At 62.9% G+C, this 226,894-nt stretch carries 214 protein-coding genes, 2 tRNA genes and 2 pseudogenes; 113 read left to right on the top strand and 105 right to left on the bottom strand.

Annotation, left to right across the window (positions count from 1 at the left end; genetic code table 11):
- Window positions 1-120: 120 nt before the first annotated feature.
- From secY to LDB26_RS15755, 5 genes are all read left to right on the top strand, one after another.
- Window positions 121-1,485, top strand: coding sequence for a preprotein translocase subunit SecY (gene secY / locus LDB26_RS15770; RefSeq protein WP_062061145.1), 1,365 nt, complete (start codon window positions 121-123; stop codon window positions 1,483-1,485).
- Between the two features lie 44 nt (window positions 1,486-1,529).
- Window positions 1,530-2,186 (top strand): adenylate kinase, encoded by a 657-nt coding sequence (locus tag LDB26_RS15765; protein WP_062061143.1) that lies wholly within the window; start codon window positions 1,530-1,532, stop codon window positions 2,184-2,186.
- A 37-nt stretch (window positions 2,187-2,223) separates the two neighbouring features.
- Window positions 2,224-2,379 (top strand): hypothetical protein, encoded by a 156-nt coding sequence (locus tag LDB26_RS21565; protein WP_306812039.1) that lies wholly within the window; start codon window positions 2,224-2,226, stop codon window positions 2,377-2,379.
- A gap of 133 nt (window positions 2,380-2,512) precedes the next feature.
- A complete protein-coding gene (locus LDB26_RS21560; RefSeq protein WP_306812038.1) occupies window positions 2,513-2,788 on the top strand; it encodes a hypothetical protein in 276 nt (91 codons plus the stop codon).
- An 85-nt stretch (window positions 2,789-2,873) separates the two neighbouring features.
- Window positions 2,874-3,911 carry an acyltransferase gene (locus LDB26_RS15755; protein WP_062061140.1) on the top strand — a complete coding sequence of 346 codons (1,038 nt, stop codon included), beginning with the start codon at window positions 2,874-2,876 and terminating at the stop codon, window positions 3,909-3,911.
- 54 nt (window positions 3,912-3,965) lie between these two features.
- Here the strand turns inward: LDB26_RS15755 and LDB26_RS15750 are convergent, their stop codons facing one another.
- On the bottom strand, window positions 3,966-4,736 hold the full coding sequence (locus tag LDB26_RS15750; RefSeq protein ID WP_062068264.1) for a CsgG/HfaB family protein: 771 nt from the start codon (window positions 4,734-4,736) through the stop codon (window positions 3,966-3,968).
- Window positions 4,737-4,915: 179 nt separating this feature from the next.
- Between LDB26_RS15750 and lepA the strand changes: the two genes are divergently transcribed.
- The gene (gene lepA, locus LDB26_RS15745) at window positions 4,916-6,721 is read left to right on the top strand and encodes a translation elongation factor 4 (RefSeq protein ID WP_257539129.1); all 1,806 of its coding nucleotides are present in this window, start codon (window positions 4,916-4,918) and stop codon (window positions 6,719-6,721) included.
- Window positions 6,722-6,730: 9 nt separating this feature from the next.
- Here the strand turns inward: lepA and LDB26_RS15740 are convergent, their stop codons facing one another.
- Complete coding sequence (locus LDB26_RS15740; RefSeq protein WP_257539127.1) at window positions 6,731-7,297, bottom strand: nuclease; 567 nt, start codon at window positions 7,295-7,297, stop codon at window positions 6,731-6,733.
- A 125-nt stretch (window positions 7,298-7,422) separates the two neighbouring features.
- Between LDB26_RS15740 and LDB26_RS15735 the strand changes: the two genes are divergently transcribed.
- Together LDB26_RS15735 and LDB26_RS15730 are read left to right on the top strand one after the other, a co-directional pair.
- A complete protein-coding gene (locus tag LDB26_RS15735) occupies window positions 7,423-7,809 on the top strand; it encodes a PH domain-containing protein (RefSeq protein WP_062061135.1) in 387 nt (128 codons plus the stop codon).
- Between the two features lie 161 nt (window positions 7,810-7,970).
- Window positions 7,971-8,654: a hypothetical protein gene (locus LDB26_RS15730; protein ID WP_062068260.1), complete on the top strand. Its 684-nt coding sequence runs from the start codon at window positions 7,971-7,973 to the stop codon at window positions 8,652-8,654.
- A 51-nt stretch (window positions 8,655-8,705) separates the two neighbouring features.
- Here the strand turns inward: LDB26_RS15730 and LDB26_RS15725 are convergent, their stop codons facing one another.
- Together LDB26_RS15725 and rnd are read right to left on the bottom strand one after the other, a co-directional pair.
- Window positions 8,706-9,002, bottom strand: a complete 297-nt coding sequence (locus tag LDB26_RS15725; RefSeq protein ID WP_257539125.1) for an I78 family peptidase inhibitor — start codon at window positions 9,000-9,002, stop codon at window positions 8,706-8,708.
- Between the two features lies 1 nt (window position 9,003).
- On the bottom strand, window positions 9,004-10,179 hold the full coding sequence (gene rnd, locus LDB26_RS15720) for a ribonuclease D (protein ID WP_062061131.1): 1,176 nt from the start codon (window positions 10,177-10,179) through the stop codon (window positions 9,004-9,006).
- A gap of 128 nt (window positions 10,180-10,307) precedes the next feature.
- Here rnd and aspS point away from each other — a divergent pair, with 128 nt between their 5' ends.
- The 3 genes from aspS to LDB26_RS15705 all read left to right on the top strand — a co-directional run bounded on the left by aspS (window position 10,308) and on the right by LDB26_RS15705 (window position 14,367).
- The gene (gene aspS / locus LDB26_RS15715; protein WP_062061127.1) at window positions 10,308-12,092 is read left to right on the top strand and encodes an aspartate--tRNA ligase; all 1,785 of its coding nucleotides are present in this window, start codon (window positions 10,308-10,310) and stop codon (window positions 12,090-12,092) included.
- 93 nt (window positions 12,093-12,185) lie between these two features.
- Window positions 12,186-12,980, top strand: a complete 795-nt coding sequence (locus LDB26_RS15710; RefSeq protein ID WP_062061124.1) for a polyphosphate kinase 2 family protein — start codon at window positions 12,186-12,188, stop codon at window positions 12,978-12,980.
- A 73-nt stretch (window positions 12,981-13,053) separates the two neighbouring features.
- Window positions 13,054-14,367 (top strand): methyl-accepting chemotaxis protein, encoded by a 1,314-nt coding sequence (locus tag LDB26_RS15705; RefSeq protein WP_257539123.1) that lies wholly within the window; start codon window positions 13,054-13,056, stop codon window positions 14,365-14,367.
- Window positions 14,368-14,378: 11 nt separating this feature from the next.
- Here the strand turns inward: LDB26_RS15705 and LDB26_RS15700 are convergent, their stop codons facing one another.
- The 5 genes from LDB26_RS15700 to LDB26_RS15680 form a co-directional block, all read right to left on the bottom strand.
- The gene (locus tag LDB26_RS15700) at window positions 14,379-14,936 is read right to left on the bottom strand and encodes an OmpA family protein (protein ID WP_269465288.1); all 558 of its coding nucleotides are present in this window, start codon (window positions 14,934-14,936) and stop codon (window positions 14,379-14,381) included.
- A complete protein-coding gene (locus LDB26_RS15695) occupies window positions 14,929-16,149 on the bottom strand; it encodes a diguanylate cyclase domain-containing protein (protein WP_062061119.1) in 1,221 nt (406 codons plus the stop codon). Before LDB26_RS15695 ends, LDB26_RS15700 begins: the two co-directional genes overlap by 8 nt.
- 3 nt (window positions 16,150-16,152) lie before the next feature.
- Complete coding sequence (locus LDB26_RS15690) at window positions 16,153-16,695, bottom strand: YfiR family protein (protein WP_231746353.1); 543 nt, start codon at window positions 16,693-16,695, stop codon at window positions 16,153-16,155.
- Between the two features lie 135 nt (window positions 16,696-16,830).
- Window positions 16,831-17,313 carry a transcription elongation factor GreB gene (gene greB, locus LDB26_RS15685; RefSeq protein WP_062061115.1) on the bottom strand — a complete coding sequence of 161 codons (483 nt, stop codon included), beginning with the start codon at window positions 17,311-17,313 and terminating at the stop codon, window positions 16,831-16,833.
- A 20-nt stretch (window positions 17,314-17,333) separates the two neighbouring features.
- Window positions 17,334-19,382, bottom strand: a complete 2,049-nt coding sequence (locus tag LDB26_RS15680) for a lytic transglycosylase domain-containing protein (RefSeq protein ID WP_257539121.1) — start codon at window positions 19,380-19,382, stop codon at window positions 17,334-17,336.
- A gap of 148 nt (window positions 19,383-19,530) precedes the next feature.
- On the opposite strand from LDB26_RS15680, the gene dapA reads away from it, so the two are divergent.
- The 17 genes from dapA to LDB26_RS15600 all read left to right on the top strand — a co-directional run bounded on the left by dapA (window position 19,531) and on the right by LDB26_RS15600 (window position 40,433).
- Entirely contained in the window at window positions 19,531-20,409 is an 879-nt protein-coding gene (gene dapA, locus LDB26_RS15675) for a 4-hydroxy-tetrahydrodipicolinate synthase (protein ID WP_062061110.1), read from the top strand.
- A 48-nt stretch (window positions 20,410-20,457) separates the two neighbouring features.
- Window positions 20,458-20,940: an SsrA-binding protein SmpB gene (smpB, locus tag LDB26_RS15670; RefSeq protein ID WP_062061107.1), complete on the top strand. Its 483-nt coding sequence runs from the start codon at window positions 20,458-20,460 to the stop codon at window positions 20,938-20,940.
- Window positions 20,940-21,548 (top strand): DUF2062 domain-containing protein, encoded by a 609-nt coding sequence (locus tag LDB26_RS15665; RefSeq protein ID WP_231746352.1) that lies wholly within the window; start codon window positions 20,940-20,942, stop codon window positions 21,546-21,548. Before smpB ends, LDB26_RS15665 begins: the two co-directional genes overlap by 1 nt.
- A gap of 49 nt (window positions 21,549-21,597) precedes the next feature.
- Window positions 21,598-24,021: a PAS domain-containing sensor histidine kinase gene (locus LDB26_RS15660; RefSeq protein WP_257539119.1), complete on the top strand. Its 2,424-nt coding sequence runs from the start codon at window positions 21,598-21,600 to the stop codon at window positions 24,019-24,021.
- Between the two features lie 82 nt (window positions 24,022-24,103).
- Window positions 24,104-24,463, top strand: coding sequence for a response regulator (locus LDB26_RS15655; protein ID WP_062060957.1), 360 nt, complete (start codon window positions 24,104-24,106; stop codon window positions 24,461-24,463).
- Between the two features lie 99 nt (window positions 24,464-24,562).
- Window positions 24,563-25,636 (top strand): recombinase RecA, encoded by a 1,074-nt coding sequence (gene recA / locus LDB26_RS15650; protein ID WP_062060953.1) that lies wholly within the window; start codon window positions 24,563-24,565, stop codon window positions 25,634-25,636.
- 534 nt (window positions 25,637-26,170) lie between these two features.
- On the top strand, window positions 26,171-26,950 hold the full coding sequence (locus tag LDB26_RS15645) for a transglutaminase family protein (protein ID WP_257539117.1): 780 nt from the start codon (window positions 26,171-26,173) through the stop codon (window positions 26,948-26,950).
- Window positions 26,951-27,032: 82 nt separating this feature from the next.
- Complete coding sequence (locus LDB26_RS15640) at window positions 27,033-27,848, top strand: ImuA family protein (RefSeq protein WP_306812069.1); 816 nt, start codon at window positions 27,033-27,035, stop codon at window positions 27,846-27,848.
- Window positions 27,736-29,340, top strand: a complete 1,605-nt coding sequence (locus tag LDB26_RS15635) for a DNA polymerase Y family protein (RefSeq protein WP_257539115.1) — start codon at window positions 27,736-27,738, stop codon at window positions 29,338-29,340. The genes LDB26_RS15640 and LDB26_RS15635 overlap by 113 nt, the downstream gene beginning before the upstream one ends.
- The gene (locus LDB26_RS15630) at window positions 29,337-32,810 is read left to right on the top strand and encodes an error-prone DNA polymerase (RefSeq protein WP_257539114.1); all 3,474 of its coding nucleotides are present in this window, start codon (window positions 29,337-29,339) and stop codon (window positions 32,808-32,810) included. Before LDB26_RS15635 ends, LDB26_RS15630 begins: the two co-directional genes overlap by 4 nt.
- Before the next feature lie 172 nt (window positions 32,811-32,982).
- Complete coding sequence (gene clpS, locus LDB26_RS15625) at window positions 32,983-33,363, top strand: ATP-dependent Clp protease adapter ClpS (protein WP_062060940.1); 381 nt, start codon at window positions 32,983-32,985, stop codon at window positions 33,361-33,363.
- Window positions 33,364-33,514: 151 nt separating this feature from the next.
- Window positions 33,515-35,023: a glycerol-3-phosphate dehydrogenase gene (locus LDB26_RS15620; RefSeq protein ID WP_257539113.1), complete on the top strand. Its 1,509-nt coding sequence runs from the start codon at window positions 33,515-33,517 to the stop codon at window positions 35,021-35,023.
- Window positions 35,020-36,486 (top strand): glycerol kinase GlpK, encoded by a 1,467-nt coding sequence (locus tag LDB26_RS15615; protein ID WP_257539112.1) that lies wholly within the window; start codon window positions 35,020-35,022, stop codon window positions 36,484-36,486. The genes LDB26_RS15620 and LDB26_RS15615 overlap by 4 nt, the downstream gene beginning before the upstream one ends.
- A gap of 99 nt (window positions 36,487-36,585) precedes the next feature.
- The gene (locus LDB26_RS15610; protein ID WP_257539111.1) at window positions 36,586-38,085 is read left to right on the top strand and encodes a catalase; all 1,500 of its coding nucleotides are present in this window, start codon (window positions 36,586-36,588) and stop codon (window positions 38,083-38,085) included.
- A gap of 116 nt (window positions 38,086-38,201) precedes the next feature.
- The gene (locus LDB26_RS21555; RefSeq protein WP_306812037.1) at window positions 38,202-39,059 is read left to right on the top strand and encodes an MASE1 domain-containing protein; all 858 of its coding nucleotides are present in this window, start codon (window positions 38,202-38,204) and stop codon (window positions 39,057-39,059) included.
- 23 nt (window positions 39,060-39,082) lie between these two features.
- Window positions 39,083-39,967: a GGDEF domain-containing protein gene (locus tag LDB26_RS21550; protein ID WP_306812068.1), complete on the top strand. Its 885-nt coding sequence runs from the start codon at window positions 39,083-39,085 to the stop codon at window positions 39,965-39,967.
- A gap of 88 nt (window positions 39,968-40,055) precedes the next feature.
- A complete protein-coding gene (locus LDB26_RS15600; RefSeq protein ID WP_062060925.1) occupies window positions 40,056-40,433 on the top strand; it encodes a MerC domain-containing protein in 378 nt (125 codons plus the stop codon).
- A gap of 142 nt (window positions 40,434-40,575) precedes the next feature.
- Here LDB26_RS15600 and glpX read toward each other — a convergent pair whose 3' ends face one another.
- The 3 genes from glpX to LDB26_RS15585 all read right to left on the bottom strand — a co-directional run bounded on the left by glpX (window position 40,576) and on the right by LDB26_RS15585 (window position 44,182).
- Window positions 40,576-41,559: a class II fructose-bisphosphatase gene (glpX, locus tag LDB26_RS15595; RefSeq protein ID WP_062068232.1), complete on the bottom strand. Its 984-nt coding sequence runs from the start codon at window positions 41,557-41,559 to the stop codon at window positions 40,576-40,578.
- A 344-nt stretch (window positions 41,560-41,903) separates the two neighbouring features.
- Complete coding sequence (locus LDB26_RS15590; protein WP_257539110.1) at window positions 41,904-43,208, bottom strand: homoserine dehydrogenase; 1,305 nt, start codon at window positions 43,206-43,208, stop codon at window positions 41,904-41,906.
- Between the two features lie 80 nt (window positions 43,209-43,288).
- A complete protein-coding gene (locus LDB26_RS15585) occupies window positions 43,289-44,182 on the bottom strand; it encodes a hypothetical protein (protein WP_257542164.1) in 894 nt (297 codons plus the stop codon).
- 255 nt (window positions 44,183-44,437) lie between these two features.
- Here LDB26_RS15585 and LDB26_RS15580 point away from each other — a divergent pair, with 255 nt between their 5' ends.
- The 5 genes from LDB26_RS15580 (at window position 44,438) to LDB26_RS15560 (ending at window position 47,486) form a co-directional block, all read left to right on the top strand.
- Window positions 44,438-45,091, top strand: a complete 654-nt coding sequence (locus LDB26_RS15580; protein ID WP_062060919.1) for an energy transducer TonB — start codon at window positions 44,438-44,440, stop codon at window positions 45,089-45,091.
- Between the two features lie 74 nt (window positions 45,092-45,165).
- A complete protein-coding gene (locus LDB26_RS15575; RefSeq protein ID WP_062060915.1) occupies window positions 45,166-45,924 on the top strand; it encodes a MotA/TolQ/ExbB proton channel family protein in 759 nt (252 codons plus the stop codon).
- Window positions 45,925-46,037: 113 nt separating this feature from the next.
- A complete protein-coding gene (locus tag LDB26_RS15570; RefSeq protein WP_062060912.1) occupies window positions 46,038-46,526 on the top strand; it encodes a biopolymer transporter ExbD in 489 nt (162 codons plus the stop codon).
- Window positions 46,527-46,547: 21 nt separating this feature from the next.
- Complete coding sequence (locus LDB26_RS15565) at window positions 46,548-46,970, top strand: biopolymer transporter ExbD (RefSeq protein WP_062060909.1); 423 nt, start codon at window positions 46,548-46,550, stop codon at window positions 46,968-46,970.
- 186 nt (window positions 46,971-47,156) lie between these two features.
- A complete protein-coding gene (locus LDB26_RS15560) occupies window positions 47,157-47,486 on the top strand; it encodes a PilZ domain-containing protein (protein WP_062068228.1) in 330 nt (109 codons plus the stop codon).
- Between the two features lie 38 nt (window positions 47,487-47,524).
- Here the strand turns inward: LDB26_RS15560 and LDB26_RS15555 are convergent, their stop codons facing one another.
- From LDB26_RS15555 to LDB26_RS15545, 3 genes are all read right to left on the bottom strand, one after another.
- Window positions 47,525-49,312, bottom strand: coding sequence for an ABC transporter transmembrane domain-containing protein (locus tag LDB26_RS15555; protein WP_062060906.1), 1,788 nt, complete (start codon window positions 49,310-49,312; stop codon window positions 47,525-47,527).
- Window positions 49,313-49,457: 145 nt separating this feature from the next.
- Entirely contained in the window at window positions 49,458-53,651 is a 4,194-nt protein-coding gene (locus LDB26_RS15550) for a translocation/assembly module TamB domain-containing protein (RefSeq protein WP_257539109.1), read from the bottom strand.
- Window positions 53,651-55,723, bottom strand: coding sequence for a BamA/TamA family outer membrane protein (locus LDB26_RS15545; protein WP_373886121.1), 2,073 nt, complete (start codon window positions 55,721-55,723; stop codon window positions 53,651-53,653). The genes LDB26_RS15550 and LDB26_RS15545 overlap by 1 nt, the downstream gene beginning before the upstream one ends.
- A 181-nt stretch (window positions 55,724-55,904) precedes the next feature.
- Here LDB26_RS15545 and recJ point away from each other — a divergent pair, with 181 nt between their 5' ends.
- Entirely contained in the window at window positions 55,905-57,671 is a 1,767-nt protein-coding gene (gene recJ, locus LDB26_RS15540) for a single-stranded-DNA-specific exonuclease RecJ (protein WP_257539108.1), read from the top strand.
- 99 nt (window positions 57,672-57,770) lie between these two features.
- Window positions 57,771-57,846: transfer RNA gene (locus LDB26_RS15535), tRNA-Glu, on the top strand.
- A gap of 225 nt (window positions 57,847-58,071) precedes the next feature.
- Here LDB26_RS15535 and LDB26_RS15530 read toward each other — a convergent pair.
- The 5 genes from LDB26_RS15530 to paoA all read right to left on the bottom strand — a co-directional run bounded on the left by LDB26_RS15530 (window position 58,072) and on the right by paoA (window position 63,156).
- Entirely contained in the window at window positions 58,072-58,656 is a 585-nt protein-coding gene (locus tag LDB26_RS15530) for an RES family NAD+ phosphorylase (protein ID WP_257539107.1), read from the bottom strand.
- A 110-nt stretch (window positions 58,657-58,766) separates the two neighbouring features.
- Window positions 58,767-59,288, bottom strand: coding sequence for an MbcA/ParS/Xre antitoxin family protein (locus tag LDB26_RS15525; protein WP_257539105.1), 522 nt, complete (start codon window positions 59,286-59,288; stop codon window positions 58,767-58,769).
- 83 nt (window positions 59,289-59,371) lie between these two features.
- Entirely contained in the window at window positions 59,372-61,570 is a 2,199-nt protein-coding gene (gene paoC / locus LDB26_RS15520) for an aldehyde oxidoreductase molybdenum-binding subunit PaoC (protein WP_257539103.1), read from the bottom strand.
- A 3-nt stretch (window positions 61,571-61,573) separates the two neighbouring features.
- A complete protein-coding gene (locus LDB26_RS15515; protein WP_062060860.1) occupies window positions 61,574-62,524 on the bottom strand; it encodes a xanthine dehydrogenase family protein subunit M in 951 nt (316 codons plus the stop codon).
- Window positions 62,521-63,156: an aldehyde dehydrogenase iron-sulfur subunit PaoA gene (gene paoA, locus LDB26_RS15510; protein ID WP_257539102.1), complete on the bottom strand. Its 636-nt coding sequence runs from the start codon at window positions 63,154-63,156 to the stop codon at window positions 62,521-62,523. The genes LDB26_RS15515 and paoA overlap by 4 nt, the downstream gene beginning before the upstream one ends.
- A 323-nt stretch (window positions 63,157-63,479) precedes the next feature.
- Here paoA and LDB26_RS15505 point away from each other — a divergent pair, with 323 nt between their 5' ends.
- Together LDB26_RS15505 and LDB26_RS15500 are read left to right on the top strand one after the other, a co-directional pair.
- Entirely contained in the window at window positions 63,480-63,782 is a 303-nt protein-coding gene (locus LDB26_RS15505; RefSeq protein WP_062068220.1) for a hypothetical protein, read from the top strand.
- On the top strand, window positions 63,782-65,371 hold the full coding sequence (locus LDB26_RS15500) for a PepSY domain-containing protein (protein ID WP_062060854.1): 1,590 nt from the start codon (window positions 63,782-63,784) through the stop codon (window positions 65,369-65,371). Before LDB26_RS15505 ends, LDB26_RS15500 begins: the two co-directional genes overlap by 1 nt.
- Before the next feature lie 286 nt (window positions 65,372-65,657).
- On the opposite strand, the gene LDB26_RS15495 is transcribed toward LDB26_RS15500, so the two are convergent.
- Window positions 65,658-66,608 (bottom strand): LysR family transcriptional regulator, encoded by a 951-nt coding sequence (locus LDB26_RS15495; RefSeq protein WP_257539101.1) that lies wholly within the window; start codon window positions 66,606-66,608, stop codon window positions 65,658-65,660.
- A 125-nt stretch (window positions 66,609-66,733) separates the two neighbouring features.
- On the opposite strand from LDB26_RS15495, the gene LDB26_RS15490 reads away from it, so the two are divergent.
- From LDB26_RS15490 to LDB26_RS15480, 3 genes are read left to right on the top strand one after another with little or no spacing between them, the layout of a single operon-like run.
- Complete coding sequence (locus tag LDB26_RS15490; RefSeq protein WP_257542161.1) at window positions 66,734-67,840, top strand: HlyD family secretion protein; 1,107 nt, start codon at window positions 66,734-66,736, stop codon at window positions 67,838-67,840.
- A complete protein-coding gene (locus tag LDB26_RS15485; protein ID WP_062060842.1) occupies window positions 67,837-69,369 on the top strand; it encodes a DHA2 family efflux MFS transporter permease subunit in 1,533 nt (510 codons plus the stop codon). The genes LDB26_RS15490 and LDB26_RS15485 overlap by 4 nt, the downstream gene beginning before the upstream one ends.
- A 3-nt stretch (window positions 69,370-69,372) precedes the next feature.
- The gene (locus LDB26_RS15480; RefSeq protein WP_062060839.1) at window positions 69,373-70,821 is read left to right on the top strand and encodes an efflux transporter outer membrane subunit; all 1,449 of its coding nucleotides are present in this window, start codon (window positions 69,373-69,375) and stop codon (window positions 70,819-70,821) included.
- A gap of 6 nt (window positions 70,822-70,827) precedes the next feature.
- Here LDB26_RS15480 and LDB26_RS15475 read toward each other — a convergent pair whose 3' ends face one another.
- Window positions 70,828-71,121: a hypothetical protein gene (locus tag LDB26_RS15475; protein WP_257539100.1), complete on the bottom strand. Its 294-nt coding sequence runs from the start codon at window positions 71,119-71,121 to the stop codon at window positions 70,828-70,830.
- Window positions 71,122-71,258: 137 nt separating this feature from the next.
- On the opposite strand from LDB26_RS15475, the gene LDB26_RS15470 reads away from it, so the two are divergent.
- From LDB26_RS15470 to LDB26_RS15455, 4 genes are all read left to right on the top strand, one after another.
- Complete coding sequence (locus tag LDB26_RS15470) at window positions 71,259-71,639, top strand: RidA family protein (RefSeq protein ID WP_257539099.1); 381 nt, start codon at window positions 71,259-71,261, stop codon at window positions 71,637-71,639.
- A gap of 6 nt (window positions 71,640-71,645) precedes the next feature.
- Window positions 71,646-72,002: an ArsC family reductase gene (locus LDB26_RS15465; protein ID WP_257539098.1), complete on the top strand. Its 357-nt coding sequence runs from the start codon at window positions 71,646-71,648 to the stop codon at window positions 72,000-72,002.
- A gap of 116 nt (window positions 72,003-72,118) precedes the next feature.
- The gene (locus LDB26_RS15460; RefSeq protein ID WP_062060827.1) at window positions 72,119-72,553 is read left to right on the top strand and encodes an Rrf2 family transcriptional regulator; all 435 of its coding nucleotides are present in this window, start codon (window positions 72,119-72,121) and stop codon (window positions 72,551-72,553) included.
- A gap of 62 nt (window positions 72,554-72,615) precedes the next feature.
- Window positions 72,616-73,272 (top strand): MBL fold metallo-hydrolase, encoded by a 657-nt coding sequence (locus LDB26_RS15455; RefSeq protein WP_257539097.1) that lies wholly within the window; start codon window positions 72,616-72,618, stop codon window positions 73,270-73,272.
- Here LDB26_RS15455 and LDB26_RS15450 read toward each other — a convergent pair.
- Complete coding sequence (locus tag LDB26_RS15450; protein WP_257539096.1) at window positions 73,269-73,700, bottom strand: MAPEG family protein; 432 nt, start codon at window positions 73,698-73,700, stop codon at window positions 73,269-73,271. The genes LDB26_RS15455 and LDB26_RS15450 overlap by 4 nt on opposite strands.
- A gap of 216 nt (window positions 73,701-73,916) precedes the next feature.
- Between LDB26_RS15450 and rpmF the strand changes: the two genes are divergently transcribed.
- The 5 genes from rpmF (at window position 73,917) to LDB26_RS15425 (ending at window position 76,987) form a co-directional block, all read left to right on the top strand.
- A complete protein-coding gene (gene rpmF, locus LDB26_RS15445; protein ID WP_031291030.1) occupies window positions 73,917-74,096 on the top strand; it encodes a 50S ribosomal protein L32 in 180 nt (59 codons plus the stop codon).
- 65 nt (window positions 74,097-74,161) lie between these two features.
- Window positions 74,162-75,184: a phosphate acyltransferase PlsX gene (gene plsX, locus LDB26_RS15440; protein ID WP_257542158.1), complete on the top strand. Its 1,023-nt coding sequence runs from the start codon at window positions 74,162-74,164 to the stop codon at window positions 75,182-75,184.
- Window positions 75,181-76,149, top strand: coding sequence for a beta-ketoacyl-ACP synthase III (locus tag LDB26_RS15435; protein WP_257539095.1), 969 nt, complete (start codon window positions 75,181-75,183; stop codon window positions 76,147-76,149). Before plsX ends, LDB26_RS15435 begins: the two co-directional genes overlap by 4 nt.
- Window positions 76,150-76,265: 116 nt before the next feature.
- Window positions 76,266-76,562, top strand: coding sequence for an integration host factor subunit alpha (gene ihfA, locus LDB26_RS15430; protein ID WP_062060817.1), 297 nt, complete (start codon window positions 76,266-76,268; stop codon window positions 76,560-76,562).
- 83 nt (window positions 76,563-76,645) lie between these two features.
- On the top strand, window positions 76,646-76,987 hold the full coding sequence (locus tag LDB26_RS15425; protein ID WP_062060814.1) for a MerR family transcriptional regulator: 342 nt from the start codon (window positions 76,646-76,648) through the stop codon (window positions 76,985-76,987).
- Window positions 76,988-76,995: 8 nt separating this feature from the next.
- Here LDB26_RS15425 and LDB26_RS15420 read toward each other — a convergent pair whose 3' ends face one another.
- From LDB26_RS15420 to LDB26_RS15400, 5 genes are all read right to left on the bottom strand, one after another.
- The gene (locus LDB26_RS15420) at window positions 76,996-77,358 is read right to left on the bottom strand and encodes a GNAT family N-acetyltransferase (RefSeq protein ID WP_257539093.1); all 363 of its coding nucleotides are present in this window, start codon (window positions 77,356-77,358) and stop codon (window positions 76,996-76,998) included.
- 169 nt (window positions 77,359-77,527) lie between these two features.
- Window positions 77,528-78,070 (bottom strand): histidine phosphatase family protein, encoded by a 543-nt coding sequence (locus LDB26_RS15415; protein WP_062060808.1) that lies wholly within the window; start codon window positions 78,068-78,070, stop codon window positions 77,528-77,530.
- A complete protein-coding gene (locus tag LDB26_RS15410; protein WP_257539091.1) occupies window positions 78,067-80,823 on the bottom strand; it encodes an ATP-dependent DNA helicase in 2,757 nt (918 codons plus the stop codon). The genes LDB26_RS15415 and LDB26_RS15410 overlap by 4 nt, the downstream gene beginning before the upstream one ends.
- Window positions 80,824-80,893: 70 nt before the next feature.
- A complete protein-coding gene (locus LDB26_RS15405; protein WP_197413635.1) occupies window positions 80,894-81,877 on the bottom strand; it encodes a phosphatase PAP2 family protein in 984 nt (327 codons plus the stop codon).
- Between the two features lie 116 nt (window positions 81,878-81,993).
- Window positions 81,994-82,377 (bottom strand): PilZ domain-containing protein, encoded by a 384-nt coding sequence (locus LDB26_RS15400; protein ID WP_062060798.1) that lies wholly within the window; start codon window positions 82,375-82,377, stop codon window positions 81,994-81,996.
- Between the two features lie 127 nt (window positions 82,378-82,504).
- Here LDB26_RS15400 and LDB26_RS15395 point away from each other — a divergent pair, with 127 nt between their 5' ends.
- On the top strand, window positions 82,505-84,085 hold the full coding sequence (locus tag LDB26_RS15395) for a lysine--tRNA ligase (RefSeq protein ID WP_257539089.1): 1,581 nt from the start codon (window positions 82,505-82,507) through the stop codon (window positions 84,083-84,085).
- A 210-nt stretch (window positions 84,086-84,295) separates the two neighbouring features.
- On the opposite strand, the gene LDB26_RS15390 is transcribed toward LDB26_RS15395, so the two are convergent.
- The 3 genes from LDB26_RS15390 to LDB26_RS15380 all read right to left on the bottom strand — a co-directional run bounded on the left by LDB26_RS15390 (window position 84,296) and on the right by LDB26_RS15380 (window position 86,662).
- Window positions 84,296-84,766 (bottom strand): RcnB family protein, encoded by a 471-nt coding sequence (locus LDB26_RS15390; protein WP_257539087.1) that lies wholly within the window; start codon window positions 84,764-84,766, stop codon window positions 84,296-84,298.
- Window positions 84,767-84,936: 170 nt separating this feature from the next.
- A complete protein-coding gene (locus LDB26_RS15385; protein ID WP_257539085.1) occupies window positions 84,937-85,614 on the bottom strand; it encodes a 2OG-Fe(II) oxygenase in 678 nt (225 codons plus the stop codon).
- A gap of 115 nt (window positions 85,615-85,729) precedes the next feature.
- The gene (locus LDB26_RS15380) at window positions 85,730-86,662 is read right to left on the bottom strand and encodes an RcnB family protein (protein ID WP_062060783.1); all 933 of its coding nucleotides are present in this window, start codon (window positions 86,660-86,662) and stop codon (window positions 85,730-85,732) included.
- A gap of 291 nt (window positions 86,663-86,953) precedes the next feature.
- Between LDB26_RS15380 and dgcA the strand changes: the two genes are divergently transcribed.
- Entirely contained in the window at window positions 86,954-87,931 is a 978-nt protein-coding gene (gene dgcA, locus LDB26_RS15375; RefSeq protein WP_062060779.1) for an N-acetyl-D-Glu racemase DgcA, read from the top strand.
- Here dgcA and LDB26_RS15370 read toward each other — a convergent pair.
- The 3 genes from LDB26_RS15370 to LDB26_RS15360 all read right to left on the bottom strand — a co-directional run bounded on the left by LDB26_RS15370 (window position 87,925) and on the right by LDB26_RS15360 (window position 90,635).
- Entirely contained in the window at window positions 87,925-88,323 is a 399-nt protein-coding gene (locus LDB26_RS15370) for a hypothetical protein (RefSeq protein WP_257539083.1), read from the bottom strand. The genes dgcA and LDB26_RS15370 overlap by 7 nt on opposite strands.
- A 110-nt stretch (window positions 88,324-88,433) precedes the next feature.
- Window positions 88,434-89,597 carry a mechanosensitive ion channel family protein gene (locus LDB26_RS15365; protein ID WP_062060773.1) on the bottom strand — a complete coding sequence of 388 codons (1,164 nt, stop codon included), beginning with the start codon at window positions 89,595-89,597 and terminating at the stop codon, window positions 88,434-88,436.
- 30 nt (window positions 89,598-89,627) lie between these two features.
- Window positions 89,628-90,635, bottom strand: coding sequence for a DNA topoisomerase IB (locus LDB26_RS15360; protein WP_257539082.1), 1,008 nt, complete (start codon window positions 90,633-90,635; stop codon window positions 89,628-89,630).
- Between the two features lie 117 nt (window positions 90,636-90,752).
- Between LDB26_RS15360 and LDB26_RS15355 the strand changes: the two genes are divergently transcribed.
- Window positions 90,753-91,307, top strand: coding sequence for a type 1 glutamine amidotransferase domain-containing protein (locus LDB26_RS15355; protein ID WP_062060767.1), 555 nt, complete (start codon window positions 90,753-90,755; stop codon window positions 91,305-91,307).
- A gap of 16 nt (window positions 91,308-91,323) precedes the next feature.
- Here LDB26_RS15355 and LDB26_RS15350 read toward each other — a convergent pair whose 3' ends face one another.
- Genes LDB26_RS15350 through LDB26_RS15340 form a run of 3 tightly spaced genes read right to left on the bottom strand, consistent with a single transcriptional unit; the run spans window position 91,324 to window position 93,864 of the window.
- Window positions 91,324-92,406, bottom strand: a complete 1,083-nt coding sequence (locus LDB26_RS15350; RefSeq protein ID WP_062060756.1) for an acyltransferase — start codon at window positions 92,404-92,406, stop codon at window positions 91,324-91,326.
- Window positions 92,403-93,749 carry a putative O-glycosylation ligase, exosortase A system-associated gene (locus LDB26_RS15345; protein WP_062060753.1) on the bottom strand — a complete coding sequence of 449 codons (1,347 nt, stop codon included), beginning with the start codon at window positions 93,747-93,749 and terminating at the stop codon, window positions 92,403-92,405. The genes LDB26_RS15350 and LDB26_RS15345 overlap by 4 nt, the downstream gene beginning before the upstream one ends.
- Window positions 93,742-93,864 carry a hypothetical protein gene (locus LDB26_RS15340; protein WP_257539081.1) on the bottom strand — a complete coding sequence of 41 codons (123 nt, stop codon included), beginning with the start codon at window positions 93,862-93,864 and terminating at the stop codon, window positions 93,742-93,744. The genes LDB26_RS15345 and LDB26_RS15340 overlap by 8 nt, the downstream gene beginning before the upstream one ends.
- An 88-nt stretch (window positions 93,865-93,952) precedes the next feature.
- Between LDB26_RS15340 and LDB26_RS15335 the strand changes: the two genes are divergently transcribed.
- Together LDB26_RS15335 and LDB26_RS15330 are read left to right on the top strand one after the other, a co-directional pair.
- On the top strand, window positions 93,953-95,185 hold the full coding sequence (locus LDB26_RS15335) for a TIGR04063 family PEP-CTERM/XrtA system glycosyltransferase (RefSeq protein WP_062068214.1): 1,233 nt from the start codon (window positions 93,953-93,955) through the stop codon (window positions 95,183-95,185).
- A 52-nt stretch (window positions 95,186-95,237) separates the two neighbouring features.
- Window positions 95,238-96,176: a hypothetical protein gene (locus tag LDB26_RS15330; protein ID WP_257542156.1), complete on the top strand. Its 939-nt coding sequence runs from the start codon at window positions 95,238-95,240 to the stop codon at window positions 96,174-96,176.
- A 109-nt stretch (window positions 96,177-96,285) separates the two neighbouring features.
- On the opposite strand, the gene LDB26_RS15325 is transcribed toward LDB26_RS15330, so the two are convergent.
- Entirely contained in the window at window positions 96,286-96,567 is a 282-nt protein-coding gene (locus tag LDB26_RS15325) for a hypothetical protein (protein ID WP_306812036.1), read from the bottom strand.
- Between the two features lie 86 nt (window positions 96,568-96,653).
- The gene (locus tag LDB26_RS15320) at window positions 96,654-96,839 is read right to left on the bottom strand and encodes a hypothetical protein (protein ID WP_062060747.1); all 186 of its coding nucleotides are present in this window, start codon (window positions 96,837-96,839) and stop codon (window positions 96,654-96,656) included.
- A gap of 115 nt (window positions 96,840-96,954) precedes the next feature.
- Here LDB26_RS15320 and LDB26_RS15315 point away from each other — a divergent pair, with 115 nt between their 5' ends.
- Complete coding sequence (locus tag LDB26_RS15315) at window positions 96,955-97,629, top strand: S24 family peptidase (protein ID WP_062060744.1); 675 nt, start codon at window positions 96,955-96,957, stop codon at window positions 97,627-97,629.
- A 46-nt stretch (window positions 97,630-97,675) separates the two neighbouring features.
- Window positions 97,676-98,593, top strand: a complete 918-nt coding sequence (locus LDB26_RS15310; protein ID WP_062060742.1) for an XdhC family protein — start codon at window positions 97,676-97,678, stop codon at window positions 98,591-98,593.
- Between the two features lie 69 nt (window positions 98,594-98,662).
- Here LDB26_RS15310 and LDB26_RS15305 read toward each other — a convergent pair whose 3' ends face one another.
- Both LDB26_RS15305 and LDB26_RS15300 read right to left on the bottom strand, forming a co-directional pair.
- Entirely contained in the window at window positions 98,663-98,848 is a 186-nt protein-coding gene (locus LDB26_RS15305) for a YbdD/YjiX family protein (RefSeq protein ID WP_062060739.1), read from the bottom strand.
- Window positions 98,845-100,893 carry a carbon starvation CstA family protein gene (locus tag LDB26_RS15300; RefSeq protein WP_257539080.1) on the bottom strand — a complete coding sequence of 683 codons (2,049 nt, stop codon included), beginning with the start codon at window positions 100,891-100,893 and terminating at the stop codon, window positions 98,845-98,847. The genes LDB26_RS15305 and LDB26_RS15300 overlap by 4 nt, the downstream gene beginning before the upstream one ends.
- Window positions 100,894-101,047: 154 nt before the next feature.
- On the opposite strand from LDB26_RS15300, the gene LDB26_RS15295 reads away from it, so the two are divergent.
- Together LDB26_RS15295 and LDB26_RS15290 are read left to right on the top strand one after the other, a co-directional pair.
- Window positions 101,048-101,335, top strand: a complete 288-nt coding sequence (locus LDB26_RS15295; RefSeq protein WP_257539079.1) for a DUF3175 domain-containing protein — start codon at window positions 101,048-101,050, stop codon at window positions 101,333-101,335.
- Between the two features lie 96 nt (window positions 101,336-101,431).
- Window positions 101,432-101,989, top strand: a complete 558-nt coding sequence (locus tag LDB26_RS15290; RefSeq protein WP_257539078.1) for a 2'-5' RNA ligase family protein — start codon at window positions 101,432-101,434, stop codon at window positions 101,987-101,989.
- A gap of 7 nt (window positions 101,990-101,996) precedes the next feature.
- Here LDB26_RS15290 and LDB26_RS15285 read toward each other — a convergent pair whose 3' ends face one another.
- The 9 genes from LDB26_RS15285 to LDB26_RS15245 all read right to left on the bottom strand — a co-directional run bounded on the left by LDB26_RS15285 (window position 101,997) and on the right by LDB26_RS15245 (window position 110,668).
- Window positions 101,997-102,299 (bottom strand): alkylphosphonate utilization protein, encoded by a 303-nt coding sequence (locus LDB26_RS15285; RefSeq protein WP_257539077.1) that lies wholly within the window; start codon window positions 102,297-102,299, stop codon window positions 101,997-101,999.
- 12 nt (window positions 102,300-102,311) lie between these two features.
- The gene (gene yihA / locus LDB26_RS15280; RefSeq protein WP_257539076.1) at window positions 102,312-102,959 is read right to left on the bottom strand and encodes a ribosome biogenesis GTP-binding protein YihA/YsxC; all 648 of its coding nucleotides are present in this window, start codon (window positions 102,957-102,959) and stop codon (window positions 102,312-102,314) included.
- A 21-nt stretch (window positions 102,960-102,980) separates the two neighbouring features.
- Entirely contained in the window at window positions 102,981-104,684 is a 1,704-nt protein-coding gene (gene yidC, locus LDB26_RS15275) for a membrane protein insertase YidC (protein WP_062060724.1), read from the bottom strand.
- Between the two features lie 36 nt (window positions 104,685-104,720).
- Window positions 104,721-104,933 (bottom strand): membrane protein insertion efficiency factor YidD, encoded by a 213-nt coding sequence (yidD, locus tag LDB26_RS15270; RefSeq protein ID WP_062060722.1) that lies wholly within the window; start codon window positions 104,931-104,933, stop codon window positions 104,721-104,723.
- A complete protein-coding gene (gene rnpA / locus LDB26_RS15265; protein WP_062068208.1) occupies window positions 104,930-105,337 on the bottom strand; it encodes a ribonuclease P protein component in 408 nt (135 codons plus the stop codon). The genes yidD and rnpA overlap by 4 nt, the downstream gene beginning before the upstream one ends.
- Before the next feature lie 44 nt (window positions 105,338-105,381).
- Complete coding sequence (rpmH, locus tag LDB26_RS15260) at window positions 105,382-105,516, bottom strand: 50S ribosomal protein L34 (protein ID WP_021317369.1); 135 nt, start codon at window positions 105,514-105,516, stop codon at window positions 105,382-105,384.
- Between the two features lie 186 nt (window positions 105,517-105,702).
- The gene (locus LDB26_RS15255; RefSeq protein WP_257539075.1) at window positions 105,703-106,470 is read right to left on the bottom strand and encodes a DsbA family protein; all 768 of its coding nucleotides are present in this window, start codon (window positions 106,468-106,470) and stop codon (window positions 105,703-105,705) included.
- Window positions 106,467-107,819 carry a M48 family metalloprotease gene (locus tag LDB26_RS15250; RefSeq protein WP_257542154.1) on the bottom strand — a complete coding sequence of 451 codons (1,353 nt, stop codon included), beginning with the start codon at window positions 107,817-107,819 and terminating at the stop codon, window positions 106,467-106,469. The genes LDB26_RS15255 and LDB26_RS15250 overlap by 4 nt, the downstream gene beginning before the upstream one ends.
- Window positions 107,820-107,980: 161 nt before the next feature.
- On the bottom strand, window positions 107,981-110,668 hold the full coding sequence (locus tag LDB26_RS15245; RefSeq protein WP_257539074.1) for a ribonuclease E/G: 2,688 nt from the start codon (window positions 110,666-110,668) through the stop codon (window positions 107,981-107,983).
- Window positions 110,669-111,205: 537 nt separating this feature from the next.
- On the opposite strand from LDB26_RS15245, the gene LDB26_RS15240 reads away from it, so the two are divergent.
- The 4 genes from LDB26_RS15240 to LDB26_RS15225 all read left to right on the top strand — a co-directional run bounded on the left by LDB26_RS15240 (window position 111,206) and on the right by LDB26_RS15225 (window position 117,019).
- On the top strand, window positions 111,206-112,489 hold the full coding sequence (locus tag LDB26_RS15240) for an N-acetylmuramoyl-L-alanine amidase (protein WP_257542152.1): 1,284 nt from the start codon (window positions 111,206-111,208) through the stop codon (window positions 112,487-112,489).
- 67 nt (window positions 112,490-112,556) lie between these two features.
- Entirely contained in the window at window positions 112,557-115,097 is a 2,541-nt protein-coding gene (locus tag LDB26_RS15235) for a penicillin-binding protein 1A (protein ID WP_062060706.1), read from the top strand.
- A gap of 66 nt (window positions 115,098-115,163) precedes the next feature.
- Window positions 115,164-116,291 (top strand): peptide chain release factor 2, encoded by a 1,128-nt coding sequence (gene prfB / locus LDB26_RS15230; protein WP_257539072.1) that lies wholly within the window; start codon window positions 115,164-115,166, stop codon window positions 116,289-116,291.
- Window positions 116,291-117,019 carry a class I SAM-dependent methyltransferase gene (locus LDB26_RS15225; RefSeq protein ID WP_373886120.1) on the top strand — a complete coding sequence of 243 codons (729 nt, stop codon included), beginning with the start codon at window positions 116,291-116,293 and terminating at the stop codon, window positions 117,017-117,019. The genes prfB and LDB26_RS15225 overlap by 1 nt, the downstream gene beginning before the upstream one ends.
- Before the next feature lie 12 nt (window positions 117,020-117,031).
- On the opposite strand, the gene LDB26_RS15220 is transcribed toward LDB26_RS15225, so the two are convergent.
- From LDB26_RS15220 to LDB26_RS15210, 3 genes are all read right to left on the bottom strand, one after another.
- On the bottom strand, window positions 117,032-117,187 hold the full coding sequence (locus LDB26_RS15220) for a hypothetical protein (protein ID WP_197413634.1): 156 nt from the start codon (window positions 117,185-117,187) through the stop codon (window positions 117,032-117,034).
- A 20-nt stretch (window positions 117,188-117,207) separates the two neighbouring features.
- The gene (locus LDB26_RS15215; RefSeq protein ID WP_257539070.1) at window positions 117,208-117,918 is read right to left on the bottom strand and encodes a hypothetical protein; all 711 of its coding nucleotides are present in this window, start codon (window positions 117,916-117,918) and stop codon (window positions 117,208-117,210) included.
- Between the two features lie 97 nt (window positions 117,919-118,015).
- Window positions 118,016-119,233, bottom strand: coding sequence for a toxic anion resistance protein (locus LDB26_RS15210; protein ID WP_257539068.1), 1,218 nt, complete (start codon window positions 119,231-119,233; stop codon window positions 118,016-118,018).
- 217 nt (window positions 119,234-119,450) lie between these two features.
- On the opposite strand from LDB26_RS15210, the gene typA reads away from it, so the two are divergent.
- Entirely contained in the window at window positions 119,451-121,268 is a 1,818-nt protein-coding gene (typA, locus tag LDB26_RS15205) for a translational GTPase TypA (RefSeq protein WP_021244917.1), read from the top strand.
- 147 nt (window positions 121,269-121,415) lie between these two features.
- On the top strand, window positions 121,416-122,471 hold the full coding sequence (locus tag LDB26_RS15200; RefSeq protein WP_257539066.1) for a DUF1176 domain-containing protein: 1,056 nt from the start codon (window positions 121,416-121,418) through the stop codon (window positions 122,469-122,471).
- 6 nt (window positions 122,472-122,477) lie between these two features.
- Here the strand turns inward: LDB26_RS15200 and LDB26_RS15195 are convergent, their stop codons facing one another.
- The 3 genes from LDB26_RS15195 to gluQRS are packed head-to-tail and all read right to left on the bottom strand — an operon-like array spanning window position 122,478 to window position 124,221.
- Window positions 122,478-123,059: a cob(I)yrinic acid a,c-diamide adenosyltransferase gene (locus LDB26_RS15195; protein ID WP_062060688.1), complete on the bottom strand. Its 582-nt coding sequence runs from the start codon at window positions 123,057-123,059 to the stop codon at window positions 122,478-122,480.
- Between the two features lie 4 nt (window positions 123,060-123,063).
- Entirely contained in the window at window positions 123,064-123,297 is a 234-nt protein-coding gene (locus tag LDB26_RS15190) for a twin transmembrane helix small protein (protein ID WP_257539065.1), read from the bottom strand.
- 9 nt (window positions 123,298-123,306) lie between these two features.
- Window positions 123,307-124,221 (bottom strand): tRNA glutamyl-Q(34) synthetase GluQRS, encoded by a 915-nt coding sequence (gluQRS, locus tag LDB26_RS15185; protein ID WP_257539064.1) that lies wholly within the window; start codon window positions 124,219-124,221, stop codon window positions 123,307-123,309.
- Window positions 124,222-124,328: 107 nt separating this feature from the next.
- Between gluQRS and LDB26_RS15180 the strand changes: the two genes are divergently transcribed.
- A complete protein-coding gene (locus LDB26_RS15180) occupies window positions 124,329-124,895 on the top strand; it encodes an HNH endonuclease (protein ID WP_062060680.1) in 567 nt (188 codons plus the stop codon).
- Window positions 124,896-124,913: 18 nt separating this feature from the next.
- On the opposite strand, the pseudogene LDB26_RS15175 reads toward LDB26_RS15180, so the two are convergent.
- Window positions 124,914-125,639, bottom strand: a pseudogene (locus tag LDB26_RS15175) (Crp/Fnr family transcriptional regulator); the annotation flags it as partial.
- 211 nt (window positions 125,640-125,850) lie between these two features.
- Here LDB26_RS15175 and murA point away from each other — a divergent pair.
- Complete coding sequence (gene murA, locus LDB26_RS15170; protein ID WP_062068202.1) at window positions 125,851-127,134, top strand: UDP-N-acetylglucosamine 1-carboxyvinyltransferase; 1,284 nt, start codon at window positions 125,851-125,853, stop codon at window positions 127,132-127,134.
- The gene (locus LDB26_RS15165; protein WP_257539063.1) at window positions 127,127-128,647 is read left to right on the top strand and encodes a sensor histidine kinase; all 1,521 of its coding nucleotides are present in this window, start codon (window positions 127,127-127,129) and stop codon (window positions 128,645-128,647) included. The genes murA and LDB26_RS15165 overlap by 8 nt, the downstream gene beginning before the upstream one ends.
- On the opposite strand, the gene LDB26_RS15160 is transcribed toward LDB26_RS15165, so the two are convergent.
- The 3 genes from LDB26_RS15160 to LDB26_RS15150 all read right to left on the bottom strand — a co-directional run bounded on the left by LDB26_RS15160 (window position 128,592) and on the right by LDB26_RS15150 (window position 129,954).
- Entirely contained in the window at window positions 128,592-129,029 is a 438-nt protein-coding gene (locus LDB26_RS15160; RefSeq protein WP_257539062.1) for a response regulator, read from the bottom strand. The genes LDB26_RS15165 and LDB26_RS15160 overlap by 56 nt on opposite strands.
- Window positions 129,030-129,100: 71 nt before the next feature.
- Window positions 129,101-129,331, bottom strand: a complete 231-nt coding sequence (locus LDB26_RS15155; protein WP_062060671.1) for a DUF2188 domain-containing protein — start codon at window positions 129,329-129,331, stop codon at window positions 129,101-129,103.
- A gap of 5 nt (window positions 129,332-129,336) precedes the next feature.
- Window positions 129,337-129,954, bottom strand: a complete 618-nt coding sequence (locus LDB26_RS15150; protein ID WP_062060668.1) for a DNA-3-methyladenine glycosylase — start codon at window positions 129,952-129,954, stop codon at window positions 129,337-129,339.
- Between the two features lie 77 nt (window positions 129,955-130,031).
- On the opposite strand from LDB26_RS15150, the gene LDB26_RS15145 reads away from it, so the two are divergent.
- Window positions 130,032-130,349, top strand: a complete 318-nt coding sequence (locus tag LDB26_RS15145) for a 2Fe-2S iron-sulfur cluster-binding protein (RefSeq protein ID WP_062060665.1) — start codon at window positions 130,032-130,034, stop codon at window positions 130,347-130,349.
- A 54-nt stretch (window positions 130,350-130,403) separates the two neighbouring features.
- Here LDB26_RS15145 and LDB26_RS15140 read toward each other — a convergent pair whose 3' ends face one another.
- Complete coding sequence (locus LDB26_RS15140) at window positions 130,404-131,159, bottom strand: hypothetical protein (RefSeq protein ID WP_062060662.1); 756 nt, start codon at window positions 131,157-131,159, stop codon at window positions 130,404-130,406.
- A gap of 28 nt (window positions 131,160-131,187) precedes the next feature.
- The gene (locus LDB26_RS15135; RefSeq protein ID WP_062060659.1) at window positions 131,188-131,931 is read right to left on the bottom strand and encodes an RNA methyltransferase; all 744 of its coding nucleotides are present in this window, start codon (window positions 131,929-131,931) and stop codon (window positions 131,188-131,190) included.
- Window positions 131,932-132,029: 98 nt separating this feature from the next.
- On the opposite strand from LDB26_RS15135, the gene LDB26_RS15130 reads away from it, so the two are divergent.
- The 4 genes from LDB26_RS15130 (at window position 132,030) to LDB26_RS15115 (ending at window position 136,967) form a co-directional block, all read left to right on the top strand.
- Window positions 132,030-132,116: transfer RNA gene (locus tag LDB26_RS15130), tRNA-Tyr, on the top strand.
- Window positions 132,117-132,207: 91 nt separating this feature from the next.
- Window positions 132,208-132,528: a multidrug efflux SMR transporter gene (locus LDB26_RS15125; RefSeq protein WP_062068200.1), complete on the top strand. Its 321-nt coding sequence runs from the start codon at window positions 132,208-132,210 to the stop codon at window positions 132,526-132,528.
- Window positions 132,529-132,602: 74 nt separating this feature from the next.
- The gene (locus tag LDB26_RS15120) at window positions 132,603-134,900 is read left to right on the top strand and encodes a glycoside hydrolase family 3 N-terminal domain-containing protein (RefSeq protein WP_257539061.1); all 2,298 of its coding nucleotides are present in this window, start codon (window positions 132,603-132,605) and stop codon (window positions 134,898-134,900) included.
- 198 nt (window positions 134,901-135,098) lie between these two features.
- Window positions 135,099-136,967, top strand: a complete 1,869-nt coding sequence (locus LDB26_RS15115) for an ABC-F family ATP-binding cassette domain-containing protein (RefSeq protein ID WP_257539060.1) — start codon at window positions 135,099-135,101, stop codon at window positions 136,965-136,967.
- A gap of 148 nt (window positions 136,968-137,115) precedes the next feature.
- Here LDB26_RS15115 and LDB26_RS15110 read toward each other — a convergent pair whose 3' ends face one another.
- Together LDB26_RS15110 and LDB26_RS15105 are read right to left on the bottom strand one after the other, a co-directional pair.
- A complete protein-coding gene (locus tag LDB26_RS15110) occupies window positions 137,116-138,216 on the bottom strand; it encodes an AI-2E family transporter (protein ID WP_257539059.1) in 1,101 nt (366 codons plus the stop codon).
- A 64-nt stretch (window positions 138,217-138,280) separates the two neighbouring features.
- Window positions 138,281-139,528 (bottom strand): YceI family protein, encoded by a 1,248-nt coding sequence (locus tag LDB26_RS15105; RefSeq protein WP_257539057.1) that lies wholly within the window; start codon window positions 139,526-139,528, stop codon window positions 138,281-138,283.
- A gap of 192 nt (window positions 139,529-139,720) precedes the next feature.
- Here LDB26_RS15105 and LDB26_RS15100 point away from each other — a divergent pair, with 192 nt between their 5' ends.
- The gene (locus LDB26_RS15100) at window positions 139,721-140,158 is read left to right on the top strand and encodes a thioesterase family protein (protein WP_062060645.1); all 438 of its coding nucleotides are present in this window, start codon (window positions 139,721-139,723) and stop codon (window positions 140,156-140,158) included.
- Window positions 140,159-140,168: 10 nt separating this feature from the next.
- Here LDB26_RS15100 and LDB26_RS15095 read toward each other — a convergent pair whose 3' ends face one another.
- On the bottom strand, window positions 140,169-140,552 hold the full coding sequence (locus LDB26_RS15095; RefSeq protein WP_062060643.1) for a DUF983 domain-containing protein: 384 nt from the start codon (window positions 140,550-140,552) through the stop codon (window positions 140,169-140,171).
- Window positions 140,553-140,659: 107 nt separating this feature from the next.
- Between LDB26_RS15095 and pabB the strand changes: the two genes are divergently transcribed.
- The 5 genes from pabB (at window position 140,660) to msrA (ending at window position 144,853) form a co-directional block, all read left to right on the top strand.
- Complete coding sequence (gene pabB / locus LDB26_RS15090) at window positions 140,660-141,841, top strand: aminodeoxychorismate synthase component I (protein WP_257539055.1); 1,182 nt, start codon at window positions 140,660-140,662, stop codon at window positions 141,839-141,841.
- Between the two features lie 34 nt (window positions 141,842-141,875).
- Window positions 141,876-142,499, top strand: coding sequence for an aminotransferase class IV (locus tag LDB26_RS15085; protein ID WP_257542148.1), 624 nt, complete (start codon window positions 141,876-141,878; stop codon window positions 142,497-142,499).
- Window positions 142,500-142,609: 110 nt separating this feature from the next.
- On the top strand, window positions 142,610-143,812 hold the full coding sequence (locus LDB26_RS15080; protein WP_062060636.1) for a pyridoxal phosphate-dependent aminotransferase: 1,203 nt from the start codon (window positions 142,610-142,612) through the stop codon (window positions 143,810-143,812).
- A gap of 230 nt (window positions 143,813-144,042) precedes the next feature.
- On the top strand, window positions 144,043-144,195 hold the full coding sequence (locus LDB26_RS15075) for a hypothetical protein (protein WP_257539053.1): 153 nt from the start codon (window positions 144,043-144,045) through the stop codon (window positions 144,193-144,195).
- Complete coding sequence (msrA, locus tag LDB26_RS15070) at window positions 144,182-144,853, top strand: peptide-methionine (S)-S-oxide reductase MsrA (RefSeq protein ID WP_257539052.1); 672 nt, start codon at window positions 144,182-144,184, stop codon at window positions 144,851-144,853. Before LDB26_RS15075 ends, msrA begins: the two co-directional genes overlap by 14 nt.
- Before the next feature lie 102 nt (window positions 144,854-144,955).
- Here the strand turns inward: msrA and infC are convergent, their stop codons facing one another.
- The 8 genes from infC to LDB26_RS15030 form a co-directional block, all read right to left on the bottom strand.
- The gene (gene infC, locus LDB26_RS15065; RefSeq protein WP_062060627.1) at window positions 144,956-145,489 is read right to left on the bottom strand and encodes a translation initiation factor IF-3; all 534 of its coding nucleotides are present in this window, start codon (window positions 145,487-145,489) and stop codon (window positions 144,956-144,958) included.
- A gap of 127 nt (window positions 145,490-145,616) precedes the next feature.
- A complete protein-coding gene (thrS, locus tag LDB26_RS15060; RefSeq protein WP_257542145.1) occupies window positions 145,617-147,608 on the bottom strand; it encodes a threonine--tRNA ligase in 1,992 nt (663 codons plus the stop codon).
- A 101-nt stretch (window positions 147,609-147,709) separates the two neighbouring features.
- Window positions 147,710-148,075 (bottom strand): DsrE family protein, encoded by a 366-nt coding sequence (locus LDB26_RS15055; protein ID WP_257539051.1) that lies wholly within the window; start codon window positions 148,073-148,075, stop codon window positions 147,710-147,712.
- Window positions 148,063-148,830: a HesA/MoeB/ThiF family protein gene (locus LDB26_RS15050; RefSeq protein WP_257539050.1), complete on the bottom strand. Its 768-nt coding sequence runs from the start codon at window positions 148,828-148,830 to the stop codon at window positions 148,063-148,065. The genes LDB26_RS15055 and LDB26_RS15050 overlap by 13 nt, the downstream gene beginning before the upstream one ends.
- Window positions 148,827-149,291, bottom strand: coding sequence for a dUTP diphosphatase (gene dut, locus LDB26_RS15045; protein WP_257539049.1), 465 nt, complete (start codon window positions 149,289-149,291; stop codon window positions 148,827-148,829). The genes LDB26_RS15050 and dut overlap by 4 nt, the downstream gene beginning before the upstream one ends.
- A complete protein-coding gene (gene coaBC, locus LDB26_RS15040) occupies window positions 149,266-150,525 on the bottom strand; it encodes a bifunctional phosphopantothenoylcysteine decarboxylase/phosphopantothenate--cysteine ligase CoaBC (RefSeq protein ID WP_257539048.1) in 1,260 nt (419 codons plus the stop codon). The genes dut and coaBC overlap by 26 nt, the downstream gene beginning before the upstream one ends.
- Window positions 150,522-152,063, bottom strand: a complete 1,542-nt coding sequence (gene ubiB / locus LDB26_RS15035; RefSeq protein WP_257539047.1) for a 2-polyprenylphenol 6-hydroxylase — start codon at window positions 152,061-152,063, stop codon at window positions 150,522-150,524. Before ubiB ends, coaBC begins: the two co-directional genes overlap by 4 nt.
- A gap of 6 nt (window positions 152,064-152,069) precedes the next feature.
- On the bottom strand, window positions 152,070-152,801 hold the full coding sequence (locus tag LDB26_RS15030; RefSeq protein ID WP_257539046.1) for a class I SAM-dependent methyltransferase: 732 nt from the start codon (window positions 152,799-152,801) through the stop codon (window positions 152,070-152,072).
- A gap of 83 nt (window positions 152,802-152,884) precedes the next feature.
- Here LDB26_RS15030 and mutM point away from each other — a divergent pair, with 83 nt between their 5' ends.
- The 3 genes from mutM to dnaA all read left to right on the top strand — a co-directional run bounded on the left by mutM (window position 152,885) and on the right by dnaA (window position 155,910).
- Entirely contained in the window at window positions 152,885-153,697 is an 813-nt protein-coding gene (gene mutM / locus LDB26_RS15025; protein ID WP_062060606.1) for a bifunctional DNA-formamidopyrimidine glycosylase/DNA-(apurinic or apyrimidinic site) lyase, read from the top strand.
- 113 nt (window positions 153,698-153,810) lie between these two features.
- Entirely contained in the window at window positions 153,811-154,074 is a 264-nt protein-coding gene (gene rpsT, locus LDB26_RS15020) for a 30S ribosomal protein S20 (RefSeq protein WP_062060604.1), read from the top strand.
- Between the two features lie 420 nt (window positions 154,075-154,494).
- Window positions 154,495-155,910 carry a chromosomal replication initiator protein DnaA gene (gene dnaA / locus LDB26_RS15015; protein WP_257542135.1) on the top strand — a complete coding sequence of 472 codons (1,416 nt, stop codon included), beginning with the start codon at window positions 154,495-154,497 and terminating at the stop codon, window positions 155,908-155,910.
- 91 nt (window positions 155,911-156,001) lie between these two features.
- On the opposite strand, the gene LDB26_RS15010 is transcribed toward dnaA, so the two are convergent.
- Window positions 156,002-157,306 (bottom strand): HD-GYP domain-containing protein, encoded by a 1,305-nt coding sequence (locus LDB26_RS15010; RefSeq protein ID WP_257539045.1) that lies wholly within the window; start codon window positions 157,304-157,306, stop codon window positions 156,002-156,004.
- A 115-nt stretch (window positions 157,307-157,421) separates the two neighbouring features.
- Here LDB26_RS15010 and LDB26_RS15005 point away from each other — a divergent pair, with 115 nt between their 5' ends.
- Both LDB26_RS15005 and LDB26_RS15000 read left to right on the top strand, forming a co-directional pair.
- Window positions 157,422-158,027, top strand: coding sequence for a peptidylprolyl isomerase (locus LDB26_RS15005; protein WP_257539044.1), 606 nt, complete (start codon window positions 157,422-157,424; stop codon window positions 158,025-158,027).
- Between the two features lie 17 nt (window positions 158,028-158,044).
- Entirely contained in the window at window positions 158,045-158,347 is a 303-nt protein-coding gene (locus LDB26_RS15000) for a hypothetical protein (RefSeq protein WP_062069046.1), read from the top strand.
- Between the two features lie 161 nt (window positions 158,348-158,508).
- Here LDB26_RS15000 and guaA read toward each other — a convergent pair whose 3' ends face one another.
- The 4 genes from guaA to LDB26_RS14980 are packed head-to-tail and all read right to left on the bottom strand — an operon-like array spanning window position 158,509 to window position 162,701.
- Window positions 158,509-160,068 carry a glutamine-hydrolyzing GMP synthase gene (guaA, locus tag LDB26_RS14995; RefSeq protein ID WP_062068194.1) on the bottom strand — a complete coding sequence of 520 codons (1,560 nt, stop codon included), beginning with the start codon at window positions 160,066-160,068 and terminating at the stop codon, window positions 158,509-158,511.
- 43 nt (window positions 160,069-160,111) lie between these two features.
- Window positions 160,112-161,365, bottom strand: coding sequence for a TCR/Tet family MFS transporter (locus LDB26_RS14990; RefSeq protein ID WP_257539043.1), 1,254 nt, complete (start codon window positions 161,363-161,365; stop codon window positions 160,112-160,114).
- A 29-nt stretch (window positions 161,366-161,394) separates the two neighbouring features.
- The gene (locus tag LDB26_RS14985) at window positions 161,395-162,054 is read right to left on the bottom strand and encodes a YoaK family protein (RefSeq protein ID WP_257539042.1); all 660 of its coding nucleotides are present in this window, start codon (window positions 162,052-162,054) and stop codon (window positions 161,395-161,397) included.
- A 44-nt stretch (window positions 162,055-162,098) separates the two neighbouring features.
- The gene (locus tag LDB26_RS14980; RefSeq protein WP_373886119.1) at window positions 162,099-162,701 is read right to left on the bottom strand and encodes a hypothetical protein; all 603 of its coding nucleotides are present in this window, start codon (window positions 162,699-162,701) and stop codon (window positions 162,099-162,101) included.
- Window positions 162,702-163,004: 303 nt separating this feature from the next.
- Here LDB26_RS14980 and rpsM point away from each other — a divergent pair, with 303 nt between their 5' ends.
- The 5 genes from rpsM to LDB26_RS14955 all read left to right on the top strand — a co-directional run bounded on the left by rpsM (window position 163,005) and on the right by LDB26_RS14955 (window position 167,872).
- Window positions 163,005-163,373: a 30S ribosomal protein S13 gene (gene rpsM / locus LDB26_RS14975; RefSeq protein ID WP_020818664.1), complete on the top strand. Its 369-nt coding sequence runs from the start codon at window positions 163,005-163,007 to the stop codon at window positions 163,371-163,373.
- A gap of 73 nt (window positions 163,374-163,446) precedes the next feature.
- A complete protein-coding gene (rpsK, locus tag LDB26_RS14970) occupies window positions 163,447-163,836 on the top strand; it encodes a 30S ribosomal protein S11 (RefSeq protein WP_004208752.1) in 390 nt (129 codons plus the stop codon).
- A 121-nt stretch (window positions 163,837-163,957) separates the two neighbouring features.
- Window positions 163,958-165,019, top strand: a complete 1,062-nt coding sequence (locus LDB26_RS14965) for a DNA-directed RNA polymerase subunit alpha (protein WP_062068188.1) — start codon at window positions 163,958-163,960, stop codon at window positions 165,017-165,019.
- 139 nt (window positions 165,020-165,158) lie between these two features.
- The gene (gene rplQ / locus LDB26_RS14960; RefSeq protein ID WP_062068186.1) at window positions 165,159-165,584 is read left to right on the top strand and encodes a 50S ribosomal protein L17; all 426 of its coding nucleotides are present in this window, start codon (window positions 165,159-165,161) and stop codon (window positions 165,582-165,584) included.
- Between the two features lie 98 nt (window positions 165,585-165,682).
- The gene (locus tag LDB26_RS14955) at window positions 165,683-167,872 is read left to right on the top strand and encodes a prolyl oligopeptidase family protein (RefSeq protein WP_257539041.1); all 2,190 of its coding nucleotides are present in this window, start codon (window positions 165,683-165,685) and stop codon (window positions 167,870-167,872) included.
- Window positions 167,873-167,976: 104 nt separating this feature from the next.
- Here LDB26_RS14955 and LDB26_RS14950 read toward each other — a convergent pair whose 3' ends face one another.
- Complete coding sequence (locus LDB26_RS14950) at window positions 167,977-169,326, bottom strand: S41 family peptidase (RefSeq protein ID WP_257539040.1); 1,350 nt, start codon at window positions 169,324-169,326, stop codon at window positions 167,977-167,979.
- A gap of 186 nt (window positions 169,327-169,512) precedes the next feature.
- Here LDB26_RS14950 and LDB26_RS14945 point away from each other — a divergent pair, with 186 nt between their 5' ends.
- Window positions 169,513-170,049: a hypothetical protein gene (locus LDB26_RS14945; RefSeq protein WP_257539039.1), complete on the top strand. Its 537-nt coding sequence runs from the start codon at window positions 169,513-169,515 to the stop codon at window positions 170,047-170,049.
- Between the two features lie 613 nt (window positions 170,050-170,662).
- Here LDB26_RS14945 and LDB26_RS14940 read toward each other — a convergent pair.
- Together LDB26_RS14940 and LDB26_RS14935 are read right to left on the bottom strand one after the other, a co-directional pair.
- On the bottom strand, window positions 170,663-171,940 hold the full coding sequence (locus tag LDB26_RS14940) for a dipeptidase (protein WP_257539038.1): 1,278 nt from the start codon (window positions 171,938-171,940) through the stop codon (window positions 170,663-170,665).
- Between the two features lie 33 nt (window positions 171,941-171,973).
- A complete protein-coding gene (locus LDB26_RS14935; RefSeq protein ID WP_257539037.1) occupies window positions 171,974-172,387 on the bottom strand; it encodes a hypothetical protein in 414 nt (137 codons plus the stop codon).
- 395 nt (window positions 172,388-172,782) lie between these two features.
- Here LDB26_RS14935 and aat point away from each other — a divergent pair, with 395 nt between their 5' ends.
- Window positions 172,783-173,535: a leucyl/phenylalanyl-tRNA--protein transferase gene (gene aat, locus LDB26_RS14930; protein WP_306812035.1), complete on the top strand. Its 753-nt coding sequence runs from the start codon at window positions 172,783-172,785 to the stop codon at window positions 173,533-173,535.
- Window positions 173,536-173,570: 35 nt separating this feature from the next.
- On the opposite strand, the pseudogene LDB26_RS21545 reads toward aat, so the two are convergent.
- The 4 genes and pseudogenes from LDB26_RS21545 to LDB26_RS14910 form a co-directional block, all read right to left on the bottom strand.
- Window positions 173,571-173,741 (bottom strand): annotated as a pseudogene (locus LDB26_RS21545) (DUF2155 domain-containing protein); the annotation flags it as partial.
- 245 nt (window positions 173,742-173,986) lie between these two features.
- The gene (locus LDB26_RS14920) at window positions 173,987-174,385 is read right to left on the bottom strand and encodes an NADH:ubiquinone oxidoreductase subunit NDUFA12 (protein WP_062068174.1); all 399 of its coding nucleotides are present in this window, start codon (window positions 174,383-174,385) and stop codon (window positions 173,987-173,989) included.
- Window positions 174,386-174,442: 57 nt separating this feature from the next.
- Window positions 174,443-174,979 carry a DUF192 domain-containing protein gene (locus tag LDB26_RS14915; protein ID WP_257539035.1) on the bottom strand — a complete coding sequence of 179 codons (537 nt, stop codon included), beginning with the start codon at window positions 174,977-174,979 and terminating at the stop codon, window positions 174,443-174,445.
- A gap of 40 nt (window positions 174,980-175,019) precedes the next feature.
- Complete coding sequence (locus LDB26_RS14910; protein WP_062068171.1) at window positions 175,020-175,544, bottom strand: regulatory protein RecX; 525 nt, start codon at window positions 175,542-175,544, stop codon at window positions 175,020-175,022.
- Between the two features lie 150 nt (window positions 175,545-175,694).
- Between LDB26_RS14910 and LDB26_RS14905 the strand changes: the two genes are divergently transcribed.
- Window positions 175,695-177,455, top strand: coding sequence for a fatty acyl-AMP ligase (locus LDB26_RS14905; protein WP_062068169.1), 1,761 nt, complete (start codon window positions 175,695-175,697; stop codon window positions 177,453-177,455).
- A 34-nt stretch (window positions 177,456-177,489) separates the two neighbouring features.
- Here LDB26_RS14905 and LDB26_RS14900 read toward each other — a convergent pair whose 3' ends face one another.
- Window positions 177,490-178,239, bottom strand: a complete 750-nt coding sequence (locus tag LDB26_RS14900; RefSeq protein ID WP_257539034.1) for a ParA family protein — start codon at window positions 178,237-178,239, stop codon at window positions 177,490-177,492.
- Between the two features lie 206 nt (window positions 178,240-178,445).
- Here LDB26_RS14900 and LDB26_RS14895 point away from each other — a divergent pair, with 206 nt between their 5' ends.
- A complete protein-coding gene (locus tag LDB26_RS14895) occupies window positions 178,446-179,765 on the top strand; it encodes a UDP-glucose/GDP-mannose dehydrogenase family protein (protein WP_062068165.1) in 1,320 nt (439 codons plus the stop codon).
- A gap of 538 nt (window positions 179,766-180,303) precedes the next feature.
- On the opposite strand, the gene LDB26_RS14890 is transcribed toward LDB26_RS14895, so the two are convergent.
- Window positions 180,304-180,927, bottom strand: coding sequence for a cytochrome c family protein (locus tag LDB26_RS14890; RefSeq protein ID WP_257539032.1), 624 nt, complete (start codon window positions 180,925-180,927; stop codon window positions 180,304-180,306).
- A gap of 184 nt (window positions 180,928-181,111) precedes the next feature.
- On the opposite strand from LDB26_RS14890, the gene LDB26_RS14885 reads away from it, so the two are divergent.
- The 5 genes from LDB26_RS14885 to LDB26_RS14865 all read left to right on the top strand — a co-directional run bounded on the left by LDB26_RS14885 (window position 181,112) and on the right by LDB26_RS14865 (window position 184,884).
- Complete coding sequence (locus LDB26_RS14885) at window positions 181,112-182,002, top strand: prephenate dehydratase (protein ID WP_257539030.1); 891 nt, start codon at window positions 181,112-181,114, stop codon at window positions 182,000-182,002.
- Window positions 182,003-182,234: 232 nt separating this feature from the next.
- The gene (locus LDB26_RS14880) at window positions 182,235-183,080 is read left to right on the top strand and encodes a MipA/OmpV family protein (protein ID WP_257539028.1); all 846 of its coding nucleotides are present in this window, start codon (window positions 182,235-182,237) and stop codon (window positions 183,078-183,080) included.
- Window positions 183,081-183,174: 94 nt separating this feature from the next.
- On the top strand, window positions 183,175-184,086 hold the full coding sequence (locus tag LDB26_RS14875) for a tetratricopeptide repeat protein (RefSeq protein WP_257539026.1): 912 nt from the start codon (window positions 183,175-183,177) through the stop codon (window positions 184,084-184,086).
- Window positions 184,087-184,096: 10 nt separating this feature from the next.
- The gene (locus tag LDB26_RS14870; RefSeq protein WP_062068155.1) at window positions 184,097-184,711 is read left to right on the top strand and encodes an LON peptidase substrate-binding domain-containing protein; all 615 of its coding nucleotides are present in this window, start codon (window positions 184,097-184,099) and stop codon (window positions 184,709-184,711) included.
- The gene (locus LDB26_RS14865; protein ID WP_373886118.1) at window positions 184,708-184,884 is read left to right on the top strand and encodes a Trm112 family protein; all 177 of its coding nucleotides are present in this window, start codon (window positions 184,708-184,710) and stop codon (window positions 184,882-184,884) included. Before LDB26_RS14870 ends, LDB26_RS14865 begins: the two co-directional genes overlap by 4 nt.
- A 21-nt stretch (window positions 184,885-184,905) precedes the next feature.
- On the opposite strand, the gene LDB26_RS14860 is transcribed toward LDB26_RS14865, so the two are convergent.
- Together LDB26_RS14860 and LDB26_RS14855 are read right to left on the bottom strand one after the other, a co-directional pair.
- Window positions 184,906-185,517, bottom strand: a complete 612-nt coding sequence (locus LDB26_RS14860; RefSeq protein WP_062068153.1) for a hypothetical protein — start codon at window positions 185,515-185,517, stop codon at window positions 184,906-184,908.
- Between the two features lie 67 nt (window positions 185,518-185,584).
- Window positions 185,585-186,574, bottom strand: a complete 990-nt coding sequence (locus tag LDB26_RS14855) for a sterol desaturase family protein (protein WP_257539024.1) — start codon at window positions 186,572-186,574, stop codon at window positions 185,585-185,587.
- Between the two features lie 400 nt (window positions 186,575-186,974).
- Between LDB26_RS14855 and LDB26_RS14850 the strand changes: the two genes are divergently transcribed.
- From LDB26_RS14850 to LDB26_RS14840, 3 genes are all read left to right on the top strand, one after another.
- Window positions 186,975-187,307 carry a UrcA family protein gene (locus tag LDB26_RS14850; RefSeq protein ID WP_257539022.1) on the top strand — a complete coding sequence of 111 codons (333 nt, stop codon included), beginning with the start codon at window positions 186,975-186,977 and terminating at the stop codon, window positions 187,305-187,307.
- Window positions 187,308-187,896: 589 nt separating this feature from the next.
- On the top strand, window positions 187,897-188,127 hold the full coding sequence (locus LDB26_RS14845) for a hypothetical protein (protein WP_257539021.1): 231 nt from the start codon (window positions 187,897-187,899) through the stop codon (window positions 188,125-188,127).
- 59 nt (window positions 188,128-188,186) lie between these two features.
- On the top strand, window positions 188,187-190,583 hold the full coding sequence (locus tag LDB26_RS14840; protein WP_062068144.1) for a TonB-dependent receptor: 2,397 nt from the start codon (window positions 188,187-188,189) through the stop codon (window positions 190,581-190,583).
- A gap of 24 nt (window positions 190,584-190,607) precedes the next feature.
- Here LDB26_RS14840 and LDB26_RS14835 read toward each other — a convergent pair whose 3' ends face one another.
- The 5 genes from LDB26_RS14835 to LDB26_RS14815 form a co-directional block, all read right to left on the bottom strand.
- Complete coding sequence (locus LDB26_RS14835; RefSeq protein ID WP_082635271.1) at window positions 190,608-192,239, bottom strand: Na+/H+ antiporter; 1,632 nt, start codon at window positions 192,237-192,239, stop codon at window positions 190,608-190,610.
- A gap of 171 nt (window positions 192,240-192,410) precedes the next feature.
- A complete protein-coding gene (locus tag LDB26_RS14830; protein ID WP_257539020.1) occupies window positions 192,411-194,768 on the bottom strand; it encodes a TonB-dependent receptor in 2,358 nt (785 codons plus the stop codon).
- Window positions 194,769-195,005: 237 nt separating this feature from the next.
- The gene (locus tag LDB26_RS14825) at window positions 195,006-197,189 is read right to left on the bottom strand and encodes a TonB-dependent receptor (protein WP_257539019.1); all 2,184 of its coding nucleotides are present in this window, start codon (window positions 197,187-197,189) and stop codon (window positions 195,006-195,008) included.
- Window positions 197,190-197,348: 159 nt separating this feature from the next.
- Window positions 197,349-198,068: a TetR/AcrR family transcriptional regulator gene (locus LDB26_RS14820; protein ID WP_257539018.1), complete on the bottom strand. Its 720-nt coding sequence runs from the start codon at window positions 198,066-198,068 to the stop codon at window positions 197,349-197,351.
- Between the two features lie 70 nt (window positions 198,069-198,138).
- Window positions 198,139-199,377, bottom strand: coding sequence for a cytochrome P450 (locus LDB26_RS14815; protein ID WP_257539017.1), 1,239 nt, complete (start codon window positions 199,375-199,377; stop codon window positions 198,139-198,141).
- A gap of 294 nt (window positions 199,378-199,671) precedes the next feature.
- Between LDB26_RS14815 and LDB26_RS14810 the strand changes: the two genes are divergently transcribed.
- The gene (locus LDB26_RS14810; RefSeq protein ID WP_062068134.1) at window positions 199,672-200,508 is read left to right on the top strand and encodes a CoA ester lyase; all 837 of its coding nucleotides are present in this window, start codon (window positions 199,672-199,674) and stop codon (window positions 200,506-200,508) included.
- Window positions 200,509-200,581: 73 nt separating this feature from the next.
- Window positions 200,582-201,979 (top strand): RNB domain-containing ribonuclease, encoded by a 1,398-nt coding sequence (locus LDB26_RS14805; protein ID WP_257539016.1) that lies wholly within the window; start codon window positions 200,582-200,584, stop codon window positions 201,977-201,979.
- A 329-nt stretch (window positions 201,980-202,308) separates the two neighbouring features.
- On the opposite strand, the gene LDB26_RS14800 is transcribed toward LDB26_RS14805, so the two are convergent.
- A complete protein-coding gene (locus LDB26_RS14800) occupies window positions 202,309-203,724 on the bottom strand; it encodes a short-chain fatty acyl-CoA regulator family protein (protein WP_257539015.1) in 1,416 nt (471 codons plus the stop codon).
- A gap of 128 nt (window positions 203,725-203,852) precedes the next feature.
- Here LDB26_RS14800 and LDB26_RS14795 point away from each other — a divergent pair, with 128 nt between their 5' ends.
- A complete protein-coding gene (locus LDB26_RS14795) occupies window positions 203,853-204,023 on the top strand; it encodes a hypothetical protein (protein WP_257539014.1) in 171 nt (56 codons plus the stop codon).
- Between the two features lie 58 nt (window positions 204,024-204,081).
- Here the strand turns inward: LDB26_RS14795 and LDB26_RS14790 are convergent, their stop codons facing one another.
- The 8 genes from LDB26_RS14790 to LDB26_RS14755 all read right to left on the bottom strand — a co-directional run bounded on the left by LDB26_RS14790 (window position 204,082) and on the right by LDB26_RS14755 (window position 211,464).
- Window positions 204,082-205,083, bottom strand: coding sequence for an inorganic phosphate transporter (locus LDB26_RS14790; protein ID WP_257539013.1), 1,002 nt, complete (start codon window positions 205,081-205,083; stop codon window positions 204,082-204,084).
- 27 nt (window positions 205,084-205,110) lie between these two features.
- Complete coding sequence (locus tag LDB26_RS14785) at window positions 205,111-206,226, bottom strand: DUF47 family protein (protein WP_257539012.1); 1,116 nt, start codon at window positions 206,224-206,226, stop codon at window positions 205,111-205,113.
- A 116-nt stretch (window positions 206,227-206,342) separates the two neighbouring features.
- Window positions 206,343-208,460, bottom strand: coding sequence for a TonB-dependent receptor (locus LDB26_RS14780; RefSeq protein WP_257539010.1), 2,118 nt, complete (start codon window positions 208,458-208,460; stop codon window positions 206,343-206,345).
- A gap of 124 nt (window positions 208,461-208,584) precedes the next feature.
- Window positions 208,585-208,773 carry a hypothetical protein gene (locus LDB26_RS14775; protein ID WP_257539007.1) on the bottom strand — a complete coding sequence of 63 codons (189 nt, stop codon included), beginning with the start codon at window positions 208,771-208,773 and terminating at the stop codon, window positions 208,585-208,587.
- A gap of 275 nt (window positions 208,774-209,048) precedes the next feature.
- Window positions 209,049-209,354 carry a hypothetical protein gene (locus LDB26_RS14770; RefSeq protein WP_257539006.1) on the bottom strand — a complete coding sequence of 102 codons (306 nt, stop codon included), beginning with the start codon at window positions 209,352-209,354 and terminating at the stop codon, window positions 209,049-209,051.
- A 257-nt stretch (window positions 209,355-209,611) separates the two neighbouring features.
- Window positions 209,612-209,932, bottom strand: a complete 321-nt coding sequence (locus LDB26_RS14765) for a hypothetical protein (protein ID WP_257539005.1) — start codon at window positions 209,930-209,932, stop codon at window positions 209,612-209,614.
- Window position 209,933: 1 nt separating this feature from the next.
- The gene (locus tag LDB26_RS14760; protein ID WP_257539004.1) at window positions 209,934-210,785 is read right to left on the bottom strand and encodes a nucleotidyl transferase AbiEii/AbiGii toxin family protein; all 852 of its coding nucleotides are present in this window, start codon (window positions 210,783-210,785) and stop codon (window positions 209,934-209,936) included.
- Window positions 210,778-211,464, bottom strand: a complete 687-nt coding sequence (locus tag LDB26_RS14755) for a hypothetical protein (protein WP_257539003.1) — start codon at window positions 211,462-211,464, stop codon at window positions 210,778-210,780. Before LDB26_RS14755 ends, LDB26_RS14760 begins: the two co-directional genes overlap by 8 nt.
- Before the next feature lie 699 nt (window positions 211,465-212,163).
- On the opposite strand from LDB26_RS14755, the gene LDB26_RS14750 reads away from it, so the two are divergent.
- The 8 genes from LDB26_RS14750 (at window position 212,164) to LDB26_RS14710 (ending at window position 221,896) form a co-directional block, all read left to right on the top strand.
- A complete protein-coding gene (locus LDB26_RS14750) occupies window positions 212,164-213,285 on the top strand; it encodes a UDP-galactopyranose mutase (protein WP_306812034.1) in 1,122 nt (373 codons plus the stop codon).
- A gap of 3 nt (window positions 213,286-213,288) precedes the next feature.
- Window positions 213,289-213,495 carry a hypothetical protein gene (locus tag LDB26_RS14745; protein WP_257539002.1) on the top strand — a complete coding sequence of 69 codons (207 nt, stop codon included), beginning with the start codon at window positions 213,289-213,291 and terminating at the stop codon, window positions 213,493-213,495.
- 45 nt (window positions 213,496-213,540) lie between these two features.
- The gene (locus LDB26_RS14740) at window positions 213,541-214,899 is read left to right on the top strand and encodes a transposase (protein ID WP_257539001.1); all 1,359 of its coding nucleotides are present in this window, start codon (window positions 213,541-213,543) and stop codon (window positions 214,897-214,899) included.
- A 75-nt stretch (window positions 214,900-214,974) separates the two neighbouring features.
- Window positions 214,975-216,696 (top strand): glycosyltransferase family 2 protein, encoded by a 1,722-nt coding sequence (locus tag LDB26_RS14735; protein ID WP_257539000.1) that lies wholly within the window; start codon window positions 214,975-214,977, stop codon window positions 216,694-216,696.
- A 158-nt stretch (window positions 216,697-216,854) separates the two neighbouring features.
- Window positions 216,855-217,946 carry a hypothetical protein gene (locus LDB26_RS14730; RefSeq protein ID WP_257538999.1) on the top strand — a complete coding sequence of 364 codons (1,092 nt, stop codon included), beginning with the start codon at window positions 216,855-216,857 and terminating at the stop codon, window positions 217,944-217,946.
- A gap of 2 nt (window positions 217,947-217,948) precedes the next feature.
- Window positions 217,949-218,740 carry an ABC transporter permease gene (locus tag LDB26_RS14725; protein WP_257538998.1) on the top strand — a complete coding sequence of 264 codons (792 nt, stop codon included), beginning with the start codon at window positions 217,949-217,951 and terminating at the stop codon, window positions 218,738-218,740.
- On the top strand, window positions 218,737-220,263 hold the full coding sequence (locus LDB26_RS21540) for an alpha/beta hydrolase-fold protein (protein ID WP_306812033.1): 1,527 nt from the start codon (window positions 218,737-218,739) through the stop codon (window positions 220,261-220,263). Before LDB26_RS14725 ends, LDB26_RS21540 begins: the two co-directional genes overlap by 4 nt.
- Window positions 220,264-220,309: 46 nt before the next feature.
- Window positions 220,310-221,896, top strand: a complete 1,587-nt coding sequence (locus LDB26_RS14710; protein WP_257538997.1) for an HAD-IIIC family phosphatase — start codon at window positions 220,310-220,312, stop codon at window positions 221,894-221,896.
- Here the strand turns inward: LDB26_RS14710 and LDB26_RS14705 are convergent.
- Entirely contained in the window at window positions 221,865-223,223 is a 1,359-nt protein-coding gene (locus LDB26_RS14705; protein WP_197672717.1) for a transposase, read from the bottom strand. The genes LDB26_RS14710 and LDB26_RS14705 overlap by 32 nt on opposite strands.
- A gap of 86 nt (window positions 223,224-223,309) precedes the next feature.
- Between LDB26_RS14705 and LDB26_RS14700 the strand changes: the two genes are divergently transcribed.
- On the top strand, window positions 223,310-223,624 hold the full coding sequence (locus LDB26_RS14700; RefSeq protein WP_257538996.1) for a hypothetical protein: 315 nt from the start codon (window positions 223,310-223,312) through the stop codon (window positions 223,622-223,624).
- A gap of 87 nt (window positions 223,625-223,711) precedes the next feature.
- Window positions 223,712-224,917 carry a polysaccharide biosynthesis/export family protein gene (locus tag LDB26_RS14695; protein ID WP_257538995.1) on the top strand — a complete coding sequence of 402 codons (1,206 nt, stop codon included), beginning with the start codon at window positions 223,712-223,714 and terminating at the stop codon, window positions 224,915-224,917.
- Between the two features lie 43 nt (window positions 224,918-224,960).
- On the opposite strand, the gene LDB26_RS14690 is transcribed toward LDB26_RS14695, so the two are convergent.
- A complete protein-coding gene (locus LDB26_RS14690; RefSeq protein WP_257538994.1) occupies window positions 224,961-226,796 on the bottom strand; it encodes a glycosyltransferase in 1,836 nt (611 codons plus the stop codon).
- Window positions 226,797-226,894: the final 98 nt, after the last annotated feature.

Genomic DNA, 226,894 nt, shown 5'->3' with positions numbered 1-226,894 from the left:
GGCCATTCGTCGCGGATGGACAACTCCCCGTTCGACAGGGCGCTTCCCTCCCGCTAAGGGGTTAGCGATTCCGGCCCGAATTTTCCGTTTCGGGCAAGAATGATTTGAAGGGCAGCCACGATGGCATCGAGAGCCGACCAGCTCGCATCCAATCTCAGCCTGGCGAAGTTCAGCCAGGCAACCGACCTCAAGAAGCGCCTGTGGTTCACGCTGGGCGCGCTGATCGTCTTCCGTTTTCTGAGCTTTGTGCCGTTGCCGGGTGTGGATCCGACTGCGCTGTCGCAGCTTTACAGCCAGACGAGCGGCGGCATTCTCGACATCTTCAACACCTTTTCGGGTGGCAGCCTCTCGCGCATGAGCCTCATTGCGCTCGGCGTCATGCCTTATATCACCGCGTCCATCGTGGTGCAGCTCGGCGCGTCCCTCTCGCCCAAACTGGCGGCGATCAAGAAGGAAGGCGAAAGCGGTCGCAAGAAGCTCAACCAATATACCCGTTACGGCACGGTCGGCCTGACCGCCGTGCAGGGCTATTTCATCGCCGTTGGCCTTGAAAGCTTCGGCGCGCAATCGGGCGTGCAGGCGGTGGTCGATCCAGGGATGCTGTTCCGCGTCGCGGCGGTGGTCTCGCTGATCGGCGGCACCATGTTCCTGATGTGGCTGGGCGAGCAGATCACGTCGCGCGGCATCGGCAACGGCGTATCGCTCATCATCATGGCGGGCATCGTCGCCCAGCTTCCGGTGACGCTGGGCAATCTCTTCAAGTCCGGCCGCGAAGGGTCGATTTCCGGCCTGCTCATCATGCTCATCATCGTGCTGGCGCTGGGTCTGGTCCTGTTGATCTGCTACATGGAACGCGCGCAGCGCCGGGTGTTGATCCAATATCCCAAGCGTCAGACGCGGCAGGGCATCATGCAGGCGGATCGCAGCCATTTGCCGCTCAAGGTCAATACCGCGGGCGTCATTCCGCCGATCTTCGCGTCCTCGCTGTTGCTGCTCCCGCTCACCATCTCGCAGTTCGCGGGGCAGACGGTGGCCGGCGAAAGCAGGCTGGGTGATTTCGTGCTGACGCTGAACCAGTATCTGGCGCATGGCAGCCCGGTCTATATGGCGCTCTATGGCCTGGGCATCGTCTTTTTCTGTTTCTTCTACACCGCCGTGGTGTTCAATCCGGAAGAGACGGCGGACAATCTCAAGCGCAATGGCGGTTTCATTCCCGGCATTCGTCCGGGCAAGAATACCGAAAATTATCTGGATTATGTGCTGACGCGGATCACCGTGATCGGCGCGGCCTATCTGGCCTTCATCTGCCTGGTGCCGGAATTCGCGATCGCGCGGGCGGGCATCCCCTTCTATCTGGGGGGCACGAGCCTGCTGATCGTGGTCAATGTGACAGTCGACACGGTCACCCAGATCCAAAGCCATCTGCTCGCCCATCAATATGGTGACCTCATCAAGAAGGCGAAGCTGAAAGGCCGGATGCGCTGAGGGGCGCGCAGGCATAAGCGCAAGACAAGGGGAGAATGCGCGCAATGAATATCATTCTGCTCGGCCCTCCGGGCGCCGGTAAGGGCACGCAGGCCAGCCGTCTGGTGGAAGATCGGGGCATGGTCCAGCTCTCCACGGGCGACATGCTGCGCGCTGCGGTCAAGGCGGGTACGCCCGTCGGCCTCAAGGCGAAGGCCGTGATGGAAGCGGGTGAACTGGTGTCCGATGAAATCGTGTCGGGCATCATCGGCGAAGCGCTCGATGCGTTGCCTGCGGAAACCGGTGTGATCTTCGACGGCTATCCCCGTACGGAGGCGCAGGCCCATTCGCTCGACACCATCCTGGCCGAGCGTAATCGCATGCTCGACCATGTGATCGAACTGGACGTGGACGAAGATGCGCTGGTGGAGCGTATCACCGGCCGTTTCACCTGCGCCACCTGCGGCGCGGGCTATCATGACAGCTTCAAGAAGCCGAAGATCGAAGGCGAGTGCGACAAGTGCCACGGCCATGAGTTCAAGCGCCGGCCGGACGACAATGAAGAAACCGTCCGCACCCGCATGGCCGAATATCGCGCCAAGACCGCGCCGATCCTGCCGATCTATGAAGCGCGCGGCATTGTGTCGCGCGTTGACGGCATGGCGGACATGGACGATGTGACGGCTGCCATCGCTGCTATCTTGGACGGCAGCGCCGCCTGAATTATCTTGCCCTCTCCTTACGCAGGGGAGGGGTTCCATGCCCAAATGGCTCACGCTCTTGCTGGCGGGTTGTTCCTTTGCCGCCGGGCCCGCGCGATCCGAAGTGGCTGCTGCCAGCGACATTGGCTTTACCACGCGCAGCAGTGTGGACATCGCCGCGGATGCGGACAGCGCCTATGCGGTTTTGTTATAGCCCGCCCGCCGGTGGAGCAGCGAGCACTGTTATAGCGGCGATGCCGCGCACATGCAGCTTGGACCTCGCGCGGACGGCTGCTTCTGCGAAACGATGCCGGGCCGCGACGGCAGGCCCGCAGGCAGCGTCAAACATGCCCGCATCCTCTATATTGCGCCGGGGCGGCAATTGCGGCTTCCCGGCGCGCTGGGCCGCTCCAGTCCGAGGCGGTGACGGCTATTCTGGATTCACGATCGCGCCTGCGGAACGCGGCGTGCATGTCACGCTATCCTATCATGTCGGCGGTTATTGGCAGGGTGGACCTCGCACCATTGCACCCATGGTCGCCAAAGTGCTGGCCGAACAACTCGCAGCGTTCAAACAAGCGGCGGAACGGCCTGCGCCCGCAGGATCAGCCATCGTTCGTTGAAACTGGTTAATGGAAAAGAAGGTTAAGGCGCGCCGTTAACCTCGATATTAACGGATTCGTTGCTGTTATATTGCTATGGGCGGACATGGCTCGGCCTTCCTCCCCGCGCACTCGGCTTACGGAGCTGGACGCCCTGCGCGGGATCGGGGCGCTGTGCGTGCTCATTTTCCATTATTCCACGCGCTTTCAGGAATTGTTCCCGCAGGCGCAGCATGTGCCGTTCAGCTTCCCCGGCGGCAACTATCGTGTGCTGCTGTTTTTCTGCATTTCGGGGTTTGCGATCTTCTTCACGCTCGATCGGATACGCAATGTGCCCGATTTCGTGATCAATCGCGTGGCGCGGCTATATCCGGCCTATCTGGTGGCCATGATGTTGACGCTGTCGATCGAATATCTGGCGCAGGCGACGCAGCTTCTGATCGGGCCTGCCGCGATTCTCGCCAATTTCACGATGCTCCAGGGCTTCGCTTTCCTGCCGGAAGTGGACGGCGCCTACTGGACGCTGACGGTGGAGATTGCCTTCTACTTCTGCATGATCTCGATCTGGAAATGGATCGGCATCCGGCGGCTGGAGCCGGTGCTGGCCGCATGGCTGGTCCTGCGCTGGCTGTTCCATGTCTGGCCCGACATGCCCGAACGGATCATTATGCTGTTCGTATTGCGCTATACACCCTTCTTCGTGATCGGGATGCTGGCCTATCGCATATGGGCGGGGCAACGGACGTGGAAGCAGCAGACGCCCTATGCCGCCCTTGCCCTGTTGTCGGTGGCGACGATGGAGACATGGGACGTGACGCTGGTGGCGATCGTTCTCCTTCTTGCCTTCTCCGCACTGATCGTCGGGCGGCTGCGCTTCATCGCGCTGCGCCCGCTCGTCTGGATGGGGGGGATCAGCTATTCCTTCTACCTCATCCACCAGCATGTCGGCTTCGTCGTGATGCTCCGCATGGCGGATGCGGGTTATAGTCCGTGGATCGGGTTTGCCACGGCCTTTCTGGTGGCGCTGTTTCTAGGCACGGCGATCAATCGTCTGGTGGAAAGGCCTGCCGGGGAAGCGATTCTTCGCTGGTGGCGCCGCCGCTCTCGCGCCGCCATCCCCGAAGCCGCAGCCAGCCAGGCATAGAAAAAGGGCGCCGCCGGGTGTCCGGCCGCGCCCTTTCCATGCCATGCGCTGTGCTTACTGCGCCTGCGGAGCCGCTGCCGCCGCGTTCGCGGGCAGGCCGCCAAGCTGCGTTACCAGCTTGGTATAGGCGTCCAGATAGGCGAGCACGATCACCTGGCCGATTTCGGTGTTCTGGTAACCGCCACCGCCAGCCGCGGCGAGACCACCCATCCAGCCGACGCCGCCACCGCCGCCGAAGCTGAGGTCCGACTTGCGGAAATAGCCTTCTGTCATCGCCTCTTCCTCGGTCGTGCGGGCGTTCACGATCGACAGCGTGACATTGGCTTCTTTCTTCTTGATGGAAATGCCGCCAGCCAGCGCGCCCAGCGTCCGGCCGCCCAGGAAACCGCCGACCAGGCCGCCCAGCGCATTGCCGCCGCTGTTGCTGTTGGTGGTGACGATGTCGGGCTGCAGGAAATAGTCCGCCGCCTTCACCTGACCCTTGCCGAGGTTGGAACCTGCCTGCAATTCACCCGAATCCGCCATGGCGCGTTCCATGTTGCGGCTGGCCATCGAACGGCCGCGATTGACCAGGCCGAAACAGCCCGATTGCTGCACGAACAGCTTGATGATCGCTTCCGGGCTGCCCAGGCTCAGTTCACGCCACCACTGGTTGTCCGGCTCGACGATGGCCACCGTGCCCAGCCGCTTGGTGCAGCGGGGGATTTCCATCTGCTTCTTGGCCTGTGCCTGACGGGCCGACGAACCCTTGTCGGCGGCCATCGCGGGCGAAGCCGCCATCGCCAGACCGGCGGCGGCCGCCAGGAATTTCGTGAAACGCTGCATTGTCGAAAACCCCCAAAAAAGTTGCAGAATATCCCATGTGATGACGCGCAACCCGATCTTTACATGGCGTTCTATCACAACCATTTGCCGGTTCAAGCGGACGGCGCTGTCCCGATTGCGATTATGCCATGCCCAAGACTGGCTGACAGCCCATGAAATGGCTGCTATCGGCCCGCTCCATGACCGATCTTTCGCATATCCGCAACTTCTCGATCATCGCCCATATCGACCATGGCAAGTCGACGCTGGCCGATCGCCTGATTCAGCGCACCGGGGGGCTGACCGACCGGGAAATGTCGGCGCAGGTGCTCGACAATATGGATATCGAGAAGGAGCGCGGCATCACCATCAAGGCGCAGACCGTGCGCCTCGATTACACCGCGCGCAATGGCGAGAAATATGAGCTCAATCTCATGGACACGCCGGGTCATGTCGACTTCGCCTATGAAGTGAGCCGCTCGCTCGCCGCCTGCGAAGGGGCGCTGCTGGTGGTGGACGCCGCGCAGGGCGTGGAGGCGCAGACGCTCGCCAACGTCTATCAGTCGATCGAGCATGACCATGAAATCGTGCCTGTCATCAACAAGATCGACCTGCCCGCAGCCGAGCCGGAAAAGGTGAAGGCGGAGATCGAGGAAGTGATCGGCCTCGACGCGTCCGAAGCCGTCCTCGCCTCCGCCAAGTCCGGCATCGGCATCGACGACATCCTCGAAGCCGTGGTCGCGAAGATCCCCGCGCCCAAGGGCGACCGTGATGCGCCGTTGGAAGCGATGCTGGTCGATAGCTGGTATGATCCTTATCTGGGCGTCGTCATCCTCGTGCGCGTGATGAACGGGGTCATCAAAAAGGGGCAGCAGATCAAGTTCATGATCGGCGAAACCGAACATCTGATCGACCGTGTCGGCTGTTTCCGCCCCAAGATCGAACAGCTTGCGGAGCTGGGGCCGGGCGAAATCGGCTTCATCACCGCCCAGATCAAGGACATCAGCCAGACCCGCGTCGGCGACACCATCACCACGGTGAAGAACCCCGCGAAGGAACCGTTGCCGGGCTTCAAGGAAGTGCAGCCGGTGGTGTTCTGCGGCCTCTTCCCGGTCGATGCGAACGACTTCGAAAAGCTGCGCGATTCGATCAGCAAGCTGCGCCTCAACGATGCCAGCTTCTCCTTCGAGATGGAAACGTCCGCCGCACTGGGCTTCGGCTTCCGCTGCGGTTTTCTGGGCCTTCTGCACCTGGAGATCATTCAGGAGCGCCTGACCCGCGAATATGACCTCGACCTCATCACCACTGCGCCTTCGGTGGTCTATGACATCCATATGAACGACGGCACGACCCGGCATTTGCACAACCCCGCCGACATGCCGGACGCCAATCATATCGACTTTATCGAGGAGCCGTGGATCGAGGCGGTGATCTACTGCCCCGACGAATATCTGGGGTCGATCCTCAAGCTCTGTCAGGACCGGCGGGGCATCCAGAAGAACCTCACCTATGTCGGCGGCCGCGCGCAGGTGACCTATGAACTGCCGCTCAACGAAGTCGTATTCGACTTTTACGACCGCCTGAAGTCGATCAGCCGCGGCTATGCGAGCTTCGACTATCACCAGATCGGCACGCGGGAGGGCGATCTCGTCAAGATGGGCATCCTCGTCAACAACGAGCCGGTCGATGCGCTCAGCATGATCGTGCACCGGGGCACTGCCGAGTCGCGCGGGCGCGGCATGTGCGAACGGCTGAAGGATTTCATCCCCCGCCATCTGTTCAAGATCCCGATTCAGGCGGCGATCGGCGGCAAGGTGATCGCGCGCGAGACGATCGCGGCGATGCGTAAGGACGTGACCGCCAAATGCTATGGCGGCGACATCACCCGCAAGAAAAAGCTGTTGGAGAAGCAGAAGGAGGGCAAGAAGCGGATGCGCGAATATGGCTCCGTCCAGATTCCGCAGGAAGCCTTTATCGCCGCGCTCCGCATGGGCGACGAAAGCTAGAGACCGGCCCTACACATTGGCGTGCGCGCACCAGTTATAGGGTTGGGGCGCCCATGGCTGGGCTACGCCCTTGGCGATCATGATCTGTCCGATGGACACGCCGTCGCGCATCAGGATGCGCGCGGTCGGGTTGGAATCGGTGGGATCGGGCAGCGATTCGAACGCCCCGCCGTTAAGGATGCCGATAAAGGTGCGCGTCGCCTTGCCCGCCAGTTGCGCCTCCACGTCGCAGGCGGGAAACTCGCCGTCGGGCGTGCGGATATCGGACAGGTGGTAGGTCGTGTTGCCATAGGAAAACTCCCGCGGCGACACCACGCAGGCGGCCGCGCGCGCCGCGCCGCTGCAGGCATTGAATGTCGAGTTGATGACGATTCCGCCAAGGTTCCCGCCATGCTTCGATTCGGGCTGCGACCACAGCAATTGCGGTCCGATCGCGAGGATCGCGGCCGCGCCGCCCAGCAGCGCCAGAATCAGCGCCGTCAGTGGAAATCCGCTCTGCCGCTTTTCCTGGCCCGCTTCATGCAGGTTGAAGTGGCCAGCCTTGCGGTCGTCTATGTCGTACAAGCCGTATGCCATGATCCTTGCCTTTCACGCGGACAGTTTAGAATCAGGATGAAAAAATCCGGTTAACGCGCCGGTCGCGCCTGCTTGACGCCGGGGCGCCCCCCATGCGAAGTCGGCGCGGACCCGAGGAGCGAGCGATGAGCGAAACATGGCTGTATGACGAACATCCCGCGATGTTCCGGGCGCATCCCTTCCTCTTCCTGCTGCTGCTGATTTCGGTGGTTGGCATCCTCGCCATCGGCGTGTGGTGGGTGATGAACAAGGGCGAGCGACTGGCGCTCAGCGAACGTGAAGTGCTGATGGAACGCGGCCTGCTGGCCAAGCAACGTACCGAAATCGCGCTGTCCAGCATCCGCAGCGTGCGGATTACCCAAAGCTTCGGCCAGCGCCTCTTCGATGTTGGCAATGTCGAATTGTTCAGCGCGGGCGACGTAGCGGAAATCGCGATCAAGTCCATGCCGCGCCCCGGCCGCATCCGCGCCATCGCGGCCTCGCGCAATCTCGATCTGCTGCCCCAGCGTTAAGGGGCGCGCGCAAACCGCTTGACTTGCGGCTATTTATTACAACGATAAGGCATCAAGGGGCCACAAGAGTTCTCACAGGCAGGAGGACGCTGCGAAGGAACCGCCGCTCCGCATCAGGCGGACGGCGTTGCCAGGGAGCGTCGTGCATGGCCTTGCGTGTGATGCCTTCACTACCGGATCTGACGGCGGAGGAACGCGCCGTCGTCCGTCAGGCCTGCGGTTTCGCCTGCGTCCGCTGCGGCGTTACCATCTATCGCTATCTGGGATTACCGGAAGGGCGCGGCGCGACGCTGATGTGCCCGACCTGCCACGGCCTGGTGGAAGAAGGGCGGCTGACACCCGCGCAGGTCCAGAATTTCCACGCCAATCCGGTGGTGCGGCAGCGCCATTTCGCCCGCGACCGCCTGCCTTTTTCCAGCGATCTGCCGCATCTCGTCATCGGCGGGTCGCGCTTGCTCCGGGATACGCCCATTCCAATCACGGTGGAAGGGGAGCCGATCCTGATCTTCGCGCCGCCGCGCCGCAGCAATGGCGCCACCCGGATCAGCGTGCGGATGGGCGCGCCCGATGGCGCGCCGGTGCAGGTGGTGGACGGCAATGAATGGCTACCGACCGACGGCAGCTGGCACTTCATCCTGCGCGGCGACCGATACAGCATCATGGCGGCGCGTGGCGACGGCCTTGCGATCCTGCGTATCATCTCCCGCAATCGCATCGCGGTGGAGCATCTACGCACCACCATTCGCGGTCGCCGTCTGGAAGTGACGCCGGACTGGCTCGAAATCGACGGCCAACGCCATGTCGGCCGTGTATCCAGCAGCACGCTGATTGGGCTGGAATGCTGATTCGAGCACCCAGATGTCCAGACCGGACCGCGTCTACGTGCTCGCCCCGCTTCAGCCGCAGCGGGCCGAACCGATCACCATCTTCTCGTCATAGATCACGGTCAGCCGGTCGGGCCGGAAGTCCATCGTCATCGCCGTATTGGGCCCACCCCAACGCAGCGTTTTCGCGCCCGACGCCGCCAGCATCTGCGCGCCGAGGTCCGCCGTCGCGGTCTGACCCACGAAACCGGCGACGGGATCGTTACGGCACGGTCCTTCGGCCACGGGGGGCGGATTCGCCGGTCCTTCGCCGCCCGCGCCCGCACAGGCCGCCAACGGCAGCAGCATCGCCATCATCGCTAAACGCATCCTATCTCTCCTCTTCCGTGCGCGTCATCTTGAGCCGGCCATTATTCACCGCGAAGGCCAGCCGCCCTTCGACCAGATCGACCGCGTCCCGCCCGAACTGATCGTAACGCCAGCCTTCCAGGATCGACAGCCCGTCGCGCACGCCCGCCGCCAGCGCGTCGATATCGTCGGATCGTGCGATCAGGCGGGAGGCGACATTGATATCCCGCGACCGGATCTTGAGCAGCAGCTTGAGCAGATCGGCAACCAGCGCCCCGTCCTTGCCCAGTCCCGGACGGCGCGGCTCGCGATCGGGCATCTCGTCACGCGGCAGAGGTTGCGAAGCCGCCAGCGCCGCCATCAGCCGTCCGCCAATATCATTGCTCTTCCACGTCGCGGACAGCCCGCGCACCTTGCCCAGGTCCTCCTGGCTACGGGGCGGATGGCTGGCGATGTCGGCCAGCGTCTCGTCCTTGACGATGCGGCCGCGCGGCAGGTTCTTGTCCTGCGCCTCCAGTTCGCGCCATGCCGCCAGCGCCTTCAGCCGCCCCAGAACATCGGCCTTGCGGCTGGCGATGCGGACGCGCTGCCACGCTTCCTGCGGATCGTTGCGGTAGTTTTCAGGGTCGCACACCCGCTCCATCTCCTGATCCAGCCAGCCGCCGCGCCCGGTCTTGCGTAGTTCCTCCAGCATCATGGGGAAAATCTGGATCAGATAGGTGACGTCGCCAATGGCATAGTCGATCTGCCGCTTGTCCAGCGGCCGCCGCGCCCAGTCGGTGAAGCGCGCGCCCTTGTCGAGCTGCACCCCCAGCCATGCGTCGACCAGATTGCCATAACCGATCTGTTCGCCAAGGCCGAGCGCCATCGCCGCGATCTGCGTGTCGAACAGCGGATGGGGCGTCTTGCCGGTCAGGTTGTAGATGATCTCCAGATCCTGCCCGCCCGCGTGGAAGACCTTCAGCACATCCTCATTGTCGACCATCAGGTCGAGCAAGGGGGACAGGTCCAGTCCCGGCGCCTTCGGGTCGATGGCGGCGGCTTCATGCGGGTCGGCCACCTGCACCAGGCACAGGTCCGGCCAATAGCTGTTTTCCCGCATGAACTCGGTATCTATCGCGATATAGGGGGATTTGGCGATGCGGGCGCAAAATTCGGCGAGTGTCTTGCTGTCGGTAATCAGCGGATGGATTTGCATATGGTCTTCGATCTTATTATGGGCAGGCCCGCGCCCCGGCGGGCTGGTCGTTGTTCGACAATCCTGCTCTTAGCGGGGCCGCAACAATTTGTCATTTCCGTAAAACGCAGTGGGAAGAAACAGACGCCATGCACGCCTATCGCACTCATAAATGCGGCGAACTGACTGCCGCCAACGTCGGTGAGACGGTCCGCGTCTCCGGCTGGGTGCATCGCAAGCGCGATCATGGCGATCTCGTGTTCATCGACCTGCGCGACCATTATGGCATGGTGCAGATCGTCACCGAGGTGGACGGCCCCGTCTTTCAGGTAATCGAGAGCTTGCGCGCCGAAAGCGTCGTGACGGTGACGGGCCGCGTCGTCGCCCGCGCCGCCGAAGCGGTGAATCCGAACCTGCCGACCGGCGCGATCGAAATCCGCGCCGACGATGCCCTGGTCCTCTCCGCCGCCGCCGACCTGCCGCTTCCGGTTGCGGGCGAGCAGGAATATCCCGAAGATATTCGCCTGCGCTACCGCTTCCTCGACCTGAGGCGTGAGACGCTGCATGCGAACATCGTCAAGCGCACGAAGATCATCTCCGACATGCGCCGCCGCATGGAGGATGCGGGTTTCACCGAATATTCGACGCCGATCCTGACCGCGTCCAGCCCCGAAGGCGCGCGCGATTTCCTCGTCCCCAGCCGCATCCATGCAGGCAAATTCTATGCCCTGCCGCAGGCGCCGCAGCAATATAAGCAGCTTTTGATGGTCGCGGGCTTCGACCGTTATTTCCAGATCGCGCCCTGCTTCCGCGACGAAGACCCGCGCGCTGACCGTCTGCCGGGCGAATTCTACCAGCTCGACCTGGAAATGAGCTTCGTCACGCAGGAAGATGTGTGGAACACCATGGAGCCGGTGATCGCGCAAGTGTTTGAGCGTTTCGCCGATGGCAAGCCCGTGACCCCGGCGGGCAGCTTCCCGCGCATCCCCCATGCCGAAGCCATGCTGAAATATGGCAGCGACAAGCCGGACCTGCGTAATCCCATCCTCATCACCGACGTCACCGAGCATTTCCACGGTTCGGGTTTCGGCATCTTCGCCAGCCTCGTGGAAAGCGGCAGCGTGATCCGCGCGATCCCGGCCCCCGGCGCGGGCGCGGGTAGCCGCAAATTCTTCGACGACATGAACAACTGGGCGCGGGGCGAGGGCTATTCGGGCCTTGGCTATATCAACATCAAGGACGGCGTCCCCGGCGGCCCCATCGCCAAGAATCATGGCGAGGAAGCGACTGCGAAGCTCATCGCCGCGCTGGGCCTTGGCCCCAATGACGGCGTGTTCTTCGCGGCGGGCAAGGAATCGCAGGCGGCGAAGCTCGCGGGTCTTGCGCGCATCCGCGTGGGGGAACAGCTCGACCTCATCGACAAGGATCGCTTTGAGCTGTGCTGGATCGTCGACTTCCCCTTCTACGAATATGACGAGGACGAGAAGAAGATCGACTTCGCCCACAACCCCTTCTCCATGCCGCAAGGCGGGCTGGATGCGCTGAACGGGCAGGATCCGCTCACCATCAACGCCTATCAATATGACATGGTCTGCAACGGGTTCGAGATCGCGTCCGGTTCGATCCGCAACCAGTCGCCCGAAGCGATGGTGAAGGCGTTCGAACTGGTCGGCCTGTCCCAGCAGGATGTGGAGGATCGCTTCGGCGGCCTCTACCGCGCCTTCCAATATGGCGCGCCGCCCCATGGCGGCATGGCGGCGGGCGTGGATCGCATCGTGATGCTGCTCTGCGGCGCGCAGAACCTGCGGGAGATCACGCTGTTCCCGATGAACCAGCGCGCCGAAGACCTGCTCATGAGTGCGCCCAGCCCGGCGGAACTCAAGCAGCTTCGCGAACTTCACATCCGCGTCGTGGAGCCGCAGGCCAAGGCCTGACCAGACGCCTTCCGCGCAGGCTTGTCGAAGCCCTGTTCTTCTCTACAAGAAGGACAGGGCTTTGTTTTTGCAGGCTCGAAGGGAGGATGACGCATGGCCATCGACCTCAAGGACTATGAGAATAGTCCGAAGTTCACCGGCGATTATGACGCGGCGCTGGCCGACCTTCAGCATCGCCTCGCGAAGATTCAGGTCGCCCATGTCATCCACGACCGACGCAGCGTCATCCTGCTGGAAGGATGGGATGCGGCGGGCAAGGGCGGCATCATCAAGCGCATGGCCGCTGATTGGGATCCCCGCTATTATCAGGTCCACCCGATCGCTGCGCCCAATGAAGAGGAGCGCGATCATCATTTCCTCTGGCGTTTCTGGACGCGCCTGCCCGCCGGACGCAACATCGCGATTTTCGACCGAAGCTGGTATGGCCGGGTGCTGGTGGAGCGGGTGGAAGGCTTCTGTTCGAAAAAGGAGTGGAAGCGCGCTTATGACGACATCAACGCCTTCGAACGGCAGCAGACCGACGCCGGCAGCCACATCCTGAAACTGTTCGTCCACATCACCCAGGAAACGCAGGACAAGCAGCTCGCCGAACGGCTCGACACGCCATGGAAACGGTGGAAAACCGGCGCGGACGATTATCGTAACCGCGCCCGCCGCGCCGATTATCTTGACGCCATGCACGACATGTTCGCTAGGACCGACACGAAACATGCGCCTTGGCAAGTCATCGACAATAACCACCGCAAGACCGGCCGCATCGCTGCGCTCACCTATATCGCGGAGACGCTGGAAAAGCTGGTGCCGATGGATTTCCCGGAAGCCGACCCCGCCGTGGTCAAGCTTGCGCGCGAGGCTTTCGGCTATAAACCGTCGAATAAAATAACATGAAAACAGTATCTTGTAACAAAACTGTCATCAAATCCTAACGCCTCATTTACCACTGCGCCGCTAAAAGGCGCGCATGTTCGCGCCCTCACTTTCCGATGCCCTGCCGGCGCACGCGCCCTCATCGCTTCCTGTCGAGCATGGCGTGGCGATCCGGCTTGGCCGCCCGCTCAGCGAAGCGGTTGATCGCTTTCAGGACAATCCCGCGCTTCGCCTGCTTCCCGTGCTGGATGGGCAGGATCGTCCGGCGGGCGCCATTTATGAGCGGGACATGCGCCGCATCCTGTTCAATCCTTTCGGCCATGCGTTGCTTCGCAATCCCAGTTTCGGTGGGCGGCTGGACGATCATGTCCAGCCCTGCGCCTGCATCGACCGCGCCGCCAGCGTGGAGGCGCTGGTCGATCTCTATGCCGCGCAGGGACAAGGGTGCGAAGGGCTGATCCTGACGGAAGGCGGGCGCTATGCCGGGACGCTCGGCGGTCCGCTGCTGCTGCGTCTCGCGGCGGAGCGGGATGCGCGGCTTGCCCTGGCGCGGGTGGAACGGCTGGAGCGGGTGACACGCGAAAGCGCCACGTTCCGCGCCGATATCGAACAGTTGATCGCCGATATGGTCGGCATGGCGGACAAGCTTTCCGCGCTCGCGACCGAAGCGGCGGAGCGGGCCGCCCATAATGGGCAGTCTTCCGCCGGCATGGCCGTCGCGGCGGCGCAGACCGCCGACAATCTTGCGGGCATCGCCGCTTCCGGCAGGGATCTGGCCCAGCTTTTCCAGTCCATGGAGGATGAAGTGCGCCGGGCGGGCGCCGCCATCCGCATGGCGGTGGAGCAAGCGCGTCTTGGTTCGGCCCAGAGCCGGATGCTCAGCGCGCAGGCGGACGGCATTGGCGAAGTCACCGCCCTGATCGACAGCATCGCGCGGGCCATCGGCATGTTGGCGCTGAACGCGTCGATAGAAGCCGCGCGGGCGGGGGAGGCGGGGCACGGCTTTGCCGTCGTCGCGCGCGAAGTGAAACTGCTGGCCGGGCAAACCCGCGACGCGGCGGCGGAGATTGCCGGGCGGATCGGCGCAATCCGCGGGACCGCCGCGCAAGTGGCGGAAGGTCACGCTCATATGGACGCGGCGATCGCGACGGCGGACCGCATTTCCGCCTCCGTCTTTCAGGCCGTCGCCCGCCACGGAGCGTTCAGCCGCGACATGGCCGCCAGCGTCGAGGAAGCAGGCGGCTCCAGCGATCATATCCGTCAGAGCGCCCGCCACATCAGCGACAATGCAGCAGCAGCGGTTGATGGCGCCGACACCATGCGCCGCACCGCCCATCAACTGGCGGACGAGGCCCACCGCCTCGACGCCCGCGCCAACGCCTTCCTTACCGCCATCCGCGCGGCGTAAGGGGCAAGGCGTTACGGCAGGCTGGCATTTGCGGGAGGAACAGGGTCACTCGCATCGGCGGGGGACACGATGATCACGACGCGGCGATTTTCCCGGCGGCCGCTAGCCAGATGATTGCTCTCCACGGGGACGCGTGCGCCCATGCCGACGACGCGCATGGCCTGCCGCGCCATGCCGCCGACCACCAGCGCGTCAGCGACGGCCTGCGCGCGCCGTGCCGACAGCGCCTCGTTATAGCTGGCCGATCCGGTCGAATCGGTATGTCCCTCCACTCTCGCGCCGTGAATGTCGACCGCGACCAACACTCGGGAAATGCGGCTTATGGCCGCTTGCTGTTCCGGGATCAGCGTGCTTTCGTCGGTCCCGAACAACAGGCGGTCGGCCATGCCGAATTGCCAGTCGTCACCGGCCGGTTCGAACCCCTGCTGCTGGAGCGTGGCGACCTGCTGCGGCGTGAAGCCGGCCTGCTGCGGTTGCGGCTGAACGGTCTGGCAGGCCGCCAGCGCAAACAGCGGCAGCAGGAGGGAGAGGGGATGGCGCATCATGCTTGTCTCGCGTCTGTCAGTCATGGGTTCCGGTCCGGCTGGCCTTGGCTGCATACATCGCCGCATCGGCGTGCCGCAGCAGATCGCGGGCGTCGGCGCTGTCGTCGGGATAGAGGGCGCTGCCGACGCTCAGCGATACGACGATGCTCTCGCCGCTGGGCAGCATGATCGGCTGCTCCATGCCCGCAAGCAGGCGGTGGGTAAGGATGGCCACATCCTCCCGCTTGATGTCCGGCGCCAGGATCAGCGCGAATTCGTCGCCGCCCAGCCGGAAAGCCTGATCGCCCGGCCGCAACACGGCGCGCAGCCGCGCGGCGATCACGATCAGCATCGCGTCGCCCGCATCGTGGCCGTGCCGGTCGTTGACCTGCTTGAAGCGGTTCACGTCGATATAGACGGCGGCAAAGGCGCCGCCATCGGCATCGGCCCGCGCCATGATGCCGGGCAGGACCTGCTCGAACATCACGCGGTTGCCCAGGCCCGTCAGCGCGTCGCGGGTAGCCTGCTTCTCCAGCATCCGGTTTTCGGACAGCAGGCCCGCATGCCAGTCATCCAGCTCATCCAGCAATGCGTTGAAGTCGCGGCCTAGTCGATCGATCTCCAATATGTCGGATGGGGGCACGCGCCGGTCGAACTGGCGGTCGGCGCGCACGGCATGGGCGACCTCCGCGATGCGCGCCAGCGGTGCAGTGACATCCTGCTGCAACCGCCGCGCCAGCATCTGCGTGGCTAAGACGGTCAGGATGAGGCAGGTGAGCCCCGCCAGCAGCGCCGCAAGAATATAGCGGCCCAGCCCTCCGGCGTCGCCGGACACGCGGACATGGGCGATGACATCCTGGCCCCGCCGGATGGTGGCCAGCGCGGGCGATGGCGCGAGCAGGCCGCCGCCCCTCGCGATCGCTGCCATCATGCCGCCATCGGGTCGTCGCCAGTCCACCAGCAGGCGGCCCCGGACGTCGCGGACTTCGACGGCGCGCACGCTTTCCGATGCGGCGACCGTAGCGATTCCGTCGCGCGCGGCCTGCATGTCATCAAAGACGAGCGCCGGTTCGACCGTATAGGCGACCGTCTGCGCGATCAGGGACAGGTTGCGCTCGGCATAGCCGCGAATGACCACGACCCCGGTGATGAGCAATGTCGCGCCAGCCATCAGCACGGCAAAGAGGATCAGGCGCATATGCACGCGCGCGAGCACTGTGCGAAGCGTCGGCATGGCGGGATCAGACGGAGCGGTCATGGCTCAATATCTCCCTTTCGACATGCGTAGCACGCGCGGGTCGATCCGCACCGCGGAACGCGAAACCGCATCGATGTTGAGCCGGAAGGAAAGGGTTTGCGGCGCGAAGATCAGGCAGAACATCGCACCGCTCCGGCAATCGGGATCGTCCTCAGCGATGGTCACGACGGGCTTGCCGCGCATGTCGCCGATCAGGCGGCCCAGCGGAACGGGAGCGAGTTGCCCGATATAGAGCGCGTCGCAGAGATTTCGCGCCGGATCGGCCGGACCGGACAGGGTGGACAGGTCGATTTTCGCTTCATTGGGCAGGTGGACCTCGTTCAGCCGGCCGGCATGGCGGGGGGCGCCTGCGACGCACAATCGGATGACGGGGTGTTCGGTCGGCCAGCGCGTATATTCCAATATGGCGCTGACCACGCGCGCCGCGCCCGAAGTCATGGAGTCCGTTCCACTGCCGACCGGCATCGCCACGGGCTGGAATGCCGAAACCGCCGAGACGGCGGCTGACGGCATCAGCAACAGGCAGAAGAACGACAGATGACGCAAAGCTGTTTACCCTCGGCTGTCCGCGGGCGTCCTCATAGTTGCCCTGCATGAAAAATACAGCATAAATGCTTGATACAGGATAAGTCAGGAAACGCGGCTATCTGCCCGGGCAGGCGATCGCAGGCGTCGCGCCTCCTATTCGGGATAGGCAATCGCCATCACCTCATATTCCTTCTCACCGGCGGGCAGCATCACCCGGCGCAGGTCGCCCACCGCCGCCCCGCGCAGCGCCCGCGCGATAGGCGTGCCCCAGCCGATTCGTCCCGCGCTCGCATCCGCTTCGTCATTGCCGACGATGGTGACGGTGCGGCGCTTGTCATCCTCGTCCGCGATGGTGACGGTCGCGCCGAAATAGACGCGGCCCTTGTCCGGTTGCGTCTTGGGGTCGACGACCTTGGCATCCTTCATCTTCCGCGACAGGCGGCGAAGCTGCCCGTCGATTTCCCGCATCCGCTTGCGGCCATAAAGATAGTCGCCATTTTCGCTGCGGTCGCCATTGCCCGCGGCCCAGCTGACCACTTCCACCACCTGCGGCCGCTCGACGCCCAGCAAATGGTCATATTCCGCCCGCAGCTTGGCAAAGCCTTCGGGCGAGATGTAGTTGGGATGCGCGGTCATGCCCGCCTCTTACCGCAGCTTCAGCCCGGTGTCTGCTTCCCCAGATAGCGGCTCAGCACCGCCGGACTTCCCCGGAAGCGCGCCCGTTCCGGGTTCATCGCTTCATAGACGACGGCATTTTCCAGCACCCGCTGGACGTAATTCTTCGTCTCGTAGATCGGGATATTCTCGATCCAGCGCAGCCAATCGCCGCCCGGCAGACGCGGATCGCCATTGGCCGCCAGCCATTTGTTCACATTGCCCGGCCCGGCATTGTAAGCCGCCACCGCCAGCGGATAGCTGCCGCCATAATAGCTCATCATCCGCTCGAAATAAGAAGAGCCCAGCATGATGTTATAGCTGGTGTCGGTGGTCAGCGATCCGGGATTGTAACCCATCCCCAGCTTTCCCGCCTGCTCCCGCGCGGTGCCGGGCATGAGCTGCATCAGCCCGCGCGCTCCGGCATGGCTGATGGCGGCGCGGTCGAACTGGCTTTCCTGCCGCGCTATGGCGTGCACCATGGTCCAGTTGGACTGGGCCGATGGCGGCACCGGCACGCGGGGGAAAGCGCTCTCGCCATAGCCGGTCAGGCCGCTGGATACCGCGCGGCGCCCCACCATCACGCCCATGTCCGGGCGGCCGATGCTCTTGGCGAGTTCGGCAGCCAGATAATGATCGCTGTCGCTATCGGCATTATTGGCGATGGCGCGGGCGAATTTGCTCTGATCCTCCCAATAGCCCATCGCGCCCAGCGCCCGCACGGCGCGCACGACCGAACGGTTGTTGAACGCGGCCCGGTCGGCGGCGGAGATCTCCACCGGCCTTTCATAGGCGGCAGGCGCCGGGATAGGACGGCTCAGCCGCTCCAGCGAAAGCTGCCCGTAAAACTGGTCGGGGAAGACTGCTGCCTGCTGGAAATAGCTGTTGGCCGCTGCCGTGTCTCCCGCTGCCAGCGCGGCCCGCCCGGCCCAATAATAGCCCTTGGACTGGGTCTGCGGCGATTTGGCGGCGGTGGCGTAGCGGCGGAACATGCCCACCGCATCGGTGGGCCGGTTGAGCTTATAGAAAGCCGTGGTCCCCGCCAGCCAGGCAAGGCTGGTATAATCGTCCCGCTCGCCGATCGGACGGCCGCTGACGTCCGTGCCCGGCGCATAGGCGTCGTCGATCTTGCTGGCGATGCCCCATGCGAAGCTCCACTGGCTGTCATTCGCCGAAGCGCGGGCCTGGTTCAGCAGCACCTCGTAAAATTTCTCGGCATTGCCGGGCCGGAAGGACAGGGTGGCGCGATTGGCCAGATATTGCCGCGCCGCGACCCAGTTGCCGGTGTCGCGCAGCCACATCGCCTTGTCCGCGACGAAGCCCGCATCGGTCGCGCCCAGCGCTTCGGCCGCCTGCATCTTCATCGCCGCGTCGGGCGCTTTCTGGCGGAAGGCGATCCGCGCCGCATAGACTGGACGGCGGGCGGGCGAGACATAGGCCAGCATCCGCGTCGCGCCCATCACGTCATTGCCCCACAGCAGGACGTCTGCGCGCTGGTCGTGATCGGCGGCGGTGAAGCCCGACCCGAACAGCGACAGGAGCCGCATTTCGTCCGTCGGCGCCAGCGATCCGCCGGTCCATGCGTTATGCGCGGCCGCCCGCGCTTCGTCCATGCGGCCAAGCTGCATCAGCGCCAGCGCGTTGCGCGCGTGGCCGACCGCCGTGCGCGCCGGAAAGCGGGCGAAGAAGGCCGTTACCTGCCGGGGATCATAGCTGTCGGGATTGATCCCGGTTTCCGCCAGCCGCCGCATCCGGTCCTCCCCCGGCCAGCCGGGATTGGCCATGATGAAGCTGGCATAGGTGGAAAAGCCCAGGCCGTCGCTCTGCTGCAGGGCGCGCCACTGGCTGATGGCGCCATTGACCGAGGAATCGGACGAAACGCCCACCCGGCTGCTGACCTGATTCCACTGGCTTGCGCTGCTGGGCGTGCTGCCCTGGCCCGGAATGGGCTGAACGACCGCGCTGGGCGGAAAGTTGGGATTGGACGAAGCCGGGGCATCCACCTGCGCGCTGGCGCTGGCGGTGACGAGCAAAAGGGCAATCAAAGGCATAGGAACCATTAAACCATCTGGGCAAAGGGGCGAACGCATTATGGACATAATCGCAATTGCATCCTTATCAGGCCCTGAATGACGCGCTATAGCGCGCGGTTCAAGCAAACAATGCCCCGGAAGCCCGGAGAATTGAAGGAGTAAAAACATGTTTTCCGGGTCCATACCGGCTCTTGTGACGCCCTTTCGCGACGGGGCGATTGACGAGACGGCCTTCCGCGCCCTCGTCGATTGGCAGATCGCGGAGGGCAGCGGCGGTCTTGTCCCCTGCGGCACCACCGGGGAAAGCTCGACCATGACGGTGGCGGAACATAATCGCGTGATCGCGATCTGCGTCGATCAGGTGGCGGGCCGGGTGCCGGTGATCGCGGGCTGCGGATCGAACGACACGCGCATCGCCCTTGAACATATGTTCGCCGCGCAGGCGGCGGGCGCCGACGCCGCGCTGGTCGTCGCCCCATATTACAACAAGCCGAATCAGGAAGGCGTCTATCGCCATTTCGCGTATCTGGCGGAACGCTGCGACCTACCGATCGTGCTTTACAATGTGCCCGGTCGTACCATCACCGATATCGGCGTGCCGGTGATCCACCGGCTGGCGCAGGATTATCGCACCATAGTGGGGATCAAGGACGCTACCGGGAATCTGGGGCGTGTCACCGCGCAGCGCCTCGCCTGCGGGCCGGACTTCTGCCAGCTATCGGGTAATGACGAAACTGCGCTTGCCTTCAATGCATCGGGTGGACGGGGATGCATCTCCGTCACCGCGAATGTCGCGCCGCGCCTGTGCGCTGAATTTCAGGCGGCCTGCGCGCGCGCGGACTGGACCGGCGCGCTGGCGCTGCATGACCGGCTTTATCCGCTGCACGACGCGCTGTTCAGCGATTCTTCACCTGGGCCTGTCAAATATGCGCTCACGCGTGTCCGGCCCGACATGCCCGGCGACGTCCGCCTGCCGATCACCTGGCCGTCGGAATCGAGCCGTGCAGCCGTCGACCGGGCGCTGGAGATCGCCGGTCTGGTTTAATGGGCCTGCGACCCCATATGTGGACCCTCTTGGTTAGTTCTGGAAATTATGGCCCGTCCCCGTCCTGAAACATTCGACAAGAAGAAGATCGTCGCGGAAAACCGGCGCGCGCGCTTCGAATATTTCATCGACGACGTGTTCGAGGCCGGGATCGCGCTTCAGGGCACGGAGGTGAAGTCGCTGCGCTTTGGCGAGGGCCATATCGCCGAAAGCTATGCCGAGGTGAAGGGCGAGCAGGTGTGGCTGGTCAACAGCAACATCCCCGAATTCAGCCATGGCAATCGCTATAATCACGAACCCAAGCGCCCCCGCAAGCTGCTGCTGCACGAACGGGAGATCGCCCGGATGCACGGAGCGGTCGAGCGCAAGGGGATGACGCTGGTGCCGCTGTCCATCTATTTCAACAGCCGGGGCAAGGCGAAGGTGGAACTGGCCTTGGCGCGCGGCAAGAAGACCCATGACAAGCGTGAGACGATCAAGGAACGCGACTGGAAGCGCGATCAGCAGCGCATCATGAAGGCGCACGGCTGATGGGGCCTAAAGCGAGCATGGGGCGCTTCACCCGCTGGTGGCATGCCAATGCCCCGACCCGCGAATCGCTGGAGAATAACCGCTTCCTTGCTCCGGTCGCGCATCGGGTGCTGGAACCCTCGCTGTGGCGCTTCACCCGCCGCTCGGTGCCGCGCGGCGTGGCGCTGGGGCTGCTGGTCGGCATTTTCCTGCTGATCCCCGGCGTGCAGATCGCGGGCGCGGCGCTGCTGGCGCTGCCTTTCCGCGCGAATATCCCCGTCGCTGCTGCGATGACTTTCCTCTCCAATCCCGCAACGACGCCGTTCATCCTCTGGGCTTCGGTCTATATCGGCAACTGGATGCTGGGCCGGACCGCCGATGCGTCGGGTTTCATGGCGCTCGTCAATGACCATGCGACGATCGGGCAATGGTGCGCCTGGCTCTTTTCGGAAGCCGCGCCCGCCCTGCTATTTGGTCTGGCGCTGATTTCCTTTGCCGCCGCGGCCATCGGCTATTTCCTCGCCGACTGGTTCTGGCGCCACCGGATGGGACGGAAATGGCATGCGCGCAAATTGAGGATTGGCAAGCGGCCTGAAAGCAGCGCATTGGAGGAAATCGCGCCTGTCTGATTGCTAAGGCAGGGCGCGGGTCCAGGGCGGGTGCAGGGGGAACGCGGGCATGGCCACGCGGTTGAAAAGTAGGGATGATGCGTGGTTGGCACGGCCACCCTCGCGCCTTGCCTTGCCGCTGCTGATCGTCGCCGCGCTGATCTCCGCTGGCCTTGTCCTCTATGCGGCGGGCGACTGGGCGCTGGGGGCCGGTTTTGGCGCTGCCGTTCTGGTGATCGCGGCGCTGCTGTCCTGGTTCCGCCATCTCTATCCCCCTGCCGCCGCCGATAGCGAGGCGATACCGGACTGGACGGTGGCGCGCGCGGCCGCCGATGCCTCGAATATGGCGATTGCCGTGACGGACCGGACCGGGCGGCTGGTCTGCGCCAGCGACCTCTTCGGGGAATGGTTTGCCGGTTATCCGACGCCGCCTGCCCTCATCACCGATGCCACCGCGACCGAAAAGCTTGCCGATGCCGCGCGAAAGGCATGGAAGGATGGCGAAGCGGCGGTGCGCGGCATGGCGCATGGCGCGCTGCGGCTGGATGTCGAAATCTGCCGCACCGGCCGCGCGGAGGATTATCTGCTCTGGCGCTTCACGCCGGTCCGGCAGCCGAGCGCGCTGGACGACGTGCATCGTCTGTTGACGGGGGAAGCGGGGCGGCAGCTTGGCGAAGCGGGCGTCATGGCCGTGCTGATCGGCGGGGAAGGGCGCATCCGCGCCGCCAATGGCGCTTTCCTGCTGCGCGCCGTCGGTCGGATCGACGCCAATGCCAATGGTCGCGATTTCGCATCCCATATGCGGGTGGACGACAAGGGGCGCCTTTTCCTTGCCCGCGAACAGACCGGCGGCCTGCCCCTGCGCTTGCTTCAGGTGCCGCTGCGCCGCGCGACCCAGACGGGCGGAGGGCGGGGCAGCGGACAGGATGGCCCCATGCTCCTCCTCCTCATCGACGAACCGGGCGGCGGTGGCGGGACATCGGCGCTTTCCTACATCGAAACCCTGCTGTCGCTGCTGCCCTTCGGCCTTGCCATGGCGGACCGGGACGGGCGCGTGCTCTTCCTCAACAATGCCTTTGGCCGCGCGGTCGGGCTGAAGCCCGGCGACAAGCCCAGCTATCCCGGCGATCTCGTCGTGCGGGAGGATCAGGCCGCCGTGGCCGACGCTGTGCGCCGTTTTGCGGTCGGCCCGCAAATGTCGGGCGACATTGCCGTGCGGATGCGCGGCCAGCCCGACGATCCGACCGCGCTCAGCCTGGCGGGCGTGCGCGGCCTTGGCGAAGCGGCGGTGCTCCTCAGCCTCAAGGACAATAGCGAGGAAAGCAAGCTCAAGCGGCAGGTGGCGCAGGCGACCAAGATGCAGGCCATCGGCCAGCTCGCGGGCGGCGTGGCGCATGACTTCAACAATATCCTGACCGCCATCATCGGCCATTGCGACCTGATGCTGATGCGTCATACGCCGGGCGACAGCGATTATGACGATATTCAGCAGGTCAAGTCCAACAGCAACCGCGCGGCCGGGCTGACCCGCCAGCTCCTCGCCTTTTCCCGCCAGCAGACGTTGCGGCCGCAGATTCTCCAGCTTCCCGACATCGTGGCCGATGTTTCCAACCTGCTCAAACGCCTGCTGGGCGAAAGCGTGAAGCTGGAGGTAAGCCACGGCCGCAATCTGGGCGCGGTGCGCGCCGATCCCGGCCAGCTTGAGCAGGTGATCGTGAACCTGGCCGTCAACGCCCGCGACGCCATGCCGCAAGGCGGCACGCTCAACATCCAGACCTACGCCGTGCCCGCCGCGCGCGTGCGCGAAATGCGCCATCAGATATTGCCGGCGGGAGACTACACCGCCCTGCGCGTATCCGACACCGGCCTTGGCATATCCCCGGACGTGCTTGCCAAGATCTTCGAACCCTTCTTCACCACGAAGGAGCTGGGCAAGGGCACCGGCCTTGGCCTTTCGACCGTTTATGGCATCGTCAAGCAGTCGGGCGGCTATATCTTCGCCGAATCCGATCCGGGACAGGGCGCGAGTTTCGTCATCTACCTGCCCGTCTATCAGGGCGCGGACGTCGATCAGGCCGCAAAGCCGCAGGCCCCCGTCCGCCGCAGCGAGACTTGGGGCACCGGCACCGTCCTGCTGGTGGAGGATGAGGACATGGTCCGCGCCGTCGCCGAACGCGCGCTCGTGCGGCAGGGCTATAAGGTGCTGACCGCCAGCGACGGCGAACAGGGGCTGGAGGTTCTGGCCGGGGAGGAGAGGATCGACCTGCTCATATCGGACGTGGTCATGCCCAATATGGACGGCCCGTCGATGGTCGCGCGCGCGCGCCAGATGTATCCGGATCTGCCGGTGCTTTTCATGTCGGGCTATGCCGAGGAACAGCTCCGCAAGTCGATCGACATCGCCCATGTCGCCTTCCTGCCCAAACCCTTCTCCGTCAGCCAGTTGGCCGAAGCCGCGCGGGATGCGCTGGCCCTGGGTCCGGGGGTGGAATGACCTTGCGCTCGATCAAGGCATTAGGGCTGGGCAAGCCGTATCCGATACGATAGCGAAGCGTTTTCTAACAGGGAAGGCTGGCATGTCGGACGGCAAATCCATCCTGATCGTCGAAGATGAAGCGATGATCGGCATGATGCTGGAGGATTATCTCGATACGTTGGGCTACCGGCTGCACGGGCTGGCGACCTCGGTGGAGGAAGCTTGCGCGTTTGCGCGGCAGGGCGGCTTCGATGCCGCGTTGCTGGACTGCAATCTTCAGGGGGAGAAAAGCTGGGCGGTCGCCGACATTCTCGTCGAAAATGCCATTCCCTTCGTGTTCGCGACGGGCGGGATGGCCGATGACCTGCCGACCAGCCACGCGGACCGGCCCACTTTGGCCAAACCTTTCACCATTGGGGCGGTGGAACGCGCGCTGGGCAAGGCGCTGGAGAGGAAATAGGAAAATTCCGTTCCCCTCTTGTTCTTATGGAACAAACGGGATACATGATGGCCAGGCGCCGGAAGAATCGGCGCGTTCCGCTTGACAGGGGACAGGGCCATGAACGCAACGCTCTCACTCATCGATTCCAAAAAGACAGGGACAATGGACAGACAGAAAGCATTGGAAGCGGCCCTTTCCCAGATCGACCGCGCTTTTGGCAAAGGTTCGGCCATGAAGCTGGGCAGCCGCGAAAAGATAGAGATAGAGTCGATTTCGACCGGCTCGCTGGGTCTCGACATCGCGCTCGGCATCGGCGGCCTGCCCCGTGGGCGCGTCATAGAGATTTACGGGCCGGAAAGCTCGGGCAAGACCACATTGGCGCTGCACGTCATCGCCGAAGCGCAGAAAAGTGGTGGCGTCGCGGCTTTCGTCGATGCGGAACATGCGCTCGATCCGGGCTATGCGAAGAAACTGGGCGTGGACATCGACGAACTGATCGTGTCGCAGCCCGACACCGGCGAGCAGGCGCTGGAGATCGTCGACACGCTGGTCCGCTCCAATGCGATCGACGTGCTGGTGGTGGACTCGGTCGCGGCGCTGGTCCCTCGCGCGGAAATCGAAGGCGAAATGGGCGACAGCCATGTCGGCCTCCAGGCCCGCCTGATGAGCCAGGCGCTCCGCAAGCTGACCGGGTCGATCAGCCGTTCGCGCTGCATCGTGATCTTCATCAACCAGGTTCGCATGAAGATCGGCGTCATGTACGGCAATCCGGAAACGACGACCGGTGGCAATGCGCTCAAATTCTATGCATCCGTTCGCCTGGACATCCGCCGCACCGGCCAGATCAAGGATCGCGACGACATCGTCGGCAACGCGACCCGCGTGAAGGTGGTCAAGAACAAGGTCGCCCCGCCCTTCAAGCAGGTCGAATTCGACATCATGTATGGCGAGGGCATCTCCAAGATCGGCGAGATCCTCGACCTTGGCGTCAAGGCCGGCGTGGTCGAGAAATCGGGAGCATGGTTCTCCTATGACTCGGTCCGCATCGGTCAGGGCCGGGAAAATGCGAAAACCTTCCTCAAGGAAAATCCCGAAATGGCGGATCGTCTGGAACGAGCGATCCGGGGCAAGACCGAAGAGGTCGCTGAAGGGATGATGGCCGGACCCGAAGCGGATGACGATGGCGAATAGGGGCTGACTGCAACCTCCGGTCGGATCAACCGGAGGCTGGTCGGCGCAAGACTGCCCGTCTCATGCTTCACGCACTGAAAAGGCCCGCCGCGCAAAAGCGCGTGGCGGGCCTTTTACATGGACAATCATGTCGTTTGTAAACCGGAGTGACTGAAGGGCCGCTTTCGGCCAGACCTTGCCGTTAAGCGGAACGTGCAAATGATAGAACCGCCTTTGTTTTGGGGACGGAAATGGCGGGTTCCGGCCATATAGCCGCCACCTCACCTCCGTTCGGGCTGAGCGAAGTCGAAGCCTGTCCTGAGCGCCGCCGCAGGCGGCGTCGAAGGGCCTCCCTTACGCCCTTCGACTTCGCTCGGAGCGAACGAAGATGGGAATGGCGGACAGCCCACCTTCCACCCAAAACCGCCATTCGGAATTGCAAGCGACATAATCGCCTTTCCTTTCGTCTCGGCCATATAAATGGCTGGAGCATCGCGGGGGAGGAACGGACACAGGACTGACCGGTTGTGTTGCGGGACAAGGGAAAGGGCAGGCATGCGCCTCGGAATCGAAACCGTGCTGGATTATGATTTTGCCGAGCCCGCCGATGTCCTGCTGGCGCTGGAACCGGCGGAAATGCCGGATCAGCATGTGGTGGAACAGTCCTTGACCATCCAAGGAGCGGGGCCTGTCTCCACTCTGGGCGGAGGCAGCGCCGTGGGCCGTCGGGCATGGACCCATGCGGGCGTGGGCCGGATGACGCTGCGTTACCATGCGACGGTGGAGGTGGAGCGGATCGCGCCCGATCTTTCGGGACTGCGTAAGTCGCCCTTGCCCGATTTGCCCGAACTGGTGCTCCCCTTCATCTGGCCCAGCCGCTATTGCGAGGCGGACCGTTTCGCCAGCTTCGTCGAAGGGCATTTCCCCGGACTGGAGGGCGGCGCGCTGGTGCAGGCGCTGGTTCAATGGGTGCGGGACAATCTGCGCTATGTGCCGGGCAGTTCGGACGTGACGACCAGCGCGGTCGACAGCTTCGTCACCCAACAGGGCGTCTGCCGCGACTATGCCCATCTGACCGCCGCGCTCATCCGCGCCTGCGACATTCCGGCCCGGCTCGTCTCCGTCTATGCGTTGGACCTCGATCCGCCCGACTTCCATGCCGTGGTCGAAGTCTGGCTGGATGGGGCATGGCATCTGGTCGATGCCACGGATCTGGCGCCCATCGAAACCATGGTCCGCATCGCCGTGGGCCGCGATGCGACGGATATCGCTTTCATGACGGTTTTCGGGGCCGCCTCCCTTCATCGCCAGTCCATCCGCGTGCAGCGGCTTTAGGCTTTTACCTTCCCATTAGCGCAAACCGGCGATTGACAGGGAAGGTCGCAGGCTCGAAAAGAACAAATAGAGAACATTTATGATGATCGAGTCGGCCCGAAACCTTGATGCCCTCAAGCGGCGCCTCGCCTCGCTGGATCGCGTGGTCAGGACGCGCCATGCCCATTTCCCCTTTGGTCATGCGCCCCTTGACCGGATGCTGGGCGGCGGATTGGCGCGGGGGCGGGTGCATGAATTTTTTGCCTGCGAAGGCGGGGAGGCGGCGGCCACGGGACTTTCGCTGATCCTTGCGCGCCTTGCGGGACCGCAGGCCACGACCCTGTGGCTGCGTCCTTCCGCCGCCGCGCGTCAGGGCGTGCCTTATGGGCCGGGGCTGACGGCTTTGGGCGTAGACCCGGCGCATCTGCTGATCGGCGTGATGCAGGATGAAGCGATGTTGCTGCGCGCCGCCGTGGAAGCCTTGCGATCTCCTGCTCTGGGTGCGCTGCTGCTCGAAATCCGGGGGCGGGCGCCGCAACTGGACCTCACCGCCAGCCGTCGCCTGACGCTGGCGGCGGAGCAATCGGGCGTCACTGCGCTGCTTTTGCGCCTGGATGCCGATCCAACGGCCAGCGCCGCCGACACGCGCTGGCGAGTGGGGGCCGCGCCTTCCGTGCCCTTGCCCGGAAACGCGCCGGGCATGAGCGCTTTCGATCTCACCCTGCTGCGCCATCGCGGCGGGCGGGACGGCGTGGCGTGGCGATTGATCTGGGACAATGAGCGAGGCCTATTTGGAGACGGGCGCGATGAACGCGATGACCATGGACGGCAGGGAGAGGGACGAGAGGGCGGCGCGCCGCTATCTCGCGCTTCACTTTCCTTTCCTGCCGTTCGACCGGCTGCGGATCGCGCGGCCTGACCTGTGGGCCGCACGGCCGGATGGCGCGCCTGCGGCCATGGTGGAGCCGGTACGCGGCGCGATGCGTCTGGCCGCGCTGGATTGCGCCGCGCTGGAACTGGGTCTTGCCCCCGGCATGACGCTGGCCGATGCGCGGGCGCGGGAGCCGGATCTGGCCGTGTTCGAAGCGGCCCCTCATGCCGATCAGGACTGGCTGGAGCGCCTGTGCGACGGCTGCGCCCGCTACACCCCCATCGCCGCGCTCGATCCCCCCGCCGGGTTGATGCTCGACATTACCGGCTGCGCGCATCTCTGGAACGGGGAAGCCGGATTGGTGCAGGAGGCCGCGGACCGACTGGAGCGGCATGGCATGACGGTGCGTCATGCGCTCGCGTCCACGCCGGAAGCCGCTCATGCGCTCGTCCGCTTCCCCATCGCTTCCGCGCCCAATGAGGAATCTGCCCTGCGCCGCCTGCCCGTCGAGGCGCTGTGTCTGGAGGAGGAAAGCGCGGTGGCCCTGCGCCGCGCGGGGCTGCGGACCGTGGGCGATCTGGCCGCGCGTCCTGCCGCCACGCTGGCCGCGCGCTTCGGAGAGGCGGCGGTGGATGCGCTCCATCGCCTGCTGGGTCTGGGGCAGCGCCCCCTCGCGCCCCGCCGCGCCCGTCCCGCCATCCGCGTGGAGCGCCGCTTCGTCGAACCCATGGCCCGTACCGTCCATGCCCTTGCCGTCCTGTCGGACATGATCGACGAAGCCAGCGCGCGCCTTGCCGAACGGGGGCAAGGCGGCCGCCGCTTCGAAGCGGTCTTCTTCCGCAGCGACGGCCTGGCTTTCCCCCTGCGCGTTGAAACCAGCCTGCCTGTCCGCGACGCGCCCGCGATCCTGCGCCTGATCGAGGAGAAGATTGACGGCCTGTCCGATCCGCTCGATCCCGGTTTCGGCTTCGACATGCTGCGCCTCACCGTGCCGCGCGCCGAGCCGATGGCCCCTACCCAGCTCGCGCTGGAAGGCGGCGAGGCGCGCCGGGAAGAAGGGATCGCCGCGCTGATCGACCGGCTTTCGATCCGGGCGGGCCGGATGCAGATCCAGCGCCTTCACCCGCGCGACAGCCATATTCCCGAACAGGCCCAGTTGGCGCTTCCCGCCATCGAAAGCCCCACGCCTGCCCCATGGGCGCGACAGGAGGCGGCTGGCGATCCGCCGCTGCGGCCGCTCCATCTGTTCGACCCGCCCCAGCCGATCGACGTTCTGGCAGAGGTGCCGGACGGCCCCCCCCATCGCTTCCGCTGGCGGCGGATGCTCCATGAAGTCACGCGTTACGAAGGGCCCGAACGCATCGCCCCTGAATGGTGGACGGCCCATAGCGGCATGGTGAAGGGCGAGGATATAGGGCGCACCCGCGACTATTATCGGGTGGAGGATGCGCGCGGCCGCCGCTACTGGATTTTCCGCCACGGCCTTTACGGGACGGAGGCGGCGCATCCCGGCTGGTATCTGCACGGCCTGTTCGCATGAGCGCCCGCCCTGCCGATCCGCCGCCCTTCGCGGAACTGGTCGCCGCCACGCATTTTTCCTTCCTGCGCGGCGCATCCCATGGCGAGCATATGGTGCGGCAGGCGATCCTGCTGGGCCTCAAGGGGCTGGGCATAGCCGATCGCAACACGGTCGCTGGCGTGGTCCGCGCCTGGTCGGCCCGCAAACGCATCATCGCCGACGCGCAGGAAGCCATGCTGGTGGACAAGCGGGCGCGGGAAGGCGCGAGCGCGGAACTCACCGGCCCTGAAAAGGCCGCCTGCGTGCCCGACATGAAGCTGCTGACGGGCGCGCGGCTGGTCTTTGCCGACGGTACGCCCGACATCGTCGCCTATCCCGCGACGCGGCGGGGATGGGGGGAACTCACCAAATTGCTGACGCGGGGCAATCTGCGCTCCATCAAGGGCGACTGCATCCTCGAATATGCGGACCTGACCGCCCATCTCGACGATCTGCTGCTGATCGTCCTGCCCTGTTCCACCGCGACGGAGCAGACCGCGCACAGCAATCCGGTGGACTATGAACAGGATGAGCGCCCTTCCCCGGAAGCCGTCACCCAGGGTCATCTCAGCCTCCTCCCGCCGCCGCCGCCCGCCGATCTGGAGGCTTTGCTCGCCCGCCTTTCCCGCCTCGCACCGGGACGGGTCTGGCTGGGCGCTGCGCTGCGCCGCGACGGACGCGATGCGCGCAGGCTGGCGCAATATCAGGCGCTATCCGCCCGAACCGGCGCGCCGCTCATCGCGACCATGGATGCGCTCTACGCCACGCCGGAGCAGCGCCCGCTTCAGGATGTGCTCAGCTGCATCCGCGAAGGCGTCACCATCGCGCAGGCCGGTCGCCTGCTGGAGGCCAATGCCGAACGCCATCTCCACGCGCCCGCCGCCATAGCCCGCCTGTTCCGCGCCTGCCCGCAAGCGGTGGCGGAAACCGTCCGCTTCCTTGCCCGTGTCGGCTTCACGCTCGACCAGCTCCGCTACGAATATCCGCATGAGCCGGTGCCCGAAGGCTGGACCGCCCAGCAATGGTTGGAGGAACTCACCCTCACCGCCGCCCATGCCTATTACGGCCCCCGCATCCCGCCCAAGGTCCGCAAGCTGCTGGATGAGGAATTCGGCCTCATCGCCAGCCGCAACTATGCTTATTATTTCCTGACCGTTCACGACATCGTCGCCTTCGCCCGGATGCAGGGCATATTGTGCCAGGGGCGCGGATCGGCCGCCAATTCCATAGTCTGCTTCCTGCTCGGCGTCACCTCCATTGACCCGGCCAGGCACGATCTGCTCTTTTCCCGTTTCGTGTCGGAGGAGCGGGGAGAGCCGCCCGACATAGACGTCGATTTCGAGCACGAACGGCGCGAGGAGGTCATGCAATATATCTATGAGCGTTATGGCCGCCACCGCGCCGGGATCGCCGCGACCGTCATCCATTACCGCTCGCGCAGCGCCGTGCGCGAAGTGGCGAAGGTGCTGGGGCTCAGCGAAGATATTGCCGCCCGCCTCGCCGGCACCGTCTGGGGCAGCTATTCCAGCGACATGGACGAAGCGCGCTTCACGGAGGCCGGTTTCGCGCTCGATAATCCCCGCATCGTGCAGTTGCGGGCGATTGTCGACCAGTTGCTTATGGCGCCTTTTCCCCGGCATTTGTCCCAGCATGTCGGCGGTTTCGTCCTGACGCAGAATCGGCTCGATGAAACCGTGCCGCTTCACCATGCCGCGATGAAGGACCGCACCTTCATCGAATGGGACAAGGATGACATCGACGCCCTTGGCCTGATGAAAGTCGATGTGCTGGCGCTGGGGATGCTGACCTGCATACGCAAGGCGTTCGACCTGATCCGGCAGCAGGGGCTGGGCGACCCGAAGCTGACGGTCGACATCGATTCCAGCGATCCCAGGGTCTACGACATGCTGTGCAAGGGCGACAGCATCGGCGTGTTCCAGGTGGAAAGCCGCGCCCAGATTAACATGCTTCCCCGTTTGAAGCCGCGCGATCTCTACGACCTCACGATTCAGGTCGCGATCGTGCGCCCCGGTCCGATCGAAGGCGACATGGTCCATCCCTATCTACGCCGCCGCTGCGGGGAGGAGAAGGTCGTGTTTCCGTCACCCGCGCCGGAATGCGGCCCTTCCGATGAACTCAGGGCGCTGCTGGGCAAGACCTGCGGCGTGCCGCTCTTTCAGGAACAGGCGATGAAGCTCGCCATCACCGCCGCGAGCTTCAAACCAGCGGAAGCCAACCAGCTCCGCCGCGCCATGGCGACCTTCCGCAATGCCGGCACCATCCACCATTTCCGCGACAAGATGATAAATGGCATGACGGCGCGTGGCTATGACCGCGATTTCGCGCAGCGTTGCTTCAAGCAGATCGAGGGGTTCGGCAGCTATGGCTTCCCCGAAAGCCACGCTTTGTCCTTCGCCCGCCTCGTCTATGTCTCCGCCTGGATCAAATGCCATCACCCGGCCATCTTCGCCTGCGCGCTGCTTAATTCGCAGCCCATGGGTTTCTATGCCCCCGCCCAGATCGTCCGCGACGCGCGCGAGCATGGCGTCACCGTGCATGACGTGGATGTGAATATGAGCGCATGGGACAATGCGCTCGAACCGCTGTTGCGATCCCGCGACATGGTGCGGGGAGAGGGTGAGGGGAGGGCGCTTGCCCTGCGGCTGGGCCTGCGTCAGGTCGATGGCTTCCGTGAGGATTGGGCCGCCGGACTGGCGCAGGCCCGCGCAGAGGGCGGCCTGTTCACCAGCATGGAGGATCTGGCCCGCCGCGCGAGTCTCCCCGCCCGCGCCCTGCGCCTGCTGGCCGATGCGGATGCCTGCCGTTCGCTGGGGCAGGACCGCCGCGCCGCTCTTTGGGAAGCGCGGCGCACGCCGTCCGACGAACTGCCCCTGTTCGCCGCCGCCCGCAGCCGTGATCCCGCTGCCCGCGAACTGGGCGAGGAGTCGGACGCCAGGCTCCCCGCCATGCCGCTGTCGGAGCATGTCGCGACCGATTATCAGGTGACGCGCCTGTCCCTCAAAGGCCATCCCATGCAGTTTCTGCGCCCGGTTTTCGCCGGGGAGGGCGCTCTGACCTGCGCCGGGGTGGGGGCCGCGAAGAACGGCGCGCGCGTTCAGGTCGCCGGTGTCGTGCTGGTCCGCCAGCGTCCCGGCAAGGGCAATGCCGTTTTCATCACCATCGAGGATGAAACCGGCATCGCCAATATCCTGCTTTGGGCGCGCCTCTTCGAAATGCAGCGCCGTCCGGTCATGGCGTCCCGCCTGATGCTGGTGGAAGGCGAGGTTCAGCGCAGCAAGGAAGGCATCGTGCATCTGATGGCGACCCGCGTGCACGACCGCACGGCTGAGCTTGACCGCCTGACCGATGGCCACAGCGCCCATCCCCGCGCCCGCGCTTCCAGCCACCCGCGTAACGTCCGCATCCTTCCCGGCTCGCGCGATTTTCATTGAAGGGCGGGTGAAAGCGCCGCTACGCCGCCGGACGGAGGAGGGGATGGCGCCCGCTTCCTCCCATCCAAAAGGGGGCAAATGCCCGCTGTCCCACAGGCCCGGTTGTCCGTGCGATGGCCTGACGCGCGGCCCTCTTGTCATCAGGGCCCAAATCGCCATATTCTCGTCCATCATGGACAGCATCATCACTTCGGCGTCGGCACGGCCTTTCCTCATGGCGGGCAATGATCAGGACGATCATGGCGAGGGCGCCGGTGGGCCGAATGTCGGCATCGCCACCCGGACGCGCACGCGCACCAAAAAGCCGTCGCTTTACAAGGTTCTGATGCTGAACGACGATTATACGCCGATGGAATTCGTCGTTCACGTCCTCCAGCATTTCTTCCGCATGGACATGGAGGAAGCGACCCGCGTGATGCTCCATGTCCATCAGCGCGGTGTCGGCATATGCGGCATTTTCAGCTATGAAGTGGCCGAAACCAAGGTCAATCAGGTGATGGACTTCGCCCGGCAGAACCAGCACCCCCTGCAATGCACGCTGGAAAAGGCCTGAGCCTGCCTCGCTCACCGGAATATCTCATAATAGATTGAAAATATTGAATAATATAGCGGATTCCGCCGATCTGCGGCATCCGTCCAGAACGCTTTCCTTCTTCACCTCACTCTTGGTTTCACTATCGCCCCATCCGGTCTAGACTGCCCCGGTGAGCAGCCAGGTCGTCGATCCCATTCATGATCTTGCCGTCATAGGCGGCGGCATCAACGGCTGCGGCATCGCCCGCGACGCCGCCGGGCGCGGCGCTTCCGTTCTGCTGCTGGAAAAGGGCGATCTGGCCCAGGGCACATCCTCCGCCTCGACCAAGCTGATCCACGGCGGCCTGCGCTATCTGGAACATTATGAATTCGCACTGGTCCGCGAATCTCTGTCCGAACGCGAACGGCTCTGGAGCATGGCGCCCCACATCATCCACCCGATGCGCTTCGTCCTGCCATGGGTGCCGGGATTGCGCCCGCGTTGGTTGTTGCGCCTGGGCCTGTTTCTCTACGACCATATGGGCGGTCGCCGCGCGCTGCCGCCCACGCAGTCCATCGACCTGCGCCGCCACCCGGCCGGAGCGCCGTTGCAGCCGGGCTTCGGGCCAGGCTATGTCTATTCGGACGGATGGGTGGATGACGCTCGTCTCGTCATCCTCAATGCGCGCGACGCAGCGGACCGGGGCGCCAGCATCCACACGCGCACCGAAGTCGTGAAGCTCGACCGGGAAGGGGAACATTGGACCATCCACGCCTGTCTCTCGTCTGGCGAAACAAGTCGTTTCAGGGCGCGGGTCGTCGTGAATGCCACCGGCCCATCGGTCCTTGCCCTGCTCGCCCGCGCGAATCAGTCCACGGATCGACATATGCGCCTTGTCCGTGGATCGCACATCGTCGTGCCGCGTCTGTTCGATCATGACTTCGCTTATTTCTTCCAGCTTCCCGATGACCGCATATTCTTCGCCATTCCCTATGAACGGGACTTCACGCTGATCGGCACCACCGACAGCGACCATCATGGTGCTCTCGACCATGTCACCGCCAGCGCGGAGGAAGTAGCTTATCTCTGCGAAGGCGCAAATCGCTACTTCGCGCGCCAGATTACTCCGGCCGATGTGATCTGGAGCTACGCCGGCGTGCGTCCTCTGGTGGATGACGGCTCCGGCAAGCCCGAGGCGGCCACGCGGGGCTATCGCCTCGAACTGGAGGGAAAGGAGGGCGAAGCGCGGATGCTCAGCATTTTTGGAGGTAAGATCACCACCTATCGCCATCTTGCCGCCGAAGCGGTGGACATGATGAAACCGTTGCTGCCCACATTGGCGGGGAAGGAATGGACTGCCTCCGCTCCCCTTCCAGGCGGCGATTTCCCGATGACCGGCCTTGCCGACCTTCTGGCCGGATTGTCGCGTGACTATCCCTTCCTCGATCCGAACTGGATTGACCGCATCGGCCGCGCCTATGGCACCGCTACCCGCCGCTGGCTTGGCGAGGCTAGGCGGCTGGACGATCTGGGCGTTCATTTCGGTCATGGCCTCACCGAAGCCGAAGTGGATTATCTGACTGCACAGGAATGGGCACAAACCACAGATGATATTCTTTGGCGGCGCACAAAACTGGGCCTGCGGTTCGATGCGGTTCAAACCTCGCCTCTTTCGCGCTGGCTGGAGGAAAGGTCATGACGGATCGCTTCATTCTCGTGCTCGACGCGGGCACCACGTCCACGCGGGCGATGCTCTATTTGCCGGACGGCAGGCGGATCGCGACAGCGCAAGCCGACCTTACCCAATATTACCCGCGTTCTGGCTGGGTCGAACAGGATGCGGAAGAAATCTGGCAACATAGCCTCGCTTGCGCCCGCCAGATGGTGGAGCGTGCGGGCGGCGTGGACGGCATCACGGCCATCGGCATCACCAATCAGCGTGAGACAGTCGTCGCCTGGGACCGCAGCAGTGGAGAGCCGCTGCACCGCGCTATCGTCTGGCAGGACCGGCGCACAGCGGCGGAGTGCGAGGCCTTGCGCGAAGCGGGGCACGAACCGATGCTCCAGCGACGCACGGGCCTTGTCGTCGATCCCTATTTCTCCGCCACCAAGATGCGCTGGCTGCTCGACCATGCGTCGGCGGTGGGGCAAACGGGTGAGCGATTGGCGCTGGGCACGGTGGAAAGCTGGCTGGTGTGGAAGCTGACCGGCGGGCTGCACATTACCGATGCCAGCAATGCCAGCCGTACCCAACTGATGGCGCTGGACGGCGACGGCTGGGATAGTGATCTGTGTGCGCTGTTCGGCGTCCCCAGTGCCGCTCTGCCGGAAATCGTCGATAATGCCGGTGTTTTCGGAGAGGCGCGCGCCGATGTCCTAGGCGGACCGGTGCCGATTTGCGGGCTGGCGGGCGACCAGCAGGCTGCGACCATCGGGCAGGCTTGCCTGCGTCCTGGTGATGCCAAGGCGACGCTGGGCACCGGCGCGTTCATCCTCGCGAATATGGGGGAGGCGATGCCTACGTCCCGTCATCGGCTGCTCGGCACGCTGCTTTATCGAATCGGGGAGCGCCGTGCCTATGCGCTGGAGGGATCGATCTTCGTGGCGGGGAGTCTGATCCAGTGGCTGCGCGATCGACTGGGGTTGATAGAGGCGGCGGAGGATAGCGAGGCCCTCGCCCGTTCCGTGCCAGACAATGGCGGCCTATTCATGTTGCCCGCGCTGGTGGGGTTGGGCGCGCCGCATTGGAGGCCGCAGGCGAGGGGCGCGATCACCGGCTTGACGCAAGGGAGCACACGCGCCCACATCGTTCGCGCGGCGCTGGAATCGCTGTCGCATCAGATCCACGATCTCGCCGATGCCTTCGCGGCGGACGGCGCGCCTTGGCGCCTCCTGCGAGTGGATGGAGGCATGAGCGCGAACGATTGGATCGTGCAGGATATGGCGAATATGCTGAACCTGCGCGTCGACAGGCCATCGGATGTCGAAACCACTGCATTGGGCGCGGCCATGCTGGCGGGGCTGGGAGCGGGGCTGTTCGGTTCGCTGGAGGAAGCCTCCTCCATGGCGTCGCAAGCGACGCGTTTCGTTCCGGATATGGGCGTCAAGGAACGCGCGGCGCGTCTGCGCGGATGGCACGATATGTTAGCGGCTCATGCCTGATATGCGCGGTCAAATCGATCAGTGAGGCAAATTTAATCAATTTCCCCCAAAATAGATTGAGGCTTAGTCTAGCTGCATCAACAGCCCAGGAGGATGACGATGGCCGATAAACCGACCATGACGACGAGCGCCGGTGCGCCGATTGCCGACAATCAGAACAGCTTGAGCGCGGGGCCGCGCGGACCGTTGCTGTTGCAGGATTATCAGCTGATCGAAAAGCTCGCCCATCAGAATCGCGAGCGTATTCCCGAACGCGTTGTCCATGCGAAGGGCTGGGGCGCCCATGGCGTGCTGCGTATTACCGGGGATATCAGCAAATTTACCAAGGCCAAGGTGCTTCAGCCAGGTGCGGAAACGCCGATGATCGCGCGCTTTTCCACCGTCGCGGGCGAACTGGGCGCAGCGGATGCCGAGCGGGACGTGCGCGGTTTCGCGCTCAAATTCTATACGCCTGAAGGCAATTGGGATCTGGTGGGCAACAACACGCCGGTTTTCTTCGTGCGCGATCCGCTGAAGTTCCCCGACTTCATCCACACGCAAAAGCGTCATCCGCGCACCAATCTGCGTTCGCCGACGGCTATGTGGGATTTCTGGTCGCTCTCACCTGAATCGCTGCATCAGGTGACGATCCTTATGTCCGACCGTGGATTGCCGACCGACGTGCGCCACATCAACGGCTATGGCAGCCACACCTATTCTTTCCTCAACGAAGCTGGCGAGCGCTTCTGGGTCAAGTTCCACTTTAAGACGATGCAGGGACACAGGCACTGGACCAATGAGGAGGCGGCCAATGTCGTAGGCCGCACGCGGGAATCGACGCAGGAGGATTTGTTCGAGGCCATCGAAACCGGCCATTTCCCGCAGTGGAAAGTGCAGGTCCAGATCATGCCGGAGCTGGATGCGGAAAAGACGCCCTATAATCCTTTCGACCTGACCAAGGTTTGGCCGCATGCCGACTATCCGCCGATCGATATCGGCGTGATGGAATTGAACCGCAATGCCGACAATTATTTCGCGGAGATCGAGCAGGCGGCTTTCTCTCCCTCCAACATCGTGCCGGGGATTGGCTTTTCGCCCGACAAGATGCTGCAGGGGCGCATATTCAGCTATGCCGACGCCCATCGCTACAGGCTGGGCACGCATTATGAGGCATTGCCGATCAACGCGCCGAAATGCCCGGTCCATCACTATCATAAGGACGGAGCGATGCGCTTCTTCCCCAACAATTCGAATCCGGCCGCCTATTATGAGCCTAACAGCTTTAACGGTCCGGTGCAGGACGAACGGTTGCGGGAGCCGCCGCTCAGGATTTCGGGCGATGCGGATCATTATGACCATCGCGAGGGGAATGACGACTTCAGCCAGCCGCGCGCCTTGTTCAATCTGTTCGATGATGCACAGAAACAGCGCCTGTTCGCGAACATAGCGGCCGCGATGGGGGACATTCCCGCCGAAATCGAAGAGCGGCAGTGCAAACTCTTCGATCAGGTCCATCCCGATTATGGCGCGGGTGTCCGGGTGGCGCGGACCACGATCAGGAACCGCAATCCCGCCATATCCGCGCCTACCGATCAGACGTTGGCGGACGCCTCGAACTGAAGAAGCGCCAGGGAAATCGACGCTCCCCTCCTTTGCGGGTTGGGGGGGCGTCCGCATAGATTGCGTTCCCTGTCGTGAGCATATTTTAACCAAGGGCGATTAGCAGGGTACGCGACATGCGTTCCTCTCTTCGCCTTTCTTCTCTGCTTGCGCCGGCGTTGACCGGAGGCATCTATTTTCTGGTCGCCTCCCTCTCTCTCATGACGTCGTGCTTTGAAGGTGGCATTGCTTTCATCTGGGCTGCCAATGCTTTTTTGATGGCGGAATTGCTAACATCGCAACGCGCTAACTGGCTGCGCGCGATCACGGCATGTGCCTTGGCCAGCGCCATTTCCACGGCCCTGTTCGGCATGGGGCCGGTTGCGGCGATCCCGATGATGCTGATGAACGTAGCCGAATCGCTTACGGTAGCGGTGATCTGCCGATATTGCGTTTCCGGCCGGAACATCATGGTGTCATTGGTTCCATTGGCGGTTTTCGTGGTTGCCCTATGTGGCGTGAATGTCGTCGTGGGCCTGGGTTCCGCTCTGGTCGCCTCGAATCTGACGCCAGCGTCCTTTGGCGACAGTTGGTTGCAATGGTGTTCTGGGCATGTGTTGGGGGGGCTGGTCTGCACGCCGGTGCTTGTCATGCTCATGCAGGGCGAATGGGCGCGATGGTTCCGGACCACGTCCCGGCTGCTCCGGCTGGAGTTGTTTGGCCTGCTCCTCCTGTTGGGGGGAACGACATGGTATGTGTTTCATCAAAATCATTACCCGCTGCTGTTCGTGCCGCTTTTGCCGCTGGTCATCATTTCCTTTCGCGCGGGTCATTATGGGGCTGCGGCGTCCATCGTCGTTCTCGCGCTCATGGGGGGCGCATCGTCCCTGTTCAATCATGGCTATTTGTCGACAATCGCGGCGTCAGCGGGCACGAAAACCCAATTCTTTCAGATCTATCTGGTTTTCAGCTTTCTCCCGTGGCGGCCGAGCTGAACGGACGGCGCAAGCTGTTCCAGATGTTGCGCGAAAGCGAAGCGCGATACCGAATCATCGCTGAACATTGCGGTGACATGGTTCTGAACCTGGGCATTGACGGCCGTATTCATTACGCGTCGCCCTCCGTTCTGGAACAGATCGGCTGTGCGCCGGCTTTGTTGATGGGGCAGCCGGCGGCCGACCTCATCCATCCCAAGGACAGGGGTCTCGTAGTCGCCACCTATCGCCGTGCGCTGGAACAGCCAGGCGACATCCATCGGGTCGAGTTCCGTCTTCTTCGCGCCATCGACGATCTCGATTGGTATGAGATGGTGGCGCGCGCCGTGATGGATGAGGAGAACGGGGCTACTGGCGTCGTTTGCACCGTTCGGGACATGTCCCGTCACAAGGCGCGGCAGCAGGCATTGCAGCAGGTGGCATCTCATGATTCGCTGACAGGAGCGACGAGCCGCCGTGCATTCTTGGAAAAGCTCGAAACGGAAATCGACCGGGTCGGAAATAATGTCCGTTCCTGCCTGCTGCTTTTGGACCTCGATCATTTCAAGGCGGTCAATGACTGTCATGGTCATGCCGCCGGCGATAAGGTTCTGGGCGTCTTCGTGGAGCGTTTGAAGCCCGGCCTGCGCGGCGAGGACTGTATCGGACGTCTGGGAGGTGAGGAGTTTGCGATCCTGCTGGCGGATCCGGATATCCGCCAGGCCAGTACTGTTTGCGAACGATTGCGCCATATGATGGCGGATGAACCCGTCTATCTCGACACCGGTCTGAGCGTGACCGTGACGTTCAGCGCTGGCTTGGTGGAACTTGATGGCGCTTTAAACGCGGCGGCGCTGCTGGAAGCTGCGGACAAGGCGCTTTATCGTGCCAAGAACAGCGGCCGCAACTGCTTGCATCTGGCTGCCTGACGCGCGGCGATCTATCGTCGTTTCACCAGCGAAAAAATCGCAATGATATATTGTAACCTATGCGGCTATCGCCTATGTAGCGGTCGTCATGCAGTTCAGCCTTCGCCAAGCCCTGTCAACAGGCCGGATCGACCGGATCGCCATGGGCCTGTCCGGGCTGTGTGTTGCCCATTGCTTTGCAACGGCTGTGATCCTGGGCCTGCTCGCTTCGGCAGGAGGTTTCTTCGCCAGTCCGTTATTTCATGAGACGGGGCTGGTGTTGGCGATCTTACTTGGGGCTGTGGCGCTCGGGCATGGAGCGGTGGTGCATGGTTTCATGATGCCCGCCGCTATCGGTTCGTTAGGTCTTGGCATCATGGCAGGCGCCCTGACGATGGATCATGGGTTGCAGGAAAGCGCCTATACCTTGTTGGGCGTAGCGATTTTGGCGCTCGGTCACGATCTTAATCATCGTGCGGGTCGCTAAAGCCGGCCATTCGCAGAACGCGGAAAACAAAAGAAATCAGGCGGTGAACGATTCATTCCAGTCGTTCACTGCCCTAGCCAGTATGAAGAAGGGGCCCAAGTGGCCCCTCCCCATAATCGGATATATTTCGTCAGGGACGCCTTTAACTGTCCTTGCGTTCCAACCGGTGTTCGCCCTTGACCCAGCGAACCGTGCCTGTGCTGGCACGCATAACCACGCTTTCCGTCGTGAGGTGGCCACCCGGCAGCCGCTTGACACCGTCCAGCAGTGAACCGTCGGTCACGCCGGTGGCCGCGAAAATGCAGTCGCCCTTGGCCAGTTCTTTAAGGTCGTAAATCTTGTCGAGATCAGTGATGCCCCATTTACGAGCGCGTGCGCGCTCATCATCGTTGCGGAACAGCAGCTTGCCCTTGAACTGTCCGCCCACGCAGCGCAACGCGGCGCAGGCCAGCACGCCTTCGGGCGCACCGCCCGAACCCATATACATGTCAATGGTCGTTTCGGGATTGGTCGTGGCGATCACGCCAGCCACGTCACCATCGGGAATCAGCATGATGCCGCAGCCAATGGCGCGCAGTTCCGTGATGAGCTTTTCATGACGTGGACGGTCCAGCACGCAGACGATGATGTCGCCTGGTTCCACGCCCTTGGCCTTGGCAACTGCTTCGACATTTGCCCTCACGGATTTGTTGAGGTCGATAATGTCTTTCGGATAGCCGGGGCCAACCGCCAGCTTCTCCATATAGACATCGGGCGCGTTGAGCAGGCCGCCTTCTTCTGAAATCGCGAGCACTGCCAGCGCATTCGGGCCAGCCTTCGCGGTGATCGTGGTGCCTTCCAGCGGATCGAGAGCGATGTCGATCTTGGGGCCCTTGCCGATGGCGTTACCGACTTTTTCTCCGATGTAGAGCATCGGCGCTTCGTCGCGTTCACCCTCGCCGATGACGACGGTGCCATCCATATAGAGATCGTTGAACGCCAGACGCATGGCTTCCACGGCGGCTGCGTCTGCCGCTTTTTCATCGCCGCGACCGATCAGCTTCGACGCCGCGATGGCAGCGGCCTCGGTCACGCGCACCATTTCCAGCACCAGAACGCGATCGAGAATCGAGCTAGCCTGCACCATGTCCATTCCTCTTTTGAGCGGTATTGGGGAGGGCGATACGGGGTCGGCTTTGCCTTGTCGAGCCATGTGTCGCGTATGCGACTCCTTTTGACGGTATGATGCAACAGATGGGCGTTTCCGGCGTTAGCAAATGCGGAAAAGAAGCAGGGTTGCCAGGATTGGTCGTTCCGCTGATCGTCGCCAGTTTTGCTGCTGGAGCACCGGCGTCAGCCCATCCTGTGCGCTTGCCGTCGTCGGCAATCTCGATTGTCCCAAACGCGCCAATCGCACCTTGCTGCGGTTGGGGGAGCCAGTTGAGGATATTTTGTTGCACAGCTTCTGGTTGCGCTGAATCCCAACTGGCATCAGTCGAGGATATGCATGACCATCGGAGTCTGGAGCAGGCTGTCCGATCCGGCAAGGCGATCCAGCGTTTCGCTTACGCGGCGCTCTTCCCCAGCATGGGTGACGATCGCCATCAGAACGCCGTCCTGCTGATTCGCGCCACGCTGGATCATGCTTTCAATGGATACGCCCGCATCCCGGGTCGCGGCAGCGATTTCCGCCAATACGCCGGGCCGGTCCTGAACCTTGAAGCGCAAATAGCTGCGTCCGATGCGATGGCCGGCGTCGGCCGGCGGCTGCGGACTGAGTGCGGCCACCGGCATGGCGAAGGCATCGCCATACTCATCGCGCGCGACGTCGATCAGGTCAGCGACGACCGCCGATGCCGTGGGGCCTTCGCCAGCTCCCCGCCCCTCAAAGAACAGGCGACCGACGAAATTGCCTTCCACTACCACGGCGTTGAGTGATCCGTCGACATGGGCAAGGGGGTGATCGGTCGGGACTAGCATCGGATGAACGCGCTGGAACAGGCCATCAGGACCATTCTCGGCCATGCCGACGAGGCGAATGCGATAGCCCAGTGCCGCGGCTTCGGCGATATCGGCCGCGATCACATGACGAATGCCGGTGATGGCGACATTGTCGAAATCCAGCTCAGTGCCGAAGGCGAGGCTGGCGAGGATAGTCAGCTTGTGCGCCGCATCCACGCCGTCAATGTCGAAGCTGGGGTCGGCTTCCGCAAAGCCGAGTTCCTGGGCCTCCTTCAACACATCGTCGAATCCGCGTCCTTCCTTCTCCATGGTGGTCAGGATGTAGTTGCAGGTTCCGTTGAGAATGCCGTAGACTCGGCTGATCTCATTGGCGGCGGCGCCTTCGCGCATGCCCTTGATGACGGGAATGCCTCCGGCGACGGCCGCTTCATATTTGAGCGCAATGCCTGCCTTTTCAGCGAGTGCTGCCAGGTCTAGCCCATGATGCGCCAGCATCGCCTTGTTTGCCGTGACAAAGGGCTTGCCCGCAGTCAGGCATTGCCGCGCCAGCGTCAGCGCAGGGCCATCAGCGCCGCCGATCAGTTCGACCACCACATCGATATCATCGCGCGCCGCCAACGTGGTCATGTCGTCCACCCATTCATAAGGGGATATGTCGACACCTCGGTCTTTGTTGCGGTCCCGCGCCGAAATCGCGACGATCTGGATCGGGCAGCCCGCGCGCCTGGCAATCAGGTCGCCGTTGGTCTGGAGCAGCCGGATGACGCCGCCGCCCACTGTCCCCAGACCAACGAGCGCGACGCGCAGCGGGGCATGGCGGTGGAGATTTGTCATGGCCTATCCTTATTCTTCCAGCAGGTCAGGGCCGCGCTGATAGCGGCCCTAACGCCATAGTCCAAGGAAAAGCAGGGAGCCTAGCGAACCTGCCTTGTCCTGTCGCATTGGCCCAGCGCTTGCATCACAAGCCGATAGTCCGCCTGTGCCGCTTCGGCATCGGGCACTGACAATGCCCGGATCGATCGGGGAGGAAGCGTGGGAGGAAGGGCGCAGGCAAGCCGGTACCAGAGCAGGCTGCCGGGCTGCGGCGGGCGCGCCGCTTCATCGACGATCTCGCCCAAGGCCACGGCCCATCGCGGTTCCTGACCGGGTCGCCTTATGATTGAGAGAGAGACAGGGTCTCCATTTTCCGTTCGAAGGAAAATCTGTGTCTCTCCTTCACCCGCTATGGTGCCCGACACATGGAAGGCATCGCCGGGTCCTATGATGCGGGGCGGAGCACCCGGCGCTACAAGCGCCGAAACAATATTCTTCACCTGTTCCATATCCGCGGAGGTGGCGGGAATCTGTGCATCCCGCGCGACCAGTTGGATGTCGCCCGGCCGCGTGCCTTGTCTCGCAAACAGTAGCATTTGGACCTTTTTCAGCTTGGCCGTTTTTCCCCGGGTGTCGATCGGCGCATCATATAGGTAGCTGACGGAGGGGCTGACGCCGCCCTCTCCGCGAATCAGGGCCATTACATCCGCTTCGATATAGAGGCGTCGATAGCCAGGCGGCACAACTCCGGCATGTTTTTCGGACAGGGGGATGCTGTTGCGGATAAGCACATGCGCGATGATGGGCGCCTCATCGGCAAGGTCGGCAATGTCCGCATAGGAGGGCCCGGAAGATACGATGGAGTGGGGGGACTCCGAGTATTGTGGAGCGGCTTGAGCAATCGGACTTGCCCAAATCAAAGGGTTTGAGGCGGAAATGAGGCATGCCCAAAGGATATTTTTCGACATGCCGGTAGATTTCTCTGTCTTCTTCATCATATGCTGGCAATCCGTTGCATCAATGTCACATGCAAGCCATTCCATGGCGAGATGCTAAGATTGTTTGTAAACGCAAACGGGTGAAGCGATAAAGCGTTTGCGTGGCGGAAGATGCCGCGATAGGAATTTGAAGGGTAGCAAATGGGAAGGATATAGGCCAAGGATGTCCGGGAGAGCCCGGCCGTCTTGGGTCGTTTTTGGCTCATTTGTGCATAACAACTAGTAAGCTGAGTTAAGGAGTGTCGTTGCCGAATGGCCTATGCTGACCACTCGCAAGGATCGAGTCGCACGATCTCGATCATTATCGTCGCCCTGATTCACGCTGTTCTCGGCTATGCCTTCGTCACCGGTCTTGGCATGAAATATGTCAAAAAGGCGGCGGAACAGCTGAATGTGATCGACGTGAAAGAGGAGCCGCCGCCACCTGATGAGGAGCCGCCGCCGCCGCCGCCAGACCAGCCGGTCGAGCCGCCGCCGGTCGTTGCTCCTCCGCCGATCGTGCAGACGCCGGCCCCTGCGCCGCCGATCCAGACCGTGCGTACACCTCCGCCGGTTTTCAATCCGGTTCCGGTAGCGGCCCCACCGCCGCCGCCGCCTCCGCCCCCGGTCGCGGCAAGCCGTGCAACGCCGCGCTCGGCGCCTGGTAGCTGGCTCAGCGATGCCGACTATCCAAGCCGCGCCCAGCGTGAAGAACGTTCGGGTACCGCTGGCTTCAGACTGGAAATCGGACCGGATGGTCGCGTGACCAGCTGCACCATCACCTCTTCGACCGGCCATTCCGATCTCGACGAGGCGACATGCCGCCTGCTGCCGAAACGCGCCAGGTTCAAGCCCGCCAAGGGTTCGGACGGCCAGGAGATGGCGGATACATATAATGGCCGCATCACTTGGCGACTGCCGGAGTAATTCAGTGACGGGAAGGCTGGCGACCCACGCCGCCTTCCCTTTCTTACGATCTATTTGAGAGGGAAGTCTTGAACATGTTGATGTCTATCGCAGCGGCCGCTGCCCCAAAGGCGGCCAATCCCTACGGTCTGATGGAAGCCCTCGAGCAGGGCGGCGTCATTGCCTGGACCGTCTTCATCATCCTTTGCGCCATGTCGGTCGGCACTTTCTACATCCTGTTCACCAAGCTGATCGAGCAGCAGAAGGTCATCAACCAGGGCAAGAAGGTCCGCGCGAGCTTCTGGCGTGCGCCCAGCCTGAAGGAAGGCGCGGCGAAGCTTGAAAAGAATTCGGCCTACAAGCAGATCGTCGATGACGGCATCAAGGCTCAGGAAGAACACACCAAGCTGACCGATCCGGTCGAAGCGCATGATTGGCTGCACGGCTCGCTTGCGCGTTCGGAAGCGCAGATCAACTCCAGCCTGGGTGGCGGCCTTGCCTTCCTCGCGACCGTTGGCGCGACCTCGCCGTTCATCGGTCTGTTCGGTACGGTTATCGGCATCTATCGCGCGCTCATCAAGATCGGCGCGGCTGGTCAGGCATCGATTGACGCTGTTGCAGGCCCGGTCGGTGAAGCGCTCATCATGACCGCCTTGGGTCTGGCCGTGGCCGTTCCTGCGGTGCTTGCCTATAACTTCCTGCAGCGCCGCAACAAGTCGATCGCGGAACAGCTCAACAGCTTCACCGTTGATCTGCTGGCTTATCTGGTTTCGAACGGTGCGGTTCGTCCGTCCGTGGCTGCCGCTCCGGCTGCTTCGGCTGCCAAGCCGGCCGCTGCGCCGAACAAGGCCTGATCGCTTGAAAAGTCGGTTCGGGAACCGGCGGGCGGCTGCGATCGCCTGGTTCCCAACCGGCCATGGGCCTCGCTTGGCGGGGCGCCATAGAGACGTATGTTAGGATATTATCAATGGCAATGAGTGTTGGCTCCGACGGCGGTGATGACGCCCCGATGTCCGACATCAACACGACGCCGCTCGTCGACGTTATGCTGGTGTTGCTCATCATCTTCCTCATCGCGGTCCCGGTCGTCGTCCAGACGGTTCAGCTGCAGCTCCCCAAGGTGGCGTTCGAGCCGACGACGACGAAGCCGGAAAATGTTTCCCTGTCGGTCACGACTGGTTCGGACGGTAGCTGCGCGGTGTATTGGAACCTGACCCGGGTTTCGTCCGATGAGCTGCTTAATCGTGCGGTGGCGAAGCTGGAAGCGGATATCAAGAAAGCGGGTGGCGTCGAAAATCTGACGCCGGAGGATTTGCCTGAAGTGCACATCCGCGGCGATATCAATACCCCGTATCGGTGCATCGGCGGCACCATCTACACGATGCAGCGCGCTGGTTTCCCGAAGGTCGGCTTCATCTCCGAACCTGAACCGGGCACCACCACGCAGCGGCTGTAAAAGTTCTAGGAGTATCGCCCCATGGCTATGAGTGCCGGAAAAGATGACGGCGAACCAATGATGGAAATGAACACGACGCCGCTTATCGACGTCATGCTCGTTCTCCTCATCATGTTCATCATCACGATCCCGATCCAGACCCACGCGGTCAAGATCGACCTGCCGCAGAATGCGCCGCCGACGGACAGCGTGATCGATCCCGTCAAGAACAAGGTCGCAATCGATCCCAGCGGTGTCATCACTTGGAACGGTTCCTCGATCGACCTGCTGACCCTGCGTCAGTATCTGCAGCAATCGCTGCGTCTGCCAGTTGAGCCGGAACTGCAGTTCCAGCCCAATGCCCAGACCCGCTATGTTGTGGTCGATCAGGTGTTGGCGGAAATTAAACGCGCTGGCGTCACGAAGCTGGGCTTCGTTGGCAATGAGCAATATGGGAACTTCTGATACCGCCGCCGCGCTGGGGAGAGGATAATCCTGCTTTCTGGCGTGTTGGAAGAGAAGTTTCTACCTGCCCAAAGGGCCGCTTCGGCGGCCCTTTTTTTGTCATGCATATACGCTGGGGGCTGCTCGTTAACTTTTTTGTTACGATGAAGGCCCATGTAAAAATGTGACATGACGCGACATCGGACCATCGATGCCGAACGGCAGCCAGGGCCGGATCGGAGAGGACGGGGGGCGGAACGGCGGTCCGTGTCGATCGATGTCAGGATTCGGCGGCCAGGCGAAAATTGGTTCACAAGCCGGATCACAAATCTGTCTCTCGCGGGCTTTCGCCTTCAAAGTTTCGCGAAGCTGACCCCTGGCAAGGAATTGTGGATCGCTTTACCAGGTTTCGAAGGGCGCCGGGCTATCGTGCTGTGGACGCGGGCGCATGAATCGGGATGTGCTTTCGACAGACCCCTACACCCCGCAATTTTCGATCATGTCATCGGACTGGCGCGTCAAGATCTCCTGAATTGAGCGAATTATTTTTGGGTCGGCGCAATGCGCCGGAATGTTCAGGCGGGCACGCCGTCTTGGAACTGCAACCGCGCCAATCGGGCATAAAGGCCGCCTTCAGCCACCAACGTGGCGTGATCGCCCTGTTCAACCACCTGGCCTTCATCCAGCACGACAATATGGTCGGCCGCGCGAACGGTTGCCAGGCGGTGGGCGATGACGATCGTCGTTCGGTTCCGCATCAGCCGCTCAAGCGCGTCCTTGACCAGCTCTTCCGATTCGGCATCCAGAGCGGAAGTGGCTTCATCCAGCAGCAATATGGGCGCATCGCGTAGCAAGGCGCGGGCAATCGAAATGCGCTGACGCTGACCGCCCGACAGACGCGAGCCACCTTCGCCCAGATGGCTGTCCAGCCCATCGGGCAAGGCTCGCAGAAAAGCTTCGGCATTGGCGGCCCGTGCGGCAACCCAGATCTCTTCATCCGAAGCGTCCCATCGGCCGTATCGCAGATTGTCACGCGCTGATCCTGCAAAGATGATGCTTTCCTGCGGAACCAGAGCGATCATAGAACGCAGGGTAGCCGGATCTGCCTGTGTCAGGGGAATACCGTTCAGGCGTATTTCGCCCGCATCCGGATCATAAAAGCGCAGGGCTAACTGGATCAGGGTCGACTTGCCTGCACCCGAAGGGCCGACAATCGCCATGGTCTGTCCAGGCGCGATATCCAGTGACACACCCTTGAGCGCTGCTTGGTCCGGGCGGGTGGGATAATGGAAATGAACCTTGTCGAACTCCAGTCGGGCACCGTCAGGAAGGTACGGAAGTGCTTTGGGCTGCGCTGGAGGGAGGATCTGAGGTTCAGCGGCCATCAATTCATGTAAACGGCTGGCCGCGCCGGCGCCGCGCAGAAGATCTCCCCACGTTTCCGACAGGGCGCCAAAAGCCCCGGCAACCAGGCCGCCGGTCAGCACGAAAGCGGCGATGCTTCCGCCCGAAAGCCGTCCTGCGGACACATCGACTGCGCCCTGCCACATCACGGCGGTGATCGATCCGAAAACCAAGGCGATCACCACTGCGGTCATAGCAGCGCGCAGCAAAATCCGGCGACGCGCGGTATCGAAACCTGCCTCGACCGTGCTGTCGAATCGCGCCGCTTCACGCTTTTCCTGTCCGAAGGCCTGAACAACTTTCATTGCGCCCAGCACTTCGGATGTCACGCTGCCAACATCGGCCAACCTGTCCTGACTGGTGCGGGACAGTTTACGGACGCGGCGGCCAAGGCTCACCATGGCCAGCACGATCGCTGGAATGCCCAGAAGGAGCAAAGCGGCCAGCTTGGGAGCCAGGGCGAACAGATAGACCAATCCGCCAATCCCCGTGACGATATTGCGGAGTGCCACCGATACGGTGGAGCCGACGACCTGGTCGATGATGGCCGTGTCGGACGTCATGCGTGATGCTATTTCGGAAGGACGGTTTTCCTCGAAGAAACGGGGGGCTTGCCGCAGCAGATTGGCCTGCGTGGCGGATCGTATGTCGGCGACCACCCGTTCGCCCAGCCATGCCACGAAATAAAAACGCAGTGCAGTGGCGATGGCCAGAATGGTGACGATCAGGAACAGATATTCGAACCAGCGGCCAATATCGCCGCCGCCAATGAAGCCCCGGTCGATGACCAGCCGGAAACCGGCCGGAATGGCAAGCGTGGCGGCGGAAGATACCAGCAAGGCTATGAGCGCTCCGCCGATACGGGAGGGATAACGCCGCGCGAAACCCCACACCATCCCGAGGCTGCCGAGGGACGGACGCTCGGCGGCGCGGGGCGATGACTGTGTCATATCATCCATGATGGCCGCGCTTAGCAGTCCAGCCCGCAAGCCTCAATGGCCGTCCCGACCGGACAGCCATTTAGGAGCGGACGTGTCGAAGGCAGGTGGGACCTTGGCTGCCGTGGGAGCCGTAAATCCCATCCACGACAGCCCTCCGTCGTCCTCAATAATCCTTCGAATAGCGCAGGTTTGCAGAGGACCCCGTATTAGTGCCGGTTTTCGACAGCAGGCTTAACGTCTTGGACAGTGCAATTTCGAGTTGGGTTGCCGTGAAGCCCTTGGGGTCGGTAATCACCTCCACATAGACATTGTTGGAGATATGCTGCCCGACCGCCAGCGACGTGCCGCGCCCGGTCGCCTCGTCCCCACCGACAATGCCGATGCGGTCGAGGCCGGAAGCGCCCTGCAACTTGCCCAGCGGATTGAGGCCCCCGCTGCCGCCGCGCAGGCCGTTCAGCGCCACCGCCAGTTGCACCGCCTGCGTCGCCGACAGGTTCGCCACATTGCTGCCGAACAGGATGCGCGCCAATATCTCGTCCTGCGGCAAGGTCGGGTTGGATATGAAGCTGATGTCGGGCCGCTGCGCCGAGCCGTTGACCGCGATTCCCGCTGTGACGGCGTCGATCTTCGTTTCCGCGCGGATCGCCAGCGTCGGGTTCATCATCTCCCCTTCAAAGGTGATGACGCCCTGTTCCAGCTCGAACTGATGGCCCGAGAAGCTGTAGCGGCCCCGTATCACCTCGATCTTGCCGACCACGCGCGGATTGGCGGTGGTGCCGGTGACGCGCATGTTGGTTTTCCATTCGGAATCGAGGCCCATGCCGGTCACATAGATTTCATTGTCCGCCCGCACCCGGATATCGAGCTTCCAGTCGGCGGGCTTGGCCGCCGCCTGCCGCGCCGCAATGCGCTGGTCCAGGATATCCGTGCCCTCGCCCTTGCGCCGCACGCCTTGCAGTTGGCGGATGTCGGTGCCGCCCTGCCACGCCACGCGGTAGCGGGTTTCGGGCAGCGACAGGTCGCCCTTGATAAGCCCGCCATCGGCCGCGCTGTTGGTGATGGCGAGCGTGCCGCTGACGACGCTGGTGATGGCTTCGCTGCGGGCGAGGCGGGCGCGGTCCATCTTCACCGCGATGTTCATCGGAAAGCCGCTGTCCGCCGCGAGGCCTACGGTCCCGCTCGCCTGCACGGTGCCGTCGCCCGCCCGGCCGGAAAAGTCCCTGATCTCCAGCCGGTCGTTGGTGAAGCGCCCGTCCAGCCGCATTTGCGTGACCCGCGTGCCGAACGTCTCATTTTCATAGGTCAGCGCATTGGCGCGGACGAGGCCGTTGATGCGCGGATCGTTCACCCGGCCGCCAAAGTCCGCCGCCACCGCGATCGGTCCCGTCAGCCGCTGATCGGCCAGCCCCGCGAAGGAGAAGAGCACATCGGCAGGCCCGGCATAGCGGATGCCTCCGCCCAGCGGCGCGGCCATCAGTTGCTCGGACCAGCTTGCACCCGGTCCGGGCGGCGCCAGCGTTGCGATGAAGCGGCCCAGCGACGCATTGCCGCGGCGGATGACGCCGCGCAGGTCGCCGCCCGCCGCCGTCAGCTTGCCTTCGACATTCATCGCCACCGGATCGGACACGGCGGTCAGGCTGGAGCGGCGGAAGTCGCTGATCGCCAGCCGCGTCGTCGCGATGGGGAAGGCGTTTCCTTCCTGCGCGAAGTCCAGCGTCCCCGTCGCCCGCCCGCCAATGCCGATGCCGGGGCTGAACATGTTGACGATGGCGAGGTCGAAATCCTTGAACCGCGCCTGCAACGCCGTGCGGTCGCCGAAACGGCCGGCCAGATCGACTTTCCCCTGCGGCAGCACCAGCGTCGCCGGTTCCAGCCTGTATCCACCCTGCTCGATGCGGATGATCGCGGGCTTGGCGAGGCGGAAGTCGACATTGCTCGCCTTGCCCTGCACCGCCACGGCATAGAGCGTGGGCCGCAGCGCCGCATTGACCGCTATGGAAAAGGGCACGCCGCTCGACCCGTCGGCGACAAGCTGCGCGCGGCCCCGCCCGCCCTGATAGTCGATCCTGGCCCGCGCCTTGCGCACGATATAGTCGCCATAAGCCGCGTTCGCCATCTGCACATCGGCCACTATGCGCGGCTGGTCCGTCAGCACCATGGAGGCGCTGACGAGCGCGCGCCCGATCACCACATCGGCCTCGCCCGGCAGCTTCGCATTGCTGGCGGCGGCGTTCACGTCGACGCCCTGCGCCTCGCCGACCGCCGCCAGACGAACGGCGCCGTTGATGCCCGATCCGTTCAGGGAAAGTTGGCCCGCGAACGGCCCTGCCTGCGTCTGGCGCAGTGTCCCCGCCATATCCACGCCCGCAAAGCGCGCCCTGGTCACGTCGATGGTGAGCGGTCCCTGCGCCGTGCGGATCAGCACATTGGCGAAGAAGGGGCCATAGTCAGACCCGCCCGTCGCCTCCAGCCGGTATCCCGCCGCCTCGCCGTTCAGCTTTGCTACCACATCGCGCAACTGCACGCCGACATTGGGCCGCGCCGCGCGCAGCACCGCCTGCGGCCGCTCCATCGTGCCGCGCACGGCCAGCGTCAGCGGCCCATATTGCTTCGACGCCGCCGCCGCGTCGAAGGTGATCGCGCCGTCCGTGTCATAGCTGCTGGAGCCGGACAGAATTCGGAAATTGGGCGCGGCGCCTTTGAGGCCCGCCAGCGTGAACTTGCCCTCCGGCGTCATGCCGATCCGCCCGCTCGCGACGGCGTTGCCGCCCAGGAAATCGCGCACCGACGCATTGTCCCATCGCGCGGTCCGCACGCCGAACTTGCCCGACAGGCCAAAGCCGCCCTTCGGCCCCGGCACCAGCTCCATGTCCGTGGTCAGGTTCACGATGCCGACGCCGTCGACCTTGTAATCATTGACCCGCCCCTTGAGCGCGCCGCGATAGATGGCGTTGTCGAGGTCGGCGAGGACAATGGCCGTCGCGTCGATCCGGTTGCTGTTGATCTTGAGGTTGTCGCTGATGAGCTTTCCGCCTGCATAAGCGAAGTCGCCCTTCACGCGCAGATTTTCGAGCAGGCCCCCAGCGGCGGCGTTAAGGCCCGTCACCCGCCGCGCCGTGGCGCTCACCGGGATGCGGATGCGATCCGCGTCGATCACCGCCCGCCCGCTGGCCTTCAATCCTTCGATACCGGTTGCGTCGAAGGCGAGCATGGCCGCCGTGATGTCATAGTCGACAAAGGGCGTCGCCATCGGCCCGTCGAGAATGACGGAGGCGCGCACGTCCCGGCCCTTCACCTTTTCCATGATCGCGCCGGGCGTCAGCAGCGCCGCGTCGATCTTGAGCGCGCTGAACCGGCTCTTGCCCAAGTCGATGAGGCCCTGCGCGTTCGCCGCCAGCGCAGGCGAACGCAATGTGCCTTTGAGGTTCACGCGCCGCTCGTTGAGGCCCGCGAACAGGTCCACGTCGAAGGCGGGAGTCGTCAGTCGGTCCACCGTCCCGGCAAAGACGAGGCCGGGCCGCAGCGGACCTTTGGCGGTGAAATTCCCATCCCGCGCCGCCAGTGCGATATTCGCAAGCTCGCCCTTGGGCGATGTCGCGACCAGCCGCCCGTCCCATGCCTGCCATGTGCCCTTGCCGTCGAGCGTCGCGGTGACGCCGTCGGTCAATCCCGTCATCGCCGCGATCACGCCGCCCTTGGGTGCGGTGAGCGTCCCCTTCATGGCGAGGCGGTTCTGCGCGGGCACGGCGTCCAGGCTCGCGGCCAGACGGTCGCCGCTGTCCACCACGGCATTGGCGGAAAGCTGCGCGCGCCCGTCCGCGATATGGGTCACGCCGTCGATGGCGATTTCCCGCTTCTGCCCGATGACGGGCTTGGCAAGGATGAACCGCGCCAGCTTCATCCGGTCCACGTCGATGTCGAGGTCCGGCAGGATCGGCGCGTTGGGATCGGTCGGCGTCTGGTTGAACTGCGGACTGCGCGCCAGCACCACCAGCGGACTCTCCAGCAACTGCACGGAAATATGATTGTTGATGTAGCGGAACGGGCGCCACACCACATGCACTTGCGGACTGACGGCGAACACGCCCTTGGGATCGCGCAGGACGAGGTCATGGATCACCATGTCGCTGTAGATCGACCCGTCGATCCGCCCGACCTCGATCGCCATGCCGGATTCCATCTTGAGCGCGGCGATCTGGCGGATCAGGAATGTCTTGCCCGGCTGGGTATTGAGGAACAGCAAAAGTCCTACAGCCAGCACGGCCAGCGCCACGACCAGGCCCGCCGCGCCGATGGCGATCTTCGCCCAGAGCGGACGTCCCGGACGGGCTGGGGGAGGGGGAGTATCGTCCGCCATCAGAATGCCTGCCCTATGCCGATATAGAGGGCGAATTTGGATTCGCCCGGCTGCCGGTTGATCGGCATGGCGATATCCGCGCGGAACGGTCCGAAATTGGTGTAGAAGCGCCCGCCTATGCCGACGCCGTACCGAATGTCGGAGAATTTGGGCATGGCGCTTTCATAGACCTGCCCCGCGTCGACAAAGGCGACGATGCCGTAATTGCCGAACCGATAGCGCCCCTCGACCGCGAACTCGTTCACGGACCGGCCGCCGACCGGATCGTTGTTCGCGTCCTTTGGCCCCAACTCCTGATAGCCATAGCCGCGCACCGATCCGCCCCCGCCCGCATAGATGCGCCGTGACGGGGCGATGTCGTCGCGCGCCGCCCCGGTGATCGTGCCCACCCGCGTGCGCGCCGCGACCACCAGACTGTCGGACACCGGGTAATAGCCCGCCAGATCGAAGGTCGCCCGGACATAGGGCGACACATTGCCCTGCAAGGAGGCTTCGGGCGACACGCGCAGATTGGCGCGGAATCCCTTGGTGGGATCGAGCAGGTCGTTCGACCGGTCATAGCCAAGCTGCATCGGCAATGCGCCGATGAAATAGGTCAGCCGCTTGGCGTCGCCCGTACTTTCGTCGACCGTGGTCTTTTCGTTCGAAAGCAGCACTTCGACGCCATAAGTATAAGTCCATCGCTTCTGGAAGATCGGCGTCGACTGGCGGGAGATGCTGGCGTTGAGGCCCAGGGTGAAGGCTTCATAGGCGTCATATTTCTGGTGATTGACGTTGACGCCCGCCTGGAACGTCCGGTCGCGCTTGCCTGCGTTGGACCGGCGGAAGGTGCCCGATACGCCCTGTTCCTGCGTCCCCGCGATCACCCCGCCGATCAGCGCGCCTTCGGGCGGGAAGAGATTGCGGTGCGTCCATGTCCCTTCGGCCCGGAACCCCTGCCCGGTGCCATAGCCCAGCTCGCCCGCCAGCGTGCGCGGCGGCCCGGCTTCCTGCTCGACATGCAGGTCGACATATTCCGTGCCGTCCGGTCCCGGCGCGCCGGTCTGCACCGGATCGACGGCGACGCTGGAAAACAGCCCCGTCGCCACCAGCGCGCGGCGCAGGTCGTCCACCTTGCGGCTGTCGTAAAGCTCGTCCGGCTTGAAGCGGCTGATGACTTTCATATGATCCGCGCCGAACGCCTGCTTCTTTCCGCTGGTGGCGATGCCCCGGAAGGAGCCGCGCGGTCCTGTTTCGACCGGCAGCGTATAGTCGCCCGTCACGGTGGCGGGATCGAGCAAGATATCGCGGTCCCCGACCTTCACGAAGGGATAGCCGTTCTCCGGCAGCTTGAGCGCGACATTGGCCTCCGCGCCCTCCACCTGCGCCGCCACGATATAATCGCCGGTCTTGAGCGGCAGGCTGTCGCGGATCAGGCCCGGCGGCACGGTCGGCCCCGCATTGATGACGATGTCGCCGATCCGGTATCTTTTCCCCGGCGTCACCGAAACCACTGCCTTCAGCGCGCCGTCGCCCGACTGTTCCAGCGAGGACAGCGCCGTTCCGTCATAATAGCCCTCCGAATAGAGCAGCCGCACCGCGAGCGCCTCATCCTCCTGCGCGCGGGCCTGCACCATGGCGGCGGTGTCCGCCTTGCCTTTGCCGTCGACCAGGGCGGAGGCTTCCCGGAATTCGTCTTCCAGTCCGGTGCCGTCGAAACCCTCCACCGAAACCGCATAATGCACGGCGGGCAGTTTTTCGTCGGGAACATCTTCAGCGACCTGCGCGGGCACCGTCACGCTGTCGAGCGCGGGCAGGGGCTGGGCCAGTTCTGCGTCGGCGGCCGGCTCGGTGGTGGGCGGCAATTCCCCGGGCGTTGCGGCGGTCTGCGGCATCTGCTGATCCAGCCAGCTGTCGACGGACGGCAGCGGCGATGCGGCGTCCGATGGCGCGTCGCCCAGAGGGGGCAGGCGCTGTTCGAACTGGTCGTCTGACAGGATCGGCTTTTCAGGCTCGGGCGCGGGCTGGTCTACATTGGCGGGAGGTGGTGTCTGGGCCATCAGAGTGGGTGGGCACGCCGCGATCATAGCCATGCCGATGGCATGCCCCATCCCGGTTCTGCGCCTGTCGCCCGTCAATCTTTTGCCCCTTTCATGCCCGCTCTTTCACAGGAGCGTGGAATTGACAATACGCTCAATGTCTTGTGCAGGTTCCAAACCCGCTACGATCGACGGCGCGCTTCCCTCGGCGGCGGGACGGGTCTACAGCCGTGCCATGACGATCTCGCTGAACATCTCCCGCTCCATATCGGGCCAACCCTGGCGCTGGCGCGGGCAGGGGGCGGATGCCCGCGATCCCGGTTATCGCCCCGACGATCTGGTGACGCAATTGCTGCTGGCACGCGGCTGTCCGCGTGAGGCGGTGGAGGCGCACCGCAATCCCACCATCCGCCATTTCATGCCCGACCCCAGCCTGTTCCGCGACATGGACGCCGCCGCCGACCGGCTCGCTGACGCCGTGCAGCGTCAGGAGGATGTCCGCATCTTTGGCGATTATGACGTGGACGGCGCGACCAGCGCGGCGCTGCTGATCCGGCTATTGCGCGATCTGGGACTGAACGCGAAACCCTATATCCCTGATCGCCTGATGGAAGGCTATGGTCCATCGGGCGAGGCGCTGGTGCGGCTGGCGGGAGAGGGCGCGAGCCTGATCGTCACCGTCGATTGCGGCGCGCAGGCTTTCGACGCGTTGCTGCAAGCGAAGCAGGCCGGCGTCGATGTGGTCGTGGTCGATCATCACAAATGCGCCGCCGCGCTTCCCGAAGCCTTCGCGCTGGTCAACCCCAACCGCCTCGATGAAGCGGATGAAGCCGCCGCGCATGGCCATCTGGCGGCGGTGGGCGTGGCCTTCCTGCTGGGCGCAGCGCTGGTGCGGACATTGCGTGCGCGCGGATGGTTCGCGGCGCGATCCGAACCGCCGCTCATGGAATTGCTCGACATCGTGGCGCTGGGCACCGTCGCCGATGTGGCGCAGCTCAAGGGGCTGAACCGGGCCTTTGTGGCGCAGGGACTGAAGGTCATGGCGAAGCGGCGCAATATCGGCCTGGCCGCGCTGATGGACGCCAGCCGCCTTAGCCGCGCGCCGCTGTGCCATGATCTCGGCTTCGCGCTGGGGCCGCGCATCAATGCGGGCGGGCGCGTGGGCAAGGCGGATCTGGGCGTGCGCCTGCTGACGACCGAGGATCCGCTGGAAGCCGCCCGCATCGCGGCCGCACTCGACCGTCTCAACGAAGAGCGGCGCGCCATCGAATCGCTGGTGCAGGAACAGGCGGAGGCGTTGCTGGAGGCGCAGGGCAATCGTGCTGTTGCACTGGTCTCCGGTGCGGGCTGGCATCCCGGCGTCATCGGCATCGTGGCGGGCCGCCTTAAGGAGAAAGCGGGGCGTCCCGCCATCGTCATCGCCCTCGACGAAGACGGCATCGGCAAGGGGTCGGGCCGGTCCATATCCGGCGTCGACCTGGGTGCCGCCGTCCTCGCCGCCAAGGATGGCGGTCTGCTGGTCGCCGGCGGGGGTCATGCCATGGCGGCGGGCCTGACCGTTGCGGCGGAAAAGCTGGATGCGCTGATCGATTTCCTCGACGATCGCCTTTCCGCCGCCGTGGCCCGTTCCCGCGACGACCGCGCCCTGATGATAGACGCCGTGCTCGCGCCTGCCGGGGTCAATCCCGATTTCGTCGCGGCGATGGAAGCCGGCGGTCCCTATGGGGCGGGCTGGCCCGCGCCGCTCATCGCGTCCGGGCCCATGCGCGTCATCAAGGCGGATGTGGTCGGCAACGGCCATTTGCGCGCCATCATGGCGGGCGACGATGGCCGGTCGATCAAGACCATCGCCTTCCGCAAGGCCGAAACGGAACTGGGGCAGGCCATTCTCGCAGCGCCCAGGGATCGGCGGCTTTGGGTGGCTGGCCGGGCGAAGATCGACGATTGGGGCCCGCGCCCCGCTGCCGAACTCCATCTGGAAGACGCCGCCTGGGCCGATTGAAACAAAGCTGCATTTTGATGACCTAAGGGGGTTGACCGGCGCGAAGCCAACCCCTAATGCCCGCCTCGCTTCGCAGCATCGCTCAGGCGGACTGCATGTGGCCCCTTCGTCTAGCGGTCTAGGACGCGGCCCTTTCACGGCTGAAACACGGGTTCGATTCCCGTAGGGGTCACCACCTTGCTTTTGCAGGGTTTTAACTCTCCAAAGAGAGCCTCACCCCTTGAGGGAAGAGTTGCCAGCCAGATTTTACATACAGATTTCCGGTGGGGAGTGCTGGTCTGTGGTCCAATGATGAACGATCCTGTCCTTGGCGATCTTCCGGGCGTTTGCGCCGTCATGTGAGAAACTGATGCCAAATGAGCAGGCCTGTGCCCTTTAACGGACTGGACGCCCAATCCGATTACTGCTTGAGATGTCGGATATTGATGGCATCCAGGCGCCGCACGTAGATCGCGCGCGCTCCGGCTTCGACGCTGATTTCGAAATGATCGGTTTGCATTACGTCGATGATGTTAGTCGGGATGTAAGAAACAATATTCGTTCCGCCTTTGCGACGGAGGCTGTCAAATATGATGCCGGCCTTTTCTTCAGTCCGAATGACTTCTCCAAATTGCTGGGCAGCATCATAGCTGTCGGATCGATAAATATCTTTGAGACTGCTCTGTAGCGCACGAAGGTCGTGATAATCATCGCCAAGCAGCCTGGCTGAATAAGTCCGGTAGGTTCGGTTCATGCTCGGCACGTTGCGGGCGATCGCTTCGCGGCGCAGATGGTGTCCGACCTCCGCAGCCGCTGTCTCGATCTCGCTGGATGCATACCAGGCACCGAGATCCGGGCCGTTGAAGCGCATGCCCCGGGGGGCCGTATGCAGGAACGTGGCCATGATGACCCCGGAATTGGCGCGGCCATAGACCCATTGGGACTTGGGTAGCCGGGCCAGGCGATCGGCCACCAGACGGTCGTTGGTCCAGCCGGCAAGTTCCATGACGGCCTCCGCATCGGCTGCCGTGGCGACTGTGTCGAAGAGCCCGATCGGAGGAAAGCGGGATGGGATGAGGCGAAAGCTTGGATGCGGCGCGCTTGAAAGTGTGCCTGTCACTGGAATATGATCTCGCTATCCTCACAGGGCACGAAATCCGCTTCTGTGGCTGTTGGAGGCATGTAGAGACCTCCCCGCGCCGCATCGAGGAAACGACGGATGGTCATCAGGCCGTCCTGCGTCCCGTTGGTGGCTAGGTCGAGCGGCGGATTCCCGCCGAACGGGCGTGCATTATGTGGTTGGCGCAACCAGGCGACGCCTTCACGTTCTTCGGTGAAGAGTACGCGCAAAGCCTGATGGATGCCCAGTATTGCGGAGATGCGTGTCAGCACGTCGACATCTAGGGTGATCGAGCCATGCTCACGCGCCTGCTTGCACCAGTTGTGGAAGGTGGAGCGGGATGGATAGCCGAGGATCAAGCGGCGCTGCTGCTCCGTCAGGCCCCACAGATCGGCGATAACCAGGAAGGTACGCAAGGCTGGCGCGCTCAGGCGACGGCGGTTGACCGGCTCGAAACGGGAAAGATCGAGCACGGCAGGGCCGGCATTTATCGCTGCATCATTGGGCTGTTCGATCATCTTGCGCCTCCAGATCAAGGCATAGTCCATATTTGGACATGCAACAAGGGAAAGCAGCGATGCATTTTTGTAGCGGGCAATGCTCACACGGGCTGCGGCAGCCGGTCGAGATGCTTGTCCAGCGTGATCGGATAGTCGCGCACCCGCACGCCTGTGGCATTGTAGATCGCATTGGCGACAGCAGCGCCGACACCGCACAGGCCCAGTTCGCCCACGCCCTTCGCTTTCATTGGCGAGGATATGGGATCGACCTCGTCCAGGAAGATCACCTCCTGATGCGGAATGTCGGCGTGGACCGGCACTTCATAGCTCGCAAGGTCGTGGTTGACGAAGAACCCGAAGCGTTTGTCGACCGCCAGTTCCTCCATCAACGCGGCGCCGACACCCATGGTCATTGCGCCGATCACCTGGCTGCGCGCTGCCTTGGGATTGAGGATGCGTCCAGCCGCGCAGACCGCCAACATCCTGCGGATACGGGTTTCTCCGGTGAAGCCGTCGACTGCCACCTCCACGAAATGGCCGGCAAAGGTCGACTGCTGATATTGTTTGTCGAGATTGCCATATTCGATGAAGTCCTCGGCCACCAGTTCGCCGTTGCGGGCTGCATCGGCCAGTTGTGCGGTGCGATTGCCCGAACGGACCTGTCCATTGCTGAACTGCGCGTCGGTGGCGTTGAAGCCAAGCTGTTGCGCCACGGCTTCGCGCAACTTGACGCAAGCGGCATAGACGCCCGCAGTGGCGTTGTTCGCGCCCCACTGGCCACCTGATCCGGCCGAGGCCGGAAAATCGGAATCGCCCAGTTTCACGACGACCTGATCGAGGGTGATGCCCATCATTTCCGCTGCCGTCTGGGCAATGATCGTATAGCTGCCGGTGCCGATGTCGGTCATGTCGGTTTCCACCGTCACGATGCCCTGTGCGTCCAACCGGACCCGGGCGGCAGACCGGGTGAGCAGATTGTTACGGAATCCCGCCGCCACGCCCATGCCGACCAGCCAGCGCCCGTCCCGCACCGCGGCTGGCTTGGCGTTGCGGCGATCCCAGCCGAATTTCTCCGCGCCGGTGCCTAAGCATTCAACCAGTTGGCGCTGTGAAAAGCGACGCTGGGGATTGGCCGGATCGACCTGCGTGTCGTTGAGGATGCGAAATTGCACCGGGTCCATGCCCAGCTTTTCCGCCATTTCGTCGATGGCGATTTCCAGCGCCATCAGGCCCGGCGCTTCGCCCGGAGCGCGCATCGCATGGCCTTCCGGCAGGTCAAGCGTGGCAAGGTTCAATGCAGTCAGCCGATTCTCGCCCGCATAAAGCAGTTCGGTCTGTTGTGTGGCTGGTTCGGGCGATCCGCCCGGCAGATTGCCCGACAGGCTTTCATGCGCGATCGCCGTGATCTTCCCTTCGGGCGAGCAGCCGATGCGGATGCGTTGCCGCGTTGCAGGCCGATGCGTGGTGTTGTTGGCCATGAGGGGCCGGCTCAGCGCTACTTTGACTGGGCGGGCTACCGCTTTTGCGGCCAGTGCCGCCAGAACCGCGTCTGAACGGATAAACAGCTTTCCGCCGAAACCGCCGCCGATATAGGGAGAATCGAGGCGGACATTCTCTGGAGCGAGATTGAGCATCTTCGCGATCGCTCCCTTGCTCCACGCGATCATCTGGTTGGATGTCCATAAAGTCAGCTTGTCGCCTGCCCACGACGCGATGCTGGCATGGGGTTCCATCATCGCATGGGTTTCGTCCGGCGTGGTATAATGGGCGTCGATCTTCACCGGCGCGGCGGCAAAGGCGCTTTCGAAGTCGCCGACTCGTTTGATGCCGCTGCGCTCGTCCGCAGGTTTCGCATTGGAAGCCTCCGCCGCCAGATCGAACCGGCCGTCGCTACGCACATAGTCGACCTTGACCAATGCCGCCGCTGCGCGCGCCTGCTCGAAGCTCTCCGCAACGACGATCGCGATCGCCTGGTGATAATGCTGGATGTCGGGCCCGCCAAAGAGGTTGGCGAAGTTCATCGGGCCCAGCGGCAGCGGTGGCATGTCAAGCGTCGAGAGGATGTCGACCACGCCAGGCGCGGCGCGCGCATCCTTGAGGTCGATGGTGTCGACGCGGCCCTTGGCGATGGCTGATCCGACGATGAAGCCATAGGCCTGGCCGGGGGCCACATCGTGCCGTTCATAGGCATAGGGTGCTGTGCCGGTCGTCTTGAACTTCCCGTCGATGCGATCGGTCGGCTGGCCGATGACCTTGAGCTTGTCGATGGGATTGGCGATGGCGGGCGTGTCGAATTTCATCGTCTATTCCCTTGCCTGCGCGATCGCGGCCGCCAGCGTCCGTTCGACCAGAGTGAGCTTGAAGGCGTTATGTTCGGTCGGTCTTGCGCCTGCCAGAAGCTGTGCCGTCACGGCCTTTGCACCGTTGGGCATCTGGGCTTCGGCCGCCTCCACGCGCCATGGCTTCGGCGCGACGCCGCCCAGCGCGACGCGGCCGGTCCCATCCTTGTGGATGACCGCACCGACTGAAATCAGCGCAAAGGCATAGGAGGCTCGGTCGCGCGCCTTATAATAGATATGCGTCCCGCCGATCGGCTTGGGCAGCGTGACGGCAGTGATCAATTCGCCCTTCTCCAGCGCATTTTCCACATGGGGCGTGTCGCCGGGCAAGCGGTGGAAATCGGCGATGGGAATATCGCGGGTCGAACCGTCCGCCCGGATCGTTTCCACCGTGGCGTCGAGCGCACGCATGGCGATCGCCATGTCGCTGGGATGGGTGGCGATGCAGGCATCGCTGGTGCCGATGACGCCAAGCTGGCGGCTGAATCCGCCGATGGCGGCGCATCCGGCGCCTGGCTTGCGTTTGTTGCAGGGCAGGTTGGTATCGTAGAAATAGGGGCATCGCGTGCGCTGGAGCAGGTTGCCTGCCGTCGTCGCCTTGTTACGCAACTGGCCCGAAGCGCCTGCTACCGTCGCGCGGGTCAGAAGACCATAGTCGCGGCGGATGCGCGGATCGCTTGCCATGTCGCTGTTGGTCACCAGCGCACCGATACGCAGGCCGCCATCCTTCGTTTCCTCGATCCTGTCGAAGCCCAGGCCATTGACGTCGATCAGATGGGCAGGAGCCTCGATCTCCAGCTTCATGAGGTCGAGCAGGTTGGTGCCGCCCGCGATGAATTTCGCGTTTGGCGTATATGCGGCCTTGGCGGCGGCATCGCGCGGCGCGGTCGCGCGTTCGTAGGTGAAGGGCTTCATGCCTTCCCTCCTGCAACTTCGGTCATCGCTTCGAGGATATTGGAATAGGCGCCGCAGCGGCAGATATTGCCGCTCATCCTTTCGCGCATCTCTTCGTTGGTGAAGCCGGGTGCGTCCGTCAGGCTGGCGCTGGCATGGCTGGGGACGCCCGCCTTGATCTCCTCTAACACGGCAACGGCCGAGCAGATCTGTCCTGGCGTGCAATAACCGCATTGATAGCCGTCATGCTTGATGAAGGCCGCCTGCATCGGATGGAGCTTGTCGGGCGTGCCCAGCCCCTCGATGGTCGTGACTTCATGCCCTTCATGCATGACGGCGAGAGAGAGGCAGCTGTTGATCCGCTTGCCGTTGACGAGCACGGTGCAGGCGCCGCACTGGCCATGATCGCAGCCTTTTTTGGTGCCGGTGAACTTCAGATGTTCGCGCAAAGCATCGAGCAAGGTGGTGCGCGTGTCGATTTCCAGCGTTTCACGCTTTCCATTGACCGTGAACGAAAGCTGCGAGGTCATTGGCTTGCTCCGAGGCAGTGCGGCGTGCGCGGATGTTTCCGGCAAGGCGCTTGCCGCGACCGAAGCGCCGCTGGCGGCCAATAGCGTTCGTCGTGAAAGTTCAACCTCGCTGGTGCCTTCCATGCCTCATAGCCCTTCCCTGTCGGCGGGACGGCGCTATGCGCTTCGTCACCTACGGAGAAGCGATGTAATATCATGGGAACATGATAACCAACACTTCAATTGGGCATAAGTCATGCAAAATTTTCATGAAAGTGCCGGAAACCTACCCATCCATCGTTGGAGCAGCTTCTGATTGCGGATCGCTGACAGACGGTTCCGGCAGGGGTGGAGTATCGGCAGGCGGATTCTAATATGCGAAAGATTATCAATAGCATTTCTCTTGCCTCTATTCAGCAGGGTCGCTAACGGTCGCAACGGCCCGGAACGAAAGTATGGAGAAAGCCGTGTCGCTGGCTTGGCGTAAGTGGATTCGTATCCTGTTTGCGGGACCAGGTGCAGTCATCGTGACGCTTGTCGTCATGGCCGGAATGCCCCTCTGGCTTCCCGGCGGGGCTGCGGGTGTCGACAATCTGGTCTTGCCCCTGGTCCTGGCGCCCTTGATCTGGGCCGCGCTCTTCTTCCATGCCTGCCTTGACCGCAAGCTGGCGCGTGTGGGCATTGCCGCAATCGCCCTGCTGGTCCTGCATGGCGGACTGGTAGCATTCAAGTTACTCGGCCCGGTCCCCGTCGTGCAGGAGAGCCATTGATGATTCACCTGGAAAAGGACCAGACCAAGCTGATGGTCGCCGTCCACGGCTGGTCGGGCATCGTGCTGGGTTTGCTGCTCTATGCGGTTGTATTCACGGGCATGGCGGCGGTCTTTGCGGAAGAGATCGGCATCTGGTCGGCGGGGCACGTGGAAAGCCGGTCCGCGTTTGAACGGCCGATTGACGGCGCGATCCGGAGTTTGAGCGCCCGGACGCCGGAAAAATATCATGAAGGGGTCGATCTGTTCGAGATCGGCGACCATAATCTGGGGGCCTTCTTTCACCGGCATGAGACCGACCCGGACGGAACGTTCGTCAGCCGAGGCATATATTATCAGCTCGATAGCAAAGGAAATGTCGCCGCAACGCTGCACGGAACCGGGGAGGAAGTATTCGGCCCGCGCAACGATGACGCGCTCAGCAGCTTCCTTGTTGACACGCATGTTCGCTTGCATGTTCCCGATCCCTGGGGCCTGCTGCTGACCGGGATATTGGGTCTTGCCATGCTGGTCGCGGCCATTTCCGGATTGCTGATCCACCGGCATCTGCTCAAGGACATTTTTACCCTGCGCCGCCGGGCCAATCCCGTTCTGGTCGATCGCGATCGGCACAGCGTGGCCGGATCGTGGAGCCTGCCCTTTGCTTTCATCCTCGCATTCACGGGCAGCTTCTTTTCCTTTTTCGGCACGATCGGCGTGCCGGTCGTCGCCATGGCGGCCTTTGGCGGCAATGTTCAGGCGCTCAGCGACGCGGTTTTCGGCAATCCGGGGCCGCCCGATCCCAGGCCCGTCGTCATGGGCAATCTCGACCGGATCACGGCGGACGCCATACGCCGCACCGGAGAAATACCGACCTTCGTTTCGATAGAGAATTTCGGGCGCGCCGATGCAAAGGTGACCAGCTTCCACTCGCCCAAGGCTGGCGATATCGAGCCGGTGACACTGCTCTACGATGGCGCCAAGGCGCAATTCCTGCGGACCAAGCCCTCCATCGGCACCCGACCGTCGGCGGGCGGAACCCTGGCTGCCACCATGGCGCCCCTTCACTTCGGGAATTTCGCGGGTGTCCTTTCCAAGGCGGTCTGGTTCGGGTTGGGCTTTGCGATGTGCTACGTCACGATCACGGGCCTGCGCCTATGGCTTGTGCGCCGGCGTGAAACCATGCGCTCGCTTGAATGGCTGGACCGGACGGTGACGGTCGTGGGCTTTGGTTTGCCGCTGGCGCTGGTGGCGTCCGCTGCCGGGTTCCTCATCACCATGCCGCTGGGATCGGCGACGTTCTGGACGCCTGCGTCTTTCCTGATCGCATCGGGTACCGTGATCGCCGGCGGCTTACTATTCGGATCAGCAACGCTCGTGCGCGCCCTCCAGTTTGTGACCGGCCTCATCATGATGGCGCTTCCGCCCCTGCGCCTTGTTGCCGGGGGGCCGGGCTGGCCGGAAACGATCGCCGTCGGACAGGTCATCATTCCGGCCCTTGATCTTGCCTTTTTTCTCGCGGGCATGTGGACTGTCTGGCAGGCCACCAGGCAACGCGGGCGTCGCGGCGGAGCGGCGTCGTCTGCCTCTTCCACAATGGCCGTTGCATAATGATCTGGGCCTTTCTGGCGAGTGCATTCTCCGCGATCTGCATCCTTATCTTGTGTCTGGGCGATCCTAAGCGAATCCGCGTCGGGCGCGTGCCGAGGCGTGAATGGCGCCGGAGGTCGCGTCAGGCACTGAGCGTTGCGGCCGGTATTCCTGGCCTTCTTCTGGCGCTCAGCGGAGATGCCGCCGCTTTTCTGGTCTGGCTCGGGGCCTGCGCGCTCTGTGGGTGGGTTGTGGCTGTCTGGTTCAGTGCAGGCCGGCAGAAGATGGACTGACCTCTCCGCCGTGATCAGTCCTGCCTGGCCGGATCAAGACAGGAAAGAATCAATCCCTGGAGCCAGCGGAGGCCAGCGTCGCCCGCCATCCGGGTGTGCCAGAGCATGGTCATGTCCATATGACCGTTCGGTTCCCCGGCCTGAACGATAGCGATCTGGCCCGCCTGCGCGCTTTTGCGGGCAAGCTGGCGCGGCACCAGCGCGACAAGGTCCGTGATGGAGACGATGGCGATGGCTGTGAGCGCGTCATGGACATTGCTCGCTTCCCTGGTCACTTCGGAACCTCTGGGTAGGTCGCCGACCGATGTGGCGACGACAAGACGCTCCAGCCCGTTCTCCCAACTGAAAGCGCCATGTCCCGGAAAGGGGCGGCCGGTCGCGACTTGCAGCAGGCCGGAAGCCGGTACGGCTGCGAGCAGCGCGGGGTCGCGCACGACGGCATGGTCGGGCTTTGCGATCCAGACCATCTCCTCACGAAAGAGGTGCTGGCGCAACAGTCGCTTCGGCGCGCTGCCGAACACGCCAAGCGCGATGTCCGTCGCGCCATTGTCGAGCGAGGCAAGGAGATCGGAACCCAGCGCGTGGATGGAGAGCGAGACTTGAGGCGCCAGGGTGCGAACGCGCGCGATCAGATCCGGGATGAGCAGGGTGCAGAAATAGACGCCGGCGCCGATGCGGAATCGGCGGCTGGCGGTAGCAGGATCGAACGGCGCGGTCTCCAGAGCGCCGTGCAACTGGTTCAGCCCGTCCCGAATGCCAGGCGCGATTTCGATAGCGCGCGCGGTCGGCTGCAACCCACCGGCACGCCGCACGAACAGGGGATCGCCGATAGCCTGGCGCAGGCGGGCCAACGCGTGGCTGATCGCGGATTGGGTAAGGCCCAGCCGTTCCGCTGCGCGAGTGACGCTTTGCGTATCATAGAGAGTTTCGAACACGCGAAGAAGATTGAGGTCGATAGTTTGCATGAATATGATTCATAATAAAGCTGGCCAATAATCACTAGGCAGGGAATGTTGCTGCTCTATAGGCACGGGCGGATGCCGTTCAGGCCATGCTTTTATCCAATTTACAGGAACTCATCGTGCTCGATATGTCGCCGGATTCTCAAGCAGACGGAGCCTTTGATACGCCGCAACCCGAGCGTCCCTCGCTCAAAGCACGACTCCGTCGGCCACTGCTGATCGCCGCGCCGGTAGTGCTGATCGTCGGCGGGTTGATCGCCTATCTTTCCGGTGGGCGTTATCAGGAAACGGACAATGCCTATGTCCAGGCCGGGCTGGTCGCGATCACGCCCAATGTGAGCGGCCATGTCATCGCTGTCATGGTCCATGAGAATGAGGTGGTGAAGGCCGGACAGGTTCTGTTCCGGATCGATCCCGACCATTATCAGGCGGCGTTGCACGCAGCCCATGCCCAGTTGGCCGATGCCCGCAGCCAGGTTGCGGCGCGGCGGGCCGACTATGCCTCGGCCGATGCGAAGATAGAAGCGGCACAGGCCCAGCTCGATTATGCAACGCGCGAGGCCGCGCGGCAGAAGGATCTGCTGGGGCAGGGCATCAGCTCCCAGGATCAGTATGAACAGGCGGCCCTGGCCGTAAAGACCGCACGTCAGGCGATCGCCGGGGCGCGTCAGGACGCGGCGGGGATCAAGGCTGCGCTCTCTGGCCAGGTCGACGCGCCCGTCACCGATCAGCCAAGCGTGCGTTATGCCGCCGCGAACGTCAACGATGCACAGCTCAATCTGGACTATACCACGGTCAAGGCGCCGCAGGACGGCATCGTCACCAAGGTGAGCCAGCTTCAGGTCGGCGATTATGTAGCCGCCGGCCGCCCGGTCTTCACGCTGGTTGGCAGACATCTGTGGATCGAAGCCAATTTCAAGGAAAGCCAGTTGCGTTACATGCGGCTGGGCCAAGGGGCGACGGTGAAGCTCGACGCTTATCCCGACTATGAGCTTAAGGCGCGAATCAGCAGTTTCAGCCCTGGCACCGGCAATGCCTTCTCCTTGCTTCCGCCTGAAAATGCGACCGGCAACTGGGTGAAGGTCGTGCAGCGCTTACCGGTCGAACTGGAACTGGCGAACGCGCCGGCGGATCTTCCGCTTCACGCTGGGCTAAGCGCGCTGGTCACGGTCGACACCGGACACCGTCGGCATCTCTTCGGTTCGGCGCGAGCGACGGCCGCACCCTCGAAATGAGCGACGTCACCTATCCCGACGCCACGACACGCCGGTTCCTCACCTTTTCGGTGATGACCGCCACGATCATGAATGCGCTGGATAGCACTATCGCGAATGTGGCGCTGCCGCATATTCAGGGCAGCGTTTCAGCTTCCCAGGACGAAATCACCTGGGTTCTGACCTCTTATATCGTCTCCGCCGCCATCTTCACGCCGCTCACCGGCTGGCTGGCCGGGCGGTTCGGCCGCAAGCGGCTGATGCAGGTCTCGATCATTGGCTTCACCATCGCCTCGGCGCTTTGCGGCATTGCAACGAATATCGGCGAACTGGTCGCCTTCCGCATGTTGCAGGGTATGTTTGGCGCGGCGCTCGTGCCTATGAGCCAAGCCATCTTGCTCGACATCAATCCGCCGGAGCGGCACGGGTCCGCCATGGCGATCTGGGGCATGGGTGCCGTTCTCGGGCCTATCGTCGGTCCTGCCCTGGGTGGCTGGCTTACTGATAATCTGACCTGGCGCTGGGTCTTCTACATCAACCTGCCGGTCGGCATCGTGACCTTCATGGGCATTTCAGCCTTTCTCTCGGAAACGGAGGACGAGGAAAAGCGGAGCCTCGATTTCTTTGGTTTTGCGCTGTTGGCGCTGGGCATCGGCGCGCTTCAGTTGATGCTCGACCGGGGCCAGCAGCAGGACTGGTTCAGCTCCACGGAGATTTGGATCGAAGCGTTGGCGGCGGCCTTTTTCCTCTATCTCTTCCTCGTTCACATCATGACGGCGAAGAAGCCGTTCATCGAACTGGGACTGTTTGCCGATCGTAATTTCGTGCTCGGTTCGATTTTCGGTTTCTTCATAGGCGTGGTGGTGTTCTCGGTTCTGGCGCTTCTCCCGCCGATGCTTGAGCAACTCATGGGTTATCCGGTCGTGCTGACCGGGCTCGTAACCGCGCCGCGTGGTGTCGGCACTATGGTGTCCATGATGCTGGTCGGCCAGTTGATCCGGCGTTACGACACGCGCCTTTTGATCTTGTCGGGACTCATCCTGTGCGCGGTCTCGATGCATACCATGTCCGGTTTTTCGCTCGGCATGGACGAACGACCCATCATTATGTCGGGCTTCATTCAGGGATTGGGCACCGGTCTTGTTTTCGTGCCGCTCTCCACCCTTGCCTTTGCGACGCTGGATCAGCGTTTGCGTAATGAGGGCGCAGCCATGTTCACGTTGATCCGCAATCTGGGTTCGGCGATCGGCATTTCTGTGGTTCAGGCCATGACAATCCGCAACACCGCCACGGTCCATTCGCGTCTGGTGGAAGGCATCAGGCCTGATAATCCGCTGCTCAGCTGGCAAATGCCGGATTTCGACTTCAACCTGCCCTCGGCGGTCGCGCGGCTGAATGCCGAAATTACACGTCAGGCGGCGATGGTCGCCTATATCGATACCTATTGGGCGCTATTCATCGTGACGCTGTTGATGATGCCGATGCTCCTCTTCATGCGGTCGGCGCGCCACAAGCCGACCGAGGACGATTTCGCCTTCCATATGGAATGATATATGCGACATTCGCTTTTTCTTGCTCTTACTTCGGGGCTGATGCTGGCCGGTTGTTCCGCCGGTCCCGATTTCGTGCGCCCTGCCTCGCCCCCGACGCACGATTATATCGCGCCGGGCGCCACCTTGCAGACATCGCCCGGTGGCCCGGTCGCGCAACCCGGCGAGGGACCGGCATTGCGCTGGTGGGAATCCTTCGGTTCGCCCGAACTCAACGCGCTGGTTGATCGAGCCATGACCAATAACCAGAGCCTTGCGGCCAGCAATGCCACATTGTTGCAGGCGCAGGCGCGCATCGCCGCGGTCGCAGGCGCGCGCCTGCCGCAGGTGGACGCTCATGCACGCGCCGAACGGGAGGAGGTGAACCTTGCCGGTTTCGGCTTCGACCCGGCGGGCATAGGGTCCACAGGCGGTAATCCGATCTTCAATCTCTATTCCGTGGGCGGCGGCATCAGCTACGACCTCGATCTGTTCGGCGGCAAGAAGCGCGCTGTTGAACAGGCAGTCGCCAAGGCCGAGGCGCAGGCCCGTGAGACGGAGGCCGCGCATCTCGTCATTGCTGGACGGGTGGTCAATCAGGTACTCGCCATAGCCGCCACCCGCGCCCGCATCGAGACGACGACGGCCTTGCTTGCCGAGGATCAGCGCACGGTGGACCTCACCGACGCACGTCGCAGGGCGGGCAAGGGAACGATGGTCGAACTGTTGAGCGTGCAGAGCCAGCTTGCCAATGATCGCGGCGAACTGCCCCAACTGGACCAGCAACTAGCGGAGGCGCGCAATATGCTCGCAGTGCTGGTAGGTGTGGCTCCATCCGATCTAGGGTCGACCGATTTCACGCTTGCAAGCTTCACCCTGCCGGCAAGCGTGCCCGTAACGTTGCCGTCGGAACTGGTGCACAAACGGCCCGATATCCTCCAGGCGGAGGCGGAACTTCACGCGGCTACCGCTGGCGTGGGTGTCGCGACGGCGCGGCTTTATCCGAGCATCACCCTAGGCGCCACGATCGAACAGGGCGCGCCCAATGTCGGCCATATTCTTGACAGCGGTTTCCGTGCTTTCGACATTTTCGGCGGTATCACCGCGCCGATCTTCCATGGCGGCACGCTCAAGGCTGAACGGCGCGGGGCGCAGGCGGGTATGCAGGTGGCCGCCGCGACCTACAGGCAGACCGTTATCGAGGCTTTCGGGCAGGTGGCCGACCTGCTCCATTCCCTGAACAACGACGCCCGCACGGTCGACAATCAGCGCGAGGCGCTCGACGTCGCGGAACGGTCGCTCAATCTTTCCCGCAAGAGTTTCCAGGTCGGCAATAGCGGCATCCTGCAAGTGCTCGATTCCAACCGCCTGTATCAGCGCGCCACTTCATCACTGGTCGAAGCGCGGGCGCGCCAGCTTCGCAATGTCGCGCGCCTCTATGTGGCGACGGCAGGGGGCTGGGCGGCGCAATAGCTCCGGTCAATCCTCGTCTTCGGTTGGTCCCAGTTCGTCTTCCTCGTCATCCATTTGCGGCTCTCCCGCAAAGGCGTCGGTGTCGATCCGGCCAGACCGCACCATTTCCGTCATCCGGTCGACCAGGTCGGGCGCATCCTCGGGCGTGATCAGTGCGGGATTGGGCCGACCGCCATGTTCGCTGTCCTCGGCCAGGTCGGTGGAATTGGTCCGCGCAGATTCCGCCACATCCTGCGCCTGCGTTCCTGCTTCGGCCTGTTCGCTATTCTCTTCCGGTTCCTCTGGGGGAAGCTGACTCATGGCTTGATCCTTTCCGTTCTCGATCCTGCCGTTCCAACGGATCGCGCCGCCCACTGTTCCCGAAAGCGCTGGACAGCGGGTCGCCAACGGGGCAAGAGCCGCGCGATCCCTTTCCGCGCAGCATCGAAGGAATCCTCATGTCCCGCAGGCTGATATCTTCCGGTTCGCCGTTTGAGGCGCATGTCGGCTATTCGCGCGCTCTGGTTCAGGGCGACTGGTGCTTTGTGTCAGGCACTACCGGCTATGACCCCGACACCCGAGCCATGCCGGAACGCGTTGCCGATCAGGCCGCCAATGCGCTCAAGGTCATAGGCGCCGCGCTGGCGGAGCGCGGCTTTTCCTTCGGCGATGTCGTGCGCGTCAATTATTACATCACCGACCCTGCATATTGGGACGAAATCGCAGCGCCCCTGCGCGCGGTTTTCGGGGACATCCGCCCCGCTGCCACCTGCACCGTCACCGGCCTCATCGAGCCGTTGATGAAGATCGAAATCGACCTCACCGCTTTCAAAGGATAATCCGCCATGATCACCATGTATGGCATCAAGAATTGCGACACGATCAAGAAGGCGCGCAATTTCCTCGACAACAGCCGCGTTCCATACAGCTTCCACGACTATAAGGTGTCGGGCGTCGACGAAGCGGCGTTGCGCGGATGGGTGGACGAGCATAGCTGGGAAACCATCCTCAACCGTTCGGGCACGACGTTCCGCGCTTTGCCGGAAGGGGACCGCGCGCATATCGACGCGGACAAGGCGGTGCTGCTGATGATGGCGAACCCGTCGATGATAAAGCGCCCGATCCTGGACGTGGGGGGGCGCACCATCGTCGGCTTCAAGGCATCGACCTATGAAACCGCGCTGGAGGGTGCGGCGGCGTGAAGTGCGGCGCGCGGCTTCCCACGGAACCGCGCGCGCCATTATCGCCGTGCAGGGCGATGCCCGGATTTCTGCGCCCCGATCTTGTCAAATCGCGGACATGAGCGAATAACGGACCCATGCTTTCGCAGAAGACCCGCTATGCCATCCGCGCACTTCAGCATCTGGCCGATCGCTACCGTCAGGGCCCGGTTCCGCTTACCGAAATTTCGTCGCAGCAGAATATTCCCTCCAAGTTCCTGACGGTGATCCTGTCCGAATTGGCGCGCGAAGGGCTGGTGGAAACGCAGCGCGGGCGGGATGGCGGTTATTGGCTGGCCCTTGCGCCAGTCGACATCAGCTATGGCGATATCGTGCGGCTGACGCGTGGGTCGCTCGCGCTCACGCCCTGCGCCAGCCGTTTCGCGCACGAAACCTGCAATAATTGCCTGCCCGAATCGGAGTGTCGCCTGCATCGGGTGATGCTGCGTCTGCGTGACGAAACGGCCAAGGTGCTTGACGGCATCAGCCTGGCCGAGAGGTTCGACATGGAGGAAGCGGAGCAGGAACGATGATAGGACGATAGTTCTGGGGCAGGGCCTTGCGCCCGACCCGCCTCTTCGCCACATCGGGGAGCATGACCATGCCTCCGCTCAAAGCCACTATTATCCCTGTCACGCCCTTGCAGCAGAATTGCACGCTGCTCTGGTGCACGGCCACCAATAAGGGCGCCTTCGTCGATCCGGGCGGTGATCTCGACCGGCTCAAGGCGGCCGCCGAACAACAGGGCGTGACCATCGAAAAGCTGCTCGTCACCCATGGGCATATCGATCATTGCGGGCAGACGGGCATATTGGCGGAAGAACTGGGCGTGCCGATCGAAGGGCCGCATGAAGCGGACCGGTTCTGGATCGACCGGCTTGCCGAGGATGGCAGCCGTTACGGCATAAAAGGCCAAATTTTCGAACCGGACCGCTGGCTCCACGATGGAGATCAGGTGACGGTGGGTAATCTGGTACTGGATGTGCTGCATTGCCCCGGCCACACGCCCGGCCATGTCATATTCCACCATGCCCCCAGCAAGCTCGCCATCGTCGGCGATGTGCTGTTTCAAGGGTCTATCGGCCGTACCGACTTCCCCATGGGCAATCATCAGGATTTGATCGACGCCATCACCGGCAAGCTCTGGCCGCTTGGCGGGGACACGGCCTTCGTTCCCGGCCATGGCCCCATGAGCAATTTCGCACATGAACGACGGAGTAACCCCTTCGTTGCCGATGCAGTGCTGGCCTAGACGACGGCGGCCAGTGCGGGCGGCGCGGGGATTTCCCGCATACCGTAATAAGCGGCATAGAGCGCGGCGCCAGCCAGCGCGATCATGATGATCCATGTGGCAAGCGCCCCCATGGCGCGCAGACCGCCGCCGCTTTCCGCATCCATGCCCAGCCCATGGGCGATTCGCGCGATGGCATAAGCAAGCGCGCCGATCCACAACCACAGCGATGCGCCCAGCGCCATCTCAATGAGCGCAAACAGGATCAGGACGATCGGCGTATATTCGATGAAATTGGCATGGGCGCGCATCCGCCGCGCCAGCAGGGCGTTGCCGCCATCGCCGTGTATGGCCTTGTCGGCCATCCGGATTCGCACGCAGCGGCTCGCCAGCCACAGGTTAATGAGCGCGCAGGCGGCAGCCAGCGTCAGCGTGATCGGCAGTAGCATGATGTCCTCTCCCCCAGGGACGTGACGGGATGCCGCAGCATAAGACAGGAGCGAGCAGGGGCAAGGAAGGACTTGCGCCCCGGCTAAAAAGCGGTATAGGCGCAGGGCTTCGCGATCACCCGGGCCGCATGGGTCTGCGGCGCCTGTGGCGTCCGCATCCATCGGATTACGGCCAGTCGCACAACCAGATTTTTATTTACGGAATAAGGTGCCGACATGGCTGTCCCAAAGAGGAAAACGTCTCCCTCCCGCCGCGGTATGCGCCGCAGCCACGATTCGCTGCGCGTCGAAGCGTTCCAGGAATGCTCGAACTGTGGCGAATTGAAGCGTCCGCATAATCTGTGCGATGCTTGCGGCCATTATAATGGTCGTGAAGTCGTTGCCGTCGGAGCCTGACGACATTCTTTCCGCCGCAAAGGTGATCTGACGTGCCGAACCATCCGCGAATCGCAATCGACGCGATGGGCGGGGATGAAGGCGTTCGCGTTATGATGGCGGGCGTGGCTTTGGCCCGTCGCCGTCATGACGGCCTGCGTTTCATCCTGTTCGGTGACGAAACGCAGATCAAGGCGGCGCTCGACAACCACCCCAATCTGCGCGCGGCTTCCGAAGTCGTCCATAGCGATTCGGTGGTCGATGGCAGCGACAAGCCCAGTGCCGCCGTTCGCAAGAAGGGCAGTTCGATGAGCATGGCAATCGCTGCCGTGAAATCGGGCGATGCCGGGGCGGCCGTGTCGGCGGGCAATACCGGTGCGTTGATGGCGATGGCGAAGGTTGCGCTTCGCACCATGCCGGGCATTGACCGGCCCGCGCTAGCTGCGATGCTGCCAACGCTGGGCGATAACGATGTCGTCATGCTGGACCTTGGCGCGAACACGGAATGCGATGCGCGCAACCTCGTCCAGTTCGCGGTGATGGGTGCGGCCTATGCCCGCATCGCCTGCGACCTCGACCGCCCGCGCGTGCGCCTGATGAACATCGGCACCGAGGAACTCAAGGGCACCGACGAAATCCGCGACGCCGCCGCGATCCTGCGCGCCGCCGATGCGCTGCCGCTGTCCTTCGAAGGCTTTACCGAGGGCGACAAGATTGGCCGGGGCGATGTCGACGTGATCGTGTGCGACGGCTTTTCGGGCAATGTCGCGCTCAAGACCGCGGAGGGCACCGCCCGTTTCGTCACCGACCTGCTACGCAGGGCGTTCACCAGTTCGCTGCGCTCCAAGATCGGCTTCCTGATCTCCAAGCCTGCGATGCATCTGCTCAAACATCATCTCGATCCCAATAATCACAATGGTGCGGTTTTTCTGGGCCTCAACGGCGTGGTCATAAAAAGCCATGGAGGCGCCACCGACAAGGGCGTGGCCAACGCCGTCCACGTCGCCGCGCGCCTGCTGGAGGAAGACATCACCCGGCGCATCGCCGCCGACATGGCGGGGATCGAAGCCTTGTCCGCACCCTCCAAGCAGGAGCTGTCCGCAAAGTGATCCGCCGTTCGATACTTCTGGGCACGGGTTCGGCTCTGCCGGCGCGCAAGGTCACCAATGCGGAACTGGCGCAGACGGTTGACACCAGCGATGAATGGATTGTGGAGCGCACCGGCATCCGCGCGCGCTATATCGCGGGCGAAGGAGAAACTACCGCCTCGCTGGCGACCGATGCGGCCCGCGCCGCGCTGGATGCCGCGAAGCTGACACCACAGGACATCGATCTCATTATCCTGGCGACCGCCACGCCCGATCAGACTTTCCCGGCCAGCGCCACGCTGGTACAGGCGGCGCTCGGCATCGACGATTGCGTCGCCTTCGATGTGGCGGCTGTCTGTTCCGGTTTCCTCTATGCGGTGACGGTCGCCGACAGCATGATCCGCTCGGGCGCGGCCCGGCGCGCGCTGGTGATCGGGTCCGAAACCTTCAGCCGCATTCTCGACTGGGAAGACCGAGGCACCTGCGTTCTGTTCGGCGATGGCGCGGGCGCGATCGTGCTTGGCGCGGAGGAAAGCGCGGAGGGCACCCGCGGCATCCTCGCATCGAAACTCCATGCCGATGGCCGCCATAACCAGCTGCTCTATGTAGACGGCGGGCCTTCTACCACGCAGACCGTTGGCAAGTTGCGGATGAGGGGGCAGGAAGTCTTTCGCCACGCGGTCGTCAATCTCGCTTCCGTCCTGACCGAAGTGCTCGCGCTGGCGGACCTCACCCCCGCCGATATCGACTGGCTGATCCCGCATCAGGCCAACGCCCGCATCCTCGACGCGACAGCGCGCAAGCTGAAGCTGCCGCCCGAAAAGGTCGTCATGACGGTGGATCAGCATGCCAATACTTCCGCCGCGTCGGTGCCGCTGGCGCTCGATCTGGCGGTGCGCGACGGCCGGATCAAGACAGGTGACTTGCTCGTGCTGGAAGCCATGGGCGGCGGCTTCACCTGGGGCGCTTGCGCCTTGCGCGTCTAGCTCTTTCTCCTCCTTGTAAAGTCTAGTTTTGAAACGCTTTCTTGTCCTTATGCCACCTTGCAAAAATTGCGCTTCTGGGGCACCTTCATCAAAGGGGTACTAAACGGGGAAGTCATATGACGGGCAATGGAACCTTGACGCGGGCCGACCTTGCAGAAAGCGTCAATCGTCACATTGGCCTTTCGCGCGCCGAAGCGGCGGCGCTGGTGGAATCCATCCTCGAACATATGGCTGACGCGCTGGAGAGGGGAGAAAATGTGAAAATCTCCAGCTTCGGCACCTTCGTCCTGCGCGACAAGAATCAGCGTATGGGCCGCAACCCGAAAACGGGTGTGGAAGTGCCGATCGAACCGCGTCGCGTGCTGACCTTCCGCGCCAGTCAGGCCATGCGGGACCGCGTGGCCGGCGGCTGAACGCCGGTTTGCGTCTTTTTTAGCACATATCATGCATTTACCATGGTTGACCTTGGCTCAACTATGGGTGCAACATCTGCTTCATGGAAAAGGCAGAGGGTGCGTTTCTGACCATCAGTGAGTTGGCGGGTGAGCTGGATCTTCCGCAACATATACTGCGCTATTGGGAAACGCGCTTCCCACAGCTTCGTCCGCTGCAACGGGCGGGTAACCGACGCTATTACCGCCCGGCCGATGTCGCGCTGGTTCGCCGGATCAACCAGCTTCTCAATGTCGAAGGCTTCACCGTGCGCGGCGCGCAAAAGGCGCTGGCCGACGGCAATGGCGCATCTTCGCCAAAGTCGCAGCCGAGCCAGCCCGGAACTGATCTGCTCAGGCGTCTGGAGTCGATCCGCACCACATTGGCGCAGGCGCTGGGCGAGTAAGGGTCTATTTACAGCGAACGAGCATAGATCAGGTCGCGGAACGGCACGTCCCCGACCATGAAGACGGTTTCACCGATTTCCGCAAAGCCATGCCGCCCATAGAAACGGCGCGCTTTTTCATTCGCGAAATAGACGGCCAGCAGCAGGCGCTGCGCCTTTCGCGCCCGCGCTTCGGCCACTACCAGCTCCATCAGCGCGTCGCCATTGCCCCGCCCTTGCCAGCCGCTCAGCAGGTAAAAGCGCTTCAATTCTGCGTCCAGTCCTTTGACTACCGGAACTGGAAGGTCTGGCGGCGTCAGCAGCGCATAACCCACCGGTGCGCCTAGCGGCGTTTCGCCGATCAGCGCCGTCTGGTCGAGATCGCCCAGCACGGCGCGATAAAAGGCTTCATCATGAGCGCCAAGGATGTGGTCGATCAGCGCCTGGCCCGGATGATCATGGGCAAAGCTTGCCAGAAATGTCGCGCCGCCCTATATCGACAGAGCAGGCGCATCGCGCATTTCGGCTCTGCGCCAAAGGATCGGTGTCATCGAGTAAGCCTCAGCGCGTGCCCGGTCCCAAGGCGGGGTCCAGATCGCGGGGCCGGATGAAGCTCACCAGCGTCGCGCTATTTTCTGCCGCATCGGCCCAGCGGTCGATGGCCAGGTCCATGACGGCAAGGCTGGCGGTGGGGAATTTCACTTCCACATCCTCTCGTATCGGGCTGGCGCCATCGTCCGGCACCAGTTCCAGGATCAGTTCTTCAAAACCCGGATTATGCCCTGCCATCAGCGCGCTCCCCGTCTCCTCGGGCAGATCGCGCACCACGTCCAGCAGGGTCGCCGCCGACGCCAGATAGATGCGCCGGTCCCAATGCGCGTCCAGCGCTTCGCCATAACCCGCAAAGAAGGTTTCCAGCGTCTGTACGACCCGCACGGCGGGGGACGCCACGAGCCGGTCGAAGCGCATCTTCTTCGTCTGCGCGAATTGCCCCATCAACAGCGCCGCCTTTTCTCCCCGGCGATTGAGCGGCCGGTCAAAGTCGCGGGCGACCGGATCGTCCCAGTCGGACTTGGCATGGCGCAGCAGGGTCAGGCGCTTCATTCTCTCTCCGGGGCGGGCGGATCATGGATGATTCCCTGATCCCCTAGCCTCATGCCGCCGCCAAGGCCATCGCTATATTGCCCGCCGACGCTGACGGCGATGATCGCTTCGTCCAGCGTCAGACGGCGGATCGGCGTGCCGGGCGGAAAGGCGGACAGCAACCGGCTCGGCATAGCGGCGGACAGGATGACGAAGCTGCCCTTGTCCCCCGCGCGCCGGATGAGCCGCCCGAACGCCTGCGCCAGCCGCGCGCGGATCAGCCGGTCGTCATAGGCGCTCCCGCCCTCCGCCAGCTTGCGCGCGGCGTGCAGCACCGTGGGCTTGGACCAGGGCACCCCCTCCATCACCACCAGCCGCAGCGAATGACCCGGCACGTCCACTCCGTCGCGCAGGGCATCGGTCCCCAGCAGCGACGCGCGCGGATCGTCGCGGAAGATATCGACCAGCGTGCCCGTATCCATCGGATCGACATGCTGCGCGTAAAGCGGCAGCCCTGCCCGCGCCAGTCGATCCGCAATCCGCGCATGGACCGCCCGAAGCCGCCGGATCGCGGTGAACAGCCCCAGCGTGCCCCCGCCCGCCGCCTCGATCAGGCGCGCATAAGCCCCCGACAGCCCGGCAATGTCGCCCCGCTTTATGTCGGTGACGATCAGCACCTCGGACCGCGCCGCATAGTCGAAGGGGCTGGACGCTTCGAACCGATCCGCCCCGCGCGGCAGATGGGCCGCGCCGCAGCGCCGCTCCGCATTGTCCCAATCGCCGCCGCCCTTCAGCGTCGCGGACGTGACGACCACGCCCTGCGCGGGCTTCAGCACCGTCTCCGCCAGCGGCCGCGTCGGATCGAGCCAGTGGCGGTGGATGCCGATGTCGAACTCGCGTCCCTCGATCCGGTCGACCGCCAGCCAGTCCACGAAGTCCGCGTCCACCGGTCCCCCGATCCGCGCCAGCAGCGCCAGCCAGGCCGAAACCAGATCGCACCGCCAGTCCAGCGAAGCGATGGCCCCTTCGACCCGCGCCCGCGCCGAGCCGTCCAGCCAGTCGGGCGCATCCTCGATCACCGCTTCCAGCCGCTTGGCGAGCCGGGTGAGGGGCCGCAGCAGCGCATCCAGCGCCAGCGCCGCTTCCTGCGCGGCCTCTACCAGCGCGCCGTCGGGTTCGGCCAGTTCCGTCTCCAGCCCGTATCCGGCATCCGTCTCGCCATTGTCGCCCGCGCGGGTGTAGACCGTCCCGCGCACCGCCGAGAGCAGCGCCTCGACCGGCCCGAAAGGCTCGCCCGCGACGATCCGCTTGAGCCACTCGTCGGCGGGGAGCGCGCGCGCCGCGTCCGCCGCCATGCGGATCGCCTCGCCGCCCGCCTCGTCATAGCTCGCAAGATCCGAAAGCCGCGCCGCCAGCCCCCGCCGTCGTCCGCGCGAACCGCTTTCCGGTCCCATGATCCAGCGGCGCAGTTCGATGGTCTCCTGCCCCGACATCGCGACCGAGAAAGTCGAATCCGCCGCATCGAACAGGTGGTGGCCTTCGTCGAAGACGATGCGTTGCGGCTGTTGCCCGGTTTCCCGCCCGCGCGCGGCGTTGATCATCACCAGCGCATGATTGGCGATGACGATGTCCGCCTCCGCCGAAGCCCGCACTGACCGCTCGATGAAGCATTTCCGGTAATGTGGACAGCCCGCATAGATGCACTCGCCCCGCCGGTCGGTCAGCGCCGTGGAGCCGTTGCGCCGGAACAAGATCGGCAGCCATCCGGGCAGATCGCCGCCGATCATGTCGCCATCCTTGGTGAAGGCCGCCCAGCGCGCCACCAGTTGCGCCAATATCGCCGCGCGCCCCGAAAAGCCGCCTTGCAGCGCATCCTCAAGGTTCAGCAGGCAGAGATAATTCTCCCGCCCCTTCCGCACCACGACCCGCTTGGCCGCCATCACGGGATCGGGGAAGAGGCGCGGGCTTTCCCGGTCCAGTTGCCGTTGCAACGCCTTGGTATAGGTCGATACCCACACCGTCCCCTGTGCCTGCGCCGCCCAGAGCGAGGCGGGCGCGAGGTAGCCCAGCGTTTTGCCGATCCCGGTCCCGGCCTCAGCCAGCAGCATGTTGGGCTGATCGCGATGCGCGCGCGGGCGGAAGGCGGAGATGGCAGCGGCCGCATAGGCCTGCTGGCCGGGGCGCGGCTCCGCATCCATGCCGGTCAGGTGCGCCAGCCGGCCGAGCACCTGATCCTCCTCCAGCGCGATCACGCGGGCCGCGGGGCGCGGCGGTGTTTCCTCCCACTCGGGCAATTTGGAAAAGAGCCAGCGTTCCGCTTCTTTCGGCTGTGCGATCCGGCGCGCCACCAGCGGCGCCCATGGCCAGCGCAGCCGGTGCAGCGCCTGCGCCGCCGTCCACGCGCCCTCGCGTTCCTTCCATGTAGGCGATCCGATCCGGTCGAGCAGCCGCGCCGTCGCCATCTGCAACAGCGCGGGAATATCCGCTTCGCTGGCGATGGCGGGCAGGTCCAGCGCCTCGGCCAGCCCCTTGGGCGTGGGCACCAGGAAATGCGCGGGATAGACGAATGCCCACAACTCCAGCAGGTCGAGGCCATTCAGATCGGGATAGCCCAGCCTCTGTCCGGTGAGCGGCGCATTCAGGATCAGGGTCGGGGTCTCCGCCGCGCGGCTGATCGCCTGCCCCTTGGCGATGCCCTGGGTGTGATCCCCCTCCCGATGCCAGATGCCGCCATGGCTGGCATGGAGTGCGGGCAGGGCGGACGGGTCGATCACCCGTCCGGCTTAGGCGAGCCGGAACAAAAGGGAAACCCGAAAAGCGGTGATCGGGAGTCCGCGCGGCGTTTCAGGCTGCTTGCAGGGATGATCTTGCGATGAGTCGAACACCCTCGAAATTGTCGATCCGGCGATGGATGTGATTGGCGCCCTGGATCGACAAAGCAGCCAACGCCATGCCCGCGAAAATGTCGATCAGATAATGACCGCCTATGGGTAGCGCAGAGATGATCATGATGACGTTCAATAAAAGAAAAGGCCAGCGCATCCATGTCAGCGACCAGTAACCCCATGTCAGCAATACGGCTGAAGCCGCATGGAAGCTAGGCATGGTTATGATGCCCTTCAGATGATCAAGACCCAAAACGGCGTCCGTTCCGTTCCTTAATCCGTCCATGATTTCCCGCAGTTTCCAGTCATATTCCATGATGGGGCCAGGCATGTCCGCAACATTGATTCGATAAAAATCGAACGCGGCCACGGCAGGAAAAAAGGGAAAGAGCGCGACGGTCATGAGCAGGCAGAGGGCCCATGCCGTCAGGAAACGATAAACCATAGGCGTGGATCGGAAAATGCAGAGCAGCAGAAGCAGAAGTTGAGGTTGCCAGTTCAGCGTCATATACACTCTTGCAAGGAATTCGGACGCGATGGGATGCGCCTGATACAAGTGAATCATTGCCATCCAGTCAAAGCCCAGCATCTGATCCGCTTGGCTCAATGCTTCATCCGCATAAGGCAGGGCTGTCCGGGCCAATACTGCACAGGCCAGCGGCACGATCAGGGCGATCAGATAAAAGGTGCCGCTGGCCCAGACTAAGTGGCCTATCATCGGCATCTTTAGGCAGCTCAGGCGAAGTCCACATGCCACTATCACCGAAATCGCCAGGAAAATTGGGCCGAGTGCAGCGATATCCATGGAAAACAGGCCCGTGCCCACGCCGATTGCCGGGATGATAGAAAACACCGACATGACCAGCAACGGCGGGCAAGCGTGGAGAATGGGCGAACGAGGCTCTTCCTTATCGTGATTGGATAGGGAAAGGTCGAACGCCACAGACAGTCCTTCAATGCGCGGGCTTTTGGCGCGGAAGCCTGTCACCGGCATAGGACAACAGGGTTAATCCAGCGTAAACGGGCAAGCGTCTAGTTGGTTCGTGACACGGACCGACGTTAGCGGATGCGCCGTCCAAAGCCGCTTTGTATCAGCGGGGCATAAGGCGTCGTGGGCAGACGTTCATAGGCGGGTTGATAGGCCGCCATCGGTGCTCGCCGTGCGGCCCGCGCCATATGTAGCCGCTCCAGCAATGGCCCTTCGGTCAATTCATAGGGGAATCGGATTCCCATTCGGTCCTCTTCGGACCAACGGACCGTGCCGAACACGACATGGCCATCCAGATCGAGCTGGCACTGCGTTTTCGCGGGCAGGGAACACCCAACTACCTGTGCGCCGCCTTCGCTCAGATCGACGATCGTTCCCTCCAGACTGTCAAGCACAGTGGTGATGACAATCGGAATTTCGACTGCGATGCGGACACGGGCGCGCTGAATCTGCATGGCTCCTCCTTAATGCTCATATGAACTTATGAGGTTAATGAAGTCTGAAAACCGCTCGGATGCTTGATACAGATTTACCCCGAAAGGGCGTTTTCTTTCGGCCTGTTCGCCGCTACTGGCTTGGCTCATGACCGTTTCCGATATTCTCCGCGCCGCCGCGAGCGCATCCAAGGCCTGGCCCTATGAGGAAGCCCGCAAGCTGCTCAAGCGCTATCAGCAGGGCGCGCCTGAAAAAGGCCATATCCTGTTCGAAACCGGCTATGGTCCGTCGGGCCTGCCGCATATCGGCACCTTCAACGAAGTGCTGCGGACAACCATGGTCCGCAACGCCTATCATGCGCTGTCGGACATCCCCACGCGCCTGATCGCGTTCAGCGACGACATGGACGGCCTGCGCAAGGTGCCGGACAATGTGCCCAACCAGGCGATGCTGGCGGAACATCTGGGCAAGCCGCTGACGCAGGTGCCTGATCCTTTCGGCAAATATGAAAGCTTCGCGCATCACAACAACGCAATGCTGCGCGAGTTTCTCGACCGCTTCGGCTTCGACTACGAGTTCGTCTCCGCGACCGAACGCTATCAGTCAGGCGCGTTCGACGAAACATTGAAGCTGGTGCTGCGCCGCTATCAGGCGATCATGGACATCATGCTGCCGACGCTTCGCAAGGAACGGCAAGCGACCTATTCGCCTGTCCTCCCCATCAGTCCGAAAAGCGGCATCGTCCTTCAGGTGCCGGTCGAGGTGGTGGATGCCGATGCGGGCCTCATCCGATTCGAGGATGAGGGTGAAGTCATCGAGCAGTCGATCCTGTCTGGCGGCGCGAAGTTGCAGTGGAAGGTCGACTGGGCAATGCGCTGGGTTGCGCTGGGCGTCGATTATGAGATGGCGGGCAAGGATCTGATCGATTCGGTCACGCAAAGCTCAAAGATCTGCCGTGCGCTCGGCGGCCGTCCGCCCGAAGGCTTCAATTACGAAATGTTCCTGGACGAAAAGGGAGAGAAGATCTCCAAATCCAAGGGCAACGGCCTCAGCCTCGAGCAATGGCTGACCTATGGGCCGGAGGAAAGCCTTGCCTTCTACGCCTATCGCGAACCGAAGAAGGCGAAGCAGCTCCACATGGGCGTCATTCCTCGCGCGGTGGATGAATATTGGCAGTTCCGGGGCAATTACCCCAGCCAGCCGGTCGAACAGCAACTGGGCAATCCGGTCCACCACGTCCATGACGGTAAACTTCCGCAAGGATCGCTGCCAGTGACGTTCGGTCTGCTGCTCAACCTTGTCGGGGTGATGGGCGATGCGACCCGCGATCAGGTATGGAGCTATCTCCGCAACTATGTCGCGGACGCCAGCCCGGAAACCTATCCCGATCTCGACCGCCTGATCGGCCATGCGCTCGCTTACCATCGCGATTTCGTGGCCCCCACGCTCAAAAAGCGCGCGCCCGAAACCCATGAAGCGGCGGCACTGCGAAAACTGGATGAGGAATTGGCCGCGCTCCCTGCTGACGCCTCGGCGGAGGACATACAGAATATCGTCTATGCCATCGGCAAGGATGAGGCGTTCGGCTTCGCGGAGCTACGCAACTGGTTCAAGGCGCTCTATCAGACGCTGCTGGGTGCGGATCAGGGACCGCGCATGGGCAGTTTCATCGCGCTTTATGGCATCGACAACAGCCGGAAACTGATCGCCCAGGCGCTCTCCGCCTGAGGCGAGCGAGGGAACTTTTCGCGCTGCGGATCGTTTCGCGCTCGGTCCACCCCCTTTCGGACTGATGGCGTTTACGCGCCATCGGCCGCGCTCGCCTGGAAATGGGCGGCGCGGCCAAGGGCGGTGGCTTTGTTGTCGGGCAAAAAACAAACGGCTCCGGGGAAAGGGAACCCGGAGCCGTTCTTGCGTCAGCCCTTTGCGGAGCCGCGCTTACCAGAAAAAGCCGCGATGGACCTGCACAACGCGACCAGTGCGGCCATTCACCAGCAACACGTCATTATAATGCCGCACCCAGCGCAAATTGGCGCCCGGACGGGGGAGCCGATAGCGATAGGGATCGGCGATATAATAGCGCGAGCTGTAATAGGCCGGCCTCATCTGCGCGCCGACGTTCCAGCGCGAATAGCGGAAGGGCGCACGCCAGTTGCCGCCCCGATAAACATCGCGGTGCGTCCGGCGATAGTCGCGCCAGTCCTCGCGATATTCCTGCCGGGAATCGCGCACGTCGCGGCGCGCATCGCGCACGTCATGACGGTCGCCATGGCGCTGGGCCTGACGCAGGTCGCGCTGGTCCTGCCGGATTTCGCGCCGATCGTGGCGCAATTCGGAGGCCGACTGGGCCGTAGCGATTCCCGGTGCGGCGGTCGCTGCGATCAGGCCCAATATGATCAACTTACGCATAATCTGTCTCCATCGTCCGATTCGGAAAGGTGGGGGGATCAACCCTGCGGGCTGGTCGCCGGTTCCTTTGCCGGTGCCCCGCATATGCGCTCCGCCGTCTGAACCGAGCGGTAATGAAATAGTCAGGAATCAGTTATTTATGTCGCAGGATGTAACGGCCCGCAGAGATTTCAGGGCGCCCATTTGCGCTCGCGAAACCATTTTGTGACGACATATTTAGTGCCGCGCACGACTGGCCGCGCCGCATGCAGGCTATATTCGTTGGGCGCGCCGTCGAGATCCATATTGTTCCAGACCAGGACCATGCCTTCGACTGGTGGCACCATAAATTCGCATTTCGGGAAATGCGTTTCTCCGCCTTCCTCCACCCCGGACAGGTAGATCATTGCTGTCCAGCACCGCTGCCCGCCGCTTTTGAGCATGCGCGGCCAATAGCTGGCAGTGACCGGGAAGAAGTCGCAATGGACCTTATATTCCTGCCCAGGCGTATAGCGCTGTCCCTGCAGCGTCTCTCCTGTTTCGGGCGCGATGCCGGTGAGGGCGCAGATGCGCTGCGTGATCGTTTCGACCAGCGGACTCCATGGGCTGAGATGGCAGCTGTGGCTGGTGCGATACTCGGCATTGGCGCTGCCCGAAAAAAGCGTGGATGGCTGCGCGCCCGCATCGATCAGTTCGCGCAAGCCCGCACATTCCTGCGCGCTCAGGAAGTCTTGCCGCCCATAGATTTCCAGATGCGGAGTGTCGATCCGGTGCACCATGGGATTGCGGTCCAGCCGCGCCCGAATGGTGTCGCCGATGTGGGCGCGGGCAGCGGATGCGACGCCGCCATCGTCGATAATCTCGCTCATCGCGCCCTCCTGCCACCGGGGCCGCGCCCGGCGCAAATGAAAATGGCCCGAAGCGCGCGGCTTCGGGCCAAGTGGTTCCTGAAGGCCAGTTCAGGAAGTTCGCATCATCCGGCGCTTACCAGAAGAAATTGTGGATCACGTCGACCACATAGCCGTCGCGGACATCGACCAGCAGCGCGTCGTCATAGTAACGGACCCAGCGCAGCGTGCCGTAAGCGGGCGGCAGGCGGTAGGACCAGGGATCGTCCAGCCAGTAATTATTGGCATAGAGCGGGGCGCCCAGGAAAATCCCGATGGAAAAGCGCCGATAGCCATAGTCCCATCCGCGTGGCGCATAATAGCGGCCTGCCCGATAGCGATCGCCATAACGGGCGCGATAGTTGTGCCAATCATAGCGCCTGTCGTTGCGCCAGCCATTGTCCCAGCGCCGCTGGTTGCTCCAACGCGTCCGATCATCGAAGCGGTTGTTGGCGGAACCGCGATTCCAGTTGCGGTCGTCCCGGCCGTTGCGGCGGTTGTCGTTCCAGCGCCGGTCGTTGCCGTTGCGGCGATTATCATCCCAGCGGCGGTCGTCGGCGGCGCTGCGGCCATCGTTCTGGCGGTCGCGCCATTCCTGCCGCTGCGGCACATTGGAAGCGGCGCCGCGATCATTGTCGCGCCGGTCCCGGTCGTTCCGCGCGGTTCCCCCCTGCCAGCCGGGGCGCGCACCCTGCCGAACCTCACCGCGATTGCGGTCATTCCCGTTCCAGCGCGATTCGGCGCGTGGTTGCGGTGATGGCCTCACATCGGGCGCCGGACGATCCTGCCGTGCGCGCTGCTGCCAGTTCTGCGCGGGCCGTTCCGCGCGCGGTGTCGCGGGCCTGTCAGCGCGCACGCGTCCCGCGCTTCGCCCCGCATCGCCGCCGGGCCGGGCCTGGCCCTGCGCGTGACCGGATGGCTGCTCCATGCGGCCGCGCATCCGTTCGCCCCAGTTCTGGGCGTAGGCGGGTGCGATCCCGCCCAGCGTCGTCGCGGCCATCAGGCCCGCCAGCATGACTTTCCTCAGCATCGTCGTTGCTTTCCTTGCACGGGGCATAGCGCCCCTCGTGCCACCCTTATGCGGGCAAGGCGATGTCGCGGTGCTGAACCGGGCTGTCAGCGATTTGAAAGAATCGGCGGCAAGGAAAAGCGCTGCCCGCCCATTCATTTTTGGGGCTTCCGTCATTTCTGCGGAGGCAGGGATTGCAGGCATGATGAAACCGACAGATCAAGCGTGATTGGACAAGAGCGGAGGGGCCATTATGAACGTGGTAAGGACACCATTCGCGCGTCCGTTCATCTCGCATCGCAGGAACACCGCATGACCCGCATCCTTTCCGCAACCGTCGAACGTTGGCCGGTGGCGGGAGCCTTCATCATCAGCCGGGGTGCAAAGACGGTGGTGGATGTCATAGTCTGCGTGGTGGAGGGAGATGGGCTGGTCGGGCGCGGGGAGGGGACTGCGATTTATTATGAGGGCGAGAGCGCGGAAGGCTGCGCCGCCGCCATCAACGCCTATGACGGGCCACTCGACCGGCTCGCGTTGCTGGAAACCATGCCGCGGGGTGCTGCCCGCAATGCGCTGGATTGCGCGCTTTGGGATCTGGAGGCGAAACGGGCGGGGACGCCTGTGTGGAAGCTGGCGGGACTGTCGGAACCCGCGCCGTTCCCCACGGCCTTTACGATCAGCCTGCATGATCCAGAGCGGATGGAGGCCGATGCCCGCGCCGCCGTGGCAAGGGGGTTCTCCCTGCTCAAATGCAAGCTGACGGGCGAGGACGACCGTGCTCGCATTGCCGCCGTGCGGATGGGGGCGCCGACTGCTCGCCTGATCGTGGACGCCAATGAAAGCTGGCACGCGCTGGATATAGCGGTCGAGGCGCAGGCCTTGGCTGAGCTGGGTGTCGAAATGGTCGAGCAGCCAGTGCTGCATGGACAGGAAGGCCGCTTGTCCGGCGTCCGCGCGTCCCTGCCGCTATGCGCCGACGAGAGTTGTCATACGAGGGCCGATCTCGACCGGCTCGGCGATTTCGATGCGGTCAACATCAAGCTCGATAAGGCGGGTGGATTGACCGAGGCGCTGGCGCTTGCAGGGGAAGCCCGGGCGCGGGGTTTCCGGATCATGGTGGGCTGTATGCTGGGAACGTCGCTGGGCATCGCGCCCGCCGCGCTGGTGGCGCAGGGGGCGGACTGGATTGATCTGGACGGCGCCTTGCTGCTGGCAAGCGATCGGGATGGTGGCCTTTGCGTTCAGGACGGCCTGCTGCGCCCCGGAACGCTGTGGGGTCTTGGTCAGTAACCCAGCGTCAGACCGACCGCATAATATTTGGGACCGACATTGCCCTTCACCCGCAGCTTGGGGATCAGCGGCATGGCAAATGTTGCATAGGGACGGATATTGTCGCTGCTGAAACGCGCGCCGATCCCGATGGTGGCGGAAGCGGGCAGCGTATAGGCCGCCTCGATCCGGCCATAGAGCCGCTCGTCGCCATTGCGGAAATAGACGCCAGCGCCCGGCGTCAGGCTGAAACCGCCAAAACCCATGGCATAGCCCGCGCCGATTTCCGCACCCCAATGACCGTCCGCGCGCCCGTAATTCACTTCCGCGCCCAGCCCTTCGGCATGGGCGGCGGGCGCGATGGCGGCGATGACCAGCGCCGCTGCGCCGGTCAGGATTTTCGTGAAGTTCATATCCGGCTTCCCGCTTGTCATGCTTTCGGGGAGCAGTAGGGGCGACCGCCGCTGCCGCGCAACGCCTTGGGGATGAGGCGAGTCCCGTTCACGGCAGGCCGAATCCTGGATCAGGAGTGGCCGTCAACACGGATCACCGGCTGAACATCAGGATAGGGCATCACCGCTCTTCCATCCGGCGCGGCGGTGAAGCTGGTCTGCGTGGGATAGGCGAACTCGATCCCCTCGGCATTGAAACGCTTCCAGATGGCGAGGCCGACCTTGTGCCGCGACTGGAAATAATCGTGCCTGTCCGGGTCCGGCACATCGAAATTCAGCTCGAAATCCAGGGAACTCGCGCCAAAGCTGACCAGCCCCGCATTGACGAATATATGCCCTTCCTTCTCCACGATGTCCTTCAGCATGGCGGGAACGGCTTCGGCCTTGTCTTCCGGCGTCTGGTAAATGAGGCCGATCAGGAACTGGACCCGCCGCTGCGTCAGGGTTTGGAGGCTGGTGATTTCCTTTTGCAGCAGGTTCGCGTTGGAAATGACCTTTCGCTCGCCCGACACCGCTCGCAATCTCGTGCTTTTAAGGCCGATGCGCTCCACCCTTGCGGTCGTCTGGTCATAGGTGATGATCTCGCCCCGGCGGAACGGCTTGTCGAAGATGATGGAAAGCGCGGCGAACAGGTCGGAAAAAATGCCCTGCGCGGCCAGACCGATGGCGATGCCGCCAATGCCGAGGCCCGCGACCAGGCCAGTGACGTTGACGCCCAGATTGTCGAGCACGACCACCGTTGCGATGGCGAACAGGGCCACCGTCACCAGCACCCGGATCAGGGCCATCGCGTTGCTGAGCGTGTCGGCCTGACCGTCCTCTGTGGCTTTTCGCTCGATCAGGCCCAGGATGACTTCGCGCAGCCAGATCGCCACCTGGAATACGGCGGCGATAGTGAAAAGAAAGGTCACGGTCTTGTAAAATGCGGGCGGCGGATCGGCATAGCCGGCCACCAGCCGGGCGGAGACCATCACCATGAAGAACTGCGTTGTGCGGGCAAAGGTCCGGCCCAGCACATTGGATACCCCCAGATGATCGCCGGGCTTGCCTTTTATCCGGGTGCCGAAGGATCGCATCGCCGTCAGCAGCAGATAGATGACAATGGCCGCGCCCGCCGCGATCATGATCTGGACGGCGTGATCGGAAACCCATCCCGTCATCAAATCCCAGTCGTTACGCAGGTTCAGCGGCTTTCCGTCCAACCCGGTTATCGTCACATCCTTCTGGTCCGCCATGCTTGTCCTTCGCTCATGCCGTAAAGGAGGTCAGGCCGCCGCAGGCAGCGGCTCCTTATCCGCCAGCATTTCCAGCAGCGCGATCAACCCGCGCTCATGCCGCGACAGATAGCGCGTCCGGCGCGGCAAGCGAAGCCCTTCACGCCATTTGTCCTGGCCGTTCCTGCACAAGTCGATAAGCGCGGGATGGATATAGCTTTTCCGGCTGATGGCAGGGGTATTGCCCAGTGCTTCGGCGACTGGCGCGATCATCTGCTTGAGCGAGACCGGCCCTTCGCACAGCGCTGCGAAGGCGATGGTGGAAGCGCCCCAAGTGCGGAAATGCTTGGCGGTGAACGCATCGCCCATCGTTTCGGCGATATAGGCGTTGACGTCGCCGGAGGTGATCGGCCGCGCTTCCCCCGCTTCGTCCAGATATTGGAACAGATGTTGGCCCGGCAGGTCATGCAGCTTCCGCACGAAACGCGACAGCCGCCGGTCTGTCACCGTCATTTCGCGTAGCAGCCCAGACTTAGCGCGATAGCGCAGCATCAGCGAATGCCCCGCCATGTCCACATGGCGGCGGCGCAGGGTGGTCGCCCCGAAGCTCTTGTTGGTGGTGGCGTAATGTTCATTCCCCACGCGCAACTTGGCAAGGTCGAGCAGGCGCACCACGGCGGCGATGGTCCTTTCCTTCCGCATCCCGCGGCAGGACAAATCGGTGTCCAGCCGGGCGCGCAGGCGCGGCAGAGCAAGGCCGAAGGCGAGGCATCCGGCATATTTCTCCGCTTCCCGCTCGGCCCGGAAATCGGGGTGATAGCGATATTGCTTGCGGCCCCGGGCATCCTGCCCCGTCGCCTGGATATGGCCATAGGGGGAGGGGCAGAACCAGCAGTTCGTATAGGCAGGCGGCATGGCGATGGCGTTCAGCCGGTCGATCTCCTCCCTGTCGGTGATGCGCGTCCCGTCAACGCCGAAATAAGCCCAACCTCGCTTCAATGCCCGGCGGGTGATGCCCGGCTGGCTATCGTCGGAATGGATAATGGCATGTGCGGGCATAGAAGGGGCGGCCTTCCTTATCATCCCTGCAAACCCGCCGTTCATCGCTTCGTTCCGCAACACATGCTCGCCAGCATTGTTGTCGCTTCATTCTCACAGGCAAAAAAGGATCGTCCCATGCCCGCCATCGATCAGACACGTATCCTCATCATCGCGACAGACGGTTTCGAGCAATCGGAATTGTTCGACCCGCGCGACCAACTCATCGGCGCGCGCGCTACCGTGAAGCTCGCCTCGCCCGAAAAGAAGCCCATTCAGGGCATGAAACATGATGAAAAAGGCGCCACCATCACGCCCGATCTGACGCTCGATGATGTGCGGGTCGAGGATTATGACGGCCTTATCCTTCCCGGCGGCGTCGCCAATCCCGATAGGCTGCGTACCAACGGAAAGGCGGTCGATCTGGTGCGGGCTTTTGTCCATTCGGGAAAACCGGTCGCTGCAATCTGCCACGGACCTTGGCTGCTGGTGGAGGCGGACATCGTGTCCGGCCGGACAGTGACATCCTGGCCTTCGGTCCGCACCGACCTCGCCAACGCCGGGGCGAAGGTGGTGGATCAGGAAGTCGCGATCGACGGCAACCTCATCACCAGCCGCAAACCCGCCGACATCCCCGCCTTCGTCTTCGCATTCAGAAAGGCCGTGATCGAAGGCGTAACCGCCGCCGCCTGATGCCTTGCCCGGATGGTTACCGATCGCTCGCCATGATGCGCCGCCAGTTCGGAAAGGGATGTGTCAACCATCGCCGGCCGGGCTTCTCGACGCCATGGTGGAGCAGCATGGAGAGGAGGAACAGGAGCGACAGAAAGGCTGCTAACAGAACTGGCGATATGGCCGCGGCGTCTTCCACGAACATGATCTTGAAGACGATCCACGCCATGAAATGGGCGAGATAGGTCGCATAGCTGATCTCGCCCAGATAGACGAGTGGGCGCCAGTGGAGCGGATTTTTCCGCAAGTTGGATGCGTGGGCAAGCATCAGGATCAGGCAGGCGGCGCCCGCCGGGAACGCCCAGATCTCGCTGCCCACGCCCGTCAGCAGCCATAGGCCCCAGAACAGCGCCACGCCCCCCAGCGAAAGCAGCAGCGCCCGCCTGTCGCAATCCCGCCCGCGCAACCAGAAAGCGCAGAGCAGCGCGCCGCAGCCGAATTCGGTCAGACAGCGGATGAGGCCGTGGCGCGGAATGTCCATGCCCAATGTCGTCTGTCCATCCCATCGCAGCCAGAGGAAGAGGATGGCGATCAGCAGGATCATGCCCGCCAGCAGATTGGGTCGGCGCGCACGGCTGACAGGTGTCCACAGCATCAGCGCCGGGAAAAGCAGATAGGCGGCGAACTCCGCGCTGATCGACCAGGCGGGGTGATTCCAACTGAGGGATGAAGTCAGCCCCCAATTCTGCATCATCGCGACATGCAGCGGTAATTCAGCCCAGGGGAAGCCCGCTGTGTCGCGGCCGGTCAGCGTCAGGAGCAGGGCGAAGGCGACAGTGCCGGACAGGATCACGGCATAGAGCGGATAGATCCGGGCGAAGCGGCGGGCGAGGAATGCGGGAACGGCCGCCGCGCCCTCACGCAGCAGCCCGCGATGGGCCGACAGATAGATGACGAATCCCGACAGCAGGAAAAAAAAGTCGACGGCAAGATAACCCTTGCGCGCGACGGCCATCAACGGTTCTGGCAGCCAGGGCAAGCCGATCCGGATATGATAGAAGACCACCAGCCAGGCCGCGAGGCCGCGTGCGGTGGTCAGGCTACGCAACTCGCCCTTCATGCCACCACTCCCGCCAGCATTGGTTGCCGCGCCTGATTCTTGCGGAGGCGGGAAAGATAGGTGTCCAGACCGATTTGCAGCGACAGCAGCATGAAAATGAAGGGTTGGTAGGCGATGCCGATGAACAATGCGCCCAACAGGTAGACGAGATGTCCCTGTTGCAGCGCTAACGCCAGTGGCGCGATCCAGCCGTTTCCAGCTTCTGTATCGCGCAAATAGCGGCGGCGGATCGTTTCCGTGCGGACCAGGGTGACGATATGGATCAACGCCCAGAGCGCGAATCCGAAATAGCCCTGTTCGCCCAGCATTTCGAAATAGGCGCTGTGATAGGCGCGGCCCCGGTCGGTCACGATACGCGTTTCGACTCGCTTTCCGCCGCTGTCGGACACAATGCCGCTCGACAGATAGGTGAAGCTGTTCGCCAGATAATTGTCGAAGCCGCCGCCGCCTGGATGATCCTTCACATAGTCGATGGTCCACATCCATACGGCAACGCGAGTCGATGCGCTTTCGTCGCTTTGGTGATTTTCGATCGTCGACATGCGTTCGGTAAAGCTGGCAGGCAGGAAGGGGATGGCCATCAGCCCCGCGAGCATCAGCAGCGGGCCATAGACCATCTTTTTCCTGGAGCGCATCAGCGCCATTCCGCCCAGCAACAGGATGCAGAGCAGGCCCGTGCGCGTTTCGGTGCCAATGGGAATCAAAAGGCAAGCCAGGGTGAGGGCGAGCGCGAACAGCTTGACGCGCCGATCGGGCGGAAAGATCGTGCCGTGGTGCGCCAGCCACCAGATCAGCGGGATGATCGCGATCGCCACCGTGGAGATCGTGCTGCCTTCATACAGGCCGCTATTATTGTCGACCATCAGGTTGAGCACGCCATAGCCGCCGCCCGACAGCGCGGTTTTCATGCCCCCGTTTATGATGATCGTGCTGGCGCAGAGCACCATGAACAGAGCCAGCGCCTCGATTCGCAGCTTCGTGCGTAGCGTCACCGGCAGGAAAACCGCGAAGATCAGCGCCTTCCACACCCAGGACCATTTTTGGGACGCTTCAATGGGGAAATCCGCCGTCGCGGTCGTATAGGCGCACCAGCCAAGCAGGATCAGCAACAGCACCTGCCGGAAAGAGAATCGGCAATCCTTCTTGTCGTCCACCAGCAGCCACGCGCCGGTCGCCAATAGAAAGGCGATGGCTGAAATCGGGATGCTGTTGAGCAGGAAATAGCAAAGACGCTGGGGCGAAACGATGTCGATATAGGCATAGACCGCGATCAGCAGGAACGGCCGCCGGAAGCCCAGCAGGAAAAAAAGTCCCAGAAAAGCAATGAAGAACAGGTCACGCATCGCCGGACGGCCCCTTTGCTTCGGGATCGCGGTCCAGATCCGGGCGCGACAGCAGCCGGAAGGCGGAGAGCAGGATCACGCCATGGCTGATCAGCAGGGATAGGGTGTCGATCATCGTGGGTTGAAGGCTCCGCTACGCACGGGATTGTCCTAGCGCGGCAGAGTTGACGGGCCGTTAAACAATTTCTGGCAGAGAAATGGCCATGACGACGCGTATTCTTCATGTGCTCGACCACAGCTTGCCGTTGCAAAGCGGTTATACGTTCCGCACCCGCGCCATTTTGCGGGCGCAGATGGGCAAGGGCTGGGACGTGCGGGGAATCACCGGCCACCGCCATGGCGCGCCGGGGCCATTACAGGAAATCGTGGATGGGCTGCATTTTCACCGGACGCCCGGTGAGGCCGCGACCGGTAATGCCCTGCTGCGCGAATGGCGGGACATTGCCGCCCATGCCGATGCGATCGATGCGTTGGTCAGGCAATGGCGCCCGGACATCATTCACGCCCATTCGCCCGTGCTCAACGCCATCGCGGCCCAGCGAATCGCACGGCGGCACGGCATCCCTTTCGTTTACGAGATTCGCGCCTTCTGGGAGGATGCCGCGGTCGGCAATGGCACCGGCACCGAAGGCAGCCCCCGCTATTGGCTGACCCGCCAACTCGAAACCCATGCAGTGCGAAACGCCGACGCGGTCGCCGTGATCTGCGAAGGGCTGCGGTCGGACCTGATCGCGCGCGGGATCGATGCACGAAAGATCATCGTTTCGCCCAATGGCGTCGACATGGACCAGTTTGGCGCGCCCGTTGCCCGCGATCCCGCCCTGACCGGGAAGCTGGGTCTGGAGGGCGCGGATGTCGTTGGCTTCATCGGCAGCTTCTATGATTATGAAGGGCTGGACGACCTGATCGCCGCCATGCCCCGTCTCGTGCGGGCGCGGCCCAGGGCGAAACTGCTGCTTGTAGGGGGAGGGCCTTGCGAACAGGCGCTGCGGGACCGGGCAATGGCATCGCCCTTTGCCGATCACATCCTGTTCGTGGGCCGTGTGCCGCATGCACAGGTCGAGGATTACTATGCACAGATCGATGTTCTTGCCTATCCGCGAAAGGCGATGCGGCTTACCGATCTGGTGACCCCCCTCAAGCCGCTGGAAGCCATGGCACAGGGCAGGCTTGTCGCCGCGTCCAGCGTCGGCGGTCATCGCGAATTGATCGAGGATGGCGTCACCGGCACCCTGTTCGCGCCCGACGATCCGGCAGCTATCGCCACCGCGCTGGCCGGCATGTTTGCCGACCGGCAGTTCTGGGATGAACGGCGTGCGACCGCGCGTGCCTTTGTGGAGGGCGAACGCAACTGGGCGTCAAACATCCTGCGCTATGAACCTGTCTATCGGGGCCTGCTGGCATCCGCCGCATCCGATGCGCGGGCGGCGGCATGAACGGAAGGTGCTGAAAATGGGACGGCGCAGGAATCGGAATAAAGCCGTGGCGATGGTGTTGCTGGCCGGTGCCGGCGCGGCGCTTGCCATGCTGTCGATGCCGGTTGGGCTGGTGGAAACGCTGATCGCGTCTACCGGCGTTTCGGAAATTCTGCCTGCCGCCGCGCCGCCTCTGGGCATGAAGGCGCGGCTGGCGCTGACGCTGTTCGCGGCGTTGATGGCGATGGGAATCATGGGAGCTATGCGCCGCGAAGGGCGGCTTTTGGCTTTGGAACATGGAGGGCGCCACGATGGCGTCCGGGGAGCAGGTAAAATGGGTTTTGCATTGTCCAGGCTGACAGCTTTCGCGCGGAGGCGGGAGCATCCTTCGGATCGATTCGGCCAGCCGGCGCTGCGCCGCGCGGACGCGCATCCGGATGCGCCCGCCCGCGCGCCGATCTTTGCCAGCCGCGACTTTGATGGTCTCGACATTTTCGGGCGGACCGGACTTGCGCGGTACTCCGAAACGGAAGGTGAAGCCGAAGCATTCGCCGAGGAAGCGGCTTCGCCGGTCGGCCTGACATTGCCAAACGCGCCGGAACCCCTGTCGGACGAGGAATTGCTCCAGTCGAGTGTTGGCTTGCCTCTTTCCGGCGTAGTCCTGAAAGAGGAACCGGACTTCGCCGAAGAAGCGGTTGAAGCCGCCATTTGTAGAGAGGTCGATCCCATCATCTCCGATGCGGGGGATGAACCAGCGACTTTCTATCCGGCGGAGGCCAGCGTGGTTTCTTCCGCAGAGCGGCTTTCGATCGCGGAACTGACGGCGCGGCTGGAGCGTGGACTGGCGGGACGCGCGCGCGTCAGGCAGGCGAGCGCCGGATCGCATCAGGTCATCGCAGACATGCCCGTCGCTGCCGCCGTGCCTGTGCGCGATGCCGTGGTGGAAGATGTCGACGCGGCGCTGCGCGACGCGCTTGGCACATTGCGGATGATGGCCGGGCGGGCGCGCTGAACATTCTGCAATCGACTCGAGCCGACCGCTTGCGGAAAGCGAAAGATCCTTGATGCGGTGACCGATCCAATCCGATCGTTCACCGCATCGAGCGACCCGCCACTCCCTTTTACCAATCCTCGATCGTTAGGGCGGCTAGTTCTATCTGGACGCCGTTATCCGTTGGCCGTTGATCGTCTATGGTGATGTCCGCGACGAAATGCCGATTGAGATTCCATTGCGCTTCTTCGATGCCATCTGCGAAGCGGTCGGCTCGGGTGGAAGCATCCACCCCTTCCAGCGCAAGAACGATGATATGCCGTCGTCCCTGAAACAGGGCGCTTGCCCAGGGGCGGCTGGTCGCGTGCAGGACGGTCGAGCCCGTTCCCGCCCGTTCCAACAATTGCGTCAACAGGCGCGGTAGAGGATCGCCTGAGCGATTTCCTATTGCTTGATTTCGGACCAAGTTCCGGCTTGTGAAGCCATGATCCACACTTGTCACAGGCCGACACTCCTGCGATATGTGTTCATGAAATGTTCTATTCTTTGCGTCACCCGCTGGCCCGGTTCGCGGCCCCTCCGCAGGTCGAAGACCAACCGAGGATCGCGCGCGCATTCACGCCCGAAACGGGTTGGCGCAATGTCATGTTCACGCAGGAATTTTTCGATCGCGCGCAGAATCATCGGTTTTCATTCTCCTCTCGGGGCCGACTCGCCCACTGCAAGTCGATAGGGTTATTCCTATCTCTAAAACGATTTCCTACTTGTCTAGGAAAATTCCTTTCATTATGGATGCAACATGATCGGTAATGGAGAAGATCCCAGGATTGTGCTGGATCGGCTGATTGCCGAGCGGGGAGAGAATTATGCCGACCTGTCGCGCCTGCTCAAACGCAACCCGGCCTATATCCAGCAGTTCATAAAGCGCGGAACGCCGCGCAAGCTGGATGAGGAGGACCGCCATATTCTGGCGCGTTATTTCGGCATTTCGGAGGAGATGCTGGGTGGTCGGGTCTCGCCTTCTCCCGGGCCATCGGCGCGTTCCCGTTCCATCCCGGCCATTGTCACCGTGCCGCGTCTGGCGCTGGGGGCCTCAGCGGGTGCAGGGACGTTGGACGAGGATGAAAGGGCGGCAGGCGTCATGGCGTTCGACGCCAACTGGCTACGCCATATCGGCGTCCGGCCGCAGCGCGTTTCCATTATTCGCGTCGATGGCGAATCGATGGCGCCCACGCTCAGCGATGGGGATGAGATCATGGTCGATCATGATGACGGCGTTGAGAGGCTGCGCGACGGTGTCTATGTGCTGCGGCTCGACGGCGTGCTGATGGTGAAGCGGGTGGCGCTGGGGCCGCGCCGGGGCGCGATCAGCGTGCTCAGCGACAATGTACATTATCCCGACTGGATCGATATCGATCCGGCGCTGGTCGATATAGTGGGCCGTGTGGTGTGGACCGGGCGCAGGCTGGTCTGATCGCCCGATCTTCCCTATCTGATGCCATCAGAGGTAATTTCGAACGATGATCGATAATGAAGCGGTGATCCGCAAGGCGATGGAATGGGGGGGGGCACCGCTGGCGCTGGCGACGGTGGTGTCGACCTGGGGCTCGGCGCCGCGCCCGCGCGGCAGCCATATGATCGTGCATGGGGACGGCCGCTTTGAAGGCAGCGTTTCGGGCGGCTGCGTGGAGGCCGATGTGCTCCAGCGCGCGGCGGAGGTACTGGCCGGGCGTCCGGGGCATTTGCAAAGCTATGGCGTGACGGACGGCGACGCCTGGTCGGCTGGCCTGCCCTGCGGTGGAGAAATCGGCGTGCTGGTGCAGCCTGTCTCGGTGGAGGGTTTCCCGCCCGGCCTGTTCGACCGGATCGCGGCCGCCAGTGCGCTGGGCCGGCCGCTCATCCTATCGACCGATTTGCAAAGCGGGCTCACGGTGGAAGGGACAGTCGAAGGGCAGTTCATCAACCGCTACGATCCGCCCCGGCGCTTGTTGATCGTCGGGGCGGTGCAGATCGCCCAGTCCCTGAGCGCGTTGGCGCAGGCCATCGGGGTGACGCCGATCGTTATCGACCCGCGTGGCCGTTTCCTGATGGAGGAGCGTTTTCCAGGCGTTGCGCTCGACGATCGCTGGCCTGACGATGCCGTCGCGGCTCATCATCCGGGTCAATCCACCGCTGTGGTGACGCTCAGCCATGACATCAAGATCGACGATCCCGCCCTGACCGCCGCTCTGCGCGCGCCGACTGGCTATATCGCGGCGCTGGGGTCGCGCAAAAGCCACGCCGCCCGGCTGAAGCGCCTTTCCGCCATGGGCTTTGCGGAAGAGGATCTGGCGCGAATAGATGGTCCCGCCGGTATGGACATCGGCGCGGTCGGCGCGGCGGAGATCGCTCTTTCCATCGCGGCGGGCATGATCGCTGGATTTAACGCCAACCGCTGAACCGCTTTTTGATTGCGGCTTTTAGCTGCGCTGGCCCATGGTTCAGCGCCATTGATCGTCTGAAAAATGCTAACAGCATTTCCCGCCATTTTTACCGCCATAGCGCGCCTCCTGCCGTTCGCGGAACAATTGCGTCTCGCTCAGCGGCGATGTGCCGGGATGATGTTCGCGCATATGGCGCAGATAGGCGTCGTAATCCGGTGCGCCGACCATGGCGCGCGCGATCTGCCGCAGGCGGGTGAGGAAGGCGCTCATTCCGCCGCCGCCATTGCCGCCGGGATTTCCTGCGCCGTGGGGCGATCCGTCCGCCGCGCGGCGAGGCAGGTGCGGATGGTGAAGAACAGGAGGGAGAGCACCACCGCCAGGAAGATCGCGCACAGTGCGGCGTCGATCCGGTCGTTGAAGACGATCTTCTCCATTTCCGCCATCGATGTGGCGGGCGCCAGCACTTCGCCCCGCCCGGCGGCTTCGGAAAATTTCGCGGCATGAGCGAGGAAGCCGACCTTGGCGTCAGCAGAAAACAGTTTCAGCCACCCCGCGCTCACGGTGCAGATCAGCAGCCACGCCGTCGGCGCCATCGTCACCCAAGCATAGCGGTCCCGCTTCATGCGGAACAGCACCGCCGTCGCCAGCATCAGCGCGATGGCCGCCAGCATCTGGTTGGAAATGCCGAACACCGGCCAGAGCGTATTCACCCCGCCCAGCGGATCGGTGACGCCCTGATGCAGGAAAAAGCCCCACGCGGCGACGCACAGCCCGGTAGCGACGAAACCGGGGATGGGACTGGTCGTATCCTTGAAACCTGGCACCGCCAGCGCGATCAGATCCTGCAGCATGAAGCGTCCCGCGCGCGTCCCCGCATCCACGGCGGTCAGGATGAACAGCGCTTCGAACAGGATCGCGAAATGATACCAGAAGGCCTTCATCGCGGGACCGCCGACGACATGGGAAAAGATTTCCGCCATCGCCACCGCCAGCGTCGGTGCGCCGCCCGCGCGGGATATGATGCTATGTTCGCCCACATCCTTCGCGGTCTGGAGAATAAGGTCCGATGAGATCGGGAAGCCCATGCTCGTTACGGCCGCCGCCGCGCTCGCAGCATCCGTGCCGATGACGGCGGCGGGGCTGTTCATCGTGAAATAGATGCCCGGATCGAGGATCGACGCACCCACCAGCGCCATGATCGCGACAAACGCCTCCATCAGCATCGCGCCATAGCCGATGATCCGCGCGTCGCCTTCGCTGGCGATCAGCTTTGGCGTCGTGCCGCTGGCGATCAGCGCATGAAAGCCCGACACCGCTCCGCAGGCGATGGTGATGAACAGGAAAGGAAACAGCCCGCCCGACCAGACCGGTCCCCCGCCGTCCACGAACTGCGTGACCGCATGCATTTTGAGCGGCGGCGCCATGATGACGATGCCGATGGCCAGCGCGGCGATCGCTCCGATCTTGAGGAAGGTCGACAGATAGTCGCGCGGCGCCAGCAATAGCCAGACCGGCAGCACGGACGCCACCGCGCCATAGCCGATCAATATCCAGCACAATTGCACCGGTGTGAAGGTGAAGGCCGGACCCCAGAAAGGCGACTGGGCAATGCTCTGGCCATAGACAATGGCCGTCAGCAGCCCGACCAGCCCCAACACCGACACTTCGCCGATGCGTCCCGGCCTGATCCAGCGGGTATAGACGCCCATGAAGATCGCGAGCGGCACCGTCGCCGCGACCGTGAACATGCCCCAGGGGCTTTCCGCCAGCGCCTTGACCACAATCAGCGCCAGCACGGCCAGAATGATGACCATGATCATGAACGCGCCGAACAGGGCGATGGTCCCCGCGACCTGCCCCATTTCCATGCGGATGAGTTCGCCCAGCGACCTGCCGTCGCGACGCATGGAGATGAAGAGGACCATGAAGTCCTGTACCGCACCTGCCAGCACGACGCCCGCGATGATCCACAGCGTTCCGGGCAAATAGCCCATCTGCGCCGCCAGCACCGGTCCCACCAACGGCCCCGCGCCCGCGATGGCCGCGAAATGATGTCCGAAGAGCACGGTGCGGTCGGTCGCGACATAATCCATGCCGTCGGCCCGGCGGATTGCCGGCGTCGGCTGCGCCGGATCGAGCCGCATCACATGCCGCGCGATGTAGAGCGCATAATAGCGATAGGCGACGAGGAAACTGCTGACCGCCGCCACCACGATCCACAGCGCGTTCACCGCCTCGCCCCGCGATACTGCGACCACGGCCAGCGCCACGGCCCCCACAATCGCGATCAGGATCCATGGAATGTGCCGCGCCATCGCTCTCTCTTGCTCGTTTATTACTTGGGTTGGCCGTACAGTAAGGGCGCGCGACCGAAAGACAATCGCCTCCTGCCCCTGGCGGGCGAACCTTTTGCCGTAAGCGCCGTTATCATCTGATCTTCAACCACCATGCAGACCGGAGGATGGACAGATGGCGAAAACCCGCAAATGGTCGCAGAAAGTGACTGAAGAGAGCGATGCGCTCGATCTGGAGCCTGATGTTTTCACCTTGCATGATCCTCATGAGATCGCAGCCTCCCTCAAACGCTCGGCGGAGGCCAGCCGCCACCGCAAGAGCGGACCGTTCCGTTCGGCCATGTCCATGCTGACTTTCTACATTAACCGCGCGGGGGAGGAGCTGGACGCGCACCAGCGCCGGATATTGGAGCAGGCCAAGGACGAATTGCGTGTAGCTTTCGGAAAGCCGCGTAAGGCCTGAATCTCATTTGTTTTCGATACGTGACCAAACCGCTCTCGCCACGGAAATGCAAAGAACATATCATAAACATTTACGATGTGAGTCGGAGTGACAACGGTGCAGCGTCAAGTTGGCAGAGCCTCGCTTTATCGGCTGTTCTTTGCACTCAAGCCGCCGCTCATGCTTGCACGTCAGGTCGATCGTTTCGCGGAAGGTCTGGCGGGGGAGGCTTCCCGCATTCATGTCGAGCATCAACATATGACGCTTGTCATCACGGAGGATTATGAGGCCTATCCTGATTGGGTGTCTGGCCGCTTGTTGCAGGTGGGCGCGACCGTCATGGCGGACCCGTTCGACTTGCGGCTCGATCATCTGAGCTTCGCCAACCGGTCGGTGGCGCTGCGCCCGTCCTGCGCCGTACAGCCCTTGAAGGCCCTGCAACGCGACCTCATGCGCGCCACGCGCGATGCCGGCGTGGCTCTGCGTGGCGAATGGAGCTTCAGTCCGCACCAAACGCTCTTCTATCGCGACGGGGCGGCGGGACAGCGCCGCATCGAAGGCTTTGGCTGGCGCGTGGAGGATTTCGTGCTGATTTGCAGCCATGTCGGCCGCACGCATCATGAGGAACTGGGGCGTTGGCCGCTCAGGGGCGGAGCGCAGCTCAGCCTGTTTTGACCTATGCCTAACGCTTGCGGACGAACTCCGCGCGCAGCACCAGTCCCTTTATGCCTTCATAGCGGCAATCGATTTCCTGGGAGTCACCGGTCAGCCGGATTGACTTGATGAGCGTGCCGCGTTTCAGCGTCTGGCCCGCGCCCTTGACCGTCAGATCCTTGATGAGCGTCACCTGATCCCCATCGGCCAGTAGATTGCCGACCGCATCGCGCACTTCCACGACATCGCTTGCACCCTGTTGCGCCGCCGCGTCTGTCGCGCTGATCCATTCACCGCTAGCTTCGTCATAGATATAATCATCATCGCTCATGCGACCGGCTCCTTATCCCTGGGTGACGCTTTCCAGCACCGCCGCGCGCAGTTCGGGCAGTCCCATGCCCTTTTCGCTCGACGTGGCGATGATTTCGGGATGGGCGGCGGGGCGCCTGCGGATGGCCTGCGCGGTCTTTTCCATCACCTCGGCCAGATGGCTGGCCTTCACCTTGTCCGCCTTGGTGAGAACGATGCGATAGCTGACCGCGGCCGCGTCCAGCATGTCCAATATGTCGGTATCTACCTCCTTGACGCCATGGCGGCTGTCGATCAGCACCAGCGTGCGCTTCAGCTTCGCCCGCCCGCGCAGGTAGTCGTTCACCAGGAACCGCCACTTTCGCACCATGTCCTTGGGCGCGCGCGCATAGCCATAGCCTGGCATATCGACGAGCCGGAAGCGCAGCGGCTCTCCCACGTCGAAGAAATTGAGTTCCTGCGTCCGCCCCGGCGTATTGGACGTCCGGGCGAGGCTGTTGCGCCCGGTCAGCGCATTAAGCAGCGACGACTTGCCGACATTGGACCGACCCGCGAAAGCCACCTCGTTCACCGCCATGTCGGGCAGGAATTTAAGGTCCGGCGCGGATTTGAGGAAGGCGATCGGCCCGGCAAAGACCTTGCGGGCTTCCTCGATCAGTTCGCTTTGTTCCTGTTCGGTCACGGGTTGGTTCACAAGGGCGGCCTATTTCGCTTCCGCCGTGCTCAGCTGTGGGTGACGTTTGTAGAGCCACCATTGCTGCGCCATCGACAGGCAGTTGTTGGTGATCCAGTAGACCAGCAGACCCGCCGCGAAAGGCGCCATGATGAACATCATCACCCATGGCATGATCGCGAATATCTGCTGCTGCATCGGGTCCATCTGCGCCGGGTTCAGCTTGAACTGGAAGAACATGCTGATGCCCAGCAGCAACGCCAGAACGCCGATTCCCAGGAAAGCCGGAGGCGTGAAGGGCAGCAGGCCGAACAGATTGAGGATATGCAGCGGGTCGGGCGCGGACAGATCCTTGATCCACAGGACGAAGGGCTGGTGCCGCATTTCGATGGTGAGCTGCAACACCTTGTAGAGCGCGAAGAAGATCGGAATCTGGATGAAGATCGGCAGACAGCCGGCCAGCGGATTGACCTTCTCGCGCTTGTAAAGCTCCATCATCTCCTGCTGGAGCTTGGGCTTGTCGTCCTTGTAGCGTTCCTGCAACGCCTTCATCTTGGGCTGCACGGCGCGCATCGCGGCCATGCTGGCGAACTGGCGCTGGGCGACGGGGAACATCAGCGCCCGGACCACGAAGGTCAGGCAGATGATCGCCACGCCGAAATTGCCGATATGCTGGAACAGCCAGTGGAGCAGGGCGAAGATCGGCTTTTCGAACCAGTAGAACCAGCCCCAGTCGATCGCCCGGTCGAACAGCGGAATCCCCGCGTCCTGATAGGCTTCCAGCGTCTTCACTTCCTTGGCGCCCACGAACAGGCGTGCGGTCTGGGTGATCGCCTTGCCCGGGGCGAGCATCACAGGGGGCAAGCTGTAGTCGGCCTGATATTGCGTGCCCGCGCCTTTGCGGAACTGGCCTGCAAAGGCTTCCTTCTGGTCGGGAACGAGCGCGGAGAGCCAATATTTGTCGGTAAAGCCCAGCCAGCCGCCGGTCGACTGGAAGCTCTGGGTCGACGGACCCTTGTCCAGATCCTTGTAGTTCACGTCATAATTGGCCGCGCCGTTGAACACGCCCATCGGGCCGATATGGATGGTCCAGGTGTCGGGATCATGAGGAATACCGGTTCGGCTGACATAGCCATAGCTTTTGACGCCAATGGCGCCCGCGCCGCTGTTCGATACTTTCTGCTGCGCGGTAATCATGTAATTCTGATCGACCGAATAGCGGATTTCGAATGTCTGGCCCGCACCATTGTTCCAGCGCAGGGTGACCGGGCTGGTCGGCGTCAATTCCGTATCGTCCGCCGTCCAGAGCGTGTTGTTATCCGGCGTCTTGACGCCTTCGCCCTGCCAGCCGAAGCCCGCGAAGAAGGCGTCCTGCGTGCCGCTGGGCGAAAACAGTCGGATGGCGGGTGAATCCCTGGAGATCGTCTCGCTGTAGGTCGGCAGCACGATATCGTCGATGCGCGCGCCCTTGAGGTTGATGGAGCCGGTCAGCTTGGGGGTTCGGATTGCAATGCGCGGGCCTTCCTTCAGCACCAGCGCGCGGTCGCGGATCGCGCTCGGCGAATCCGCCGCTGGATCGGCGCCCGGTTGCGGTGCGGGGACTTGCTTGCCGCTTTCCACTTTGGTTGCGGGCGGGTTGGCCGCCGGGAAGAAATGATTGGCGATATAGGGCCAGCCGAACAGGATCAGCGCGGTCAGGATAACCGCCAGCACAATGTTCTTCTTGTCGTCCACTTATCTCGGCTCCGCCGTAATCGTTATTCTGATGAGTCAGGGAACCGGGTCATAGCCCGATCCACCCCACGGGTGGCACCGCATTAGCCGCTTCGCCGCCAGCCAGCTACCCTTGATCGGGCCATATTTGCCGATAGCTTGAATCGCATATTCCGAACAGGAAGGCGCATAGCGGCAGGAAGGTGGCAAAACCCGCGAAGGGCCAAGCTGCCAGCCGCGCGCGATCAGGATGAGGATGCGGGAGATCACCGGCCTGCCTTGCGCTGTTCGGGAGCAGAGGGCTTGCTCTTGCTGTCGCGCCGATGTCGGGAAGGTGGCGCGCCTGCCTGCGAATCCGCGCGACGGATTTTCTGCAGGGCCTTTTCCAGTTCCTGCCGCAGTTTCATGAAATCGCGCTCCACGCCGTCCGCGCGGCCGATCAGCACATGGTCGGCCCCCGACACGCCATGAACGGGCAGGAGTTCCCGCGCGAGAACGCGAAAACGGCGCTTCATCCGGTTCCGGACGACAGCGCCGCCAATCTTCTTGGTGACCGTGATGCCATAGCGCATCGCCGGATTGCCATCACCGCGTTCGCGCACCAACAGGACGAAGCCTGGCATGGGCGCGCGCTTGCCGCGATTCGCTGCCAGAAAATCCGCGCGCCTGCCTATTACGGCAGGCCCTCGGTCCGGCACAGATTCGCGCGTCGCTTGGCTCAGGCGCTCAGGCTCTTGCGGCCGCGCGAACGGCGCGCGCGGATCACGTTGCGGCCGCCGGGAGTCGCCATGCGGGCGCGGAAACCGTGACGGCGCTTCCGAACCAGATTGCTCGGCTGAAAGGTGCGCTTCATCGTTCATTCCTCAAAAACAAATAGAGAATCGGGCGTGACAAAAAAGGGCCGCCGGTTGGCGACCGCATGTCAGGGGGGTGCCGATAGGCAAAAGGCCCGGTGAAGTCAATGGCGGAAGGTGCCTGGTTTCGCTTTGCGCGCGTCAGGAAATGGCGGATGTTTCGCGATGAAAAACCGTATCGCGCTTCACTTCCCCCGCGCCGCGCTCACCGCTTCCTTGAGCGCCTCATGTCCCACCGCGCCGTTCAGCACCTGATTGCCGATCACGAAGGTCGGTGTGCCGCTGGCCTGCAATTTCTGGGCGAGCGCGATGTTGGAGGCGATTTCGGCATCATATTTTTTCGACGCGATGGCGGCTTCGGCGTCGGCCTTGCCGATCCCGACCTTGGCGGCGGAGGCCAGAATTGTATCTCGCGTTACCCGGCCTGCATCGTAAAGCGCGCGGTGAAAGGGCATATATTGTCCGCGTTCCGCCGCCAACAGCGATACCTTGGCCGCATCGCTGCTCTCCTCAGAGAGAATCGGCAGTTCGCGATAGACGACCTTCAGATTCCGGTCCTGGCTGACCAGCTTGGCGAGATCGGGCAGGGAAGCCCGGCAATAGCCGCAGGCATAGTCGAAAAATTCGACGATCGTGACATCGCCCTTGGCCGCGCCTTCCCATGCGCCCGCATAGGGCGTTTCGAGAGCGCTGCGGCTTGATTCGATGGTGCTTTCCATCCGCTTCGACTGCAATTTCTCGATCGCCTGCGGGATGATTTCGGGATGTTCGAGAATATAGTCATGCACGATCTGCTCGATCGCGGTCTTATCGCCTGCATTCACGCTGTTTCCTGCCTGCATGGCAAGCGCGGTGCCTGCGGCGGCGGCAATAAAGGCGAAAGCGCCAAGAGTCATCTGCATGGTCCTGTTGGAAAGGGCCGCGCGGAAACCCGGCCGGTTGGAGTCCGTCATTTTTTCTTCCGTTGTTGCTCCACCGCGGCGCGCGATACCATGGCGATATCCTGTGCGCGCAGATAGTCAACAGTGCCGGGCTTTAATCCCTGCAGGGCGGCGTCGGCGCTTCGCATCGCCATCGCGTCCTGCCCCATCATCGAATAGCGTTCCGCCGTCGCCAGCGCCGCGCGCGCGGTATCCCCGCGTCGCTCATAGACGACGCCCAACTGATACCAGGCGAAGGGGTTTTCGCGGTCGCGCGCCACGGCATTGCGTAGCACCTGCTCGGCCTCGGCGAAATTGGCGTCATCTTCCGTCGCGATCAATGCATGGCCCAGCAGCGTGGAGATGAGGGGCTGGTTGGTCAGCTTCACTGCCTCGCGCAGGGGCGCGATGGCATCGGCGGGCTTGCCGCTTTCGAGCAGGATCTGGCCTTTGAGTTCCAGAAAATAGGGATCGTGCGGCATGGCGGCGAGCAGCGCATCCGCTTCCGCCAGCGCCTTTTGCGGATAGGCACTTTTGTGCCAGGCATAGGCCCGTGCATAATGGGCGGGGATAGTCTGGTCGCTTTCGGGATATTTTCGGAGCGTCTGGGTGGGTTCGGATACGAAGCCGATCAGCTTTGCCTTGATCCGTTCGAACCGCGCTTCCAACTGGGGATCGACCGGCTTGTCCCAGGCCGGATCGACAGTATAGACCTCGCGCAGCACATTGATGCGCTCGCCCGACAAGGGGTGCGTGCGTCCATAGCTGTCCTCCTGCGGGATGGCGAGGCGATATTCCAGGTTTTGCAGCTTCTTGAAGAATTCGAGGCTGCCCTTGCCCGAAACCCCGGCCTTGCTCAGATAACGCGCGCCCGCCAAGTCGGCGGAGCTTTCCTGCGCGCGGGAAAAGGCGAGGAATTTGCCCATCGCCGCCTGTTGCCCGGCGCCCAATATGCCCATGCCCGCTTCCGCGCCGCCCGCCGCGATGGCCGCCGCGCCCAATACCAGACTGAGCAGCGTGATGCCGGTCGCTTCCTTCATCCCTTCGGCCGAGCGGATGATATGTCCACCCTCGATATGGCCCAGTTCGTGTGCGACGACGCCCTGCAACTGGTTCACGTTATCGGCCTGCGCGATGAGGCCGCTATGCACCCAGACATATTGCCCGCCCGCGACGAAAGCGTTGATCTCTGGATCATTGATGACGAAGACCTGCACATTGCGGGGTTCCATCCCCGCTGCCTTGACCAGCGGACCGGACATGTCGGCCATGAAGGCTTCGGTTTCCGCGTCGCGCAGGATCTGCTGCGCCAGCGCAGGCCGCGCGAGCAGCGCGAAGGATGCCAGAAGAATGGCGAGGAAGCGAAGGCATCGGCCCGTCATGATGCGCGACCGGGCGAGGGCAAGGGAGGCAGGCATCGGCGTCACTCTGCCATGGCGCCGCTGAATACACAATGAAGCCGCGCTTTGAGCAAATGGAAACGCCGCCCCGTTCCGGCGTGGGCCGGGCACGGGACGGCGTTGTTCAAACCAGGCAATAGAGCTTATTGGCCGAAGGTGCGCTGCCACCAACCGCGCCGGGGCGAGCCGTTTTCCTCTTCCCCTTCGGCGGTTTCCGCGCCCTCGACCGAAGCCTCCACCGTTTCGGGCGCTGCTTGCGCGGCAATCGGTTCGATCACTTCTGCAGCCGCTTCCGGCGCAACCTCGGCAGCGATTTCCTCGACGGCGGCATCCGCCTTCTTGCGGCGGGTGCGCTTGGGCTTGGGCTTTGCTTCGGCTTCTGTCTCCACCGCAGGGGCTTCCGCCACGATCACGGTATCAGCCGTTTCGGCATCGCTCGCGGCAGGCTTCTTGCGGCGGGTGCGCTTGGGCTTGGCCGGAGCCGCTTCGGTGACAGGCTCCTCGACAGGCGCTTGCGCGACCGGCTCGGCATTTTCCGTCGCAGCCGGTTCAGCTACGGCTTCCTTCACCTTGCGAGCGCGGGGACGGCGGCGTGTCTTGGGCGCTTCCTCCGCGACGGGCTCTACAGCGGCTGCCGCTTCCGGCGCGACCACAGGTTCCGCTTCGGGGGCATTTTCGGCTGGTTCCACCGCTTCGGCGGTTTCGCTCGCAGCGTCACCAGCCTCCGCTTCGCCAGCCTCGCGCCGACGACGACCGCCCCGGCGACCACGGCGGCCACGCTTGCGGCCCGCTTCGCCTTCGTCGGCTCCTTCGCCTGCGGCTGCTTCGGCAATGTCTTCGCCAGCGTCGGCATCCACGTCCGCTTCGCCTTCTGCTTCTTCGCTCCCATCGGCAGCGGCCTGGCTATCCTGTTCGTCACGCGGACCACCCCGGCGACGACGACGGCGACGACGGCGACGGCCGCCTTCGCGTTCCTCGCCGCGTTCCTCACGCTCGGAGGAAGTTTCTTCCTCCTCGGATTCTTCTTCCTCCTCCTCAATCACGTCGAGGTCATCTTCCTCTTCGGCGAGCGGCGCATAGCTCACGACGCGCTCGGGACGGGGGCCGCTGGCCTCCACCGACATGCGCGCGCCTTCCACTTCGCCATCGGGCAGGATGACGATGGTGACGCCATAGCGCTGCTCGATCTCATCGAGTTCACGCCGCTTGTTGTTGAGGACGTAGAAGGCTGCTTCCTGGCTTGCGCGCAGCGTGACGATGCTGCCGCGACCGCGCGCCGCTTCCTCTTCCAGCATACGCAGCGCGGAAAGCCCCGCCGACGAAGCGGTCCGCACCAGCCCGGTGCCTTCGCAATGCGGGCATTGGCGGGTCGATGCTTCCAGTACGCCGGTGCGTAGCCGCTGGCGGCTCATCTCCATCAAGCCAAAGCCCGAGATGCGGCCGACCTGGATGCGGGCGCGATCGTCCTTCAACGCCTCCTTCATCGCCTTCTCGACCTTGCGAATGTTGGAGTTCATCTCCATGTCGATGAAGTCGATAACGACCAGGCCAGCCATGTCGCGCAGGCGAAGCTGCCGCGCGATTTCCCGTGCCGCTTCCAGATTGGTGGCGACGGCGGTCTGCTCGATGCCATGCTCGCGGGTCGAACGGCCCGAGTTGATGTCGATCGACACCAGCGCCTCGGTCGGGTTGATGACCAGATAGCCGCCGGACTTGAGTTGCACGACCGGGTTATACATGGCTGCGAGCTGGTCTTCGACACTGGCCCGCTGGAACAGCGACACGGCATCGGCATATTGCTTCACCCGCCGGGCATGGCTGGGCATCAGCAGCTTCATGAAATCCTTGGCGGCCTTATAGCCATGCTCGCCCTCGACGATGACTTCTTCGATATCCTTGTTGTAGATATCGCGGATCGCTCGTTTGATGAGGTCGCTATCATTGTGGATCAATGCGGGTGCGGCGGAATTCAGCGTATTTTCGCGAATTTCGTCCCACAGGCGCGCCAGATAGTCGAAGTCGCGCTTGATCTCCGTCTTGGTGCGCTGAAGGCCTGCGGTGCGGACGATGCAGCCCATGGTGGAGGGCAGCGCCATGTCGGCGATGATCGTCTTGAGCCGCTTGCGGTCCGCGGCATTGGAAATTTTGCGCGAAATGCCGCCGCCATGGCTGGTGTTGGGCATCAGCACGCAATAGCGGCCCGCAAGGCTCAGATAGGTGGTCAGCGCCGCGCCCTTGTTGCCGCGCTCCTCCTTGACGACCTGCACCAGCAGTACCTGGCGGCGTTTGATGACGTCCTGGATCTTGTAGCGGCGGCGCAGCGCCATGCGCTTGCGGCGCAGCTCGTCGGCGGCCTCGTCGCCGCCCCGGCCCCTGCCGCGCCCACGGCGCGCAGGCTTGTCGCCGCCTTCGTCAGTTTCGGCATCCTCGCCACCTTCATCATCTTCATGATGGGTAGCGACGATGACCTCCACGCCGTCTTCGCCGGTCAGCCCCTCTTCATCGTCATCGACCTCGGCGCGCAGCGCGGCCTCTTCCTCCGCATGGGCGCGTTCCTCGCGCAGCAGTGCCTCGCGGTCTTCGCGCGGGATCTGGTAATAGTCAGGATGGATTTCCGAAAAGGCGAGGAAGCCATGGCGGTTGCCGCCATAATCCACGAACGCCGCCTGGAGCGAGGGCTCTACGCGGGTGACTTTGGCGAGATAGATATTGCCCTTGAGCTGCTTGTGCTCGGCGGATTCGAAGTCAAACTCCTCGATCCGGTTTCCCTTGACGACCGCGACCCGGGTTTCTTCCCGGTGGCGCGCATCGATCAGCATACGCATTGTCATTTATGAGTCTCCGGCGTCGGCGGCCTGCGGCTGAGGGCCGGGCCGCCACGCGATAGTGAAGGGACGGCAGCATGGGCGTCGCCAGCGGCGCGGATTGCTGCATCGTCCGGTTTTGAAGGAAATTATGTGCGTCTGCTGCATCGGCATGGCCGGGCATTATGCCGGACCGGTCCATCCGCGCCGCATCGCCCGTTGCCGGGTTCAGCGGGGAATGGAAAACATGCCTCATGCAGCGTCAACCTGTTCGAACATCGGCGTCGCTGGAAAAGCGCGCCGATGCGTGCAAAAAATTGGCCCCGAAGGTATCGCTTTATCTGGCCACACTTATCGGAATGTGAATGGTTAGCAGCCAATGCGCGGCGGAGCAACGGCTGGTGGAAATATTCTCTCTTTTGCAAATTCTTGCGCCGGATCGCTGATCTGATCCATTGGCATGATCGTGCTGAAGATAGCGTTAACCGTCTCACTTTACGCCGGGACAAGAGGTGATGCTTAATGCCCGATTCAGCGTGGGGACGCGCTGGACGGATTTACGTCATGATATTTGGCTGGACGGCCAATGCCACTGCGTTGCACAAGCGGCGCATGCTTCAGAGCCTTGCCATGGCAGGCGCGATATTCGCGGCGGCTCCCGGTTTCGCGGGCGGCATTTCCGCTGTCGATGTGCAGGGCGACCGCGTCGTCGTGCGCTTCGACGACAGTGTGGAGGGCGCATCGGCCTTCCTGCTGGACGGACCACGCCGTCTTGCGCTGGACATCAGCGGCGCGCAGGCGAGGCGCGGGCAATCCTATGCAGGGAGCAATGCGGCGGTTGCCGCCGTACGCCAGGGGCAGTTGAACGAGGGCACCGCCCGCGTGGTGCTGGACCTCGCCTTGCCCGCGACGCTGGGCAATGCGCGGATCGCGCCCGATGGGAAGTCGCTCAGCTTTTCCTTGCAGGGGGTGTCGGATAACGCTTTTCGCACCGCGCTTGGCCGGGGTCGCACCCAATTCGACGCGCCCGCCCATATGAGCGCGCGGCCGCGTCAGCGCGTGCACAGCATCACCGTGCCGATCCCACGTGCCGCCAAGGGCGTGGCGCTGCCGCCGATCGAAGGGCCGCGCGATGGCGCTCGCCCGCTGGTTGTGATCGATGCGGGCCATGGCGGTCATGATCCGGGCGCGATCAATCCGCAGACGGGCAAGCGCGAGAAGGACGTGACGCTCGCCATAGCGCAGGCGATCCGCGACGAACTGGTGAAGGCGGGCCGGGTGCGTGTCGCGCTGACCCGCGACGACGACCGCTTCCTGGTGCTGCAAGAACGCTATGGCATTGCGCGCAAGCTGAACGCGGACCTCTTCATTTCCGTCCATGCCGATTCGGCGGAAAATGATACGGCGCGGGGCGCGACCGTCTACACCCTGTCTGAAACCGCGTCCGACCGCGAAGCCGCGCGTCTGGCGGCGCGGGAGAACAAGGCGGACATCATCAACGGCGTCAACCTGGGCGGGCAGAGCAGCGATGTTTCTTCGATCCTCATCGATCTGACGCAGCGCGAATCCATGAATATATCATCGAACTTCGCGCGGTTGTTGCAGCGGGAGGCGTCGCCCTATGTGCCCTTCCGCAGCGCCTATCACCGCTTTGCCTCACTCATGGTTTTGAAGGCGCCCGACATGCCGTCGGTGCTGTTCGAAACCGGTTATATCAGCAATTTCGAGGACGCTGCCTTCCTGTCGTCGAAGGAGGGGCAAGGTCGTATCGCGAAGGGCGTAGCCCGCGCCATCGAAGTGCACTTTGCCCGCAAGCTCGCCCTGCGGGGAAGCGGGGCGGGGGGATAGAGTCTGCACGCAATCCGCCGATCGGTGCTGGCATTGACCGCATTTTGACCGTAGAGCCTGCTCCATCATGGAAGAGGCTCGCCCTGAAACCGCCGCACCGTCGTCCTTCGCCTATCGCCTGCGCCGTGAGGCCGGGGGCATCAGGGACCGTCTTCGCCCCTTCTGGGGACGCCGCCTGTTCCGCTGGAGCGCGATCCTGCTGGGCGGCTTCCTGCTGGCGATATTCCTGTTCTGGCTGATCTTCGCGCGCGGCCTTCCCGACGCCTCCACCCTGCTGGAATATGAGCCGCCGCTGCCGACCATCGTGCGCGACATCAACGGCCAGCCGGTGCACAGCTACGCCCGCGAACGACGTGTGCAGCTTCAATATAGCGATTATCCGCCGCTCCTGATCCGCGCCTATCTGGCGGCGGAGGACAAGACCTTCTTCGAGCATCATGGCGTCGACATTCCCGGCTTTGCCGGCGCGGTGTTCGATTATGCCAGCAAGATCGGGTCGGGCCAGCGCGCCCGCGGCGGCTCCACCATCACGCAGCAGGTGGCGAAGAACCTGCTGATCGGTGACGAATATTCCCCCACGCGCAAGGTGAAGGAGATGATCCTCGCCTATCGCATGGAAGGAGTGCTGTCGAAGCAGCAGATCCTTGAACTCTATCTCAACCAGATATTCCTGGGCCGCAACGCCTATGGCGTGCAGGCGGCCTCGCGCGCTTATTTCGACAAGGATGTGGCCGACCTGACATTGCCGGAAATGGCCTATCTCGCCATTCTGCCCAAGGGTCCGGCCAATTACCGCCCGGAAAGCCCGACCGGCCATGAACGCGCGCTGGAGCGGCGCAACTGGGCGCTGGGCGAAATGCATGCGAACGGCTGGATCACGGCGGCGCAGCGCGATGCGGCCCGCGCCGCGCCGCTGGGCACGGTCGCCTCCCGCGGGGCGAGCTTCGAGGACCGGGCGGGTGGTTATTATATGGAGGAAATCCGCCGCCGCCTGATCCAGCGATTCGGGGAAAAGGCGGAGGACGGCCCCAACAGCGTCTATGCGGGCGGCCTGTGGGTCCGCAGCCCCTATGATCCGGCCATCCAGGCCAGCACGACGACCGCGCTTCGCAACGGCCTGCTGCGCTTCGACGCCGGGCGGGGCTGGTCCGGCCCGGTCGGCGAGATCAAGGTCGATAATGGCTGGGAGCGGGAACTGGCCGCCAGCTATGTCAGCGTCGATTATGAAGGCTGGCGCGTCGCCGCCGTCATCAGTCGCAGCGCGTCTTCCGCGCAGATCGGTTTTGCCGACGGCACCACCGGCACGCTGCCTGCCGGGTCGGCGCAGCTTTCCTATCGCAAGACCGGGGGTTCAGCCTTCTCCGCGATGAAGCCGGGCGACCTGATCGTCGTCGCGCGCAACGGGTCGGACTGGGCGCTCCGCAACATTCCCGAAGTGTCGGGCGGCATGGTGGTCGAGGAAGTCCATTCAGGCCGCCTCCGCGCCTTGCAGGGCGGTTTCGATTCCCGCCTGTCATCCTATAACCGCGCGACGCAGGCGATGCGGCAGCCCGGCTCCACCATCAAGCCCTTCGTCTATGCCGCCGCGCTGGACAATGGCATGACGCCCGCCTCGATCATCGTCGATGGCCCCCTGTGCGTCTATCAATCGGCCAGCCTCGGCCAGAAATGCTTCCGCAACTTCTCCGGCGGCGGCGCGGGGCCGCAGACGCTGCGCTGGGGCGTCGAGCAGTCGCGCAACCTGATGACCGTGCGCGCCGCCAGCCAGACCGGCATGGAGCGCGTCGTCCGCACCATCAAGGCAATGGGCATCGGCGACTATCAGCCCTACCTCTCCTTTGCGCTGGGCGCGGGCGAAACCACGGTCGAGCGGATGGTGAACGCCTATGCCATGCTCGCCAACCATGGGCGGCAGCTCAGCCCCAAGGTCATGGATTATGTGCAGGACCGGCGCGGCAAGGTGATCTGGCCGGAACGCTGGCGGCCCTGCGACGGGTGCAACCTGCCGAACTGGGATGGCAAGCCCATGCCCCGTTTCGGTTTTGAAGGGAAACAGGTCATGAACCCCATGACCGCCTATCAGGTCGTCCATATCGCCGAAGGCGTGATCCAGCGCGGCACGGCGACGGTCCTGCGCGACCTTAATCGACCGCTGTTCGGCAAGACCGGCACGACGAACGGCCCCACCAATGTCTGGTTTGTCGGCGGATCGCCTGATCTCGTCGCGGGCGTTTATCTGGGCTATGATCAGCCGCGCAGCCTGGGCGGCTGGGCGCAGGGTGGCCGCATCGCCGCGCCGATCTGGAAGGCGGCGATGGCCCCGGTGCTTGAGAATATGCCCAAGACGCCGTTCGTTGCCCCGGCAGGGGTGCGGATGGTCACGATCGACCGCCGTTCGGGCAAGCGCATCTATGGCGCGTGGCCGACCGATGAACCCAAGGCATCGGTGATCTGGGAAGCCTTCAAGCCCGAATCCGAACCGCGCCGCTCCATCCGCAAGGAGGAAGTGGAAGCGCAGGACAAGGCGGCTGCGGCCGGGGCAGCTTCCGGCGCGCGGCGTCAGCGCACCGACGCGGACTTCCTCCAGGATCAGGGCGGCATATATTGATATGCGGCTGGTTCGCGCTCTTTTCGGGTGCTAGAGGCCGCCGCAAGGAACTTTGGAGAACAGACCATGCGCGCCGAAGCGCAGCAATATATCGACCGTATCGACGCCGCGCTGGACCTGCTGCGCCGTTTCCTCGACTGGGACCGCGCGCTACGGCGGCTGGATGAGCTGAACGCCCGCGTCGAAGACCCGACGTTGTGGGACAATCAGAAGATGGCGCAGGAAGTGATGCGCGAGCGCACCCGCCTAGACGCCGCCATCGGCGCGACCCGCGCCATCGAGCAGGACAAGACCGACACCGCCGAACTCATCGAAATGGCCGAGGCCGAGGGTGATGAGGATATGGTCAGCGAAGCCATAGTTTCCCTGAAGGCACTTGCTGACCGCGCGGACGAGGACAAGATCAAGGCGCTGCTGGCGGGCGAAGCAGACGCCAGCGACACCTATCTGGAAATCCATGCGGGCGCGGGCGGCACCGAAAGCCAGGATTGGGCGGAGATGCTCAGCCGCATGTATCGCCGCTGGGCGGAACGGCGCGGCTACAAGGTGGAACTGGTAGATTATCAGGCGGGCGATCAGGCGGGGATCAAGTCCGCGACCTTCCTCATCAAGGGCGAGAACGCCTATGGCTATGCCAAGACCGAGAGCGGCGTGCATCGGCTGGTCCGCATCAGCCCCTATGACAGCTCGGCGCGACGGCACACCAGTTTCTCGTCCGTCTGGGTCTATCCGGTGATCGACGACGATATCGACATCGAGGTCAAGGAAAGCGACCTCAAGATCGACACATACCGCGCATCGGGCGCGGGCGGTCAGCACGTCAACACGACCGACTCCGCCGTCCGCATCACCCACGTTCCATCCGGCATCATCGTCGCTTCGCAGAACGACCGATCCCAGCACAAGAACCGCGCCACCGCGATGAATATGCTGAAGGCGCGGCTTTACGAGGCCGAACTGCGCCGCCGCGAGGAAGCCGCATCGACCGATTATCAGGCGAAGACGGAGATCGGATGGGGCCACCAGATCCGCTCCTATGTCCTCCAGCCCTATCAGCTGGTGAAGGATCTTCGCACCGGCGTCACCTCGACCGCGCCCGACGATGTGCTGGACGGCGCGCTCGATCCCTTCATGGCCGCCGCCCTGTCGCAGAAGGTGACGGGCGAGAAGGTCGATGTGGAGGATGTCGACTGATGCAGCGGCGCGGGGCGTTGGGAGGGGCATTGCTGTTCCTGCTGGCCGCCTGCGACATGCTTTCGTCCGGCAAGGACGACCGATCGCCCGCCGCCCGGCCTTTCCCGCGCGCCGACCGGCCCGTTGCCCCTATCGTCTCGACCCGCTGGTCCAGCGAAGAGGCGCGCGACCGGGTGCGCGAAGCGGATGACATTATGGACCGCGCCGGGATCAAGCCGGGCATGACCATCGCGGATATCGGCGCGGGAGAGGGCTATTACACCGTCCGTCTCGCCAAGCGCGTGGGCGTCAAGGGCCGGGTGCTGGCCGAGGATATCATGCCCGAAGTGATCGAGGCGCTGTCCCGCCGCATCACGCGGGAGGACTGGAAGAATGTCAGCGTGAAGCTGGGCGCGCCGGAAGACCCGCGCTTGCCCGAAAACAGTTTCGACCGCATCTTCATGGTCCATATGTATCATGAGATCGGCGAGCCATACGCCTTCCTCTGGCACCTCAGCCCCGCGCTCAGGCCCGATGGCGAGATCATCGTGGTCGACGCGAACCGCCCGACCGAGCAGCACGGCACGCCGCCGCGCCTCCTCTCCTGCGAGTTCGCGGCCATGGGGTTCCGGCTGGAGGAACTGATCCCCAAACCCACGGCGGGCGGCTATCTCGCCCGCTTCAAGCGTATCGCCGCGCGGCCCGATCCGGCCAGCATCGTGCCCTGCACCTATCAGGTTCAGGAATAGAAGGCGGTTGCTCTATTGCCGTCGCCGCCATCTTCTGAACAGGGAAAAGCCGACGAAACCGCTCCCCACCAGCGCCGCGATGGCGCCGCCCGCGGACGCCAGCGCCCATGCGCCTGCCGCGAGCAGGCCCGTCAGGAAATCGACGATGATGAGGGTGAGATGGATCATTGGATAAGGAAAAGCGGGGACTAGTCCCCCAGTTCCTTTGCTTCCTGATATTTCAGTTCCAGAAAGCGGTTCTGCGTCGCCAGCTTGTCGAGGTCGCCACTCGCCAGCGTCTCGCTCATCCGCGCGATTTCCGCGTCGATGACGGACAGCCCTTCGATCAGCTGCTTTTCGGGCACGCGGCCATTGCGTTCCTCGCGCCGCAGCGGCTGCGGGATCGACTGATAGCCTGTCACCAGTTCAGGCAGATGATCGGCCAGCAGCTTGCGAACTTCCTGCGCCGCCGGTTCCTGCGGATGGAGCCGTTCGAGTTGCGGCCCCAGCATCTCCAGCTTGACGCCGATGCTGTCCACCAGGGTCATAGCGGGCGCGGGCAATGCCCTGCGCTGGTTTTCCAGCCAGATTTCGGTCTTGAGGGGAAGGGCGGTGAGTTCCGTCTCGGCCAGCGCCTCCGTCCGCACCCGCGGCTCCGTCGGCAGCAGCGCGATCAGCAACACCGCCGCGATCATGACGCCCAGCGCCACCATGACCCCGGTCGTGCCCAGCGGCGTTACGAAACCCGCAGCCGCGCCCGCGACCAGCACCGCGACAATCGCCCAGAAGGCATATTTGACCTTCCGCATCAGTCCTGCATTGCGTCTTTGCCGGGCGCGGGCCGACAGGCTTTGTCCGCGCTCGCTATGGCGGCGCAGCACGGCCTCCGCATCGGCCAGCACGCGGTCGGAGCGCGTCATTAACCAAGCCTCCGTTCGTTTCGAGCGCAGTCGAGAAACAGGCGCGTAGACGGTTCTCGATATGCTCGAACCGAACGGGGCAGGGGAGCCTGCATCCTCACTCCTCGATCGCGCTCAGCAGCGGGTTGTCGCTCCGCGCTTCCTGCGCCGCCTGCGCCTGTCCTTCGGCCCGCGCGATATAGCCCTTCGACTTTTCGACCTCGTTCGACAGGGTGTTCACCGTCGTCTTCATATTCTCCAGCGCCTTGAGCTTGAAGGTGTCGATGCTGTCCATCGTATCGTAGATATTCTGGAAGGCGCGTTGCAGCGTTTCGATGGGAATGGTGCTGGACGCCGCCTGCTCATGGATCTGCGCGGTCTGGCTCTTGAGCAATTCACCGGTCGAATCGATCATGTTTGCGGTGGTGGTGTTGAGCGCCGTGATCTGCTCCAGCACCAGCCTTTGCCCGACCAGCGCCTGCGCCACCGTCACCGCCGTCCGCAGCGCCGCGACGGTCGTGGTGCTGGCGCGGTCCACGCCCTTCACCAACTCGACATTGTTCTTCTTGACGAGGTCCAGCGCCAGATAGCCCTGCACCGTCACCGCCATCTGCGTGAGGAGATCCTGCGTGCGCTGGCGGATATAGAAGAGCGCGCTTTCCCGCACCGCCTTCGCCTTGGCCGGATCGGTCGAATCCAGTTCCAGCGCCTTGGCCTCCAGCCGCGCGTCCAGCGTCTTGCTGATATGGATCATCTGTTCCAGACGGCCCATCGTAGCCCACATATTCTGCCGCTCCACGTCAATGGCGGCATTGTCCTTGATGAGCACGTCCTTGCCGCTGGCGAGGCTGCCCAGGATCGAATTGATATGGCTCTGCGCGCTTTTATAGCCATCGAAATAGTCGCGCATCCGGTTGCCGAACGGAATGATCCCGAACAGTTTCTTGCGCGTCATCAGGTTGCCGCGCTTGCCGGGATCGAGGTCTTCCACCGTGCGGCGCAGTTCGGCGAGGTCCGCGCCCACCTTATTGTCGCTGTCCATCGCCCGCACGGGCCGATCGAGGAAGCGATTGCTGTGCCCGGCGGCCTCCGCGATTTCCTTGCGGCCCATATTAGTGAGTTGATCGACGCGCTTGCCGAATTCCGGCGAGGCGGCGTCCTGCGCCACCAGATCGTCGATGAAGGCATCCACCTTCTCGTCCAGCTTCGATTTCTGTCCCTCGTCCAGCGGCACCAGCCCCGCCGCCTTTTCCGGCGAGACGGCCGGCACCGGATCGGGCGGCGTCAGGTTCAGCGTGTCGGCGGTGGCAGTAGCGGTGGTCGCGTTCGTGGCCATATCATCTCCTGTCGGTGTCATATGGATATAGAACACCGATGCTGCAAGGTCGACAGACAAGCAGGATAGGGGCTTCCCTTCCCCGCGACAACCGCGCAGCGTCCAGCGGCTTCGCGCAGCGTCTTGCCGCATCGCATCAATTCCTGTAAGGGCGCGCGCAATTCACTGGTCAGGCGCTGTGCCGGCCGGGCACCAGACCCCGAAGGCACTCGAACCCATGTCCCTGCGTAATATCGCGATCATCGCGCACGTCGACCACGGCAAAACCACGCTGGTCGACCAGCTTTTCCGCCAGTCCGGCACCTTCCGCGATAATCAGCGGGTCGAGGAACGGGCGATGGATTCGAACGACCTGGAAAAGGAACGCGGCATCACCATTTTGGCGAAGCCGACCTCCATCGAATGGAACGGCACGCGCATCAACATCGTCGACACGCCCGGCCACGCCGATTTCGGCGGCGAGGTGGAGCGCATCCTCTCCATGGTCGACGGCGTGATCCTGCTGGTCGATTCGTCCGAAGGCGCGATGCCGCAGACCAAGTTCGTGACCGGCAAGGCGCTGGCGCTGGGTCTGAAGCCCATCGTCGTCGTCAACAAGGTGGACCGCCCCGACGAGCGCATCCAGGAAGTGCTGGACGAGGTGTTCGACCTGTTCGTGACGCTCGAAGCGACCGACGAGCAGCTTGATTTCCCGGTGCTCTATGCGTCGGGCCGCAACGGCTATGCCAGCGAAGACCCGACTCGCCGCGAAGGCACGCTGGAACCGATGTTCCAGAAGATCGTGGATCATGTGCCGCCGCCGTCGCTGGATCAGGACGCACCCTTCAGCTTCCTCGTCACGCTGCTCGACCGCGACAATTTCCTTGGCCGCATCCTGACCGGCCGCGTCCAGTCGGGCACGCTGAAGGTCAACCAGCCGATCCACGCGCTCGACAGCGAGGGCAAGGTGATCGAAACCGGCCGCGCGTCGAAGATCCTGTCCTTCCGCGGCCTCGATCGTGTGCCGGTGGAGGAAGCGAAAGCGGGCGACATCATCAGCCTCGCGGGCCTGACCGTCGCGACCGTGGCGAACACCATCGCCGACACCTCGGTCAGCGAACCGATCCAGGCCCAGCCGATCGATCCGCCGACGCTGTCGATGCGCTTTGCTGTGAACGATTCGCCGATGGCGGGCCGCGAAGGCAGCAAGGTGACGAGCCGCATGATCCGCGACCGCCTGATGCGCGAAGCGGAATCCAACGTGGCGATCAAGGTGACTGAAGCTGCCGACAAGGACAGCTTCGAAGTCGCCGGCCGCGGCGAATTGCAGCTTGGTGTGCTCATTGAAACGATGCGCCGCGAAGGGTTCGAACTGGGCATCAGCCGGCCGCGCGTGCTGTTCGGCACGGACGAGGCGGGCGACCGCACTGAGCCGTATGAAACCGTCGTCATCGACGTGGACGACGAATTCACCGGCACGGTCGTCGAGAAGATGAACCAGCGCAAGGCGGAAATGACCGACATGCGCCCATCGGGCGGCGGCAAGACCCGCATCACCTTCTCCGCGCCGTCACGCGGCCTGATCGGCTACCATGGCGAGTTTCTGTCCGACACGCGCGGCACCGGCATCATGAACCGCCTGTTCGAGAAGTACGGCCCCCACAAGGGCACCATCGAAGGCCGCAAGAACGGCGTGCTGATTTCCAACGGCGCGGGCGAGGCGGTGGCCTATGCCCTCGGCCCGCTCGAAGAGCGCGGCGTGCTGATGGTGGGCGTGGGCGAGGCGCTCTATGAAGGCATGATCATCGGCGAGAACGCCAAGCCGGAAGACCTGGAAGTCAATCCGATGAAGTCGAAGGCGCTCACCAACTTCCGCGCCAGCGGCAAGGATGACAGCATCCGCCTGACCCCGCCGTGGAAGATGACGCTGGAACAGGCCATCGCCTATATCGACGACGATGAAATGGTCGAAGTGACCCCGCAGAATATCCGCCTACGCAAGCGCTACCTCGACCCCAACGAACGCAAGCGCATGTCCCGCGCCAAGGCGGCCTGATCTTTTAAGGGGAAGCGGTTCAAGCCGTTTCCCCTATATCTTTGGAAATATAGAGAATATTTCGCGGGTGGCGCTGAAAGCGCCAGTCGTTTTGTTTCTGTAACGAAAACTCTATCGCTCAAAGCGCGATTAAGTTATGGTTAATCCATGGGGGCAAAATATTTTCTGGCGGCTGTAATGGCCTGCGCCGTTTCGGCGTCTGCGGGGGCGCAGGCGCCGAAACCGGGAACGCTGGAAACCTATAAGGACTGGACCATCGGTTGCGACAATCGCGGCCGGTGCGAAGCGGTATCCTTGCTGGCGGAAGGCGCGGACTGGCCGGACAATCCGGTGATGGTGGGCATCAGCCGCGATGCCGGACCCGCTGCGGAACCCGAAGTCTGGGCCAGCCGGGACGCGAAGGGACCGGCGGAATATGCCTTCCTGGTCGATGGGCGCAGGATCGCCAGCACGACGGGCATGGATGGCGAGGCGAAGATCAGCGGACCGCAGGCTTCCGCGCTCGCCGTTGCGATGGCGCGCGGCTTCTCGCTGGAAATCCGCTCCGGCGCGAGATTGCTGGGCCGTCCTTCGCTCGCCGGATCGGGTGCGGCGCTCCGTTACATGGACGCGCAGCAGGGGAGGGCAGGCACCACCACCGCTCTGATCGCCACCGGGCCGTTGCGCGCCAACGCGGTCCGTCCGGCGCCGCTCGCACCAACAGTCATCCGTCTCCCCATTTCATCCGGGCCGGCGCCTGCGGCCTTCTGGCGCGAGGAACTGACGGCGCTGGGCAGTTTCACCGGCTGCGCGAAGGAAATGCGTGACGCTCAGCCCCTCGAACAGCATCGCCTGTCCAAGGCTGAAGCACTGGTGCTGGTGCCCTGCGGGTCGGGGGCCTATAATTTCACGTCTGTCCCGGTGATCGCCACGGGCGTTCCGGGGCGCCGCACCTTCCGCTTCGCGACTTTCGATTACCAGCCCGGCTGGAGCGAGGACGCGAAGCATCCCATGCTGGTCAATGCAAGCTGGTCCCCGCAGCAGGCGCGGCTGGAGAGCCATGCCAAGGGCCGCGGCCTTGGCGATTGCGGCGGCAGCGAATCCTATGTCTGGGATGGTATGGGCTTCCGGCTGGTCGAAGCCGCCGCCATGGGCGAATGTCGCGGCGCATGGCACTGGATCACCACATGGTCGGCCCGCATCGCCGAAAAGTCAGGCCATTAAAGCGACTTAGCGCGATGCGCCCGGCACCCATTTGATGTCGCTCGCGCCATTGCCGTTGAGACGCCGCGCCATCACGAACAACAGGTCGGACAACCGGTTCAAATAGGCCAGCGCCTGCGGGTTGATGGCGACCTCCGCCGCCGCAGCGGTTGCGCTGCGTTCGGCGCGACGTGTCACGGCGCGGGCAAGGTGGACGGCGGCGGCGGCAGGCGATCCGCCCGGCAGGATGAAGCTGTCGAGCGGCTTCAGTTCCGCGTTCATCAGGTCGATCTCAGCTTCCAGCCGCTTCACCTGGCTTTCGACGATGCGTAGCGCCCAGGGTTCATCCGCCCCTTCCGGCACCGGCGTGGCAAGGTCCGCGCCCAGATCGAACAGGTCGTTCTGGATCACCGTCAGCCACCGCGCTTCCTGCGCGTCGCCGATGGCGAGGCCAATGGCGAGGACGGCAAGGCCGATGGCGCTGTTCGCTTCGTCCACATCGCCCACCGCTTGCATCCGCGGCGCATGTTTGGGCAGGCGCGATCCGTCGACAAGGCCGGTCGTCCCCGCATCGCCGGTGCGGGTGTAGATTTTGTTCAGCTTGACCATGGCGTCAGCCAGTGCCCTTCATCAGCAGCAGGATCGCGACGATGATGATCGCCGCTGCCTGGAACAGGATGCGATTCATCATCATCCTGTTCTGCTTGAGGCTGGACCGGCTGGGACCGCCTTCGGGGGAGTTGAGTTCCTCCTTGGTGGTCTGGAGAAAAGCGACGATGCCCCGGATCAGCGCGAACAGCGTCGCGGCCATGGCAAGGATCAAGGCGATGACTAGCACGGTATTCATGGGCGGAGTCTAAGCCTGCCCCAGCGAAATGCCAACCGGAAAGCGCGCGGCGCGCAGATCGGCGGCGAGCGCGGCGGGATCGACGCCCTGCGCCCGCAGGTCCGCCAGAGCGATCGACCCGCTTCGCTTGGCGAGCCGCTTGCCGTCCGACCCCACCAGCAGCGGATGATGCACATAGGCCGGCGTCGGCAGGTCCAGCAGCGCCTGGATCAGCCGATGGATATGCGTGGCCGCAAACAGGTCTTCGCCGCGCAGCACATGGGTCACGCCCATCGCCGCATCGTCCAGCGTGCAGGACAGATGATAGCTGGCAGGGGCATCCTTGCGCGCCAGCACGACGTCTCCCGCCGGCAGCGGATCAGCGGCGATTTTCCGCTCTGTCCCATCACCCGGCGGAAAGGGAAGGGCGGGCCAGCGCAGCGCCCCCACTCGCGCTACCGCTTCGGCCATGTCTATCCGCCAGGCATGGGCATCGCCCGCCGCGATTCGCCTGGCCCCTTCCGCGCCGGAAAGATGCCGGCACGTTCCCGGATAGATCGCTCCCTCCGGCCCATGCGGCGCGCTGGCGCTCGCGGTCCACTGCGCCTGAATGTCGGCGCGGGTACAGAAACAGGGATAGAGCAGCCCCATCTCCCGCAATCGCTCCAGCGCCGCATCATATTGCGCCAACCGCGCCGACTGAAAGACGATCTCGCCGTCCCAGTCCACGCCCAGCCATTGCAGATCCTCGATAATCGCCGTGACATGGTCCGGTCGGCTGCGGGTGCCGTCTATATCCTCGATCCGCAGCCGGAACGCGCCGCCCGCGCCGCGCGCCATGTCCCAAGCCATCAGCGCCGACCAGCCATGTCCGATATGGAGCCGCCCGGTAGGGCTGGGGGCAAAGCGAATCACCATATGATGTGGTGCGACGGATTGAGTCATACCGGCTCTTGACGAAGGCGAGTGGTTAATGCTGTCATGCCTGCGTCACGTTTCCGGTCAATCAGCGGGTTGGCGAAAAAGGAGCGAAAAGGGGGTAGAAGGGTCTTATGTACCATCCCGACCTGATACGGCATCCGGAAAATTGTCCGGCGCTGGTGCTGAATGCGGACTATACGCCGCTCAGCTATTATCCCCTGAGTCTTTGGCCGTGGCAGACCGCCATCAAGGCGGTCTTTCTGGAGCGGGTGGATATTGTCGCCAGCTATGAACGCGAAGTCCACAGCCCCAGCCTGGGCATGAAGATTCCCTCCGTGATCGCGCTCAAGCAATATGTGCGCCCGTCCGAACACCCCGCCTTCACGCGCTTCAACCTGTTCCTGCGCGATCGCTTCGCCTGCCAATATTGCGGATCGCCCCATGACCTGACGTTCGACCATGTGGTCCCGCGCCGCGCGGGCGGCCGCACGACGTGGGAAAATGTCGCGACTGCCTGTTCACCCTGCAACCTCCGCAAGGGCGGCCGCACGCCCAAAGAAGCGGGCATGCGCCTCCATGTCCCGCCGATCCGCCCGACCAGTTGGCAGTTGCAGGAACATGGCCGGGCCTTTCCGCCCGGCTATCTGCATGAAAGCTGGCATGACTGGCTTTACTGGGACGTGGAACTGCTGGCCTGAACCGGGTCGGGATATGGTGGGCAGCCAGTCCAGGTCCATGTCCTTGTGCCGATTGGTATAATGGCCGATTTCCTCCAGCAGCGCCATGTCGAGCAGCGTGATGCGGCCATTGGCGCGGCTGATGAGGCCTTCCTGCTCCATCTGCCGGATCATCCGGTTCACATGGACGGAGGTGAGGCCGATGGCGTCGCCAATTTCCTCCTGCGTCAGCTTGAGGTCGAAACTGTCGGTGATGCTGTCATCGGTCAGCCGCAGCCGGTCGAACATGTCCAGCAGGAAGGATGCGACGCGCGCCTTGGCCGATGTCCGCCCCAGCGAGGCGAGCCGGTCGGTCATCGCCACCCGCTCAGCATTGGACAGCAGGAACAGCAGGGCCGCGACCCGCGGATATTCCTCCAGCAACCGGCGCAGGGCATGTTTGTCGAATGGACAGATGACTGCATCCGACAGCGCCACAAGCGATTCGGGCGCCTTGTTGTAGATTGTGCTGGCTGATCCGATGAAATCGCCTGGGAAGTAGACGCGCAATATTTGTCGGCTGCCGTCGGGCAATATCACGAAACTCATCACCCGCCCCTCACGCAGCACAAAGAGTTCCGTCACTGTCTCATTGACGCGCTGGATCATTCCACCGCGCCTGATCTTGCGCGGATTTTCCTCCAACCGGGCAAGAGCCGCCCTTTCCGCGTCGGACAGCGGCACATGCTTTCCCAGTCTTTCTGCGAAGCAGCTTGTTGCCACCAATAATACCTTTTTTGCCTGAATTGTCGTTACGATGGCAGAACGCCCCAGCAACTCTTTTGGCTGCATTTTCAGACCGTGCACTAAACTCGATTAAGGTTCCTTCCGTCGCTGCGCGATTATCGCGGCGGCGTGGTTTTCCGGCCTGCCTGCGCGGCGATCCGGTATCCATGCGCCTTGCGTGGCGCGCATTTCCCGCTATGAACCGAAGGCAATGGACCGCATTCACATCCGCGGCGGCAAAACGCTCAATGGCCGCCTTCCCATCTCTGGCGCGAAGAATGCGGCGTTGACGCTGCTGCCCTGCGCGCTTCTGACCGACGAACCGGTGACGCTCCGCAACCTGCCGCGGCTGGCCGATGTCGACAGCTTCGGCCATCTGCTGAACCAGCTTGGCGTGTCGACCATGATCGAAGGGGCCAGGCCGGAGGATTTCGGCCGCGTCATGACCATGCGTGCGGGCCGCGTCACCTCGACCGAAGCGCCCTATGACATCGTGCGGAAAATGCGCGCGTCGATCCTCGTGCTGGGGCCGCTGTTGGCGCGCGCGGGCGAAGCGCGGGTGTCGCTGCCGGGGGGATGCGCTATCGGCAACCGCCCGATCGACCTGCATTTGAAAGCGCTGGAAGCCTTTGGCGCGAAGATCGAAGTGACGGCGGGTTATGTCCGCGCCAGCGCCCCGGACGGCGGCCTGGCGGGGGGCATCTATACCTTCCCGGTCGTGTCGGTCGGCGCGACGGAAAACGCATTGATGGCCGCCGTGCTCGCCAAGGGCACATGCACGCTGGAAAATGCGGCGCGCGAACCGGAAATCGTCGATCTGTGCAACCTCCTGATCGCCATGGGCGCGCAGATTGAGGGCGTGGGCAGCGACAAGCTGGTCGTCCATGGCCGCGATCGGCTGCACGGCGCGACCTACCGCGTGATGCCGGACCGGATCGAGGCGGGCAGCTATGCCTGCGCGGTCGCGATTACCGGCGGCACATTGGACCTGATCGGCGCCAATGCCGACGACATGCACGCCATTCTTGCCGCCCTGCGCGACGCGGGTGTGCAGGTGGACGTGACGAAGGACGGCATCCGTGTCGCTTCCGACGGGAAGCTGAAGCCGCTCAATCTCTCCACCGCGCCCTTCCCGGCCTTCCCGACCGACATGCAGGCGCAGTTCATGGCGATGCTGACGCTGGCGGACGGGGCTTCGGTGCTGACCGAGACCATCTTCGAAAACCGTTACATGCACGTTCCTGAACTGGCGCGCATGGGGGCGGATATCGCCGTCAACGGCCGCACAGCCGTGGTGCGCGGCGTCGAGCGGCTGGTTGGCGCGCCGGTGATGGCGACGGACCTGCGCGCTTCGATGAGCCTGATCCTGGCGGGTCTGGCAGCGGAGGAGGAAACGCAGGTCAACCGCGTCTATCATCTCGACCGCGGCTATGAGCGGCTGGAGGAAAAGCTTTCCGCCGTGGGAGCGGACATCGAGCGGGTCAGCGATGGCTGACTGGCACGGCCTTGAGACGGACCGCGCGGCTGTTCTCGCGCAGTATGATCTCGATGCCGGGGGTTTTGCCACGCTCAACCGGATTACCGATTTCGCCGCGGCGCTGTGCGATGCGCCCATCGCGCTGGTCAGCATCGTGGAGGATGTGCGCCAGCGCTTTATCGCTCGCACCGGGCTGGAGGCGGAAGAAACGCCGCGCGAACTGTCCTTCTGCGCCCATGCGATGCTGGACGATGCCATTTTCATCGTGCCGGATGCGCGGCTGGATCCGCGTTTCGCCGATAACGCGCTGGTGACGGGGGCGCCCCATATCCGCTTTTACGCGGGGGCGCCTTTGGTCGATGAAGATGGCGTGCCGCTGGGCGCGCTCTGTGTCATAGAAGACAGGCCGCGCGCCGATCTGACCGCGCTTCAGCGGCAGGGCCTGACCCTCATGGCGCAGCAGGTGCTGGCCGCATTGCAAAGCCGCCGCCGGGATCGGGCCACAAACGCCCGGCAATTGCGCGATGCCGCAGCGCTGGCCGAAAGCAACGGCCTGTTCCGCACCCTTGCTGATACCATGCCGCAGCTTGTCTGGGCGGCACGCCCCGACGGCTATAATGATTATTTCAATGCGCGCTGGTATGAATATATCGGCGCGCCGGTCGGGTCGAGCGAGGGAGAGGGCTGGGTGGACATCCTCCACCCGGACGACAAGGACCATGCTTTGGACCGCTGGAGCCATTCGCTGCAAACCGGTGAGCCTTATGAGATCGAATATCGCCTGCGTCATAATGAGGGCGGTCATCGCTGGACGTTGGGCCGCGCGCATCCGATTCGCGATGACCATGGAAGGATCATCCGCTGGATTGGCACCTGCACCGACATCCATGAACAGAAGATGATGATGGAGGAGCGCGAAATGATCGCGCATGAACTGTCGCATCGCATCAAGAACATCTTTTCGGTTATCAGCGGGCTGGTCGGCCTGTCCGCGCGCGAACATCCCGAAATGGGGGCGGTGGCAGAGGATCTGCGCGCACGCATTCTGTCCTTGGGCCGCGCGCATGATTTCGTGCGTCCGCATGGGGAGCCCGCGCTGTCCAGGGAACATACGACGCTATGGGGCGTGCTGGACCAGCTTTTCGCGCCCTATCGGGACAAGGGCCGGCCGCGTTTCATCTTGTCCGGCGACGATCCCGAAGTGGATGACCGTTCCGCCACGCCCCTTGCCCTGCTGTTCCATGAGCTTGCGACCAACGCCGCCAAATATGGCGCGCTGTCGGCGGCGGGCGGGATTGTGCGCCTGCACGTCGCGCAGGAGGATGAGGACATCCGCATAGACTGGCGGGAGGAGGGCGGCCCGGCTGTCCCGCCGATGGAAGCGGAAGGGTTCGGGACAAGATTGATGTCGCTGAGCGTCGAGCGGCAACTGGGCGGGCGGATGACGCGGAACTGGCAGCCTGGCGGGCTGGAGGTCAGTGTATGGATTCCCCGCCGCGCCATGCATCGCGCGCAGCAAGAAAAGGCGTGAAACCGTCGGTCCGGCTTTCTTCCGGATCGCATTCTTCCGCAATGGCCTGCTTCAGGGCGGCGACGATGCAGTGTGGGCCGAAAGGTTTGGTGACGAAGCCGATGGCGGTGTCGGACGCTGCGCCGATCTGGTCGGGATTTGCGGTGACATAGATTACGCGCACATCGTGGCGGCTGGCCAGTTCCATGCCTATGCCCGGCCCGGTCGGCCCGTCGCGCAGATTCAGGTCGACAAGGGCGATGTCACACAGCGATGCGACCGCAAGCGCTTCTTCCCGGTCGGCGGCGATGGCTATCACGTCCAGGCCGGACTGTTGCACGATCTGCTCAATTTCCAGCGCCACGAAAATCTCGTCTTCGACAATCAGAACCCGTTTGGTCATTCCTGCACATTCGCTCCTTGATGCCCAATAATGCAGTTCTTCCCGTTCGGTTCCAACCGGGAAGGGGGTCTTCAGCCCGGATGGTCTGGAACGCTGCTGGTCCACAATGTCTCGAACGCCGTGCCCTTCATCAGCAGCACGGTAGCGGGATAGCCGGCCGAATCGGCTTTCTTCGCGGTGTCGGTCGCCATCTCGACAGCCGCCTCCTGTGTCGCGAAAGGACCGTAATAGCGGTTGTCGAGATTGATCTTCCACTGGCCGTCATGATTGAGGACGATGTAGCGGGCATGGGGCAGGGGCATGGGTGTTAAAGAACCTCCGTATTATAATGGTGCCAGGCCATGATCGCCGCGGCCCCCCGGTGCGGACGCCAGCGTTCGGCCAGATCGCGCATCATCTTCTCGCTCGGCCGTTCAGGCAGGCCCAATATGCGGCCGATGGCGATCTGCACGGCCAGGTCGCCCGCGGGCCAGATGTCGGGCCGCCCTTCCGCGAAGAGCAGGTAGATTTCCGCCGACCAGCGCCCGATACCCTTGATCCGCACCAACTGCGCGATCGCTTCCTCGTCATCGGCGGGCAGCGAATGCAGGTCGAGCGCGCCGCTCGTCACCAGTTCGGCAAGGCTGCGGGCATAGCCCTGTTTTTGACGGGAAAGGCCGCAGGCGCGCAAGGCGTCGAAATCCCGCGCCAGCAGCGCCGCCGGTTCGCATCCCGCGCCCAGTTCCGCTTCCAGCCTGCGCCATACCGCCGCCGCCGATGCGACGCTCACCTGTTGTCCCACGATGGTGCGAAGCAGGGTTTCGTAGCCGGCCGGTCGCATCCGCGTTCCCGGATAGCCTATGTCTTTGAGCACATCGGCAAAGCCGGGCTCCAGCGCGGCTATCGCGTCGATGCTTTCGCGCAACTGTTCGGCTGTCGCCACCATGAAATCGTTATCCGACCCTTGATTTTCACCGGCTCCTTCGCCAGAGCGGCGGAAATGTTTTCGAGGGGATTGAGTAAATGCCGAAGCTGATTGTAGTCAACCGTGAGGGCGAGGAACGGGCTGTCGATGGAGACAATGGCCTGTCGGTGATGGAAATTGTCCGCGACAATGGCTTCGATGAATTGCTGGCGCTGTGTGGTGGCTGCTGTTCCTGTGCGACCTGCCACGTCTATATCGATCCCGCATTCGCTGATAAATTGCCGGCGATGAGCGAGGATGAGAATGACCTGCTCGACAGTTCCGATCACCGCAATGAACAGAGCCGCCTGTCCTGCCAGATCATGATATCGGACGATCTGGACGGCCTGCGCGTCACCATCGCGCCGGAAGACTGACAAGCACGCCGTGCTCCTGCCTTTGCGGGGGCACGGTTCGCATTCCCGCCGGGTTTACGGCTTCACTCGCAGCGTCGCGCTGGGTGCATCGCTCGTCATCGGCGTCACTTTCCAGACGATCCGCTTGCCCTGCGGCGTGTCCTGCGCGCCGTCTTCCTGATTCTGCGCCACGATTTCGGCGTCGGTGGTCAGGGTGAAGGTGCCGTCCAGCGCCTTGGCCGCATCATCGTCCGAACCGCCCATCGATGGTCCCTGGCTCTTGTCATAGCTGGTGGAAAAGCCCGGCGCCTTCACCCGCAACCGATCGGCTCCGCGTAGTTCCACCGCCACGAAGGGCAGCACGATCTGCGCGTCCGTGTTGAACGGAAAGAGAAAGGCGTGATCCAGCCTGCCGCTGATCGCATAATCGATCTCGAACTTGTGATCGCCCATATAGCGCGCGGCGCGGAACCCCTTTTCCTTGGTCAGCGCTTCGGCAATCGCCTGCATTTTGGCGTCGTCGCCCGGGTTCTTGCGGTTGGCGAAGGATTGTTCGGCGGTTTCGTCCTTGATCCGCCAGATCCCCGCCATGTGGTAGACGCTGTCCTGCGTCGTGGGCGCGGCATCGTCGGTCGGTTCGTCGCCCAACCCGTCGGGGCCCGGCAGGTCCTTGCCCATGTCCGACGCGATAATCTCACCCTTGTAGGTGAAGGTGAAGCTGCGGTCGGCCCGGATGTCGAGCGTGGAATCGAACTTGCCCGGCGTCACCAGACAGGCGGACAGCAGCAACATGGGCAAGAGCGCGGCGACCGCGCGCGTCAGAACGGACATGACAACCCCCTGTCTTGCGTTTCTGCCGCTACCGGCTGGCGGCGGCGTAGAGCGCGATGGCCGCGGCATTGGAGACGTTCAGGCTCTCCATCCGCGGACTGATCGGCAGTTTAGCCAGAATATCGCAATGCGCCATGCTGTTATGCCTCAGGCCCTCGCCTTCGGCCCCCAGCACCAGCGCGACCCGCGATTCGCCGATTGCCTCGCCCAGCGTGGTATCGGCCTCTCCATCGAGGCCAATGCGCCAATATCCAGCCTCCGCAATCTCATCCAGCGCGCGGGCGAGATTCACCACGCGCACCCACGGCATGATTTCCAGCGCGCCCGAAGCCGACCGCGCCAGAACCCCCGATTCGGGCGGCGCGTGGCGGTCCTGCGTCACGATGCAGAGCGCATCGAACGCGGCGGCCGAACGAAGGATCGCGCCGACATTATGCGGGTCCGTCACCTGATCCAGCACCAGAACGGGCCTTTTGTCGTCCTGCCCAGCCTCCAGCGCATCGCCCAGCCATACGTCGTCCAATGGCTCGACCTCCGCCACCAGCCCCTGATGCGGCGCGTCCGACGGGACCATCCGCCCCAGATCGGCCACGTCGGCATAGACGATGGGCAGCACCGGCGGCAGTTCCAGCGCGTTCAGCGCATCGCGCGTGCCCCATATCTTACGCACCACGCGATCGGGATTCGCCAGCGCCGCGATCACGGCATGGCGTCCATAGAAGCGCGGATAATTGCCCTTGTGCCCCGTCGGGCGATGACCTCTTTTCTTCATGTCGCGCTCTTTTCACGGGAAGCATTGACAGGCAAGCCTCCTTTCGTCATTGAGCGCCCTCCAACCGGATCGGGCATCCCCGGAACGGTCAGGCGACTGGACAGGTGGCCGAGTGGTTAAAGGCAGCAGACTGTAAATCTGCCCGGGTTTCCCGTACGCTGGTTCGAATCCAGCCCTGTCCACCATCGCATATCCGGCGTGCCGCCTCTTTCGGGTTTCCGGCCCGCACGCTTCCCCTTTTTCCCGAGCCTGATTGAGCAGAAGGAACGCGCGGACATGGCGTGGCTAATTCTTGGCATCGCGGTTATCACCGAAATCATCTGGGCGCTCAGCCTCAAATGGGCCGCCACCGTCGGACATTGGCAGGCGTCGCTGGTGCCCATCACCCTGAGCTTCGTGAACATGGGCCTGCTGGCGCTGGCGATGCGGGGCCTGCCCGCCGGAACCGCCTATGCGATCTGGACCGGTCTTGGCGCGGTGGGAGTCATCATCGGCGGGGTGATCCTTTTCGGGGACAAGGTGACGCCGGTGCAGGCCGCTTTCATGGCGCTGACCGTGATCGGCGTGGTAGGGACCAAGCTGTTCGCTTCGGCGTGATGCGCTGCAACATGGCTCGGTTCATGCGTTCGGCGGACAAGCTATATTCATATGGACCCTGTTAGCCCGCCTTCATGAGCCTTGACCGCCGTTCCCTGCTGACCGCATCCCTTGCGTCTTTTCTGACCTTACCCCTGAGCCTCGCGGCGTCGCGACGGGCCTTTGCCCTTGCCGCCAGTGACGTGGCGCGGGTGGACGACCTTATCTCCCGCATGACGCTGGAGGAGAAGGCCGGGCAGATGACCTGCCTCGCCGACAGTTTCCGCCCGTTCAATCCGCCTAACCCGCAAGTGGGCATCCAGGACGAAAAGCGCCTCGCCGGGGAAATCCGCAAGGGGCGCGTCGGGTGCCTCTTCAACGGCATCGGCGTGGAGGGTGGCCGCCGCGCGCAGGACATCGCGGTCAAGGACAGCCGCCTCGGCATTCCGCTGCTTTTCGCGGGCGATGTGATCCACGGGCTCAAGACCGTCTTTCCTGTGCCGCTGGGCGAAGCGGCCAGCTTCGATCCGGAACTGGCGCGCCGAACGTCCCGCGCCATGGCGGTTGAAGCGACGGCGGCGGGCCTGCATTTGACCTTCGCGCCGATGGTCGACGTGGCGCGCGATCAGCGCTGGGGCCGCGTGGTCGAAGGGGCGGGAGAGGACGTCACCCTCACCAGCCTGTTCGCCGCCGCTCGCGTGCGCGGCTTTCAGGGGGGCGATCTGCGCCGCGCCGACAGCCTGCTCGCCTGTCCCAAGCATTTCGCCGCCTATGGCGCGGTGGCGGCGGGCCTGGAATATGGCAATGTCGACATTTCCGACGAGACGCTGCGCGAAACCCATATCCCGCCCTTTGGTTCGGCCTTCGCGGCGGGCGCACTCACGACCATGGCCGCCTTCAACGAGATCAATGGCGTCCCGGCCACCGCCGACCGGGAGCTTCTGACCGATCTGCTGCGCGGCGAGATGGGTTTCCGGGGTTTCGTCTTTTCCGACTATACGGCGGACGAGGAACTGGTCGCTCATGGCTTCGCGCAGGATGACCGGGACGCCGCGCGGCTTGCGGTGCTTGCCGGGGTCGACATGTCGATGCAGAGCGGCCTCTTCATCAAATATCTGCCCGATCTGGTGAAGAGCGGCGCGGTGCCCGAAGGCACGGTCGATGTCGCCGTCCGCCGCATCCTCTATGTAAAGACCGCCATCGGCCTGTTCGACAATCCCTATCGCTCGCTGGACGAGGCGGCGGAAAAGAGCCGCATCGCCACGCCCGCCCATCGCGCCCTGGCCCGCGAATCCGCGATCCGCTCGGTCGTGCTGCTCAAGAATGAAGGCGTCCTGCCGCTCGATCCCGCGAAACGGCAGAAGATCGCGCTCATCGGTCCCTTCGGCGAGGATAAGGCGAATCTCTACGGCCCGTGGGCTTTCTATGGCGATCCCGACAAGGGCGTGGACATCGCCACCGGCTTGCGCGCGGCGATGCCCGACCCCTCGCTGCTCACCATCGTCAAGGGCTGCGGCGTCCGCAAACCGATAGACGATGGCATCGCAGAGGCGGTGGACGCCGCCAAGGCCGCCGACATCGTGCTCCTGGCCATAGGAGAATCCCAGGATATGTCCGGTGAGGCCCAGTCCCGCACCGTCATTGAAATCCCCGCCGCGCAGCAGGCGCTGGCCGATGCCGTCGCCATGACCGGAAAGCCGGTTATCATCCTGCTCCGCCACGGCCGCGCACTGGCGTTGCATGACGGCGTGGCGAACGCGCAGGCGATCCTGGCGACATGGTTCCTCGGCTCCGAAACCGGCCACGCCATCGCCGACCTTCTCTTTGGCAAGGCGGACCCGTCCGGCAAGCTCCCCGTCAGCTTCCCATGGGAATCGGGGCAGGAGCCCTTCTTCTACGATCGCAAATCCACCGGGCGCCCCGTCACCGACAATGGCGGCACCGAATATAAGGCGCGCTATGCCACCACCGACAACAGCGCCCGTTTTCCCTTTGGCCATGGCCTGTCCTACACGCAATTCGCGCTGGAGGATTTGAAGCTCTCCGACACCGCGCTGCGCTGGGACCGCGCTATCGAGGTGACGGCGCGCGTCCGCAACACCGGCGACCGCTCCGGCAGCGAAGTGGTGCAACTCTACATTCGCGACAGGGTGGCCAGCCGCACCCGCCCGATCCGCGAACTCAAACGCATTGAGCGCGTGACGCTCGGCCCCGGGCAAAGCAGGCTGGTCCGCTTCTCCCTATCCCGCACCGATCTGGAATTTGTGGGGTCCGGCAGCAAGCGCATCGCCGAACCGGGCCTGTTCGACCTGTGGCTAGGGCAGTCTTCGCAAGGCGGGCTCCACGCGCAGTTCACCCTTTATGCGGAACAGGTGCCGGCCAAGAAAGGGTAGGAGAGACTGGTTTTGGGTGGAAGGTGGACTGTCCGCTATTCCCATCTCCGTTCGCCCTGAGCGACGCCGCTCAGGACAGGCTTCGACAGGCTCAGCCCGAACGGAGGTGGGGTGGCGGCTATTGGCCGAAAACAGTCACCCCGCTTTCTCTGCCGTCACCGGTTTCCCCCCGCCGCCAAAATAGGCTAGGGGGCCGCCATGCTTAACTTGAACGGTATCACCGTGCGCCTTGGCGGACGCACCATCCTTGACCGCGCCGGCGCCGCGCTGCCGCCGCGCAGCCGCGTGGGCCTCATCGGTCGCAACGGGGCGGGCAAGTCCACGCTGATGAAGGTGATGATCGGCCAGATCGACCCGGACGAAGGCAGTTGCGACATGCCGCGCGACACGCGGCTGGGCTATATCGCGCAGGAAGCCCCTGCCGGCACCGCCACCCCCTTCGAAACGGTGCTGGCCGCCGACAAGGAACGTGCCGCCCTGATGGCGGAGGCGGAGCATACCGAAGACCCCGACCGCCTCGGCCACATCTATGAGCGCCTGAACGCCATCGATGCCTATACCGCCCCCGCTCGCGCCGCCCGCATCCTCGTCGGCCTCGGCTTCGACGAGGAGATGCAGGGCCGCCCGCTCGATAGCTATTCGGGCGGCTGGAAGATGCGCGTGGCCCTTGCCGCGCTGCTCTTTTCCGAGCCGGAACTGCTACTGCTCGACGAACCGTCCAACCATCTCGACCTTGAAGCGACGATGTGGCTGGAAAGCTTCCTCAAAAACTATCGCGGCACCGTGGTCGTCATCAGCCATGAGCGCGATCTTCTGAACAATGTGGTCGACCACATCCTGCATCTGGAGGGGGGCAAGGTGACGCTCTACCCCGGCGGCTATGACGCCTTCGAGCGCCAGCGTGCCGAACGCCTCGCCCAGCAGGAAGCCGCCCGCTCGAAACAGCAGGCCGAACGGGAGAAGCTGCAGGATTACATCGCCCGCAACTCGGCGCGTGCTTCCACGGCCAAACAGGCCCAGTCCCGCGCCAAGGCGCTTGCGCGGATGCAGCCTATCGCGGCCGCCATCGAAGATCCGACGCTGGCCTTCACCTTCCCCAGCCCGCCCGAACTGCGCCCGCCGCTCATCACCATGGATATGGCGGCGGTCGGCTATGGCGACACGCCGATCCTGAAACGTGTCAACCTGCGTATCGACCCGGACGACCGCGTCGCGCTGCTCGGCCGCAACGGCAATGGCAAGACCACGCTGGCACGCCTGATGGCCGCGCAGCTTGCGCCCATGGAAGGCGCGATGAACAGCTCTTCCAAGATGAGCGTAGGCTATTTCACGCAATATCAGGTGGAGGAACTGGACGTCACCGACACGCCGCTTGAACATATGAGCCGCGTGATGAAGGGCGCGACCCCCGCCGCCGTCCGCGCCCAGTTGGGCCGCTTCGGCTTTTCCGGCGAGCGCGCCACGCAGAAGGTCGGTAGCATGTCGGGCGGGGAGAAAGCCCGTCTCGCCCTCGCGCTCATCACGCGCGATGCGCCGCATCTGCTGATCCTCGATGAACCGACCAACCACCTTGACGTCGACAGTCGCGAGGCGCTGGTGCAGGCGCTCAACGAATATTCGGGCGCGGTGGTGATCGTCAGCCATGACCGCCACATGATCGAACTTGCCGCAGACCGCCTCGTGCTGGTCGATGGCGGTACGGCGCAGGAGTTTGCGGGCAGCCTCGACGATTATACCGACATCGTCCTGCGTAAGGCGGACAGCAACGGCAGCGGCGGCGATACGCCCAGGCCCGACCGCAAGGCCGAAAAACGCAACGCCGCCGAATGGCGCGAAAAGCAAAAGGCCCTGAAAGCTGCCGTCAGCAAGGCCGAAAAGGAAATGGCGACCCTGGGCGCGGAACGCAGCCGCATCGATCAGGCGCTGTTCGATCCCAAGGCCGCGAGCGGGGCGGAGGCGAAGATGACCATGACTGAACTGATGGTGAAACGCGCCGCCGTCGAAAAGAAGCTGGAAGCCGTTGAGGAAGCCTGGATGGAAGCCAGCGCCGGATTGGAGGCGCTCTAAAGGGTCAGCGATATTCGGAAGATGGTGGAACGAAAATGGTGGGTTTTCGTGACCCGGCGCGCAGCGACCTATAGGGTCGTGAGCACCGGAAGTACGAAACGACGCCATTGGCAGCCGACCAGAACCGAAGGTCGCTGACCCTAAGCCTTCATTCGGTCCGGTCGGCGAGCGGACCCTCCATTCCGCCGGGGCGGCGCATCCGCGTCACGATGTTCCATGTGGCGATGAAAAGCGACGCAATCACCGGCCCGATGATGATGCCGTTCACGCCGAACAGCTCGATCCCGCCCAGCGTGGTGATGAGCACGACATAATCGGGTATCCGCGTCTCCCGCCCGACGAGGATGGGGCGCAGCACATTGTCCACCATGCCGATGATGAATATGCCGCAAAAGACGAGGATCAACCCCTTCACCAGCGCGCCCGTCGCCAGCAGGTAGATCGCGACCGGCACCCAGACGAGTCCGGTGCCCACGGCGGGCAATAGCGACGCGCATCCCATCAGCACGCCCCACAGCAGCGCGCCCGGTATCCCCAGCGCCCAGAAGGCGATGCCGCCGATCAGGCCCTGCACGATGGCGACGACCAGGCTGCCCTTGATGGTTGCGCGAACGACGATGACGAACTGCTGCATCAGCGCATGGCGCGGGGTGGCGCGCAGGGGCGCGGCCCTGTCGAGGATCGCGACCAGATTGCTGCCATCGCGCAGCAGGAAGAATGTGAGATACAGCATCACGCCCAGCGCCAGCACGAAACCCATGGCGCTTTGCCCGATCGACAGGGCTTGCCCTGCAAGCGTCTGGAAACTCGATGCGATGCCGTCGCTCAGCATGTCCCGCACCGTCGCGAAATTGGTGATGCCCAGCCGTTCCAGCCAGGCCGAAGCCCAATGGGGCAGGCTGGCCTGGAAACGGTCGAAGATTTCCGCGACATTGATCTGGCCCGATTGCAGGCGACCGTAAAAATAGCTCCCTTCCTGCACCAGCGCCATCGCCAGCACGATGGCGGGCACGATGACGATGACAAGGATAAGAAGCAGCGTCAGCAGCGCCGCGCCGTTGCGCCGTCCCGGCATCGACGCCAATAGTTGCTGGTTCACCGGCGCAAAGAGGATCGCCACGATCACGCCCCACAGGATCGCCGCGGCAAAAGGTTCGATCACCCAGGCAAAGGCGATGGTGACCAGCAGGACGAGGGCGAGAAAGACTCCGTCCTCGATGCGTGTGCTCGGCGGTTTTTCAGCATTCATGGATCAGCAAATGCCATGATTTCCGGCGGGAATCCATGGCTGCTCGCGGGTGCCGGCTCGATTGTCATTGCCGGGTGGCGGAGAAGCTGAAATCCACTGACACTTTGGGGTCCAGCCCGGTGCTGCTGGCCCCGTTCCCCACGCCAAAGGGCGCGCGGGCGATGGTCGCGGAACCCGCCACTTTCCGCGTCGCGCCGTCGCCTGACAGGGTGAAGCGGATGTTCTGCGGGCGGCTGACGCCCTTCAGGGTCAAGGTGCCCGATGCGCGATAGCTGTTCGCACCCGCCTTCTCCGCGCCCCTGGCCACGAAGCGCGCGGAGGGATGCGCCGCCACGTCGAAAAATTCGTCCCCGGGCAGCATCCCGTCCTTATAGGCGTCCCCGACGCTCGCGCTCGCAAGATCGATGTCGACGCGGATGTCGGCGGATTGCGGATGGTCGGGGTCCATCGCGATCTTGGCCGTCCATTTCGAAAAACTGCCGCTGATCGTCTCGCCGCCATTGCCGACTGAAAAGCCGACCCGCCCGCCGGGCTGGATGGTCCATGCGGGGGGCGGCCCGACTGGCTTTTCCTCCGGCTGGGCGGCGTTGTCGGCCCCTGCCGCTGCACTATAGGTTGCGTCGATGCCGTTCTCGACCGGCGCAGGCTCATTCTCCACCGCCTCCATGACATTCCCCGCCACCGCCAGTTGTGCTGCCTCTGCCGCTGGCTTGGGCGCCGGGGCGGGAAGGATCGCCTTGCCCAGCGCCAGCCCGCCCAGGACCAGCGCGGGCAACAGCAGGATCAGCACCGGCGAGCGCGCGGGCATCATCCGCCAGATCAGTCCATCGCGCAGCAGAATATGATGGCGGAGCGCCCCCGCCACATGCAGCAGGAACAGCGCGACGCCGATCCATGCGAGCAGGCCGTGCGCGCCTTCCGCCAGTTCGTGCCCGTGCATCGGCAGGGGCAGATGGGGTAGGGGAATGAGGCCGAAAATCAGCGTCGGCACCTTCACCTTGGCGGTCGATACCAGCGCCCATCCGGTCAGCGGCGCGCCGATCATGAAAAGATACAGCCCGCCATGAACCGTTTTGGCGAGCGCGCCCTGCCACCCGCCTTCGACCGGCGCGAGGCGCGGTTTCCAATATCGCACCGCGATCCGCGCCAGCGTGAGCGCAAGGATGGTGATGCCGATCGACTTGTGCAGCTGAAACAGGGCAAAGCCGCGCGCGCCCAGGCCCTCCAGCGCCCACCCGACGCTGATCTGGAAAGCCAGCAGGATCGCGATGGTCCAGTGGAGGAAGATGGCGGCAAGGCTGTATCGTTGCATCGGCACGCTCCGGGCAAAGGGAAGCGCAGGCTAGAAAGCCCCAGCGGCGAAGTCCACCATCCCGTGCGAAAACAGGGCGTGGCCCTCCCCTGTGTTAAAAAGGCCGCAGTTTCCGTAATAATGCGCGTGTCGCGATTGCATCGGCGGCTTGCGCGAGTATGACGAAAAGGATCACGCAGCGGAAAGCAGCAGATGGCAAAACCCGATTCCTGGCGTTTCAGTCCCGACGCCTATAATTTCGTTACCAGCATCGATACACGCTTCCAGGACATCGACACGATGGGCCACATCAACAATGTGGCGATATCGGGGATATTCGAAACCGCGCGCATCCGGTTTCACCATCATCTGGGCCGCCATCCGCAGGAACAGGGCGTGCGCTGGCTGGTCGCCGCCGTTTCCCTGAGCTTCATCGAGGAAGCGCATTTCCCCTATCCCTTCGATGTCCATTGCGCCATCGGCCATATCGGCCGCACGAGCTGGACCATCAGCTCCGCCGGATTCCAGAAGGGCGTCTGCGTCGCCACCTGCGACACCACCGTCGTCACCCATGGCCCGGAAGGACGTCGCGTGATCGACGGAACGCTGCGTGAAGCGATGGAGCGGAATTTCCTGCGTCAGCCGGACTGACCGCACGCCATCATGCGAAGCCGTGCATCCTTCGCGTCCACTGGAATGCGATGACCGCCGCCTTGGCCGGTTGGATCAGCAAAGTGCACAGGATGATCGCCAGGCCGGGCCAGATCACTGCCTGCCATCCCAGTGGAATGGAAAAGGCGGCGTTCACTTCTATCATCAGCGGCACCAATATGTGACCCAGCAGCAGGATGACGATATAGGCCGGGAAATCATCGGCCTGATGCACGTCCCAACGCTGGCCGCAATGGCTGCAGCTATGGACCGGCTTGAGATAACCCGCGAACATCCGGCCTTCACCGCAGGCGGGACAGCGCCCCCTTATGGCGAGCGCGAAAGCGGGGCCGAAAGGGCGGTCGGTCGGCCGCGATGGCTGTCTGTCGGTCATGCCCGTTCCGCTAGGCTGATTCGTTTTGCGCGGCAACGAAGGAATCTTCGGTTCCTTCCCTGGCGCTAACGCCTTCCGCGCTGGCCAAAGCCTGTTAAGAGGGCGCTATGCGCTTGCCTGGACCTTCTGAAGTCTTTGCCTTGTTCGACGATGCGCGCGCGCATAACGCCGCTCCGGCGCGGCTCTATCGCGACCCGGTGGCGACAATCGTGGCGCGGCATCAGGCTGAGGTGCAACCCGCGCTGGACCGTCTGGCGCAGGCGCAGGAGCAGGGCCTTCATGCCGCCGGGTTCCTGAGCTACGAAGCCGGGCTGGCGCTGGAAGACCGCCTGCACGCCATCGGCCTGCGTCAGGTGGAGAAAGCACAGCCGGGCGCACCGCCTTTGCTGTGGTTCGGTCTTTTCGAGGGATGCCGCCTGATCGCCCCGAACGAATTGGCGGATCTGTTGCCTCCCCCGTCGCCCGGCACGATGGCGGCGCCCCGGCCCCTGATCGATGAAGCGGCTTATCGTCAAGCCTTCGAGCGTGTGCAGGACTATATCCGGGCCGGCGATATCTATCAGGCGAACCTGACCTTCCCCTGCGACGTGACCCTTCCCGGCGATCTCATGGCCTTCTATGCCGCCGTCCGTCCCCGCGCCGCGGCGGGCTATGGCGGCGTTATTCGCACGGGCGGGCACGATATCCTGTCCTTCTCCCCCGAACTGTTCTTCACGCAGGTTCGCGGACAGCTGACGGCGCGGCCCATGAAGGGCACCGCCCCGCGCGATGCCGAACCGGCTCGTGACGCGGCGCTGGCGCGATGGCTGGAAAATGACGCGAAGCAGCGCGCCGAAAACCTCATGATCGTGGACCTGCTCCGCAACGATCTGTCGCGCGTGTCGCGGGCGGGCACCGTCACCGTGCCCGAACTTTTCCATGTCGAAACCTTCCCCACCGTACATCAGATGGTGTCCACCGTGCGCTCTCGCGTTCTGCCGGGCCTGTCGCCCGTGGACGTGCTGCGTATCCTCTTCCCCTGCGGCTCCGTCACCGGGGCACCCAAGGTGCGGGCGATGGAGGTCATCGACGCCATCGAACCCTTTGCCCGGGGCGTCTATACGGGCGCGATGGGCTGGATCGACCCGGAAGGGGACGCCGCCTTCAATGTTGCCATACGGACCATTTGCGTCGAAAAGGGCAGCGCCTTGGGCCGTCTGGGCCTTGGGTCTGGGATTGTGGCGGATTCCGACGCGGCGTCGGAATGGGCGGAATGCCTGGCCAAGGGGCGGTTTCTTGCCGATACTTGACTTCTCTCGTTTGTGAGGCTTTGCAATGGGTGCAATGGCATTGGCTGACGAACGCTTCGACCTTTTGGAAACCATGGCTTTCGATCCGGTCGAAGGCATCAGGCTGCTGGAACTGCATCTGGAAAGGATGAAGGCCAGCGCGGAGGCGCTCGACTTCGTTTTCGACCGGCATGAAGTGCGTAACGAGCTTCAGGCCGCGACTTTCCGCCTGCGTGAGAAAAGCCGCCTGCGCCTGCTGGCATCGCGCCGGGGCTCGATCGCGATCGAGGTGCGCGGTTATCGCACATGGCCGGAAGCGATCATGCATGTGGCCATCGTTTCCCGCGACGCGACCGCCGAGGATTTGCGTCTGCGGCATAAGACGACCGACCGTTCGATCTATCGCGATGCGCTCCGCCGCGGCGGCACCTTTGAAGTGCTGATGACCGATGATCAGGGCTTCCTGACCGAAGGCTGTTTTTCCACCATCTTCGTGGAGCGCGGCGACAAGCTGGTGACGCCGCCCCTGCGGCGCGGGCTGCTTCCCGGAATCCTGCGCCAAAGCCTGATCGACATGGGGGAAGCGGTAGAGGCAGATCTGCGCCCGCACGATCTGGAGGGCGGCTTTTTCATCGGCAATGCGGCGCGCGGCATGGTGGCCGCTTCGCTGGCGCGATAGCTTTCGCGCCGGGGCGGCAACACATGGTTGCCCCTGCGTCCGTTGCGGACTAAGGGACGCGGCGTCCGCCTTCTCGCGGACCTTGGGGATTCTTCAGAAAGATTGTCGTCATGAGCCAGACTTCCGCCGCCCTTGGCCGTATCCAGCCTTCCGCCACGCTCGCCATGAGCGCGCGGGTCAACGCGCTGAAAGCCGAAGGCGTGGACGTGATCGGCCTGTCGGCGGGCGAGCCGGATTTCGACACGCCCGATTTCGTCAAGGAAGCGGGGATTGCGGCGATTCGCAACAACCTCACTCGCTATACCGATGTGGACGGCACCGCCGATCTCAAGGAAGCGGTCGCCTTCAAGTTCAAGCGCGATAATGGCCTCGTCTACAAGCGCAGCCAGATCAGCGTGAACTCCGGCGGCAAGCACACCTTGTTCAACGCGTTGGTCGCGACCGTCGATGCGGGCGATGAAGTCATCATCCCCGCGCCCTATTGGGTCAGCTATCCCGACATCGTGAACTTTGCGGGGGGCACGCCGGTTTTTATCGAGGGTCCCGCCAGTCAAGGCTACAAGATCACCGCCGCCCAGCTTGAGGCCGCGATCACGCCCCGGACCAAGTGGGTGCTCCTGAACTCGCCCTCCAACCCGTCGGGTGCGGCATATTCGGCGGCGGAATTGAAGGCGCTGGGCGATGTGCTGCTGCGCTATCCCCATGTGATGGTGATGACCGACGACATGTATGAGCATGTCTGGTATGCGCCCACGCCCTTTGCCACCATCGCGCAGGTGTGTCCGGAGCTTTACGATCGCACCCTGACGGTCAATGGCTGTTCCAAAGCCTTTTCCATGACCGGCTGGCGCATCGGTTTCGCGGGCGGCCCGGAATGGATCATCAAGGCGATGGGCAAGCTGCAATCGCAATCCACCTCCAACCCCTGCTCGATCAGCCAGGCCGCCGCCGTCGCCGCGCTGACCGGCGATCAGGACTTCCTCGAAGAACGCAATTCCGCGTTCAAAAAGCGCCGCGACATGGTGGTCGCCATGCTGAACGACGCGCCGGGCCTCGATTGCCCGACGCCCGAAGGCGCTTTCTATGTCTATCCCGACGCCAGCGGCCTGATCGGCAAGACGACGCCCAAGGGGCAGGTGATCGACAGCGACGAAACGCTGATCGGCTACTTCCTCGATGAAGCGCGGGTTGCCGCGGTGCATGGCGCGGCCTTCGGCCTCTCGCCCGCTTTTCGCATCAGCTATGCGACCTCGGACGAAGTGCTGAAAACCGCCTGCATCCGCATCCAGGAAGCCTGCGCCGCGCTCAAATAGGCGCGAAAGCGGAAACGGTCTTTTTCCTGCCGCGCCGTCTTGCGATTGGCGCGGCGGTTTCTATATCCCGTTTCGAACCGAAACCTGTTTCCGCCTTGCCGCCACCGATCGCTTTTTGATGGTGTTCATCGAGCACTCATCGACAAAGGCTATGAGTGACAGCGAAGGCGAACTTTATTGCAAAGCCGCTCTGCCCATCGAGCCGCAGGCGGCGTGAGGACAAGACGCCCATGAAGGCTTTTTTGAAATCCGACCTGTTCTTCCGCTTCCTGGGGGGATTCGTCCTTGGCGCCATCGGCATGTTCGCCTTTCATCAGGAAGAACCGTCAATGATCGCGCCGTCCGCCATCGCCGCGCCGGCGGCGGATTATGCGCCGCGCTGACGGCATCTTTCTTGCTCTTTTCGCGGCGCTGACCGCCGCTTCTCCCCTGCGCGCCGAAAGGCCGGTGCTGGCGCCTGTTCCGGCGGTCGATGCGTCGCCCGGCCGGAAACTGGAAACCGCTGCTTTTGCGGGCGGTTGCTTTTGGGGCGTGGAGGGCGTGTTTTCTCATGTGAAAGGCGTTCACCTCGCCGTTTCGGGTTTCGCGGGCGGACCGCGCGGGCGCAAGGTGGACTATGAGCGGGTGAGCGAGGGCGATACCGGCTATGCCGAAGCGGTGCGCGTCACCTATGATCCAAAGCTGGTAAGCTATGGCGCGCTGCTGCGGATATTCTTCTCTGTGATCGCGGACCCGACGACGCTCAATGCCCAAGGACCGGACCGCGGCACGCAATATCGCAGCGCGCTCTTCCCGTTGAACGCGGAGCAGGTGAAGGCAGCGGACGCCTATCTGATCCAATTAGGCAAGGCAGGGTTGTGGCGCGACCCCATCGTGACGCGGGTGGAGCGTTTCACCGGCTTTCAGGATGCCGACAGCTATCATCAGGATTTCATGCGCCGCAACCCACGCCATCCCTATATATTGCGCTGGGATGCGTCCAAGGTGGCGGCTCTCAAGGCGATGTTCCCGGCACTCTATCGAGACAAGCCTTCGGCCTGATTCGGCGGGTAGGGTCAATCTGGCCGGACCTCCAAAAGCATCGGGCGAAGCCTGTCGCCAGACTCCGCCCATTTGCTTGTGTCGCTTTGCGAGCAGCCGCGCTTATTTCGGCGCGAGCACCATCAGCATCTGGCGGCCTTCCATGCGGGGATAGGCTTCGACCTTGGCGATCTCCGCCACATTTTCCGCAACGCGCTGAAGCAACTGCATGCCGAGCTGCTGGTGCGACAATTCGCGGCCCCGGAAGCGCAGGGTGATCTTCACCTTGTCGCCATCGCCAATGAAATCATGCACCTTCTTCATCTTCGTATCATAGTCATGATCGTCGATGTTGGGACGCATCTTGATCTCTTTGAGTTCCTGCGTCCGCTGCGTCTTGCGGGCGATATTCGCCTTTTTCTGCGCTTCGTATTTGAACTTGCCGATGTCCAGAAACTTGCAGACCGGCGGATCGGCGGTCGGCGACACTTCGACCAGGTCCAGCCCGATCTCGTAAGCGCGCTCCATCGCCTCCTGCGTCAACATCACGCCCAGATTTTCGCCTTCGTCGTCGATCACCCGCACCTTGGGCACGGTGATGAACTCATTATAACGGGGACCGGACTTCGGCGGCGGCGCCATTGGACGGCGCATCATTGGGGGACGTATAGCGGTATCTCCTATGGTCGTTCAAAAATGTCGGTGGATGCGCCTTTAGCGCAAAGCCGAAAGGGGCGGCAAGTCCGGAGTTGCGGATTGCCGGTCCCTCTGTGACATGGCAGCCTCACCGCATATCGGGAGCCAGCGCCTCTTTTGCAAGTCGGGCGATGATATCGTCCAGTGAAAGGACGGACTGCCCTTCCTTGCCCAGTTCGCGCAGCGCCACCGTGCCTTCCTCCGCCTCGCGCCTTCCGACGACCAGCAGATTGGGCACTTTTGCAAGGCTATGCTCGCGCACCTTGTAGTTGATCTTCTCATTCCGTACGTCCGCTTCGGTGCGGATTCCGGCGGCACGGAGCTTCTCGACAACTTCCTGTGCATACGGGTCCGCATCCGATACGATGGTCGCCACGACCGCCTGAACAGGGGCGAGCCAGAGCGGAAATTTGCCCGCATAATGTTCGATCAATATGCCGATGAAGCGTTCATAGCTGCCCAGGATCGCCCTGTGGAGCATCACCGGCCGGTGCCGTTCGCCGTCCTCGCCCACATAGCTGGCGTCGAGTCGTTCGGGCAGCACCGTGTCGGTCTGGATCGTGCCGACCTGCCACGTCCGCCCGATCGCGTCGGTCAGGTGGAACTCCAGCTTGGGCGCGTAGAAGGCGCCTTCGCCCGGTAATTCTTCCCATCCCCATTCGGCCGTGTTGCGGCCCGTCGCGGCGACGGCATCGCGCAGCGACTGTTCGGACCAGTCCCACATTTCGTCGGTGCCGAACCGCTTTTCCGGGCGGAGCGCCAGCTTGATGGCATAGTCCGCGAAGCCCAGATCCTTATATACCACATCCAGCAGGTCGCAGAATTGCGCGACCTCGCTCACCAGCTGGTCTTCGCGGCAAAAGATATGCGCGTCGTCCTGCGTGAACTGGCGCACGCGCATCAGGCCGTGCAGCGCGCCATGCGGTTCGTTGCGATGGCAGCAGCCCATTTCCGCCATGCGGAGCGGCAGATCGCGATAGCTCTTGATCCCCTGGCGGAAGATCAGGACATGCGCGGGACAGTTCATGGGCTTAAGCGCCATCCATGCCGCGTCATGCGATACGACCGGACCTTCATCCTCGGTGTTCGGCACCTCGTCGGGGATGACGAACATATTCTCGCGATATTTGCCCCAGTGGCCGGATTGCTCCCACTGGCGGGCGTCCATGATCTGCGGCGTCTTCACTTCTTGGTAGCCCGCCGCGTCGAGCCGGCGGCGCAGATAGGATTCCAGTTGCCGCCAGATGATATAGCCCTTGGCGTGCCAGAAGACGGAGCCATGCGCTTCGGCCTGGAGGTGAAACAGGTCCATTTCCGCGCCCAGCTTGCGATGGTCGCGCTTGCCCGCTTCCTCCAGCATGTGAAGATGCGCGTCGAGCTGTTTCCTGTTGAGCCAGCCGGTGCCATAGATGCGCGAAAGCATTGCGTTCTTCTGATCGCCGCGCCAGTAAGCGCCCGACACGCGGGTCAGCTTGAACGCCTGCGGGTCGAGCTTTCCCGTCGAGGCCAGATGCGGCCCCCGGCACATGTCGAGCCAGTCATTGCCCGACCAGTAGACCGTCAGTTCCTCGCCCTCGGGCAGTTCAGCGGCCCACTGCGCCTTGAACGTCTCCCCCTCCGCCTGCCAGCGCGCGATCAGATCCTCGCGGCGCCACACTTCGCGGCGCAGCGGCTTGTCGGCGCGGATGAGTTCCCGCATCTTTTCCTCGATGACGGGCAGGTCTTCCTCGGTGAAAGGCCCGCGCTTCGGATCGGGCGCGAAGTCGTAGTAAAAGCCGTCCTCGGTCGCGGGGCCAAAAGTGATCTGCGTGCCGGGGAACAGTTCCTGCACCGCTTCGGCCAGCAGATGCGCGAAGTCGTGACGCGCCAGTTCCAGCGCGTCGGCCTCATCCTTCGCCGTCACTAGCGCGAGCGCGGCGTCTGCCTCCAGCGGGCGCGTGATGTCGCGCAGCTCGCCATCGATCCGCGCCGCGATGGCGGCCTTGGCCAGGCCCGGCCCGATCGCCGCCGCAATGTCCGCCGGGGTAGTGCCGGGCGCGACTTCGCGCACGGAACCATCGGGCAGGGTGATCTTGAGCATGGCGGACACGGGATGACTTTCATTTATGTGGATGGGCGCAAAGGCCGCGCCTTCCCCTTAAATGGGCCATCCCGCCTGTCAATAGAAGGGCTGTGCCTGGGTCAGGCGAACAGGAGGCGGGCGTCGTTGCTGGTCTGTTGGAGGAAAGCGACCGGGCCGCTCATCTCCACGCCTTTGGGCAGGTCGCTCGCGGACAGGTTCGACAGCGCCAATCCGCTCTGGCAGGCGAAGAGCGCGACGCCTAAAGCGACCGCGTCCTCCAGCAGCAGCGCCAGCGTCGGCAGACCCGCCGCTTCATGCGCGTCGTCCAGGCGGGCCGCGATGGGCGCGCGCAGCAGGGCCACGGCGTCAAGTTGCAGGAAGACCGCTGCCTTGCCGCCTAGCGCCGCCTGCGCCGATGCCGTCACCAGGGCGGCGCGCAACCGCTCTGAATCCGCGCAGGCAACGATGATCCTCAGTTCGCGCACAGTTCCACCGCGCAGGCGGGACAGGCCGGGTCCTTGGGCACCGTAAGGGTGCGGAACCGCATGGAGAGCAGGTCGCAGAGCAGCAGCTTGCCCGCGCTGTCCTCGCCAAAGGGAACCAGCGCGCGGATGACCTCCAGCGCGGCGAGGCTGCCCATCACGCCGGTCAGTGCGCCAATGACGCCGGTTTCCGCGCAATTGCGCTCCGCCGCGTCCTCCGGCGTCCCGACAAGGCAGCGATAGCAGGGCTTGTCCCTTTCCCATCCGCGATAGGTGGCGAGTTGCCCCTCGAATGGGCCGACCGCAGCCGACACCAGTGGGATACGCAGCGCCTGCGCGGCGTCGGCGACCGCGAGGCGCGTCGCGAAACTGTCGCAGCCGTCCAGCACCACGTCCGCCTCGCGCAGCATCAACCCCGCATTTTCCGCATCGATGCGGGCGTTGATGGGGATCAGCTTCACGTCGGGATTGAGCTGGGCGACGGCGGCCATGGCGACCTCCGCCTTGGACGCGCCGATGTCGGCGGTGCCGAACAGCACTTGCCGTTGTAGGTTGGAGAGCGCCACCGCGTCATCGTCGATCACCCGGATGGTGCCGACGCCCGCGGCGGCCAGATACAGGATCGCCGGGCTGCCGATGCCGCCCGCGCCGATCACCGCCACATCCGCCGACAGCAGCCGCGCTTGCCCCGCGCCGCCGACCTCCTTGAGGACGATGTGGCGTGCATAGCGTTCGAGCTGGTCGTCGGTCAGCGTCATGAAGAAGCGATGCCCGTGGAGCCGAAACCCCCTGAACCCCGCGCGGTGTCGTCCAGTTCCCTGACTTCGGCGAAGCGCGCCATCTGGACCGGGGCGGCCACAAGCTGCGCGATCCGATCGCCGCGCGCGATGATGAAGGGTGCGTCACCCAGATTGATGAGGATCACCTTGAGTTCGCCGCGATAGTCGGCGTCGATGGTGCCCGGCGTGTTGGGCAGGCTGATGCCGTGCTTCAACGCCAGACCCGAACGCGGGCGCACCTGCACCTCATAGCCTTCGGGGATGGCCATGGCGAAGCCGGTTGCAACGGCATGGCGGCCGCCGGGTGCAATCGTGACATCTTCCGCCGATACCACATCCATGCCTGCCGCATGTTCGGTCGCATAAGCGGGCGTGGGCAACCCTTCGCCATGGGGCAGGCGCTTCAGCCTTATTTCAATCGGGACGAGCGGAGAGGGCATGGGCGACCTTTTCGATGAGGCGGGTGGCGACAACATCCTTGGGCAGCTTTTCCCAGCTTTCGATGCCGTCGGCCGTGACGATATGAACGCTGTTCGCGTCGCCGCCCATCACGCTTGCTCCGGGGGCGCCTGACACGTCATTGGCGACGATCCAGTCCGCGCCTTTCTTCGCCAGCTTGGCGCGGGCATGGTCGGCGACCTTTTCGGTTTCGGCGGCGAACCCGATCAGCAGCGTGGGGCGCTGCCCATGTTTGCCGAGTGTCGCGAGGATGTCGGGATTTTCAACCAGCGAAAGCGGTGCGGGCTTGCCCGACCCGTCCTTCTTGATTTTCTGGTTGGCCGCGCCGGCGGTGCGCCAGTCGGCGACGGCGGCGACCATGATCGCGGCGTCGGCGGGCAGGGCCGCTTCGACCGCTGCCATCATCTCCAGCGCGGTTTCCACGTCCGCGCGCTTGACACCCTGCGGCGTAGGGAGGTTCACCGGCCCGGCGACCAAAGTCACCCGCGCGCCTGCCCGCGCGGCGGCGGCGGCGATGGCGAAACCCTGCTTGCCCGACGATCGGTTGGCGATGTAGCGCACCGGGTCGATCGGCTCATGCGTCGGCCCGGCGGTGATGAGGATATGCCTGCCCGTCAACGGCAGTTCAGGCCCTTCGAAATCCGGCTGGCCCGCGAGCGGATCGGTGGGCGAGGGCAGGGCGATCAGCCGCGCGATCTCCGCCGCGATCTGCTCCGGTTCGGGCAGGCGGCCCCTGCCATATTCGCCGCAGGCCATCTCGCCGCTGTCCGGCTCCATGATGTGCACGCCGTCCTCGCGAAGCTGCGCGAGGTTGCGCTGAGTCGCGGCATGGTGCCACATGCGGACGTTCATCGCGGGCACGGCCAGCACCGGCTTGTCGGTGGCGAGCAGCAGCGTCGTGGCCAGATCGTCGGCGATGCCCGCCGCCATCTTGGCCAATATGTCGGCGGTGGCGGGCGCGACCACGACCAGATCGGCCTGGCGCGAAAGCTGGATATGCCCGATCTCGCGCTCTTCCTTCAGGTCGAACATGTCGCCATAGACATGATCCTCGGTCAGCACGCCCAGCGACAGCGGCGTCACGAACTTCTCCGCCGCCGCCGTCAGCACGGCGCGCACCGCGATGCCGCGCTTTCGCAGCAGCCGGACAAGTTCCAACGACTTATAGGCCGCAATGCCGCCGGAGATGATGAGAAGGACGCGAGGCTGAGTCATATATGCAGATGTAGCAGCGCCGTAACGATCGCTCCAGCCGCCGCCGCGATGGCCGCCACCACGGCATAGCGCCAGCCGCCGCCGATGCGGATGACCCTGACTTCGCTCAGCGGCGGAGGCGGGGGCGCGCCGCCCTTTTCGGGGAAGGCGTCCTCGATCCGCCGCACCAGCCCCGGCAAGCGTTGCAGCGTGCGCCAATTCTCGATCAGCGTGTCGGCGGCCTTGGCCTCCGGCCCCAATTCGGTCCGCAGCCATTCCTTCACATAGGGGCCGCTCGTTTCCCACAGGTTGATGTCGGGATCGAGTGCGGTCGCCACGCCCTCCACCATCACCATCGTTTTCTGGAGGAGCAGCAAATGCGGCTGCGTCTGCATGTCGAAATCGCGGGTGATGGCGAACAGGCCGTCCAGCATCCCGCCGACCGACAGTTCGCGCACCGGCTTGCCGCGCATCGGCTCGCCCACGGCGCGCAGCGCGGTCGCGAACTCCGCCACGTCATGATGGGCGGGCACATATTGCGCCTCGAAATGGATTTCGGCGACGCGCCGATAATTGCCGGTGATGAGACCGTAGAGAATCTCGGCCAGCCACATGCGCGCGCGGCGGTCGATCCGGCCCATGATGCCGAAGTCGATGGCGACGATGTCGCCGTTCGCCGTCACGAACAGGTTCCCCTGATGCATGTCGGCGTGGAAGAAACCTTCCGCGATCGCCTGCCGCAGGAAGGCGTTGACGAGCCGCGACGCGATGTCCTTCACGTCATGTCCGGCGGCGATCAGTGCGTCGCGGTCGGAGATCTTGACGCCGTCGACCCACTCCATCGTCATGACCTTGCCGGTCGTGCGGTCCCAGTCGATGGCGGGGATGCGGTATCCCGGCATCGCCTCCATCGCTTCGGCGAGTTCGGAGGCGGATGCGGCCTCGCGCCGCAGGTCGAGTTCCCGCGCCGTCCACCGTTTCATGTTGGCGATGACCAGGCGCGGGCGCAGGCGCGCCGCTTCGCCGCCCAGCATCTCCAGATGGGCGGCGCCCCATTCATAGGTCTGGATGTCGCGGTTGAAGCGGTCGATCACGCCGGGGCGGATCACCTTCACCGCCACATCGCGGCCATCGATAGTGACGGCGCGATGCACCTGCGCGATGGAGGCCGCGCCCACCGGCACTTCATCGAAATGGCTGTATATGGATTCGAGCGGCCGTCCGAAGCTCTGCTCGATCTGCGCGCGGATCGTGGCGAACGGGACGGGAGGCAGCGCGTCCTGCAAGCGCAACAGGTCATTCGCAGCCTCGTCGCCGACCAGATCGGGCCGAGTCGCCAGCGTCTGCCCCAGCTTGATCGCAGCGGGGCCGATGGCCTGGAAGGCGTCCGCGTAACGGGGCTGTTTGGGCACGCGCGCGCCAAAACGGGCCAGCCGCACCAGCCGCCGCACCGGCGCCGGGGTCAGCGGATCGCGCTCGATCCCGCGCAGCGCACCGTGTCGCGCCAATGTGCGGCCCCATTTCAGCAGCCGCCAGATATGAGTCGTATGGGAAGGCACGGGACGTCAGATCTTCCAGCCGCTGTGGATCGCCACCAGCCCGCCCAATATCGGCTCGACCTTCGTGTTCACGAAACCGGCCTCGCGGATCATGCTCTCGAACTTCGGCATGGGCGGAAAGCGGCGGATCGATTCGATCAGATAGCGGTAGCTGTCCTCGTCACCGGCGAACAGCTTGCCGAGCTTGGGCACCAGCCGGTGTGAATAGACGTCGTAAACATCGGCAAAGCCCGGCCAGGTCGTCGTCGAGAACTCCAGGCAGAAGAAGCGCCCGCCATATTTCAATACCCGATGCGCTTCCCGCAGCGCCTGGTCGATATGCGTCACGTTGCGGATGCCGAAGGCGATCGTATAGGCGTCGAAAGCGCGGTCGCCGAAGGTCAGTTCCTCCGCATTTTGTTCCGACCAGATCAGTCCCTCATAGCCCTTCTTCCTGGCCCGCTCGATGCCGACCGCCAGCATTTCGGGATTGATGTCGGACACCGTCACGCGCGCTCCATGTCGGTGCATCCGAAACGCGATATCGCCGGTGCCGCCCGCCATGTCGAGGATATGCTCATCCTTGCGCGGCTTCACACGGTTCACGAACTGGTCCTTCCATAACCGATGCGCGCCGCCCGACATGGCGTCGTTCATCAGGTCGTATTTCGACGCGACATTGGAAAAGACCGCGCGGACCATGCCCTGTTTTTCAGCGGCGTCCACATCGCGATAGCCGAAGGATGCAGTATCGTTCATGGCAAAGCGCTCTAGCCGGAGTTTACACGCCATGCCAGCCGTGAAGCTGGGATTATCGTCCGCGCATCGCTAGACAGGGCATCATGCCTGAACTTCCCGAAGTCGAAACCACCGTCGCGGGCCTGCGCGCCGTGCTTGAAGGCGCGATGCTGGTGCGCGTGGAGCCGCGCCGCGCGGACCTGCGCTTCCCGATCCCCGTGGATCTGCGCCAGAGGCTGACCGGCGCGACCGTCACCACCCTGTCGCGCCGCGCCAAATATGGCCTGATCGGCACCGACAGGGGCGACACGCTCATCTTCCACCTCGGCATGTCGGGACGCTGGCGGATCGATCCGGCGGAAATCGGCGCGCATGATCATCTGCTGATCGAGACAGGGGCTGGACGGCTGCTTTCGCTCAACGATCCGCGCCGCTTCGGTTCGCTCGATCTGGTGCGGAGCGAGGCTTGGGAGGATTATGCCCCCTTCACCCGTATGGGGCCTGAGCCGCTGGGGCCGGATTTCACGCCCGCCACGCTGGCGCGGGCGCTGGAGGGCAAGGCGACGTCGATCAAAGCCGCGCTGCTCGACCAGCGGATCGTCGCGGGCCTTGGCAACATCTATGTGTGCGAGGCGCTGAACATGGCGGGCATCGCGCCGACTCGCACGGCGGGGAAGATCACGCGTCCGCGCCTTGCCCTGCTGGTCGAATCGATTCGCGCAGTCCTCTCCGCCGCCATCGTGGCGGGCGGTTCCACCCTGCGTGATTATGCGCGGCCCGACGGCGAGCTGGGCTATTTTTCCAAACAATGGCGCGTCTATGGCCGGGAAGGGGAAACCTGCCCGTGCGGCGGCGTGGTAGAGAGGCGCGTGGACGGCGGACGATCGACCTTTTACTGCCCGAAATGCCAGAAATAGCGTGACCGCATTGGTTGACGCTATGCTTCAATCCCTGTAAGGGGCCAGCCTTCACGAGCCGCCAGGGCGATTCCGGGCGGTTCTTTCACGAGATTTGCAAGCCGAGGACAAGAATGGCCAATACGCCGCAAGCCAAGAAGCGCATCCGCCGCAACGCGCGCCGCGCCGAAATCAATGGCGCCCGCATCAGCCGGATCCGCACCCTGGTGAAGAAGGTGGAAGCTGCCATCGTCGCCGGCGACAAGACGGCCGCCGCGACCGCGCTTCAGACCGTTCAGCCCGAACTCGCGCGCGGCGTTGCCCGCGGCGTGCTGCACAAGAACACCGCCGCCCGCAAGTTCGGCCGCCTGACCAAGGCTGTCAGCGCGCTCGGCTGAACCTTTCGGCTTCGACATTTCAAGAGCCTGCTCCGGCAAAGTCCGGGGTGGGCTTTTTTCATGTGGCTTTTATCCCATTGTCACATTTCGGGATTGGCGGATTTCCACCGATTCGACGCACTGCGGCAAAAAATCCATGAATTAAGATTATGAAATATAGGTGAAAAATCCATATTTCGGATTTTTGGCGGCTTTGCTGAGTCAACGTCTTTATTTCATTTTTTTGAACCACCCGGCCCTTGATCCGGCGGAGAAGGCCTGTCTATTTTCTCCCTCTGGCCGCTGATCGAATCGTTTTCGGCGGGTCGTTGCTAGTTGTTGTGTGGGACGAGAACGCCTGGAAAAGCGAGGCTTTTCCGGAAAGGCTTTTTGTGTCGTCATTTCTGGCAGCGCGGGGGACGCTAAGGGGGCGGCATTTTGATAAAGGATAACGCAGCGGTGGATGAACGGGAGGGGCAGACGGAAGGGAATGACGCCCGTCTGGAGTCCGCCTGGGCCGTAATCCGCGCGGGTTTGCGCCGCGACATTGGTGCGCGCCTTTTCGATCAGTGGCTCAAGCCGGCGCGCCTTGGGGTTTATTGCCCCGATTCGCAGACGATCGACCTGCTATTCGCTTCCGATTTCAGCGCGAACTTCGTGTCGGGCCAGTTTGGTGACCGGCTCCGCATGGCGTGGCGTTCCGCCAATGTGGGCGTGCGGGAAGTCCGCCTGCTGCGGGCACCCGATTCGACGGGCCCGCGTCTGCTCCAGATCGTTCGCGATTCGCATGACGCAGAGGCGGCATGCGACGCGTCGGTGGAGGAAAGCGCGCCCGCTTCCAATTTCCAGCCCCGTCACAGCTTCGACCAGTTCGTGACCGGCGACTCCAACCGCTTCGCCTTTTCGGCGGCGCAGGCCATGGCGTCGGTGGAGCAGCCGCGTTTCACGCCGCTGTTCCTGCATGGCGGCACCGGACAGGGCAAGACGCACCTGCTCCATGCGGCAGCCGCGGCTTTTTCCGCGCATTCACCGTCGGCGCAGGTGCTCTATATGTCGGCGGAGCGGTTCATGATGGAGTTCGTGAACGCCATGCGCGCCAATGAGAGCATGGCGTTCAAGGCCCGGCTGCGCGCGGCGCGGCTGCTGCTGATCGACGACATTCAGTTCATCGCGGGGAAGGGATCGACGCAGGAGGAATTCCTCCACACGATCAACGACCTGATCGATGCGGGCGCGCGCATCATCATCACCGCTGACCGCGCGCCTCAGATGCTGGACGGCATCGACCCACGCATCCTCTCGCGTCTTGCGGGCGGTCTGGTCGCCGACATCCAGCCCGCCGATCTCGGCCTGCGCCTCGCGATATTGGAAGGCAAGCGGGTGGTTGCTGGCGACCCGCCGGTGCCCGATGCGGTGATCGATTTCCTCGCCCGCTCGATTCGCTCCAATGTCCGCGAGCTGGAAGGCGCCTTCAACAAGCTGGTCGCCTATGGCCAACTCACCGGCCGGTCGATCGACCTGGAATTCGCGCAGGGGATGCTGGCCGACGCGGTGCGCGCCAATGTCCGCCGCATCACCGTGGATGAAATTCAGAAGGCGTGCGCCGCCCATTACCGGATCGATCCGGCGGAGATGCGCTCCAAGCGGCGCGCGCGCGCCGTGGCCCGTCCCCGTCAGGTAGCCATGTATCTGGCGAAGAAGATGACGCCGCGCTCACTGCCCGAAATCGGCCGTATCTTCGGCGGGCGGGATCATAGCACGGTCATCCATGCGGTGCGGACCATTGAGGAACTGCGGCAGAGCAACCCCGATATCGACGCGGACATACGCGCGCTGCAACGGCAGTTGGAGGGCTGAAGGGGGGTGGCGGAGCGGACGGGGGCCTGGCTCCCGTTCGCTCCGCCATTATGATGATCCTTTGGCGGCGGCGCTTTTGCCCGGTTTCGGCTCAGTTTTCCTGCGCGAGCAATTTGGCGCTGACCGCGGGCCAATCGGCGATCTCCCATGCCGCAGGCGTTTCGCGTGAGACGATCTGGTCGCTGCCGAAGCAGCGGCTGAGGTCGATGTCGGGAGCATTTTCGAATGTCCGCGTCCGCAGCGAGTAGAAGGGGCGGACTTTGGGCAGCGTCAGATCGTCGGGATTCTGGTCGATCACGATGGCGAGGCGATGGTTACGCAGCCGCACCAGCGATCCGATGGGATAAATGCCCACGGCCTGCTGGAACGCCGCGAAAATCTCCGGATCGTAGAGCATATGGGCCTGGTCGATGTTGAGCAGGGCGTCGGCCGGATCCTGCCCCTGCCGGTGAACGCGGTCCGACGTCATCGCGTCATACGTGTCGCAGATCGCGGCCATGCGGGAAAACAGGCTGATCTCTTCCCCAACCAGCCCATGCGGATAGCCGCTGCCGTCCATGCGTTCATGATGATGCAGGCATACGTCCAGCACCGTTTCGGGCATTTCGCCGCCCAATGTCAGGAACTCATGCGCCAGCGTCGTGTGGCTTTTGATCACCTGCCACTCTTCCGGCGTCAGCGGTGCGCCCTTGTCCCACGTTTCCTGCGGCACATGGCCCATGCCGACATCCATCAGCAGACCGGCAAGACCCGCTTCCTGGATCTGTTCGGGACGGAGCCGGAGCTGCTGCGCCAGGCTTATCATCAGGGCGCAGACCGAAAGCGAATGCATGTAGAGATATTCGCTGCTGTTCTTGAGCCGCGTCACCGCCATGAAGGCGTGGGGGTTGCGCTGGACCGAACTGGAAATCTCCTCGATCATCGGCTGCAGCCGGTTGAACTTGATCGCCTTGCCCAGCCGCGCATCGTCGAAGACCTTCCGCATCGCCCGGCTGGCCTTGCGCGCCAGCTTGCTGGCGTGGGCCATTTCGGCTTGCAGCGGCAGCCTGTCCTTGGACAGCGGATCGAAGCTCTGCGGCGCGGCGGCGGGCCGGGCCGGATGGCGGCGTATGATTGTCACGCCCTGCGCGCTGGTGCGTCCGAACAGACGCTCGTTCACGTCTTTTTCGGCGGGCTGGAAGGAACGGGGCGTGGGTGCGGCTTCAGGCGCCGGGCCGATCCCGCGCGCGGTGTCGATCTGCACCCATTCGACCTTGCTGGCCCTGAGTTCTTCCAGCTGATCGGGATCGTCCAGCAGCATCCTGCTGCGCCAGAAGGGATGCGAGAACCATGATCCTTCCATCTTGTGGAGGAACATGCCCAGCTTCACTTCATCCGTTTTGATCCGTTTCAACATCGTGCGCCACCTCTTTGGCGACGCATTTCGCCCCGCAACGCTTTCCAATCGGTAAAGAAAAGGGTCTGGATCGACGATTACAAAGGCGCGGCCGTTGGTTTAGGCTCGGATCATCATGATTCGATCCCTCGCCCTGCTCATCCTCGCGCTTCTTGCCGTCACGCCCGGCTTGGCGCAGCCGCCGGAAAGCGCGCCGCCTGCCGATGTCCGCATTGCGCTCGACACCAGCGCGGGGCGGATCGTAATCGCCGTGCATGAAGACAAAGCGCCTGTCACGGCCGCCAATTTCCTGCGCTATGTCGATCAGAAGCGGTTCGACGGCACATCCTTCTATCGCGGCGTCGGGGCCGCGGACTATGGCTTCGTGCAGGGCGGCGCGCAGAATGATCCGGGCCGCATCCTGCCGCCCATCAAGCATGAGCCGACCACGCAGACCGGCCTCACCCATGACGACGGGGCACTCTCCATGGCGCGTTATGCGCCGGGCAGTGCGACCGGGGATTTCTTCATCGTGTTGGGTCAGATGCCCGCGATGGACGCGCATCCCGAAGCGCCCGGCGACAATCAGGGCTTTGCTGTCTTCGCCCATGTGGTCGAGGGGATGGACGTGGTGAAGACCATCCTCGCCGCGCCCAAATCGCCGACAGCGGGCGAAGGCGTGATGAAGGGGCAGATGCTGGAGCAGCCGGTCAAGATACTGACGACGCGGCAGATGCCATAAGGAACGGGAGAATGGGCATGACGATCACCGGACCTCAAGCGCGCGCGGCCAGGATTTTGGTGCAATGGCCCCGTGAATATGTCGCGCGGAAAGCCGATTTGAGCGGCGAGGATCTGTTGGCTTTTGAAACCGGCGCGGGAATGTTTGACGCCGATGCCAGTCTGCGCCTGCGAAAAGTGCTGGAATTGGGAGGCGCGGTCTTCCTGCCGGAAGATGCGGATGGCGGCGTTGGCGTTCGCCTCAAATTCACGGCGAAGGATGCAAGGGCGCTTGATCGGATGGAGAATGAAGGCGGCGCTTATGGCAGCGACGATGTTTGAAGCGCAACAGCGCCGCAAAGCGGAGGCGCTCGCATAACCGGGGAAACCACGTCGAAAGGCGGTATGGGTGGATTAGCGCCTCGCTTTAACTCCACACCATCGTCGGCGACATGGATCAGCTTTTTTGGGGCTGAGCAGATACTGCCATCACCCCAATGAAATCATTCCCACTCGATCGTGCCCGGCGGCTTCGAGGTATAGTCGTAGACGACCCGGTTGATGCCTTTGACCTCATTGATGATCCGCGTCGCGACCCGGCTCAGGAAGGCCGCGTCGAAGGGATAGATGTCCGCCGTCATCCCGTCGGTCGATGTCACGGCCCGCAGCGCGCAGACGCTGTCATAGGTGCGATGGTCGCCCATCACGCCCACGGTCCGCACCGGCAGCAGCACCGCGAAAGCCTGCCAGATAGCGTCATAGAGGCCCGCATTGCGGATTTCCTCCAGATAGATGGCGTCCGCTTTACGTAATATGTCGCAGCGCTCCTTGCTGACCTCACCGGGGATACGGATCGCCAGACCCGGACCGGGGAAGGGGTGCCGCCCGACGAAAATCTCCGGCAAGCCCAGTTCCCGGCCCAGCACGCGCACTTCGTCCTTGAACAGTTCGCGCAAGGGCTCGACCAGCTTCATGTTCATGCGTTCGGGCAGGCCGCCGACATTATGGTGGCTCTTGATCGTGACGCTCGGCCCGCCGGTGAAGCTCACGCTCTCGATCACGTCGGGATAGAGCGTCCCCTGCGCTAGGAAGTCCGCCCCGCCGACCGCCTTCGCCTCTTCCTCGAACACCGCGATGAACTCGCCGCCGATGAACTTGCGCTTCTTTTCAGGGTCGGTCAGGCCCGCGAGGCCGCCAAGGAAGCGTTCCTCCGCATTCACATGGACCAGCTTGATGCCATAATGCTCGCGGAACAGGCTGACGACCTGCTCCGCCTCGCCCAGCCGCATCAGGCCATGGTCGACGAACACGCAGGTCAGCTGATCGCCGATCGCCTCATGGATCAGCACGGCCGCCACTGCGCTGTCGACGCCGCCCGAAAGGCCGCAGATGACGCGCCCGTCGCCCACCTGCGCCCGGATGTCGGCGATCTTGGTGGCGCGGAACTCCGCCATGGTCCAGTCGCCCGCGAGGCCACAGACATGGCGCACGAAATTGGCAAGCAGCTTGGCGCCGTCAGGCGTGTGCACGACCTCCGGGTGGAACTGCGTGGCGTAGAAGCGCTTCTCCTCGTTAGCGGTGATGGCATAGGGCGCGCCTTCGCTCACCGCCACGACCTCGAAACCGGGCGCGAGGCTCGTCACCTTGTCGCCATGGCTCATCCACACCTGATGCCGCTCGCCTTCGTTCCAAAGGCCGTCGAACAGCGCGCAGCCCTTCTTCACCTCGATGAAGGCGCGACCGAACTCGCCGCTCTCGCCGCCTTCGACGGTGCCGCCCATCTGATGCATCATCGTCTGCTGGCCGTAGCAGATGCCCAGGATCGGGATGCCCGCCTCAAAGAAATGCTGCGGCGCGCGCGGGCTGTCCTCCCACATGACGGAGGAGGGGCCGCCCGACAGGATGATGCCCTTGGGCTTCAGCCGCTTGAACGCTTCGTCGGCGCTGTTGAAGGGCGCGATCTCGGAATAGACACCGGCTTCACGGACGCGGCGCGCGATGAGCTGCGTCACCTGGCTGCCGAAGTCCACGATAAGGATGGAATCCTGAAGGGGCAGCGTCATCGAATCGCCTTTGCTTTGACCGGGGGAATGGGATGCCGCGCGGTTAGTGCGCTATGCCGTCCTTGTCCAGCAAAGGCGCATGGCCGCCGCGCCCGGCCAGCCATCCCATCACAGCCGCGCCGCCCAGCACCACCGCCCCGATGACGAAGGCGCTGCCGATGAAGGGCAGGGCAGGCTGCGGTCCGATCGACACCGAATAGACCCAGCCGAAGAACAGCGGCGAAGCGATTCCGGCAATGCTCCCGACGCTGTTGTTCGCGCCTTGAAGCTGCCCCTGTTCGGTTTCCGACACGCGCTGCGTCATCAGCGACTGGATCGTCGGCATGGCCAGGCCCCACAGCGCATTAGGGAACATCGCCGCGATGAACAGCCAGCCATTGCTCGCCAGCCCCATCGCCAATATGCCGACGGCGCCGAAGGCAAGGCCGATCACCATGGTCGTGCGGTCGCCCAGCCGCTTCACCACCGGGCCCACCAGCATCCCCTGCACGCCCATGTCGAGCAGGCCGACCAGCGCCAGCAGCGTTCCCACCTGCCATGCGCTCCAGCCATAGCGGTCCCCGGCATAAAGCACGAACACCGCCGAAAAGAGATGATGCGCGAAATAGAGGAGGAAGTTGACGATGGCGAGGCTCGACAATTCCGGATGCGACCGCAGCAGCTTGAGCGCGCCGAACGGATTGGCGCGCGTCCACGAAAAGGTCATGCGCTTTTCAGGCGGCAGCGATTCGGGCAGCACGAACAGCCCATAGCAAAACGCCATGGCCGACAGCGCCGCCGCCGCCCAGAATGGCGCGCGCAGCGAAATCTCGCCCAGCACCCCGCCGACCAGCGGCCCGGCGACAAAGCCCGCGCTGAACGCCGCGCCGATCAGGCCATATCCCCGCGCGCGCTCCTCGGGCGGCGTGATGTCCGCCATATAGGCGAAGGTGGAGGTGAAGCTGGACGAAGTGACGCCTGCCAATATCCGCCCCAGCGCCAGCCACCACAGGTCCGGCGCCAGCGCCATCAGCACATAGTCGATCGCCAGCCCCGCGACCGAAATCAGGATCACCGGCCGCCGCCCATAGCGGTCGGACAGCGATCCGATCACCGGCGAGCACAGGAACTGCATGCCCGCCCACAGCGCCACGAACACGCCGTTCCACAGGCTCGCCTCGCTGGTGGAGCCGGTCAACGTCTCGATCAGCTCCGGCAGGACCGGAATGACGATCCCCATCGACATGACATCGAGCAGCGCCGTTATCAGAATGAACGCGATGGCGGCGCGATGGCGGGGGGAGGGGACAACGGGCATGGCGGATGGTCCCTAGGCCCAACCAGTCTTTAAGCCAAGCGCGAAGCCATCGGCAGCGGCCCCATGCGAACGCTCCACGCCAGCAGCAGCGCCGAGAAGGCGCAGGCGATCCACAATGCCCGCAGGTCCATGACGGGAAACAGCGCGGCCCCCGCCACCGCGCCCGTCATCAGCCCCAGCCACAGCAGCAGATAGGGCAGCCAGCCAAGGCGTGGGCCGCCGGTCAACGCCGCCGCCAGCGCCTGCCCCAGCTTGACCAGCGCGCCCGTCATATAGGTGACGCCGATGCTGACTTCGCCATTGCGCTGGAACACATTGTTCACCGCGCCCATGGCCGCCGCCATCAGCAGCGTGAGGCCGTTGCCCGCATGGCCCATGACCGTCAGCATCCCGCCAACCCCCAGCAGCAGCGTGACAAGCCCCAGCACCGCCTGCTTGCGCCACTGTCCTGCCACCCGCGCGAGCAGCGCGCCGGCCAGCACGCCGCCGACAAAGGCGCCGATCAGCCCCGCCGCCGTCAGCGCCACGCTGGTTCCGTTGGCCAGCCCAACGGCCAGCCGCGTCGAATTGCCGCTCATGAAGGATACGAACAGCCCGCCCAGCTTCAGAAACCCCAGCGCGTCGATGAAACCCGCCAGCGCCGCAAGGCCCATCGCCATCACGTGTCGGGGGAAATCATAGCGCCGCATGACCGCTTCTTAAGCCAGGCCTCCCCCGGAAGGGAATGGCTGGTTTATTGCATGGCCACGTCGCGGCTCAGATAGACCTCCGCCACGCGCCCGTCCCGCATCGAACAGGTGAAGCGGCGCGTCGTCCCGCTGCTGGCGCTCCAGCTTGCGCGCGTCTCGACATCGCCGTCTATATTATAGCCGTTGCCCGTCGCCCGGGGCGCCTCCATATGGCGCACCTCGGCATAGCCGCCCTGCGCCTGCGCCTGCGCCTCGTCCCGCGCCGCCACGGCGCAGGCGTCGCTCATCTGTGCGTCATCCTGCCGGTTTACATCGGCCACATCCGAAAAATCTTCGTCCCGCCGATCCGCGCCATAATCCGTGCCGTTGGCGGGCGGCGGCGCGTCGTAGCTGTCGTCGTCATAGGCGCGCTCGCCGTCGGGACCGGAAGCCCGCGCGGCTTTCTTGTCCTTCGCCATGGAGGACGCGACGACTGCCACTGCGCCGATCAGCGCCGCCACGCCGATCGCGTCGCCCACGCCGAATCCGTCGCCATGCCGGTGATGCCAGCGGTCGCCGCCCCAGCCGCCATGGCCATAACGGGGACGCGCCTCCGCCGGGGACATGCTGGCCCCGATCAGGGCCAGGCCGACCAGCGATCCCGTCATCCACCGACTCTTCTTCATATGTTCGGACCTTTCCGATAGGATGCGCCGTTCCCTAGCAGCGGCAGGCTGTCGGAAGGCTGAACATCCCCGTCATGCGGCGGGCCGATATTGACAGTTTCGGCCCGACTCGCTAGAGCGCGCGCATCCCGACACGCTGGTGAGCGGCAGTGCAGAAGCACTGGCCGTCTTTTTTGCGTCTTGGGGTAGTAACATGGTCATCGCTCCTGAGCCAGGGAGCTTTGGCCCGGACGCTTTGAGATAGGGTGGCGCCAACCGCCCTGTGGAGCAGGAGAACAGATTACCATGGCACGTATTGCGGGTGTCAACATCCCGACCAACAAGCGCGTGATCATCGCGCTCACCTACATTCACGGCATCGGTCGCAAGACCGCCGTCGACATCGCCGACAAGCTGGGCATCGACCACAGCCGTCGCGTTCAGGACCTGTCGGACGCCGAAGTCCTCCAGATCCGCGAAGCGATCGACGCCGACCTCACGGTCGAAGGCGATCTGCGCCGCGAAACCGCGATGAACATCAAGCGCCTGATGGACCTGGCCTGCTATCGCGGCCTGCGTCACCGTAAGGGGCTGCCGGTTCGCGGTCAGCGCACGCATACCAATGCGCGCACCCGCAAGGGCAAGGCGAAGCCGATCGCCGGCAAGAAGAAGTAATCGTTGAGGGCCTGTCTCGGCATGGCCCTCCGGCGACTTCTCCATTCAACGATTTCAGTAGGATAGAGCGAAAATGGCACGCGAACCCCAGCGCATCAAACGGCGCGAGCGCAAGAACATCTCGGCGGGCGTGGCGCACGTCAACGCCAGCTTCAACAACACCATGGTCACCATCACAGACGCCCAGGGCAATGCGATCAGCTGGTCCTCGGCCGGTATGATGGGCTTCAAGGGCAGCCGCAAGTCGACCCCCTATGCCGCGCAGGTGTGCGCGGAAGATGCGGGCCGCAAGGCCGCCGAACATGGCGTCCGCACCCTCGAAGTCGAAGTGAAGGGCCCCGGTTCGGGCCGTGAATCGGCCCTGCGCGCATTGCAGGCCGTGGGCTTCCACATCACCTCGATCCGTGACGTCACGCCGATCCCGCATAATGGCGTGCGTCCGTCCAAGCGCCGCCGCGTCTGATTTCGACGCGACGGTTTATCGGCGGGCGGCGGACGCGCTGCCCGTTCACCCATTTGCATCGGTCGAAACGTCCTGTTGGGTCCAGGATTGAGCGTTTCGGCCCCATCCCCAGGGGAATTACATGACTGTCAACATGAAGAACTGGCAGGAATTGAAGAAGCCCAACGCGCTGGAGATCAAGGCTTCCGGCGACGGCAAGCGCAAGGCGACTTTCGTCGCCGAGCCGCTTGAGCGTGGTTTCGGCCTGACGCTCGGCAACGCGCTGCGGCGGGTTCTTCTTTCGTCGCTTCAGGGTGCGGCGGTCACGTCCATCAAGATCGAGAACGTCCTGCACGAATTTTCCTCGCTCGCCGGCGTGCGCGAGGATGTGACGGACATCGTTCTGAACGTGAAGCAGATCGCACTGAAGATGGAAGGCGATGGCCCCAAGCGGCTCCAGCTTTCCGCCACTGGCCCGGCTGAAGTGAAGGCCGGCGACATCGCCGTTGTCGGCGACATCGAAGTGATGAACCCCGATCTGGTCATCTGCCACCTCGACCAGGGCGCGACGTTGAACATGGAACTGACCGCTGACGTCGGCAAGGGCTATGTCCCGGCTGTCGCCAACCGTCCGGCCGACGCGCCGATCGGCCTCATTCCGGTCGATGCGCTCTACTCGCCGGTGCGTCAGGTCGCCTACAAGGTCGACAATACCCGCGTCGGCCAGGAACTGGACTATGACAAGCTGTCGCTGACGCTTGAAACCGACGGCACCGTTACCCCGGAAGACGCGGTGGCTTATGCCGCGCGCATCCTTCAGGACCAGCTCCAGCTCTTCGTCCACTTCGAGGATGCGCTGCCGACCGCCGCTCCGGCTGCCGGCACGGCTTCTGCTTCGTCGGGCGACAGTGAAAGCGACGCGAACCAGATCAACCGCTACCTGCTCAAGAAGGTGGACGAACTGGAACTGTCGGTCCGTTCGGCCAACTGTCTCAAGAACGACAACATCATCTATATCGGCGATCTGGTTCAGAAGACCGAAGCGGAGATGCTGCGTACCCCCAATTTCGGCCGCAAGTCGCTGAACGAAATCAAGGAAGTGTTGTCGTCCATGGGTCTGCGTCTGGGCATGGACATCCCCGGCTGGCCGCCGGAAAATATCGAGGAAATGGCCAAGAAGCTCGAACAGGAGCTGCTCGGCTAAAACCGATCTCCCGTTCGTTTCGAAGTGAAGTCGAGAAACGGCAAGCGCGAAACGAACGGACCAAGGTGATGGGCACGACCTTAACTGTGCCTGGTCTGGGGTACCTGAAACGGCCCCTTAACGAACGAAGGAAGACAAAATGCGTCACAAGATCGGTCATCGCAAGCTGCAGCGCAGCGCCGGGCATCGTAATGCGCTGCTCCGCAACCTCGCGGCTTCGCTCATCAAGCATGAGCAGATTCTGACCACCACGCCCAAGGCGAAGGAACTGCGTCCCTACGTCGAAAAGCTCATCACCCTCGCCAAGAAGGGTGGCTTGTCGAACCGCCGTCTGGCCCATGCCCGCCTTCAGGACGACACGCAGCTCACCAAGCTCTTCGAAGTTCTGGCCGAGCGTTACAAGGATCGCAATGGCGGCTATACCCGCGTCATCAAGGCCGGTTTCCGGGCTTCGGACGCCGCGCCGATCGCGATCATCGAACTGGTCGACCGCGACGTTGATGCCAAGGGCAAGGATTCCGGTCCAGTCCAGAGCGCCGACGCGGACGAGCTGGAAGCCGCATAATATCAAGCCGCTTTCCGGCGGCGCATGATAGCGTTACGGACAGGCCGTGGTTTCGCATGAAACCGCGGCCTGTTTCTTATGTGACCCGAGTCGAGAGGATGTCCCTGCTTCGCGCCCCCAGGGCAGTCGGCCTAACCCTGTCGCTGCTTCTGCTGCTGGCGGCCGGTCCCCTTCGCGCCGGTTCCAGCCCCTCGACCTTCGATACGGCCGCGCGCGGCCTCTCCTATCCCGTCGCTTCGCGAGAGGATCGGGTGGAGGACCATTTCGGCGTGAAGGTCGCCGATCCCTACCGCTGGCTGGAAAACGACCTGCGGACCGACCCTGCCGTCCGCGACTGGGTCGCCCGTGAAAACGCGCTGACCCGTCGCACTATCGATGCGCTTCCCGGCCGCGATATTCTACGCAAACGCATGCAGGCGCTTTTCGCCCATGGCCGCTACACTGTCCCGCGCAAGGCGGGCAGCCTCTATTTCTACGGCTATAACAAGGGTCTTCAGAATCAGACCCCCCTCTATGTCCGCGAAGGCCTCGGCGGCAAGGAACGGCTCCTGCTCGACCCCAATGGCTGGGCGGAAGACGGCGCCAGCGCGCTTGCCGAATGGCAGCCCTCGCCCGATGGCCGCTGGCTGCTCTACGCCGTGCAGGAGGCGGGTAGCGATTGGCGGACGCTCAGGGTGTTGGATGTCGCCACCGGCAAGCGGCTGTCCGACAGCATCCCCTGGGTCAAATTCTCCCAGCTGGCGTGGGATGGCCGGGGTGAGGGCTTTTTCTACTCCTGTTTCGCCGCGCCGGCAGACGGCCAGACCTATCGCTCCGCCAGTGAAAATCAGCAGGTCCGCTACCACCGCCTCGGCACTGATCCGGCGCAGGACCAGATCGTCTACGCCACGCCTGCGCGCCCGACGCTGAGCCACAGCGCGCAGGTGACGAGTGACGGACAATGGCTGATCGTCAGTTCCTTCCAGGGCATCGATTCCCGCCGCGAACTGCATATCGCCGCACTCGACGGCGGCCCGCCGAAGCTTCGTACCCTGATCCGGGGCCTCGACAATGACTGGCGGCTGATTGGCAGCAGGGGATCGCTGCTCTATTTCATCACCGACAATCGTGCGGCGCATTTCCGCCTCGTCTCCCTCGACGCCCGGCATCCGCGCAGGAGGCCGCGAGAAGTCATCCCCGAACGCAGTGACACGCTGGCGGGCGCATCGCTGGTCGGCAACCGCCTGATCCTCGCCTATCTGAACGACGCGCAGACGGTCGCGGAGATGGTGGAACTGGATGGCCGCCGCGTCGGCGACGTGCCGCTGCCGGGCATGGGCACGGCGGCGGGCTTTAGCGGGCGGGACGGCGACCCCGAAACCTTCTTCAGCTTTTCCGGCTTTACGCGGCCGCCGGGTATCTACCGCTTCGACACGGCGACCCGGCAAATCCAGCCCTTCGCCTTGCCGGACCTGCCCTTCGACCCGGATGATTATGGCGTCGAACAACGCAGCTATCCGTCAAAGGATGGCACGCTGATCCCCCTCACCATCATCCGCAAGAAGACACTGGCCGATCACGCCATTGCCGTGCCGACGATCCTTTACGGCTATGGTGGTTTCAACATCACGCTGACGCCCGGCTATTCGGCTACGCGCATGGCGTGGCTGGAGCAGGGCGGGGCCTATGCCATCGCGGCACTGCGCGGCGGGGGCGAATATGGCAAGGCATGGCACGATGCGGGCCGCCTTGCCAACAAGCAGAATGTCTTTGACGATTTCATCGCCGCCGCCGAATATCTGAAAGCCAATGGCTTCACCCCGCAGGACGGCCTCGCGATCGAGGGGCGCTCCAATGGCGGCCTGCTGGTCGGCGCGGTGGTGAACCAGCGTCCCGACCTGTTCGCCGCCGCGCTGCCCGCCGTGGGGGTGATGGACATGCTGCGCTTCAACCGCTTCACCGCCGGGCGTTATTGGGTGGACGATTATGGATCGCCGGACAATGAAGCGGATTTCCACCTGCTCTACGGCTATTCGCCCTATCACAACATCCGGGGCGGCAGGGATTACCCCGCCATATTGGTGACGACGGCGGACACTGACGACCGGGTCGTCCCCGCGCACAGCTTCAAATATGCCGCCGCACTCCAAGCCGCAGATCTGGGTGAGCGGCCCCGCCTGCTGCGCGTGGAAAGTCGGGCGGGCCATGGCGCGGGTAAGCCGATCGATAAGCTGATCGACGAATATGCCGACAGCTACGCCTTCGCCGCGCGCTTCACGGGATTGAAAATCAGCGCCGATCCCAAGTGAGGGGCAGGGCGATCAAGCCGTCCGAAACCGTCTCCTGGCCCGATAGAATCAAGGACGAGGACGGCATGACGCGACGGCGCCATGCCGCGCACATCAGGTCGTCTTTACCGGCTCGCGGGTTTCCTCACCGCTGCGCTCTGCACGATCGCCGCATGGGGCGTGGACGCCAGCCGGGAGATCGTCTTGAGCGCATAATCGAGCTGGAAATCCTCGATCCCCTTCTTCTTCAATTCCTCCGCCGTCGCGGTGAAGCGGGGATCGTCCTTGATATCCTCCTCCAGCGCGGCATTGTCCGTCTTGATCTCGTTGATGAGGTGACGGCGCAGGTCGCTCTCGCGGAATTTGGGGCGGTTCTTATAGTCCGGGTCGGAAAGCTGCGGCACCTTGATGTCCGGCTCGATCCCGCCTTCCTGCACGGACCGGCCCGAAGGCGTATAATAGCGCGCCGTCGTCAGCTTGAGCGCGGTCGTGTTCGACAGCGGCAGCATGGTCTGCACGCTGCCCTTGCCGAAGCTGCGCTCGCCCATCACCAGCGCGCGATGCTGGTCCTGGAGCGCGCCCGCCACGATCTCCGAGGCCGAAGCCGAACCCGCGTCCACCAGCACGATAACCGGCAGCCCCTTCGCATCGTCGCCGGGCTTGGCGTAATAGCGTTCGATGTCGCTCTTCGCCCGGCCGCGCTGCGATACGATTTCGCCGCGCTCCAGGAAAGAATCGCTCACCGCCACCGCCTCATCCAGCAACCCGCCCGGATTGGAACGCAGATCGAGGATATAGCCGGTCGGCTTATGCCCCAGCGACGTGTCGATGCTGCGGATCGCCTGCCGCACGTCTGCGCCGGTATTGGCGGAAAAGCTGACGATGTTGATGATGCCGACGCCGTTCTTCACTTCCCATTTCACGGGCTTCAACTGAATGATCTCGCGCGTCAGGGTCAGGTCGATGGGCTTGTCGCGGCCGGGGCGCACGATGGTCAGCTTGATCTGCGTGCCCGGCGCGCCGCGCATCTTGTCCACCGCTTCGTCCAGCGTGCCGCCATAGATAAGCTGCCCGTCCAGATGGGTGATATAGTCGCCCGCCTTGATCCCGGCGCGCCAGGCCGGGGTGTCCTGCGTCGGCGCTATCACCTTGACCGCGCCATCCTCCTGCGTGACGGACAGGCCCAGCCCGCCATAGCTGCCTTCGGTCTGCGTCCGCAGATTCTGGAAATCCCGCGCGTCCAGGAAGCTGCTGTGCGGATCGAGGCTGGCCAGCATCCCGTCGATCGCGCCCTTGATGAGCTTTTCATCGTCGACCTTCTCGACATAGTCGGTGCGGACCTTCTGGAACACGTCCATGAATTCGTCGAGCGCCTTGTAGCTGCTGGCGTCGGCATCGGCGAGGGCGGCCGTGGTGGCGGGAATGAGGGCAAGCGCCCCGAGCGCGACCGCGCCCTGCAGAAAAGCCGATTTCATGGGTGTCCTTGGTGCTGGCATCGTGAAGCCTGTCATAGGCGGATTCGCGCCGCGACGCAAAGCTCCGCTCGACCAATATCGCCTGTCGTCGATCAGCGCCGGGCCAATGCCGCGCCAGCCGCTCTATCCGCCGCGTCCCGCCCCTTTTGTGTTGAGCGATCCGGCGGGGTGGGGCATGGAAGCATCATGCGTTCCTTCCCGTCCTTCGCCGCCGCTGCGCCTGTCCTTGTCCTGCTGGCTTCCTGCGTCGCGCCGCCGCAGCAGTCCGCGCAACCCGCGCCGCCGCAACCCTTGCCGGCGCCAGCGCCCGAACCGGCGCCCGCGCCCGCATCCATGGAATGGCACGACCGGCCCGTGGCGGCCGGCAATTGGACTTATGGTCCTGAAGCGGGCGGAACGGCGGCCCGCTATGGCAGCAGTCCGGCCGCGCCGCTGCTCATCCTGCGCTGCGACCCGGCGACCCGGCGGATCAGCGTCACGCGACCCGGCGCGGCGCAAGGCAGCATGACGATCCGCACCAGCTATGGCGCGATGGCGTGGCCCGCTTCAGGCGCGTCCGGCGCTGCGCCGCAGACTGTCGCCACGCGCGCCGCCAGCGATCCGGCGCTCGACCAGATCGCTTACAGCCGCGGCAAGTTCGCGGTGGAAGTGACGGGCCTTGCGCCCCTGATCCTGCCCAATTGGGCGGAAATATCCCGCGTGATAGAGGATTGTCGCGGCTAGGGCGGTTTCAGAAAGCAAAAGGGTAAAATGGGTGGCATTCGGCCTGCGCCAAACCGCCCCAAAAGCCGTGCGGCAAACGACTTCATTCCCTCGGATGAGGCCGGCGCGCTGACCCGTCCGCGCCGTGCGATGTGATTTGGATGATTTTCGGGAGTTTTCCGCGCTTCCGCCCATTGTCGGCCTTTTTGGCGCAGACGAACAAGTATGATTCGAAAAAAGAATATTACAAGCCTTGATCCTTCGCTCCGTCTGATTCACTAATCGCTTCGTGGCCATCTTCGGACAAGGTTCGAAACAGCCACGCGGGCTTCAACAAGCGAAAGGAGGTGATCCGATGTCTCATGGTTCAGCAATGGGGTCGGTCAAGTCCATTCGGGGAACGCGCCGCTGAGAGACGCCAAGGGCGTCGACCTTTTCGGGCATCAGAGACTTTAGAGCGCCGACACACAGGCCGTCTCTGTCCGGACGACAAGCGCGAACAACGTCACCTTTTGGGCGGCACTCACGGCCGCTGACCATGTCAATGACGGGCCGTCGGGCGTTGCTCGGCGGCCCCTCTCATGTCCGGGGAAAGCGCGGAAAAACGGATGAGCGCCTCAACCCCTCCGGCGCCTCACGTCTTCGGCTTGTCCAGCCCTTCCACCGACGCATTGCCTTCCGGCTCGCCCTTCATCCCGGCCGCGACCTGTTCCGCCGCCGCCATGACGCGCAGCACATTGCCGCCCGCCAGCTTCGCGATATCCGCGTCGCTCCACCCGCGCCGCATCAACTCCGCCAACAGCGCGGGATAGCGATCCACCCCGCCCAGTCCCTGCGGCAGGGCGCTCACCCCGTCGAAGTCGCTGCCGATCCCCACATGATCGACGCCCGCGACCCTGGCGATATGCGCCACATGGTCGGCAACCTCGCCGATGGTCGTTACCGGCTCAGGATGCGTTTTTTCCCATGCGGCAAGCGCCTGTTTCGCCGCTTCGGGATCGCCGATATGCAGCCCGCCAAAGGGCGGTGCGTTGTTGCGCGCGATTTCCGCGCTGCGGTCCGCATTCCACACCCGCCGCGCTTCCGACACATATTGCGCGGCGAAGTTCACCATCACCACGCCGCCATTTTTCGCCACTTCCCGTAGCACCGCATCCGACACGTTGCGCGACGTATTGCACAGCGCCCGCGCATTGGAGTGGGAGAATATCACCGGCGCCCGGCTCACCCGCAGCGCGTCCAGCATCGTCCCCTCGCTCACATGGCTGAGGTCGACCAGCATCCCCAGCCGGTTGATTTCCCGCACCACCGCCTCGCCAAAGGCGGTGAGGCCCTCATGCTGCGGATTGTCCGTCGCGCTGTCCGCCCAGGCGATCGTGCGCGAATGGGTGAGCGTCAGATAGGCCGCGCCGAGATCGCGATAGGCGCGCAGCACGGCCATGCTGCCGTCAATCTGTCCGCCGCCCTCGACCCCGATCAAGGAAGCGATCCGCCCCGCCTTGTGCGCCGCGCGCACGGCCGCCGCCGTGGTGACGAGCTGGAACTGGCCTGGATAGCGCCGGGCGAGGCTGTGGACGAACTCGATCTGCTCCAGCGTATCCTTGACCTGTTGCAGTTCGGGCTTTTCCGCCGATACCCAGACCGACCAGAATTGCCCGCCAATCCCGCCCGCGCGCAGCCTTTCGATGTCGGTATGATAGATTTTGGGGTCGAGGTGGCGCAGGTCCATCGACCATCTTGCGTCGCCCGCCTTATCGGCCAGAGCCTCCGGCCAGTCATTATGCCCGTCGATCAGCGGCGTGGCTTTCAGCACCTTTGCGATCCGCGCCGCATAAGGATCGGGCGCGGCGCGGGCGGAAGGGAGCAGGGCGGCGAACAGCAGCGGCAGCGCCGCAAGGCGAAGATGTTTCATAAACATGGCAGCCTATTGCCCGCCCGCCCCAAGTCAATCGCCGCCCCGCTCCGGCCTGACATAGGCGCCCCGGCCCAGCGGCTCGCCGGGGAGCAGTCGCCTGTCCTCCTGCCGCAGCGTCATCGTTTCGAACGCGGGTTGGGGCACATCCTTGCTTGGCACGGCAGTCAGGACGACATTGCCGTCCTTCGCCTCCCAACGTCCCTCCGCGAACAGATCGAGCGCGCCCACGACCAGATACCACTGAAAATGTCCATCGGCCTGCAACTGCAGTTCCGATCCCGTCTCCATCACGCCCTGCAGATAATAATGGCCCGTCCACGCCGCGCTCTCCTGCGCGGGTGGATGCACGCCATTCTCCGCTAGGCTTGCTTGCGCCGAAACAGCCTCAGTTCCCATAGCAAGCGCCATCACCGCAAGCAGGATATTTCCATAAATACGCATCATGTCAGTATGTTAACCCCATTTCCTATCGACTATCCCAACCCTGACCGAAAAGGGTTTATATCATTTGCAAACAGTCCTGGCCCAATGGCCGCCTTTGGCCAATGGCGGACAACCCACATCCGTTCGGGCTGAGCGAAGTCGAAGCCTGTCCTGAACGACGCCGCAGGCGGCGTCGAAGGGCCTTCCACTGAGCAAAGCGAAGAGACCTCCCTATGGTCGGCCTTGCCCTTCGATTCGTTCAGGGCGAACGGAGATGGGAATAGCGGACAGTCCGCTCCCCACCCAAATCGGTCATCCCGTCGGAGCATTTTGCAAGCAATATAATCACCAACCCCAAAACTCTCCGCTTCGCTATTCCATTCATGTTTCCCCCGACCTCTGCTAATTCCGGGGTGATGATGATCGATCCTTTGCTGTTGTTGCAGGCCTATGCTCTTGGGGTATTCCCCATGTCGGACGACCGCCATGCCGAGGATATCTATTGGGTAGAACCGAAGAAGCGCGCCATCTTGCCGCTGGACGGCTTTCACCTGTCCCATTCGCTGGCCAAAACTCTCCGCCGCGACCGCTTTCGCGTGACCGCCAACCGGGCTTTCCCCGCCATCGTGACGCTTTGCGCGGAAGCGGCGGCAGATCGCCCCTCCACATGGATCAACGGTCCCATCGAGCAAGGCTATCGCCATCTCCATGAACTGCGCTTCGCCCATTCGGTGGAGGTGTGGGAGGGGGAGGAACTGGTCGGCGGCCTTTATGGCGTGGCGCTAGGCCGCGCCTTTTTCGGCGAAAGCATGGTGTCCCGCCGCACGGACGCGTCAAAGGTCGCCCTGGCCTGGCTGGTGGCGCGGATGCGCTTTGGCGGTTTCACCCTGCTGGACTGCCAGTTCATGACCGATCATCTGCATTCATTGGGTGCTGCCGAAATCAGCCAGCAAAACTATCTTCAGTTATTGGGCGACGCGGTGGCCGATGTCCCGCTGGGCGAAGGCCGTTCGGTGCTCTCCGCCGGTTCGGGCGCGGCGGCGGAACTGGCGTTTGATCCATTGTCGGGGCTGGCGGAGGAAACGGATTCGCCTTTGGCTCCCGCTTTCACCGTATCAGGCCCCGTCTCCGGCCACGCCATCGCGCAGCTTTTGACCCAGACGTCATAGACCGGATGCTGCACCACATTGCGGTCGGGCCGTTCGCGGAACAGCCAGCCGGAAAAGGCGCGCCGCCATTTTCCATCCGCGCTGCTGCGTATGTCGAGTTGAACGAAAGCGCCGGTTTCCTGCACATTTTCCCAAGGGGCGGTCGTTTCGCAGGCCTGGAGCCGCACGATCGCATCGCCTACGCGCAGCGCCTCGCCCGGCTTCATCTGAAGATCGCGGGTGAGGCCGTTGCGCTTGTTGAGCAGGCCCACCACCGCGACCCGTTCCGCCATGGGCGTGCCGGGCAGGGCGGATGAATCGCTGCTGCGGATCGGGCTGTTCTGGATCTTGACCGGCCCGGACTGGTTGGCGGTCGGCATGTCGTCGCCGCCGCATCCGGCCAGCATCAGGGTGCAGGCGAGCACGGACGCGCCAGTCAGGATCGACCGGATGCCCCCCACCGGGCGCGGGGTCATGACGCTTCGGGGCTCCATGCCTCATAATCGCCGGTCGCCTTCTGGCGATGACCGCCCTTTTCCAGTGCGCCGGACGGGCGATAGGCGTTGACGGTGCCCGTCGCATTGGGCGTGAAGTCGCGTTCCCAGATGCGCGGCGGCGGCAGGAAGCTTTCCGGCGCACCTTCGATCGAATGATGCAGCCAGCCATGCCATTCGGCGGGCACGCGGCTCGAATCATTGGGACCGTTATAGATCACCCAGCGGCGGATCAGGCCGTTCGGGTCGACGCCGCCTTCATAATAGACATTGCCCTGATGGTCCTCGCCGACCTTTGTCCCCTTGCGGGCCGTGAAGAGCGAGGTGCCGATGGTGGCGCCGTTCCACCAGGTGAAGATCTTGCCAAGGATTCCCATGGGGCAAGCGCTTAGCCGCTGGGGCGGCCGCTTGGCAAGGCGCTTGTGCGGCTCCGGTCAGGAAGCGGGACAGAAATTCAGGCGCGCGTCCGTTTCATGGACCGGTGCGTCGGGCGCGGCGCAATGGCCCCAGTGGACGCGATCCCCTTCCTTGATCCCCAGTTCCGCCGCGCGTCCGCCGCGCAGTTCGAGCACGGCGGCCACCGGGACGCCCGCCGACACCGGCTCGCGCGAATAGGGTTCCGCCTGCGCCTTGATGAAGGCGATCGTGCCATCTGTATGGATGAAGAGCATGTCGAGCGGGATTAGCGTGTCCTTCATCCAGAAGCTCGCCGTGCGGGGCGGCTCCATGGGGAACAGCATTCCCGTATCCGCCTCCAGCGATTTGCGGAACATCAGCCCCTGTGCTTGGTCCTCCGGGCTCAGCGCGACTTCCACGTCGAAGCGGTGGTTGCCCTTCGCGCTACGGATGACGAGGGGGAGGAGCGCGCTCTTTGAGACGGCCGCCTGACTTGCATTCCCTGCCTTGGGATCAGCATGAGACGAGCAGGCGGCGAGCAGCAGCAGGGCGGCAATGGTAAAGGGACGACGCATACGCCCTGTCTAGCGCGAACGGCGCGACGAGGGGAGGGGATTAACCTTCATCTTCCGGGGGTTCGCCCGGAGGCGCGTCGATCCAGCGGCGGGCAAGGCGATGACCATGGCCCGCGCGCATAAAGGCCGCCATCCATTTCTCGCGCAGCTTTGGATCGGGCTGCTCGGCCGCGAAGGGGCCGATCCGCTTGCGCCGGGCAAAGCGTTCGGCCGAAGCCCATGCTTCGGCATGCGTCCGGGCATCGGCTTCGGATCGATCGTCGTCGGAAATGCCCGCCGCGCGCAGGCTTTCGTCCACGCGCCGCGCGCCATAGCCGCGCCGCGCAAGAGCCGCGCTTTTCATCACCGCATAGCTGCCATCATCGATATAGCCCAGCGCGGCCAGCCGTTCGGTCAGCGCTTGCGGGTCGGCGGGATTTTCGCCGCCCCAACCCCGTTCCCTGATCTTGCGGCCGAGATAGGCGGTCAGCTTCGCCCGGCTCGTCGCGAAACGGCCGACATAACGCAACGCCATTTCGCGCAGGGCGTCGTCATCAAGCGGTGGGCGGGGGCGTTTGCCGGTCATGCGATGGCCTTCATGCGCTACACGCCATCTTTATGCCACAGTCGGGCCGGAATTTTACCGCGTCTTGTGCGCTAAAAGCTCAGGCTGGAACGTAACTATCCGGTGCAACATCGCTGCAAAGCTGATAGCGGCGCTGCGGATATGACAAATATGACATTGGGTGACACCAATATGACGGGTTCGCAAAGCATGATGGCATCGACGCCAACGACCGATGATCTGCCCCGCCGCTTCTCGGATTTCGAGACGCTGGGCGAGGCGCTGGATTATGCGGCGCAGGGCGGGCGCGGCATGAATTTTCATGATGCGCGCGGCAATCTGGCGCGCCCCTATCCCTTTGCGGAGCTGCGGGAAGATGCCCTGGCCTGCGCCCGCCGCCTGATCGCCCATGGCGTCAAGCCGCAGGACCGCATCGCGCTGGTCGCGGAAACGGGCCCGGATTTCGCGCAGCTTTTCTTCGGCATCGTCTATGCGGGCGCCTGGCCGGTGCCATTGCCGTTGCCGACCAGCTTCGGCGGCAAGGAAAGCTATATAGACCAGCTTGTCGTCCAATTGACGAGCTGTGATCCGATGCTGTTCCTCTTCCCCAGGGAACTGGAGGAGATGGCGGGCGAAGGCGGACGGCTTCGCAATGTCGAAAGCATCGCCTTTGAGGATTTCATCGCCCGCGAAGCCGCGCCCTGCAATCTGCCGCAGGCGACCGGCGCGGAAATCTGCTATCTGCAATATAGCAGCGGTTCGACCCGCTTTCCCCATGGCGTCGCGGTGACGCATCATGCGCTGCTCAGCAATCTTGCCGCGCACAGCCATGGCATGCAGTTGCAGGACAGCGACCGCTGCATCAGCTGGCTGCCCTGGTATCATGACATGGGGCTGGTCGGCTGCTTCCTGTCGATCGTCGCCAACCAGGTGTCGACCGATTATATGAAGACCGAGGATTTCGCCCGTCGCCCGCTGGCGTGGCTGGACCTCATCAGCCGCAATGAAGGTACGTCGATCAGCTATTCGCCGACCTTCGGCTACGACATCTGCGCGCGCCGCATGTCGAGCCAGACCAAGGCCGCCGACCGCTTCGACCTGTCGCGCTGGCGCTTGGCGGGCAATGGCGCGGACATGATCCGCCCCGACGTGATGCAAAGCTTCGTCGACGCATTCGGCGATGCGGGTTTCAGCCCCAGGGCGTTTCTGCCCAGCTATGGCCTTGCCGAAGCGACGCTGGCCGTCACCATCATGCCGCCGGGCGAGGGCATCATCGTCGAGCTGGTCGAGGAAACCGACCTGTCGGGCGGGGATGCGACCGAAGGCCGGCCGCAGCGCTTCCGTTCCATCGTCAATTGCGGCAAGCCCGCGCGCGACATGGTGGTGGAGATCCGCGACGAGGATGGCGGCCTGCTCAAGGAGCGCCAGATCGGCAAGGTATGGACCACCGGCCCGTCGCTGATGGTCGGCTATTTCCGCGATCAGGAAGCGACTGATGCCTGCATGGTCGACGGATGGCTGGACACCGGCGACATGGGATATCTCAGCGACGGCTATCTCTATATCGTCGGCCGCGCCAAGGACATGATCATCATCAACGGCAAGAACCACTGGCCGCAGGATATCGAATGGGCGGTGGAGCAATTGCCCGGTTTCAAGCAGGGCGATATCGCCGCCTTCGCGATCACCACGCCGGGTGGGGAGGAAGCGCCCGCCGTGCTGGTCCATTGCCGCACGTCGGACAATGAGGAGCGTTCACGCCTGCGCGACCAGATTCGCGAACGGGTCCGCGCCATCACCGGGATGAACTGCGTGGTTGAACTGGTGCCGCCGCGCACCCTGCCGCGCACCAGTTCGGGCAAGCTCAGTCGTTCAAAGGCGCGCAATCTCTATCTGGCCGGGGAAATTCGTCCTTACGACATAGCGGCCTGATCCGCCCAAGGATCAGGATAGTGACAGCGCAGCCTCAGTTCGACTGAAGCTGCCGCTCCACCATGGTCCAGAGCGCGGCAAACTCCTTCGACGCGGGCGAGGAAGGAGCGAACGCGCCCAGCGGCTTACGCTGCACGGCCATCTGCTCGATCATGCTGGCCATTGGGATGGCGGACCAGTCTGGCTGTTCCTCCAGCGCCTTGCGGTGCAGGCTGCGCCGCCGGTCGACCATGGAATAAACCGGGAGGATCGGCGCATGGCTTCCTCCCCGCTGGACGAGATAACGCGCCACTTCTCCCATCGCGCGCTGCGACAGGGGGGAAGGAATGACCGGAATCACGATCAGGTCCGCGGCGCGCAGCACCTGTTCGCTTGTTTCGGTAAGGCCCGGAGGACAATCCAGGATGATCCGGTCATAATCCTTGCCCAGGCTTTCGATCAGTTTCGCCAGCCGTTTCTTCTTGTCCATTTCGCGAAAGAGATGGTCGAGTCCACGCAATGACGTGTCGGCTGCGATCAGGTCCAGTCCCGGCACGGTGGAAGGCTGGATCAGCTTGCGAAGCTGAACATCCTTGCTGAAGATCGCTTGCGCGGCGTCCCGGCTCTGTGTGTCGGTGGAAAGAAGCCAGCTTGACGCCGCCTGCGGATCGAGATCCCAAAGCAAAGTGCGACGTTTGGAAATGCAGGCCGAAGCCCATGCCAGATTGATTGCGAAGGTGGTTTTGCCCACCCCGCCTTTCAGGCTGTAGACGGCGATGGTCGCCAATACCGGTTCCTTTGCCATGAGAAGGGAAGCTAAGTCTTCCTTGCCCATCAAGGCAAGCGCTCAAATCATCCCTTTGTTACGCTGCTGTGACAAAGGGGCGTGTGATCGGATGACATACCGATTTGTCGCTGGAACGATGCTGCACAATGGGATAGCGCGACGAAAGGAGCATAAGGGAAGGAAGGGCGTCACCCTCCCTTCGTCCAGGAGGAATATATTCGCCTATGAAGATCACGATGATTGGCACGGGATATGTCGGATTGGTGTCAGGTGCCTGTTTTGCTGATTTCGGACATGACGTGGTCTGCGTGGACAAGGACGCGGGCAAGATCGCGGCGATAGAGGCGGGGCGGATGCCCATCTACGAGCCGGGACTGGATCAGCTGGTCGGAAGCAATGCGGCGGCGGGCCGTTTGACCTTCACCACCGATCTGGCGGCGGGCGTCAAAGGCGCCGACGCGATCTTCATTGCCGTGGGCACGCCTTCGCGCCGCGGCGATGGCCATGCGGATCTGAGCTATGTCTATGCCGCCGCGAAGGAGATCGCCGAGGCGCTGGACGGACCGGCGGTGATCGTCACCAAATCCACCGTGCCGGTGGGCACCGGCGACGAAGTGGAACGGATCGCACGGGAGGTCCGCCCCGACCTTGATATCGCGGTGGTATCCAACCCTGAATTTCTGCGTGAAGGCGCGGCGATCGGCGATTTCAAGCGCCCCGACCGAATCGTGATCGGCACGACCGGGGACGAACGCGCTATCGAAGCGATGCGGCAGATCTATCGCCCGCTCTACCTTAATCAGGCGCCGCTGCTGTTTACCGGACGGCGGACGGCGGAACTCATCAAATATGCCGCCAATGCGTTTCTGGCGACCAAGATCACCTTCATCAACGAAATGGCCGACCTGTGCGAAGCGGTCGGCGCGGAGGTGCAGGACGTGGCGCGGGGCATCGGCCTCGACAATCGGATCGGCTCTAAATTCCTGCATGCCGGGCCGGGCTATGGCGGTTCCTGCTTCCCCAAGGATACGTTGGCGCTGGTCAAGACCGGGCAGGATTATGAAGCGCCGATCCGCATCGTCGAGACGGTGGTGCAGGTGAATGATCTTCGCAAGCGGGCCATGGGCCGCAAGATCGTGAAGGCGATGGGCGGCGAAGCGCGGGGCAAGACCGTCGCGCTGCTGGGCCTGACCTTCAAGCCCAACACCGATGACATGCGCGACGCGCCGAGCATCGCTATCGTCCAGGCGCTGGAGGATGCGGGGGCGAAGATCGTCGCTTATGATCCGGAGGGCATGGAGGCCGCGGCGGCCCTGATGCCGGGCATTACCATGGCGAGCGACCCTTATAGCGCGACGCAGGGCGCCGATGCGCTGGTGCTGGTGACGGAGTGGGATGCGTTCCGGGCGCTGGATCTGAAGCGGCTCGCTGCGTCGATGAATGCGCCGGTTCTGGTTGATCTGCGGAACATCTATCCGGCGGCGGATGTGAAGGCGGCGGGCTTTTCCCTGACCCGTATCGGCGACAGGGCCGTCAACGCCTGATGTGGCCGTGGAACGAGGGGGAGGCATGGATTCGCGCCTTTCCCCGCGCGCATCATTGGTTGCTGGCGGCAGTGCTGATTTTCTTCGCCAGCCAGTGCATGCCCATCGTGGCGGGGCTGATTTAGGGTAAGCGGGATTCATCCCATGGAAGCCGCGCGCCGCAGGATGTTGGCGGCTTGGGACGGATCGACATTCAGGAGATGGTGGAGCGAGCCGAAGGCCAGCCTGAGCTAAACTGGCGGATTTTCATGACCCCGCGCCGCGATCTACAGCGTTGTGAGCATCGGAGGCGTGGAAAGACGCCATTTGCAGCCCTCCAGAACGGAATGCCGATCCGTTCCTGGCGCGCCTTGCTCGTGGATGCGGCACGGCTCCTGACGGCCCCCACGATGGTGCATTGCAGGCTGCATGAACGCCAAAGAAAAAGAGCGCGGGTGAGGCCGCGCTCTTTTTCTGCATTCAGGTATCGGACTTTATCGCATCGCCGGCTGCGAAAATGGTTTCCCTTTTTTGCGCGATGCTCCCGCTGCTGGCCGATCTATTCGGCGGCGTTTGTGGCCGGGGCTTGGGCGGCGTTGGCCGCGTTCGCGCCTTCGGCTGGCGCGGCGGCGTTGTCGCCGGCTGCCGGGACCGCATCGGCGGCCGGAAGCGGCAGGTTCGAACCCTGGGTGTTCAGCCACGCGATCAGGTTGGCGCGGTCAGCCGGATTGCCAAGGCCCGCAAAGGTCATCTTGGTGCCCGGCGCGAATTCGCGGGGGCTCGTCAGCCAGTGATCCATTGCCTCGAAGGTCCAGGTGCCGCCCTTGCTCTTGAGCGCGTCGGAGAAGGCGAAGCCCGCCTTGCCGTGGCCGATTTCCTCGCCCACCGTGCCGTAGAGATTAGGGCCGATGCCGTTGGCGCCGCCCTGATTGACGGTATGGCAGGCCGCGCACTTGGCGAAGACCTTTTCACCCGCGGCGACGTCGGCCTGCGCCAGCAGCGTGTTGAGGCCGGGGCCCTTGTCGCCGCCGCCTTCGCCTTCCGCTTCGACGCCTTCAATCGCGTAGCCCATTTTTTCCGGGCGCTCGCTATGATAATATTTGGAGCTGACAATGGCGCCGCCCAGCGCGATGATCCCTGCAAACAACGCCCAGCCTGCAACGGTGTTGAAACGATCGCCCATTCGCTCGCTATCCCTTGAATTTCTGTTCTGGCGGCTACCCGCGCCCCCTCTAGCGGGCTGCCATAATGGCGCAATCACGAACGTGCAAGCATGGTTGAAGGCAAAAGCAACCGTTCCTGCCCCTCCGGCCGGTTCGCTCAGTGCTTGCGCGCGCGAAGGGGAGGGCTTAAGCGCGCAATCGCCAATGGAAAACTACCCCGCACCCGCCCGCGCGCTCGTCGCCCAGCTCAATGAAAAGGCTGCCGCCGATCCGGCGCTGGCCGTTGCCTATCAGGGCGCGCCGGGTGCCAATTCGCACCTGGCTGCGCTGGGTTATGCGCCCGATTGCGTACCGCTGCCCTGCTTCGCGTTCGAAGATGCGATCGACGCGGTACGGAACGGTCAGGCGGCGCGCGCGATCATCCCGATCGAAAACAGCCTGCATGGTCGCGTTGCCGACATGCATTTCCTGCTGCCCGAATCGGGTCTGCACATCATCGACGAATATTTCCTGCGTATCCGCCATTGCCTGATGGCTCCTGACACCACGCCGGTCAAAAGCGCGATCAGTCACCCGCAGGCGCTGGGCCAGTGCCGCCATTATCTGCGGGAACGGGGCATCCAGCCGGTCGCCTATGCCGATACGGCGGGCGCGGCGGCGCTGGTCGCGGAAACGCGCACGCCGGGCGAAGGGGCGATCGCGCCCTATCTGGCTGCGGAACTGTACGGCCTGCGGCTGGTGGCGGAGAATATCGAGGACAGCGACGATAATATGACGCGCTTCCTGGTGCTCGCGCGCGATGCGACAATGCCGGTGCCGGATGTCGGACCGGTGATGACGACTTTCCTGTTCGAAGTGAAGAATATTCCTGCCGCGCTTTACAAGGCGATGGGCGGTTTCGCGACTAACGGCGTCAATATGACGAAGCTGGAAAGCTATCAGCGGGGCGCAAGTTTCGCGGCGACGGAATTCTTCTGCGACATTGAAGGCATGCCGGGCGATCCCGCCGTCGACCGGGCGCTGGCGGAACTGGAGTTCCACACCAAATGGGTGCGGGTGCTGGGCAGCTACCGGCAGGCGCGGCCCCGCACCTGACGGAACGGATCGCCGGGTATCCGGCGCGGTTGTGATTTTGGGGATGATGCCGTTTGCGAACCCGCCGTCCTGGACGGTATATGCCAGAGAAGCGCACAGTCCGCTCCCCACCATAACCGCCGTTCGACACCGGGTGCACATATGGCATAATCCCCTTTGATTTTGCGCCTTTGGGAACTGGGGCTCCCCCCGAACATTCTTTCATGGGGACCAGGAAAGGAAATCCATATTCATGATCCGTCGCTCTGTTCTTTTCACCGGGTCTGCCGTTGCGGCTCTTGCCTTTGCGCCATCGGCCTTTGGCCAGGAGGAAAATCACAGCACTCTCACCATCGGAGTCGGCGGCGCCTATATCCCCAGCTATGAAGGATCGGACGATTATCGCGTCATGCCCATCGCGCAGGCGCGAGGGAAGGTGCATGACTTCGCCTTCTGGACGCGCGGCCCGGCGCTCTATGTCGACGCGATCCCCAATCGCGACGGGGATGGCCTGGACATCGAACTGGGGCCGATGGTCAATGTGCGGTTCGACCGCGCCAGCCGCAAGGGCATGAAGGATGATGCCGTGCGCGCGCTGGGCAAGCGGGATGTGGCCGCGGAAGTGGGCGGCTTTGTCGGTATCGGCAAGACCGGCGTTTTCACCAGCGCCTATGACAATCTGTCGGCGCGCGTTGCGGTGGCCAAGGATGTGGCCGGCGCGCACAAGGGCTATGTCGTCAGCCCCGCCATCGAATATATGACGCCGTTGTCGGTCACGACTTTCGTCGGGCTGAATTTGTCGGCCGATTATGCGAGCAAGAGATATGGCCGCTATTATTTCGACGTGGACGCAGCAGGTGCGGCGGCGTCGGGTCTGCCAGTCTATGACCGTGCGGGCGACAAGGCGGGGTTCAGGAAGATCGGCGCCACCCTGGTCGGAGGAAAATCTCTGTCGGGTGATCTGCGCAAGGGATGGGCGTTATTCGCGCTGGCGGGATATTCGCGGATGCTTGGCCGCTATGCCGATTCGCCTGTGGTGTCGGTCGCGGGGTCGAAGAATCAATGGATCGGCGCGTTGGGCGTCGGCTACACTTTCTGAATCCTGGCACGGCACCCTTGTGGCGGGAGGGTGACGCTCCCCATATTGCGCTGTATGGAGGCGGCGAAAACCGCATGAGGCAGGAGACGACAGCGTGGCAACCCTGGGATTGAGCGATACTGATAAGGCGTCGGTAGAGGCATTTCGCCGGGATGTGGTGGAACCCTCGCACACCCAGCTGGTGATCGTGGATTTCTGGGCGGAATGGTGCGGGCCGTGCAAGCAGCTGGCCCCCATGATCGAAAAAGTGTGCGCCGACTACGCGTCCAAGGGCGTGAAGCTGGTCAAGATCAACGTCGATGAGGACAAGTTCATCGCGGCCCAGTTCCGCGTGCAATCGATCCCGACGGTTTATGCCATGTTCCAGGGGCAGCCGGTGGCGGACCTGAGCCAGGCGCGCACCGAAAGCCAGTTCAAGCAATATCTGGATCAGATATTGGGCCAGCTTCCGATCGAATCGGAGGAAAAGACGCAGGCGGAGGAAATCGCTCCCCTGATCGCCATGGGCGAGGATCTGTTGGCGAGCGGCGAGAATGAGCGCGCCCTGTCCGTGTTCGAGCAGATCGCGCAGATGGCGCCGGATCAGGCAGAAGTGGCTTCGGGCCATGCCCGCGCCCTGGCGGCGCTGGAGCGCGTGGACGAGGCTGAGGCGCTGCTGGACGCGTTGCCGCCCGAAATGGCGAAGGACAGCCATGTCGAACGGGCGCGGGCGGCGATTGCTCTGGCCCGTAATGCGCGGCCCGTGGCGGATCTGTCTGGCGTGGAAGCGCGGGTCGCGGCTGATCCGGACGATCATGAAGCCCGCTTCGAGCTGGCGACCGGCCTGATGGGCAATGGCGACCGCGAAGGCGCGGCGGATGCGCTGTTGGAGATCGTGCGGCGCGACCGGGAATGGAATGATGGCGCGGCGCGAACGCAATTGCTGACGCTGTTTGAAGCGGTGGGGCTGGAAGATCCGTGGGTCGCGGCGCAGCGCAGGCGTCTGTCGCAGATACTCTTTTCCTGAGCGCGGGCCGGTGCCGCTCGCCCGCGTCTCGATCTTTCCGCTTTCCGGCGCATTGCTGCTGCCGGGGATGGAATTGCCGCTGCATATTTTCGAGCCGCGTTACCGCGCGCTGATCCATGACGCCATGGCGCGCGACCGGCGCATCGGCATGATTCAGCCACGCGGCAAAGGGCTGAAGCCCACGCTGTTCGACATGGGGTGCCTGGGCCATATCCGCCATATCGAAGCGTTGGAGGATGGACGGTTCAATATCGTCCTGAAAGGGCTGGCGCGATTTCGGGTGGTGCGGGAACTGGAGGTGTCGACCGCCTTCCGCCAGATCGAGGCAGAGGTGGAGCAGGCTCCCGATCCGGACGAAGTGCTCTCCGCCGTGGAACGCGCCGGGCTGGAGCAGGAAGCGCAGCTTTTCGCGAAGATGCTGGGCTATGTCGTTGACTGGAGCGCGGTGTCGCGGCTGGACGATCAGGCGCTGGTCAACGGCATTGCCCAGATCGCGCCGTTCGATCCTGCCGCCAAGCAGACGCTGCTGGAGGCCGATACGCTCAACGAGCGGGCAGAGCTGGTCATCCAGCTGATGCAGATTGTGGGCCGGGCCGAACGGGACGGCGGAGCGACCATGCAATGATGCCGCCGCCGATCGATCCCTGGCTGCTTGCAAAGCTGGTATGCCCCGTGACGCGCGGGCCGCTGCGCTGGGATGCGGCGCAGCGCGAACTGGTATCGCAGGCGGCGGGGCTGGCCTATCCGGTGCGGGACGGCGTTCCGGTGCTGGTGGCGCGGGAAGCGCGAATCCTTTAGAAACGCCGATCCGTTCTGAAGCTATGATCCTCTTAAGCTCTTTCTGAACAGCGTCCTGACCAGCCTGTCTTCGAGGATTCGTCCGGCGACATAAAGAGCGGCAAAGATCGCCGCGAAGACATAGGCGGACGTTGGCGAAGGTTTCTTACGGTCCTCCTCGGACTTTCCAGCGCCATCTTTCTCGGGTTTTTCGGGGGCAGGCGCGCCCAGGGCCTTGTCGATCGGGTTTTGCGGCAACGCCGCAGCCTTCTTTTCGGAACTTTTCCTGCCCGCCGCTTCGATCGCCGGTTTTTCGAGCTTGCCAATGACTAACGTAGCCTGCGCGAAGCCCAGAAACAGCAGCGGCGCCAGGAAGCAGAACAGCAATGCCCGACTGGTCAGATGATAGTGCAGCACAGGTCCGGCAACGCCTTTTTCGATCCGCAGGACGCCCCCGTCGAAGATCGACATTTTGTCCTGCGCCGCCTGGTCCTTCTTGCGGAAGGTCAGCGTGTCGTGCATCCGGTCGTGGCTGGTGCCGGGCTGGCGGAAAAGAGGGGCAAGCCTGCCGAAGGCTTCCTCGCTCGATTGTTGCGGGGCGAGCGCCAGGCTCCCCCTGATGTGCCAGATCCAGTTGATGAAGCGCGCGTTCACATGATCTCCGTTTGAGAGAGCTTTGGACGGATGATTGGGGGGAGGCGATGCCGGCGGAGCGGTTCCGTCACTCGGCCGGCACCGGCTGGTCGAACTGTCCCTTGTCGAACCGTGCCTTGATCGCTTTCCAGCCCTCGGTGAAGGGATAGGTCATCTGTTCGCGGATCGACATGCGGCGCCCGCCTTCCATGCCCAGCAATTCCGCCTCGCCGTCGATGCATGTGCCGAACATGCGGTCGATGAAGATATAGGTGCCGGAATAGTTGCTGCGGGTGGCTTCGAAATCCTGTGAATGATGCAGGCTGTGATGCTCGGTGGTGTTGAACACAAAACGCCACCAGCGCGGGGTGTTGAAACGGACGTTGATGTGCTGGTACGTCCCGACCGCCAGTCCGATTGCGCCAGCGAGGAGGAGGGCGCGCGGCAGGAAGTCGAAGAACCCACCGATGCCGAGCCCGATCAGAAACAGTTCCACCGGGTTGCCGACCGCGCCCTTGTTGATGTTCAGCTGGGTGATGTAGTGATGCACGGAATGGGGCAGCCACAGCGGATACCAGTTATGCATGGCGCGATGCATCCAATATTGCCCGAAATCGAAGATGAATGAGATCAGGAAAGCCTGCAGCAGCAGGGGCAAGCCTGTGAACCATGCCAGCTTGTCCCAGTCGAAACTGTGCTGGACAGCTTCGATCACGGCATCGCTGCCGATATATTTTTCGATCATGTTGAGCAGCGTATAGCCGAGCCCGACATAGAACAGGTCCGTGACCAGTTCCTTCCAGGTCAGGCGCCAGCTCTCGTAGCGCGGATTGACCCATTCGAGCGCCAGCAGCAGCAGTTTGAAGCCGATGCCGATGCCGATGGCGGTCGATGCCTTGGCAATGGAATGGGGCGCATAATACCAGAAGGCGATGAGCGCGAACAGCACCGTGGGCTGGAACCAGGTGAATATGAACTGTTTCAGCGGGCCGCCTTCCACGCGGGGTATGTTTTCCCACCCCACGATGACCGGCGCCTGGGTGCCTATCAGCCTTTTACCTACGCGAATTCCGTCCATATGCCTGCACCCGCAATGCTTGCCCCATATTCTGCGGTTCTGTCCGGCGCGCCGGGGGGCAGGATGATCTCCGCATCCGGCTCAGCATCGTAAAGCTACGCCCATCACGCCAGATGTCATTATCCTATCGATCTCATAGATATGGTCTATGCCTTGATGCTCTTCTGCGTTCGAAAAACAGTCGGGGAATGGCGAGCCCTGGCCTCATGAGAAACGGGGCCCCGGTCCATTCGACATGGCGACAATCCACCATGCTGGACGTTCAGTTGAAGTAATAATTAGCAGCCACCATAGTAATAAAACAATAATTCACACTATTCTATTGAAATTTTCAATCGCTGCAACTATGTGGGCTGCAGTCGCCAAAGAGCGGCGCCCCTTTGACGCACAGGAGATGACGATGAAGATTGGCCTCTTGGTTCTTGCCAGTTGCGCTCTGGCGACCTCGGCTTCGGCCGCCGCCACTGAAAATCCCTTCGCTCAGGATCAGGCGATCCTGAATCTCAAGGATCTTGATCTTGCGACCGCCGACGGTCAGGCGCGCCTCGCCATCCGCATGGATCAGGCCGCGCGCGCCGTGTGCGGCGAGCATGTGGCGACCGTGCACCTCTCCATGGAAAGCAAGGCGCGGGAATGCCGTGCCGCGGTCGTGGCCGATGTCCGCTCGCAGATTGAGGCTCATATGGCCAATGCGGCCAACGGCTCTCCGGTCCGGCTCGCGACGCTTCGCTGAACCTCTGAACGGTCGATCCGGATTCCCAGGTCCGGTTCGCCCAAAGGGCGTTTGCGAGTTTGCCGGCTTCGTCACCCGCTTGGACGTGCGCGTTGTGGCTGATGTCCACGGGCCGGTTCTCGCGCAGCGCGGCGCCCCGCTGCCTTCCCTCTGCCCGATATGCGCGCGAAGCCTTGCCTGTCCGAAAATATGGATCTTCCGACGCCCCATCGGCCTTGGCTCGCCTTCGGTGCATTGAACGGAATTATCGACGCTTCACACCGTCCGTTCGGCCCGGAACCCTAATATATGCCGCCGCCATGCTTTCGCAGCCGCGAAGCAGAATCGCGATTCGCAAAATGGGAAGGCACGATTCGGCTTGCCCGAAGCGATATAGGGGCGTGCGCGTATTACGCGGAAGCGGGGATGTGACGCCTTTTCCGTCTGGAAATAGTCATTTTGTGCACTGCAATGCATCGCTCCTTTTCTGCTGAGCAAGTGCAAAATTATTACTCTTGACGCATTAAGTAATATCCATATCGTATTGGACATTGCCTGCCGGCGCGGCGGAACGGAAAGGGCGCGATCGCCGGCTCGAAAGTGAGGGTTCGTGAAGCGAAAGCTGGCCAGCAATGTCGTTATTCCGGGCGATGCGCCGTCGCCCACCGGCCCTGCCTGTCGCGCAGTCGTTTCCGGTCCATCGCAGGATTTTGGAACTATTCGAAGGATGATCGGCGCGGCTTCGCTTCGCTGCGGCAAGTCCGCCGTGAACAGCGGCGATGACCATGAAAATATCGGGACGATCAGCCGCGATCCGGCTGCAAGGCGCCAGCCTGGCTAGAGCGCCGATGGGAGGGATGTCACTGACGACGGGCTCAACCATAGGGGGTCGAAGTGACTATGACATTGTTTCGCAACACATTGCTTGGCGCGACCATTCTTATGGGCGTTGGCAACACGCCGGTTCTGGCGCAGGATGCTGCGGTTGAGAACGACAATCCGAGCGATATCGTGGTGACCGCCACGCGCCGGGAGGTTTCGATCCAGGATGTTCCCATCAACATCACGGCTGTCGGCGCGGAGCAACTGGCCAGACAGCGGATCGACGATGTGCGTGATCTTGCCGACTTCACGCCCGGCATGACCATTTCGGACACCGGTCCCGGCTCGACCGGCACCATCGTGCTGCGCGGCCTCAACGCTTCGGATTCAGACAGTAGCGGCGCTTCCTATGACGACGCGCTCGGCGTCTACCTGGGCGAGGTGCCGCTCTACTACGACTTCAAGCTGCTCGACATTGCGCGGGTCGAAACGCTGCTCGGGCCACAGGGCACGCTTTACGGCCTTGGTACGCTGGCTGGCGCCATCCGCAATATTCCCAACCGCCCGAATACGGAGGCGATCGAGGGGGAGGTGCATGGCCGCTTCTATGGCAAGGACCATAGCGGCAAGCTTGGTTATCAGGTGGACGGCGTCATCAATATCCCGATCGTGCGGGATCATATCGCCTTCCGTTCGGCTACCGGCTATTACTATGATCCCGGTTTTATCGACTATCCGTTACTGCTTCAGACGCCCGGCGTGTCGTTGCCGCAACCGGATGGTCCCGATAGCATTTCGGACGCAGGCTATGCCGCCAATCTGACCAGGAAGAAGGATCTCAACTTCGAGAAGACCTTCACCACGCGCAACCAGTTGCTTTTTCAGTTCAGCGAAGACCTGAAAGTCAACTTTACCTATGCGTATCAGCAGACCAAAACCGATGGCGGCCAATATAACAGCAATGGCGTGCTCGGGACCGGCAGATATGAAAGCGCCGGTCGTTATATCGAGCCGGTGAAGCGCCGCGCGCACCTGGGCAGCATGGAAATCAATGCGAACATTGCTGACATCGCCGATCTCGTAGCGACGACTGCCTACACCGACGTCAAGAATGATAACCAGTCCGACAATACCGACCTGCTGCTCGATCTGGACTATAATTATGAGGGCTTCCCGGCCTTTTCGAGCTGGAACGAATCCCATGATCGCCGCAAGCAGTTCAACCAGGAAATCCGCTTCGTCTCGACCCATGGCGGCCCATTCAGCTGGGTGCTGGGCGGCTTCTACAACCATCAGAAGCGGCTCCGCGAATATACCGAGCACGTGCCCAACCATCCGTGGGTCGAATTCGGAACTCAGCCCAATCCCGACGAGGTTGAATATAATTCCTTCAACAGGTCGAAAGTGACGGAAAAGGCGATCTTCGGCGAAGGCACGTTCAAGGTGACGCCCGAATGGCAGGTGACTGCCGGCGCGCGCTATTTCGGATATACGTCGGATGTCAGCGGCCGCGCGGTGCTCCCGTTGCTCGGTGATCCCGTCAGCCCCTATGATCTCGACCCCGCCGGCGGCAAATCGAAGAAGAGCGGCTGGGTGTGGAAGTTCAACACATCCTATAACTTCACACCCGACGTCATGGTCTATGCGACCTACAGCAAGGGCTATCGCATCGGCGGCCCGAACACCGTCGCGCCTTGCCCGCCGATCTTGAAGCCCCCGCCCTTTCAGAATGTGTGCGCTCTGCCAAACGAAATACAATATGGCCCGGACACCACCAAGAACGCGGAGATCGGCATCCGTACCCAGCTTTTCGACCGCAAGCTGACATTCAACTTCAACGTTTTTCAGATCAAGTGGAACGGTATTCAGGTCGATTCGGCGACGATTAACGGCATCGTCGGCATCACGGTGAACGGTGGCAAGGCCAAGTCGGAAGGCTTTGAAACGTCGTTCCAATTGCGGCCCATTGACGGCTTGTCGATCCAGGGAACCTATTCCTACGTCAACGCCAGGCTGACCGAGGACGTGCCCGGCATCATCGCTGTCAACGACCCGGCGGGGACTTATCCCAGCGACCCCATCCAGCTCGCGGCTCTTTCCGGCGACCGCCTGCCCGGTTCGGCGAAGAACAGCGGAAGCCTGGGCGCGACTTACACCCTGCCGTTGAGAGATGGAAACATCGTCGCCAACTGGACGGCCACCTATCGCGGGGGTGTCGTGACGCGGCTTGGCTGGGAACGCGCCTATGGCGACAAGCTTTCCGGCTATGTGCTGCACCGCGCATCGCTAGCCTATGAAACCGAGCGGTATAGCCTCGGCCTGTTTGCGAACAACATCTTTGACAAATATGCCGTGGCGTCGGTCGCTAACGACCGCTCGCGCGTCGGCCTCAATGATGGGGTGGTGCTGCGTTACTACAAACGCACAGTCGTCAATCCGCGTACCTTCGGCATAGAGGCGCGGTTCAAATATTGATCGGGAAAATGGGCGGCGGAGGCGCTATCCGCGGAATCGCGCCTCTGCCAGATCGAGTTCCTGTGTGATCTTGCGCGCTGTCTCGCTGCTGATCCGGCGCGCGCGCAGGAGCTGCGCGAGCGCCAGACGCTCCGCCTTCACACCGACCAGGCGGAACTCGCCCGCGAGACGGTCTGCAAGGCGGCTCTCGTCCGACTGACGCTCGCTCAGCCCCTCGATCCGTTCGCGATAGATGTCCATGACCTGCCCGCCGGCAGCCACGTAAAGGTCCGCCTGGCCATGATCCTCCGCGAGCGTATGCTGATGCCGTTCGATGGCTTGAATGGCGGCCTGGGCGGTCGTGATCCGGGCATTGTCCTCCTCAGCCTGCTTCGATGGTTCCGGCGGCATGGCCAGCCCTTTGAGCAGCATCGGCAAGCCTATGCTGGCAATGACGAGCGATACGATGATGACGCCCGCGGCAAGGAAGATGGCGAGATCGCGAGCCGGGAAGGGGCTTCCGTCTCCCATGGCGACGGGCAGCGTCAGGACGCCCGCCAGGGTAATCGCGCCGCGCACGCCGGCAATGGAGGTCGCGGCAATGAGGCGCCAGTCGGTGCTCTGAGAGCCGACGCCCTTATAGGCGTTGCGAAGGATGGTGAGCCGCAGCGATGCCCAGACCCAGAGAAAGCGCAGCGTCGCCAGCCCGACGACGATCGCCATCACATAGGCCGCAAGCCACCAGAGGGAACTGTGGCCCGTCACCGCCACGGTCTGTTTCGCGCCCGCCAATATGCTGGGAAGCTGCTCTCCCAGGAGCACGAAGATGATGCCGTTCAGGGAGAACTGGATCGTGTCCCATACCGAGTTGCGCCGCATCCGCGTGACGGCCATGGCCTGTCGGGAAATTTCCGTGAAGGTCATCGTCACGCCCGCGCTCACCGCGGCCAATATGCCCGACGCGTGGAGATGCTCGGCCAGCAGATAGGCGCCGAAGGGAATGAGGAGGCTGACCAGTATCTGGGAACCGGTATCCTCGCCCCATTTTTTCGTGACCCAGGCCTTGGCGCGTGAGGCGGCGACCGTCACCGCGACGCCGACGGCCAGGCCCGCGATCGCCACCCACAGGAAGTTGAGCGCCGCTGCGCCGATGGAGAAGCTGCCGGTCAGCGCGGCGGCGACGGCAAAGCGCAGGCAGACAAGGCCGGATGCGTCATTGAGAAGGGATTCTCCCTCCAATATGTGCATCATCCGCTTCGGGATCGGGACGCGCGCGGCGATGGCGGAGACCGCGATGGGATCGGTGGGGGAAACGACGGCGGCCAGCGCGAAGGCCACCGCCAGCGGTATTGCGGGGATCATCCAGTGGATGAAGAGGCCCATGCCCACGACTGTCAGGATGACAAGGCCCAGCGCCAGTTCCACGACAGTCGGAAGATCCTTGAACAGCTCGTCCTTGGGAATGCGCCAGCCGTCCAGGAAGAGGAGCGGTGGCAGGAACAGCAGCAGGAAGAGTTCAGGATCGAGCGCCACCCGGTGCGATGTCGACAGGCCAATGACGCCGCCCAGCAGGATCTGCACCAGAGGCGTGGGAACCGGGAAGGGGAGCATTCGGGAAACCGCTCCGCTGACGACGACTGCCAGCAGGAGGAAAAGCACGATCGATACTGATTCCAAAATATGCCTCCGGTTGCGCTGCCGGTAACTTAAAGGGCGCTGGGCGATGAAGGCAAGCTGGAGAAAGCGGTTTTCCGGCTTGCGAGAATGGCAGGAAATGTATGGCCCCCGTAAAAAAAAGCCCGGGCAGCGGTGGGCTGCCCGGGCTGTTCAAGCCAGTCGGGGCTGGGCTTATTCGGCGCCGAAACGCATCCGCAGGGAGATGCCGTACATGCGCGGATCGTTATAGACCAGCGTCAGGATGCCCGGCGCCGCGGCAATGGTGCCGCCGGTCTGCACCCAGGTGCTGTTGAACAGGTTCCGCACGAAGGCGCTGACGTCCACGCGCGACCCGGCCACGCCGTTCCAGTCGAGGCGCAGGTTGACATTGTCATAGGCCGGGGCCTTGTAGATGCCATAGAGCACCTTCGCCGAATGATAGTAATCGGCATTGGCGACCAGCGTGCCTTCTTCGCCCAGCGGTACTTCGTAACGCACGCCCGCATTGCCGGTGAAGCTCGGCGCGAAGCGGAACGGGATCTTGGCCGGATCTTCGCCGCCCGCGACGATCGTCGGCGCCAGCGTGCCATAGGTCGTCTTGCGCGTCTTCTGATCGATATAGCTGCCGCCGAAGTTCAGCGTCAGGTTATGGGTCGGGATGACGGTCAGGGTGGCTTCCACGCCCTTCACGCTAATGTCGCCGGCGTTGATGGTGATCGCGCCGCTCGACGGGTCGTTGGTGATGTCGCAGTCGCCGTCGAAACCGGCGCCGACGCAGGGCTGCGCCGTGAACAGGCCGTTGACATTATACTGCACGTCGTCGCTGGCGGCATAATAGGCCGACAGGTTGAAACGGCCACGCACGTCGCCGACATTCCAGCTGGTCTTCACGCCTGCCTCGACGTCGGTCACGATTTCCGGCGCGAACTGCTGGAACGGCGCCAGTGTCGGGCCCAGGATCGGCGCGTTCACGCCGCCCGCGCGATAACCGCGGCGCGAGGTGATATAGGCGAAGACGTCGCGGCTGGCCTGCCAGTCGAAGCCCACGGTCCAGGTCGGCTTATGGAACTTCGCGCTGATGTTGGTGGCGTTGGTCAGCGTGCCGGCCTTGCAGTCGCCCAGGCGGCCGTCATAGGGCGGGGTCGATCCGCCGGCCGCGCTGCACACCGAAATCTTGTCCCAGGTGTAGCGGAAGCCCGCGTTGAAGGTCAGGCCGTTAAGCGCGTCCGACAGGTCGTAGGACGCGTTGGCGAACAGCGCCTTGCTCTCTTCGGTCACGAATGTGTAGACCGCCGAGCCGATGCCATTGAAAACGTCTGCGCGGTCCGCATTCTCGCCGTTGGGCTTGCTTTTGAGGTAGAAGCCGCCGACCAGCCATTTCAGCTTGTCGTCCAGCGCCGTGCCGTGCAGCTGCAATTCCTCGGTATATTGGTCATAGGCGTTGGAGCGGTAGGTGTTGAGCACCGGCCCGGCCACGCCCGATCCGAAGAGGTCGACCGCCGGCAGACCGTCGAAATTGGCCTGGTTCTTCCAGCGCAGCGCGCGGAATCCGAAGATGTTCGTCAGCGACATGCCGCCCAGCTCAATGTCGGTGCGGTTGGTGACGCCATAGGCCTTGGTCCGGTCGAAGCCGGGAATGTCCGCCACCGTCTTGCGCTTGCCCAGCGCCTGCTGCGCGGCGAGCAGGCTGGTGAGCGTCGGGTTGGTGAAGTCGCGGATCTGCGACAGCACGGCGCTGGGAATGCTGGGATCGTGGAAGCCCGCGAAGATCTGCGCCTGATTATTGTCGTTATTATGATAATAATCGAAGATCGTGACGTTCTTCACGCCTTCGGTCGGCTCCAGCAGCAGCGACGCACGGAAAGCGTAGCTGTTGAGATTGTTGAAATCGCCGCCGACGCCCAGATTTTCGACATAGCCGTCGCGCTTGGTGAAGCGTCCGGCCACGCGCAGCGCGACCTTGTCAGCCGCGATCGGCAGGTTCATCGCGCCTTCCAGGTTGCGCCAGTCGTAATTGCCGTAGCCCGCTTCGAGATAGCCGCCCAGATCATAAGTCGGCGCGTTGGGATAGATCAGCACCGCGCCGCCGGTGGTGTTGCGGCCGAACAACGTGCCCTGGGGGCCTTTGAGCACCTGGACGTTGCCGATGTCATATTGCGGCTGCGAGCTGGCGATGGTCGGCAGCGGCACGTCCGAGAAATAGGTCAGCGCTCCCGGCTGGCCGACGCCGATCAGGGGCTTGGCCTGGCCGCGAATCACATAGACGGTGTTGCCCGCCGATCCAGACGCGCCCAGGAACACGCCCGGCGTCAGCTGCTGCAGATCCTGCGGCGTCGCGATCGACTTTTCGCGCAGCGCTTCATTGCCGAAGGCGGCGACGGTGACGGGGACCTTCTGCGCGCTTTCATTGGTGCGGCGGGCGGTAACGACGATGTCGCCGAATTCGGTCGGCGCGGCGGTGTCTTCGGCTTGCGGCGGGGTCGTCTGCGCGTGCGCGATCCCCATGGTGAGAGCCATCAGGGCAACAGAGCAGCTGGTTGTGATTTTCATAACGGTAGGGTTCCTTTGCTGCGCTTGCTGAGCGCGGCAATTGCCCATACCGGCCCCTATCGACGGATAGGAACCCTCGGCTTTGAGGGGGTCAATTAAGTTTTATTTTGATACTGTGGTATCAAGGCCACAGTCTGGGCAGCGGCAATCCAGTGGGCAGCCGCCGACCGCGTGCAAGGCCAAAGGAGGCCATCAGGCCGGGACCGCGCGAGCGAGTGCTGCGCGGTCCCGCCGTCGTCAGAATTCCGCCGTCATACGCACGCCATAGGTGCGCGGATCGCCGGGGAACATATTCTGTCCCAGGGCGCCCAGAGTGGAGCCCCAGTTGGAATATTTGGTGTTGGTGATGTTGCGGCTATAGGCCGACAGGGTCAGGCCGCTGTCCAGGCGGTAATAGATATTGGCATCCACCAGCCAATAGCCTTTTTGCGACAGCAGATTGGCTTCGTCATAATAATATTTGCTGCTGTAGGCGCCCCCGACATGGAAGCCCGCCTTGTCGCCGTTGGAGAGTGCGGTTTCATAGTCTGCCGACAGGTTGCCGGTATGTTCAGGCACCCGCACGAAGCGCCGGCTGCCCGGATCGGCCACGCCCAGGAAGCTCTTGTAGCGCGCCCGGGTATAGCCATAGGTCGCGCCCAGCGTCAGCCCGTCGAACGGAATGGCGGTCAGCTCGAACTCGGCGCCCTTGATCTCCGCATCGGCGGCATTGAACACCGACTGGATCACGCCCAGCAACGGGTCGGGCGCCAGCACGGTGCGCTGCAGGTCCTTATATTTATTGTAATAGGCCGAAACGTTGAGGCGCAGATGGCGGTCCAGCCAGTCGCTCTTGAAGCCCGCTTCATAGGCAGTCACCTTTTCCGCGTCATAAGGCGAGGCGAGCGCCGTGCCGCGCAGGGCGAAGCCGCCGCTGCGGAAACCCTTGGTCATCGACGCGAAGAAGAGCGGCCCTTGATCGACCTGATAGGAAACGCCGATCTTGGGCGAGAAATTGTCGCCCTTGTAATGCGCCGGACCGGTGAAGGTGCAGGTCGTCAGATCGAAGCTGCACGCGCCGAAGGGGGCCGAACTGGCCTTCTTCTTTTCCTCGGTATAACGGCCGCCCAGCGTGACGGTCAGGTTGGTCACAGGCTTGATGTCAACCTCGGCAAAGGCCGCGAAGCTGCTGTTGTCGAGCATTGAGCGCGTCCCCAGCAGGCTGGCATGGTTGTTCAGGTCGCGCGTTTCGCCAAAGGAGAAGCTCTGGTCGAAATAATAGCCGCCCGCCGTCATCGACAGCCAGTCGTTCAGGTCGGCGGCATAGCGCAGCTCGCTGCTCCACTGATGCTGGTCGTTCCGCACGCCCTGCAGGAAGCCGTCGCTGGGCGTTCCGTCGAAATCGGTGAGCACCCGCGCCCGGACCTTGCGGTAGCCGGTGATGGAGGTGAGCACGCCCGGCCCGATGTTGAAATTCGCCTCCAGCATGGTGAAATAGACCTTCACATTGCTGAAGCCCGCGTCGCCCGGCGACACTGTGAAATAGTCCGAAGGCGTCACATAGCCTTCCTTTTCCGGCAGGGTCAGCGGGCCGCCCGGCACGGTGTTGGGCGATATGCCGCGCACGACGACCGAATCGCCATATTGATGGTAAAATTCACCCAGCAGGGTGATGTCCGCGTCCGGCGTGGGCGTCCAACGCAGGCTGGGCCGGACCACGAAGGTGGAGGTCTTGCCATAAGAGCCGCCGGTGACATCGTTCTTGAAAAGTCCGTCATTGCGGCGGGTCAGGACGGCGACGCGCGCAGCCAGCGTGTCGGTGACGACCGGAAGGTTGGCGACCGCCGATCCTTCCAGCATCAGGCCATTGCCGGCGCCCAGCATCATCTTGGCCGATGTTTCCTGCGTGGGGCGCGCCGACCGGACGGTCACGGCGCCGCCAGTCACGTTGCGGCCGAACAATGTCCCCTGCGGACCGCGCAGGATTTCCACGCCCTCGATGTCGAACAATTCGCCCAGCGCGCCATAGTTGGAACCCCAATAGACGCCGTCCTGGAAGATGCCGACCGCCGGTTCGTCCGATGGCGTGGAACCGGACACGCCCATGCCGCGAATGGCGAAATTCTGGACGCCGCGCTGCGCGGAAGGCTGTAGCGAGGCATTGGGGGTCATGCGGCCGACATCGGTCAGATCCTTGCTGACCGCGCGTTCCAATTGCGCGGAGGACAGGGCGGTGATCGAAACGGGCGTTTCCTGCAACGCTTCGCTGCGTGCACGCTTGCGCCCGGTGACGACGATATCCTCGATGCCGGTTCCGGCCTGGGGTGCGGCAGCGGCGGCGTCAGTTTCCTGACCGGCGGCATCCGCCGCGATCGCTGGCATCGCTGCCGTCATGGCCGAGCAGGCGACGCCCGCGCTCAGCAGCTTGATGAATGTCTTCACGGCCTATCCTCCCTTTATATGTACACGCTTTTTTGCGTGCATGCTTGGCTCAAACTTAGTGTGGACGACGCAGGCGCCGTTCCCCCAATCCCTTTTGCACAATCAACCATTTGTTTGATAGCGCGATTATTGCCTAGAAGCGCAAGCGAGTCTGCACTCCTATCGTTCGATAGGGTCCGTGTCTGCCAGACTCTTCAGCCCCTGTGGGCTGGCGATGCCGCGCAGCGTCACGTCCACCATATGGTCGATCAGGACTTCCTTGGGCCGGTCCTTTTCCGGCCGATACCATTGATAAATGGAGTTCAGTCCGCTCAACAATATTTGCGTCGTCAATCGCGGATCGATCGTCCTGCGGATCAGCCCCTCTTCCTGCCCGCGCTCGACCAGGGCCTGCACCGCCGTGCGGAGCTGGTGGTCGCGCAATATCCTGTTTCTGTGCGCGGGCGGCAGGCGCTGGACCTCATGGATATAGACGGCGCTCTTGACCCGATTGTTGACGATATAGGTGACATAGGCGCGAATAACCGACGCCAGCCGGTCGAGCGCATGGCCTGGCACGGCGGCCGATTCCAGGACCATGGTCAATCCTTCTTCATGCACCTGCACCAGCAGGCTCTCCAGAAGATCGGGCTTGGTCTTGATATAATAATAGATGCTGCCTTTCAGGATGCCGACCCGGTCGGCAATGTCCTGCAAGGTCGTGGCGCTGTAGCCCTTCTCGTGAAAGATCGCGGCGGCGGCGTCCAATATCTGCTTCCAGCGCGCATCGCGCGGCTTGCGCTGCTTTGGCCTTTCCGCATCTTTCGTCGGTTCGGCCTGCATTTTCTGGCGCTTGTCCTGCACCATGTTCATCCCCCATTGCGGTTCATTGCCCGTCATCCTCGCCGGGTCATTAGCGGCATGTGCGGACCCAGGGCAATTGGGCCGAGCCATTTGGTCCGTGGGCTTTTCAACCGAGCCGGACATGCAGCGGCGCCATCGACCGCATATAAAGCGCCTGGAAGCGGGGCGGCGGCGCATCGCGATCCAGGGCCAGCGCGTCGAATCGATCGAGCAGGGCCTCGATCGCCACGCGCATTTCGACCCGTGCCAGTTGCGACCCGACGCAGGATCGCGAGCCCTTGCCGAAGGCCAGATGATCGGTCGGCGTGCGCCGGTGCAGGTCGACATCGGCCGGGCCGTCATATTTGGCCGGGTCGCGATTGGCGGCCGCGTGGACCAGTATGACCACCTCTCCCTTGGCGATAGGGGTGTCGCCGATCCGGGTATCGGCCATGCAGATGCGATGGCGATATTGCACGACATTGAAAAGGCGCAGCGATTCCTCGATCAGCGCGGCCAGCGGCTTGCCCCGGTCGGACCGGATCTGCGCCATCAACGCCGGATCGGCCAGCAGGAGGTACAGCGCGTTGGCGATGCCATGCACCGTGGTGTCGGACCCGGCGAAATAGAGTTCGCGGCACAGGCCCAGCGCGGCATCCTCATCCATTGCTATGCCTGCCGCCGGGGCTTCCTGCCACACGCGGCTGATGAAATCGTCGCTCGGATTGTCCCTGCGCGCGCGCACATAGGGGAGCAGCATGGCGTTGAGTTCCGCCGACGCCGCCAGCGCGCGATCCCGTCGTTCTTCGTCGCGATAGCCCGACGCAATGAACTGGACGATCTCCTCGTTCAGCACCAGGATGCGCGCCATCATCGCGTCATCGTCGAACGGCATGCCCAGCAGGGAGCAAATGACGCGCGGCGGAATTTGCGCGGCATAGTCGGCGAACAGTTCGGCTCTGCCGCCTTGTCCTATCCTATCCGCGACGAAATCGACGATCGGGCCGATATGGGCGATGCGGAACCGGGCGACGCTGGCGGGGGAAAGCAGCTTCAGGTGGAACCGGCGCAGCCGGTCATGCTCCGCGTCCCGGCTGAGCGTGATATTCGCGCCCCCACCCTTGATCTGCCGGACCACCTCGTCCGCCATGATATAGGCATTGGCGAAAATGCGCTCATCTCTCTGGACCGCGGCGCACTGGTCGAAATCGAGCACCAGCCACGCCTTGGCGCGCGCATCCCACAGCGGTGAGCCGACCGCCCTGATCTGCTCGTAGAAGGGAAAGGGATCGCGATCATCGAACCCGTCGATGGTCTCGTCCGCCGGGCATATCCGCAGTCGTGCGGTATCGGTGGATGCGGTCATGGCTTCATCTTCTCCGTCGTCGCCGGTCGCCTGGGATTGCCCGCAAGCCGGTCCTCCTTATGGCGCCAGCATAGGGCCGGACCCGGATATTAATCAACCATTTGTTTGATTATATATTGCTCCCCGGCACCTGCCCGCAGCCATTCGGGCACGGCGTTCGATGAAACGCCTGTCTCGCATCGCCACAGCGAAGCTTGGCTATGCCGATGTTCGGGTTTATGCCTGCCTCGACAGGAAAACGCCCATGAACGCACGCTCGCCCCGATATTCCCGGTCCATGCCGGACACCATGCTATGAGGTTGCGGTCCTTGCTGTTCGTGCCCGCCGACCGGCCCGAACGGTTCGACAAGGCCGCCGCAAGCGGGGCCGACGCCGTCATATTGGACCTGGAGGATTCGCTCGTGCCGGATCGCAAGGCGTTCGGCCGCGACGCCGCCCGCGAATGGCTCGGCGGCTCGCGCTCCTGCGCCGCCTTCGTCCGGGTCAACCCGCTCGACAGCGGCCTCACGCGCGCCGATCTGCGCGCGGTGCTGGCCGCCGCGCCTGACGGCCTGCTGCTCCCCAAGGCGGAAGGCGCCGCGAGTATCGAGGCGCTGCGGGCCATGGCGGCGGATGCGCCCGTTCCGCCGATCCTTCCCATCGCCACCGAAACGCCGGCGGCCATTTTCGAACTGGGGAGCTACCGGGCGGTCGGCGGCCATATCTGCGGCGTGACCTGGGGGGCGGAGGATTTGCCCGCCGCCATCGGCGCATCCAGCGCGCGGGAGGAGGATGGCCGCTATACGCCGCCCTTCGAAATGGTGCGGAGCCTCACGCTTTTCGCCGCCCATGCCGCCGGCGTCCCTGCGATCGAGACGGTCTTTCCCCGGATCGACGACGCCGAAGGCCTGGCCGCCTATATCGCGCGGGCCCGGCGTGATGGTTTTACCGGCATGATGGCGATCCATCCCGCGCAGGTCGCCGCGATCAATGCCGGTTTCGCGCCCACCGAAGTGGAACTGCGCCACGCGCGCGCGGTGGTGGAGGCCTTTGCCGCTCATCCGGGCGCGGGCGCGCTGAAACTGGACGGCAAGATGATCGACCGTCCCCACCTCCTGCTGGCCCGGCGGGTTCTCGATCAGGCTGGCTGAAGAGGCGCTGCGTGGCGATGGCCGAACATTGGCGGATGGACAAGCGCGTCGGGGAGGGGTTTAAGGGCAGTCGATGAAGACGATCGTCGACGCCACCAATGTCCTGAACCAGGGACTTGCCGCCATAAGGACCGAATTTCAGGTCGATGCGTCCTTCCCGCCCGAAGTGCTGGCCGCCGCGCAGCAAGCCGCCGCTCGCGTGCCGAGCGCCCATGCCGACCGCACCGCATCGCCCTTCGTGACGCTCGATCCGGCGACCTCCACCGATCTGGATCAGGCCTTTTGCATCGAACCGTCGGGTCATGATCTGCTGCTCCACTATGCCATTGCCGATGTCGGCTGGTTCGTCGACGACGGAGGACTGATCGATGTGGAAGCATGGCGCCGGGGCGAAACGCTCTATCTGCCCGATGGCAAGGCGAACCTTTATCCCCCGGTGCTCAGCGAGCGGGCGGCGAGCCTGCTTCCCGATGGGCCGCGCCCTGCCATCGTCCTGACGGTGCGCGTCGATCCGGACGGGGCGGGCCGTCTGGACGGGGTCGAACGCGCGATCATCCGCAGCCGCGCGAAGCTCGCTTATGACACTGTTCGGCCCTCCGACCTGCCTGCGTCCTTCGCGGAACTGGCCCGGCGCGTTCAGGCCGCCGAAGCGCAAAGAGGGGCCGCGCGCGTCGATCCGCCCGAGCAGGAAGTTGCGGCCCGCCCCGATGGCCGGTTCGAACTCGCCTTCCGGCCCCGCCTGTCATCCGAAGCCGATAATGCGGCCTTGTCACTGGTCGCCAATCTGGCGGTCGCCGACATGCTTCAGGCGCATGGCACCGGCCTTTTCCGCGTGATGGCGGAACCGGAGGAAAAAGCGGTTCAGCGCCTGCGGATCAGCGCGAAGGGGTTGGGCGTGGCATGGCCCGACGCTATGTCGCTGGAGGATTTCGAGCGCGCTCTGGTGCCGGACGATCCCCGGCAGGCCGCCTTGATGCTGGCGATCCGGCGGGCGGGACCGGGCGCGTCCTATGCGCCCTGGCGCGCGGGCGCGAAGCCCTGGCACGCGGCGATGGCTGCGACCTATGCCCATGCGACCGCGCCGCTGCGCCGCCTTGCGGACCGCTATGTCCTGCGCGCCGTGCTGGAAATCGCGAATGGCCGTCCCGTGCCCGCCGTCGCCGCGCAGGCGTTCGAAGCACTGCCCGCCGTGATGGACCGCGCCGACGCCATCGCCGGCCGGATCGAGCGCACCGTGATCGACCTGGCCGAAGCCGTGCTGCTCAGCGGCAAGGAAGGCAGCCTGTTCCGCGCCGTCGTGACCGAAGCCGACGAGCGGGGCGGCAAGGTCCAGCTTTGCGACTATCCCGTGGTGGCGCGCCTGTCGGCCAAGGGCCTGACGCCCGGCGCCGTCATCGACATGCGCCTCGCGGCGGTCGACCAGCTACGCCGCACGCTCACCTTCGAGCGGGCCGAAGCGGCGGCTGCGTGAATTGGCGGCTTGACTGGGGCAGGGCGATTATATTCGCGGACGCTCCGGCTTGATGGCCGATTTGGGTGGGAGGTGGACTGTCTGCTATTCCCATCTCCGTTCGCCCTGAGCGAAGTCGAAGGGCAAGGCCGACCGTAAGGGAGGCCACTTCGCTTTGCTCAGTGGAAGGCCCTGCGACGCCGCCTGCGGCGTCGCTCAGGACAGGCTTCGACTTCGCTCAGCCCGAACGGAGGTGGAGTGGCGACTATTGGCCGAAACCCGCCATCGGCGAAGGTCTTTTACAAACGCCGCAATCCTCTGAAACAGTATAAAGCTGCATCCCGAAGACTCTAAACCCGCCGGAACGGAAAGGGGCTGATCGTCCGCTCATAGCCATGCAGGTCGAGCGCCCGCGTCACCGGCGGCAGCGCGCGGTCCGGGCAGCCGCGCCGCTCGCACAGGGGACAGGCCGGGCCGGTTTCGGTCGCCGCGTCCTTCTCCACGTCGATGCCGTCCGCATGGACCAGCCTGCCCGCATGTTTGACCTCGCATCCCAGCGCGATGACGGGCCGTCCACGCGCATCGGGCGCGCTCTCGACCGTCAATGTCTGGAAAAAGGTGATGAAGCGCCGTCCATCCAGCGTCTCGATCATCTGCCGCCCCACCTGATCGGACGGCGCCGCGCCATGCGCGTCCCATCGCGGGCAGGTGCCGCCCAGCCGCGCAAAGGGCCATGCCTCCCCATCGAAGCGTTTGGAGATGATCCCCGCCCGGTTGAGCTTCGCCATGAAGAAGGGCACGCCCCGCGCGCCCGTCCGGTTGAGGCTGGTCAGCCGGTGCGCCAGTTGCTCGCCCGACACGCCGAAGCGCGCCCGCAGCAGCGGCAGGTCGTAACGGCTCTGCTCGGCCGCCTGCCGGAAGCGGTCATAGGGCATGATGAGCGCGGCGGCGGCATAGTTGGTAAGCGCGATGGTGGCGATGCGGCGGCTGTCCTCGTCCGGCGGCGCGGCGTGTTTCACCTGCGCGGCGATGGCCTCCGCCATCTCCTGCGAACAGAGATGATAGGCAAGCGCGAACAGCCGCCCCGACGCGGGTAGCCGCTCATGGAGCAGCAGGCGGCGGCGGTGCATGTCATAATGGCGCAGCGTGCCCGCCAGCACGTCGGCGCGTACGGTCTGCACGCTCATATTGTGCAGCGTTTTGAGCCGTGCGCGCAGGTCCGCCTGCATCACCGCGGGATCGTCGCTCATTTCGGCGGAAAGCGTTTCGGCGGCGGCATCGATTTCCGCGAAATGATGGCCCGCCCGCGCGATCGTCTCGCGCAGCCAGTCGATCGGGGCGAGCAGCGGGGCAGGGGAGCCGCCGCCAGCCTCCATCTGATCGGGCAGGCGGCGCAGGTCGGACAGGGCGCGATGGAAGCGGGCGATGGCTTCGCCGACGCCGGGATAATTTTCCGCGACTTCCAGCACCTCGTCTTTGGCGATGCCGATGTCGCGGACCAGCGCGTCGGACAATATTTCGTTCAGCGCGTTCGCCGTGCCTTCCTGCGTGCTGGCGACGAAATCGCGGATGTCGATATCATAGGTGTCGGCCAGTCGCAGCAGCATCTGCGCGGTCAAAGGACGCTGGTTGCGCTCCAGATGGTTCAGGTAGCTGGGCGAAACCCCCAGCTCCTCCGCCATCCGCGTCTGATTCAGTCCCAACTCCCGCCGCAGCACGCGCAGCTTGGGGCCAAGGTAGAGCTTGCGATCCGATACATTCGCCATATCGTCATAATGTCAAACAATGACAATATGAACAAGTCATCTGATGACCCCGCGTCCATAATCGTCCTTCCTTCGCCACCTCCCTCATGGTTTTGAAGGGGCATCATCTCCACATGAAAGGAAAGACCATGACCGACACGACGACAGCGCCCCAACCCGCCCGCTCGCGCGCGGTCTTCTCGCAGGAGGATTTCAGCCTGATCCGCACCGCCATCGCCCATTATCTGCGCGAGGTTCAGGACCGGCCGGAATCGGTCAAATACGCCAATCTCTATCACCGCCTCGGTCGCGTCGCCTGACGGTTCCGTTTGGGAGAGGGAGGGGCGCGGCGGGCAACCGACCGCGTCCTCATGCCTGTCAGAACAGCCGGGTCAGCTCGTAGAACGCCCCGCCGATCAGCGCGGAGGCAGGCAAGGTGATGACCCAGGCCACGACGATGCTCGACGCCACATTCCACCTGACCGCCGACAAGCGCCGCGAAGCGCCCACGCCCACGATCGCTCCCGTGATCGTATGGGTCGTCGATACCGGCACGCCCAGATGGGTCGCCATGAACAGCGTGATCGCCCCGCCCGTCTCCGCGCAGAAGCCCTGCGCCGGGGTCAGCCGTGTGATCTTCGATCCCATGGTGTGCACGATCTTCCACCCGCCCAGCAGCGTGCCGATGCCCATCGCCGCCTGACAGGAGATCACCACCCAGAAGGGCACATGGAAGCCCCCCTCCAGCATCCCCTGCGAATAGAGAAGCACGGCGATGATTCCCATGGTCTTCTGCGCGTCGTTCCCGCCATGCCCCAGCGAATAGAGCGAGGCGGAAACAAGCTGCAGCTTGCGGAACACCCTGTCCGCCCCTTGCGGTGTGAACCGCCGGAACACCCAGCTGATGATGAGCACCAGGAACAGCGCCAGCACCAATCCGATGGCGGGCGACATGATGATGGCGGCGCTGGTCTTGAACACGCCGCTCCACACCACGGCGGAAAGGCCCGCCTTGGCCGTCCCCGCGCCCAGCAGCCCGCCGATCAGCGCATGGCTGGAGGAGGATGGGATGCCCAGCGCCCAGGTGATGAGGTTCCATGAAATCGCCCCCATCAGCGCTCCGAAGATCACCTGCGGGTCGATGATGCTCGCCTGGACGATACCCTTGCCGACCGTCTCGGCCACATGCAGGCCAAAGAAGAGGAAGGCGATGAAGTTGAAGAAGGCCGCCCAGGCGACCGCATATTGCGGCTTCAAGACCCGCGTCGACACGATGGTCGCGATGGAGTTGGCGGCATCGTGCAGGCCATTCAGAAAATCGAAGGCCAGCGCGATGCCGATCAGCGCGATCAGCAGCGGAAAGGCGATATGCGCTTCCATGATAGGGGGCTTTCGTGCGGTTCCGGATCAGGCGTGGTCGATGACCAGGCCGGAAATCTCATTGGCGACGTCTTCGAAGCGGTCCGTCACCTTTTCCAGATGGGCGTAGATATCGTTGCCCACGATGAAGTCCATGGGGTTGCCCCGCCGCGCCTGGTTGTAAAGCGCCTTGAGACCTGCTTCATGCAGCGTGTCGGCATGGCCTTCCAGCTTGACGAGCCGTTCGGTCAGTTCGTGAAGGCGCGCCGAATTGAGGTTGAGCGACCGCAGCAGCGGCATCGCCTCCGCCGTGATGCGCGCACATTCGACGATCAGGGCGCTCATGTCCTGCATTTGGGACGTGAATTCCTTTGCCTCGAACAGCGCGACGGCCTTTGCCGTCTGGTTCATCTGGTCGATCGCGTCGTCCATCACGCCGATCAGGCCAGTGATGGCGCTACGGTCGAAGGGGGTTACAAAAATGCGCCGAACATCCTGCAACACATCGCGGATGATGTCGTCCGCTTCATGCTCGCGCTCGGCGATCTCCTTGATATGGGCGTCCATGTCCGGTCCGCCCTTCATCAGCTTGGCGAGCGCGTCCGCCCCGGCGACGAGTGTGGCGGCGTGGTCTTCGAATTGTTCGAAGAATCGTCCCTGCTTGGGCATGAGCGCGTGAAACCAGCGCAGCATCGCTATCCTTTCGGTTCGCTTTTCCTGGAGCCATAGCAATATTCGGGAAAACCAGCCCGGATTCTTGGGCGGTTCGCGGAAGGCGGCTATGATTGATTGAAGGTCGGGTTCGTCAACGGCCTGTGCCGCTTCCGCCACGGGGAACCAGCGTAATTCGCGCTGGCCCTTTTCCGGCCATTGGTTCAGATGATCGGTGACGGCCAGCGGAAAGACTTCGACCACAGCTTCCCGCGCGCCGCCCTTGCGCCGTCGCTTGTCATAGCGATAGCGGCCCAGCGGCGCGGGGCAGGCGATGCCGTGGATGCCCGCTTCCTCATAGGCTTCGACCTCGGCGGCGCGATGGCCGGCCATACCCTTGATTCGGTTGCCCTTGGGGATCACCCATCGGCGCGTATCGCGGGAGGTAATGAGCAGTATCCGCATCGATCCGTCGGGATCGGTGGCATAGGGGAGCGCAGCGATCTGGCGCATTACCAGATACGTCCTTTGTCAGCCCTTGTGCTGGTGCTCGCCATGGGGCGCCTTGTAACGAAATCGTCACATAGCGCAATCGGCCCCTTCGCATCGGGCGAAGGGGCCGTGCGGGATCAAAGTGACAGGCGCGCCGACAGGCGGATGTCGCGCCCGGCAAGTGGGGCGTAATCCTTGAGGAAGCTGGCGTGACGCCGCGCCTCCACATCGAAGATATTGTTCGCCGACAGGGTGAGTGTCGTGCGGTCATTGTCCTTGAGCGGTTTCCATGACAGCGAGGCGTTGACCAGCGTGAACCCCCCGGTCGGCGTTTCGGTTTCGGCGATGCGGTCCTGTTTGAAGCTATGCTCCACCTCGCCGCGCAGGTTCAGCCGGTCGCCCTGCAACTCCAGCCCGCCCAGCAGGCGTAACGGAGGGATGCGTGGCGCAGGCCCCGTCCCTTTGATGGTCGCGCGGACATAATCGGCGACGCCATCCAGATTGACGGCATAACCACCGATCTCGCCCAGCTTGACCGATCCTTCCGCTTCGAAACCCAGATAGCGGGCGTCCGCCTGAAAATATTGGTAACAGGGAAATTCCAGTTCCCCACCCCTGCCGACGGCCATGCACGGCGCGTCGTCGACCGGCGCGTCATAAATATAGCCTTTGAACCAGTTGTGATAGGCCGACAGCGACAGCGTGTAGCCCGGTCCCTGACGGCGCAGCGTGCCTTCGATGCCCCAGCTTTTTTCCTTGCCGAAATCGGGGTTGCCCAGTTCGAAAGCCTGCGTCCCGGCATGATTGCCGCGGGCGAACAATTCCTCCGCGGAAGGCGCGCGCTCGGTGCGGGACAGGTTCAGGCCCACGCGCCATCCGGCGGCGATTTCCTGACTGATGCCGGCCGAACCGGACAGGGCATCGAAGCTGCGTTTATGAGCGGGATTGAGCAGCGTCTCATCGGCGACGGCGCTGACGCCCGTATGTTCATAGCGACTGCCCAGTTCGATGCGGGTGGAACCGAAATCCAGCGATTGCAAGGTGAACAGGCCGAACTGCTCGGTCCTGTTCTTAGGCAGGAATTTCTCCTCGCCCACGATATGGAAGTCGCGGGCAAAAAATTGCGCGCCAACCGCGCCTTCCCATCCTCCCCGCTTGGCTTGCACCAGTTCCAGCCGGGATTCTATTGACTGATTATAAAAGGTCGTGCCGACTTCGCCGGATTCCTCTATTTCCTGATGCTGATAGTCGGCAAAGCCTGCGCGCAAGCGGATGGTTTCAAGGAAACCGCCATTTACCGGGACTTCGGCGCGCAGATCGGCGCGGTCCTGCTTCATGTGCAGGCGCACCTGTTCGGCCTCTTCGCCCGGCTCCAGGGCATAGCGCACGGGCACGCCATAGAAATTATCCGTATGCGTGACCGAAAAGCCCAGATTGCCGCCGTCGGTGATGATCGCCGCGCCGCCCGACACTTCCCATGTCTTTGCTGCGCTGTTGGGCAATTTCCCGCGCAGGCCAGCCAGTTCCTTGATTGCCGGGTCGCCGCTGGCGGCCGCCTGCGCGCGCAGGGCGGGTGTCAGGATATAGTTGCCGGTGTCGAGATTGCCAGACCTGGAATAACTGCCGTCGAAATGGACGACCAGTTTGTCGCCGATGGGCGCTTCGATCTCGCCCGATGCGGTGCGTTCATTCGCGGCGCTGCCATAAGTGGCGATTCCGTCGATGTGGATCGGTTCATCCGGCACGCGCCGGGGGATACGACTGTCGACGACGTTGACCACGCCGCCAATGGCCGAGGAACCATATGGCAGAGCGGCGGGACCGCGAAGCACCTCGATCCGGTCGGCGGTCAGCGGATTGATGGCGACGGCATGATCGACCGAAGTGTTGGACACATCGAAACTGCCGATGCCGTCTGTCAGGATGCGGACCCGCTCCCCCTGCATCCCACGCAGGATCGGGCGCGACGCATTGGGGCCGAAAGATGTGGCCGAAACGCCGGGCTGATGCGCCAGCGTGTCGCCGATGGTCGGCCGCAGGGCCCGCGTCAACGCTTGCCCCGTCACGACTGACGTGCCTGACAATATATCACCCTGCCGTCGGGGGATAAGAGCGGTCACGACGATATCGGCGCGCGGATCATGATAGCCCCGCCCACCGTCATTGGGATCGGGTGCGGACTGCGCGATGGCGGGGAGGGCGAAGCAGATCGCGGACAACGCGCAACCAGCGCGCAGCGGCGTGAAAGGAAACATGCGTCTTATCGTCCTTGAAAGGGAAGGATGAGTGGCTTTGTAACGAAATGTTACAACATATCAATGTATGGATTCATGTTTTGAGATGAACCGTTGATTCATGCCGATTGCTTCCGGGGCTCTTCTATGCGCGCATAGAAAAGCCCCGGAAACCACTTGGATTTCCGAGGCTTGTCATGGTGGGCGTGGCAAGGATTGAACTTGCGACCCCTGCGATGTCAAAGCAGTGGCTGATGGTGATTTTTCCGTTTGAAATCAATTCAATAGAGAATCGGTCTGGCGCGAATGCCCAGAATTTGCCCAATTCGCTCACGGTTGAATTTCCTTCAGATTTCGCAGCATCTTGGATGGCTGCCTTAAACCCTCAGATAGTTGATGTTCGCATCTGTTTCTACCCTGGCCGATAGCTGGAAAATGCTTGCACGGCTTAAGCCATTTTCTTTCTCATATTATCCCAGGATGCTGCGGCGCGGGCGGTTATCTTGGCCGCATCATAAGGGGCGAGGGTCCCTGCTCCCTCAGGCTCCATCGGGCAATGCCGACGGAGGGCTTTTACGAGCATACTGGCAAGGACTTCGGCAAGTTCCTTCAGCCGAACCTAAAGCCCAGTTTCGCGCTTTGACCGCCGCTCTGAGTGTCGCATTCGTTGTTCGTACCGGTCGTCTCACCAACGAAGTTCTGGAAGTCGCGCCAGTCGGTCGCGGCATAGCGGCGATCGACGATTGCATTCTGCAGTCGGACCATCGCGTCCTTGTCGCCGGTGTCGAAGCTGGACGCGGAGCGCAACGCCGCTACGAATCGCTCGGTCCAATCCGGGCTGGGCGCTTCGCCCTCGATCACGAAGGACGAGCGCGTCTCCTTGGTGAAGAGATAGCGCACCGCGCGGGCGAGCACGGCGGGATCATAACGCTCGATAATCGCGCGTGCTTCGGCATCGATATGGACGCCAATCTGCCCTTCCAGCTTTGCCGTGCGGCGAACTGTGGGGCACAGGTCCGGTGTACCAAGCAGATTGTCGATGACGCGGTGACGCGACGAGTTCCGCCGTGCAGTCGCTGCAAACTGTCATAGCGAACTAGCGTCGCCCGCCCGACCTTCATGATCGCGATGTCGTCGGCATGGACCAGTTCATAGATGCGGGACCGCGACGATCACACTCGGCAACATATCTGCAAGGTCCGGATGGTGAGTGGCGGTTCGCCCCTGCCCATGACCTGACCTTCTCCCATGGCCCGGGCGGCGGGCACTATCTGGCAGTGGAAGGCGAAGGTCGCGCGCCCGCTCGCGCGTAGGTCACGGGCCTGGGGCGACGGCATGGCATTGCCGAGCGGATGATCGCCGATATTATTGATCGCGTGCGTGCTGCGCTCGATGACTGGCCCAAGATCGCCGCAGAGACCGGCGTCACGGTATCGGCGGCAGAAATCGGCGAGCGTCACCATCTTGTCCATCGCCACGGTTCGAACGAACAATTCACGCCCGCGCCATCTTTTCGAGTTTCGCCAGAAAGAAGCGCTCACACCATAATTCGAGCGACTTTGCCTCCGCCGGGCGCAAAAAGCGTCTGACATCTTCGGCTGCGGCTTCCCAGTCTATGGCGCCTATCGCGTTTCGCAGTGTGCCGCTCAGCCATGCAATGTCGATCTTGAGGTCTTCCTGCCCCACCCATGGGCCTGCCTGGATGATGGCGGCCTCGAGATGCATCAGATTGGGAGACACCCCGTTCGAGACATACCAGGAGAAGTCATACCAATCCCTACCCTTCAGATAGCCCCGACAAAGCAGCGCATGGATTTTCAGCGCGAAGTTGGAAGGCAGATCCTGATGCCGCACCTCGTAATCGGCTGGAAAATCGAGAAAGGTGCTGGCTTCGCCGGACCTGGGCGGCGGATTGGTGTCGATCTCCAGCTTGATCTTGATCGTCCTGCGACGTCCCGTGCCCGCGAAGGTCAGGTCAAGCTGGCTCGCAATGGAATCGTCCTTGAGCACCGCCTCCCGAACCGTCTTGTCCATCCTTTCTTTAGGTTGGGCATCGAGCTTCAATCCGAATTGCGCGAAAACCTCGACCAGAATTTTAAGATAGGGTGCCCAGTCGAACTCGGGGTTCGGTGACCGGAGCATGAAATCGAGGTCTTCGGAAAATCGCGGCAGGCGATGCAGTATGCGCAGGCTGGTACCGCCCTGGAAAAGGGCGACATCGAAAAAATCGGCACGCCAGAGCGCATAGAGAGCGATCTCTTGGATGATCTCCTTGGTCGCATTCTCTTCCTCGACCGCGTTGGCCGCTCGATATTGGCGAAGTTTCTCCTGAATGATTTCAATCATCCGCGAGGCGTCCTTTGGCTGCGCCTTTTTTCGTCAGAATGGCGGCCTCAAGTGAATGAAGAAAATCGTTGGCGGCCTTATGTTTGTAAACGGAGCGGAGCGCCGCGAAATCCTTGCGCTTGAGCGGCAGCAGCCGATCCTCGTCGATTCGCATGCCGGTGATGAGCCAATCCAGACTGGACCAGTGTTCCTTCCGCAAAGCGACAAGATCCATGAGTGCCCGCAAAGGTTGCGCGACAAATGCGGTCAGCTTGCCGAACTTTTCGCGAGCGACGCCGGCGAGGAATTGATATTCCTGAAGTGCGAGCGGATGAAAGCTGAATTGCCCGTGCGATGGCGTATCGTAGGTGATCGTCTTGCGTCCCGGAGAAACATTTGCCGTGGTGAAGACAGCCTCCGGAATCCAGCCATGGTAGGCTAAGGCCGTTTCAAAGGAGACATAGCTGCCCGGCAGGAGCGCCTGCGCCACCGCGAAGGGGTGAACCGACTCACTGCTGTTTCGCTGGCCGAGTATATAGGTCGCCCGCTTGAGACGGATCAGCGAACCGTCCTTCAGCGCCCTGTTGACTAAAGCATAACGGCGAGCATCGCCACCACCCAGCAGGTTACCCAGCTGGCCCTCGCTGAAGATTCGTTCAGCCAGGTTCGATTGTCCAACCTGATTTGCGAGCGCGCTCATAAAATTCTAGATACTTCCGAATACTGAAAGTTTCAAGAATTTCCTGAAGTGCCGTCTGCTACCGCCCTTTCTCCAGCGCAGCTTGTCGAATCACCTCCGGACACCGACGATTTCGGAAGTTTCAGAATTAAAGCCTGGTCGATCGTACGAATTGCAAGAGGATTGTGCTAACAAACGTCACCATCTTACCCATCGCCACGGTCAAAGCGAGCAAATCGGGCTGATTGGGATCCAGCTGGCACAAAAACCTAAAAGTGACGCACCGTAAAAACCTAATAGCCGCGCATCGGGAGCGCCGCACGGTCGAGCGCCGGATCCGTGTCGGCCGGTTCCTCCCACGATTGATTGGGAGTGAACTGACGTGCGACAGTCGAGCATTTCGCTGAACAAATGTCCCGATGCAAGCTTGTTCACGTGCAGCGGTCGCGGGATTCAAGTTAAGTGATAAATTTAAGAAAACTTAAAAGTTTTATAATATAAGATTATCATCTAAATATTAGATGTCTAATATATTAATAAATTGAATAAAATAATCATGATTTGATCATTTTTAAAACATTCATCGCATTATTTCGTGGACTTCATTTAAAGGTTGCATAATGTCATAATCGTGACATTCAAAGGCGCAGCCTCTTCCCTCTTGCGAACGGGCCTGTTTTTTGTAACAGCACTAGCGCAGTTGATTCCAAGGAATTTTTGATGAGAGTTTGCGTTGTCGGGGCGGGTTTTTCTGGGGCTACGATTGCCCGCTTTCTAGCGGAAAATGGCATCGCTAGCTTGGTGATTGACGAGCGAAACCACTTGGCTGGCAACTGTCATACCGAGCGTGACGTTGAAACCGGTGTAATGGTCCATAAATATGGCCCGCATATATTTCACACGGGAATCGAGCGTGTGTGGGAGTTCATCAATCGCCACGGCGTGATGATGCCCTATGTCAACCGAGTGAAGGCAAACGTAGCGAATAAAGTCTATTCGTTGCCGGTCAATCTTCACACCATCAATCAGTTTTTCGGGGAGGCATTTTCGCCGGCGGAGGCTCGTGCTTTCGTTGAATCCAAAGCGCGCATGGATATCGAGGATCCCCAGACTTTTGAAGAACAGGCCCTGCGCTTTGTCGGCAACGATCTATATGAGGCGTTCTTCAAGGGATACACCAGAAAGCAGTGGGGTTGCGAACCAAGTGAACTGCCGGCATCGATCCTCAAGCGCCTCCCTTTACGCTTCAATTACGACGACAACTATTTCAACCACCCTTATCAGGGCATGCCACGCGATGGTTATACAGCGATTGTCGCCAGCATTCTCGACCATCCAGGAATTGAGGTGCGTCTAGGTGCCCGGTATGAGGATCTGACCGAAAGTTTCGCGCACACGTTCTATTCCGGCCCTCTTGACCGCTTTTTCAACTATGATTTAGGCAGGTTGGGTTACCGTACGTTGGACTTTGTGCCTGAGCGTGCAGAAGGAGATTATCAAGGCGCGGCCGTCATCAATTATCCGGATGAGAGCGTGCCCTTCACTCGCATCTCGGAGCATAAACATTTCGCGCCGTGGGAAGCCGCGGATTTCGAAAAGACCATTATATTCCGCGAATACAGCCGTCTGTGTGGCCCGGATGACATTCCCTACTATCCCATCCGCATGGTCGCCGAGACCAAGCTGCTGGAGCAGTATGAAGAGCGGGCCGCGCAGGAACAAGGGGTCACGTTTGTTGGTCGCTTGGGGACGTACCAATATCTCGACATGGATGTAACGATCGATCGCGCGATGGATGTTGTTGAGGCGTACCTTGTCGCTCATTCAGCGGTGAAGGCCTGATCCATGGTGAATGTCATTGAGGCGCCCATCTACGCGCCTTTTTTCCCTATTAACATGCAGCCGCCCGAAGTTCGCTACCCGCTATATTTCGAAGGGGAGCCGCCTGCGGTAGCCAATGGTTGTCCCGTGGTGTTGGGTGGCCACCGGCTGATTGTGGACGGGGCGATGAGTTCCCTCTATCAGGCCGTTGACGAAGTCGGCGGTGGCTGATTCAGTGCGGCAGTGGGATTGTCTGGCGGGTTAGCGGCGATGGCGATGGGGCGTGATAGCGAGGTCCAGTCCGATTTGATCGTGACGTGGGCGGAGATACCGCGTTCACCGGGGCATGTTTTCTACGACAAGCTCCAGAAGCTGCTGGCCGAGGCGGGCTTCGATGGCTTTGTCGAGAAGACGTGCAAGCCCTATTATGCGCCGCGGATGGGAGCCCCGTCGCTGCCGCCGGGCCGCTATTTCCGCATGCTGCTGATCGGCTATTTCGAGGGCATCGACAGCGAACGCGGGATTGTCTGGCGCTGTTCGGATTCGCTGTCGCTGCGGGAGTTCCTGCGACTGTCGAGCCGCGACAAGGTCCCTGATCATAGCTGGTTGTCGAAGACGCGGAGCCGCCTGCCGCACGAGGTACATGACCAGATCTTCGGCTGGGTACTGGCCCTCGTCGCCGGGCACGATCTGGTGAAAGGCGAGCGGATCGGCGTCGATGGCTCGACCATGGAGGCGAACGCCGCGCTGCGTACCATCGTGCGGCGTGACAATGGCGAGACCTACCGCGAGATGCTGGTGCGCATGGCGCAAGAGAGCGGCATCGACACGCCGACGATCGACGACCTTGTCCGGCTCGATCGCAAACGCAAGGGCAAGAAGCTGTCGAATGCGGACTGGGCGAGCAAGACCGATCCCGACGCGAAGGTCGCGCGGATGAAGAACGGCTCGACGCGTCTGGCCTACAAGCCCGAACACGCGGTCGATCTCGACACGGGTGTTATCGTGGCAGCGCCGATCCACCCGGCCGACAAGGGCGACACGACAACGCTCGACGCCACGCTGGAGACGGCAGCACGCAACCTCGCCGACATTGGCCTGGCGCCGACGTCCGGGGATCCCTGCGATCTTGTGACCGATAAAGGCTATCATTCGCGCGAGCTCCTCAAGGGTCTCGACGGCGACATCTGGAAGACGCGCAGCGCCGAGCCGGCACCGCCGAATGGATATCTGCGCTGGCACGGCGACGAGGCTGCCCAGAAGGCCGTCTACGCCAATCGGTCTCGCCTGAAATCCGCCGTCGGACGCAAGGCGATGCGCAAGCGTGGTGAGATGGTCGAGCGTAGCTTTGCCCACGTCCTGGATCGCGGCGGCATGCGCCGCGCGTGGCTGCGCGGGCGCGAGAATGTTCACAAGCGTTATTTGATCCACGTCGCCGGGTTCAATCTTGGCATTCTCATGCGCGCCCTGTTCGGTTGCGGCACTCCGAGGGGCGCCAGGGGCGCATCCAAGGCATTCTTGTTCGTAGTTCAGACCGATGTTGCGCTCGTCATCGCCCTCGTCGCCGAGTTCGACGGAGAAAGGGCCATGCTCCTCATCGTTTTTACCCCTGAAGGCGCTGACAGACCCGGCTGAAAACCGACTTCGTCACCGCGCTGCTATGATCGCGAGGTTTTCGGTACAACGCGGGTGGAGCGCTTCCGTTTGCGCTTGCATATCAAGGGCTCGGCGGAAGTGGCGCTGTTGCACACCGACCAGAACGGCCAGCGCCGCGTCGCCTCGACAGCACACAGTGGTGGCGGAAAAGACGTTTACCGCTATGCTGGCAACTATCTGATCTCTGATACGACGGTCGATCCCTACCGGAACGAGCATGAGATATCGATGCCGTTCGACATCGTCACGGCTGATGCTACATCTGGTCGCTGGAGCTTCATGGTGACGCCGCTGTTCGGCTCAGTTGAGGTCATTTCGGCAGACTGGGAAATATGCGCGCAGCCGCAACGTGAAGTCAGCCCAGCCTTCGTTATCTGCACGTTTAACCGCGTCACTCAACTGCAGGCCAATCTTGCCACGTTGAGCAGCATCCTGAATGCTGAGGCTGCCGACTGGCGCGTTATCGTGGTTGATAACGCTAGTACCTTCGCGATGCCACCGGGCTTGGCGACTGAACGGATTCAGGTCATTGCGCAGAAGAATGTTGGCGGTGCCGGCGGCTTTGGGCGCGGTATCCACGTTGCGCTCGATGATATGTCGACCAGTCATATCATGCTGCTTGATGATGATGCGGATATCGACGCTGTTTCGATCGCGCGTATGATTAACCTATTTCGTTTCCAGATGCAGGATGAGGATTTCATTGGCGGCGTCCAAATGGACGTCTACGATCCGGTCAAGCTGGCCGACGCAAGCGCCTATTGGCGCGCCGATCGTTTTGAGACGGTGGAGGCACGCATGCCCCCATCCCGACTCGACGCGCCAGAAAGCAAGAACGCGCTGGCAAGCAATTTCTACACCAACTTCAACGGGTGGTGGTTGTTCGGCGGCAGCAAGGTCGCGTTCGAACGCAACGGCATGCCGTTGCCAATCTTTGTCCATCTCGACGACGTGGATTTTGGCGTGCGTGCAGACATCGCTGGTCGGCGTACTTGGACTGTGCCAGGTATTGCGGTGTGGCATGAACCTTATTATGCCAAGGTCGAAGGCTGGTTCGCATTCTATAACATTCGTAATGAGTTGATCCGTCTCAGCGGTCATCTGCCCCGGCTCGTGAACTCGATGATCGACGAAGGTTTCGTCCGTCAAGCCAGGCCCCGGCGCATGTTGGCGAAGCGCCTCAAACGGGTAGAAAAGCAACTGCGCGCTCGCTTTCGTAACTTTGTCAGCACTAATCAGTACGGTTCAGCTTATCTGCTGAGCATGGCCGTGGATCGCTTTCTGGATGGCCCAGCGCCCTTCCGCGATGAGGACTTTGACGCGGTCCACCAGCAAGTTATGGCAGAATATAAGCGATTCAACGTCAATTATCGTAAGCTGGATCGCTTGCCAGTCGGTCGCATGGCAGTCGCGCCGGTTGTTTCTAAGGGCAAGTTCTACCGTTTTGTCCAACGTTGGACCTTCAACGGTCACAAGCTGCCAGCGCTTAAATCCAATCCGTTCCGCCGTCTGGTGGTGTTTCCGGAACGCATGGACATCAGCTGGACCGAAATGCCGCTCCAGTCAGATTTCGCATATAGCGATCCTGATAACGGTAGTCTGCACTATTTCGGCTTCGATCCGGATGTCTACGCCGATATCGGGCGTCATTTTGACAGGGTCATAAGGCGCTACAACCGCCAGTGCGAACAGGCTGGCGCGCAATGGGCTGATGCCTATGATGAAATCATATCGCGGGAATACTGGAATCAGCTGATAGCGAGCTTCGACACATGACATGCGGCAAATTAGGTTTGCATGTCGTTGGGTAGTCTGGCGATTCTGCGCTTTGGGCTTGGATTTGGGCATGCCTAACGCTAAACGGATCAAGCTTCGGGGCTTGCCGGACCATAAAATCCATTAGAGTGAACCGTTCATCCGGCCATATGAAAAATATGAAGAAATTTCTTGCAGATCGCCTCTTCCTTGCTCTGGTGGTAGCGCCGACGCTTTTGTCGATCATCTATTTTGGTGCGATAGCATCGGATGTTTATATTTCGGAAGCGCGCTTTGTCGTTCGTAGCCCGGACAAGCCCTCGCTGACCGGGTTGGGCGTACTGCTCAAAAATGCCGCCTTCAGCAACGCAAGCGATGAGGCCAGCGCCGCCAACGACTATATCCAGTCGCGCGATGCCCTGCAGGCGATCAATCAAAAGAACAGTTTCCTCAAGGCATACAGCGCGCGCTATATCTCGGTGTTCAACCGCTTTGACCCGATGGGCTATTCATCCTCGTTCGAGGAACTTTACAAATATTTCAAGAAACGGGTAAAGGTCGAAAGCAACGGCACCGACGGGATCACCGTCCTTACTGTCAGGGCCTACAACGCCCGCGATGCTAGGCGCTTTAATGCGCAGTTGCTCGAAATGGCCGAAGCAACCGTCAATCGCCTGAACAACCGGGCGCGTTCTGACCTGATCCAGTTTGCTAATGCTGAAGTGGAAGAAGCGGAAAACAACGTCCAGATGACTGCCACCCAACTGGCGACGTTCCGCAATCGGCATGGCGTGGTCGATCCCGAAAAGCAGGCGAGCATGCAACTGCAGATGATTTCCAAGCTGCAGGATGAACTCATCGCGAGCCGGACGCAGTTGGCGCAGTTGCAAAAGGCGGCACCTGCCAATCAAGCGATACCTGTCCTGCAGACGCAGATCGACAGTCTGTCCGGGCAGATCGCGCAGGAAATGGGCAAGGTCGCCGGCGGCGATCGTTCTCTGGCAGGCAAGGCGACTGCCTACCAGAACCTGATACTGCGAAACGAGATGGCCGCCAAGCAACTGGCTGCGGCGATGGTTTCGCTTGATCAGGCAAAGACCGAAGCACGCCGGAAACAGACTTACGTCGAACGCATTGCCCAACCCAGCCTGCCAGACGACGCGGAAGAGCCCTATCGTTTGCGTGGAATACTCGCGACCTTGCTGCTGGGCCTTATTTTCTGGGCTATCACCAAGATGCTCATCGCTAGCATTCGCGAGCATGTGGATTAACCATGGCCTCCCGCCCCGCGCTATCTCGGAGCTTCGCCATCCAGTGCCGTGTCATCTGGGCGTTGTTCCTACGCGAAACACTAACACGATACGGCCGTCACAACATCGGCGTGCTCTGGCTTTTTGCCGAACCCATGACGTTTACGCTCGGCATCACCGCCATCTGGACGATTACGAAGCTGTCCCATTCTTCGCAGATTCCAATCGTCGCTTTCGCCGTGACAGGATATTCGACGGTCCTCGTCTGGCGCAATATGCCCAACAGGTTGGACAAATCGGTCGAGATGCATCTGGGCCTCATGCATCATCGCAATGTCCGTCCGATTGATATCTATATCGCACGTCTGATGCTGGAGATTGGAGGGGTGACTACCTCGTTCGTCGTTCTCTCGCTTGGTTTCAGCGCAATGGGCTGGATGGCGCTCCCTGAAGATGTTTTGAAAGTGATCTGGGGTTGGGTGCTGATGGTTTGGTTTGGTTCCGCGCTGGCCATTATCGTGGGTGCTATCAGTGAGCATTCCGAACTGTTCGAGCGATTTTGGCATCCGTTCACTTACATCATGATCGGTTTTTCCGGCTTGGGCTTTATCGTTGATGCGATGCCACATGCCGCTCAGGAATATCTCCTGCTGGTTCCCATGGTTAATTGCGCCGAGATCATCCGTGACGGCTATTTCGGATCGCTGTTCAAAGCCCACTATGATGTCGGTTATGTGCTCATTTGGAACGCTGTCCTGTCGCTTTTTGCAATGGTAGGGGTCCGTTCGATTACGGCCAAGGTGACTCCGCTGTGATTGAGTTCCACAACGTTCATAAGGAATACCACACTAGACGCGGCATCAACCACGTGCTGCGCGGCGCCGATATTTCCATACTAGCTGGCGAAAAAGTTGGCATTTTAGGGCGTAACGGCGCAGGTAAATCCACAACGATCCGCCTCCTGAGTGGATCGGAACTGCCGACTTCGGGCATTATAAAACGCTCCATGTCCGTATCCTGGCCGCTGGCATTCGGGGGCGCATTTCAGGGCGCGCTGACCGGGCGTGACAACGCCAAATGCATTTCGCGTATCTATGGCCGCAAGATAGAGGACACCATCGGCTTCGTTCAGGATTTTGCTGAACTGGGTGTCTATTTCGACGAACCCGTCCGCAACTACTCCTCGGGCATGGCAGCAAGGCTCGCGTTCGCGATCTCCATGAGTATCGAGTTCGACTGCTTCCTCATAGACGAGATCGTCCATGTCGGCGATCACCGTTTCCATGAGAAGTGCCAGATTGAACTATTCGAGAAGCGCGCTGACCGATCGCTCGTGATCGTCTCCCACAGTGAGGATTTTGTGCGTCAGCACTGCGATCGTGCCTATGTGCTGAAAGATGGCAAACTGCTTTCCTTCAAGCACATCGACGATGCCATCGACTTCCACATTGAATCCTTACACAAACCTAGAGATACCATGTCTCAAGATGCTACCCATGCGATGATCCACGACGCCAACGACCAGTACTGCCTCGGACCGGACTCTCTAGCCCGGGAGGGCATCCCCAAGGGGCGGATTGAGCCATTGGTTATTCCACCCTCATCCTTGTTCCCAGATTGCCAGCATGACGCTTGGCTCTATTTGCCGGCAAATTATGACGGACTGTCTGCGTTGCCGCTGATGATTTTCGAAGATGGTTGGTTGTTCTTGGCCGAAGATGGCGGATGGCAGGTTCCAACGGTGCTTGATAACCTCATTGCCGATGGCGGCGTGCCGAAAATGGCGGCGTTGTTCATTGAATCTGGTAAGCCGCGGCGTCCGGGCGGATTGGCTGAAGAGCAGCGTTCACTGGAATACGATTCAGTAGGCGGAGACTATGCCGAGTTCTTGTTGGCTGAGGTATTACCGATAGTACGCCAACTTGCTGTACTCTCCGATGATCCAAGCGACCGGGGTATCGCTGGCTACAGCAGCGGGGGGATTTGTGCATTTAACGCAGCTTGGCACCGCCCGGATGCCTTTGGGAAGGTGTTTTCTGCCTGTGGTAGCTTTGTCGATATTCGCGGCGGCGGATGCTATCCCGAACGCATCCGAAACACACCTGCCAAGCCATTACGCGTATTCCTCCAAGAAGGCGCGCGCGCTAAACTGGGAGGTAAGTTTTCAGGGCTTGACTGGCCGGCCGGCAATCGCGCGATGGCTCGCGCCCTTGCAATGCAGAACTACGCCTATCAGTTTGTGATGGGCGAGGGCGATCATTCACATCATCACGGCGCCGCGATTCTGCCTGATGCCTTGCGCTGGCTCTGGCGCGAGCATGGCGACATCTCTGGTTAGTACCTCTCCTCTATCCACCCTTAGGCCACTCAGGACCCGACGCACCATGAGCTCGTATTTCCCGAAACTGTCGAACGGCGTAAACTTTCTCTCTGAAACGGAGACTCATCCGCGCAAGTTCCTGATGATTGGCACCTGCCAGTTGATGCCTATTCACGGCGCTCTGTTGCAACTCGGTCACAGCGCCGACCACCTTCTCTGGGCCAGCCATTCGCATTCCGAAATTCCTGCCGTGGATTCGGCTAATCAGTACGATGCCAACATCATCAGCTTTACCCTGCGTCACGTCTTCTACCAAGCGGTCCTTGACCTTTATCCCGATATTCCAGAGCAAATAATCGAGATCGAGCCTCTTTGGGTCAGGGCGTTGAGCGAAGGTCTGATCGAGGATTTCTTCGATGCTTGTCGCAGGATCGTGCGCTCACTTGTATTGCGTACGCAAGAGGTAGTCGGCCAGCGGCCGACCTTTTTTGTGACCTTCCTAGAGCCACGCCGAAACTTCATGGGCAATCTGTTTCCGCGATACAGCTTAGAGAACATCTCGTATTTTGTGCAGAGACTGAATGAGTACATCGAGAAACTTATTCGCCGTATGCCCAATTGCTATCTATTCGATCTCAATGAGGTCTTTTCGGAGCATGGAAGGATATTCAACCAAGACGACTACACGCTCCAAGTCGCGCATGCCTCATTCATTCACGACTATGAGGGTGACTTGAACGCGGCGCCGACCCGTATGACGGCGCTGACGAAGATGAGCGAAATGTATAACAGTCGGGAGAAGTTACAACAACTGACCCAGTCGATCGCCCAGCGATTGGTTGATAACGTGAAGGTTGCTTTGGAGCCTCTGCAGATTAAGCTCATTATTTGCGACCTGGACGACACGCTCTGGTCTGGCATATCTGGTGAAAAGGAGCAGATGACTTGGAATGAAATTGGGACTTGGCCACTTGGTCTGGCCGAAGCCCTGCTGATCTACAAAGCACGCGGCGGGATGCTTGCTATCTGTAGCAAAAATGAGTATGAGCCGACAGTCGAAAAGTTCAAGCAGGCGTTCAAGGACGGACTTAGGATCGAGGACTTCGCCTCGGTTAAGATCAACTATGAATCCAAGGCAGAGAACATCCGTCGTATTCTATCAGAGGTCAACATTCTCCCGCAGAACGCGCTGTTTATCGATGACAACCCTCGTGAGGTCGATGAGGTCAAAAAGACCTTCCCCGAAATGCATATACTGAACACGGAGCCTTATGATTGGCGCCGCAAGATTCTATTCTCGCCGCTGACCCAAGTGCCTGCGATCACCAATGAGGCCCGGTTGCGCACTCAGTCCATTCAGGCCAAAATCGAACGTGACGGGACACGCAGTGGCGCCTCGCGTGAAGAATGGTTGGCGTCTCTTAACATAGAGCAGCGCTATGTCGTGGTCGATACGCCGGCGCATGAAAATTACGCCCGCGCCTTCGAACTGGTGAACAAAACCAACCAGTTCAATACCAATGGCGAGCGCTGGAGCGATGACGAGATGCGTCATTTTCTTTCGTCCGGGGGACGAATTTTCTGCACTTTCCTTAACAGCGCGGTGACGAAGTCGGTTTTCAGCCGGGTCTGTCAGCGCCTTCAGGGGTAAAAACGATGAGGAGCATGGCCCTTTCTCCGTCGAACTCGGCGACGAGGGCGATGACGAGCGCAACATCGGTCTGAACTACGAACAAGAATGCCTTGGATGCGCCCCTGGCGCCCCTCGGAGTGCCGCAACCGAACAGGGCGCGCATGAGAATGCCAAGATTGAACCCGGCGACGTGGATCAAATAACGCTTGTGAACATTCTCGCGCCCGCGCAGCCACGCGCGGCGCATGCCGCCGCGATCCAGGACGTGGGCAAAGCTACGCTCGACCATCTCACCACGCTTGCGCATCGCCTTGCGTCCGACGGCGGATTTCAGGCGAGACCGATTGGCGTAGACGGCCTTCTGGGCAGCCTCGTCGCCGTGCCAGCGCAGATATCCATTCGGCGGTGCCGGCTCGGCGATGCGCGTCTTCCAGATGTCGCCGTCGAGACCCTTGAGGAGCTCGCGCGAATGATAGCCTTTATCGGTCACAAGATCGCAGGGATCCCCGGACGTCGGCGCCAGGCCAATGTCGGCGAGGTTGCGTGCTGCCGTCTCCAGCGTGGCGTCGAGCGTTGTCGTGTCGCCCTTGTCGGCCGGGTGGATCGGCGCTGCCACGATAACACCCGTGTCGAGATCGACCGCGTGTTCGGGCTTGTAGGCCAGACGCGTCGAGCCGTTCTTCATCCGCGCGACCTTCGCGTCGGGATCGGTCTTGCTCGCCCAGTCCGCATTCGACAGCTTCTTGCCCTTGCGTTTGCGATCGAGCCGGACAAGGTCGTCGATCGTCGGCGTGTCGATGCCGCTCTCTTGCGCCATGCGCACCAGCATCTCGCGGTAGGTCTCGCCATTGTCACGCCGCACGATGGTACGCAGCGCGGCGTTCGCCTCCATGGTCGAGCCATCGACGCCGATCCGCTCGCCTTTCACCAGATCGTGCCCGGCGACGAGGGCCAGTACCCAGCCGAAGATCTGGTCATGTACCTCGTGCGGCAGGCGGCTCCGCGTCTTCGACAACCAGCTATGATCAGGGACCTTGTCGCGGCTCGACAGTCGCAGGAACTCCCGCAGCGACAGCGAATCCGAACAGCGCCAGACAATCCCGCGTTCGCTGTCGATGCCCTCGAAATAGCCGATCAGCAGCATGCGGAAATAGCGGCCCGGCGGCAGCGACGGGGCTCCCATCCGCGGCGCATAATAGGGCTTGCACGTCTTCTCGACAAAGCCATCGAAGCCCGCCTCGGCCAGCAGCTTCTGGAGCTTGTCGTAGAAAACATGCCCCGGTGAACGCGGTATCTCCGCCCACGTCACGATCAAATCGGACTGGACCTCGCTATCACGCCCCATCGCCATCGCCGCTAACCCGCCAGACAATCCCACTGCCGCACTGAATCAGCCACCGCCGACTTCGTCAACGGCCTGTTAAGGATAAGATGGCCGACAGCGGACTGATCAGTGCATTCTTATACAAGGATGACGCCATTCTCCAGGGCGTGCTATCGTGTCGGGTGTTCGGACTCGGGTCAGAATACGCGACAATGCACTATCTCATGCGGGATATTCTCGAACGTCATCCTCAAGTCAGCGGCAAGATCGTGGACACGGGCAAAAATTTTACTTGCCATCCCTTTTTCACCAATGCCGGTTTCACTGCCATCGACGAACAACCGGAAACGTTCGTGGCAACGCGCCCAGTGGCCCTGCCTGCGCATATCATCAATCACCCAGAAGGGATGTTGACCGTCTGATCTGTTGAGAAGCCTTCAGGTTGGCACTACCAGAGTGCCGTGCCGACCGATCTATACAGCGTCATTTGTTCTTGAGAGGTATCTTCAGTGTCCGCCGTTCGCCTACGCCTTGCTTCTCCCCTTTTCGCATTGGCCTGCTCCGGGCTTTTGAGCGGATGCTATTCGCTCGGCTCCAGCGGACCGCACGCCGGTGATATAACGGGTAGGGCGCACGGAACCGGAACGACGAGCGGCGACATTCGCGTAATCAATCTTACGGATGATCTGACGCGGCGCCTGATAGCAAGCAGTTCCGAGCCATCGCTATCGCAGGTTCTGGGGGATGCCCCTTCGGTCACCAATCTCATTGGCAGCGGTGACGCGCTGGACATTTCGATATGGGAAGCGCCCCCGGCGGTGCTGTTCGGAACGGCCGGACAGGCCGGATTGGCGGCAGCCGATGGGCGCGTCACCGCTCAGGCCCGCTCAATCGCCCAAGCCACCGCACTGCCCGAGCAGATTGTAAGTGAAGACGGTTATATTCAGGTACCCTTTGTTGGCACTGTCATAGCTGCCGGACGCACTACAGGGCAGATTCAGGCGGAGATCGTGGCAAAATTGCGTGGTAAGGCCCACGACCCGCAAGTACTTGTGCGCCGGACTCGGAATTCGACCCGAGATGTTACTGTTGTGGGGGAAGTGCAACAGAGCGCCCGCATACCGCTAACGGCACGGGGAGAGCGGTTGTTGGATGCCCTTGCCGCTGCCGGGGGCGTCAAACAACCGATCAACAAGACCATGATCCAGATTACCCGCGCCGACAAGGTTGTGTCTGTGCCGCTGTCTGCTGTAATCAGCAATCCTGCCCAAAACATTCACTTGCAACCGGATGACGTCGTCACCGCCCTTTTTCAGCCTTACAGCTTTACAGCGCTGGGTGCTGTTGGACGCAATTCCGAAGTCGACTTTGAGGGCACCGGGCTAACCCTTGCGCAAGCACTTGGACGAGTTGGTGGCTTGCGCGACGATCGAGCCGATATCAAGGGTGTATTCATCTTCAGGCTTGAGAATCCGGCAGACGTTGATCCTTCGCTGATAAATGGTGCGCGATTTACGTCAGACGGCAAAATTCCGGTGATCTACCGTGCCAATCTCAAAGATCCGGCTACATTTTTTGCGGCGCAAGGCTTTCCTATCCGTAATCGCGACGTGATGTATGTTTCTACGGCGCCGCTCGTAGATCTGATGAAATTCGTCAATATAGTTTCGAGTTTAGCATTTACGACAACAGCCGTAAGCAATGGCTTAAAGTAATTTTTAAATATACTTCATGATATATAAATCCAGGTAATTCCTCTTATTCAAGCTGTGGAAGTTCAACTTTCTGTCGAAAGCGCCAAGCCATGCCTGTCAGCGCCCTCAGGCATTGCCATAAAGCAGTCCAACTTTCACGCCGATCGTAGCAGAATACTCTCTGCGGCGACCCATCCATTGCCGTTTCCACAGCCAGGCGGGGGCGCCTGAGGTAATCCGGCCTCCATGCTACATTAGGCATCAGCCACAAGGCTGGTCCCTTCGCACGGGGCAAAAACAGATCGCTCAAGAGTCGCAAAACCATCGCCACGGATCTGCGGCGGCCATGCAAGCGCTCCGGCTTTTGCATCCGATTATTCACCCCCAACTTTTGCGCCGCACGCGCGCTATGTTGGTTCGTTTCCGCCAACAACCTGCGGTGGTCTGTGTCTGTCCAAGCAGCCATGGCACTTGCGCCCTGATTGAACGCTGCAATGCCACTAGTCATCGCCTTTACGCGATCGTAATCGTAACGCAGTAAATGATGGAAAAAGCCACCGGTTAATTTTCTTAACGCGTCGCTGAGTTGAACTCGGCCATGAATGGCATTGGCGAATAGGCTGTTGCGTCTGTCATAAAACATTTGCCAAGGTGCAGCTTTCTCAGCGAATGGCATATGCCACACTGCTATTCCGGGCCAGCAAACCGTTGGCCAGCCAGCCCGCTTAAGCCGATAGCCGTACTCCACATCGTCACCTCGAATGAAGCAGGGCATCGGTAGCCCAACCGCATCCATTGCATCAACGGGAAAGGCAAAGCACCACCAGGCATTGAAATCCGGGGTGTGCAGCCTTGCCAAAAAGTCCACGTCACGCACCACTGCCGCGTCTCCGCCGCCTGACGGGGCGACATGCCCTATCCCGAAACTCCCGGGCAGTAGAAAATCGCCGGCTGAAAACAGCTTGGTCCGCGAATGATAGTCGAACATCGCTCCACCCAAGCAGAGTGGCTGATCCGCCCACGCCAGCACTGCCAGCACACGCTCGATCAAGTCACCGGGCAGGTCAATGTCGTCATCCATCAACAAAATATGGCTCGCATGCCCAACACGTCGGTGCTCAGACATGCCTCGCGTGAATCCGCCCGCACCCCCACTATTCTCTTGGTCAATGAACCGCACTTCCAGCCCCCCGTGTACGGCATCGGCCATGCGCTCATGTAAGCCGGGAGAGCCATGATTGACGATCACAAGCTGTGCGTCATTCGATTGCCCTGCAAGCCGTATCAGATTGGCTCGCAGAAATGCTTCTCGCTCGTAGGTCGTGATAACAAGACCAAGACGGATCAAATTAGGCGCGGGAGATCGTGCGTACCAACCAATCTCACTTAATACTGCGCCCTCAGCTGCCTCGACCTCCACCTGGAGACTGCTTTCCTCGGTAGATTCTAGCTCAGCGCGCAGCACAATGTTCACTTCGTTGGCACTTCCATCGCCAAAATACTCGGCTACCTGCTTTTCGGCGCCGTTGGTGGCATTACGCCGCCATAGAACAAAACGTGCCTTTCCTTTAAGTTGGCAGCGCCATTCTGCGTGCCTCAACGAGGTAAAGCGTCTCCAATAGCTTTCGAAAAAGATTTCGAAGATGCCGCCTAACCTTTGGGATCCGCTTCCGCAATATAGGATACCTGACTCGGCAGACCACCCCTGTCTGAGAGGAGGGCAGGCCATAACTGGCTCCAGCATGCCCCTCGAAAGGCAAAGGCCTTTTTGTGCCTCATGATTATTACTTAGAGTTAGAGCATCCATGGGCTGGACCTTAGACTTGGCGATCTGCAAACGGCAAGAGTCTATCGGCAATCCCTGAGCCTCGCGTCCGTTGATGAGAGTGGCCTCGCTCATACGTAAGCAAGCCTTGCAAAATCATGACAGCTTCGCGTACGGACTGTAAAATTTCGTCATCCGCCGAAAAGGGGCGGAATAAAAGTTTCGTGCTAGCT

It is taken from the genome of Sphingobium sp. CFD-1 (assembly GCF_024611115.1).
GTDB classification, from domain to species: Bacteria; Pseudomonadota; Alphaproteobacteria; order Sphingomonadales; family Sphingomonadaceae; genus Sphingobium; species Sphingobium baderi_A.
This window is presented reverse-complemented; position numbering and strand designations above follow the sequence as displayed.

Coding starts and splice junctions, on each gene's coding strand:
- secY (WP_062061145.1), top strand. CDS start 121: ATGGCATCGAGAGCCGACCAGCTCGCATCCAATCTCAGCCTGGCGAAG.
- LDB26_RS15765 (WP_062061143.1), top strand. CDS start 1,530: ATGAATATCATTCTGCTCGGCCCTCCGGGCGCCGGTAAGGGCACGCAG.
- LDB26_RS21565 (WP_306812039.1), top strand. CDS start 2,224: ATGCCCAAATGGCTCACGCTCTTGCTGGCGGGTTGTTCCTTTGCCGCC.
- LDB26_RS21560 (WP_306812038.1), top strand. CDS start 2,513: ATGCCCGCATCCTCTATATTGCGCCGGGGCGGCAATTGCGGCTTCCCG.
- LDB26_RS15755 (WP_062061140.1), top strand. CDS start 2,874: ATGGCTCGGCCTTCCTCCCCGCGCACTCGGCTTACGGAGCTGGACGCC.
- LDB26_RS15750 (WP_062068264.1), bottom strand. CDS start 4,736: ATGCAGCGTTTCACGAAATTCCTGGCGGCCGCCGCCGGTCTGGCGATG.
- lepA (WP_257539129.1), top strand. CDS start 4,916: ATGACCGATCTTTCGCATATCCGCAACTTCTCGATCATCGCCCATATC.
- LDB26_RS15740 (WP_257539127.1), bottom strand. CDS start 7,297: ATGGCATACGGCTTGTACGACATAGACGACCGCAAGGCTGGCCACTTC.
- LDB26_RS15735 (WP_062061135.1), top strand. CDS start 7,423: ATGAGCGAAACATGGCTGTATGACGAACATCCCGCGATGTTCCGGGCG.
- LDB26_RS15730 (WP_062068260.1), top strand. CDS start 7,971: ATGCCTTCACTACCGGATCTGACGGCGGAGGAACGCGCCGTCGTCCGT.
- LDB26_RS15725 (WP_257539125.1), bottom strand. CDS start 9,002: ATGCGTTTAGCGATGATGGCGATGCTGCTGCCGTTGGCGGCCTGTGCG.
- rnd (WP_062061131.1), bottom strand. CDS start 10,179: ATGCAAATCCATCCGCTGATTACCGACAGCAAGACACTCGCCGAATTT.
- aspS (WP_062061127.1), top strand. CDS start 10,308: ATGCACGCCTATCGCACTCATAAATGCGGCGAACTGACTGCCGCCAAC.
- LDB26_RS15710 (WP_062061124.1), top strand. CDS start 12,186: ATGGCCATCGACCTCAAGGACTATGAGAATAGTCCGAAGTTCACCGGC.
- LDB26_RS15705 (WP_257539123.1), top strand. CDS start 13,054: ATGTTCGCGCCCTCACTTTCCGATGCCCTGCCGGCGCACGCGCCCTCA.
- LDB26_RS15700 (WP_269465288.1), bottom strand. CDS start 14,936: ATGACTGACAGACGCGAGACAAGCATGATGCGCCATCCCCTCTCCCTC.
- LDB26_RS15695 (WP_062061119.1), bottom strand. CDS start 16,149: ATGACCGCTCCGTCTGATCCCGCCATGCCGACGCTTCGCACAGTGCTC.
- greB (WP_062061115.1), bottom strand. CDS start 17,313: ATGACCGCGCATCCCAACTACATCTCGCCCGAAGGCTTTGCCAAGCTG.
- LDB26_RS15680 (WP_257539121.1), bottom strand. CDS start 19,382: ATGCCTTTGATTGCCCTTTTGCTCGTCACCGCCAGCGCCAGCGCGCAG.
- dapA (WP_062061110.1), top strand. CDS start 19,531: ATGTTTTCCGGGTCCATACCGGCTCTTGTGACGCCCTTTCGCGACGGG.
- smpB (WP_062061107.1), top strand. CDS start 20,458: ATGGCCCGTCCCCGTCCTGAAACATTCGACAAGAAGAAGATCGTCGCG.
- LDB26_RS15665 (WP_231746352.1), top strand. CDS start 20,940: ATGGGGCCTAAAGCGAGCATGGGGCGCTTCACCCGCTGGTGGCATGCC.
- LDB26_RS15660 (WP_257539119.1), top strand. CDS start 21,598: ATGGCCACGCGGTTGAAAAGTAGGGATGATGCGTGGTTGGCACGGCCA.
- LDB26_RS15655 (WP_062060957.1), top strand. CDS start 24,104: ATGTCGGACGGCAAATCCATCCTGATCGTCGAAGATGAAGCGATGATC.
- recA (WP_062060953.1), top strand. CDS start 24,563: ATGAACGCAACGCTCTCACTCATCGATTCCAAAAAGACAGGGACAATG.
- LDB26_RS15645 (WP_257539117.1), top strand. CDS start 26,171: ATGCGCCTCGGAATCGAAACCGTGCTGGATTATGATTTTGCCGAGCCC.
- LDB26_RS15640 (WP_306812069.1), top strand. CDS start 27,033: ATGATCGAGTCGGCCCGAAACCTTGATGCCCTCAAGCGGCGCCTCGCC.
- LDB26_RS15635 (WP_257539115.1), top strand. CDS start 27,736: ATGAACGCGATGACCATGGACGGCAGGGAGAGGGACGAGAGGGCGGCG.
- LDB26_RS15630 (WP_257539114.1), top strand. CDS start 29,337: ATGAGCGCCCGCCCTGCCGATCCGCCGCCCTTCGCGGAACTGGTCGCC.
- clpS (WP_062060940.1), top strand. CDS start 32,983: ATGGACAGCATCATCACTTCGGCGTCGGCACGGCCTTTCCTCATGGCG.
- LDB26_RS15615 (WP_257539112.1), top strand. CDS start 35,020: ATGACGGATCGCTTCATTCTCGTGCTCGACGCGGGCACCACGTCCACG.
- LDB26_RS15610 (WP_257539111.1), top strand. CDS start 36,586: ATGGCCGATAAACCGACCATGACGACGAGCGCCGGTGCGCCGATTGCC.
- LDB26_RS21555 (WP_306812037.1), top strand. CDS start 38,202: ATGCGTTCCTCTCTTCGCCTTTCTTCTCTGCTTGCGCCGGCGTTGACC.
- LDB26_RS21550 (WP_306812068.1), top strand. CDS start 39,083: ATGTTGCGCGAAAGCGAAGCGCGATACCGAATCATCGCTGAACATTGC.
- LDB26_RS15600 (WP_062060925.1), top strand. CDS start 40,056: ATGCAGTTCAGCCTTCGCCAAGCCCTGTCAACAGGCCGGATCGACCGG.
- glpX (WP_062068232.1), bottom strand. CDS start 41,559: ATGGTGCAGGCTAGCTCGATTCTCGATCGCGTTCTGGTGCTGGAAATG.
- LDB26_RS15590 (WP_257539110.1), bottom strand. CDS start 43,208: ATGACAAATCTCCACCGCCATGCCCCGCTGCGCGTCGCGCTCGTTGGT.
- LDB26_RS15585 (WP_257542164.1), bottom strand. CDS start 44,182: ATGAAGAAGACAGAGAAATCTACCGGCATGTCGAAAAATATCCTTTGG.
- LDB26_RS15580 (WP_062060919.1), top strand. CDS start 44,438: ATGGCCTATGCTGACCACTCGCAAGGATCGAGTCGCACGATCTCGATC.
- LDB26_RS15575 (WP_062060915.1), top strand. CDS start 45,166: ATGTTGATGTCTATCGCAGCGGCCGCTGCCCCAAAGGCGGCCAATCCC.
- LDB26_RS15570 (WP_062060912.1), top strand. CDS start 46,038: ATGGCAATGAGTGTTGGCTCCGACGGCGGTGATGACGCCCCGATGTCC.
- LDB26_RS15565 (WP_062060909.1), top strand. CDS start 46,548: ATGGCTATGAGTGCCGGAAAAGATGACGGCGAACCAATGATGGAAATG.
- LDB26_RS15555 (WP_062060906.1), bottom strand. CDS start 49,312: ATGGATGATATGACACAGTCATCGCCCCGCGCCGCCGAGCGTCCGTCC.
- LDB26_RS15550 (WP_257539109.1), bottom strand. CDS start 53,651: ATGGCGGACGATACTCCCCCTCCCCCAGCCCGTCCGGGACGTCCGCTC.
- LDB26_RS15545 (WP_373886121.1), bottom strand. CDS start 55,723: ATGGCTATGATCGCGGCGTGCCCACCCACTCTGATGGCCCAGACACCA.
- recJ (WP_257539108.1), top strand. CDS start 55,905: ATGACGATCTCGCTGAACATCTCCCGCTCCATATCGGGCCAACCCTGG.
- LDB26_RS15530 (WP_257539107.1), bottom strand. CDS start 58,656: ATGGAACTTGCCGGCTGGACCAACGACCGTCTGGTGGCCGATCGCCTG.
- LDB26_RS15525 (WP_257539105.1), bottom strand. CDS start 59,288: ATGATCGAACAGCCCAATGATGCAGCGATAAATGCCGGCCCTGCCGTG.
- paoC (WP_257539103.1), bottom strand. CDS start 61,570: ATGAAATTCGACACGCCCGCCATCGCCAATCCCATCGACAAGCTCAAG.
- LDB26_RS15515 (WP_062060860.1), bottom strand. CDS start 62,524: ATGAAGCCCTTCACCTACGAACGCGCGACCGCGCCGCGCGATGCCGCC.
- paoA (WP_257539102.1), bottom strand. CDS start 63,156: ATGGAAGGCACCAGCGAGGTTGAACTTTCACGACGAACGCTATTGGCC.
- LDB26_RS15500 (WP_062060854.1), top strand. CDS start 63,782: ATGATTCACCTGGAAAAGGACCAGACCAAGCTGATGGTCGCCGTCCAC.
- LDB26_RS15495 (WP_257539101.1), bottom strand. CDS start 66,608: ATGCAAACTATCGACCTCAATCTTCTTCGCGTGTTCGAAACTCTCTAT.
- LDB26_RS15490 (WP_257542161.1), top strand. CDS start 66,734: ATGTCGCCGGATTCTCAAGCAGACGGAGCCTTTGATACGCCGCAACCC.
- LDB26_RS15485 (WP_062060842.1), top strand. CDS start 67,837: ATGAGCGACGTCACCTATCCCGACGCCACGACACGCCGGTTCCTCACC.
- LDB26_RS15480 (WP_062060839.1), top strand. CDS start 69,373: ATGCGACATTCGCTTTTTCTTGCTCTTACTTCGGGGCTGATGCTGGCC.
- LDB26_RS15475 (WP_257539100.1), bottom strand. CDS start 71,121: ATGAGTCAGCTTCCCCCAGAGGAACCGGAAGAGAATAGCGAACAGGCC.
- LDB26_RS15470 (WP_257539099.1), top strand. CDS start 71,259: ATGTCCCGCAGGCTGATATCTTCCGGTTCGCCGTTTGAGGCGCATGTC.
- LDB26_RS15465 (WP_257539098.1), top strand. CDS start 71,646: ATGATCACCATGTATGGCATCAAGAATTGCGACACGATCAAGAAGGCG.
- LDB26_RS15460 (WP_062060827.1), top strand. CDS start 72,119: ATGCTTTCGCAGAAGACCCGCTATGCCATCCGCGCACTTCAGCATCTG.
- LDB26_RS15455 (WP_257539097.1), top strand. CDS start 72,616: ATGACCATGCCTCCGCTCAAAGCCACTATTATCCCTGTCACGCCCTTG.
- LDB26_RS15450 (WP_257539096.1), bottom strand. CDS start 73,700: ATGCTACTGCCGATCACGCTGACGCTGGCTGCCGCCTGCGCGCTCATT.
- rpmF (WP_031291030.1), top strand. CDS start 73,917: ATGGCTGTCCCAAAGAGGAAAACGTCTCCCTCCCGCCGCGGTATGCGC.
- plsX (WP_257542158.1), top strand. CDS start 74,162: ATGGGCGGGGATGAAGGCGTTCGCGTTATGATGGCGGGCGTGGCTTTG.
- ihfA (WP_062060817.1), top strand. CDS start 76,266: ATGACGGGCAATGGAACCTTGACGCGGGCCGACCTTGCAGAAAGCGTC.
- LDB26_RS15425 (WP_062060814.1), top strand. CDS start 76,646: ATGGAAAAGGCAGAGGGTGCGTTTCTGACCATCAGTGAGTTGGCGGGT.
- LDB26_RS15415 (WP_062060808.1), bottom strand. CDS start 78,070: ATGAAGCGCCTGACCCTGCTGCGCCATGCCAAGTCCGACTGGGACGAT.
- LDB26_RS15400 (WP_062060798.1), bottom strand. CDS start 82,377: ATGCAGATTCAGCGCGCCCGTGTCCGCATCGCAGTCGAAATTCCGATT.
- LDB26_RS15395 (WP_257539089.1), top strand. CDS start 82,505: ATGACCGTTTCCGATATTCTCCGCGCCGCCGCGAGCGCATCCAAGGCC.
- LDB26_RS15390 (WP_257539087.1), bottom strand. CDS start 84,766: ATGCGTAAGTTGATCATATTGGGCCTGATCGCAGCGACCGCCGCACCG.
- LDB26_RS15385 (WP_257539085.1), bottom strand. CDS start 85,614: ATGAGCGAGATTATCGACGATGGCGGCGTCGCATCCGCTGCCCGCGCC.
- LDB26_RS15380 (WP_062060783.1), bottom strand. CDS start 86,662: ATGCTGAGGAAAGTCATGCTGGCGGGCCTGATGGCCGCGACGACGCTG.
- dgcA (WP_062060779.1), top strand. CDS start 86,954: ATGACCCGCATCCTTTCCGCAACCGTCGAACGTTGGCCGGTGGCGGGA.
- LDB26_RS15370 (WP_257539083.1), bottom strand. CDS start 88,323: ATGAACTTCACGAAAATCCTGACCGGCGCAGCGGCGCTGGTCATCGCC.
- LDB26_RS15365 (WP_062060773.1), bottom strand. CDS start 89,597: ATGGCGGACCAGAAGGATGTGACGATAACCGGGTTGGACGGAAAGCCG.
- LDB26_RS15360 (WP_257539082.1), bottom strand. CDS start 90,635: ATGCCCGCACATGCCATTATCCATTCCGACGATAGCCAGCCGGGCATC.
- LDB26_RS15355 (WP_062060767.1), top strand. CDS start 90,753: ATGCCCGCCATCGATCAGACACGTATCCTCATCATCGCGACAGACGGT.
- LDB26_RS15350 (WP_062060756.1), bottom strand. CDS start 92,406: ATGAAGGGCGAGTTGCGTAGCCTGACCACCGCACGCGGCCTCGCGGCC.
- LDB26_RS15345 (WP_062060753.1), bottom strand. CDS start 93,749: ATGCGTGACCTGTTCTTCATTGCTTTTCTGGGACTTTTTTTCCTGCTG.
- LDB26_RS15340 (WP_257539081.1), bottom strand. CDS start 93,864: ATGATCGACACCCTATCCCTGCTGATCAGCCATGGCGTGATCCTGCTC.
- LDB26_RS15335 (WP_062068214.1), top strand. CDS start 93,953: ATGACGACGCGTATTCTTCATGTGCTCGACCACAGCTTGCCGTTGCAA.
- LDB26_RS15330 (WP_257542156.1), top strand. CDS start 95,238: ATGGTGTTGCTGGCCGGTGCCGGCGCGGCGCTTGCCATGCTGTCGATG.
- LDB26_RS15320 (WP_062060747.1), bottom strand. CDS start 96,839: ATGATTCTGCGCGCGATCGAAAAATTCCTGCGTGAACATGACATTGCG.
- LDB26_RS15315 (WP_062060744.1), top strand. CDS start 96,955: ATGATCGGTAATGGAGAAGATCCCAGGATTGTGCTGGATCGGCTGATT.
- LDB26_RS15310 (WP_062060742.1), top strand. CDS start 97,676: ATGATCGATAATGAAGCGGTGATCCGCAAGGCGATGGAATGGGGGGGG.
- LDB26_RS15305 (WP_062060739.1), bottom strand. CDS start 98,848: ATGAGCGCCTTCCTCACCCGCCTGCGGCAGATCGCGCGCGCCATGGTC.
- LDB26_RS15300 (WP_257539080.1), bottom strand. CDS start 100,893: ATGGCGCGGCACATTCCATGGATCCTGATCGCGATTGTGGGGGCCGTG.
- LDB26_RS15295 (WP_257539079.1), top strand. CDS start 101,048: ATGGCGAAAACCCGCAAATGGTCGCAGAAAGTGACTGAAGAGAGCGAT.
- LDB26_RS15285 (WP_257539077.1), bottom strand. CDS start 102,299: ATGAGCGATGATGATTATATCTATGACGAAGCTAGCGGTGAATGGATC.
- rpmH (WP_021317369.1), bottom strand. CDS start 105,516: ATGAAGCGCACCTTTCAGCCGAGCAATCTGGTTCGGAAGCGCCGTCAC.
- LDB26_RS15255 (WP_257539075.1), bottom strand. CDS start 106,470: ATGACGGACTCCAACCGGCCGGGTTTCCGCGCGGCCCTTTCCAACAGG.
- LDB26_RS15250 (WP_257542154.1), bottom strand. CDS start 107,819: ATGACGGGCCGATGCCTTCGCTTCCTCGCCATTCTTCTGGCATCCTTC.
- LDB26_RS15245 (WP_257539074.1), bottom strand. CDS start 110,668: ATGACAATGCGTATGCTGATCGATGCGCGCCACCGGGAAGAAACCCGG.
- LDB26_RS15240 (WP_257542152.1), top strand. CDS start 111,206: ATGATATTTGGCTGGACGGCCAATGCCACTGCGTTGCACAAGCGGCGC.
- LDB26_RS15235 (WP_062060706.1), top strand. CDS start 112,557: ATGGAAGAGGCTCGCCCTGAAACCGCCGCACCGTCGTCCTTCGCCTAT.
- prfB (WP_257539072.1), top strand. CDS start 115,164: ATGCGCGCCGAAGCGCAGCAATATATCGACCGTATCGACGCCGCGCTG.
- LDB26_RS15225 (WP_373886120.1), top strand. CDS start 116,291: ATGCAGCGGCGCGGGGCGTTGGGAGGGGCATTGCTGTTCCTGCTGGCC.
- LDB26_RS15220 (WP_197413634.1), bottom strand. CDS start 117,187: ATGATCCATCTCACCCTCATCATCGTCGATTTCCTGACGGGCCTGCTC.
- LDB26_RS15215 (WP_257539070.1), bottom strand. CDS start 117,918: ATGACGCGCTCCGACCGCGTGCTGGCCGATGCGGAGGCCGTGCTGCGC.
- LDB26_RS15210 (WP_257539068.1), bottom strand. CDS start 119,233: ATGGCCACGAACGCGACCACCGCTACTGCCACCGCCGACACGCTGAAC.
- typA (WP_021244917.1), top strand. CDS start 119,451: ATGTCCCTGCGTAATATCGCGATCATCGCGCACGTCGACCACGGCAAA.
- LDB26_RS15200 (WP_257539066.1), top strand. CDS start 121,416: ATGGGGGCAAAATATTTTCTGGCGGCTGTAATGGCCTGCGCCGTTTCG.
- LDB26_RS15195 (WP_062060688.1), bottom strand. CDS start 123,059: ATGGTCAAGCTGAACAAAATCTACACCCGCACCGGCGATGCGGGGACG.
- LDB26_RS15190 (WP_257539065.1), bottom strand. CDS start 123,297: ATGAATACCGTGCTAGTCATCGCCTTGATCCTTGCCATGGCCGCGACG.
- gluQRS (WP_257539064.1), bottom strand. CDS start 124,221: ATGACTCAATCCGTCGCACCACATCATATGGTGATTCGCTTTGCCCCC.
- LDB26_RS15180 (WP_062060680.1), top strand. CDS start 124,329: ATGTACCATCCCGACCTGATACGGCATCCGGAAAATTGTCCGGCGCTG.
- murA (WP_062068202.1), top strand. CDS start 125,851: ATGGACCGCATTCACATCCGCGGCGGCAAAACGCTCAATGGCCGCCTT.
- LDB26_RS15165 (WP_257539063.1), top strand. CDS start 127,127: ATGGCTGACTGGCACGGCCTTGAGACGGACCGCGCGGCTGTTCTCGCG.
- LDB26_RS15160 (WP_257539062.1), bottom strand. CDS start 129,029: ATGACCAAACGGGTTCTGATTGTCGAAGACGAGATTTTCGTGGCGCTG.
- LDB26_RS15155 (WP_062060671.1), bottom strand. CDS start 129,331: ATGCCCCTGCCCCATGCCCGCTACATCGTCCTCAATCATGACGGCCAG.
- LDB26_RS15150 (WP_062060668.1), bottom strand. CDS start 129,954: ATGGTGGCGACAGCCGAACAGTTGCGCGAAAGCATCGACGCGATAGCC.
- LDB26_RS15145 (WP_062060665.1), top strand. CDS start 130,032: ATGCCGAAGCTGATTGTAGTCAACCGTGAGGGCGAGGAACGGGCTGTC.
- LDB26_RS15140 (WP_062060662.1), bottom strand. CDS start 131,159: ATGTCCGTTCTGACGCGCGCGGTCGCCGCGCTCTTGCCCATGTTGCTG.
- LDB26_RS15135 (WP_062060659.1), bottom strand. CDS start 131,931: ATGAAGAAAAGAGGTCATCGCCCGACGGGGCACAAGGGCAATTATCCG.
- LDB26_RS15125 (WP_062068200.1), top strand. CDS start 132,208: ATGGCGTGGCTAATTCTTGGCATCGCGGTTATCACCGAAATCATCTGG.
- LDB26_RS15120 (WP_257539061.1), top strand. CDS start 132,603: ATGAGCCTTGACCGCCGTTCCCTGCTGACCGCATCCCTTGCGTCTTTT.
- LDB26_RS15115 (WP_257539060.1), top strand. CDS start 135,099: ATGCTTAACTTGAACGGTATCACCGTGCGCCTTGGCGGACGCACCATC.
- LDB26_RS15110 (WP_257539059.1), bottom strand. CDS start 138,216: ATGAATGCTGAAAAACCGCCGAGCACACGCATCGAGGACGGAGTCTTT.
- LDB26_RS15105 (WP_257539057.1), bottom strand. CDS start 139,528: ATGCAACGATACAGCCTTGCCGCCATCTTCCTCCACTGGACCATCGCG.
- LDB26_RS15100 (WP_062060645.1), top strand. CDS start 139,721: ATGGCAAAACCCGATTCCTGGCGTTTCAGTCCCGACGCCTATAATTTC.
- LDB26_RS15095 (WP_062060643.1), bottom strand. CDS start 140,552: ATGACCGACAGACAGCCATCGCGGCCGACCGACCGCCCTTTCGGCCCC.
- pabB (WP_257539055.1), top strand. CDS start 140,660: ATGCGCTTGCCTGGACCTTCTGAAGTCTTTGCCTTGTTCGACGATGCG.
- LDB26_RS15085 (WP_257542148.1), top strand. CDS start 141,876: ATGGCATTGGCTGACGAACGCTTCGACCTTTTGGAAACCATGGCTTTC.
- LDB26_RS15080 (WP_062060636.1), top strand. CDS start 142,610: ATGAGCCAGACTTCCGCCGCCCTTGGCCGTATCCAGCCTTCCGCCACG.
- LDB26_RS15075 (WP_257539053.1), top strand. CDS start 144,043: ATGAAGGCTTTTTTGAAATCCGACCTGTTCTTCCGCTTCCTGGGGGGA.
- msrA (WP_257539052.1), top strand. CDS start 144,182: ATGCGCCGCGCTGACGGCATCTTTCTTGCTCTTTTCGCGGCGCTGACC.
- infC (WP_062060627.1), bottom strand. CDS start 145,489: ATGATGCGCCGTCCAATGGCGCCGCCGCCGAAGTCCGGTCCCCGTTAT.
- thrS (WP_257542145.1), bottom strand. CDS start 147,608: ATGCTCAAGATCACCCTGCCCGATGGTTCCGTGCGCGAAGTCGCGCCC.
- LDB26_RS15050 (WP_257539050.1), bottom strand. CDS start 148,830: ATGACGCTGACCGACGACCAGCTCGAACGCTATGCACGCCACATCGTC.
- dut (WP_257539049.1), bottom strand. CDS start 149,291: ATGCCCTCTCCGCTCGTCCCGATTGAAATAAGGCTGAAGCGCCTGCCC.
- coaBC (WP_257539048.1), bottom strand. CDS start 150,525: ATGACTCAGCCTCGCGTCCTTCTCATCATCTCCGGCGGCATTGCGGCC.
- LDB26_RS15030 (WP_257539046.1), bottom strand. CDS start 152,801: ATGAACGATACTGCATCCTTCGGCTATCGCGATGTGGACGCCGCTGAA.
- mutM (WP_062060606.1), top strand. CDS start 152,885: ATGCCTGAACTTCCCGAAGTCGAAACCACCGTCGCGGGCCTGCGCGCC.
- rpsT (WP_062060604.1), top strand. CDS start 153,811: ATGGCCAATACGCCGCAAGCCAAGAAGCGCATCCGCCGCAACGCGCGC.
- LDB26_RS15010 (WP_257539045.1), bottom strand. CDS start 157,306: ATGTTGAAACGGATCAAAACGGATGAAGTGAAGCTGGGCATGTTCCTC.
- LDB26_RS15005 (WP_257539044.1), top strand. CDS start 157,422: ATGATTCGATCCCTCGCCCTGCTCATCCTCGCGCTTCTTGCCGTCACG.
- LDB26_RS15000 (WP_062069046.1), top strand. CDS start 158,045: ATGACGATCACCGGACCTCAAGCGCGCGCGGCCAGGATTTTGGTGCAA.
- guaA (WP_062068194.1), bottom strand. CDS start 160,068: ATGACGCTGCCCCTTCAGGATTCCATCCTTATCGTGGACTTCGGCAGC.
- LDB26_RS14990 (WP_257539043.1), bottom strand. CDS start 161,365: ATGCCCGTTGTCCCCTCCCCCCGCCATCGCGCCGCCATCGCGTTCATT.
- LDB26_RS14985 (WP_257539042.1), bottom strand. CDS start 162,054: ATGCGGCGCTATGATTTCCCCCGACACGTGATGGCGATGGGCCTTGCG.
- LDB26_RS14980 (WP_373886119.1), bottom strand. CDS start 162,701: ATGACGGGATCGCTGGTCGGCCTGGCCCTGATCGGGGCCAGCATGTCC.
- rpsM (WP_020818664.1), top strand. CDS start 163,005: ATGGCACGTATTGCGGGTGTCAACATCCCGACCAACAAGCGCGTGATC.
- rpsK (WP_004208752.1), top strand. CDS start 163,447: ATGGCACGCGAACCCCAGCGCATCAAACGGCGCGAGCGCAAGAACATC.
- LDB26_RS14965 (WP_062068188.1), top strand. CDS start 163,958: ATGACTGTCAACATGAAGAACTGGCAGGAATTGAAGAAGCCCAACGCG.
- rplQ (WP_062068186.1), top strand. CDS start 165,159: ATGCGTCACAAGATCGGTCATCGCAAGCTGCAGCGCAGCGCCGGGCAT.
- LDB26_RS14955 (WP_257539041.1), top strand. CDS start 165,683: ATGTCCCTGCTTCGCGCCCCCAGGGCAGTCGGCCTAACCCTGTCGCTG.
- LDB26_RS14950 (WP_257539040.1), bottom strand. CDS start 169,326: ATGAAATCGGCTTTTCTGCAGGGCGCGGTCGCGCTCGGGGCGCTTGCC.
- LDB26_RS14945 (WP_257539039.1), top strand. CDS start 169,513: ATGCGTTCCTTCCCGTCCTTCGCCGCCGCTGCGCCTGTCCTTGTCCTG.
- LDB26_RS14940 (WP_257539038.1), bottom strand. CDS start 171,940: ATGAAACATCTTCGCCTTGCGGCGCTGCCGCTGCTGTTCGCCGCCCTG.
- LDB26_RS14935 (WP_257539037.1), bottom strand. CDS start 172,387: ATGATGCGTATTTATGGAAATATCCTGCTTGCGGTGATGGCGCTTGCT.
- aat (WP_306812035.1), top strand. CDS start 172,783: ATGATGATCGATCCTTTGCTGTTGTTGCAGGCCTATGCTCTTGGGGTA.
- LDB26_RS14920 (WP_062068174.1), bottom strand. CDS start 174,385: ATGGGAATCCTTGGCAAGATCTTCACCTGGTGGAACGGCGCCACCATC.
- LDB26_RS14915 (WP_257539035.1), bottom strand. CDS start 174,979: ATGCGTCGTCCCTTTACCATTGCCGCCCTGCTGCTGCTCGCCGCCTGC.
- LDB26_RS14910 (WP_062068171.1), bottom strand. CDS start 175,544: ATGACCGGCAAACGCCCCCGCCCACCGCTTGATGACGACGCCCTGCGC.
- LDB26_RS14905 (WP_062068169.1), top strand. CDS start 175,695: ATGACATTGGGTGACACCAATATGACGGGTTCGCAAAGCATGATGGCA.
- LDB26_RS14900 (WP_257539034.1), bottom strand. CDS start 178,239: ATGGCAAAGGAACCGGTATTGGCGACCATCGCCGTCTACAGCCTGAAA.
- LDB26_RS14895 (WP_062068165.1), top strand. CDS start 178,446: ATGAAGATCACGATGATTGGCACGGGATATGTCGGATTGGTGTCAGGT.
- LDB26_RS14890 (WP_257539032.1), bottom strand. CDS start 180,927: ATGGGCGATCGTTTCAACACCGTTGCAGGCTGGGCGTTGTTTGCAGGG.
- LDB26_RS14885 (WP_257539030.1), top strand. CDS start 181,112: ATGGAAAACTACCCCGCACCCGCCCGCGCGCTCGTCGCCCAGCTCAAT.
- LDB26_RS14880 (WP_257539028.1), top strand. CDS start 182,235: ATGATCCGTCGCTCTGTTCTTTTCACCGGGTCTGCCGTTGCGGCTCTT.
- LDB26_RS14865 (WP_373886118.1), top strand. CDS start 184,708: ATGATGCCGCCGCCGATCGATCCCTGGCTGCTTGCAAAGCTGGTATGC.
- LDB26_RS14855 (WP_257539024.1), bottom strand. CDS start 186,574: ATGGACGGAATTCGCGTAGGTAAAAGGCTGATAGGCACCCAGGCGCCG.
- LDB26_RS14850 (WP_257539022.1), top strand. CDS start 186,975: ATGAAGATTGGCCTCTTGGTTCTTGCCAGTTGCGCTCTGGCGACCTCG.
- LDB26_RS14840 (WP_062068144.1), top strand. CDS start 188,187: ATGACATTGTTTCGCAACACATTGCTTGGCGCGACCATTCTTATGGGC.
- LDB26_RS14830 (WP_257539020.1), bottom strand. CDS start 194,768: ATGAAAATCACAACCAGCTGCTCTGTTGCCCTGATGGCTCTCACCATG.
- LDB26_RS14820 (WP_257539018.1), bottom strand. CDS start 198,068: ATGACGGGCAATGAACCGCAATGGGGGATGAACATGGTGCAGGACAAG.
- LDB26_RS14815 (WP_257539017.1), bottom strand. CDS start 199,377: ATGACCGCATCCACCGATACCGCACGACTGCGGATATGCCCGGCGGAC.
- LDB26_RS14810 (WP_062068134.1), top strand. CDS start 199,672: ATGAGGTTGCGGTCCTTGCTGTTCGTGCCCGCCGACCGGCCCGAACGG.
- LDB26_RS14805 (WP_257539016.1), top strand. CDS start 200,582: ATGAAGACGATCGTCGACGCCACCAATGTCCTGAACCAGGGACTTGCC.
- LDB26_RS14800 (WP_257539015.1), bottom strand. CDS start 203,724: ATGGCGAATGTATCGGATCGCAAGCTCTACCTTGGCCCCAAGCTGCGC.
- LDB26_RS14795 (WP_257539014.1), top strand. CDS start 203,853: ATGACCGACACGACGACAGCGCCCCAACCCGCCCGCTCGCGCGCGGTC.
- LDB26_RS14790 (WP_257539013.1), bottom strand. CDS start 205,083: ATGGAAGCGCATATCGCCTTTCCGCTGCTGATCGCGCTGATCGGCATC.
- LDB26_RS14785 (WP_257539012.1), bottom strand. CDS start 206,226: ATGCGCCAGATCGCTGCGCTCCCCTATGCCACCGATCCCGACGGATCG.
- LDB26_RS14780 (WP_257539010.1), bottom strand. CDS start 208,460: ATGTTTCCTTTCACGCCGCTGCGCGCTGGTTGCGCGTTGTCCGCGATC.
- LDB26_RS14760 (WP_257539004.1), bottom strand. CDS start 210,785: ATGATTGAAATCATTCAGGAGAAACTTCGCCAATATCGAGCGGCCAAC.
- LDB26_RS14755 (WP_257539003.1), bottom strand. CDS start 211,464: ATGAGCGCGCTCGCAAATCAGGTTGGACAATCGAACCTGGCTGAACGA.
- LDB26_RS14750 (WP_306812034.1), top strand. CDS start 212,164: ATGAGAGTTTGCGTTGTCGGGGCGGGTTTTTCTGGGGCTACGATTGCC.
- LDB26_RS14745 (WP_257539002.1), top strand. CDS start 213,289: ATGGTGAATGTCATTGAGGCGCCCATCTACGCGCCTTTTTTCCCTATT.
- LDB26_RS14740 (WP_257539001.1), top strand. CDS start 213,541: ATGGGGCGTGATAGCGAGGTCCAGTCCGATTTGATCGTGACGTGGGCG.
- LDB26_RS14730 (WP_257538999.1), top strand. CDS start 216,855: ATGAAGAAATTTCTTGCAGATCGCCTCTTCCTTGCTCTGGTGGTAGCG.
- LDB26_RS14725 (WP_257538998.1), top strand. CDS start 217,949: ATGGCCTCCCGCCCCGCGCTATCTCGGAGCTTCGCCATCCAGTGCCGT.
- LDB26_RS14710 (WP_257538997.1), top strand. CDS start 220,310: ATGAGCTCGTATTTCCCGAAACTGTCGAACGGCGTAAACTTTCTCTCT.
- LDB26_RS14705 (WP_197672717.1), bottom strand. CDS start 223,223: ATGGGGCGTGATAGCGAGGTCCAGTCCGATTTGATCGTGACGTGGGCG.
- LDB26_RS14700 (WP_257538996.1), top strand. CDS start 223,310: ATGGCCGACAGCGGACTGATCAGTGCATTCTTATACAAGGATGACGCC.
- LDB26_RS14690 (WP_257538994.1), bottom strand. CDS start 226,796: ATGAGCGAGGCCACTCTCATCAACGGACGCGAGGCTCAGGGATTGCCG.